The sequence below is a fragment of the Enterobacter cloacae complex sp. SYL003 genome (assembly GCF_049236925.1).
Lineage (GTDB): Bacteria > Pseudomonadota > Gammaproteobacteria > Enterobacterales > Enterobacteriaceae > Enterobacter > Enterobacter intestinihominis.
On record NZ_JBMKJK010000004.1, the window covers coordinates 1 to 230,686 of the forward strand.

Genomic DNA, 230,686 nt, shown 5'->3' on the forward strand with positions numbered 1-230,686 from the left:
GTCTATCAGTAAAGAGAATGAGAGATCAAAGTGGTCATTTTAATTGAGCTGGATAACGGACATTTCAATTGAGCCTTGACATAGATTGAATACGAGTAAATCCAGCCAGTTCAGACCCATCCTTGTTCTGCTCATTCCGCGCAACATGTCCCTCTGTTCTGTGCCATCAACGTTCATAACTGTCGTTACGGTCTTGCGTGATCTCCACGGCAGTCACCTGTACATCCTTAAAGCGCAGCCCATCCACACCAGAAATTTTCCCGAACTCTGACGCGTCAATCAAAATCCCCTCCAGCGTTAACCCGACCACAGGACGCTCCGGATATCCCTCGATGAAAAATGCCCGCGAAAAGCATTTGCTGTCTGATCGACGCGCCGTCATATTTTTAATCGTCAGTCCGCTGACCGCAGTAAGACCGGCTTCGCCCTCAACACCTTCAGCCAGTTTGCGCCAGTGTTCTGGTTTATCAGATAAATTGCTCTGGTCGCCATAGCTATACTGCGGAAACCAGTTCAGCTGGATCAGCACCGGAAAACGCACGTCCGTAAGCCGTAGATTTTGTACGGTGATATCACGGATAAATCCGCCCCGGTTGCGAGCAGATTTAATGCGAAACCCGACACCCGTTCCGTTAAACGCGTTATCTTCTATCAGGACGCGTTCAATGCCACCTGAAGTTTCACTCCCCAGTGTGATCCCGGATCCCTTATTCAGCGTACATCCTCGAATCACTATATCCCGCGCGGCACGAGCTTTTTGCGCCGCTTCGCGTCCTCGTCCTGATTTGATGCAGATATTGTCGTCATTGCAGGACACAATGCAGCGTTCAATCCGCACCTGTTCGCAGGAGTCGACGTCAATCCCGTCGGTGCTCGGCCCCGCAGAATTGCTGATTTGCACGCCCTCAACCGCGATATGGCGCGAATAACAGAGGTGCATGTTCCAGAATCCGGACTCCCGACTGGTAAAATCACGCAGCAGAATACTCTGGCTTTCAAAGACCAGGATATTGCGCGGGCGCTGACAGTCATAATCAACAACCCAGCGCAATCCTCTTGCGCTGTAATCGCCGACCATGCCGCTGCGCTCGTCATCGCCCCAGTAGCGTTGCCACCAAATTGCACCCTGCCCGTCTATCGTGCCTGTACCGGTAATGCTGACGTTTTCACAATCGATGATATTAATAATGCCTGCCGGCCAGCGCATATCAATGCCGGCCACCCGGGTATTTATCAGGGGATAATCAGCCAGATCCTGGCTTCCAACGAGCTGTGCGCCAGCGTCCAGGCGAAGTGAAACACCGCTTTTCAGAAACAACGCTCCGGTCAGAAAACGGCCTTGCGGAATAACGATGACATCGTTCTGTTGAGCACTATTTATGGCCTGCTGAATGGCGGATGTTGCCAGGCGTTGCGCGGTTGGGTCCGCGCCATACGCCAGAATGGAGATCGCTTTCATGGCTTTTCCTTAAACAGATGAAAGCCTTAGTCTAGGAATCCGCGTGATGGATAACCTTTGTCTGTTTGACAGCCACGCAGTCAGGCTGGCAAAAAAGCGGATATTTACTGGCTGGCGATCACCGCAACGCCCTTTTCTTTCATAGCGTTGACCCAGCGTTTATCCGTTGTGTTTTCAACAACGAGCGTATTCACCAGCGACAAATCGCCAATCACAAACGCCGAGGCCGTATTGATCTTTTCCGGTGAGGCCAATACCACCGTTTCCGCCGCTCTACCGGAAAATGCACGTTTGATGCATGCTTCTTCATAATCTCCGGTGGTCAGCCCGGCCTCAGGATGCACGCCGGTGACACCCATGAAAAACAGATCCGCATGAATATTGTTGATGCCTTCAATAGCGGCCGCGCCGACCGTGACGATGGAGTGTTTATACAAACGACCGCCAATCAGGATCACCTCTATGCACGGATGGTTGACCAGCCCCAATGCAATACCCGGGCTGTGCGTCACCACGGTTACCCGCAAATCTGGCGGCAAGAAGGTAATAAGTTCTGAGGTGGTCGTCCCGCCATCAATGATCACCACCTGCCCCGGTGAAATGAGCTGCGCGCCCCGACGTGCCACGCGTTTTTTTGCATCCATTTTAACGGACTGACGCTCGGCAAAAGGCGCAATCGCTGAAGATGCCGGAAGCGCGCCGCCGTGGACACGCTGCAAACGCCCTTCTGCCGCCAGTTCACGTAGATCCCGGCGGATAGTGTCCTCAGACACCGAGAAAAAGAGGCTGAGCGCAGTTGACTGGACCTGGCCTTCCGCCTCCAGCTTTTCCAGAATCAACTGTTTACGCTGACTTGTGAGCATGAATTATTCCTGATGTTGCACGATAATTATTGTAATTACACGAAAATGCTGTTTATGATGCATACTCTACGAGAGGAGAGCCAAACGTGCAATCAAAACGTGCAGATATACGCATCATCAACAGCGAAACGTTGTCCGACAACTGGTATAACCTGAAAAAATACACTTTTGACCTCCAGCGCAGCGATGGTGACTGGCAGCGGCAAGAGCGTGAAGTGTATGACCGCGGGAATGGCGCGACGATCCTGCTCTATAATCGCGACAGCAAAACAGTCATTCTTACACGTCAGTTTCGTTTCCCTGTGTTTATCAATGGTCACGAAGAGGATCTCATTGAGGCGGCTGCCGGGTTGCTCGATAACCTTGACCCGGAAAGCCGGATTAAGACCGAAGCGGAAGAGGAAACTGGGTATAAGGTGACGCGCATAGAGAAAATTTTTGAGGCCTATATGAGCCCGGGCTCCGTTACCGAAAAACTCTACTTTTATCTGGCGGAATATCACCCGCAGGATCGGACCAGCGCGGGCGGCGGCGTTAAAGCAGAGGGGGAAGATATCGACGTGCTGGAAATGACGCTGGACGACGCGCTTCGTGGCATCGAGAATGGCCAGATCGTCGACGGTAAAACCATCATGCTGCTTTATCACGTGGCCCTGAAAGGCATTTTATAATCTCACGTTTATCCGGATACCTGCCCCGGCGCAGGTATTTGCCTGTGCTATTCTTGCTGAACACCTCAACATGGAGATGCGAAAATGGCCGACTGGGATCCTTCTCTGTATCTACAATACAGCGCAGAACGCACACGTCCCGCCGCTGAGTTACTGGCCCGGGTGCCGCTTGCTGACATAACCTCTGGCGTGGATTTGGGTTGCGGGCCAGGCAACAGCACCGCGCTGCTGAAACAACGCTGGCCTTCAGCGCAGATAGCCGGTGTGGATAACTCCCCGGCGATGCTGGAGGAAGCCCGACAGGCCCTGCCAGACTGCCACTTTGTTGAGGCGGATATCCGTTGCTACAAACCTGACCAGCCTCTCAGCCTGATCTACGCCAACGCTTCCCTGCAATGGATCCCGGACCATTACCACCTTCTGCCGCATCTGGTTTCACTGCTCCAGTTAAACGGCGTGCTGGCGATACAAATGCCTGACAACTGGCTTGAGCCGACGCACGCCCTGATGCGTGAAGTTGCCTGGGAACAGGGCTACCCCGATCGTGGCCGCGAGCAGCTGCCGGGTATTCATGCCTACTATGATATTCTGACGGACGCGGGATGCGACGTGGATATCTGGCGCACCACCTACTTTCATCAGATGAGCTCTCATCAGGCGATTATTGACTGGGTCAGCGCGACGGGGTTACGGCCGTGGCTACAGGATCTCAACGAGAGCGAGCAGCAAAACTTTCTGAAACGCTACCTCGAGCTGCTGGAAGAGCAGTATCCGCTCCAGGAGAACGGGCAGATACTGCTGGCTTTTCCGCGCCTGTTTATGGTTGCTCAGCGGGTTCCGTAAGCCGAATCAGGAACGCGCTTCCTTGAGCAAATGCTGAATTACAGCCTCCTGCTTGTCGTAGTTGCCTTCGCCAAACGAGGTGTAACGCAGTTGCCCTTTCGCATCGAAATAGTAATGTGCTGGCCAGTACTGATTACCGAACGCGCTCCAGATTTTGTAGTTATTATCCGTCACTACGCGGTACGGCAACTGCCATTCGTTGACCGCGTTTTTCACCGATGATAACGGCTTTTCCCAGGGGTATTCAGGGGTGTGGACGCCAATCACCACCAGACCTTGTGACTCATATTTCTTCGCCCAGTCTCGAACATGCGGAAGGGTATGCTGGCAGTTGATACAGTCCCAGGTCCAGAAATCGATAAGCACAACTTTCCCCCGCAAGGCCTTAGACGTGACAGGGTCACCGTTTACCCAGCCCGTACCGCCGCTTAATGTCGGTAGCTGGCTGCTCGGCATTGCGTCAGCGATCGGTCGCAGTTTCACCTGCGTGGAGGTTGGTTGCGCAAGGCTCAAGAGAGCGTTTTCCAGCTGGTCGGTAATACCGCTGGCGCCTTTCAGGACCGACGTCATTCCTGAGGCGTTGAAAGCCACGGCGGCTAACATCATCACCCCTGCGCCCTGACGCAGACGCTCCATCAATGCGGATTTGGCTCTCAGAGGGGTTATCAGCTTACGGCCACCCGCGACAAGGAGCCCCAGCATCAACGCGCACCCACTGCCGTAAGCGGCTAACAGCGCTCCGGTTGCGATGGCCGAGTGGCCAGTAATGTTAATGCCGAAGATCGCCCCGAGAATCGGTCCTGCACAGGGGGACCACAGAAGTCCAACGGCCAGCCCTGCCAGAAAAGCCGAAAACATGCCGTGTCGCTGAACGCTGTGGGTGTTAAGAACGTTCCCCGCGCTGACCGCCGGGCTGGCAATGCGCTGAGCGAACTGCGGGAAGATCAGGGCCAGGGCGGCAATGCTCAGTACCAGCAGCGCAATCCAGCGACCGATAACGGTGGCGTCAGCGATCCAGTCACTGGCAACCGTTACTACCATCGCCACAAACGTGAACATCACTATCATTCCCGCCAGAAGCGCCAGAATGTGTTTGCGCTGCCCCTGAAAGCCGGCGAACAGCAGAGGAATAACGGGAAGCGTGCACGGACTGAGCAGGCTAATCATGCCGCCTAAAAAAGCGATTATCAGAAACATAACGACCTCACGATACAGTTGCTGCGAAGGTGCAGTGAGGTCATTTCACCCTGCGAATGTGTTCAGGCCGTGTGCAAAAAACTGAATTTTGTCTGCCTTCGTATCCGCACGGCGCGCAGATACACAGGCGTACAATTAAACGCGCGGAAGAGTCACGCTTACGGCCAGCCCGCCCTCTGCCCGGTTTGCAAGATGCAATTTCCCGTCAAGCTGGGCGGTGAGCTGCGCGGCAATGGCGAGGCCTAACCCGGTGCCGCCCGTTTCGCGGTTGCGCGACGTTTCAACCCGGTAGAACGGCTGTAACACCGCCCCCAGTTCTGCCTCCGGGATGCCGGGGCCGTTATCCATAATGCGGATCGCTACCTGCCTTTCATCTTCATCAATCTCTATTACCGCGCTATGGCCAAACTTGAGCGCATTATCCAGCAGATTGGTCATTACCCGGCGCAATGCCTGGGGGCGGGTGACGATCGGCAGACGTGTACTGCGTGCATGAAACTGCACGTTTTTACCAATGTCCTGATAATCACTGGCGATGCTGTTAACCCACGCGTTTAGCTCCAGCTTAAGCGTGGTCTCTTTCAGTGATTCTGATGACCGGGCATAGGCAATACCTTCTCGTACCAGGCGCGACATATTATCCAGGTCGCTCAACAACTTATCGTGGAGTTCGGGCTGATCCGCCATTTCGACCCGCAGCTTCATACGCGTGATGGGCGTCTGAAGATCGTGAGAAATGGACGCCAGAATCTGCGCGCGTTCACGCAGATAAGTTTGTATCCGCGACTGCATCTCATTAAAAGCCTGCGCCGCCTGTCGCACCTCAACCGGACCTTTTTCAGTCATAGGAGAATGGGCCGCAGGATCGAGGGAATCAACCGCGCGCGTGAATTGCAGGAAAGGCCGGACAACCTGGCGCACGGCAATCCAGGAGCAGAGCGCGACAAGTAACAACTGAAGAACCAGCACCACGGGTAACCAGCTGGCGACTGGCGGCATGCGCGGGATCAGATCGATAGTGAGCGGTGCGCCGTCGCGGAGCGTCAGATGGGCCTGAATGTGGGAAACAGGCCCCGGCACTGCCGTAAACTGGAGCGGATATTGAACTGAAAGCGTCTCTTTCAGGGTGCGAATCGCATCCCGCGAGCGCTTGTCCGTTGGCGCAGCGCCTGCCTCGCCGGGACCAAGGATATAACGATAATTACCGCGACCGAGCCGTTCCAGCCACTCTGGCCGCTCTTTGGCCGGAAGCCGGTCGAGAATGGCCACGCTGGTCGCCACGTCATTCTCAAGATTGCCCAGCATAACCGTGCGCGCGCTGTGCATTCGCTCAACCATGACCAGCGTCAGGCTGAGCGCGTTAGCCAGCAAGAGTCCAAGCAGCACAATGATCAGCAGCCGGGCCAGTAAGGTGCGGGGCCACAGCGTCATTCATTGGCCTCGATGATGGTCACCGGCATAGTAAAAACGTAGCCTTCGCTGCGAACGGTTTTAATGTAGGCTGGCGAGCGGGCATCTTCATTCAGGCGCTGTCGCACGCGGCTCACCAGGAGATCAATCGAACGCTCAAACAGCTCGGCATCACGTCCCTGCGTCAGGTTCAGCAGTTGATCGCGGGTCAGCACCCGTTGAGGATGATCGAGAAATACGCGCAAAAGGCGATATTCCGCCCCGCTGAGCGCCACAACCATCCCCTCGTTATCAATCAGATGACGCGCCACGGTATCCAGCTGCCATTCCCCGAACACCACCAGGCGCCCTGCCTCGGTCACCTGAAGATTAGGCGGCATAGTACGAAAACGACGCAGGATAGCTTTGATACGCGCCAGCAGTTCGCGGGCCACAAACGGTTTCACCACGTAATCGTCGGCGCCCATCTCCAGCCCCAGGATCCGGTCCGTGTCCTCGTTGCGCGCGGTGAGCATCAGGATCGGCAGATCCTTATGCCTGCTGCTGCGCAGCTGCCGACACAGCGTCAGGCCATCATCGCCGGGCATCATCACGTCCAGCACCACCAGGTCGATATGCTGTTTGTCGAGCACTGCGCGCATCTCTTTTCCGTTCGCCGCGCCAGAGGCGTGGTAGCCGGATTTCACGAGGTAATCGACAATCAGTTCACGAATATCCCTGTCGTCATCGACGACAAGGATGTGATCAATATGCTCCACCGCAGGCTCCTGATTAAGAGGTAACGGATTGAAAATAGCACATATCAGAGCTTATCCGCGTCGACAACGGCGTTAACAAAGTCCTGCGGATCTTCCTGCGGCGGGTTGTGGCCAACCGTTGCGCCGAAAGTACGGTGCTCATATTTTCCGGTGAATTTCCCCGCATAGGCGGCGGGTGCAGGATGTGGTGCCCCGTTGTTACCGCCCTCGATGGTGATGGTCGGCACCGTAATGTTCGGCAGCGTAGCCAGCTTTTGTTCGTAGGCGTCATATTTCTGCTCACCCTTCTCCAGCCCCAGACGCCAGCGGTAATTACTGAGCGTGACGGCAACGTGGTCCGGATTATCGAGGGACCTGGCGCTCGCATTGAAGGTGGCATCGCTGAATTTCCAGTCAGGCGAAGCCTGGGACCAAATCAACCGGGCAAAATCGTGCGTATTTTTAGCATAGCCTTCCGCACCGCGCGGCGTGGCGAAATAGAACTGATACCACCACTGAACCTCTGCCTTCGGCGGTAAAGGCTGTTTGCCAATCGCCTGGCTGCTGATCAGGTAGCCACTTACCGAGACCAGCGATTTCACTCGATCCGGCCAGAGCGCCGCAACGATATCCGCCGTACGCGCCCCCCAGTCATAACCGGCAAACACCGCCTGTTTGATATTCAGGGCGTCCATCAGGTTGACGATGTCTTTCGCCATTGCCGAAGGCTGGCCGTTTCGCGGCGTTTTATCAGAAATAAAGCGCGTGGTGCCGTACCCGCGCAGGGATGGCACAATGACACGATACCCCTTCGCGGCCAGCGCGGGGGCAACTTCCGCGTAGCTGTGAATATCGTACGGCCAGCCATGCAGCAGGATCACTGGTTGCCCGTCTTTCGGCCCGATATCGACATAACCGACGTTCAGATCGCCGGCGTTAATTTGTTTTACCTGGTTAAAAGCCGACGAGTAACCCTTACCCATCGCTTCTGCCTGACAGGACATTAAGGTGCCAAGCGAAACGGTCAATGCGACTGCTGAATATGCGAGTTTGTTAAACATGATGTTATCTCCGGGTGAGTTCAGTTGACGGAGATATAACACCATGGGTTTGTATAGGGGATGTGTGCGGAGGCGGTTTTATTGCATACCTGTGTATGTATCACAGAGGCAGATACAGTGTGATACAAACCCAGGTATTAAACGACTAAAGCGAGATTCGGTACCGGACGTAATCGTCGGCTTCACCATAGTGATCATACAGCTTACGCGCCGGATTGTTCATGCGGGTTACCCAGTAGAGTTTTGACCACCCTTCCCGCTTGCCTTCATCGATCAGGGCGTCGATAAGCGCTTTACCCGCCCCTGCGCCACGTTCGGCAGCGTCAACAAATAGATCTTCCAGATAGGGGTAAGTTTGGATATCGAAAATTATGTACGTTAAGGTTAATTTTTTGCCATCACGTCATTAGTATATTCACAAACAGACTCGCCATTATTGACTGTATGCTGGAGATTCAGCTCCGTTAAGTAGCCGTCTGCCAGATACAAAACCCGGTCTGCAGAGGCTATGGTTTCCGGGCGATGGGCTATCAGCAGAACAGGAAGCCCCAGTTGACGTAAGGTCTGGCTTATCCGGATTTCACTCTCAACATCAAGGTGGCTGGTCGCTTCATCCAGTAACAGGAATCCCGGTTTCTTGTACAACGCCCTTGCCAGCAGAATGCGTTGTTTTTGTCCTCCGGAAAGCCCTCCGCCGGTTTCACCAATCAGCGTCTGATACCCCATCGGCATTGCCATAACATCGCTGTCGATAAGTGCCAGTCTTGCGCACTGGATCATTCGTTCATAATTTCGGTCATCACTGAAAAAAATAATGTTATCTGCTACAGAACCTTTGAAAAGATGGTCATCCTGCAGTACGGTACCGATACGCTGACGAACCTGAAAATAATCCGGATGCGTATGCAATATGCCAAATGCCCTGATCCTGCCCTCATCAGGGATGTGGATCCCAAGGATAAGCTTCACCAGTGTCGTTTTCCCGCATCCGGATTTACCTGTAATGGCAACGACTTCTCCGGGATTGAGTGTCAGCGACACCCCGCCGATTATCGGATTTTCCCCTCCCTTGTGGCTGAAGATGATGTGCTCAAGTACTAGAGGAGCATGAGCATATTCATCCATCTCCCTGCGGGATACAGAAGGAATGTGCGAAGCGTTGTTATGCTCACGAAAAGGCTGTTGCTGAAGGCCTTCTGTCGGGGTCAGTACAATATCAGCCAGTCGTTCGTTGTAAACATCGAGCATACGCCAGGAAAAAAACTTATCAGTCAGGCTACTGATACTGGAAGAAAAACGCGTCTGATAGGATAAATAAGCAACCAGCATGCCGACGGTGAAGGTACCATTCAATACCTCCCCGGCGCCTTTCCACAAAATGATTGCTGATACCACGCTGCCGGTAAGAGTGTGAGCAATGTCATAGCACATCAGCAGACGGCTCTGACGCAACTGCGTATTTCTGCGGGCAACGTTGAGATTCAGCCAGGCGGCCTCACGATGTGCCGTCACACCGTTAATTCTCAGGCTGAGGATCCCGTTGAGTGTTTCAAGAAAATGCCCGGACTCCTTGGCACCTGCATCCCAGGCATCTTCTGCCGACTGTCGAAGGGACGGATACCACAGTGCCCTCAACACACCATAGAAAATGGCTGCAAGTACGGCGATCAATGTCATTTCAGGACTGTACAGCAGCATCATGCAAAGCGCAGTCACCACGAGCAACACATCCAGAATACCTTCCAGCACTTGCGTAGTCAGCGCCTGCTGGATGGTATCTACCGCCTCAAAACGAGCATTAATACTCCCCTTACTGCGTGCATCAAACCAGGCCAGAGGAAGATGGACCAGATGATGGAAAACCCGTGCTGTCCACTGCATGTTAAAATTGACGGACAGTGTAATACTCGCCCACTGGCGGGCCAGTGACAGCAGCATCTGGGTCAGTGACATCAGCAGAAGCGCAATAATAATGACGGTCAACAAACTCTGGTCGGCAGCCACCAGGACTTCATCAATCACCAGCTGGTTGAGAAGCGGGCTTCCCAGTGTCAGGATTTCGAGTGCCACGGCAAAAACGATAATTCGCGACATTGCCGACAACAGACCCGGTGTTTTACCTGTCAGTTGGCGCAGATGGATTTTTTTCCTTTCATCCCGAGCGGTAAAATCACTGGCTGGCATCAGCTCCAGCGCGACGCCGGTGAAATGTTTTCCAGCATCCTGTAGGGAGAGCGTTACTTTTCCCTTTTCCGGATCATGAATAACCAGCCTGCTTCCGCGAACTTTATGTAGCACAACAAAATGATTCATGTTCCAGTGGAGAATACACGGGAGAGAAAGGGATCTTAGGTCCTCAAGCTCCAGCCGAACTGCCCGGCTGGATAATCCGATACCGGCCGCACATTCAGTCAGTCTCTGCAGGGTCATCCCTTGTGAGCTGATACTGAAACGTTCGCGCAGTGTGGGTAAGTCTGTTTGCAGACCATGCCAGCAGGCCATCATGACCAGGCATGCCAGACCACATTCCGCTGACTCTGTCTGTCGGGTGAGAGGAAGCTGTTTTCTCCCGGTCCATTTGAGTGTATCCATCACAGCTTTCCTTTCAGGCTCCAGAGCGGCTCAGTCAGCCACTCCCACAAATTGCGGGTATCCAGGCTGACATCCCCCTCAAGAACCATGCCGGGGCGCAGGGCTTCCTGTTTCCCATAAGCCAGAATAAAAGTATTTTCAGGTTCAACGATGACGCGGTAATGACCTTCATTCTCCTTCCAGGTCACAGGAGATACGGAGAGTAAATCAGAAGATGTCAGCGTTGTATGGCTTATTTCACGGATAGTCCCGTACTGCACACCAAACTTCTGATAGGGGAAGGCAGAGAACCGCAGGGCAACACGCTGCCCCGCCTGAATAAAGCCAGCATTCTGACTGGTAGCATAGAGTTCTATCTGCAAACGGGCATTGTCGGGAATGAGGGTCATGACAGGTTCAGATGCCCTGACAGACTGTCCCTGTCTGACCAGCACGGCAGCAACGGTTCCGGATACCGGTGAAGTCAGCGTGAAATTTTCCTTACCTGCCAGTTCGTCCTGCTGTTGCCTGATAACCTGCAACTGCCTGTCCATTTCAGCCTTCCGGCTTTCACCCTGAACGATGAGATGGTCAAGGTCGTCTTTAGCAGCCTCCATCGCGGTGTGCAGTTGCAGAAGCCCCTGACGCTGATCCTCAACGTTTTGCTGTGACGTTGAAACGTCAATCTGCTTCTGCTGGTATTCGATATCTGATACGTAATGCGTATCAGCAAGTTTCTTATAGCGCTCCATAACAGACACGGCCAGCGCAGCCTGATGCACGGCAAGTGACAGACGCTTTTCTGCACTTTTAACCTGAGGTTTCAGGGAAACTATTCGCTGTTGTATGGCATGCTGCTGCTGACTGTTGTCACGCAATTCCAGGGTCTGTTGAGAAGTCAGCATTGTAAACTGAGTTTGTAGGGAAAGTCTTATAGCAGCGAGTGTACCTGCCCCCTGTTCGTTGAAATGTTCAAACTTCCTTAAGTAAAAAAATATACAAGAAAAATGCAATTGAAAATTCCGCAATAAACAATAAGAAAAATGACACATCGAGAGTAAGATAGCGGAGGGTTATGGATGGCGATAACGTAATTATTATTGAGATAACAGACGCAATAAAAAGAACAATTACGTTTTTCTTACTATAAATGAATGGATAGACATGCCTAAAGATTATCATGTTCAACCTATTATTAATTCATATTTTATATAAGAATCAACAAATATGGTTATGATATCGTAATCATTTTTTGATATCATGCACTTTAACTTCAGTGAACATTTGTAATGATTCCATTCTGCAACACAACAATTTTTATCGGAGTGTACTTTATTTACTTTTAAACCTATTCATCAAGTTAACGCCCCATCGAGTTACTGCTATTAATACAATCAACGCAATAAGAAACCTTGATATAATCCCTGGCCGTGATACTTCGTCAAACTCAAGAACTTCAGCGTATTTCAAAAGGGTAAATGCGATAATGAAAAAAAATAAGTAAATTAGGAAATTTAAAAATTGTTTCATGCTTAACCCGATACTTGTGATTACATTAACTTTATCAAAAATAATAGCTCATCATGACTACTTCGAATAATCATTAAATATCGAAACACCTAGAATAACATTCAGTTATAATGAGCTTTTAAATTATTATCACACACAACTCAAATTACTTACCAACGGCATTGTCCGGGGCCGTTGTAATTATTACTTTTATCTTTACTACCACGATCTGAAAAACTATCTTTTGTGCACTGGCCAGCTATAGCTCCACCAATTACCCCAGCGGTCATACCCACTGGCCCCCCAGGAGAGCGGCGATTAGACCACCGATGATTCCTGCGCCGCATGAGTCAACGCCCTTGTAAATAGAGCCATTGTTTCCTTTTGAATTACCAGATTTAGAGCTGGTGTTACGACTACCGGCACCTTCATAATTACCGCTTCCATTGCCGCCACTTACTAATGCTATCTCATTAAGGCTTAATGCTCTTATATTCGACATAAATCATCTCCATTTAATTTAGTTTTGCATTTTGTGCTAAAAAAATATCTTACATTACTTAATGTAAAGAAAGTGTATTTATGTAAGCATATGTAAATAAGCTATTGAACTTCGTAAACCGTAGCTCCATTTGGGAGCAGTTCAGCTCCTGCATGGGCAGGCCTATAACACGAAATCGACCTGGAGGTACGGTAATGTTCAGGCATCTTTTCTGACGTCCAGCGCGCAATCACTTCTGCGTCGTAACAGATTTTACAGCCATGGCGCATCGCTTCGTTACGGACGTGCCAGAGTGTTTCGGCTTCTTCGGGCCTGGCTTTTCTTGGCATTACATACTCCTTTATGGATAAATCTGAATAACAAAAGCACGACCAACTGGAATGTGATATTGATGAAATATCAGAACCCAAACAAATGATAACGCTCAAATATGGAGATCACCGGATGACGATACCCACGCTTACGACAGAACGCTTATTACTTAAACCCCTTGTTGCCGCCGATGCCGTCCAGATCCAGCAACGCTATCCGCGCTGGGAAATTGTCCGCTATATGGTGGCTTCAGTCCCCTGGCCCTACCCGGAAAACGGTGCAGAAAATTATGTTAATAACGTTGCACTACCCGATATGGCCAAAGGGATTGCGTGGTTCTGGACGATTCGCAGCCGTGAAGCGCCTGATGAACTGATGGGGTTAATTTGCCTGTACGACGTCGAAGACAACAACCGGGGCTTCTGGCTCGCACCGGAATTTCAGGGCCAGGGATATATGCGCGAGGCGAGTATTGCGGCAACGGATTACTGGTTCAATACGCTTAACAAAGCGGTGTTACGCGCGCCGAAAGCGGCGGCCAACAGCCGCTCCCGACGTATTTCAGACAGCAGCGGCATGCGACTCATCAGGACAGAGAAGAAAGCCTATGTCAGCGGCCTGCTGGATTCGGAGCTGTGGGAAATCACCCGCGACGAGTGGAATGCCCGTCAGGTCAGCTGATAATGCTTATCCGGCATTAGCCTTTCAGGGATGTTCTCTTCATCGTTCATCTGCAACAGATCGCGCTCCATCATGTTGCAGATGGCGTCCAGCGGCAGATCGTTATCTTCCGTCCCAAACGGATCTTCCAGCTCTTCCGCCAGCGTATCAAGCGAGATAAAAGTGTAGGAAATCAGCGCAGAGACAAAGGGCGTCATGTAATGCAGATCAACAACCAGCGCAAACGGCAGCATGATGCAGAACAAATACACCGTTCGGTGCAGGATCAGCGTATAGGCAAACGGGACTGGCGTATTGGCGATACGCTCACAGCCTGCCAGCACGATGGACATATCGTTCAGGCGGTTGTTGAGGCTGTGAAACAGGATGTCTGAAAGGTGCCCGCTGCGCCGCCGCACGGCCAGCCACTCCCCCATGATCAGCAGGATACGGTTCGCCGGCGAGTTGGCATCCATCACTTTGCGTAAATCGTCTGGAGCCAGATAGCGGGACAGCTGATCGGCATTGGTTTCTCTGCGCAGTGTCATACGCAGACAGTTAGCAAACGCGATTTGCAGGCGGACAAACTCTCCAAGATGTTTATCATCCGGCAAGGTGTTTTTTACCTCGCGAAACAGCGAGCGCGCCGCTATCATCAACTGCCCCCAAAGCAGACGCGCCTCAACGTAGCGCGAATAACAGGCGTTATTGCGAAATCCCAGGAAGATGGCGATAGCCACGCCCAGAATGCTGAACGGCGCGACGGTAAACCGGATACCCAGCGAGGTGTACCACGGCAGCATGACAATCACGGCGATGGAAAGCAGGAAGTTAAGCAGCAGTCGGGTATAAATTTTGGGAAGTACCGAACCATGCCAGACAAAAATCAGTTGCAGCCAGTGCTGTTGAGGACGAACAATCATAATCAGCTTCAGAAAAGTAAAGAGCGCGGCCTATTAAACGTGATCCCCCTCACGGTTGCAAGCATGTTAATAGTTCATTGCATTTTCTGACCTGTTAAGCCTGAACCGCACGGTGCCGCAAGTGCTTTCTAAAAAAAGAACGTATAGTATGTTGTAACTAAATGGGTCTTTAAAAAACCCGGCAAACGCCGGGCATTATGATTAGCAGAGCGGTTTCACCGCATCACGCATGCCTTTGCTTAAAATCGCATCCAGATCCAGCGCAACCTGTTCTACCAGTCCATTAACCAGAGTGAGATCCTGTTCCCAGTGTTCGCTCACGCTTAACACCGACGATACCAGTTCACGGGTAGTGACCTGTTTGTCGTGATGTTGCGTCCACAACTGCTGGTAACGTTCAAGCCAGTGCGCATCGTCCTGCACCGGATAGCGCTCACCGTTGCGCTCGGCACGGTAAAATGCAATCAGCGCCGCCAGAGCAAAGGTCAGACGTGCTGGCAGTTTGCCGGTCGCCTTCTGCCCTGCCAGCAGTTGCGGCAGAATGCGGGTGCGGTACTTGGTCATCCCGTTCAGTGCAATCGACAGCAGCTGATGCTTAATATACGGATTACGGAAACGCCCCGTTACGGCACTGGCGAAGGAGTGCAGCTCATCGCGCGGCAGATCCAGGACCGGAATAATCTCTTCATAAATAGCCTTCTCTACGAACGCGCAAATCTCCCCGTCGTTCATGGCTTCCCCTACCGTATCCAGCCCGGCCTGAAAAGCGACCGGAACCAGCGCCGTGTGTGCGCCGTTGAGGATCGCCACCTTACGCTCTTTATAAGGCTTGATATCGTCAACAATCAGGACGTTGAGCGGGTATTTATCCAGGCGCAATTCAGCTGAAAGTGATTTTGGCCCCTGAATAACAAACAGGTAGAAATGTTCTGCCGTGTCGAGGAAGCTGTCGTGATAGCCCAGCCCGGCTTCCAGCTCTGCCACCTCATCACGCGGATAGCCGGTAACAATGCGGTCAACCAGCGTCGAGCAGAAGGTGTTAGCGTTATTCAGCCACGCAATGAATGCCGCTGGCAGCGCCCACTCCTGTGCATAGCGCAGCACCAGTTCACGCAGGGCATCGCCGTTATAGTCGATAAGCTCACAAGGAATGATGATCCAGCCTTTATCCGCAGCCCCGTTAAAGTGGGTAAAGCGTTCGAACAGCAGACGCGTCAGTTTGGCCGGATAGCTGACAGCTGGCGCATCGTCAAACTTATCGCCCGCGTGATAGCCGATCCCCGCCTCCGTGGTATTGGAGAAGACAAACCGCATCTCCGGATTATGGGCGAGTTTCAGGAATTCATCGTACTGGCTGTAGACGCTGATTTCACGATTCACGGAACGAATAAGACGCGCATCGCTTACCGCATCCCCCTCCTCATTCAGACCACGAATAATCGTGGTATACAGACCATCCTGGGTGCTCAGCGACGGCGGAAAATCACTCTGGATCGGCCGTACAATCACCACACCTGCATTGAGATCGGTATGCTCGTTTAAGAGGTCGATTTGCCAGTCAACGAACGCGCGGAGGAAGTTACCTTCGCCAAACTGGATGATACGTTCAGGGTAGCGCGCACCGGGGAAATCACGACGGTTGAGTGTGTTCACAATGGAGGTCCTTTATAATTAGTCATACAGCCTGATAAGATTGGTGTGATAACTTATCAAAACTTCAGGACCAGAACCCCTGTCTGGATCAACTCAGGACGCGATGGTGAAAAATATCAAAGAAATTTATAGAACACCGAGGTCGCCGTCATGTCCCCGTTCGGCATCAGGGCGTAGCGTGGGATCTCCCCCGCCTTTTGCCAGCCCGCTCTCTGATAAAACGTCTCCGCGCCGCTGCCGGTCGAGGTATCAAGCACCAGCACCGTAAGCGCTTTTTCACGCGCAACCGCCTCCAGGGCTTCCATCAGCGCCATTGCCGCACCTTTACGGCGCGCCTTCTCATGTACCAGAAGTTTCGCGACATCTGCGCGGTGCGGCTGGTTTTCCGGCTGGTCGGTGATCAGCTGGACCGTGCCAACCAGCCCCTGCTCCGCGTCAAAACAGCCCAGGACGGTACGCTCGTCGCGCCCGACGCTGTCTGCGACGCCGAGCCAGAAGGTTTGGGCTTTCTCGGGAGAAAAAGGCAGCATAAAGCTGACGGAGGCGCCGCCGTTTACACAGTTGACGAGGATATCGCTCAGGGCATCAATGTGGGTGAGGATGTCCTGTCGGGAGAGAGGTTTAATCAGCATGGGAGAGTTCATTGCGCGTCCTTAGGTTGAATCTCTCCACTTTGCTATTAACATTTTTGTTACGCAATAAGCGATGACATAGGATTTCGTTATGTCATTTTTCGCCGTGATGTTGCCGCTTCATGGCGTACATTTGCGCATCCGCGTGTTTTAACCATGCCTGCATATCGTTGCGGTGATGATCGAACTCGCTCAGCCCCCAGGAGAACTGTAACGACCAGGAATGCAGCTGACGCGCGTTATACTTCTCCGTTTGTTCGACGAGATACTGCATGGCGATCCAGGCGCCAGGTTCATCGGTATCCGCAAACAGCACCGCGAACTCATCTCCCCCGAAACGCACCAGCATATCGGCCTCGCGGAATGAGGAGCGCATCAGGGCGGCCATCGCTTTCAGGGCCTTGTCGCCCTCCTGATGCCCGAAGCGATCGTTAATGGTTTTGAAATGGTCCAGATCCAGCCAGCCAAGCGTTAACGGTTCTGCCCTACGCTGCGAAACCGACAGTGCAAACTGCGCAAACTGGTTAAACCCGCGTCGGTTAAACAGGCCCGTGAGTTCATCGGTCGTGGCGGCGCTAACGGCTGCAAATTCATCTTCTGCCAGCGCGCTGAGATCGGCCAGTACGGCGGAATCCGCCGCGGTAAACTCACGCGGTGCGTAATCAATGAGACACAACGATCCTACGCACGCCCCGTCACGTAAACGCAGCGGGAAACCGGCATAAAAGCGCACGCCCGGATCTCCCGCCACCTGCGGATTATCCGCAAAGCGTTCGTCCAGCAGCGTGTCAGCCACCACCAGCGGCGCGTCACCCAGGATCGTATGACCACAAAACGAGAGATCGCGAGGCTGGCTGGCGAGTGCCCGCCCGTCGGCAGATTTCACGATCGCAGCGTGGTCATCCACCAGCGTAATCATCGCCAGCGGCACCCTGAAAAAGCGTGTTGCCAGCCGCGTGAGACGATCAAACGCGGGATAATTGTCGATCTCAAGCAGACCGGACTCGCGCAGCGCATTCATGCGCTCCGTTTCATTCACGGGAATTAGAGGTGCTTTCATGACGTCTCCTGACGCTGAGCATTAGTAAAAGCGTAGCTTAAACAGAGACATTGTCAGTTCAGGAGGCACGATTTACCTCAATGACCAGCCAATGATGGATCACGTTGACGATATACTGTTGCTGCTGCGCACTCAGCGGCACGCCCTGCGGGATAGCATGCCACTTAGCCAGACAGCCCCGACAGCAGGTTGCCGTGGCATGCTGGGCGATAAAAACCGGATGGCCGCGCATCGGCGTCTGCTTACCGTCATTCACCGGGTGTGCAGGCGCCAGCCGCGCGGCGATAAAATCAGCGGCATGCTTATCGATAGTGTCCGCGCCCTTATCCCAGCAGTATTGCCGCTCTTTCATCCCTAAATGAAATCGTGAACGAAACGTGGAGCGAGCCAGGCGCGTGAACAGAGGATCTAACGTGGACATCAGTATACGGACCGTCCAAGGCGTTTGGTCAGCTGTTCCAGCGCCGCGACGCCCGCCAGTGAGTTGCCGGTCTCGTCCAGTTCCGGGCTCCAGACGGCAATCGCCATCTCGTGCGGAACAATGGCCACGACGCCACCGCCAACGCCGGATTTAGCCGGCAGCCCCACGCGCCAGGCAAACTCCCCGGCATTCTGATACATTCCGCTGGTTGCCATTAAGGCGTTGATCTGCCGGGCCTGCATCGGGGAGACAACGTCCTCGCCCAGATGCGGTGCATGGCCCTGATGCGCCAGAAACAGAAAAGTCTGCGCCAGTTCAACGCAGTTCATCTTCAGCGCGCAGTAATGAAAATAGTTTTGCAGCACCGTGGCGACATCATTATGAAAGTTGCCGAAGGACTTCATCAGCCAGGCGATGGCGGCGTTACGTGCAGAGTGTTCAAACTCAGAGCGCGCTACCACCGGATCGTAGGCGATGTCCTGCACGCCGGAAAGCTGCCGCACAATCTGGAGCATACGCTGGCGCGGCGCGCTCAGCCGGCTTTGCAGCATATCGCACACCACCAGCGCCCCGGCGTTGATAAACGGGTTGCGCGGCTTACCCTGTTCGATTTCAAGCTGGAGAAGGGAGTTGAAGGGCTGACCGGAGGGATCTTTGCCCACCCGCTGCCAGATCTCCTGCTCGTCATACTGGCGCATGGCGGCAACGAGGCTAAGCACTTTTGAGATCGACTGAATTGAAAAGCGCTCCAGTGCATCTCCCGCCTGAAAACGCTGCCCGTCGACAGTACAAATGGCGATGCCGAGCTTATTACCGCTGATCGAGGCCAGCGCGGGAATGTAATCGGCAACCTTACCCTGCCCCAGTAACGGACGAACCTGCGCCAGAATCTCGTCCAGCATCTCATTATGGATGACCGCAGCCACACTTTGCTCCTTGCCCTCAGGCTAAAACGGGCTGCGAGTATAACAGAGGCTTATACGTCACGTCAGGCAGGGAGACGAAAACGCGAGACGGCCTGCAACAAAAGATCTGACTCCCGATGCAGGCGCTCAGAGGCATTCGACGCTTCGCTAACCAGCACATCTGTCTGACGCGATACCTGATTCAGCGCCTGAAGTTGGCGCGTCATCTGATGAATGCTTTCCCCCTGATTTAGAGTGGCCAGCGAAATATCATTCAGCAGGCTACTCAGATTGGCCACCAGCCCGGTGACCTGCTGGAGATTTTCTTCCAGACGGTTTACCACCTGAGAACCTTCTTCAATGCCCTGTAGCGAGTGGTTAATTAGCGACTGGATGGTTTGCGTAGAGTGACTGCTTTTTCTGGCCAGCAGCCCCACTTCACGGGCGACCACCGCGAACCCGCGCCCCTGTTCTCCCGCATGGGCGGCTTCAATGGCAGCGTTGAGGGCAAGAATGTTGGTCTGAAACGCCACGCTGTCGATCATGGCGACGATCCCGCGCATCTCTGAGGATCGGTCGACGATCGTCTGCATTGAGCCATTTACCGCTGTCATCATTTGCTCCCCGCCGACGGCAGCCTGTCGGGCTTCATCCGCGCGCGAGCGGGCGAGTTTTGCATAACCCGTGTTCCCCTCAACGTGGGTTTCGAGATCGGCGATATGCGCGGTCACCTCCTCCAGCTCTTTGGCCTGTCGCGTGGACTGCTGATAAAGCTTCTGGTTCCCCTGCGCAAGTGACCCGATATTTTCGACCATAGAGGTCGTGGCCTCGCTGACCTGAGTCACCAGTTGCTGGAGCCCGCGCTGCATGGCGGTAATACTGCCGCTGAGCTGGCTGATTTCACTGTTAAAACGCACAACGTCAGGGGGTATTCCCGACAAATCCCCTGCCGCAAGCTGGTTAATATGGACAATCAGACGGCGTAGCGGGGATATCACCCATTTCGCCATTGCAAACCAGACGGCAATGGCAATAGCCAGCAGCACCAGCGGCGCAAACAGGAACAGCCGTTGCAGGCCTGAGAGTTGTTCCATGAGCGACTGACGCCCCTGTATCGCCTGCTTCTCACTCCGTTGCTGATAACGTGCAAAGTTGTCATTAAAATCGGTCTGAAACGCCTGGGCGGGTACGGCGAAAAAGAGGTCGATGCTGTTGGTTTTCACCAGCCCTTCCGCCTGCTCGCTAATGGCACCGAAGAACAGCTGATAGCTATTAACAAGCCCCTCGTCCTGCGGAGGATTAAGCGCGAGCCAGGCTTGCCATGCCTGCTGAGACGCCGCCAGGGATTTTTGCGCCTCGTCCATCAGGCTATGCCAGCTCCCTTCCGAACCGGTCTCTTTATCCTGCATAAAGTACACCCCGGAGCGGTTGAGCAGATCGCTCGCCGCAAGCAGCGAAATACGCGCCTGATCCAGTCTGCTCTGTTGCTGCCAGGCCAGCTGATTGCGCTGTTCGTTACGCTGGGCTTGATTCAGGGAGGCGGTAAGCAGGAAGGAGGATGAAAGTTGCAGGGCGGAGAAAAGGCCGATAATACAAAAGATGCCGGTCAGCAGGCCAAACTGACGAGGATAAAAGCGCTGCGCAAGACGACGAAAAATTTGCGTTAGGTTCATAATTTTCTTCTGTAACAATACGTTAGACGCGAGCGAGTCTACGAAACGAAAATGACAGAACCATTGCAAAATAATGACAGGAAACGTGAATTGCCGGGTAGCGGCCTTGCCCTACCCGGCATCAACATTACACGCGATCCTTCCAGACCGTCTGAACGTTACAGAACTCATGCAGACCGAAATGTGAAAGCTCTCGCCCGAAGCCGCTCTTCTTCACTCCGCCAAACGCAACGCGCGCATCGCTTGCGCTGTAGCCATTGATAAAGACTCCGCCGCACTCCAGCTCGCGAGAGAAGGTTTCAGCCAGCGCATCGTTCGCGGTAAAGACCGTCGCTGATAAGCCAAAGTCGCTGTCGTTAGCCAGCTGCAACGCGTGCGACGCATCATTGGCGACGGTAATCGCAGCCACCGGGCCAAACAGCTCCTGACGGAAGGCCGTCATCTGTGGGGTGACGTCGCCGAGTACGGTTGGCGCATAAAAGTTACCGGTCCCGGCAAGCTTCTCGCCGCCGAGCAGCAGGGTCGCCCCTTCCGCCAGCGTAGCCTGTACCTGCTGATGCAGTTCATCGCGAAGATCAAATCGCGCCATCGGGCCAATATAGTTATCTTCCTCATCCGGTGCGCCCATTTTCAGCGCCTTGACCGCGTCAACAAAGCGTTGGGTAAAGGTGTCCGCCACGCCCGCTTCCACAATAAAGCGTTTCGCCGCCGCGCAAACTTGTCCGGTATTCTGATAACGTCCGGCCACGGCCGCGTTGACAGCCAGATCCAGATCGGCATCATTCAGAACGATAAACGGATCGGAGCCGCCCAGCTCCAGCACGCATTTCTTCAGCGCCGCGCCCGCCTGCGCGCCAATTGCCGCACCAGCCCGAACGCTGCCGGTTACGGTCACCGCCGCGATACGCCGATCGTTAATCGCCTGGCTGACGCCGTCATTTGTCGCGTTCACCCAGCCAAAGATCCCCTCCGGGAAACCGGCATCCGCGAACACCTTCCCGATCAGCTCCGCCGAGCCGAGCACATTTGGCGCATGTTTAAGCAGATAGCTGTTCCCTGCCAGCAGGATCGGCACCGCACCGCGCAGCACCTGCCAGAGCGGGAAGTTCCACGGCATCACCGCCAGAATAGGCCCCAGCGGACGGTACTCAATCACCGCATTGTCGACCTGGGTAGATTCCGGGCGCAGCATTGCCGGGCCGTATTCAGCGTACCAGTCGCAAAGGCTGGCGGACTTAGCCACCTCCGCACGCGCCTGCACAATGGGCTTGCCCATCTCCCGGGAGATAGTCTGCGCCATCTCTTCCGCACGGCTACGCAGCGCCGCACCCAGATCGCGAAGTTTTTGCGCCCGGTGCGCCACGCTTTCGCGTCGCCACTGACGAAAACCGGTATCCGCCTGCGCAATGGCACGCTCAACGTCACCGGACGTTGCCCACGGGTAAGCAGCCAGCGTTTCGCCGGTAGCCGGGTTGACAGAGTAGGCATGGGTAGCAGATGAATACGTCATGAAGTTCTCCATGTAATAACAGTTGATTGATTGTGGCCCACTCTGCTATTTCTTAAAAATGAATAATACTCACCACCTTGTTCACGAATCGAGAATGGTATGGACTTAACACAGCTTGAGATGTTTAACGCCGTCGCACTGACCGGCAGCATTACCCAGGCGGCGCAGAAGGTACACCGGGTGCCGTCAAACCTCACCACCCGCATCCGACAGCTTGAAGCGGATCTCGGCGTGGAGCTGTTTATTCGCGAGAATCAGCGCCTGCGGCTTTCCCCCGCCGGGCACAATTTTTTGCGCTACAGCAAACAGATCCTGGCGCTGGTCGACGAAGCGCGAATGGTCGTCGCCGGGGATGAACCGCAGGGATTATTCTCGCTCGGCGCGCTGGAAAGTACCGCCGCCGTACGCATTCCGGAAAGTCTGGCGCGGTTTAATCAGCGCTATCCGCGCATTCAGTTTGCGTTGTCCACCGGGCCTTCCGGTACGATGATTGACGGTGTGCTTGAGGGGACGCTCAGCGCCGCCTTTGTCGACGGGCCGCTCTCGCACCCCGAACTGGAAGGAATGCCGGTTTACCGGGAAGAGATGATGCTGGTCACCCCTGCGGGTCACGCAGAAGTGTCAAAAGCCACGCAGGTGAGCGGTAGCGAGGTTTATGCCTTTCGCGCCAACTGTTCCTACCGGCGTCATCTGGAGAGTTGGTTTCATGCTGACCGCGTAACGCCGGGAAGGATCCACGAGATGGAGTCCTACCACGGGATGCTCGCCTGCGTGATTGCCGGGGCAGGCATTGCGCTGATGCCCCGCTCCATGCTGGAGAGCATGCCGGGGCATCATCAGGTGGCGGCGTGGCCGCTGGCGGAAAACTGGCGCTGGCTCACCACCTGGCTGGTGTGGCGACGCGGGGCGATGACCCGCCAGCTTGAGGCGTTTATAGGGCTTCTAAACGAACGTCAGCCACCAGTGTCTTCTCCATAAACAGGCTCAGCGGATCCTCGTTGTAGGGGGCAAACGCGGGGCGCCGTTCGTATCCACACTGTTGATACAGACGAATGGCGGCATGTTGTTTGATCCCCGTCTCCAGCCGGACGGTGTGGCAGCAGCGGCTGAGGGCTTCATCTTCCAGCGCCGCCAGTAATTTATTACCCAGCCGTTGCCCGCGATGGGTTGGATCAATATAGACCCGTTTCATTTCCCCGGTCCCGTCCCCGTTCAAAACAACAGCGCCACACCCGACGGCGTTAAGCTGAGTGTCACGAATAATCATCAGGATCAGCGAGTCGTCCGGCAGTTCGGTTAAATCCAGCAGATGATTACTTTCCGCGGGATAGAGAACGCTTTGATAACGGTCCAGCGCCGTAATCAGGGCGAGAATATCTGGATGATGGGCGGATTCAGCGGTAATAGAATACATGGCAGGCTCCTTGTCGTTTTCGTTCAACATACCGCCCGCCCTGTATACCGGCGTCATAGTTTTTAATGATGACCGTAATCCTGGAGACGAAGGAAAATTTTCCCCTTCATATACAGCGTGGCCTGCCCGCCAATCAGCACGCGGTCGCCTTTCAGCTCGCAGCGCAGATCCCCGCCACGGGAGGAGACCTGGCGGGCCGACATCTGCGTTTTTCCAAGCTTTTCGCTCCAGTACGGGATCAGCATGCTGTGCGCTGATCCCGTCACCGGATCCTCCGGTACCCCTTCCCCCGGGCAGAAGAAGCGGCTGACGAAATCATACTCATCCCCCGGCGCCGTAACGCAGACCATTTTCCCCAGCGGGAGCATGGCTGTGATATCCGGCGTCAGCGCCTCCACCTGCCGCTGGCTGTCGAGCACCACCATGTAATCGCGCCCTGCACGCACCTCTTTTGCCGCGTTAATGCCCAGCGCGCTGAATAGCACTGCGGGTGGAGTATCGACAACCTCGGTTGACCACGCCGGGAAATTCAGCGTCAGCCAGTCGCCGCTGCGTTGTACCGTCAGTTCGCCGACAAAGCGCGTGGTGAAGGTGATTTCCGTATGCGGATAATCCAGGTATTCGAAAATAACGTGAGAAGCCGCGAGGGTTGCGTGGCCGCATAGGTTAATTTCATCCTGCGTGGTAAACCAGCGCAGTTCAAACCCGTTATCCGTTCGGACAAAGAACGCCGTCTCTGACTGATTATGCTGCTTCGCCATCTTCAGCAACGTCTCATCCGGCAGCCACGCTTCCAGCGGACACACCGCCGCCGCATTGCCGCCGAACGCCCTGTCGCTGAAGGCATCCACCAGATAAAAATCAATTTCCTGCATCGTTGGTTCCTCTTAGATTTATTCAGCGCAGAAATACTGTGCCCTTCAGATACAGCGCCGCCTGCCCGCCCATCCGCACGCGGTCGCCCTTGAGTTCGCAGCGTACGTCTCCTCCACGGGCGGAAACCTGGCGGGCAAACATCTGTGTTTTGCCAAGCCGTTCACTCCAGTATGGGATCAGCATGGTGTGCGCGGAGCCGGTGACAGGATCTTCCGGCACGGCCACGCCCGGCGAGAAGAAACGACTGATAAAGTCGTATTCTCCTTCGTCCCGGGCGGTGACGGCCACTTTATGCTCCCCAGGCGTCATGGCGGAGAAATCCGGATTAATGGCTTCCACCTGCTCGCGGCTCTCCAGTACCAGCACCCAGGCGCGGCCTTTTCGCGCCTCGACGTAGTGGCTGATACCGAGTGCGGTGAGCAACTCCGGTGGCGGCGTCTGTGCCTGCGTCGGGCAGGCCGGGAAGTCCAGCGTCATCCAGTCACCTTCACGGCTGACGGTCAGGCGACCAGAGGCAGTGTCAAAATGAAGGCGTGAGTCCGGATAATCCAGTTCGTTAAACAGAACATACGCCGCGGCAAGCGTCGCGTGACCACACAGATTAACCTCGGTTAGCGTGGTGAACCAGCGCAACTCGATCCCCCCTTTGGTGCACACAAAAAACGCGGTTTCCGACTGGTTATGCTGTTGTGCCATCCGCAGTAACGTCTCATCCGGTAGCCACGCGTCGAGCGGGCACACCGCCGCCGGGTTGCCGCCAAAGGAGGACTCGCTGAACGCATCTACCAGATAAAAATCAATCTCCTGCATTGTGTTACCGCCTGTTTTTGTTGTGTTGTTCTTTATCTTCAATGAAAACAACCGCGTTCGCTACCGCTGCATGAAGGTAAATTTTGTGATTCACATCACATAACGGTTGAGTTTTCGCCGTTTAAGGCTTTAAGATCGTCTCCTCATCTTTCAGGCAACGAATCCCAGATATCCCTATGACAACACACACGGTTTCCCGCAGGGTCGCGTGGCTACGCGTGGTCACGCTCGCCATCGCAGCGTTTATTTTCAACACCACGGAATTTGTTCCGGTTGGGCTGCTGTCCGACATTGCAGCCAGCTTCCATATGGAAACGGCACAGGTTGGCATTATGCTGACCATCTATGCATGGGTGGTAGCGCTGATGTCGCTGCCGTTTATGCTGCTGACCAGCCAGATGGAACGTCGTAAGCTGCTGATTGGGCTGTTTGTGGTGTTCATAGCCAGCCATGTGCTGTCATTTATGGCATGGAACTTTACGGTGCTGGTGATCAGCCGCGTCGGCATCGCGTTTGCCCATGCCGTTTTCTGGTCGATCACCGCATCGCTCGCCATTCGTCTCGCCCCGGCGGGGAAACGCGCCCAGGCGTTGAGCCTGATTGCCACCGGAACGGCGCTGGCGATGGTGTTAGGCCTGCCGATCGGGCGCATTGTGGGTCAATACTTCGGCTGGCGCACCACCTTCTTTGCCATCGGCATGGGGGCGCTGATCACCCTGGTGTGTCTGATCAAACTGCTGCCAAAACTGCCCAGTGAACACTCCGGCTCGCTGAAAAGTCTGCCGCTGCTGATGCGTCGACCGGCGCTGATGAGCATCTATCTGCTGACCGTGATTGTGGTGACCGCCCATTACACGGCCTACAGCTATATTGAGCCGTTTGTTCAGGTTGTGGCGGGCTTTAGCGCTAACTTCGCCACCGTTCTGCTGCTGATCCTGGGCGGCGCGGGGATTATCGGCAGTATCCTGTTCGGGAAGCTGGGCAATAAGCACGCGTCTGCGCTTGTAAGCAGTGCGATTGGCCTGCTGCTGGCGTGCCTGCTGTTACTGATGCCTGCGGCAGGCAGCGAGAGTCATCTGGCGATCCTCAGTCTGTTCTGGGGCGTGGCGATCATGATTATTGGTCTGGGAATGCAGGTCAAAGTGCTGGCCCTGGCCCCGGACGCCACGGACGTGGCAATGTCGCTGTTCTCGGGAATTTTCAATCTGGGAATTGGGGCCGGTGCGCTGGTGGGAAATCAGATCAGCCTGCATGTATCGATGTCGGCCATTGGCTATCTCGGGGCGATTCCCGCGCTGATTGCGCTGATCTGGTCGGTGCTTATCTTCCGTAAATGGCCGGTCGCGATGGAAGAACAGACCAGCCACGGTTGACGTTAGTTGTGCCGGGTGGCGGCTTCGGCCTACCCGGCCCAGGTTATTACGGACTTGTAGGCCGGGTAAGCGCAGCGCCACCCGGCAATGTCCTCAGTGATACGTCTTAATGATCTCCAGCACGCCGTTAATAATAAACTGCACGCCCATACAGACCAGCAGGAAGCCCATCAGACGGGAGATAGCTTCAATTCCCCCCTTGCCCACCCAGCGCATAATCGCCCCGGAGCTGCGCAATGACCCCCAGACGATAATGGCGATAAGCGCAAAAATGATCGGCGGCGCAACGGTAATAACCCAGTGCGGAAAAGTAACACCATCACGCACCGTTGAGGCGGAACTGATGATCATCGCAATCGTTCCCGGCCCCGCCGTGCTCGGCATGGCTAACGGCACAAACGCGATATTGGCGCTCGGTTCGCTTTCAAGCTCCTCCGATTTGCTTTTGGCTTCCGGCGATTCATGCACTTTATGCGCCGGGAACAGCATCCGGAAACCAATAAACGCCACAATCAGCCCACCGGCGATACGCAGACCGGGAATCGAAATACCAAAAGTATTCATCACCAGTTGTCCGGCGTAATAAGCCACCATCATAATCGCGAAGACGTAGACGGAGGCCATCCTCGACTGCTGGTTGCGCTCCGCGCTGTTCATGTTACCCGCCAGCCCCAGAAAGAGCGCCACGGTCGTTAACGGGTTCGCCAGCGGAAGCAACACCACCAGCCCAAGCCCCACTGCTTTAATCAAATCCAACATAATGCACCGCAGTCCTTATCCTTATTCATTACCGCAATTATAGGGGGAAAGTCTCGTCCTGAGCTATCCGCGCAACGTAACCATAATTGTCCCGCCTAACTAATAACCCCAGATTATCTATATGATTTAAAAGCGTACAGAAAAAGTTCCTGAAGCGTTTTAGCAATTCGTGGCATCGGCTGATCCATTCAGTTGACTTATACTTGCCTGAGCAATAATATCTGCCGTGACTAAACTACTTGCCAGGGCAACCATTGTGAAAAGCACCAGTGATCTCTTTAACGACATAATCCCACTGGGTCGTCTTATTCATATGGTTAACCAGAAAAAAGATCGCCTGCTCAATGACTACCTGTCACCGCTGGATATCACCGCAACACAGTTCAAAGTGCTGTGTTCCATTCGCTGCGAAGTGTGTATCACGCCGGTTGAGCTGAAAAAGGTGCTCTCTGTCGATCTGGGTGCGTTGACCCGCATGCTGGATCGTCTCGTCTGCAAAGGATGGATAGAACGAAGCCCTAACCCGAATGACAAACGTGGCGTACTGGTGAAACTGACCAGCGATGGCGCGGCCATGTGTGAGCAATGTCATCAATTAGTAGGACAAACACTGCACCAGGAACTGACAAAAAACTTAACGGCAGATGAAGTGGCAACGCTTGAGCTTTTACTCAAGAAAATCCTGCCGTAAACAGAAAAAGAGGTATGACGATGTCCAGACGCAATACTGACGCTATCACCATTCATAGCATTTTGGACTGGATCGAAGATAACCTGGAATCTCCACTTTCCCTTGAGAAAGTGTCTGAGCGTTCAGGTTACTCAAAATGGCACCTGCAACGGATGTTTAAAAAAGAGACCGGCCATTCATTAGGACAATATATTCGCAGCCGTAAGCTGACGGAGATTGCCCAAAAACTGAAAGAAAGCAATGAGCCGATCCTCTATCTGGCGGAACGCTACGGATTTGAATCGCAACAAACCCTGACGCGTACGTTCAAGAACTACTTTGACGTGCCGCCTCATAAGTACCGTATTACCAGTATGCCGGGTGAATCCCGTTATCTGTATCCGCTAAAACATTGCAGTTAATCATCGCCTGTTAAGACGTAACCGAGGAAATCATGAAATTTATCGTCTCCGCCGCCCTCACCTTGCTGGTGCTGGTTTCCGGCCAGAGCTTCGCGGAGCAAACCCCCAGTGCGGGGCAGCAAAATAATCGTGACACCATGATTATGCCGTCCACGCAAAACCAGTCGCCCTGGGACTTCAATCACATGGGCGCTGGCAGCGACAAATCCGACGAATTAGGCGTGCCGTATTATAATCACGACCTGTAATTCGTTTTTGCCCCGCTAATGCGGGGCTTTTTTCTGCCTTAACTCCGCACCCGCGTCGCCCGACGCACCCGCAAGCCAAAGACGTTGATATACAGCCCGGCCATAATCAGCCCTGCGCCACACAGTTGCAGCGCGCTGAGCGTTTCATCCAGCAACAGGGCGGCGCTGGCAAGCCCGACCACCGGTACCAGCAGCGATAACGGCGCCACGCGCCAGGTTTCATAGCGTCCGAGCAGCGATCCCCAGATGCCGTAGCCAATGATTGAGGCGACTAATGCCAGGTAGATCAGCGACAAAATGGTCGTCAGGTCGATCTCCACCAGGCTTTTCAGCATCACCTGCGGTCCATCCAGAATAAACGACGCGGCCATAAACGGCACAATGGGGATCAACGCGCTCCAGACCACCAGCGACATGATCCCAGGACGCGACTCATGCTGCATTATCAGCTTGTTAAAGATGTTGCCGCACGCCCAGCTCAGCCCCGCCGCCAGGGTGAGCATAAAGCCCAGCAGCGCGACATGCTGACCGTTGAGGCTGCCTTCTATCAGCACCAGCACGCCAAAGACCGCAAGGCTAATGCCCGCCAGCTGTTTGCCCTGCAAACGTTCGCCAAAGACAAACGCGCCGAGAATAATGGTAAAGAAAGCCTGCACCTGAAGCACCAGCGAAGCCAGACCCGCAGGCATACCGAATTTGATGGCGCAAAAAAGAAACGCAAACTGACCAAAGCTGATGGTGAGGCCGTAGCCCAGCAGAAGCTTCAGGGGAATCTTTGGGCGGGCAACGAAAAGCAGCGCCGGGAAGGCCACCAGCAGGAAGCGCAGACCCGCCAGCATGAGTGGAGGCATGTTGTGCAACCCCATTTTGATGACCACAAAATTGAGTCCCCACACCACGACAACCAGTAACGCTAACAGCCCGTCTTTCCGCGTCATTTTCCGCCCCTGAATTATTAAATTTTTGTAAACACTTCAAGGTAACAGAAAAAATACCCCCGCGAGAAGATCATTAATTCTGGTACTGAGTAGAAGCACTTGCGGATAAATTGGGTGCTATACAAGCTGCCGATCCCATGATAATCCTGTAATAACACAACAAAAAAAGCATAAGCATTTGTCGGGCAGGAAAATGAAACCATCAATCAGGCGCTCAACCGCAGCGCTGCTGGCATCGTCATTGTTATTAACAATTGGCCGCGGGGCAACGCTGCCCTTTATGACCATATATCTCACACGCGTGTACGATATGAGCGTGGAGAATATTGGCTATGCCCTTACCGTGGCGTTGACCATTGGCGTGGTGTTTAGCCTGGGGTTTGGCATCCTGGCGGACAAGTTCGACAAAAAACGCTATATGCTGGTCGCCATCGTGGCCTTTATCGCCGGGTTTGTGGCCATTCCGCTGGTGAATAACGTGACGCTGGTGGTGTTGTTCTTTGCCCTGATTAACTGCGCCTATTCCGTCTTCTCAACGGTGCTGAAAGCGTGGTTTGCCGACGTGCTGACCTCCAGCGAAAAGGCGCGCGTTTTCTCACTCAACTACAGTTTCCTGAACATCGGCTGGACGATTGGGCCGCCGGTTGGCACTCTACTGGTGATGTACAGCCTGCAACTGCCGTTCTGGCTGGCGGCCTTCTGCGCCGCACTGCCGCTCGGGTTTATCCATTTCTTTGTGCAGAAAAGCGTAGCGTCTGACAGCGTGGAGGAAAAAGCGCCGTGGCAGCCCTCGGTGCTGCTAAAGGACCGGGCGCTGTTCTGGTACACGCTCTCCGGCCTGCTGGCGTCCTACGTGGGCGGATCGTTCGCCAGCTGCATTTCCCAGTACGTCCTCGCCGCGTATGCGGACAGCGATTTCGCAGAAAAGGTGGTGGCCGTTGTGTTGCCCGTCAACGCGGTGGTGGTGGTCACCCTGCAATACGCGCTTGGCCGCAAGATCTCCGCAAGCAACATCCGCCCGCTAATGACAGCCGCAACGCTCTTTTTTATCCTCGGGCTGGGCGGGTTTATGCTTTCCGGCGAGAACCTGATTTACTGGGGGATTGCGGCGGCGATTTTCACCCTGGGTGAAATTATTTATGCCCCGGGTGAATACATGCTGATCGACAATATCGCCCCGCCGGGCATGAAGGCGAGCTACTTCTCCGCCCAGGCGCTGGGCTGGCTGGGCGCGGCGGCGAACCCGATGATCACCGGGCTCATCCTGACCCATCTGCCGCACTGGTCGTTATTTATTATTATGATGGCCGCCATTATTGCGGCGTGGCTGATGGTTTTGCGCGGGATGCGCGTGAAAAGTGAAGATAGCGTGTCGGGTGGCGCTGCGCTTACCCGACCTACGAAACCCTAATCCCACGCCGGGTAAGGCTAAGCCCCCACCCGGCAAATCCAACAGCCTAGTGGTGCAACATCTCCTCCACCACCTGCTCTTTGTACATCTCGTTCGGGTAGTAGGTCGGCCAGTTATCCATCTCTTTCAGCAGCGCCTCGTGGGAGGTGTTGCCCATAAAGATATGGAAGTGTGAAGAGGCTTTCGGCCCGATGGTATGATCGCTGAACTGCACAAACTTAGGCGCCTGGCTTGCCTTATCCTTACATTCAAACAGGTAGCGCACGCCTTTTTCCCCGACGCATAGGTCAGAATTTTATAGCCGCTGTAGTCGTAGCGGCAGCTGCTCACCGTTTTGCCTCTGTGGAATTCCATCACGTTGTTTTCAATGCCGATGGCGTCCACGTCCGTCGCGTAGCCCTTACGGTAGTAGGCTTTCACCTCGGCAGCGGATTTTTCCCCCTTCTGCGCTTTCTTTTCGAAAACCGGATCCAGCGAACCATCAAGCAGGAACGGGTAAACAGACTGCCAGGTCCCGTCCCAGTCAGACAGCGTCCTGTCCCTGACGTCTTTATCCTCAAAGACGCCGTTTGCCGCCTTCTGTTCCGCCTCCGTCATCTGATGACCGTGCGAATGGGCAAAAAGCGAGCCGCTTACCAGCAGCGTTCCCAGAGTCAGCGCAATTTTTCCAAGTTGTGCAGCCACAGCAAAACCCTCATTCCGTGTTATAAGAATGAGGATGTTATAGTATAACATTTCAGATCGCAACCAGTCCGCGAACCCCCTCCTGCTCCATGTTCTCACCGCGCCCCTGCTGGACGATGCTGCCGCGCGACATCACCAGATAGCTGTCGGCCAGCTCCGCCGCAAAATCATAAAACTGCTCCACCAGCAGGATCGCCATATCCCCCCGGTTCGCCAGGCTGCGGATCACCTGCCCAATCTCTTTAATCACCGACGGCTGTATACCTTCCGTGGGTTCATCCAGGATCAGTAACCGTGGACGGCTCGCCAGCGCGCGACCAATCGCCAGCTGCTGCTGCTGACCACCGGAAAGATCGCCTCCGCGACGGTGTTTCACCTCCTTCAGCACCGGGAAAAGCTGCCAAATCTCCTCCGGCACGCTCCTTGCGTTTCCCGCGGAGAAGCGCGACAGTCCCATCAGCAGGTTTTCTTCTATGGTCAGACGCGGAAAAATCTCCCGCCCCTGCGGAACATACGCCACGCCGGACTGCACCCGCTGGTGCGGTTTACTGTGAGTGATGGTCTTTCCCTGCCAGACCACCTCCCCGGCTTTCACCGGGATCAGCCCCATCAAGCACCTCAGCAGTGTGGTTTTCCCTACCCCGTTGCGCCCCAGCAGGCAGGTAACTTCCCCGACCACCGCCTCAAAGCTCACCCCGCGCAGAATATGACTTCCGCCGTAGTACTGATTCAGCTCGTTAACCTGTAACATCCCCTCTCCTTAGCGTCCCAGATAGACGTCAATCACCTGCTCATTGGCCTGTACCTCGCGAAGCGAGCCTTCTGCCAGTACGCGCCCCTGATGCAGCACCGTGACGTGGTCGGCGATGGTCTCGACGAAGCCCATATCGTGCTCAACCACCATCAGCGAATGCTTGCCTGCCAGAGTTCGGAACAGCTCGGCTGTGTATTCCGTCTCTGCGTCGGTCATACCGGCGGCGGGTTCGTCCAGCAGCAACAGATGCGGATCCTGCACCAGCAGCATGCCGATCTCCAGAAACTGCTTCTGCCCGTGGGAAAGCAGCCCGGCGCGGCGATCGCGCTCGCTGCCAAGCCGCAGCAAAACCAATATCTCGTCAATGCGGTCGCGCTGTTCGCCGCTGAGTGTTGCCCGCAGGCTCGCCCAGACGGACCTGTCGGCTTTCATGGCGATTTCGAGGTTTTCCCCTACGGTCAGCGCTTCAAACACGGTCGGCTTCTGGAACTTACGGCCAATGCCCTGACGGGCAATGGCCGCCGGTTCAAGGGCTGTCAGATCGATGGACTGATCGTAAATAGCCTTCCCGCTTTTTGGCCGGGTTTTGCCGGTGATCACGTCCATCAGCGTAGTTTTACCGGCGCCGTTAGGGCCAATGATGCAGCGCAATTCTCCAATGCCGATATTAAGTGAGAGATCGGTCAACGCCTGAAAACCATCGAAACTGACGTTAATGGCCTCAAGCTGCAACACAGGATCGGTCTGCTCACGGTAACGATCGCCCGGTAGCTGGCGGGTAAAGAGTCCTTCAGAGGGCTGCATTAATTATCTCCCTTACGAAACAGACCGAACACGCCGCGCGGTAAAAAGAGCGTCACGGCGATGAAAATCAGCCCAAGAAACAGTTGCCAGTACTCCGGCATCGCCACGGTGAAAAAGCTCTTCGCACCATTGACCAGCGCCGCACCAATCACCGGGCCTACCAGGGTGCCGCGCCCGCCCAGCGCCACCCAGATGGCCGCTTCAATCGAGTTGGTCGGCGACATTTCACCCGGGTTGATAATGCCCACCTGCGGAACGTACAGCGCTCCCGCCAGGCCACACAGCACGGCGGAAAGCGTCCAGACCAGCAGCTTGAAGCCGCGCGGATCGTAGCCGCAGAACGTCAGACGGTTTTCCGCATCGCGCACCGCCGTTAAAATGCGGCCAAATTTACTCTTCGCCAGGGCGTAGCCTGTGCCCAGGGCCAGAAGCAGCAGCATGACCGTTGCGAGAAACAGCGCGATCCGCGTGGTGGTCGCCGTGACGGAAAACCCGAGCAGCGTGGTAAAGCCGGTAAAGCCGTTATTTCCGCCAAAGCCGGTTTCGTTGCGAAAGAACAGCAGCATGCCCGCATAGGTCAGCGCCTGGGTCATGATGGAAAAATAGACCCCTTTTATCTTCGAGCGGAAAGCAAACCAGCCGAAGACCAGCGCTAGCAGGCCGGGGATCGTCACGATTAACACCAGCGCCCAGGCGAAATGCTGCGTTCCCCACCAGAACCAGGGCAGTTCGCTCCACGAGAGAAACGACATAAACGCGGGCAGCCCGTCCCCGGCCGCCTGGCGCATCAGGTACATGCCCATCGCATAGCCGCCCAGGGCGAAGAATATGCCGTGCCCCAGCGAGAGCATACCGGCATAGCCCCAGACCAGATCGAGGGCCACGGCGACAACCGCGTAGCAGAGGATCTTGCCGATAAGCGTCAACATCCACGTCGAAACGGCCAGCGGATGGGTGGCGGGTAACAGCGCGAGAAAAGGCAGCACCAGCAGCGCCGCAACCAGCAGACTGCCGAAGATTTGCGCGGTGCGCGGTGCCCTGCGCGCCAGTGTTAAGGTCAATGGCTGGCTCATCAGTCTGTCACCCTCCCTTTAAGTGCGAATAACCCCTGCGGACGTTTCTGGATAAACAGAATGATCGCCACCAGAATCAGGATCTTGCCCAGCACGGCGCCCATCTGCGGTTCAAGAATTTTATTGAAGATCCCCAGACCAAAGGCCGCCGCGACGCTACCGGCCAGCTGGCCGACGCCGCCGAGCACCACCACCAGGAACGAATCGATGATGTATCCCTGGCCCAGCTCCGGCCCCACGTTCCCCAGCTGGGACAAAGCCACGCCGCCCAACCCGGCAATGCCGGACCCGAGACCAAATGCCAGCATATCTACCCGTCCGGTGGGAACGCCGCAGCAGGCCGCCATGCTGCGGTTTTGCGTCACCGCCCGCACGTTGAGACCCAGACGCGTTTTGTTCAGAATGAGCCAGGTGAAGAACAGCACCAGCAGTACAAAGCCGAGCACCACAATACGGTTCCAGGGCAGCGTCAGGTTGGCGAAAACCTGCACCCCGCCGGACAGCCATGCCGGGTTAGCGACCTCAAGGTTCTGAGCGCCAAAGGTCATGCGGACCAGCTGGATAAGCATCAGGCTTATCCCCCAGGTGGCGAGCAGGGTTTCCAGCGGGCGGCCATAAAGATGGCGTATCACCGTGCGCTCCAGCACCATTCCGATGCCTGCGGTCAGGCAAAACGCCACCGGCAGCGCCACCACCGGATAGAGCGCCAACCACTGAGGCATCCACTGCGCCATTACCTGCTGCACCATCCAGGTGGCATACGCCCCGAGCATCAGCATTTCACCGTGAGCCATGTTAATCACCCCCAGCAGACCATAGGTGATAGCCAGCCCGAGTGCGGCCAGCAAGAGTACCGACCCCAACGACAGGCCCATGAAGGCCTGCCCCAGCAGTTCGCCCCACATCAGCCGGTGCTGAATACGCTCCAGGCTCTCAGCGGCAGCGGCACGTACCCGTGCGTCCGGCTCGGTTTGCGTTTGGGTGAACGGCGTCAGCGTGGCCTGCACGTCCGGATCGTCAGACTGTCCCAACAGCTCAACAGCCTTGAGCCGTACTTCAGCCTGTGGGCTCGTCAGCTGGAGGTTTGCCAGCGCCAGCATCAGCGACTGTCGGGTGACGTCGTCCGTTTCGCTACTGGCCCGCTGTTGCAGAAAGCCGAGCATATCCGGCCGGGCGTCACGCTGAAGTTGCCGCGCGGCATGACGCCTTTCGGTGACACTGTCACTTACAAGCTGATGCGTCGCCAGCGCCGTGACGGTTAACACGCGCAGCCGGTTGGTCAGCCGCACGGCTTTGGTCGTGCCTTCAGCGCTTTTTGCCGCGCCCAGGGCAACCATTTCGCCGTCGATGCGGGTAAATGCCTTCTTCTGGCTGTCGGTATAAAGGTTCTCCTGTTGCAGCGCCTTAAGCAGCGGCAAACGTGCAGGTTCCGGCGTGGCTGCCCAGCGGGTCAGCATGGCGGTTTGCTGGCTGCGGCTAGCGGCAACGAAATCATCGGCATCCGATGCCTGCGCCATCCCTGGCAGCAGTCCGGTAAGCCACACAATCGCAATCATCATGCGTATGGCGTTCATGACGTCTCTCCCTGGTGGTGGCTTAGTTGCTGGCGGTTTTCATCGGCTGGTCAGGCTTTTTGTCATTCCCGGCGATAAACGGGCTCCACGGCTGAGCGCGTACCGGCTGTTCGGTTTGCCAGACGACGTTGAACTGGCCGTTGCCTTCAATTTCACCAATCATGACGGGCTTATGCAGGTGGTGGTTGGTGGCGTCCATGGTCAGCGTAAAGCCGGACGGCGCGTTGAACGACTGGCCCGCCATTGCCGCGCGCACTTTGTCCACGTCGGTTGTTCCCGCTTTTTCAACCGCCTGCGCCCACATATGCAGGCCAACGTAAGTCGCTTCCATCGGATCGTTGGTGACCACGGTATCGGCATTCGGCAGCTTATGGGCTTTCGCGTAGGCTTTGTAAGCCGCGACAAAGGTCTGGTTGGTCGGGTTGTCGACGGATTCAAAGTAGTTCCACGCCGCCAGGTTACCCACCAGCGGTTTGGTATCAATGCCGCGAAGTTCTTCCTCGCCCACCGAGAACGCCACCACCGGCACGTCCGTGGCTTTCAGCCCCTGGTTCGCCAGTTCTTTATAGAAAGGCACGTTGGAATCACCGTTGATAGTGGAGACCACCGCCGCTTTGCCGCCCGTGGAGAACTTTTTGATACTGGCGACAATGGTCTGGTAATCGCTATGACCAAATGGGGTGTAGACCTCTTCAATATCTTTATCTTCAACGCCTTTCGAGTGCAGGAAGGCGCGCAGGATCTTGTTAGTAGTGCGCGGGTAAACGTAGTCCGTACCCAGCAGGAAGAATCGCTTCGCGCTGCCGCCGTCCTCGCTCATCAGGTACTCCACCGCCGGGATCGCCTGCTGGTTAGGCGCCGCGCCGGTATAGAAGACGTTAGGTGACATCTCTTCACCTTCATACTGCACCGGATAGAACAGCAAACCGTTCAGCTCCTCAAAAACCGGCAGAACCGATTTACGCGATACGGAGGTCCAGCAGCCAAACACCACGGCGACCTTATCCTGGCTCAGAAGCTGGCGGGCCTTTTCGGCAAACAGCGGCCAGTTGGATGCCGGGTCAACCACCACCGGCTCCAGCTTTTTCCCGAGCACGCCGCCTTTAGCGTTGATTTCATCGATGGTCATCAGGGCGACATCTTTCAGGGGCGTTTCTGAAATGGCCATCGTGCCGGAGAGAGAGTGCATAATCCCGACTTTAATGGTCTCTGCGGCCTGGACGCCAAAGCTCATTCCCATGGCGATGACGGAGGCGGACAAGGTGAACGCTTTAATAAAGGTACGACGGTGCATATTTTCACTCCTGAAAAGAAAGCTGTGCGAAGACGTCCGTTACCGCCGGACGCAGAAAAAAGTAACGCCAGTTTCAGGAGAGCAAAAACAGTGCCAGGTTGCAGAGACAGGATTTTAAAGGGATCGTAGAGAGGAGTGACGGGAAACGACTCAGAATGGTACAGCGCTGCACTGTAATAATGCAGCGCTGTAAACGGCGTTACCAGACGTCGCTGGCGATTTGCGTCACCAGGCGAACTTTATCCCACTGCTGGGCTTCGCTCAGGCTGTTACCCTCTTCCGTAGAAGCAAATCCGCACTGCGGGCTGAGGCAAATCTGCTCTTTCGCCACGTAGCGCGCAGCCTCTTCCAGACGCGCTTTCACCCCTTCCGGGTTCTCCAGTTCACCGTGTTTGGTGGTGATCAGCCCCAGAACCACCTGCTGTTTACCCGGGCGCACAAAACGCAGTGGCGCGAAGTCCCCGCTACGGTCGTTGTCGTACTCCAGGAAGAACGCGTCGACGTTCACCGTGCCGAACAGCACCTCCGCCACCGGCTCATAGCCGCCCTCGGAAATCCAGGTTGAGCGGAAGTTGCCGCGGCAGACGTGCAGCCCGACGGTCAGATCGTCCGGTTTGCCCTCCAGCGCCTTATTCAGCACCCGGGCATAGGTCCGGGCAAGTTCGTCTGCATCGTCACCGCGCTCGCGGATCTGGCGGCGCTGGTCCTCCGAACAAAGATAGGCCCAGACGGTGTCATCCAGCTGCAGATAGCGGCAGCCTGCATCGTAAAAGGCCCGAATGGCATCGCGCCAGGTGGTCGCCAGATCGTCAAAGTAATCCTTCAGATCCGGGTAGACCGTAGCATCAATATCCTTGCGGCCACCGCGGAAGTGCAGCACGCTCGGGCTCGGAATGGTCATCTTCGGCTGTGCATTACCGCTAATGCTTTTGAGGTAGCGGAAATCTTCCAGCATAGGATGATCGCCGAAGCCCAGTTTGCCCGTTACGCGCACGCCATGGGCTTTAGTCTGCACCCCGTTGAACTGAATGCCCTGCTGGGAATCATAACGCTCCACGCCCTGTAGCCCGTCAAAGAAGTCAAAGTGCCACCAGGCGCGGCGGAATTCACCGTCCGTTACCACATGCAGACCGCAGGCGCACTGCTGCTCGACAACATGACGAATGGCCTCGTCCTCAACCGCGCGAAGCTGCCCGGCATCGATTTCACCGCTGGCAAATTGCAGACGGGCCTGTTTAATGGCATCCGGGCGTAAAAAACTGCCGACTACATCGGCGCGGTACGGGGCATGGTGTCGCTGCATGGAAATCTCCTCTGTCTGTCGGCGTTAATTGCCCACAGTGATAATTCATCTCTTGAATTTTTAGACTTCTGGATGTCTAAACGTCCTGAAAAGATGTCATACCGGCTCGCCGCCGACAAACGAGAAAATTTCATCTGTGTTGAAATAAATTCATGTTCACAGAGCGGGTGATGAAGATCCTGCAAACGCGAACCGCTCATCTTCCCAGCCGGTCATGCCCCCGAGCATAATCTTAACCGGCAGACCCAGACGCGCCAGCTTCAGCGCCGCCCTGTCCGCCCCGTTGCAGTGCGGGCCTGCACAATAGACGACAAACAGCGTGCCCTCCGGCCACGCTTTCATCCGCTCTGCGGTGATCTGGCTCCAGGGTAAATGCAGCGCGCCGGGCAGATGCCGCCGGGCAAAATGTTCAGGCTTTCCGACAACGTGCAGCAGAACAAAGTCCTGCTCACCGCTGGATACCGCGTGATGGACATCGGCGCAGTCCGTCTCGACACTCAGACGACGCAGAAAATGTCCCACAGCTTCCTGCGGCTCAGCAGCCGGAAATTCAGTAACATAGCTCATGAATCTTCCTCATTTGTGGTGTTTGTGTTAACACTACTCTATCCCTTAATTCAGCCCATGAATGCGTCCGCCTATGCCAGAAAACAGCAAAAAGATGACAAACTTAAGACATCCCTCGCCGCGCGCGGTCGTGCTGGCATATGACGGTTTATGTACCTTTGAGTTTGGCGTGGCGGTAGAAATTTTTGGCTTGCCGCGCCCGGAGATGGGCGATGACTGGTATCAGTTTGCCGTGGCGAGCGTGGATGATGGCGAACTCCGGGCAACGGGCGGGATCCGTATTCTGGCCGATGGCGATCTGGGTCTGCTGGAGACAGCGGATCTGGTTGTCGTTCCCGGCTGGCGAGGGCTGGACGAACCCGTACCCGAAGCGCTCTGCCAGGCGCTCCGCGCGGCGCATGCTCGCGGCTGCCAGCTACTCTCGATCTGTTCTGGCGTTTTCGTTCTGGCAGCCTCAGGCCTGCTTGACGGGCGGAAGGCGACCACCCACTGGCGCTATACGCAAGCGCTGAAAACACGCTATCCCGCCATTACCGTGGTCGAAGATGTGCTCTACCAGGACGAAGGCGATATTCTCACTTCCGCCGGAAGCGCCGCGGGGATTGATCTGTGCCTGCACGTGGTGCGCCGGAATTACGGTATGGAAGTGGCAAACCGCGTGGCGCGTCGGCTGGTGATCCCGCCCCATCGGGACGGCTCGCAAACCCAGCAGCTTAGCCGACCGGTGGCTCAGTTGCGGGAGAGCCAGCGCCTCGGCCAGTTGTTTGATTATCTTCACCAGCATCTGGCTGTTTCCCATACCGTCGAATCGCTGGCCCTGCGGGTGGGTATGAGTCAGCGCACCTTTCTGCGCCGTTTCCAGGACGCGACCGGAACTACGCCCGCGCGCTGGTTATTGACTGCGCGATTGCAGCGGGCAAAAGATTATCTCGAAAACAGTCGGCTCAGCATCGACAATATTGCGGAACAAACCGGATTTGGACAAAGCGCCACGCTGCGCCACCATTTCCGGCAGCAATTTGCGCTTTCACCCGCGCAATATCGCAAACAATTTTTACCGGTACGATAAACGGGCAAAAAAAAACCGCCATAATCTGGCGGTAAATGCTTGCATGGATAGATTTGTATTTTGGTATCTACGCTCCGGTATTCCATACCGGGATGTGGATCACCTGCAATCTACCACTGTGAGCCTCAACGAAGCATAAACGAATCGATTAACCCGCTTTGGTATTAATTTGCAGATAACGCATCAGCCCCTGCTCTGCACTCTGGCGGGCATCATCATTAATCGCTTCGAGATAAAACGCACGAGAGACCCCATACGGCGCCTGCTCGGATGGGTAAACAGCGAACTGGAAGGTTTTGCCCCTCGCCTTATTGGTACAGCCCAGCTCCCAGCGTTCTTCACTTACCTGGGTGCTATTACATTCGACACGTCCGTAATCGCTGGTTAAATACGATCCGACACGGCTTTTTGCTGACTGAATATATTCTGGTTCTTCATTTGAATAGATGCTGGCCGCAGCACCCACCGCAACCACTACGCCCAGAAGTGATAGCACGATTATTTTTTTCATTTATTCGATCCAATCCTTAGCCAGAAAAATCTTATTGTAAATGATTTCCCAATAAATCTAGCTTCTCTTTGCATACCAGAAATGGGAGTTTACAACGGCGATATTGCTTTTAAGAATAGTCTTAGGTGAGTTTTATGGCGACCACAATTTTTGACAGTCTATTTTCTCAAATTTAAAGAGTCGAATAATTACTCTATGAAATTATCCCTACGATGACCGTAGCGTATTTTCGGGGGTAAAAGATGTTCAGAAAAGGCTTTTCGCTACTGCTGGTGATTAGCGCCCTGTTCTCAGGGCAGATTATGGCGGAGCACAAAGGGCATGAATTTGTGTATGTGAAAAACGCCGACCATCAGCTTCGTCATGAAGCTGACAGCGACGAGTTACGCAGCGCGGCAGAGGAGTCTGCGGAGGGGTTGCGCGAGCACCATGCCTGGCAGAAATCGCGCAAACCGGATACCCACTTTCCGGGTTAGCTGCCTTTACGCTTCGGCAGGGTCTTCATCAAATCGTCAGGGCTGACGGAGGCCACAATGCTGCCCGGAGACGGCATTTTGAAGATGTGATTCTTCATCTTGCCGATAACGTGCATTTCACACGGACGGCAGTCAAACTTCAGCGTCAATACTTCATCGCCATTCACCAGCTGCATCGGCGTCGCTTTCCAGCTTTTAATATTCCCTTTCGCCTGTTTCGGACAAAGGTTAAAGGCAAACCGCAGGCAGTGTTTGGTGATCATCACCGGCACATCGCCCTTCTCTTCATGCGCTTCATACGCGGCGTCAATCAGTTGCACGCCGTGACGATGGTAAAACGCACGCGCTTTGTGGTTGTAAACGTTCGCAAGGAAAGAGAGATGCGTGTCCGGGTAGACCGGCGCAGGCACCGCTTCGGCCTTACGACTGCCGCGCGGATAGTTTGCCAGGCGTGCTTCATCCAGCATCTCAGCCGTTTCACGGCGGAACTGGTTCAGCAGGCTGTTCGGCACGAACAGCGCATCCGGCAGATTCACCTCAATATTGCGCGCATAATAAATGGTCTGCCCGAGCTTCGCTACGCCATCCTTGAGGTTGCTAAGCGCTTTCTCCGCATTGTTCGCCACCTCGAACAGGCCGTCGAGCGTATGCGTCACGCTGATGCCGTCTTCGCAGGTCATGGTCAGGATCAGCTGCTCTTCCCAGCCACCCAGCGCGATATCCACCGCAATGCGACGCTCGCTGGAGGTCTTGAGCAAGGCCTGCTGCCAGTTGTGATCCAGGTTACGGTTCAGCGCCGCATTCGGGCGGGCTTTGTAAAGGTCGGCAGGCATTTCGTTCGGCCAGACGCGATAACGATTTTCGCCGGTTTTCTCCACCGTATTGGCGCGAAAACCAACCACTTCACGTTTGATCATCACGTTGAGACCATCGCCGTTCGCCAGCGGCTCTATAACCTGAACGTCAAGATGATCCTTCGCCACTTTCAGCACTTCACCCACCGGCAGACCGATAAACTTCGGTGAATCGAACGCGCCAATATCCCCTTTGCGCGCATTAACGAAATAATCCGTACTGCCGCGGTGGAACGTTTTGTCCGTCGATGGAATAAAGAAATGCTCTGTACGACCGGCGGACGCGCGCGCCAGGTCACCGCGATCCTCGATGATGGCATCCAGCATCTGACGATAATGGGCGGTGATATTTTTCACGTAGCTCATGTCCTTGTAGCGGCCTTCAATTTTGAAGGAGCGTACGCCGGCATCGATCAGCGCGCCGAGGTTTGCCGTCTGATCGTTATCTTTCATCGACAGCAGGTGTTTCTCGAATGCCACCACGCGGCCCTGATCGTCTTTCAGGGTATACGGCAAACGGCAGGCCTGAGAGCAGTCGCCGCGGTTAGCGCTGCGCCCCGTCTGGGCGTGAGAGATATTACACTGCCCGGAATAGGCCACGCAAAGCGCACCGTGGATAAAGAATTCAATGGTCGCGTCTGTGGCCTGGTGGATATCGCGGATCTGGTTCAGGTTCAGCTCACGCGCCAGAACAATCTGCGTAAACCCGACGTCTGAAAGAAACTTCGCCTTCTCAACGGTGCGGATATCGCACTGGGTGCTGGCGTGCAGCTCAATTGGCGGGATATCCAGTTCCAGAACACCCATATCCTGAACGATCAGAGCGTCAACGCCGGTCTGGTAGAGATCGGTAATAAGACGCTGCGCGGGCTCCAGCTCATCATCATGAAGAATGGTGTTCAGGGTCACGAACACCTTCGCCCCGAAACGGTGGGCGAACGGTACCAGTTCGGCAATGTCGCGCAGGCTATTGCTGGCGTTATGACGGGCACCAAAGCCTGGGCCGCCAATGTAGACGGCATCCGCACCGTGAAGAATGGCTTCACGGGCAATGGCGGCGTCGCGGGCCGGGCTTAGCAGTTCAAGATGATGGGGGTGCAGGCGCATACTTCGTCGTTATCCGTTATGGTCAAAATGGCGGCTATTGTAGTCAGAAGTCTGTGCCAGTGAAACCGTTTTGCGACGCTTTAGCGGGGATAATGGATCAGAGAGTGAAAATGCACCGTCCGGGTGCTGCTGTTGCGGTACGCGTGCGGTTTATCGCCGGCAAAACGCACGCCTGAATCAGCGTATAGAGTGCGCCAGACACCGTCAATCTGCATGTCCAGCTCACCGCTTATCACCACCACGTGTTCAATCACCCCGGCTTCGTGCGGCGTGGACTCACTCAGCGCGCCGGGCGACAGGGTGATGGAGAAATGGTCGAACTTAAGCTGTTCATCCCAGGGGAAAAGCGGTTTCACCACCATCGCCTGCTGCTGCGGATCGAACACCGCCTGCGGTTCGCTCTCTGGAGTGATAAACGCCGAAAAAGGTACGTTCAGCCCGGTGGCAATTTTCCACAAGGTTGAGACCGTCGGGCTGGACTCATTGCGTTCGATTTGCCCAAGCATCGCTTTCGACACGCCCGTCTCTTCCGCCAGTTTCGACAGGCTCCAGCCCCGCGCCTGACGCAGCGCTTTCAGTGTGGCTGCCAGATGTTGAGTGATATCCATGGTTCCTCCCGTTGCAGCAAAGCATACCACTTGTACGCTATAGCGCACAGTGATACCTTATCCCGGACGTTATAACGCACAACGGAGTTCACATGCGATCGACTGCCTCTCTCTTTCCTGCCGTGCTGGCTGGTTTTGTTGCCGTTCTGGTGGGCTACGCCAGCTCTGCCGCCATTATCTGGCAGGCGGCTGCGGCGGCGGGCGCCAGTACACAGCAAATCGCCGGATGGATGACCGCGCTGGGGCTCGGGATGGGGATCAGCACGCTTGCATTGTCGTGGTGGTATAAAGCCCCGGTGCTGACCGCCTGGTCGACTCCTGGCGCGGCGCTGCTCGCCACCAGCCTGCAAGGCGTGACGCTGGCGGAAACCATAGGGGTATTTATATTTGCGAATGCGCTGATTCTGCTGTGCGGCGTCACTGGCCTGTTTGCCCGGTTGATGAAACTGATCCCGTACTCGCTTGCCGCCGCTATGCTGGCAGGCGTGCTGTTACAGTTTGGCCTGAAGGCATTCAGCAATCTTGAGGGACACGTGCTTCTTTGCGGCAGTATGCTGGCCGCCTGGCTGGTGGCTAAAGCCGTGGCGCCCCGGTATGCCATTGTCGCCACGCTGCTGGTGGGGGTGTTCGTGGCCTGGGCTGGAGGTGACGTTGTCACGAATAAAATGACGTTATCGGTGATCATGCCGGAATTCATTGCCCCTGCGTTCACCTTCACCAGCCTGATCAGCGTCGGCTTACCCTTCTTCCTGGTGACCATGGCGTCGCAGAATGCGCCCGGCTTCGCCACCATGCAGGCATCGGGCTATCCGCTGGCGGTCTCACCGCTGATCGTTGCCACCGGCGGGTTGGCGCTGCTGTTGTCCCCCTTCGGCGTCTATTCCATCTGCATCGCCGCCATCACCGCCGCCATCTGCCAGAGCCCGGACGCCCACCCGGATGCCAGTAAACGCTGGCTGGCAGCGGCGGCCGCAGGTGGGTTTTATCTGCTGGCGGGGGTGTTCGGCGGGTCGATTTCGGGGCTGATGGCCGCCCTGCCGCTGAGCGGCATCCAGACGCTGGCCGGGCTGGCCCTGCTCGGCACTATCAGCGGGAGTTTGTATCAGGCACTGAATCATGAAGCAGAGCGCGACGCGGCGATCGTCACCTTCCTGATGACCGCCAGCGGCGTCACGCTCCTGGGAATTGGCTCCGCTTTCTGGGGGCTGGTGCTGGGTGGGATCTGTTACGCTGTCTTCTCACGCCTTCGCCGCGCGTAGCTGTGACGGCGTGATGCCGGTCATGCTACGAAAACGGTTACTGAAATGGCTGGCGGAGTTAAATCCGCAGGCCAGCGCGATGTCGGTGAGCGGCGTGGTCGTGTGCTGAATCAGCGCTTTGGCCTTCTCCATGCGGCGCTGCATGACGTACTGATGCGGCGCCAGCCCCATCGACTGGCGGAACATCCGCGCAAAGTGATACTCACTGAGTGCGGCCTGGCCCGCCAGTTCCGCCAGCGTTAAGGGTTGCGCCAGATTTTCCTCGATAAAGGCCAGCACGTTGCGCAGCACAAACGGTGATAACCCGCCGGTCACCACCGGTAACTTCCACTGGACGCTGGAATAGTGCTGGACCAAATGCGTCAGCAATAAGGTCGACGCAGTGCTCAGGGTGAGCTGATTGGCGTTTTGCTGCCAGTCGCAGCCGAGCAAAAACTGGCGATAAAGGGCGGTGATTTTCGGATCGCTGCCGAAGATTTTTTCCTCCAGCGTCAGCGATAGCGGTCGTTTATCCCAGATTTTCTCCCCCACGTCCCGCAGGTGTTCATCGGTGCAGTAGAGGTGCACGAACGACAGGTCATCACGAATATCCCATGTGGATTCGCTCTCTTCCGGCATCAGACAAAAACGGTCCGGCCCGCCGCCATTTTTCCAGCCACCCGGCGTTTTTTGATAGCTTTCATAGCCATCCGCCACGTACAGGCTAAGGGTGTGATGGTTGCTTTTCACGGTGATCGTATCGTGCTTGTTGTACCACGCCGCCAGTTGAATGCCAGTATTGAGCGCGACGGTTTCCCGCAGCACTGCATTTTTTTGGCGTAACGTTTCAAAGGTGTCGTAAACGAGAGACATGGCCGTAAACAGGTGATTAATCAGACTGTCAGTCTAAGAAGTGTTGCAGCCTGTTACCAGCCATTGTGCGAGAAAAAAGCGCAAGAATTTGCAAGTCCGGCGCAAGGCGATGAAAGCCGGGGCCCCCTTCTTTCGCCACACTGTTGTTTTCCGCGGTATGAGAAGAGAGACACCATGAACGCATTACTCTATGGGCTGGTTGTTGTTATCTGGGGCACGACCTGGATCGCCATTTTTTTACAACAGGGGCCGGTTGCAGCGCCGGTCTCCATTTTCTGGCGCTTCGCCGTGGCCAGCGCCACGATGATGATCGTCCTGGTCGCCCTTCGTCGCCTGCGAAGGCTGGCGCTGCGGGATCATCTCTATTGCATGCTTCAGGGTTGCTGCGTTTTCTGTTTCAACTTCTGGTGCTTTTATACCGCCGCCGCCCATATCAATACCGGCCTTGAGTCGGTGATTTTCTCGATGGCCGTACTGTATAACGCCATCAACAGCTTTATCTTCTTCGGCCAGCGTCCACCCGCGCGCTTCTGGACGGCGGCAGCGCTGGGGCTTATCGGGATCATTACCCTGTTCTGGAACGATCTGCTCGCCAGCGGCTGGAGCGCGTCATTGCTGACGGGCATCGGGCTTTCCGCCCTCGGCACCTACGGCTTCTCGCTGGGGAATATGATCAGCATGCGTCATCAGCGAAACGGGCTGGAAACCATGACCACCAACGCCTGGGCAATGCTGTATGGCACCGTCGTGATGGGCCTTATCGCTCTCTTCAGGGGCGATAGCTTTATGCCGGAATGGACGGTGAGCTATATGGGGGCGCTGCTCTATCTTGCGCTGTTTGGCTCGGTGATTGCCTTCGGCGCCTACTTTACGCTGGTAGGCCGCATTGGTCCCGGTAAGGCCGCGTACAGCACCCTGCTGTTCCCGCTGGTGGCGCTGTCGATTTCAACGGTGTACGAGGGTTACGTGTGGCATATCAACGGGATCGTCGGCCTGCTGTTGATATTGGGGGGAAATATGGTGATGTTTACGAAACCGGAAACCTGGTTCCGCCGCCTGCTGACGGCATAAAATAACGGCCTGCGTAAATGCAGGCCGTTTTTTATTATTTTGCTGTCTGATGGACATCAAACATGGTGGCATCGGTCGCCATATCATCCACAACCTGTTTCAGTGTGGCGAATCCCAACGGCGTGTTCTCGTTGGCAAGCTCTTTACCTTCACCTTTACGAACAACTTTAACTACCGGTTTGTTCGTGGCGGCATCAATCAGCTCACCTTCAAAGAAAAGATGCGTATCCATGGTGCGATGGCCAGTTGCCATCTGCGTACCCGCAACCAGCAGCGCGACGGGCACCACTTCATAGAACTGCAAACCTTCTTTCTCTGAGCTCACACCCGTGATGGCGCCGCGGAAGATCAGGCTATGTTTGCCCGGCGTCGTCACAATTGGCTTACGCTGGCCAATCGCGTTTTTTAATGTGTTATTGGTGTAACTCAACAATTCATCAAGCGTTTTTTGCCCAAGCTGTGTGGTTGGCTTTGGTGTCGGATAATAGGTTATCGGGGTCCAGATAATACTGTCGTAGTTCGCCGGATCATAGGAAGGATCGACCCAACGCAAGGTTGGTTTCCCGGTTGCTGATGTCATCTCCTGCAAGTCAGAGTAATCTTTTAAAAAGCCTGAATATTGATCGGGGGCTGCGACTTTTGACGCACAGCCAGAAAGGGCCAACAGGCCAGAAAGCACTGCAACTTTAAAAAAAGTGGAAGTACGCATGATGGAGTTCCGAGTTATCTGCAAGTATGCACTTGAAGTTATAACAAAAAACAGAGGGAAATGTTGTGGCAAAAAATGACGGGGAAGGCACAAATTGTAAAAATAGTGCCCGGACGGGATCCGGGCAGAAAAATATTACTGTTTTATATCTACCTGCCAGAACAGATGTTTGCCGAAGGGATCGATTTCATAGCCCGTGACCTCTTTTCTGACTGGCTCAAAAATGGTCGAGTGGGCAATCATAACCGCCGGCATTTGATCGTGCATCATCTGCTGCGCCTGCTTGTACAGCGCCACGCGTTTTTCGCGATCGGTTATCGATTTTGCTTCGGCAATCAGGTTATCAAACGGCTTATAGCACCATTTGGCCGAGTTCGACCCGCCGTTGGCGGACGTACAGGTAAACAGTGGTCCGAAGAAGTTATCTGGATCGCCCGTCGCCGTTGTCCAGCCCATCAGCGCAGCCTGATGCTCCCCGCCCTTCACGCGCTTCAGGTATTCGCCCCATTCGTAGGTCACGATTTTGGTCTGCACGCCTACTTTCGCCCAGTCCGCCTGGATCATTTCAGCCATACGCTTCGCGTTCGGGTTATACGGCCGCTGCACGGGCATAGCCCACAGATCGATGCTTACGCCGTTGGCAAATCCCGCCTCCTTTAACAGCGTTTTCGCTTTTTCTGGATCGTAATCGTAGTCTTTCAGCTCGCTGTCGGCACTCCAGACGCCAGGCGGCAGCAGGTTTTTCGCCGCCGTGCCGGTGCCGTGGAAGACCGCCTCAATGATGGCCGGTTTGTTAATCGCCATCGCCAGCGCCTGGCGCACTTTTACGTTATCCAGCGGCGGCTTTTGCGTGTTAAATGCCAGGAAACCGGTATTCAGACCGTCCTTGCTCATCAGGTTGATGTCTTTGTTAGCCTTCATACGCGGCAGATCCGCCGGGTTTGGGAACGGCATCACCTGGCACTCATTCTTCTCGACTTTGGCAAAACGCACCGAGGCGTCCGGCGTGATGGTGAACACCAGACGATCCAGCTTCGATTTTCCCTGCCAGTAGTCCGGGAAGGCGGTAAAAAGGATGCGGGAATCCTTCTGATATTGCGCCAGCTTAAACGGCCCGGTGCCAATCGGCTGCATATCGACCTTTTCAGGCGTGCCCGCTTTCAGCATGGCATCGGCATACTCCGCCGACAGGATGGAGGCAAAATACCACGCCAGATCGGCAACAAACGGCGCTTCCGGGTGCGCCAGGGTGAAGCGCACGGTGCGATCGTCAACCTTATCAATGGCGGTAATCAGGTTGCCGAACTCCAGACTTTCGAAGTTGGAATAACTGCCGTTGGAGACGTTATGGTAGGGATGATTCACATCCTTCTGGCGCATAAACGAGAAAATCACGTCATCCGCGTTGAAGTCGCGCGTCGGCGTGAACAGTTTATTACTGTGGAATTTCACCCCTTTGCGCAGGTGGAAGGTGTAGACCTTACCATCCTCGCTCACCTCCCAGCTTTCCGCCAGGCTCGGCACCAGTTCGGTAGTGCCCGGTTTGAAATCGACCAGACGGTTATAAACCGGTACGGCGCTGGCGTCCACGCTGGTCCCCGACGTATAGAGCTGAGGATTGAAGTTTTCCGGCGATCCTTCGGAGCAATACACCAGCGTTTTTGCCGCGACGGTGGAACTGACCGTCAGCGCAGCAAGCGCCAGCGTTATCATTGTGAATGTGCTTTTCATCATTTATTCCTGTCTTTTTAATTCGACGGCTAATTACTTCTTTTGCCATTTCATAAATAACATTAAAGTGATGACGCAAACACATGAAAAATAAATACAGAAGGAAACACTATGGGCTCAGAACTCTCCAGACAATTAACCCAACGCTTTTTCAGCTATCTCGCCATCACCAGCCAGAGCGACCCGAAAGTCAAAACCCTGCCCTCCACCCCGGGCCAGCACGACATGGCGCGGGAGCTGGCGAAGGAGCTGGAAATGCTGGGGTTAGACGATATTGTGATTGATGAGTTCGCCACCGTTACCGCCGTAAAAAAAGGCAATATTCCCGGCGCGCCGCGGATTGGTTTTATTACCCATATCGATACCGTTGACGTCAGTTTATCCCCGGATATTCATCCACAAATATTAACCTTTACGGGAGATGATCTCTGCCTGAATAAAGAAAAAGATATTTGGTTGCGCGTAAATGAGCACCCGGAAATTCTGGCTTATCCTGATGAGGAGATTATTTTCAGCGACGGAACCAGCGTATTAGGCGCAGATAATAAAGCGGCCGTCACCGTGGTCATGACGGTGCTGGAAAACCTCACCGCTGAACATAAGCATGGCGATATTGTGGTGGCGTTTGTGCCCGATGAAGAGATTGGTCTCTGTGGCGCGAAAGCGCTGGATTTGAAGCGCTTCGACGTCGATTTTGCCTGGACCATCGACTGCTGCGAGCTGGGGGAAATTGTTTACGAGAACTTTAACGCGGCTGCGGCTGAAATTCGCTTTACCGGCGTCACGGCGCACCCGATGTCCGCCAAAGGGGTGATGGTCAACCCGCTGCTGATGGCAACGGATTTCATCAGCCATTTCGATCGCCAGCAAACCCCGGAATGCACCGAGGGGCGCGAAGGTTATATCTGGTTTAACGGCATCCAGGCCGGGCAAAACGAAGCGGTGCTGAAAGCCAACATTCGTGATTTTGACAAAGAGGGTTTTGCCGCCCGCAAGCAGCAAATTGCCGATGTGGCAGCGCGGATTGCTGCGCAGCATCCCACGGCAAACGTGGAGTATCGCATTGAAGATACCTACAGCAATATCAGCAATGCGATTGGCGAAGACCGCCGCGCGATCGACCTGATGTTCGAGGCGATGGAATCGCTCGGTATCACCCCAAAACCGATCCCCATGCGCGGTGGCACGGACGGGGCGGCCCTGTCAGCCAAAGGCTTGCTCACCCCGAACTTCTTCACCGGCGCCCATAACTTCCACTCAAAGTTTGAGTTTTTACCGCTGTCGTCGTTCGAGGCCTCCTGTCGCACGGCCTTGCAACTCTGTCTGCTGGCCGCGCGTTAAGCGGGCTTGCGTGCGAGCATGGTGGCGAAGCGCAGCTTGATACGGTTGCCGTTGGCATCGGTACGGTGGAGTTCCCCCACCTCTTCGTTGTACTTGATCAGCTCCCAGCCTTCGTAGTAGTGGCTCAGTTCACCGGTTTTGAAGGCAAACGGGAAGCCGACGGTGCACGGATAATCCTCCGTATCCATGGCGGCAACGATCAGGTTATAGCCGCCTGGTTTAGTGCAACGCTGCATATTGGCGATAAGACCAGGGATGGTTTTCGCTTCGAGAAACATCAACACGACGGTGGAAAGAATAAAGTCGTATTCGCCGTCAAAGGTCAGGTTGTTCAGGTCCTTTATCGCCGTTTGCAGATTCGCGATCCCTTCCGCCGCCTTAATGCGCTCGATGTTATCGATGCTCATCGGGTTTTTATCCCACGCCGTCACGTCATAGCCGTTGGCAGCGAGGTAGAGGCTGTTACGGCCATTTCCGCAACCGAGATCGAGCGTTTTTCCCGGCTTAACAATGTCCGCGCTGAGCAGGACCTCTGAGTGTGTGCGGGTCAGCCCATATTTCTCAGTAAAGTAGTTTTCATCGACAGTCATTATTTTTCCTCAGATTGCATTAGCAGTGCCTTATCAGCGCGCACCAGAAGTTTGCCCTGCATCAGCAAGATAAAAGTACGGACCAGCAGCATCGCGATGATGACGTTGGTGAAAATAAACAGGGGAACCGCGAGGGCATGAAAGAACCCTGACGGACTGCTCTGCCCCAGATGTAAACCGGTGGTCGCCAGCGCCGACACCCCGAACGAGAAGCTCCAGAACGACGCGTTGAACGGCTGCGACAGATACCACGGCATCAGACGCAGCATAAACAGGAGTTGCAACAGGCCATAGCCAAAAAGCATTTTGGCGAAGGTGTCCGCTTCGCCGCCGTTGACGCTAAACCAGGCGCTACAGGCCACCAGAGCAGGCGCAAGCTGGATCCCGAGCGAAGTACGAAGCGCCGCGGGCAGTTCGCCCGCGCTGCGCAGGCGTTGCAGAATGACCGGCTCGAGGCTCAGCCAGGAAAAGACCCCGGCACCAAGGAACACCAGCCCCGCATCGTGGAAACCCAGCGCACCGCAGGCCATGGCGCTGATGAAATTGTTCGCCACCGTCGGTAGATACAGTCCCGGCGTCGTGGCCTCTTCCGGATGCTTACCGCGCCACAGCCCGGCGCTTTGCCAGGCGGCATACGCAAGCTGGATCACCACGCCTACGCTAAACAGCACCAGCGACACCGGTCGGCACCACGGCACAAAGCCAATGGCCACCAGTAGCGTTGTGGCTGGAAACAGGCTGACAAAACTGCTCATTACCGGATGCCGCATCTCGGCCAGCACGCTATGTGGAAACCGTACCGCACGGGTAAGAAACGCCACGCTCAGCAGGAACCAGATCGCCACCGCCAGCGCCACCAGGATCTCGCCCGGCAAGCGCGTCACCGGCCAGATAGTACCGGCATAACGCCAGGCGAACCCCATACCTATGGTACCCAGAACCATACCGAAATAACCGGCGGGCAAGTTAAGAACGCGTTGGTCTTGGTTATGCATTTTTTTTAAACTTTAAAATGTATTTTAAATGCCATTTTAAGGGGTTTACCGTGCAGACGCCAGCACTTCGAAACGCCAAAAGTTTGCTACGTTTAGTGAATGGCTTTTCAGGGAAAACACGATGACAAAATACAGGCTTAGCAATGAAACGCGTCTCTGGCGCTGGCAGGACGGATCAACGCCGTGCACAACCCTACTCAGACAGATTATTGCCGCAAAGGATTTTAACGATGTGACCAGCGGGACAAAAGGTGGTTGGGTTGAGGATGAACACGCGCTCGCCCAGGACGGGGATTGCTGGGTTTATGATGAAAACAGCGTGGTGTTTGCCGGGGCCAGGATATCCGGCAACGCCCGCCTCACCCAACCCTGCATCGTAAGCCACCGCGCACACGTAGGCGGCAACAGCTGGCTTGACGCGGCAGAGGTGAGTCACGGCGCGGCAATAAGTGACAACGTCACTATCCAGCACTCCACCGTACGCGGGGAATGCCGTATCGCGGGTGACGCGCGGGTGCTGCATAACAGCATGGTGATTGCAGCCAAAGGGCTGACACCCGACCGTGAGCAGATCCTGCAGATTTACGACAGAGCCACGGTCAGCCAGTCGCGTATTGTGCATCAGGCGCAAATCTACGGCGATGCCATGGTGACCTGGGCCTTTGTTGAGCACCGCGCGGAGGTGTTCGACCGCGCCATTCTTGAGGGCAACGCGCTTAATAACGTCTGGGTGTGCGACTGCGCCAAAGTGTACGGCAACGCCCGCCTGCTGGCCGGTTTAGAGGATGATGCGATCCCGACCGTGCGGTACAGTTCACAGGTCGCGGAAAACGCCCTCGTCGAAGGTAACTGCGTGATTAAACACCACGTATTGATTGGTGGCGAGGCGTGGTTACGCGGCGGGCCGATCCTGATTGATGACAAGGTCGTTATTCAGGGGCGCGCGCGTATCAGCGGTGATGTACTGATTGAGCATCAGGTGGAGATGACAGACGATGCGGCGATCGAGGCGCTGGAGGGTGAAAGCATTCACGTCCGGGGAGCCAAAGTGATCAACGGTGACACGCGGATCACCCGGACGCCGCTGCTGGGGGCGCTATAGCGGGAATAACCTGGCGTACAGGTTTACGTCATCGAAGCGGCCGTTGAGCATTTCCGCTTCCCGCAAACAACCTTCCAGCGCAAAACCGTTGCGCTGCGCCACGCGGTTACTGTTATGGTTAGCCACGCGACATTTGATCACAAAGCGGCGGATCTCGCCGCGCTCAACGTAATAGCGCATAAACGCCTGTAGCGCCTGAGAGAGAATGCCCTGCCCCTGATGCGCTTTGTCAAGCCAGTAGCCGATGTACCCGGCCTTATTCGCAGGCTCTATCGCGTTAAAAGAAAGCACGCCCACCAGCTCGTCCTTCATAAAAATCAGGAACATTTTGGCGTAGCCGCGCTGGTGCAGCATCTGGTTGCTCTGCACGTTACGGCGCGTGTCCTCTTCAGTGCCGACATGCTGCGCCCAGTCGAAGGCGGTTTGCAGCCAGGTTTTGTTTTTAATAACGAGGTTGTGCAGATCGGTGGTATAGCGCTCTTCGACGGCGCGAAGCTCGATTTCCTGGGTTACGGGGATAATTTCTGAAGACATAGTGCCTCTTAATTGCCGGGTGCGCTAACGCTTACCCGGCCTACAAATGCGTCCGAATCAGGCCGGGTAAGGCGAAGCCGCCACCCGGCACAAACCCATAAGGACTAACGCATGATCCGGTCATCAACGTAGTTACGTTTGTCCGGCGCGGGCGGGAAATACTGGTACAGCCAGGTCTCGCTGATGGCGTCGCCCTGACAGCGCAGGAACAGACGCATATCGACCGGCTCGGTGGAGTCAGAGGTTGGATACCAGTCAAACAGAATGCGATACCCGTCGAACGGCTCGACGTAGAGGATCTCCACCTGCTTCGCTTTACCGCTGGACAGGGTGATCACCGGCTCAATGCCCTTCGGTGCGGCGGCCTTCAAATCGCCCCCGACGAAGTCGATGGCAAAGCGACGGGCCCACACTTTCGGGTAATTTTCACCCGGCGCCCAGCCTTCCGGGAAGCCGCCCATACCGGTACGGGTAGCGTAGACGTTTGCCAGCGGTGAACGCACCGGCGGCTGCGCGCTCCAGTAGAGACGGTATTTGAAGTCCAGTTCATCACCCGCCTGCACCGGTTTCTCCGGCTGCCAGAAGCAGACCACGTTATCGAGCGTCTCGCCGGTTGTCGGGATCTCCATCAGGGCGATGGATCCTTTACCCCAGTTGTTGCGCGGCTCGACCCACAGGCTTGGTCGCTTGTTATACCAGCCCATGACGTCCTGGTAATGGGAGAAGTCCCGATCAAGCTGCAACAAACCAAAGCCTTTCGGGTTTTTATCCAGATAAGCGTTAAATTGCAGCTTTTGCGGGTTGTTCAGCGGTCGGCAGATCCACTCTCCGTTACCGCGCCACATTGCCAGGCGGTCTGAATCGTGGATCTGCGGATGAATGGTGTCGCACATGCGGCGTTCGTTGTTGCCGCAGCTGAACATGCTGGTCATCGGCGCGATGCCGAGCTGCTTGATGTCTTTGCGCGCATAGAGATGGTTCTCGACGTCCATGATCACCTGGCTCTTCTCACAGTGGATCACAAACTTATAGGCACCGGTAATGCTCGGGCTGTCCAGCAGCGCATAGACGGTAAAGGTGGTATCGCCCGGCTTAACGGTTTCAAACCAGAAGGAGGTGAAATCCGGGAACTCTTCCGGGGTGTCAGTAAAGGTATCCACCGCCAGCCCGCGCGCGGAAAGGCCGTACTGGTAGGTATCATCCACTGCGCGGAAGTAACTCGCGCCCAGGAACGAAACGATATCGCGTCGCGCCAGTTCGGGCGCTTTAAAGACGCGGAATCCGGCGAAGCCGAGGTCGCTCTGACCTTCAAGCTGTTTGGTATCCACGCCCGTATCGCCGTAGCTGAACAGCTCAGGCCGGAAGTGGATCTCACGCGCCTGAGAGGTGGTTTGATCCAGCGAGAACATGCGCACGCGGCGGCGGAACCCCATCCCCATATGGAAGAACTGGGCGTCCAGCTGACGGCCTTCAATGTTATTCCACAGCGACTGTTTCTCATCGTAACGGATGGCGTTGTACGCCTGCGGCGTCATGGTGGCCAGCGTTTCCGGCAGCGGACGCGGCGCACCGCCCCACGCGGTTTTCGCCAGATCGTGCGCCATGGATTGCAGAACAGAGAAGTCAAAGCGACGGCTCTGACCGTCGGCAATGTCGGAGTCAGCAGCATACGCCGCCTGGGAAAACAGAGAAGCAAGGCCAGAAGTGCCGCTCAGGGCAGCCATTGCCAGGGAACCTTTGAGAAAACGTCTGCGATTCATGCCTGAGAAAACGTCCTTATGGTCGTGTGAATGAGTTTCGCGCGCAGCGAAATGACGGCAAGAAAGAACGCACAGCCTAAACAAAAACGGTTAAGAATCCAATTGTTGGCGGGTGATTATCTGAACAAACCGAGAAATATTTTCTGTCGACCAGAACGGCCTGAAAAAGGGGTAAAGTTATGTATAAAAGAGTCCCGGCTGGACATCAACAGCCGGGACCAACGAGGCGGTTATTTTACGCTGACATCGATACCCGGGAAGTACTTATCAGCCAGTTTAGCGATCGTGCCGTCGGCACGTACTTTATCAATTGCGGCATCAAGCTGCTTTTTGGTGGCCTCATCCCCCTTACGCAGCCCAAAGCCGATCCCACTGCCGAGGATGGTGTCGTCCGACACCGGTTTGCCGATAAAGCCAAACCCTTTACCCTGCGGCTTGCTGAGGAAACCTGCCTGCCCGGCCGCTGACATGACCAGCGAGGCATCGATGCGGCCATTCAGCAAATCCCCCCAGGCCATATTCTGATCTTTATAAGACACCACGGTGACACCGTGCTTTTCCCAGTGCTCTTTGGCGTAGGTTTCCTGAATTGAACCCTGAAGAACGCCGATGGTTTTGCCCTTCAGCCCTTCGGGGGTAGCCTCTACCGCAGAACCGGCTTTGCCCACCAGCTGGGAGGGAATGCGATAGATGGGCTGGGTGAAATCAATGCTTTTGCGACGCTGTTCGGTGATGTTCATCGCCGAGTTTATGGCGTCGAACTTTTTCGCCACCAGACCGGGAATCAACGCATCAAACGAGGTTTCTACCCAGCTGCACTTCAGCGCGGCGGCTTTACAGATGGCATTTCCCAGTTCTACGTCAAATCCTTCCAGCTCCCCTGAGGCATTGCGGCTTTCAAACGGTGGATATTCCGCTTCCAGCCCGTATCGCAACTCGGTAGCAGCAAACGACGAGAATGAACACAGCAGTCCTATGCCGACAACTAACGCGCGTAATTTCATCTCAAATTCCTTAACGTGGTGTAACCCGACAAAGGGCCTGGGCACCTGCCCGTAACGTCGCCTCATCTTTCGCAAAAGAGAGACGGATCAGTTTATTGTCCGCGCCATCGGCATAAAACGCTGACAGCGGAATGGTGGCAACCCCGTACTCGACAATCAGCCTTTTCACCATCTCGCTGTCGCGCTCGTCGCTAAAGCCGCTGTAATCCGCAAGCAGGAAAAACGAACCGGCACTCGGAAGCAGCCTGAACGGTGAGTCGGCGAGCAAACTTTGCAGCAGATCGCGCTTACGCTGATAAAACGCCGCCAGCGACAGCCAGGTTTGCGGATCGGTCATGTGTTCGGCAAACGCGTACTGCATCGGCGTATCGGCCGAGAACATTAAAAATTGATGGACCTTACATATTTCATCCATCAGCTCCGCGGGCGCCACACAATAACCCACGCGCCAGCCGGTGACGTGATAGGTTTTTCCGAAAGAAGAAATAATCACGCTGCGCTCCGCCAGTTGCGGGTGCGTCGCCATCCCGTGATGCGGTTCGCCATCAAAAACGACGTGCTCGTACACTTCGTCAGACAAAATGATGATGTCGGTGTGGCGCGTCAGCACTGCCAGCTGGTGCAGATCGGCGGCTGAAAATACCTGTCCGCTCGGGTTGTGCGGCGTATTGACGATGATCATCCGCGTGCGCGGGGTAATAGCCGCGCGTACTTCATCCCAGTTCACGGCAAAATCCGGTACCGTCAGCTTAATAGCGATCGGCGTCGCCCCCTGCAGGCGGACAATCGGCGCATAGCTGTCAAAGGAGGGCTCGAAATAGATCACCTCATCGCCAGGATGAACCAGCCCGCTGATGGCTGAGTAAAGCCCTTCGCTGGCGCTGGCGGTCACCAGTACCTCACTCGCCGGGTCATAGCGGGTGCCATAGAGCGTGGCAATTTTGTCCGCGATGCGCTCTCTGAGCGGTTGCAGCCCGGTCATGGAGGCATACTGGTTATGCCCTGACTCCATGGCGCGAGTGACGCCGGAGATAAGTTTTGGGTCGCAGGAAAAATTCGGCGCACCCTGAGAAAGGTTGATGGCGTTATGCCGGGCTGAAAGCTGGCCGATAACGGTAAAAATAGTGGTTCCTACATCGGGCAATTTGGAGCGGGTCTGCACCGGCGTTTTCAAAGTCATCCTCTGTCCCTTCTCGTGGTGAATGCATAACTATTCAAACAATAACTTGATTGCCGGGACAATCGAATTGTTGTCATAATAGCCATGACAAAAACGCATAGCTAAGGTGAGATATGTCGCGTCGTTCATTTCCGCTTAATGCCGTAGAGACGTTTATCGTGACCGCGCGTCACCTGAATCTTACCCATGCCGCGAAGGAGCTTTGTCTGACGCAGGGGGCGGTAAGCCGCAAAATTGCCTCGCTGGAAAGCTGGTTCGGCTTCCCGCTGTTCGAACGCCATGCTCGCGGCCTGCGTCTTTCTTCACAGGGAAGCGCCCTGCTGCCGGAACTGCAATCTGCGTTTGAGCACCTGCTTAACGTTGCTGAACAGGCGCGGACGCACCAGACCGTAATTCGTCTGAAAGCGCCTACCTGCGCGATGCGCTGGCTGGTACCGCGTCTGTTACAGGTCGAGCGCGAACAGCCGGAACTCCAGATTGCGCTGACCACTACCACCGATCATAACGTCAATTTCAAAACCGAATCCTATGACGCGGCGATTGTGTTTGGAACGCACATGAGCGCCGGCGTTCTGCTGTTCGAAGAGGCCTTAACCCCGGTGATGAGCCCGCTGCGGGCCGGTTCTGCGCTGGAAACACTCACCTTCCTTCACCCCACGCGGGACAAAACGGACTGGACGCTGTGGCTGGCGAAACAGCCGGGTCCGCCGCCAGCTATGCTCAAAAATCAACACTTCGAAACCATGGATCTGGCCATTACCGCCGCCATTCAGGGGCTGGGCATCGCCATCGCGGATGAAACACTGGTGGAGGAGGACGTGCGCGCCGGACGGCTGATGCGGCCTTTTGACACAAGCATAAAGACGGGGGCGAGCTACCGGCTGGTATTACGCGACGCACCCGGCCCAGAAAACGGACTGGATGCGTTTCGCGCCTGTCTGCTCAGTCGAGGCTGACGTGGTGTTTCATCACCCGTTTGAAGAGGCTCATACGGGCACGCATGAAGCGGTTTTCAAGCCGAAAACCTGCATGTTTATTCACACCGATACGTAACAGCACGTCTCGCCCTTTCCGGCAGGCGGGCCAGCGCGTGGGCCCCACCAGGCTATCGCGTGCCCCCGCATCCCGGGCGAAGCTCACCCAGTAGTCCGCCACCTGAGCGGCGAAGGCCAGATCGCGTTCATTTACATACTGCCGCGAGGGTTCCACCTGTCCAAGGGTATCGAACACGTAGGGCACTTCGTTGCCGTGCCAGGCACCGTTGATGTACGTCGCGTGCTCCGCTTCGGCCACATAATCAAACCAGTATCGCCAGCACAGGCCGCCCGCCCGCTGCTGCGCCTGCATCACCACGTATCCCATAGTGGTGAAGGCCATGTCGCGGCATACCTGCCTGCCAAGTTCCTCATCGCCCTTCACGCCAGGATAAAGCAGCTTAATCAGCCCCAGGCCAAAGCGCCGCTCGCGGCGAAGCTTCTGGATCTGCCCGGCAAGATCGACCCCGAACACCGACATCACGCTGGCTTCGTCGCTGTTTGACCCAATCATCACCGGTACTGAATGCTGACGGGCAGCGAAAAAGACATCGAGCATGGCCTCAGGCAAAACGCAGTCACCCACGATGGGCGCAGGGGCGATATTCAGTGGCGAGGTCAGCGGCCAGAACGCCTCAGGCGGGATCGCGCGAAGCTGTTCCGCGGTGGCATTTTGCAGGCCAAAATGGGCAGCAATCACTTCGCCTTTATGCATGGCCTGCTCGCGCGGGGTGTCGGGCAGCGTGTACCCGCTTTGCACAATGGCTTTATGGAACAGTCCTCCCGCAAGCGGAGAAGCCATCAGCGACAGCACGCTGCGCGCACCGGCCGACTCGCCAAATACGGTGATGTTCTCAGGATCGCCGCCGAACGCGGCAATGTTATCGCGCACCCATTCCAGGGCCTGGATCTGATCGAGCAGCGCAAAGTTATGCACCACGCGTTCTTCTTCCCCCTCCAGCGCCGGATGGGCAAAAAAGCCGAGGTGGCCGAGACGGTAATTAATTGTCACCACCACCGTACCGCGCTTCGCCAGCGCCCTGCCGTTATACGGAGGCAGACCGCCAGCGCCGAGGGTAAATCCTCCGCCGTGCAGCCAGACCATCACCGGAAGCGGATCGGCGCGTGCGACTGGCGACCAGACGTTAAGGTACAGGCAGTCTTCAGAGAATTGGCCAGGATCGCCGCCGCCCAGCTCCTGACAGCTTTCGCTGCTCTGCCAGCTGGAGGCGGAGAATGCCGTCGCCGGACGCACGCCATCCCAGCGTGCAGGGGGGCGTGGGGAGCGCCAGCGCCACGGGCCAACCGGCGGTGCCGCATAAGGAATGCCACACCACACATGGGTATCGCCTTCAGTAGAACCAATTAGTGCGCCCTGGCGCGTTTCAACCACAGGGGCGGAGGGATTTTCCATACCAACCTTCTTTTTCCATCACACCCCTGCAGAGTAACGGTTTCAGAGCAAACCGCAACGCTGTTTGCTGCGCGCTTCCGCCTCCTCGTAAAGCGTAAACTCGTCGTACACCGCACAGCCGAGCGCGGCTTCGAAGGCATTGCGGCTGGCATTGCCGTGGCTGCGCGTCTGCGTTTCATTGCCAAGATTCGACTGGAAAATCCCCGCCGCGCTGACGGGCAGAAAATCCTCGTAGGTGATTGGCTGTGCCACAACCCAGCCGCGCTCGATCAGCGGCTGCGGATCGTCACCGGGACGAAACGCGTGGCGATGCGCCTCACCTGTCGGAGTCAGACGGTAGCGGAAATAAGCCAGCCCCTGACGGCGCAGGAACATTTCGCTGTCCGGGAAGGTGCTGAAGATCTCGCGCAGGTGAAGCTGATGGGTCAGGTTGTCTTTGCCGGTCCCGGCCTGATTTAACAGACGGTCGTACAGCTCGCGCCCTTTCGGCGTAAGGGCCACGCCCCGCTGCTCAATCTCACCGAAACGCGCGGTATGCGTACCCTTGTGTTCTCCCGCGAAAAGCACCGGCTCTTCCAGCGCCTTAAAGCTGGTCTGGCGCAGGAGGATCGGCACCTCGCGGCGCGGCGGGCCTTCAATCAGGATTTTCGGCTCAATGCCGTACTTCGGCATCAGCTCCTGTACCCGGTCGATATCCAGCGTGCGCGGCGTGAGATGGTTGATATGGCACCCCGGGAAACAGACCACGTCGGCTATCAGGCGATGTTCGTTACTAAGCGCCAGATAGGTTTCCTGATCGACCGTCGCATGGCGATGCCAGCGGAAGGTTTCTAAGGCTTCCTGCACAAATTCGCGCGCCTGTGCCTCGGTAAAGTGTCCCTGTACATCATGCAGGTCGATCAGGTCCAGGCAGCGCGGCGTAAAGATGTTGCGCCGGGAGAGGATCTCTGCCGCCCTTTCGCGCAGCGCAACGTTTTCAATCAGCTCCAGGCGCAGCAGCGAGGTAAAAATGCGAAACGGATTACGGCAGAGCGCCGCATCGTCAGTCGGACGAAACGCCGTCGAGTGGACGGGCACGCCCGCCTGGGAGAGATCGTAGTAGCTGACCGGGTACATGCCCATAATGGCGAAGATCCGGCGCAGGGTGGAAAGCTCCTGCGCGGTGCCAACGCGGATCGCACCGTGACGTTCAACATTCAGGCGCGCCAGTTCGTCTGCATTTGCCAGTTGTTCATGTAAAAGTGGGTTATTTTCCAGAACCGCCAGGTTAACGTCCGCCACCAGTTCCAGCAAGGTGCCGTACTGCGGAACTTCCTGCTGGTACATCGCCGACATAGCCTGCGAAAAGTGTTCCCGAATATCATCAGCCGTGATGGTGTTCGCCATGATGTCATGCCTCCAGTGAATACTACCTGGAGTGTAGAGAAGCCCGTTCTTTTCGTTGGGAAGAATTTACAAATTGTGATCCAGGCAGACGAGTGGTCAAAGCATGGGCGTTTTCGAAAAACAGTTGTAACTCAAACAGATCAAATGTTAAAAATATTTTGCTATCAGGTTATCAAATTCAAACAACTTAACTTGTCACCCGCGTCGCTCTGTTTTTAACATCGCCTATGGAAAAAAATGGTCTGTTCAGTCAGCGCATACGCTTGCGCCATTTGCATACATTTGTGGCCGTCGCTCAACAGGGAACGCTGGGGCGAGCGGCTGAAACCCTTAACCTTAGTCAGCCTGCACTATCCAAAACGCTGAACGAACTGGAACAGCTTACCGGAACCCGTCTGTTCGACCGCGGCCGTCTGGGCGCTCAGCTTACGCTCGTAGGCGAACAGTTCCTGACGCATGCCGTTAAAGTTCTTGATGCCCTCAATACCGCCGGTCAGGCCTTAAACCGTAAAGAAGAGCAGGCCAGCGACATCGTGCGCGTGGGGGCACTGCCAACGGCGGCGCTGGGCATATTGCCTGCAGCGATCGGCCAGTTCCACCGCCAGCAAAAGCACGCCACGCTTCAGGTCGCGACCATGAATAACACCATGCTGCTGGCGGGCCTGAAGTCAGGGGAGCTCGATCTGGGCATTGGCCGGATGTCCGATCCGGAACTGATGAGCGGCCTGAATTACGAGCTGCTGTTCCTGGAATCACTGAAGCTGGTCGTGCGTCCGAATCATCCCCTGCTGCAGGATACCGTCACCTTAAGCCGCGTAATGGAGTGGCCGGTGGTAGTCTCCCCGAAAGGAACGGTTCCGCGTCAGAATGCGGAAGCGTTGCTGCAAATGCAGGGCTGCACGCTGCCTTCAGGGTGTATTGAAACGCTCTCGGCGTCTCTTTCGCGCCAGCTGACGGTGGATTATGACTACGTGTGGTTTGTGCCGTCCGGCGCGGTGAAGGACGATCTGCGACGCGGCGTGCTCACCGCGCTGCCGGTAACCTCACCCGGCGCAGGAGAACCCATTGGGATCCTGACGCGGGTAGATGCCCCGCTCTCTGAAGGCGCCCAAACGCTGTTAAGCGCCATTCGTAAGTCAATGCCTCTCTGATCCTAAACGCAGAACCCGCCGCGAGGGCGGGTCTGTCTTACTCAGAACGTTTCCCAGTTATCACCTGAGACGGCCGCCGCCGGGGTTAAAGGCGCGGGTTTTGCTGCGGTTGCGGCGGCTGTAGTCCGTCCTGCGCGCGCCCCGATGAGACGAAACGCGCCAACGGCTTCCGTCAGACGCGCGCCCTGCTCTTCCAGCGAGGCCGCCGCCGCAGAGGCTTCTTCCACCAGCGAGGCATTCTGCTGCGTCACCTTATCCATCTCGGAAATCGCCTGGCTCACTTGAACAATGCCGCGGCTCTGCTCATCAGACGCGGCCGCAATCTCCAGCATAATATCGGTGACGCGTTTAACCGCCTCGACGATCTCATTCATGGTATTGCCCGCCGCAACCACCTCCCCGGAACCCTGATCGATAAGCGATACCGATTCATTAATCAGGCTTTCAATCTCTTTCGCCGCGTTCGCGCTGCGGCTTGCCAGGGTGCGGACTTCACTCGCCACGACCGCAAAGCCGCGTCCTTGTTCACCCGCACGCGCCGCCTCGACCGCCGCATTGAGCGCGAGAATATTGGTCTGGAACGCGATGCTGTTAATCACGGCGGTAATTTCAGAGATCTTCTTCGAGCTGGTGGAAATATTACCCATGGTTTTCACCACGCCGGAGACCATCTGCCCCCCGCGGCTGGCCTTACCGGAGGCATCTTCTGCAAGTTTACTCGCATGATGCGCGTTATCGGCGTTTTGCTTCACCGTCGCGGTGAGCTGCTCCATGCTGGCCGCCGTCTGTTCGATGGCCGCCGCCTGCTGTTCGGTTCGGGATGAGAGATCGGTATTACCCGCGGAGATCTCGCTGGTTCCCCGGTAGATCTCCTCCGCCCCCTGCCGCACCGTGCCCACGGTTGTCACCAGCGCGTGCTGCATTGTTTGCAGATCGCGCGTCAGGCGGCCAATTTCGCTGCGCCCGGTCGGTTCGTCCGGCATGGTCAAATCGCCTTTTGCGATATTTTCGATACGCGTAGCGGCTCGCTGAAGCGGGTTTATCACCGTACGGCGCAGCACCACAAAGGTGATCACCGCCAGCGCCAGCGCCAGGCCAAACGCGCCGAACATAAACATCAGCCCCAGCCGGGTGCGGGTGTGAGCCTGCGCCGTCAGTGCGTTGGCACGTTCGGTACGGATTTTTATCGCCTTCAGCAGCACCGCGTTATAGGCATCGTCCAGCGGACGCGCGGTCTCATTTTCATGGTTGATAATGGCTTCAAACATGCCGTTTTTGGCATATTTCAGCATCGGCTGCATACCGGCGATGTAGGCGTCATAGCGGGCTTTCAGATCGCCATCCAGCGCTTCATCAGCCTGAGTGCGAACGGTGCGCTTCATATAGGCGGCAAATCCATCCTGCGACTGCCTGATGCGGGTCTCAGCCTCAGCGATGTTTTGCTTCATCGCCTCCATCTCCGCGATGCGGCTCGCCGCCCCCGCGTGGATCATATTGATACGGGCGGTGCGTAAATGGTTGGAACTGTTTGACAGACCGGTGCGCACCTGGATTTCTGCTGTGACATCCTGCTGATCGTTATCGGCCTGGAGCAGGAAATAGCCTGCCAGACCCGAGCTCAAGGCAAACAGGAGAATAATGCCACCGAGAATGGAGGAAAACAGCGGAACCAGCCGGATGTGATGCAAGAAACTCAGCTTGTGCTGCGCCTGCATCGATGTTGTGTTGTCCATGACCGTCGACTCTCTTATAGGTAAGATGCGTAAAAACACGCCTGTAAAAGAGTCATCGGCACAGCGGGGAATTAGATTACGCCTAAAAGCGCCAGACAGGTCACACTTTAGAGAAGATCAGGGAAGAAATGCCAGCGGGAAAAACCGCTGGCAGAATAATCAGTTGTCGCCGAAATGGATGACGGTACGAATGGATTTTCCTTCGTGCATCAGATCGAAAGCTTCGTTGATCTGCTCCAGCGGCAGGCGGTGCGTAATGAACGGATCGAGCTGAATTTTGCCGACCATCGCATCTTCAACCATGCCCGGCAGCTGTGTACGGCCTTTCACGCCGCCAAATGCCGACCCGCGCCATACGCGCCCTGTCACCAGCTGGAAGGGACGGGTTTTAATCTCCTGACCCGCGCCGGCCACACCGATAATGATGCTCTCACCCCAGCCTTTGTGGCAGCACTCCAGCGCTGAGCGCATTACGTTGACGTTGCCGATACATTCGAAGCTGAAGTCCACGCCGCCGTCGGTCAGCTCAACGATCACGTCCTGAACCGGTTTGTCGTAGTCTTTCGGGTTGATGAAGTCGGTCGCACCCATCTCACCTGCGAGCTTAAATTTCTCCGGGTTGGTATCCACAGCAATGATACGCCCAGCTTTCGCCTGTACCGCGCCCTGGATGACCGCCAGACCGATCCCGCCCAGGCCGAACACCGCCACGGTGTCACCCTCTTTCACTTTCGCCGTGTTATGCACCGCGCCGATACCGGTGGTGACACCGCAGCCGAGCAGACAGACTTTATCCAGCGGGGCCTGCGGATTCACTTTCGCCAGTGAGATCTCGGCGCACACCGTGTATTCGCTGAAGGTGCTGGTCCCCATGTAGTGATAGATTGGCTCGCCGTTATAGGAGAAGCGGGTTGTGCCGTCCGGCATAAGACCCTTGCCCTGCGTGGCGCGCACGGCCTGACAGAGGTTAGTTTTGCCGGATTTGCAGAACTTACACTCGCCGCACTCTGCGGTGTAGAGCGGGATCACATGGTCGCCGGGCTTCAGGCTGGTAACGCCTTCACCCACTTCCACCACCACACCGCCCCCTTCGTGGCCGAGCACCGCCGGGAATACGCCTTCCGGATCGTCACCGGACAGGGTAAACGCATCGGTATGGCAGACGCCGGTGTGAGTAATTTTGATCAGCACTTCGCCTTTCTTCGGCGGAGCAACATCAATTTCAACGATTTTCAGCGGCTGGCCTGGGCCGAACGCGACAGCTGCGCGAGATTTCATGATGTCTTTCCCTTGTTGTGAGGTGTGTGGGTTTATTTTAGATAAGAGCGCAGCAAATGGCCGACTTCCGCCATCCGCACTGCCCGCTGATCCGGGGTGGTCTCCCCCGTCACCAGCTCATCTTTGAGGTGAATTTCAACCATTTCACCCATCAGGCCATTGGCAGCACCCCGCACGGCGGCAATTTGCTGCAGAATGGCGAGACAGGGATCGCCCGACTCCAGGGCGCGTTCAAGGGCATCAACCTGGCCTCGAATGCGGCGGACGCGGGTCAGAATACGTTTTTTATCTTCGGGTGAATGCGGCATACGCCCTCCTGATACTATAGGGGGGTATGGTACCTCGTATGTTATTGCCCTGTAAACCACAAGATAGAGACGCTGCAATGAGCACATCGCCGGCAAGGAACAAAAGATATTTAGGGTTTATTCTGGCCGCTACGAATCCTATTTAGCTCGTAATGTTAAAATTCAGCACTTATATGGCACGATGTGAACAGAAATAACATTCTCGTCACCTAACATACTGCTACAAACAAAATGGTGGTGTTAATGATTGTACTAAAGAGCTTTTTATTCTTTGTTGGCGCGGCGGTCGCATGCGCGCTTATTATACTTTGTCTTTGGGTTGATATGCGGTTTGTCGGCCATGATATTCCGGAATTATCACTGACCGAAATCATGCAGGAAACGGTATTAGCGACTATCGTGTTTCTCCATTTTCGTCTGGCGAAAATGGATGAATCCATGCGTTACTGTAATATACTGGTTGGCGGTTTTTTCCTGACGATGTTAATTCGTGAACTGGACGCGCTTTTTGACCTCATTTCTCATGGGAGTTGGGTATGGTTCGCGCTGATTACCGCTCTGCTGGCTATAATTCGCCCCGTTATGCATTTTCGCACTACCCTGGAACAGCTGGCAAAATACACGCAATCCCCCTGGTACGGTATTCTGTTGAGCGGTCTGCTGGCTGTACTGGTCTTCTCCCGTCTCTTTGGGATGCAAGTGCTGTGGCACGCCATTCTGGAGCATGGCTATATGCGTGTCGTGAAAAACGCCGTGGAGGAAGGTTCGGAATCGTTCGGCTATATGCTGTGCCTGGCCGCATCCCTTGGCTATTACATTACCTTTCGCGCTAACGCACGAGAGAAATAGTCTCTTCCCGCTACGTAGACAGAGACGGCGAGGGAAATATTTATCCACTCCATCCTTAGGGCGTTATGGTGGACATGTAAGAAAGACATATCCTAAAAAGAGGTAATCAGGCGTCGATTTTAGCGAATTCTCTCTCACTCTTGCCATCAGCGTCTATCCTTAGACTATCAACAAAAGGAGGCTGGAATGTCTGATTTCGACACTGATAAAAATGCACAATACGCTGGCGATAAAGCCAAAAACAAACTTGATGAATTATCCGGCTCTGCGCAGCAGCAGTTTGGTGAATTCGTTGATTCCCCTAAACATCAGGTGAAAGGTGCAGCGAAAAAATATGCTGCTCAGGCCAGTGATGCCGTCTCGGATGTTACTGAAGCCGTCAGAAATAACCCGTTAACGGGCTTAATCGCTGCGGGTGCGGTAGGCATCGTTCTGGGACTTCTGCTGGGACGGAAATAATTTCAGGCCCTCCGGGGCCTTTTTTATGCCCCACGTTTTTCTCCCTCTCTTCCCCCCTAATTTTGATAGTTCTTATGACAAATCCCCGAACCGCACGAAAAACTTGTACAATTTAGATGTACAGATTTGACCGGATAGTATAAATTCGATGCCAGTGATGTTACAAAATTGTTTGTCAACGGTGGAAAATTATGCGTCGCAACCATGCTCCCTCTACAGCAGAAAGCGCTATAACCTTGTATTTTAACAAGGATAACGTCCCAACACAGCAGGAAACCCTTGGTGCCATCGTCAGTGAGATCATCAAAGAAAATGTACAACTGAGCAGAATGACAATTTGTACAAAGCTGTTGCGCAGAATTGAAGAATCAACGTCTGACGTTGAGAAAGCGCACTATAACGGTTTGATAGCCCTCTTCTTCGAGCGTTAACCTGAACACTGTTTTTAACTTACTAAGTTAGTCATGCTGAGTGAGAATAGAGCATCTGGATGCGATGACTAACCCCATGCTACAGCCGCGTGTAGCAGAGTGAGATTAAGCTATGCATAGAACTAAATTTGAACGACTTAAGGATGACCTTATCGGTGAGGCCGTATTATCCATACTGAAAGAGAACGGACCTATTACCTTTGCGTCTCTTGCTAATCGCCTGCAGGCGATGGCTAACGTTGAATCAAATGATGAGCGTAAAAATGCATTGATTGCCGCTGAAGATGAAGTGCGCCAGCGTGTAACCGGCGTATCGCACGACCGGGGAAGAGTGATGGGCGATTATGAAATTGGCCGCATGCGCTCTCTCTTTACTCACAACACGCTTCTGAGCCCAAATAAGAAACACTAATTTTAACCGAGACGGTGACCACCATGAGTAAAGCGACTATGCACCAGACGTATAATTTTGAAGCCCTGCACGATAAAGGACTGGCGGAACACTTTCTTAATGCTGGAAAGCATCTCAGTGGTGAAGTTGAAGTGTTAGGCTCGGCAATACGCTGTATTATGCTGACCGGTGACAACCTTTCGAATAAAGAGATCATCCTGCAACTGATTCACGCCCTTGAAATTACCGAGGAGCCTGAAGCCTGCGATGTCATTCGCAACACACTTGAAATTGTTGTCGGCTTTACGCGTGATGATATCTGAGAATACACTATTGCGACGGTGAGTGAGTGTTTTTTACTGGTGGTCGAATACTGTAGTCTGTCGTACCACCAGCATAGTGAAGCCGTTAACTAAATAGCCGTACCATTCGATCCAACTCTTCTTCTTTAACCGCGCGGGAAAGATAATAACCCTGGAATCGCTTAACCCCTAACGCGACAAGTTTTTCAAATTTTTCTTCGCTATCGACGCCTTCCGCAACGCATTCGGTCCCCGTCATGTCGCTGTAAACCTGTATCGCTTTAATAATGCTATAGTCTTTGTCGTTAGCCACAAAGTGCTCAACAATATCGCGATCAAGCTTTAGTCCATCAACATTAATCAATCTGATGGGCAGCATAGCATGATATTTTGAAAAACAGTCATCCAGAAAAATCCGACATCCCTCGGCGCGTAAACGCTGGAGTGTTTCGGGAATATTTTTATCCTTTGTTACGTCAACCGTTTCAGCTAGTTCAAAGACCAGTTTCCCGGCCCACTGCGGTTTGAGTAACATTTCGACGGCCTTTTTGGCCATCCCCGGCAGCGCGTTTCCCGAAGCAAGTTGAGGAGGAATGTTAACTGAAAAATAATATTTTCCATTGTATTTATTGATACCTGATACGGCCGCATGGATGACTAACGCCGTTAGCTTGAGCCATATTTCACTATTTTTTATCCCTCCCAGAAAATAGGTTGGCTTCAGGATCTCACCTTTTTTATGCCAGCGCAGCAGGATTTCAAATCCAACTCCTTTTTTATCACTATCAGTGATAATTTGATAAGCCGCAAAGATTTCCCGTTTATGTAACGCTTGCAATATATCTATTTCCGTTTCCGAAAACACTTTTGTTTTATTTTTTACTGCACAAACCTCATCTCTGAAAACGCGAGAGTCGCTAAACCATACTCTAATAATATATAATTTACCCAAACCCACCTTGCGATGGGTATAAATAGTTTTATCTGACAGCCCTAACCTCTTACTCTGCTCTTTTATGGAAATACCCCGATAGAAATTCAGTAGCACGGTTAACTCGCGATGTGTTAACCCATGCAAATTTTCTTTACCCTCCTTGTCCGGTACGTTACGCAACAAGCGTGAAGGGCCAGCACGCTCATCTGTCTCATTTTTTACAAAGCCCATTATTTCTGTAATATTCTCTACCCTGATCGTGGAAAGCTTTTTTGTATTATTAACGAGACTTCTCAACGTTGCATTAAGCCATCGCTCAGGTAGTGCACCATACAGGGTGACCCTGCAAATCACCGGCAGTGCATTCAGAACGGATACCAAGCGCTTCAGGCTTTCAAGAAAAGTAGCAACGTCACGACCAAGGAAAACCGAAACCTCGGGCGATTGATTTTCCATCATTTTTTCAACGTCAACGGAACATATTTCATCCTCTTCAAAATGGAGTCGCGTGGCGTGTACGCCTCGAGATTTCAGAAGCAGGCTATACCCTTCAAAGGTGAAACCGCAGGCTGAAATAACAAACCGTTGCTTGTAGCAAGTACCTTGCACAGAAGGTAAATTTTGAGACATAACCTGCTCCTGAGAATACAAACATCATTCCCATATGTAATTAAAGCCAATATTTCTTGTCGCATTGAATAATTTTACCGCACCCCATTTGGTTAATAAACCGTTATCAATGTTATGCACATGAACATCTTTGCGTTAATCAACCGACTCATCCATATGCTGCATAAATATCATTTTCTTTTCATATAACAACAGTAACCAGGACTTTCTCAAGGTATAATGAAAATTCCGAAAAAGAAGTCCGGACACTTCTTCTCATCGGCTCAGACAAAAAAGAGAAAATGCTATGGATAATCACATCTCATCCAGAGCTTTGCTACATCGACGGGATGTCATTAAAAACAACCCGCGATTTAGTGAAGCTATAATAGAACATTACAGAATCAATGACGCCATTTATAAAAAACAACCCCTGTTCTACAAAACGATGCTTCAGGAATCACGGTTCAATATAATACTCTCAATATGTTGTTTTGTTTTTGGCAATCAGGCTGAGTCGGTCTCGGAGATTAAGGCACTGTGCTCACGCTATAATATCGCCAGCCCTAACAGCGTTATTGCGATCATCACCATACTTAAAACCACCGGGCGAATTAAGACCTGGCGCTGTACCGAAGATCGGCGAAAAACAAAAATCGCGCCTACGGAAAAAGGACTGGATGAGCTTAAACGCTATATGTCCGGGGCGTTCACGCCTGTTAGCATTCTTTATCCGACATTCAACATTAATGTTAATCTTCTGGACAATGACACACTCAGGCACAACTTTTTCCGGCGCGCCGCAGAATACCTTTTCCGCGGATTAACATTCAGTAAAGTACTTCCGGAGGTGGGTTTATTTATTGATAAGGATGGTGGTCGGATGATTATGCTCTATCTCTATTTGCAGGCCATTAAAAACAAAACAGCATACGGTGCCATAATAGCGTATTCAGCCAGCACACTTGCAAAAGAATTTTTCGTCTCGCGTATTCACGTCAACCGCATTATCAAATCGGCACAGGAGGCAGGTTATCTTAAAGATCGCGGCGATGGCCGGATGTCCATTTACCCGGCATTTATCGAACTTGTCGAAAATTATGCCGGTTTATATTTTGCCTATGTCACACATTACATCAATGTGGTGCCAAAAGAACGACGCCATGCTGTCAACATGACGTCTACACTCTGATCTGACGGGCGTTCGGCTTGCTGAACGCCTTTTTTATCGCTCGCGCAGCGCCTCTTTTGCCTTATTTAACGGTTTCAGCAGATAATCAATGACGGATTTACTGCCGGTTTTGATATCAACCGTAGCTATCATGCCCGGAAACACCGGGAATTCCTTGCCCTGCCGGTTAGTCAGATGGTTACTGTCTGTACGGATATAAACGCGATAATAATAAACATCCCGTTTCACCTCGTCCTGAAGGGTATCCGGTGAAATCATCGTCACCTCCCCCTCCAGCCCGCCGTAAATGGAGTAGTCATAAGCGGTGATTTTCACCAGCGCTTTTTGCCCGGGATGGATAAACGCGACATCGCGCGGCGAGATTTTCGCTTCTATCACCATCTGGTCATCAAGCGGTACCAGGCTCATCAGTTTACCGTTCGGCGGGATCACCCCGCCAACCGTCGTCACGTCAATGTCTTTCACGATGCCACGCACCGGCGCATTAAACGTTAAGCGGGTGAGTGAGTCTTCGCGCCCTTTCATCACCGAACGCTGCGCTTCGATTTCCGCGTTCGCTTTCGCCAGTTCTTCGCGGGCGCGAACGTAGTACTGGTTTTTCATCTCGGTGATTTTGCTCTCCAGTTCATTTTTTTGGCGTTCAAGGCGTAAAACTTCGACCTTACTGGCCGCCCCCTGCGTCACCAGCGGGCGCGTTAATGCCAGTTCACGCTGCACGAGATCCGCTCCCTGGCGTAAACCCGCCAGCCCTTTTTCAAGGCTTTCGCGACGAGACTGGTAAAGCGCCGTTTCCTGTTTAACCAGCTCAACGTCGTCATCCAGCTCTGCCGGGAATGTCAGCCCGGTGTCGTTCACTTCAGCATTCAGACGCGCGGCTGTCGCCATCGCAGCATTTAATCGAGACTCGCTCTCAAGCACGCTGGACTCGGTTTTCGTCCGGTCCAGTTGGGCAAGCTGTTGACCACGCTCGACGATATCGCCTTCGCGCACCATCAGACTGTGGATAATCCCCCCTTCCAGGGACTGGATCACCTGCTCGTGGGAGGACGGGATCACCTTGCCACTGCCCGTAGTGACCTCATCCAGCTGGAACAGGCTGGCCCAGGTAATAAACACCACCAGCAGGGCAAACAGCGACCATGCCACCAGCGACGATCGCGGCAGGCGGGGCTCCTTCAGTCGGCTATTAAAGCGGGAGAAATCATTCATGCCACGACCTCCGTTTTCAGTTTAACCGTGCGCTGCGGCGCCTGCTGCGGGGCCATTCCGTGCTGGCGTAAAATGGCATCACGAGGGCCATCCATCACCACTTTGCCGTTTTCCAGCACGATGATGCGGTCAACCAGGTCCAGAATCGGCAGACGATGCGTCGCCACCACCAGCGTCCGGCGCTTACCGAGCCACTGGTGCAGATGCTGGATAAACTGCTTCTCGCTGACCTCATCCAGCCAGGCGGTGGGTTCATCCAGCAGCAGAATATTCGGCGAGGTGATCAGCGCGCGGGCCAGCAGCAGCGCCTGACGTTGCCCGCCGGAAAGCCCCATTCCGCCCTCGTTGATGATGGTGTTCAGCCCCATTTTCTGCTTGCGCACAAACTCCAGCGCACCGCTATTGACCAGCGCCTGATGGATTTCCTCGTCTGTCGCCAGCGGATTACCCATCAGGATGTTGTCGCGTACGGAGCCGAAGAACAGCCTCGCCTGCTGACTGAGCAGCTGCATATCGCGGCGTACGTCAGCCGGGTCAAGATGATTGAGAGCAATATCGTCCAGCAAAATGCTGCCCTGCTGTGGCTCCTGCATTCCCGCCAGCAGGTGCAGAAAAGTGCTTTTCCCCGAACCATTCCGCCCGAGCACCGCCACGCGCTCTCCGGCGCGAATGCGCAGTTTGCTGACGTTCAGCACGGTGAGCTTCTCTTCTTCGTCGTAATAAAACCCGACGTCGTCCAGCTGATAATCACCGCGCAGGTGGGCTTTATGCACTTTTTTGCCGTGCTGGGGATCGTCAATCGGACGCTGCATCAGGTCATCCAGTCCCTTGCGGGCCACCTTTGCTGACTGCCAGCGGGAGAGCACGCCGGAAATCTGCGACAGCGGCGCAATGGTGCGGGACGCCAGAATCGAGGTGCCCACCAGCGCACCGGTGGTCATGTCGCCGCTGATGACCAGGTAACAGCCCACCAGCAGCACCACGGCGTAGACGATAGATTGCACCTCCTGGGTCCAGGTCAGCAGCAGCCCCGTCAGCCAGCGCTGTTTCATGCCGACGCTGGCGGCAACGTCATTGGTGTTATTCCACTGGTTCTGGAACCGCTGCTCGGCGCGCATCAGCTTGATGTCCTCAAGCCCCTGCACCGCTTCCACCAGCGTGGCGTTACGAATCGCCGATTCACGCATCCCTTCGCTGGAGAGTTTTCCCAGCGGGCGCTGCACCAGCAGGCCGGGAATGAGCAGCAGCGGCACGGCCAGCAGCACCACCAGCACCAGCGGGCCGCCAATCATCCACAGAATGAAGACGAACAGCAGGAAGAACGGCAGATCGGAGATGGCCGCAATGGTGGTGGAGGTGATCAGCTCCCGCACCGACTCCAGCTCGCGGATCTGGGCGATAAACGACCCGGTCGATTTCGACCGTGCGCCGTTTTTAATCCTCAGGGCGTGGGCAAACACGCGCTCGGAAATACGCAGGTCGGCGCGTTTCCCTACCACATCCGAAATATGCACCCGCAGCATGCGCATGATGAATTCAAACACGATAGCGATCATCACGCCGCCAAACAGCACCCACAGCGTGGCTTCCGACTGGGACGGCACCACCCTGTCATACACCTGCATGGAAAAGACCATGCCGGAGAGCGCCAGCACGTTGGCGACCAGCGCCACCAGCATAATATCGCTGTAGCGACGCCAGTCTTTCAGCGCCAGCTGCCAGAACCAGTTTTTCTCATAGGGTTTGATGTAATCATCCACGCGCGCATCCGGCGTGGACTCCAGGGGACGCAGCACCATCAGCCCTTTTAACCGCGAACCGAGTTCGTCACGCGTCAGCGTCGTCTCCAGGCCGCCGTCGCCGCTGAACTGCACGCTGATGCTCCCTTCGTTGTCCATACGGTTGATGACCGCGATTTGCCCGCCGGTGAACTCCGCCAGCAGCGGTAAGCGCCACGGGTCGAGCGATACGGCTTCCGCCGCTACCCAACGCATCCCGAGCCCAAGCTGGCGCGCCATCTCCTCCAGCACCAGCTGGCGCGAAGACTGGCTTTCATGGTTAATCGTGACCCGAACATGCTCCGCCGAAAAATCCAGCCGATAGTGCTTAGCGATAATGAGCATGCCCTGCAACCAGGGTTCGTACTGTGGATGTGTCTTCATAATGCTACGTCCTGTTCAGGGCGATGATTTCGCACTGAAATGATACCTTTGCGAGATGATTAGAAATCGAACGTTGCCTAAACGAGCCCGCAAAATAATCATGTGAAATAGAGGGTTATGGCTATTAATGTAAAGAAACGCAAAAAGCCGCGAGGATCGCTCCCCGCGGCGTTGTTTTACGCAATTAACAGTTGATGATTTGCCAGCAGCGTCGCCAGATCCGTCTGCACGCCGTTCAGCGTCACCAGGGTGGTTGGCGAGAACTGGCCGCCCGTCCCGTCGAGGTCAACCTGGATCTCGGTGTTGCTGCCGTTCTGCACCACGCGGATGTAGTCAGCAATGTTGCCCGCGCTACTGTCCAGCGTCGCCACGCCGTTCACGTAGCTCGCCGAGCCGGTGCCGGTATAGCCGCTGTCGGAAAGCAGGTCGCGCAGATCGATGCGGTCCGTGTCTGCCGTCCCTTCCCAGGTACCGACGGTAAAGCCGTTCACCACATCGCTACCGTTGCCGCCCGTCGCGTCAGACGCGTTGATCAGCTTATAAAGCAGCGTGTCCTGACCGCCGCTGCCGATGTTGAAGGTGTCGTTACCGCCGCGGCCTTCGAACTGGTTATCACCGCTGTTGCCGGTGATCACGTCGTCATGGTCGGAGCCGTTAATCCCTTCAATATTCAACAACCGTGTGGTACCGAAGCCGGTGTCCTGCGCCGTAGAGAGGCGCAAATCAACAGTTATCCCAGAGGTGGCATTGCGGTAATCCACCACGTCCATGCCGCCGGTATTGCTCCAGGTGTCGTAGTCGGAATGGGTATTCCAGCCGCCGGAGCCGTTATAGGTATAGGTCCCATCCTCTGCGATAAAGGTGTCGTTATACCCGGTTCCGGTAATGGTTCCGCTGTGGCCGCCGGTGGCCGCTTCGGCGGTGAGAACATAACCCTCTTTGCCGTTGCTCGCGTCCAGGCCGGTCCAGGTGACGTTATCCGACACGCCGTTGGTGATCTTCACGATCTCCGCCGAGTAGGTTTCGTTCGGATCCAGCCCGTAGAAACTTACCTGCGCAGAGGTATCATTCGAGCCAATGCCGGACTGGGCGTTGATGATCTGCGAGGCCACCAGCACGCCCGCAGCGTTATACAGATTGACCGTGTTGCCATAGTAGGCGTTGATGCCTTCGCTATCGACAATGTGCAGATGCATCGCGGTACCGTCAGCGATCTCCGCATTGTTCTGCACCAGCACTACCTTGCCATTCTGCTGAGACACCAGCAGATCCTGCGCACCATCCCAGTTGTAGTCCACCGCGGCGACGCCGGTGACGTTCGCAAGCCCTGACGCCAGCTGGCTTGAAGTCCAGGTTGAACCGTAGCCGTTGTTGGTGAACAAGGTTGCCGTCTGCGAGCCGCCGTAGGTGCTGAGCTTGATGATGTCCATCTGCCCATCGCCGTTCCAGTCCACCGCCACCGACAAATAGCCCGCCGTGGCGTTAGAGGCTTCCACCGCGCTCCTGGTGGTGGATAGCTGCCCGGTACCGTCGTTATAGTAAATCACCCCGCCGTTGTTGTTGTAGCTGCTGCCCAGGTACAGGTCCATGTAGCCATCGCCGTTAAAGTCCGCCCACGTCATGGACGCCGCCGTGGTGGTACTCGAGGCGTTGGCCACAAACACGTTGGTCAGGTTCTGGCCAATGGAGAGCGTACCGTTCCCGTTGTTGTTTATCACGGTGAGCGAGTACGCCCCGCTGCGGTTGGTGTGCTGCACGATGTCCACGGTGCCGTCGTTGTTCAGGTCGACGCCGGAGATTTCACGTCCGGAATCGAACTGGCCGTAGAATCCACCTTCCCCGCCGGTGCCGTCCGGCGACAGAACGCCGTTGGTATTAACCAGGTAGGTCAGGGAGTCCATACCGGCATCTCCGTAGGCCAGATCCAGATAGCCATCCCCGGTTTTATCGTAGGCAATTACGCCGCCGTACCAGATAGTGGTCCCCATTGCCAGCTGGCTGGCGGTGTAACTGCTGCCATCGTAGGTCCACATCACCTGCGTAGAACCCGCGTAGGTGTTCTCAGTTGCGAAAATATCCTGGGTGCCGTTACGGTCAAAGTCGGCGGCGGTCTGACTCACCACGTAATAGCCACGGGTGTTGCTCAGCGTATTGCCGGCATAGGTCGAGCTATCGCTGCTGGAGTAAGACTGGCCGTTAGCAATGATATTCCACAGCCCGCTGCTATTGGTGCCCACCGTCATGGTCGAGTTGTTCGAGTTACCCGTCGTGGTCGCCCAGTCGGTATTCACCGAGGTGGTATCGATCACCAGGCTGCCGGTTGCCGTACCAGTGGTGTTACCGTTGCCCGCGCTACTCTTCACCTGCGCGGTTACGTCGTAGTTCGCCACGCTCAGGGCATCGCTGTCCGGGATCTGCAGATACCAGGTATTGTGATCCGGGTCGACTACCACCGCGCCGCCGGTCTGGGAGGTGTAGGTTTTCCCGTTCACCGTCACCACCAGATATTCACCGTTTACCAGGTCTGCGGAGACCGTACCGCTGACAATCGGCGTGGTATCCGAGGTGGTCTGGGCAGTAATCGCCGCCGTGGTGGTCGGGATGCTGGTATCGACGTTCAGCACAAAGCCATCCGATTCCGTGTAGTTACCGGCTTTGTCGGTGACGCGCAGAATGTAAGTGTGATTCCCGTCGAGCAGGCCGTTGTCCTGATAGGACCAGCTTGCGCTGCCGTTCATTGTGACCTGACCCAGCAAGATCCCGTCCCGGTAAAGCTGCACGATTTCGCCGTCTTCCGGAGCACGGTTAAGCGTACCGTTGATCAGCGGTGAGGTATCGTCTGTCGCGACTGATGCGCCGTACGTGCCCGTACGTTCACCTTCCCCGTCGGTATAGCTGACCACCGTTCCCACCGTTTCAGGCGGCGTGGTATCAACCGTTACCACCTGCGACGAGGTTGAGCCGACGTTGCCCGCCTGGTCGATGATCCGCACCTGCCAGGTGTAATCCCCGTCCGCCAGATCGCGGGTATCCGTATAGCTCCAGCGCTGGTTAGTGACGGCAGTGTCAATCCAGGTATTGCCGCCGTCGAGGCTGATCTGTACGCGCTCGTCGCTGGCCAGCGCGCTGCCCAACGAGCCGTTGATCGTCAGCGAGGTGTCCATGGTGATGAAATCACTCCCGGACTGCCCGGTATCTTCGCTGATGCTGTCAATGGTGATGCCGTACTGCGGCGCCTGGGTATCCACCGTCACGTCCTGCGTGGTGGTGGCCCCGACGTTGCCCGCCTGATCGACAACCCGCACTTGATAGCGGTAGTCGCCGTCGGCCAGGGTGCGCGCGTCGTTATAACTCCACCGGGTGCCGCTTACCGTGGCGTAAACCCAGGTAGTGCCGCCATCCATGCTCACCTGCACATACTCACCCGCCCCGAGTTCGGCCCCGAGCGTCCCGTTGAGCGTGTACGAGGTCGAACTGGTCAGGAAGTCGTTATTGTCGAAGCCGGTATCGACGGTGATGTTATCCACGGTCACCGTAATCGCCGCATCCGGCGCGACCGTATCGACCATCACCTGCTGATGAGCGCTGGCACCCACGTTGCCCGCCGCATCCACTACGCGAACGTAGTAGTCATAGGTCTGGTTACCCAGCGTGCGGCCGTCCACGTAGTACCAACTGTTGCCGGTGACGATCACGTTCTGCCAGCTGACTCCGCCGTCGATGCTAATCTGGGCATATTCGCCGTCGGCCAGCGTTGCGCCGAGCGAGCCGTGCAGCGTCAGGGAGGTATCATTGGTGATAAAGTCGCTGCTGCTCAGGCCGGTATCGTCGCTGATGCTGTCGATAGCGATCGTTTTGCTGGCGTCCGGCGCGACGGTATCAATGGTCACCACCTGGCTGGTGGTGGCGCTGATATTCCCCGCGTCGTCAATCACCCGCAGCTGGTAGTTGTAGTCTCCGTCGGCCAGCGTGCGGCCATCAACGTAGGTCCAGCTCAGACCGCTGACGCTCACGTCAGTCCAGGTCGCGCCACCGTCCAGGCTGATCTGCGCGTGGTCGCCGCTGCCCAGGGCCGCGCCGAGCGTCCCTTTCAGGCTAATCTGGTTGTCGCTGGTAATGAAGTCGCTGTCGGACAGGCCGGTATCCTGCGAGACGGAATCCACGGTAATGCTCGTCGCCGCAGGCTTAGTCAGATCGATTACCACGTCCTGGCTGTCCGTTGCCCCGACGTTGCCCGCGTTATCAATGACGCGCACCTGGTACGGGTACGTACCGTCCGTCAGGGTGCGGCCATCGGTGTAACGCCAGGTGGTGCCGGTCACGGTCAGGTCAATCCAGGTGACGCCGCCGTCGAGGCTGATCTGCGCCTTCTCGTTATTACCGAGCTGCGCGGTCAGGGAACCGTTCACCACCACCTGCTTATCGTTGGTGATGAAGTCACTCGCGCTCAGGCCGGTATCGTTTTGCAGGGAATCAATGCTGATCCCTATTGACGGTGCGGTGAGATCCACGGTGACGCTGTGGTTATCGCTGGCGCTGTTGCCGATGGCGTTGCTCACCTGCGCATTGATCACGTACGAACCGCCGTCCGCCAGCGCGGTCACGTCTGCGCTGCCGACCGTATAGCTCCAGGTGCCGTCATTTTGAACGGTAGCCGTGTAGGTTTTACCGTTAAGCGTAATGGTCACCGTCTGGCCCGCAGGCGCGTCGGTGGTGCCGCTGACAATCAGCGGCGTGCCGTGCTCGGCGGCGTTGACGATATCGTCCTGGGCAAAAGTGTTGATGACGATGGTCGGCACGTCGCCGTTCAGCGTCACGTCGTGTGTTGCGCTGCCCGGGTTACCCGCCTTATCGCTCACCGTAGCCGTAATGGTGTAATCCCCATCGCTCAGGCCGAGGAAGTCGCGGCCCGGCACGAAGACCGACCACGAACCGTCTGCTCCAACGGTCGCCTGATAGCTGTGCCCGTTGAAGGAGACGGTCACCGTCTGGCCCTGCTCCGCGGTGGTGGTCCCGCTAATAGTCTGCCCCGCCAGCTGCTCGGCGTTGTTGACGATATCGTCATCGGCCACGGTGCTGATGGTGACGGCTGGTGCGACGGTATCGACCGTTAAGGTATGGGTCGTCTGGCCGCTGTTACCGGCTTTATCGTTGACCACGGCGGTCACCGTCAGCGCACCCTGGCTCAGTGCGGCCAGATCTGCCGCCGGAACGTCCAGCGTCCAGGTGCCATCGTTGCCGACAAGCGCAGTGTAGGTTTTTCCGCCCAGCGTGACGGTCACCGTCTGGCCTGCTTCCGCGCTGGAAGAGCCGTGTACGGTGAGCGGCTGCTGAGCTTCCGCCGCATTCAACACGTCGTCGCCCGACAACGTGTTCACGCTAATCACCGGCGCGGTGGTGTCCACGCTGATGGTGTGCGTCGCCGAGGCGCTGTTCCCGGCGCTGTCCTGCGCCGAAACAGAAATCTGGTAGCTCGCGCCGTCGGCCAGAGCGCCCACGTCGGCGGCCGGAACGGTGGTCTGCCAGGCACCGTCGCTCTGAATGGTGGCCGTATAGCTCTTACCATTCAGGGTGATATTGACCTGCGTACCGCTGGCGAACTGCGCACTGGAACCGTTGATAACCAGCGACGCGCCCGCTTCTGCCGCATTGATCACGTCATCACCACTGAGGGTGTTGACGGTCAGCGCGACCGATGCGGTATTTACCACCACGTCATGGGTCTGAGTGCTGCTGTTGCCTGCGCTGTCGGTGATAGTCGCGCTGAGGGTTACGGTGCCGTCGGTCAGTGCGGAAATCACGCTGGCCGGAACGCCCACGCTCCAGTAACCGCTGGCGTCAACGGTGGTGGTGTACTGATTCGAACCGATGGTGATAATCAGCTTATCGCCGACGCTGGCGCCGGTTGCGGTGCCGCTGACGATCTGCGCCTGCCCGTGCTCCACGCTGTTGATGACGTCATCACCCGCCACGACGTTAAAGCTGACGGTCGGCGGCGTGGTATCAAGCGTAATCGCTTTACCCGCGCTGCCCGGGTTACCCGCGGCGTCACTCACGCTCACCTGCACGGTATAGCCGTTATCCGCCAGGTCGGACAGGTCTGTGCCCGGCACGTTAATGCTCCAGACGCCGCCCTGCTGAACCTGCGCGGTGTAGCTGTTCCCGCCGAAGGTTACGGTTACCGTCTGACCGACTTCCGCCGTGGTGGTGCCGGAAATGGCCACGCCCGCAGCCGCTTCGCTGCCGTTGATCACGTTGTCGCCTGCGACCGTGTCAATCATTACGGTTGGCGCGGTGGCATCTACACTGTATTCGCGGCCCGCCGAAGCGCTGTTGCCGTGCGCGTTGGTGATGCTCACCTGCACGCTGGCGTCGCCGTCTTTCAGACCCGCCAGATCCGAGGAAGGCACGCTCGCCATCCAGTTGCCGTCGGCATCGACTTTGGCGGTGTAAGACTTGCCGCCAAAGGTGATGGTCACGGTCTGGTTCTCTTCCACATTGGATGTGCTGCCGGAAAGCACCAGATCCGCGCCTTTCTCCGCCGCATTAATCACGTCGTCGGTGGCGATGGCATCGATGCTGATTGCCACGGCTGCCAGATCGACGGTGACGTCGTGGCTGATGGAGACCGGATTGCCCGCCGCGCTCTGGCCCGCTACGGTGACGGTCATCGTGCCTGCGGCCAGAGCGTCCACGTCTGCCGCCGGGATTGCCGCGGTCCAGGAGCCGTCTGCCAGTACCGACGCGGCATAGGTCTTGCCATTCAGGGTCACGGTGAGCGTAGTGCCCACCGCCAGCCCATCGCTTGAGCCAGTGACGATAAGATTCTGACCATGCTCAATGCTGTTGATCACGTCATCGCCCGCCACGGTATCCACGCGCAGCCCCGGCAGGCTGGCGTCGATAGTGATATCGCGCTCGCCCGTTCCCGAATTGCCATGGTCATTAGTGACGGTCGCTGACACCGTTAAATCGCCGTTGCCCAGCGCCGTCAGAACCGACTCAGGCACGTTCACGGACCAGGTCAGATCGCTCTGCACCGTCGCGGTGTAGCTGTTGCCGCCGATGGTCACCGTCACGGTGTTGCCCGCCTCAGCGTTCGTTACCCTGCCGCTGAGGGTCTGCCCCGCAGCCACTTCCGCCGCGTTAATCACGTTGTCGCCCGCCACTGTGTTGATGGTGACGGTTGGCAGCGCGGTGTCTACAAGCAGGTTCGCGGTATTGCTCACGCTGTTGCCCACGCCGTTGGTGGCGGTCGCGCTCAGGGTGTAGTTGGCTTCGCCCAGGCTCGCCAGATCCGCCGCCGGAACGGTCAGGCTCCAGGTGCCGTCTGCCGCAGTTGTCGCCGTGTAGTTTTTACCGTTCAGAATTACGGTCACCACGGTGCCTTCCGCCAGGTTGGCGCTGGTGCCGCTGACGCTCAGGTCCTGCCCTTTTTCTACCGCGTTCAGTACGTTGTCATCGCTGATGGCGTTAAAGCTGACCGACGGCAGACCGGTATCGACGGTCACATTATGCGTGCCGCTGCCGGTGTTGCCCGCCGCGTCGGTGACAGACGCAGTGACGGTCACGGTGCCGTCGCTGAGGACTGAAATGACGCTGGCCGGAACGCCCACGCTCCAGTTACCCGCCGCGTCCAGCACGGTGGTATAAGTCTGGCCGCCGATCGTGACGGTGACCTTATCGCCCGCTGCCGCGCCGGTGGCGGAGCCGCTGACGATCTGCGCCTGATTGTGTTCAGCCGCGTTAATCACATCGTCACCTGCAACGGTGTGGATGGTCACCCCAGGAACGGTCACATCCACCGTCAGAGTGTGATCAACCGATGCCGGGTTACCCGCCTTGTCGCTGACTGAGGCAGTGACCGTCACGCTGCCGTCGGTTAATCCTGCCAGATCCGCCGCCGGAACGTTCAGCGTCCAGCTGCCGTCCGCGCTCACGGTTGTGGTGTAATCTTTGCCGTTCAGCGACACGGTCAGCGTCTGGCCCGCTTCGGCGGTGCTGGTGCCGGAGATTGCCAGGTTTGACTGCGCTTCCGTGGCGTTGAGGATATCGTCTGTGGCAATCGTGTTGATGGTCACGGACGGCGCGGTAGCATCCACGCTGTACTCGTGGCCCGCAGACGCGCTGTTGCCGTTCACGTTGGTGACGCTCACCTGCACGCTGGCGTCGCCATCCTTCAGGCCAGCCAGATCCGCTGACGGCACGGTGTAAGTCCAGTTGCCGCTGTCGTCCACGGTGGTGGTGTAGATCCTGCCGTTCAGACTGATGGTCACGGTCTGCCCGGCTTCCACGTTGGTGGTCGCACCGGACAGCACCAGATCCGCGCCCTTCTCCGCCGCGTTAATCACGTCGTCGGTGGCAAGCGCATTGATGCTGATGGCAACGGTAGCCAGATCCACGGTCACATCGTGGCTGATGGTGATCGGGTTACCCGCCGCGCTGTCGCCGGTAACGCTGATTTTCACGGTGCCTTCCGGCCACGCGCTCACGTCGGTGGACGGGATCGCCGCGCGCCAGGTGCCGTCTGCCAGTACCGTTGCCGCGTAATCTTTACCGTTGACGGTAACCGTCAGCGCCGTGCCCGGCGCCAGCCCGTCGCTGGAGCCTGAAACAATCAGGTTCTGCGCGTGCTCAATGGTGTTGATCACGTCATCACCCGCCACGGTATTCACGCGCAGGCCCGGCAGGTTAGCGTCGATAGCGATCTCGCGCTCGCCGGTCCCGGTGTTGCCGTGGCCGTTGGTGACGGTTGCCGTCACGCTCAGGCTGCCGTTGCCGAGTGCGGTCAGCACGTCAGACGGCACGTTGACGGACCAGGACAGATTGTTCTGCACCGTTGCGGTGTAGCTGTGGCCGCCGATAGTCACCGTCACGGTGTTGCCCGCTTCGGCATTCGCCACGGTGCCGCTCAGGGTCTGACCTGCCGCCACTTCCGCCGCGTTGATGACGTTGTCGCCCGCCACGGTGTTGATGGTGACGGTTGGCAGCGCGGTGTCCACCAGCAGGTTCGCGGTGTTGCTCACGCTGTTGCCCACGCCGTTGGTGGCGGTCGCGTTCAGGGTGTAACTGGCCTGACCGAGACCGGCCAGATCCGCCGCCGGAACCGTCAGGCTCCAGGTGCCGTCTGCCGCAGTTGTCGCCGTGTAGTTTTTGCCGTTCAGGGTCACGGTCACCACGGTGCCTTCCGTCAGGTTGGCGCTGGTGCCGCTGACGCTCAGATCCTGCCCTTTTTCAACGGCGTTCAGGACGTTGTCATCGCTGATTGCGTTGAAATTGACCGATGGCAGACCGGTATCGACGGTCACGTTATGGGTGCCGCTGCCGGTGTTGCCCGCCGCGTCGGTGACAGACGCAGAGACGGTCACCGTACCGTCGCTGAGGCCTGAAATCACATTTGCCGGAACGCCCACGCTCCAGTTACCCGCCGCGTCCAGCACGGTGGTGTAAGTCTGGCCGCCGATCGTGACGGTGACCTTATCGCCCGCCGCCGCGCCGGTGGCGGAACCGCTGATAATCTGTGCCTGCTTGTGTTCAGCCACGTTAATCACATCGTCACCTGCCACGGTGTGAATGGTCACCGCAGGAACGGTCACATCCACCATTAGAGTGTGATCAACCGATGCCGGGTTACCCGCCTTGTCGCTGACTGAGGCAGTGACCCTCACGCTGCCGTCGGTTAATCCTGCCAGATCCGCCGCCGGAACGTTCAGCGTCCAGCTGCCGTTCGCGCTGACGGTTGTGGTGTAATCTTTGCCGTTCAGCGACACGGTCAGCGTCTGGCCTGCTTCGGCGGTGCTGGTGCCGGAAATTGCCAGGTCTGACTGCGCTTCTGAGGCGTTGAGGATATCGTCTGTGGCAATCGTGTTGATGGTCACGGACGGCGCGGTAGCATCCACGCTGTACTCGCGGCCCGCCGAGGCGCTGTTGCCGTTCACGTTGGTGACGCTTACCTGCACGCTGGCATCACCCTCTTTCAGACCGGTCAGATCCGAAGATGGCACAGTGGCGGTCCATTTACCCTCAGCGTCCACCGTGGCGGTGTAGTTCTTGCCGCCGAAGGCGATGGTGACGGTTTGATTTTCCTCCACGTTCGCAGTGGTGCCGGAGAGCACCAGATCCGCGCCCTTCTCGGCGGCGTTGATCACGTCATCGGAAGCGATGGCGTCAATGCTGACGGCGACGTTTGCCAGATCCACCGTCACATCATGGTTGATAGTCACCGGATTGCCCGCGCTGGTCTGCCCTTCAACGGTCACGGTGACCGTGCCTGCGGCAAGGGCACTCACGTCCGCTGAAGGGATCGCCGCACTCCAGGTGCTATCTGCCAGCACGGTAGCCGGATAGGTTTTACCGTTTACGGTGACGGTCAGCGCCGTACCCGCCGTCAGGCCGTCGCTTGAACCCGTGATAATCAGATTCTGCCCGTGTTCGATGCTGTTAATCACGTCATCGCCCGCCACGGTGTCCACGCGCAGGCCCGGCAGATTCGCGTCTATCACGATTTCGCGCTCGCCCGTTCCGCTATTGCCCACGCCGTTGGTGACACTGGCTGACACGGTTAAATCGCCGTTGCCCAGCGCGGTCAGCACAGACTCCGGCACGCTAACGGACCAGGTGAGATCGCTCTGCACCGTTGCGGTGTAGCTGTTGCCGCCAATGGTCACGGTCACGGTGTTACCCGCTTCGGCATTCACCACCTTACCGCTGATGGTCTGGCCGGTTGCCAGCTCCGCAGCGTTGATCACGTCGTCGCCCGCCACGGTGTTGATGATGACGCCCGGCAGAACGGATTCCACGTTCACGGTGTGCGAGGTGCTGGTGCTGTTACCGACGCTGTCCGTCGCGGAGGCCGACACGGTGTAAAGCGCTTCACCCAGTTGCCCCACCTCGCTCGCCGGAACGGTTGTAGTCCATTGGCCATTGGTAGCTACCGTGGCGCTGTACGCTTTGCCGTTGAGCATCACGGTCACCACCGCGCCCGCCGCCAGCCCGGAAGCCGTACCGGAGATCGTCAAATCCTGGGTTTTCTCGGTGTTGTTGATCACATCGTCACCGGACACGGTGTCAATGGTCAGCACCGGCGCGGTGAGGTTGACTTCAACCTCGTGCGTTGTGCTGTTGCTGTTTCCGGCTTTATCGGTCAGCGCCGCGGTGATGGTGTGATCCCCTGCGGTCAGAGCACTCACGTCCGCCGCAGGCACGCCCACGTTCCACCTGCCGGAAGCGTCCAGGGTCGCCGTGTAATCTTTGTTATTGATGGTGACCGTCACCACGTCGCCCGCCTCCGCACCGGTCACGGAACCGGTGACAATCAGCGCCTGCGCATGCTCGGCGCTGTTGATCACGTCGTCGTCGGAAACGGTGTTAATGGTCAGCTGTGGCACCGTGGTATCCACCAGCACATCGCGGTCCGCCGAGGCCGGGTTACCCGCCTTATCCGCGACGGCTGCCGTGATGGTGTAATCGCCGTCGGAAATCGCGCCGACATCCGCAGACGGTACGGTGACGCTCCAGCTGCCGTTCGCCTGTACGGTGGTGGTGTAGTCCACGCCGTTCAGCGTCACGGTCACGGTCTGGCCCGCTTCGGCGTTGGAGACACCGTTAACGACCAGATCCTGCTGCGCTTCGGCCGCGTTGATGATGTTGTTGTTGCTGACGATCTCGATGGACACCGTCGGCGCGGTGGCGTCCACGCTGTACTCGCGGCCCGCCGAGGCGCTGTTGCCGTTCACGTTGGTGACGCTGACCTGCACGCTGGCGTCGCCGTCTTTCAGGCTACCTAAATCGGCAGACGGTACGGTCGCCGTCCAGTTGCCGCTGGCATCCACCGTCGCGGTGTACAACTTGCCGCCGAAGGTGATGGTAACGGTCTGGTTTTCTTCCACGTTGGTGGTCGAGCCAGACAGCACCAGGTCCGCGCCTTTCTCAGCCGCGTTGATTACGTCGTCCGAGGCTATCGGGTTAATGCTGATGGCGACTGCCGCCAGATCCACCTTCACGTCATGGCTGATGGAAACCGGATTACCCGCCGCGCTCTGGCCGTCAACGGTCACGGTGACTGTACCTGCGCTCAGCGCGCCGACGTCAGCCGCCGGAATAGCCGCCGTCCAGGTGCCGTCCGCCAGCACGGTTGCCGCGTAGGTTTTGCCGTTGACGGTGACCGTCAGCGCCGATCCGCTCGCCAGCCCGTCGCTGGAGCCGGTGATAATCAGGTTTTGAGTATGCTCGATGCTGTTGATCACATTGTCGCCTGCCACGGTATCCACGCGCAGGCCCGGCAGGCTGGCATCAATCGTGATGTCGCGCTCGCCGGTGCCGGTGTTGCCGTGGCCGTTGGTCACGCTCGCTGTTACGGTGAGATCGCCGTTACCGATAGCGGTTAAGACGTCAGATGCCACGTTAACCGACCAGCTCAGATCGTCCTGAACCGTCGCGGTATAGGTGTTGCCCCCGATACCGATCGTGACAGTGTCACCGCTCGCCGCGCCGCTCACTTTCCCGCTCAGGGTTTGTCCGGAAGCCACTTCCGCTGCGTTAATCACGTCGTCGGTGGCAACTGCATTAATGGTGACCTGCGGCAGCGCGCTGTCGACCAGCACGCTATGGCTGGTGTTCGTGCTATTACCCGCGGTATCGGTCACGCTGGCCGTCACGCTGTAGCTCGCTTCGCCCAGTGCCGAGACGTTTGCCGCCGGAACGGTGACGCTCCAGTTACCGCTGGCATCGGTGGTGGCGGCGTAACTGATACCGTTCAGGGTTACGGTGATGCGGGTCCCGTCCGGCTGGTTGCTGGTGCCGGAGACCAGCAGATCCTGACCTTTCTCGGTCGCGTTGATCACGTCGTCAACCGCCAGGGTAGTGATGGCAATCACCGGCGCGGTCAGGGAGACGTCAAACGCGTGCGTCGCGCTGGTGCTGTTGCCCGCTTTATCGGTGAGCGTGGCGGAGATCGTTTGATCGCCGTTAGCCAGCGCGCCCACGTCCGCCGCCGGAACGCCCACGCTCCAGTTACCGGCACCGTCCAGCATGGCGGTGTAGTCTTTGCCGTTCAGGGTCAGGGTAATCACATCGCCCGCCTGCGCGCCCGTCACCTTGCCGGTGACAATCAGCGCCTGGCCGTGCTCGGCAATATTAACAATGTCGTCGCCCGCCACAATGTTGAAGGTAATCTGCGGCACGGTAGTGTCGACCAGCACGGACGCCCCCGCGCTGGCCGGGTTGCCCGCTTTATCGGACACGGTCGCCGTGACCGCCGCGCTACCGTCTGCGATCCCCGCCAGATCCGCCGCCGGTACATCCAGCGTCCAGCTGCCGTTTGCCTGCACCTGGGCGGTGTACTGATTGCCGTTGAAGGTCACGGTGACCGTCTGGCCTGCTTCGGCAGTAGACGTCCCGCTCAGGGTCAGGTCCTGCGCCGCCTCTGCCGCATTTAGCATGTTGTCGCCGCTGATGGTGTTGATGGTGACCGCTGGCGCGGCGGTATCGACGCTGAATGCCTGCGAGGAAGAGGCCGCGTTGCCGTTCATGTTGGTTACGCTGACCTGTACGCTGGCGTCGCCATCCTTCAGGCCGCTCAGATCGGCAGCCGGTACGGTGCAGGTCCAGTCGCCGTTGGCATCGACCATCGTGGTCCAGGTTTTACCCGCAAAGATAATGGTAACGGTCTGGCCCGCTTCAACGTTCGAGGAGGAGCCGGACAGCACCAGATCCTGGCCTTTTTCTGCCGCGTTCAGCACGTTGTCGTCCGTCACGCTGTTGATGCTTATCGCCACCGGGGCGAGATCGACATCCACCACGGTACCGATGTTCACCGGGTTGCCGGAGGTATCCTGCGCGCTGGCGCTGATGGTGAGCGACCCGTCCTCCCACCGGGAGACGTCCGCGGCCGGAACCGCAGCCTGCCAGGTGCCGTCCGCCAGTACCGAGGCGGAATAACTCTTGCCGTTGATGGTCACGGTGACGGTGCTACCCGCCGCCATGTCGGTGCTGGTGCCGGAGATAACCAGGTTCTGCGCGTGTTCAATAACGTTAATGACGTCGTCACCGGCGACGGTATCAATGCGCAGGCCGGGCAACTGGGCGTCAATGGTGACATCCAGGGAAGACGATCCGGTATTACCGTGCGCGTTCGTCACGCTGGCCGATACGGTCAGTTCGCCGTTGCCGAGCGCGGTTAACTGACTCTGGGTTAACGGCAGGCTCCAGGTGAGATCGTCCTGTACGGTAGCCGTGTATGTCTGCCCGCCGATGATAATGGTGACGGTATCGCCCGATGCCGCGTTCGATACTTTCCCGGTCAGGGTTTGCCCTGCGGCCACTTCCGCCGCGTTAACGATATTGTCGCCCGCGACGTTGTTGAGGGTAACAACCGGCAGCGAGCTGTCCACCAGCACATCGTGCGTGGCAGAGGCGCTGTTGCCCACAATATCGGTGACGCTCGCCGTCACGGTGTAATTGGCTTCACCCAGCGCGCTCACCGCAGAGGCGGGTACGGTAACGCTCCAGTTGCCACTGGCGTCGGTGGTGGCTGCATAGTTGATACCGTTCAGATTAACGGTGATGGTGGTTCCTTCCGGCTGGTTGCTGGTACCGGAAAGCAGCAGATCTTCGCCCTTCTCTGCCGCATTGATCACGTCATCCGCTGCCAGCGTATTAATACCGATTACAGGCGTGACTGTATTGACCACCACATCCACTGAACTGCTGCCGGTGTTGCCGGACCGATCGGTCACGGAGACGTTAATGGTCCAGGTGCCGTCCGTCAGCCCCTGAACGACGGACGCAGGCAGGCCGAGGCTCCAGTTGCCCGCCGCATCCACCACGGTGGTGTAGTCCACGTTATTGATGGTGATGATGACCAAATCACCCGCCGCCGCGCCGGTGACGGAGCCGCTCAGGATCTGCGCCTGTGAATGGGCCAGCTGGTTAACGGTGTTGGTGTCGGTGACGAAATCGTTGATGGTCACCTGCGGCACGGTGGCATCCACCAGCCCAACGCGGTCCGCGCTGCTGCTGTTGCCCGCCACGTCACTGACGGTGGCCGTGACGGTGACATTGCCATCGGTCAGCGCGCCAACGTCGGCGGCAGGCACGTTCAACTGCCAGCGACCGTCCGCCTGGACCGTGGTCTGGTAAGATTTACCGTTCAGCGTCACGGTGACCGTCTGGCCCGCTTCAGCGGTTGTGCTGCCGCTGAGCACCAGATCCTGCTGCGCTTCTGCCGCATTAATGATGTTGTCGTCGGTCAGGTTATCAAGCGTAATGGCTGGCGGCTGTGTATCGACAATCACCACGCGTGAGGCGTCCGCGCTGTTGCCGTTGACGTTAGTCACGCTGACGCTCACCTGCGCCCGCCCGTCGATCAGCGTTTCCATCGCGCTCGCCGGAACGGTCAGGCGCCAGGAGCCGTCCTGCTGCACCTTTGCGGTAAAGGTTTGATCCGCGAATTTCACCACCACGGTTTGCCCGGCCTCTACGCCCTGCGTTTGACCGGAAAGCGTGACATCCGCGCCTTTTTCCGCCGCGTTGAGCCTATCGTCAGTGGTTACGGTATCGATGGTGACGGCCACCGCGTTCAGGTCAAGCTCGATCGGGTGTTCAGCCGCCACGGTGTTGCCCCAGGCATCTTCCGCACTGACGCTGACGGTCATGCCTACCGCCGTCCATGCCTGAAGGTCCGCCGACGGCACGCCAATCTGCCAGCTGCCGCTGGCGTTAACCGTGGTGACGTATTCAACATTATTGATGGTGACGGTGATCTGTGTGCCTTCGGCCAGATGAGTGCTGGAGCCGGTCACGGCCAGATCCTGCTGCTGTTCAATGGCGTTAATCACGTCATCGCCAGAGATCGTGTTCACGCGCAGGCCCGGCAGTTCGGCGTTGATGTTGATATCACGTTCGCCGGTGCCGGTGTTGCCGTGCGCATTGGTGACAGAGGCGCTGAAGGTTAAATCGCCGTCGCCAAACGCCTGAAGGTCGGCCGATGGGATGGTCACGCTCCATTTCAGGTCGCTGCCAACCGTCGCGGTGTAGCTCTTGCCGCCCACGGTGACAGAGACGGTATCGCCCGCCGCCGCGCCGGTGACGCGTCCGCTGAGGGTTTGGTCAACCGCCGCTTCGGCGTTATTGACCAGGTTATCCCCGGCAAAGGTGTTGAGGATCACCTGCGGCAACGCGGTATCGACCAGCAGATTCGCCTCGGCGGAGCCGCTGTTACCCACGCTGTCGGTGCCGCTGACGCTCACGGTGTAAAGGGTATTCGCCAGATCCAGCACGTCGGAAACCGGCACCTGAACGGACCAGCTACCATTCTCAACGGTGGCCTGATAGTTAACGTTGTTCAACGTCACGGTGACAGCGCTGCCGTTCGGCAGATTACTGGTCCCGCTCAGGCTCAGAGGCTGCATGGCCTCCTGCGCATTCAGGACGTTATCCTGGCTGATGGGGTCAAGGGTGAATTCCGGCGGGTTGCCGCTGAGCGTAATGCCGTGCGTCGCGCTGCCGGTGTTGCCCGCCGCATCGGTCACGGAGACCGAAATGCTGTGGCTACCTTCACCCAGCGCGCCAATGACAGAGGCAGGCACGCCGACGCTCCAGCTGCCGTCCGCCTGGACGACACCGGTAAAGGTCTTGCCGCCAACGGTCACGGTGACAACGTCGCCCGCCGCCGCGCCGTTCGCCTGGCCGGAAATAATCTGAGCCTGCCCCTGCTCGCTGGTGTTCAGAATGTCGTCGCCCGCGACAGTGTTGATAGTGACCACTGGCGCTGCGGTATCGACCGTGAAATCGGCGGTGGTGGAGGCCCCGTTACCCGCTTTGTCGCTGACGTTTGCCGTCAGGGTGTGCTCGCCGTTAGCCATCGCCTGTACTTCACTGGCCGAAAGCGTAACGGACCAGGTGCCGTCGCTGCCCACGGTCGCCGTGTGATTTTTGCCGTTCAGCGTGACCGTCACAATCTGGCCCGCTTCCGCATCGGTTTTTCCGGTCAGCGTCAGCGGCTGATTATGTTCAGCCGCGTTGATGATGTTGTCCTGGGCGATTGTGTCGACAGAAATTGCTGGCGCAGCGGTATCGACGCCAATCGTCTGGCTGCCGGTCACGGTGTTGCCCGCCGCGTCTTTGCCGCTGACGTTGACCGTCCAGGTACCATCGCCCAGCGCCTGCGCGTCAGCAGCAGGCACCTTCACGCTCCATGCGCCGTTTGCCCCTACTTCTGCGGAATAGGTTTTACCGTTCAGCGTGACGGTAAGCGCCATTCCCTGCGCCAGGTTTTTGCTGGTGCCGGACAGCGTAAAGCCAGCGGCCTGCTCGCTGGCGTTGATCACGTTATCGCCCGCCGTGGTGGCGAGCGTCACGCTGGTATCCGCTGTAGAAACGGTTACGGTAATACTGCCCGCAGAGGTCGTTTTACTGCCGTCGATCTGGACGACGGACCAGGTATGTTCCCCCTCCGCCTGGGTCGGAAGTGTTACCGTCCAGGTGCCGTCCTTTGCGACCATGGTGCTGGCGATGGTGCTGCCGCTGCTGTCTTTAACCTGAATGGTCGCGCCCGGCTGCCCGGTACCGCTGAAGGTTGGGGTGTTATCATCCGTGACCTCTTTTGCACTCAGCACCCCCTGCTTGTCACCCGCGTTATCCGTCAGCAAAAATGTTGGCGTGGCGCTTTCGACTTCTTTCGTATTATCAATAACTTTTGTTTTGGTTTCGCCGTCACCGCCGTGAGCCAGCAGTGCGCCAATCGCACCGCCTCCCAACGCCGCTCCGGCAATCCAGCCCCACGGCGCATCGCTTAAGACGCTTCCCTGCTCCAGAAAAGGTTCAATGCTGCTAATGGGTGCAGCCTGGGCGGTTAATTCGGTGGCGGCAACGCCTGATGCTTCCCCGGCATCGGCAAATGAAATATGCGTCAACTCCTGGTTATCGTTAAATACCAGTTCGGAATGATTATGGGTTTCCGTGTCTTCGACAAAATAATTATTGCAGCGGATCACGCTGCCATCTTTCATATAAATGAGGAGGTCATTCCCCTGGCGGACATAACGCACCACGTCCTGAGCAGAACCCTGAATTTCAATCACGCTCGGCGATGAAATAGAGACCGAGAGATTCCCTTCACCGGTTAATTTCGTTTTTTCTGCCGTTTTTCGAATGATAACATCAACAACTTTTGCGTTACTCATATTCTTCTCCTTGCAGGTGCGCGTATTCCTGTGGTTATGTCCACCAGAGGGATGTAACTATCCCTGGGAAAAACCACCCATTATTGTCTGACTTATTTCGCGCAGAAAGGCGCGCCTTTTTTAACTCAAATCAGGTAATTTCGCGGCAGCGTTTTTCTCTATTCCGATAAGCGGCATGAGATTATCCACCGCGGAGGCGTAATTAATCGCCGCGCTCCAGCCATCGTATTCAGCCATTATTTTCGCTGAGGTGGCAGACCAGACATCCTGCTCCACGCTGAGCAGATCGTTAATGCTGCGCTTGCTCAGGGTATATTCATTTTTGTAGACGTCGCGGGCGCGCAACGCATTTTCCAGCTGACGTTTTCCGGCCTCCATACGTCCTTGCGCCCCGGTCCAGTCGGCCTGTGCGACGGAGGCTTTTTGCAGGACATCAAAACGGGCCTGATCGACCTGAGACGATGCCATTGCCCTTGCGCCCTCGGCCTGACGGACGCGCGCCGAGACCGCGCCGCCCTGATAAAGCGGTGCATCAATATTGAGCTGGATCTGATCATCCCAGTACGCGCGATTATCAGACTCGTACCGGGTGCGGCCCCCTTTCAGGCTTAAGGTTGGCCAGTGCTGAGACTTCGCGGTTTCTACGCCGTACTGGGCTGATCGCTCCATGTTCTGCGCGGCCATCACCGTTGGGATCAGTGAATAATCAATTCGATTGAGAGAATCCGGCTCCACGGCCAGACCTCCCGGAACCGGTGAATAGCGTTCAGCCTGTATGCCAGTTAATACCGCCAGCCGCGCGCGGGCGCTGTTCAGTGACGCATTGTACTGCTCTACCGTCGCCTGCATTCCGGCAATACGGGTGCGGGTCTGAAGCTCATCAGAGGTGGAGCTTACGCCTGCATCGGCGCGGAGTTTTGCCAGCTGCTCAACGTTTTTAAGCGCCTGCACGTTCTCTGTTGCCGCCTGTAGCAGATCGCTGTAGCGTTTCACTTCCACATAGCTGAGGGTCGTTTTTTCCGCGACGGCAGACATCGTGCTCATCAGCTGGTAGCGATAGCTGTCACGCTGAGCTGAAGACTGGCTGATGCTGTTATTGGTCTTGCCAAAATCGTACACAAGCTGCGTCAGGCTCAGCCCCCAGGCTGCGGAATTTCGCAACGAGCCGCTCGAATCGGTGGTCTGGCTGTGACCCGTACTCCCGTTCAGGGCTATTTGTGGCATCCAGCCACTACGCGCTTCGTCTATTTGTGCCTGGCCAATCCCCAGCTGTGCAGCCTGCTGACTCACCGACGGGTCGCGGTCAAGAGCGAAAAGAATACTTTCTTTCATCGTCATTGCCGCAACGGGAGATATTCCTACCAGACCGTTAGTTGCATGAGCCGCTGTCACCACCAGTGAAATTAAGGTCAGGGAAGCAGATAATCTGAGCATCCTGTTATTGCATTTCATCTTTATAATACCCCCGACTTCAGGTGATGGCTAAATAATTACCAGGAAGAGGTGCAAATAATTCACCCTATTTGCCCCACTCCTGTTTGATAAATTCCGCCAATAGTCGACCACACCCATTTCAATTGAGATGAGAGCCGTTCAATCTCTTTTTTTCTTTTAAGAATTTACTTAAATATTTATTGATTCGCAGCATAACAAAATGTGATATGAGCGACCACATCTGTAATGTTAATGCGGTGTTACAAATAAGAAAAAAGATGGGGTTTCTGGACAAATGGCTATTAGATGCGTTTACGCTGAAACATATAAACCCTATGTAATTTAAGGAAAATTCTGAAACACCTTGATGTACATTTTTGCGTTTATTTCATCTCGAATCAGACACAAAGATTTTCAAAGAACTGTCAATTTAAGTCATTCGCTGATTAATATTAAATTATTTTACTTTAAAAAGAATATCTAATAGATATAAGCACCAATTTATATTTATAATCTGGTTTTATATTCTTATTCGAACTCCTTATTCGGTAGCTTTAACCAAATTTCTATGTAAAACATAGCGTTAACATCAGGTCTAAACGATACATACATGTTTTTGATGACTGATTAATGCTAATTCAATATTCACCTTATTAAACTGTTTTTGGACAACATCCCCCTCCTGTTACGATTCCCTTTCCTGTAAAATGCTGTAAACTGCATAGTATTGCGACATTTTGCAGGATACTGCACCCATGCATAAAACCGCCAGACAGAAATATGTACTTGAAATTATTACTGAACAAGGCCAGGCCAGCATCACTGAGCTGGCAGAAAAGTTGCAGGTTTCGGCGGATACCATCCGTCGCGATCTGACCGATCTGGAAAAACAGGGACTGGCGCAAAAAAACCATGGCGGCGCCATCGCGCTGAATCTCTCGACGATGAACCGAGTTAGCAGGAATACCTTACTGCCTGAAATCAAGCAGCGGCTGGGTAAACAGGTTGCGCAGTGCGTACCTGCGGGCTCGACGCTTTTTCTGGACGCCGGAAGCACACTTCTGGCCGTTGCCTCTTTCCTGCAGGGACCGCTGACCATCATCACCCCTTCTCTTGATATCGCCCAGCAGGTTAGCGATCGGGAAGATATCGATCTGATCCTGCTTGGTGGAAAGTGGGATCAGAAACAGCGCCTGTTTGCCGGAAGCGCCACCCTTTCGCTGCTCTCTCGCTACCGGGCGGATATCGCCATCCTTGGCGCATGCGCCATTCATGCCGAGCTCGGATTGAGCGCCAGTCAGGAGGCGGATGCCGAGGTGAAGCGTGCCATGCTGGCCGCAAGCCAGGCGCACTGGGTAGTCGCCGACCATCTTAAACTCAACCAGTGCGAACCTTATCTGGTTTCAGGGTTATCCCAGATTCATCAACTGTTTTTAGATCGTCCCTGGGCAGAGCTCGGGGACCATAGCGCCGTGCAGGTTACCGTTTGCGCGCATTAACGTGGAGAAGGTCATGAATAAAGTGAAGACAATGAATATTGCGCTGATCGGGTATGGTTTTGTGGGTAAGACGTTTCATGCCCCGCTGATCCATTCCGTCGACGGCCTGAAGCTGGCGGTGGTCTCATCCCGGGATGAAGAAAAGGTCAAACGCGATCTGCCGAATGTCCTCGTTGTTGCCACCCCTGAAGAGGCTATTCAGCACCCGGATATCGACCTGGTGGTTATCGCCTCCCCTAACGCGACCCATGCGCCGCTGGCCACCCTGGCGCTCAACGCCGGCAAGCACGTAGTGGTGGATAAGCCGTTTACGCTCAATATGCAGGAAGCGCGAGACCTGATTGCGCTTGCGCAAGAAAAACAACGCCTGCTCTCTGTCTTCCATAACCGCCGCTGGGACAGCGATTTTCTCGGCATTAAGCAGGTGATTGAGCAAGGCAGTATCGGCAAGGTAAAACACTTTGAATCGCATATCGATCGTTTCCGCCCGGAGGTTCGCGTGCGCTGGAGAGAGCAAAATGTTCCCGGCAGTGGCCTGTGGTTCGACTTAGGCCCGCACATGATTGACCAGACGCTACAGCTTTTTGGTCTGCCGCTGTCGGTACAGGGCAACATCGCCACCCTGCGTGACGGTGCGGAAATTAACGACTGGGCGCACGTGGTGCTGAACTATCCTGAACACAAAGTGGTCCTCCATTGCAGCATGCTGGTGGCAGGCGGCGTTGCCCGCTTTACCGTCCACGGCGATAAGGCCAGCGTGGTGAAAGCGCGCATCGATCAGCAGGAAGCCCAGCTTCTGGCAGGCGTCATTCCGGGTAGCGAAAGCTGGGGGGAGGACAGCGACGCTATGGTGCTGTTTAATGCCCAGGGTGACGCCAGCGCTATCCCTGCGCCAAAAGGCGACCAGCGGCAGTACTATATAAACGTGCGCGATGCCCTGAACGGCAAGATTGACAATCCGGTCCATCCGGTGGAAGCCCTGGCGGTGATGGCGGTGCTGGAAGCGGCGGTAAAATCTTCAGAAACGGGTACAACTCAGGAACTGGATTTAACGGCGCAGGAGCGCGCGCAACTGCAATAAGCCGCAAAAAAAATGCCCTGCGGGTTGGCAGGGCATTATCGGTCACTGACGCTTTTTCGGCATCATGCGCAGCAGCGTATTGTCTTTCCAGAAATAGTGATGCATCAACGCGGCAAAGGCGTGCAAACCAATCACAAAATACCCCAGATTCGCCAGCGTTACGTGCCACGCTTTTAGCGTATCCACCAGGTCAAAATTCCCCTCCGCCGCATGCGGCATCGTCAGGCCAAACGCAAACCAGTCATTTCCCCGGTTATACATCATCACCATGCCGATCAGCGGCAGCGCAATAAACAGCAGGTAGATAACCAGATGCCCCAGATGGGACAGCCCGGTGATCATCGCTTTTGGTTTCGGTTGAATGGGCGGAGCCGGGAATTTCAGGCGGATAAGCAGGCGCGCCACCATCAGCACCAGGATGCTGATCCCGCAGGAAACGTGGATCATATTAATAAGCGGACGATCGGTTCGCGGGAACCAGCCTCTGAATTCCATGGCGCAATAGGCCATAATCACTAACAGAAAAACCAGCCAGTGAATGCTGATTTGCAGACCCGTATATTTTGTGCGCATGTTGTTTCCCGATAAATAACAGTTATCGCGCCAACATAACCACCTTTCCTGAAAATGTGAACCCCCTTTTACGGAGGGCCGAGTATTCCCAGTTATTTGAAATCAGAAGCATTAACGTGCCTTCAGAATAACGGAGGGATTACAGCGATGCCCAGGTCCGGCTGTAAATCGCTGAGGCGTTTGCCTTCCGGCCGGGGCGAGGCGCAGGGATGCGCCGAGAGGGCGGGCTTTACAGGGATGTTACCTCCGCCCGTCCCCGATAAGCCGGAAGGAATAAGCCGAAGGGACCGCGAAGCGGCGATTTACCGCCGGGAGCCCGGGTCGCCAGGGTGGTGGCGACTGAGCCACCCTGGCACGTTCACCGGTCATTTTGTTACAGAGTAGCAAGGAACCTAAAGTGAACGGAATGACCACCAGAGCCGTATGTTCCCCTCACCCTAACCCTCTCCCCAAAGGGGCGAGGGAACTGCTCCGTGCACACATTATCTCGCATGGAGGGGGCTCCTGATTACGACTGTAAATAGACTACCTGCGTCTGCAAATACTCATTCAGACCGTGTTTGCCATCCGCCCCGCCGATCCCGGATTTCCGCCAGCCCGCATGGAAGCCCTGCATCGCTTCAAAGTTTTCACGGTTAATGTAGGTCTCGCCGAACTTAAGCCCTTTAATGGCTTTCATGGCGACATTCAGATCCTGCGTATATACAGACGAGGTTAAACCGTAGTCGCTGTCGTTGGCCATTTTCAGGGCCTCTTCCAGGGTGTCAAAAGCCACCACCGGCAGCACCGGGCCAAAGGTCTCTTCGTGCATGATGGCCATGTCCTGACGTACGTCCAGCAGCAGCGTTGGGGGATAAAAATACCCTTTACCCTCTGCCGCTTTACCGCCAAGGACCACTTTAGCCCCTTCCTGCACCGCGCGCGCCACCTTCTGCTCCACACGCTCCAGCGCGGCGGCGTTGATCAGCGGCCCCATGGCAATATCCGTTCGCTCAGCCGGATTGCCAAACTGGACGGCTTTCATTGCCTCGCCCAGACGATTCACAAAGCGGTCATAGATCCCCTTCTGAACATAGACACGTTCCGCGCAGTTACACACCTGTCCGGTATTGATGACGCGTGAATCCACAATGGCCTTCACGGCCAGCTCGAGGTCGGCATCGTCCATCACGATGGCCGGGGCTTTACCACCCAGCTCCAGCCCCACTTTGGTGATGTTTTTCGCAGCCGCAGCCATGATCTTTTCACCGGCCCCGACGCTGCCGGTCATGCTGACCATCGCCACTTTCGGGTTCCCGGCCAGCTCCTGTCCGACGGTTTCACCGCGGCCCAGCACCAGGTTGAAGACGCCTTTCGGCAGGCCAATCTCGTCGACGATTTTGGCAAACGCAATGGCGTTGTTTGGGGTAAATTCGCTCGGTTTGATAACGATGGTGTTGCCGGTGATTAGCGCAGGAGCGAGCTTACGGGCAATCAGGAAGAAGGGAAAGTTCCACGGCAGAATGCCGGTGGTGACGCCAAGGGCGCGCTTAAACACCAGAATATTCTCGCCCGGACGGTCGCTCTGAATGATTTCCCCTTCATAACGGCGCGCCCACTCGGCCATATAGTCGATATAGTCAGCTGTAAAGTTAACTTCCACTTCCGCCAGCTGCTGGATCTTGCCCCCTTCGGCCACAATCAGCGCGCTGATTTCGCTGACGCGCTCGCGGATCCCGGCGGAAATTTTGCGTAGCCAGCTGGCGCGTTCAATGGCCGGCAGCGCCTCCCAGCCAGCCTGCGCGCGCTCTGCCGCGTCAATGGCCTTGCGGGCGTCCTCGGCGGTGCCATCGGGAATACGGGAAATGACCTCTTCCGTGGCCGGATTGATCACGTCAATCCAGGCATCACCCTGCCAGGCAACAAACTGTCCATCAATATACATAGGATGTTGTACGGGTACTGTCATAACCTGCTCCTGTAATCACACTGTTTTTAACAAGTAAACTTAATGTTAAAAACTATAATTACCGGGGCAATTGCCTACTCTATGAGTCTGTTTTTGTGAGATATCTCATAAAAGCAACGGGTCAGCCCGTTTCAAAAATCACAAATCGGCAACAAAGGCTGCCCGTTTGCGTAAAAGATGGCGCAAACGGGCAAGAGCATTACAGCAGAGAACGGCTCACCAGCGCGTCGGTGAGAATGACGTCGTTTCGCAGGATCTGCCACGCGGCGTCCACGTCGGCAGGGATATCGACATGGGCAATGAAATCACGTCCCGCCGGACCGTAGCCGTTGATGTCGTCCCTGAGTCGCGGAAATTCACCCAGCACCAGCGACAGGTAACGTTCTACCGGCCATAACCCCTCGACCGGGCCGCTGAACGCCAGACCGTCGTCACTGTTTTGCAGCACGGGCGTCAGGCCGGGATGACTCATCCATGCGGGCGATGCAGCCTCGTCGCGGCAAACGCGGGCAAACGTAGCCATTGTGCGACGCTGCATCGTCGGGTCCTGCACTACCAGCACCCGGGCGGCATTCAGTCCGGACTGTTTCATCAACGCCCGGCTGAAGCGGGCGTTTTCGCCACAGTTGGTCGACTGATCCTCAACGTGAAGATGCTCAGCCGGAATGTTCCAGAATTCACGGGCGATGTCGGCCAGAATAGCCGCCTCTGCCCGCCCGGTGGTGGGTATCCTGTTATAGCGGGGGTGCTTAGCAATCGCGGCGTAGAGGAAGGTCGTCGAGTGACCGATCCCGCCGCTGATGATCAGAGGAACCCCCTGTTCAGCCGCGATTTTACAGGCAGCATCAATCGCGAGGATCACCGCGTTACCCGCCAGAATCACCAGATCAACGGGCTGGTTGTCCTGATAGTCGTCCTGAGCAAGCCACGCCCCAACGGTATTCACGGCGTCGAGTGTTGTGCCAGGCAGACAGGGGAAAAGTGCCATTGTCATCGTTACCTCCTTACAGCATTAATCTTTAGAGTACTTCACACAACGGGGTTGAAAAGGAGATCACTCTGAAAGCCGAGGTGCTCATTACGCTGCATATTTGTCATTTTGATGAAATAACCAGAAACATCCAAAAACAATTGGGTTGCACCCTGGGTTTGTGCTTTTGATTATCTGCCCTTCAACACATCCTGCCACAACAGCGTGCTGAAAAAGCACCAGTTGCTGCTTAACCCATCGTGTTCTGACCCGTTTTAGTTCTGGCTGACTTGCCAAACGTAACATCCAACCCTAAGTTGCTTAACAATTTCACAACCATTACACACCGACAGGTTGCACCTGAAGCGCGCCAGGTAACACCTCTATTATCATCCACGTGGCGGAGTTTTGAGTCATGACACAACATGAGAGCACGGCAACGGTATTGCGGAAAAACAAAAAGGTATTAATTGCCAGTCTTACGGGAAGTTCTATTGAATGGTTTGATTATTTTCTCTATGGCACCGCTGCCGCGCTGGTGTTTAACAAGATTTTCTTTCCGATGGTCGACCCGGTAATTGGGCTGATCCTCTCCTATCTCTCCTTCTCGTTGACCTTTTTTATTCGCCCCATTGGCGGCGTTCTCTTTGCACATATCGGGGATCGTATCGGTCGCAAAAAAACGCTTGTCCTCACCCTTTCATTGATGGGAGGTGCAACCGTGATGATTGGCCTGCTGCCCACCTACGACATGATCGGGATGTGGGCGCCCGCGTTGCTGATCCTGATGCGTATTATTCAGGGGATGGGTATCGGCGGTGAATGGGGTGGCGCGCTGCTGCTGGCTTATGAGTATGCTCCAGAAAAACGCAAAGGCTTCTTCGGCAGTATTCCGCAGGCGGGCGTTACCATCGGCATGTTGATGGCGACATTTATCGTCTCGCTAATGACGCTGTTCAGCGAAGAGGATTTTCTCTCCTGGGGCTGGCGCATTCCGTTCCTGCTCAGTTCCGTGCTGGTAATATTGGGGCTTTGGATCCGGAAAGATATTGACGAAACGCCTGATTTCCAGAAAGTGAAAAAATCCGGCCAGGTTGCGAAAGCTCCGCTGCGCGACACCATAAAACACCACTGGCGTGAAGTGCTAATTGCCGCCGGGCTTAAGGTTGTGGAGACAGCACCGTTCTATATTTTCTCCACGTTTGTGGTGAGCTACGCCACTACCACCCTGACCTATCAGAAATCCCAGGCGCTGGAGGCTGTAACTCTTGGCGCACTGGTCGCCACTATCATGATCCCGCTGATGGGTCTGCTCTCCGACAGGGTTGGCCGCCAGCGTATGTACGCCGTCAGTGTCTTCGTGCTCGGCCTGTTTATCGTGCCCTGGTTTATGCTGCTGAATACCGGTACCACCTGGGGAATTGTGCTCGCGACCGTTATCGCTTTTGGCGTACTGTGGGCACCGGTGACGGCGGTTCTCGGCACGCTCTGCTCTGAAATTTTCAGTGCCAACGTTCGCTACACCGGTATCACGCTGGGTTATCAACTTGGGGCCGCGCTGGCGGGCGGAACGGCACCGCTAATCGCTACCGGACTGCTGGCGAAATACGACGGCGACTGGGTACCCGTGGCCTGGTATCTGGGCGTGACGGTCGCTATCTCCCTCATTGCAATTTTTTGTGCCAGCCGCATCAACCGTGAACGCTACCTTCAGGCGCAGCCGGAACAGCGATAATATTATTGCGGCTCCGTTCGCGAGCCGCACTTTTTCTTCATCATTCCCTCTACATTTGATTAACATACAATATTCGTATTCACTTGAATTATGATTTGCGTCAGCCGTAGAATCATTAGCCCGCTCACAATTCAACATTTTTAAAGGTAAACCCCGTTATGCGCCTGCCCCAACGCGATCCTTATGCTCCTCGCGAGTGGCAGCCACACGAGAAACCCGCTCTGCTGGGTTCCCCTTCCACCCCGGAACATCCAACGTCGAAACGGATCGCCTATGGCGTGGTCGGCCTGCTGGTGTGTCTGACCGGGGCGCTGGGTAACGCGGTCGTCACCGCCAATCTGCAAAATCTGCAAGGCACCTTCGGCGCCTGGTCGACTGAAATCGCCTGGCTGCCTGCCGTCTATGTCATGACCAACGTCTCCATCAACCTGCTGCTGGTAAAGTTTCGCCAGCAGTACGGTTTGCGCGCGTTTACGGAAGGCTTCCTGGTGCTGTATGTGCTGGTCACCTTTTTCCACCTGTTTGTGAACGATCTCAGCTCGGCGCTGATGGTACGGGCGGCACACGGGATGGTCGCCGCCGCGCTCAGCTCGCTCGGCATTTATTACCAGATACAGGCCTGGCCCGCGAAGCACCGACTCAAGGCGCTGACCATCGGCATTACCGGTTCGTCGCTGGCGATACCGCTGGCGCGGCTGTTCTCCACCGAGCTGTTGCAGCTTGATGAGTGGCGTGGGCTGTACTTCTTCGAGCTGGGTTTGGCCCTGATCTCACTGGCCTGCGTGATGGTGCTGAAACTGCCCCCGGGCGATCGACGCAAAGTTTTCGAGAAGAAAGATTTCATCACCTTCTTTTTGCTTGCGCCCGGTATGGCGCTGTTGTGCGCGGTTCTGTCGCTAGGGCGTCTGGAATGGTGGTTTGAAACACCGTGGATCGGCTGGGCGTTGGCTCTCTCGCTGGTGCTAATTGTCTGTGCAATCGTTTTTGAACATAACCGCAGCAACCCGCTGCTCAATACCCGCTGGCTGTCCAGCGGCAGCATCGTACGCCTGGGTTTGATTATGCTGCTGATCCGCATCGTACTGGCGGAACAGAACACCGGCGTCATCGGCTGGCTGCAATATGCGGGCCTACAGAATGAACAGATGACCCATCTGGCGTGGTCTATTTTCGCCGGAATCGTCTGCGGTATCGTCACCAGCTGTCTGACGATCAAACCCACTAAGCTGGCCTGGCCGATTATCACCTCGCTGGCGCTGATGATTGTTGCTTCGCTGCTGGACAGCCAGTCCAACAACCTGACCCGGCCGGATCAGCTGATGTTCAGCCAGTTCCTGCTTGGTTTCGGCAGCGCTTTCTTCCTCGCCCCTGCGATGCTGGCCGCCATTGGCGGGGTGATCGCCGATCCACGCAATCTGGTCAGCTTTTCCGTAATGTTTGGCATGAGTCAGAACCTTGGTGGCCTGCTGGGTTCTGCAATCCTTGGTACCTTCCAGACCTGGCGCGAGAAGTACCATTCCAGCCTGCTGGCTGACCAGCTCACCACCCTCAACCCGCTGGTGAACGAACGCATTCAGCTTTACACCCAGATGTATAAAAGCCTGGTTGGCGACAGTTCCCTGTTGGGAACCCAGGCCATTATTCAGCTTCAGACGGTGACGACGCTTGAGGCAAACATTCTGGCTTACAACGATACTTATCTCCTGACGGCGAGCATTGCCACAGCCACGCTGGTCTGGATTTTATGGCGCTTGCTGCGCCTGCGCATCACCGCCCGTATGGCCCTTAAGAACGCCACTGGCAATAAGTAATGACTATTTTCAGGAGAAGTTATGAGTCAGCAGGATGCCGCCAAAGAGCAGGCCAACACCCGCAAAAATGTACGCGTCGTTTCCATTTTCACCGCCGCGGCTATCGGCATTGTCGGGGTGCTGGTGATCCTTTATGCCTGGCAGTTGCCCCCGTTCACGCGTCATACCCAGTTTACTGATAACGCCTACGTGCGCGGCCAGACCACGTTCATCAGTCCGCAAGTCAACGGCTACATTACTGAGGTCCATGTTCAGGATTTTGTGCAGGTTAAAAAAGGCGACCTGCTGTTGCAGATTGATGACCGGATCTATCGCCAGCGCGTCCATCAGGCCGAGGCGCAGCTGGCAATGAAAATTGCTGCGCTGAACAACAACCTGCAACAGCGTAAAAGCGCGGAAGCGGTGATTGCCAAAAACGAAGCGGCACTGAAAAACGCCCGTGCCCAAAGTCTGAAAACCCAGGCGGATCTGAAACGCGTGAAGGATCTGACCGCAGACGGCTCCCTGTCCATTCGCGAGCGCGATGCGGCGCTGGCCAGTGCCGCCCAGGGGAGCGCCGATATCGACCAGGCGAAAGCAACGCTTGAGATGTCGCGCCAGGATCTACAAACGGTTATCGTCAATCGCGCTTCGCTGGAAGCGGACGTTCAAAATGCGAAAGCCGCGCTGGAGCTTGCGCAGATCGATCTGCAAAACACCCGCATTGTCGCGCCGCGTGACGGTCAGCTCGGGCAGATTGCGGTGCGTCTTGGAGCGTACGTCACCGCCGGGACGCACCTTACCACGCTGGTCCCGCCGCAGCACTGGGTGATCGCCAATATCAAAGAGACGCAGCTGGCGAATTTACGCGTCGGACAGCCAGTGAAATTCACCGTCGATGCGTTAAACGATAAAGCCTATCAGGGCCGCGTGGAGAGCATATCCCCGGCCACAGGCGTCGAGTTCAGCGCTATTACCCCGGATAACGCCACGGGCAACTTTGTTAAAATCGCCCAGCGCATCCCGGTACGCATTGAGGTACTCGGTGAGCCGGAGGCGTACCGGCTGCTGCGCCCTGGCATGTCGGTGCAGGTCACCATCGACACGCGGGAGGCGAAACAATGACGCTTCGCCCGATAGCCGGCCTGCTGATGATGGCTATCCTTGCGGGTTGCCAGTCGGTTGACGTTGAGCCCGCCAAATCGTCCCTGCACATCCCGGCCCAGTGGCGCGCGACGTCGGGGCCAACCAGCCCGACAGAGCAGCTCTGGTGGCGTAATTTCCACGACAGCAATCTGAATCACTATGTGGGTCAGGCGCTGAAGAACAACAGCGACGTGCTGATTGCCCGCGAGCGGATTAATGAGTATCAGGCCCGGGTATACGCCGCCGACGGCAGCCTGTTCCCGTCGCTTGACGCGGGCGTGACCGGGACGCGCGCGCGCTCGCAGTCCGCCGCCACAGGCCTTCCGGTATACGGTACGTTGTACAAAGGCAGCCTGACCGCCAGCTACGACGTGGATATCTGGGGGGTAAACCGTAGCACCTCCCGTGCCGCCGAAGCGTCGCTGGAGGCACAAAAGGCGGCGGCCGCGGCGGCAGATCTCACGGTCGCAACGTCGGTGGCCTCCGGGTACGTCACTCTCCTGTCGCTGGATGAACAGCTTCGCGTTACCCAGTCCACGCTGAAATCGCGTGAAGAGGCGTTCAATCTTGCTAAACGACAGTTTGAGACGGGATACAGCTCTCGCCTTGAGCTGATGCAATCGGATTCTGAGCTGCGCGCCACCCGCGCTCAGGTTCCAATGCTTCAGCACCAGATTGCGCAGCAGGAGAATGCGCTTAGCCTGCTGCTGGGCAGCAACCCGGGTGACGTTGCGCGCGGTGAAAGCTTTGATGCCCTGACGCCGCTGAAACTGCCCTCCCAGTTGCCGTCGACGTTACTGAACCGGCGTCCGGATATCGTCCAGGCTGAACGTCAGCTGATTGCGGCGGACGCGACGCTGGCGGCATCGCGTGCCAGCCTGCTGCCGTCGATCAACCTCACGGCCACAGGATCGGTGCAGGATCGCACGCTGTCGGGATTGCTGGATAACCCCCTCCAGCTCTGGAGCGTGGGCGGCAGTATTCTTGCGCCGCTGCTGAACCGACAGGCGCTGAATGCACAGGTGGATATCTCCCAGTCTCAGCGTAATCAGGCGTTGTACAGCTACGAAAAAACCGTACGTAATGCGTTTGCCGAGGTGAATGACAGCCTTGATGCCATCACCCGTTATCAGGAACAGCTTACCGAGCTGCTGGCTCAGCAGGCGGTCGCGCAGGAGACGCTGCGGATAGCGCAAAACCGCTACCGCAACGGGTACTCTTCTTATCTGGATGTGCTCGATGCACAGCGCACGCTGTTCTCGGTGCAGACCAGCGTGGTACAGGTGAAAAACAACCTGCTGCTGGCGCAAATTGATTTGTATAAAGCGCTGGGCGGCGGTTGGGTCAGTGCGTGAAAACATGCCGGGTGGCGGCTACGCCTTACCCGGCCTACATTTCGCCTCTGGCGATACCCCCAAGGAGTCAATCTATGCAACAGCAGTGGTGTTCAGTAGATAATTACATGATTTCGTCGCTTATTCCTGAAGATGAAGTTCTCCAGAACGTTCTTGAAAACAACAAACGCGCCGGTTTACCCGAGCACGACGTTGCCGCAAATCAGGGGCAACTGCTGGCGCTGTTTGTCCGCATGACGCAGGCCCGCCGCATTCTGGAGATCGGTACGCTTGGTGCATATAGCTCAATCTGGATGGCGCGCGCCCTACCGCCGGACGGAAAGTTGATTACGCTAGAAGCGGACCCGACACATGCCGCAGTTGCACGACAGAATATTCATCTTGCGGGACTCGGCGATCGCATAGAACTGATTGCAGGCCCGGCGCTAAAGTCGCTCGAGAATTTCGGTGACGTCCCGCCCTTTGACCTGATCTTTATTGATGCCGATAAGCCAAACAATCCCGGCTACCTGGAGTGGGCGCTGCACTTCTCTCGTCCCGGCACGGTAATAATCGGCGATAACGTGGTGCGCGACGGCGAGGTGGTTAACGGGCAAAGCGACGATGCACGCGTGCATGGGGTACGGAAGTTTATCGAGATGACTGGAGATAACCCACGCTTAACCGCCACCGCGCTGCAAACGGTGGGCGTTAAGGGGTGGGATGGGTTTACGCTAGCGATGGTGGAACGATAAAAAAGCCGGGTGGCGGCTACGCCTTACCCGGCCTGCATGTTCTCCCGTAGGCCCGGTAAGCGCAGCGCCACCGGGCAATGGTTTTAGCCGGAGATCTGCTCCATCGCCTGCAAGATACGCTTATCCGAAATGGGATACGGCGTACCGAGCTGCTGGGCGAAGAAGCTGACGCGCAGTTCCTCGATCATCCAGCGGATCTCCCGCACGTCGTCGTCATCGCGACGCGCTGGCGGCAGTTTGTTGAGCCACTGCTGCCACGCCTGCTGCACGTTTTCGACTTTCAGCATCTGCGCTCGATCGCGATGCGGATCGACCGCCATTTTCTCCAGACGCTTCTCAATCGCCTGCAAATAACGCAGCGTATCACCCAGACGCTTAAAGCCGTTGCCGGTGACAAAGCCGCGATACACCAGCCCCGCCATCTGCGCCTTCACGTCCGACAGACCCAGGGCCATGGTCATATCCACCCGCCCCTTCAGACGCTTGTTGATATTGAACACGGCGGTGAGGATCTGCTCGACCTGTTTGGCAATCTCCACCACGGTGTCGTTCAGCTCCGCGCGCACCTTTTCATGAAGCTGAGCAAAGCCCTCTTCCGTCCAGACCGGACCGCCCGCCTCGTGGATCAGTTTGTCCACACCGCAGGAGATGCAGTCGTCGATCAGATCCAGCACCTTACCGTACGGGTTAAAGTAGAGCCCCAGCTTGGCTTTGTTCGGCAGCTTCTCGTGCAGATACTTAATCGGCGACGGGATGTTAAGCAGCAGCAGGCGACGCAGCCCGCGCCACATCATCTGCTGTTGCTCCTGCGGATTGTCAAAGAGCTTAATCGCCACGCTGTCGCGCTCATCCACCAGCGCGGGCCAGGCTTTCACCTTGTAGTTCCCGCGCTTCTGCTCATAGCTTTCCGGAAGCTGACCAAAGCTCCAGATGTGCAGCCCGCTCTGCTCAATACCGTCATCGGCCACCGCAGAGAGTGTCTCCTGGACTTTACCTTTCAGCGCTTCTTTCAGCTCCGTCAGAGAACGGCCTTCGAGCAGCTTTTTGTTTTTATCGTCCACTACGCGGAATGTGATTTTCAGGTGATCGGGCACCTGATCCCAGTTCCAGTCGTCGCGGTCAATGGTGGTCCCGGTCATGCGTCGGAACTCACGCTCCAGTGCGTCCAGCAGCGGCAGTTCCAGCGGCGTGACGCGGCCTAAAAACGCTTCGGCGTAGTTCGGCGCCGGTACAAAGTTGCGCCGCACTGGTTTAGGCAGGGATTTGATTAATGCAATGACCAGTTCGCGGCGCAGGCCGGGAATTTGCCACTCAAACCCGCTCTCATCCACCTGGTTTAACAGCGGCAGCGGAATGTGCACCGTCACGCCATCGGCATCCGCGCCCGGCTCAAACTGATAGGTCAGACGCAGCTTCAGGTTGCCCTGATGCCAGAAGTTCGGGTAGTCGAGCTTGCTGACCGACTCCGCGCCCTCTTTGATCAGCATGCTCTTTTCAAAGTTGAGCAGGTCCGGGGTCTCTTTGCTGGCTTTCTTCCACCAGCTGTCGAAATGGCGCGCCGAGATCACATCGTGGCTGATGCGCTGGTCGTAAAACTCAAACAGCGTCTCGTCGTCCACCAGAATGTCGCGACGGCGGGACTTGTGCTCAAGCTCTTCCACCTCGGCGCGCAGCTTGAGGTTTTCGCGGAAGAACGCATGGCGCGTCTGCCAGTCGCCTTCCACCAGCGCATGGCGGATAAACAGCTCGCGACTCAGCGCCGGGTCAATCTGGCTGTAGTTAACCTTACGCGCTGCAACCACCGGCAGGCCGTAAACGGTGACTTTTTCCGTCGCCATCACCGCGCCCTGCCCGCGCTCCCAGTGCGGCTCACTGTACGAGCGTTTCAGCAGGTGCTGCGCCACCGGCTCAACCCACTCTGGATCGATACGCGCGGCGATACGCCCCCACAGACGGCTGGTTTCCACCAGCTCGGCGACCATGGTCCACTTCGGCGGCTTCTTGAACAAACCGGAGCCCGGGAAGATGGAGAAACGCGCGTTGCGTGCGCCGGTAAATTCCTGTTTATCCGCATCCTTCATCCCGATATGAGACAGCAGGCCGGTCAGCAGGGCGATATGAATTTCGCGGTACTCCGCCGGTTCACTGTTCACCGGGATGCCCAGCTCTTTCACCACCTGGCGCAGTTGGGTGTAGATATCCTGCCACTCGCGCACGCGCAGGTAGTTGAGGAAATCCACCCGGCACTGACGGCGGAACTGATTCGAAGAGAGCGCTTTTTGCTGCTCGCCGAGGTAGTTCCACAGGTTGACGAATGCGAGGAAATCGGACTCTTTATCGTGGAAGCGACGGTGTTTTTCATCCGACGCCTGCTGTTTGTCCATCGGACGCTCGCGCGGATCCTGAATTGAGAGCGCCGAGGTGATGATCATCGCCTCGCGCACGCAGCCGTGTTTTTGCGCCTCCAGCACCATGCGCGCCAGCCGCGGGTCGACCGGCAGCTGGCTAAGCTGGCGGCCCAACGGCGTTAGCTTGTAGGCCGTCGCCTGCTCGTCGGTAGTAATGGCCCCCAGCTCTTCCAGCAGCCGCACCCCGTCCTGAATATTGCGCTTATCCGGCGCTTCCACAAACGGGAAGGCGGCGATATCGCCCAGCCCCAGCGCGGTCATTTGCAGGATAACGGATGCCAGGTTGGTTCGCAGGATCTCCGGATCGGTAAACTCCGGGCGCGACAGGAAATCGTCTTCCGAATAGAGACGAATACAGATCCCTTCCGACACGCGGCCGCAGCGGCCCTTACGCTGATTAGCTGACGCCTGCGAAACCGGCTCGATCGGCAGACGCTGAACTTTGGTTCTGTAGCTGTAGCGGCTGATGCGCGCCGTACCCGGGTCGATCACGTATTTAATGCCCGGTACGGTCAGCGAGGTTTCGGCCACGTTGGTCGCCAGCACGATGCGGCGCCCGCTGTGCGGCTGGAACACGCGGTTCTGCTCGCTGTTGGACAGGCGCGCGTACAGCGGCAGGATCTCGGTATGGCGCAGATCGCGCTTGCTGAGCGCATCTGCGGTATCGCGGATCTCACGCTCGCCGCTCATGAAGATCAGAATGTCGCCAGAACTCTCGGTGCCCAGCTCGTCGACGGCATCGAAGATGGCCTGAAGCTGGTCGCGTTCGGTATCGTCCGCCTCTTCTACAATCGGGCGATAGCGCACTTCAACCGGGTAGGTTCGGCCTGAGACTTCAATGATCGGCGCATTATTGAAATGTTTTGAGAAGCGCTCCGGGTCGATGGTCGCGGAGGTGATGATGATTTTCAGATCCGGACGCCGGGGCAGCAGCTCTTTCAGGTAGCCGAGCAGGAAGTCGATGTTCAGGCTGCGCTCGTGCGCTTCATCGATGATGATAGTGTCGTACTGCATCAGCAGACGATCCTGCTGGATTTCCGCCAGCAGGATACCGTCGGTCATCAGCTTAACCATGGTGTTATCGCTGACGTGGTCGCTGAATCGCACCTTGTAGCCGATGCAGCCGCCCGGCTCCGTTTGCAGCTCGTCGGCAATACGGTTCGCCACGGTGCGCGCCGCCAGACGACGCGGCTGGGTGTGACCGATCAACCCTTTCACCCCGCGGCCTAATTCCATGCAGATCTTCGGCAGCTGAGTGGTTTTACCTGAACCGGTTTCCCCCGCGACGATCACCACCTGGTGGTCGCGCACGGCCTCAAGAATGTCCTGTTTTTTCTGGCTGACGGGCAGGTTTTCCGGATAGGTAATCTCCGGGCGTGCGGCTTCACGCAGCACAACTTTCCCTGCCGCCTGTTCAATCTCTTTGGCCATCTCCTGGTAGATGGCCTGTTGTGCATCAGGATTTTTAACCTTCTTAACGCCGTGCAGACGGCGCGCAAACCGCTGTTTATCGCGCAGCATCAGCGAATCAAGCTGTTGCATCAGCATCGGGAAGGATAATTTCTGTTGTTCTGTCATAGCGTTAACGGGCAGTGCACTGCCGGATAAAATCTCTTTTTAATGATTGCTATAGAGTACCACATCAGCGCTTTTCGCGCCTTATTCAAAAAATTCGAACATAGGCTTCGATATATTGCGCTATCCCTGTGGCAGGATTGTGAATAAAGTGTCAACAAGCAACGGGGCACCCCCCTCAATCAAATACAAAACAGGAAATTCCCATGAGCAAAGTATTAGTGTTGAAATCCAGTATTCTGGCAGGGTATTCACAGTCTGGTCAGCTTGCTGACTATTTCGTTGAACAGTGGCGTGAACAGCACAGCGCGGATGAAATCACCGTGCGTGACCTGGCGGCAAACCCGATTCCTGTGCTGGACGGCGAGCTGGTTGGCGCGCTGCGTCCGAGCGATGCGCCTCTCACCCCACGTCAGCAGGAAGCCCTGGCGCTCTCCGACGAGCTGATTGCTGAGTTGCAGGCCCACGACGTTATCGTGATCAACGCCCCAATGTATAACTTCAACATTCCTACGCAGCTGAAGAACTACTTCGACCTGGTGGCGCGCGCTGGCGTAACCTTCCGTTACACCGAGAACGGCCCGGAAGGTCTGGTGAAAGGTAAACGCGCTATCGTCCTGACCAGCCGCGGCGGTATTCACAAAGATACCCCTACCGATCTGGTCGCACCGTACATGACGTTGTTCCTGGGCTTCATCGGCATTACCGACGTGAACTTCGTGTTCGCTGAAGGTATCGCTTACGGCCCGGAAGTGGCCACCAAAGCGCAGACCGACGCGAAAGCCGCTATCGACAGCCTGGTCGCAGCCTAAATTTTCCCCCTCTCACCGCCCGGTGGGAGGGTTTTTCTTTCCCCCGTATTTCGTTATCATCCGCACCCACTCTCCAGCCCGGCGGCCTGATGTCTGTCATTATCGATACGTTTATTGCACCACCCTGTCACGACGACATTGAGATCCTCTGGCAGGACGAGCATCTGCTGCTGATCAACAAACCCTCAGGTCTGCTCAGCCTGTCCGGGAAAAATCCGCAAAACCGCGATTCCGTCCACCACCGTCTGGTGCAAACCTTTCCCGGCTGCACGCTGGTGCATCGTCTTGATTTTGGCACTTCGGGTCTGATGGTCATTGCACGTAACAAAGCGATTAACGCCGCGCTTTGCCACCAGTTCAGCCAGCGCGCCGTGACCAAGGTTTACACCGCCCTGTTGTGCGGACATGTAGAACAGGACGAAGGGACCGTGGATGCCCCGATTGCCAAAGATCCGGCTCTGTTTCCGCTGATGACGATCTGTGCCCGCACAGGTAAGCCCGCTCGCTCCCGCTATCGGGTGATGGAACGTATTTACCAGGATACGACAATGCCGTTGACGCGGGTTGAGCTTACCCCGGAGACCGGGCGCACCCACCAGCTGCGCATTCACTGCCAGCAGTTAGGCCATCCTATTCTGGGGTGCGATCTGTATGGGGGTCTGGAATGGCCGGGGGCGGAAGAAACGCCCCGGCTGATGCTGCATGCAAGCGTTCTGAGTTTTATTCATCCGCTGAGCGGCGAGACCATGAATGCCCGTCACGCCGCGCCATTCTGAACGAGGTTTACCACATTAAATCGTCAGGGATTTTGAAGTCTGCGTACGGATCGTCTTCGTCCTGCTCTTCCTGACTCAGCGCGCTGTTTAGCACAATGCTGTCCGCATCGCGCTGGGCAATTTTATCCGCCACCACCGCCGGGATAATCGCGTAATCACAGTCGCCATTCGCGTTAATCACCAGTCGGGCAATCGCCAGGCGACCGTTGATCAGCTGGGTTTGCGTCTGCTTATCGACGTCGATATTTTTGATCAGGCTGCCATCGGTAAAGTTAAAGGTAATGTTGCCCTTCGCCACGGTGATGCGGTTCATCTCAATCAGCTGCTTCACCTGCGCCCTGAACTCTTTTGCCAGCACCGCCTGTTTTTGCTGTTCGCTCAGCTGCTTATCACGCTCCAGCTGGGCTTTCTTGTTCTCTTCAACAGCCTCTCTCGCCTCGCGAGCCTGGACGCGGGATTTTTTCGCCGTGCGCTGAACCTTCGCCATCTTTTTACTGCTGACTAAGCCCGCTTTCAGCATCTGCTCTTGTAGGGTGAGTTTTGTCATGATCGTTTAAACCGGTTGGAAATGTCGGGGGATTATACCTGAATCGCGCAGTTCATGAAGAACCCTCATGACGCAGTGAAATTAAGTCACTTCCCCTGCGCCAGTGGCTCAGGCATAAATTATGCATTGATAACGTTTAGGCAACATGAACTTAGGATGCATAACCAAATGAGTCAGGCTTTCACATTTACCCTTAAGCGCAGTTGCTTTGATGAAAATTATAACCCGTCAGAAAACACGCGCACCACCACCAACTTCGCCAACCTGGCGCGTGGCGAGAAGCGTCAGGAGAACCTGCGCAATACGCTGGTGATGATCAACAACCGCTTTAACGCGCTGGCGAGCTGGGATAACCCGAAAGCCGACCGCTATGCCGTCGAGCTGGAGATTATTTCAGTCGATATGAATATCGGCGGCGATTTTACTTTCCCGGCCATCGAAATTCTGCAAACGACGATTGTGGATAAAAAGACCCACGAGCGCATCGAAGGCATCGTCGGGAATAACTTCTCATCCTATGTTCGTGACTATGATTTCAGCGTCCTGCTGCTGGAGCATAATAAAGATCAGCCCCGTTTTACCCTCCCCGAGAATTTTGGCGAGCTGCACGGCAATATCTTTAAAAGCTTCATTCATTCTGCGGAATATCAGGCGAACTTTAAAAAAGCGCCGGTGATCTGCCTGAGCGTCTCCAGCAAAGACACCTATCGTCGTACCTGTAACCACCACCCGGTGCTGGGGTATGAGTACCAGCCGGACGGCGAGTCGCTAACGGAACAGTACTTCGCGAAGATGGGCCTCAAGGTTCGCTATTTCATGCCGGAAAACAGCGTCGCGCCATTTGCCTTCTTCTTCACCGGCGATTTACTGCGTGATTACACCAATCTGGAACTGATCGGCACCATCAGCACCATGGAGACGTTCCAGAAGATCTATCGACCAGAAATTTACAATGCCAATTCCGCTGCGGGACAGTGCTATCAGCCCGACCTGAATCAGCAGGATCACTCATTAACAAAAATCGTCTATGACCGTGAAGAGCGCAGCCGGCTGGCCATTGAACAGGGTAAATATACCGAAGAGCGGTTCATCAAACCCTATAAAACCCTTCTTGAGCAGTGGTCTCATCACTTCACGCTTTAATTTAATACGAATAAAAGGTTCTTCTTATGAAAACATTGCTCCCGACATCGACGGCTGGCAGCCTGCCGAAACCCACCTGGCTTGCGCAGCCGGAAACGCTCTGGTCGCCGTGGAAACTCCAGGACGAGGAATTACTGGCAGGAAAACAGGATGCGCTGCGTTTGTCTCTGGATGAACAGATTCGCGCCGGGATTGATATCGTCAGCGACGGGGAACAAACCCGCCAGCATTTCGTCACCACCTTTATTGAACATCTCAGCGGCGTGGATTTTGAAAATCGTCAGACGGTGCGCATCCGTAACCGTTACGATGCGAGCGTGCCGACCGTGGTAGACGCGGTGGCGCGCCAGAAACCGGTGTTTGTAGACGACGCGAAATACCTGCGCCAGCTGACGGACAAGCCGATCAAGTGGGCGCTGCCTGGCCCGATGACCATGATCGACACGCTATACGATGCTCACTATAAAAGCCGCGAAAAGCTGGCCTGGGAGTTCGCAAAAATTCTTAATCAGGAAGCCCGCGAGCTGGAGGCGGCCGGCGTTGACATTATTCAGTTCGACGAACCTGCTTTTAACGTCTTTTTCGACGAAGTGAATGACTGGGGCATCGCCGCGCTGGAGCGCGCCATTGAAGGGCTGAAATGCGAAACCGCAGTACATATCTGCTACGGGTACGGCATCAAAGCCAATACGGACTGGAAAAAAACGCTCGGCTCCGAGTGGCGCCAGTATGAAGAGGCGTTTCCAAAGTTGCAGACCTCAAAGATCGATATCATCTCGCTGGAGTGCCACAACTCGCGCGTGCCGATGGATCTGCTGGAGCTGATCCGCGGTAAAAAAGTGATGGTCGGGGCAATTGATGTTGCCACCCAGACCATCGAAACGCCGGAAGAGGTTGCCGATACGCTACGCAAGGCGTTGCAGTTTGTTGATGAAGACAAGCTTTATCCGTCCACCAACTGCGGCATGGCTCCCCTTTCCCGCCAGGTCGCCAACGGTAAGCTGAAGGCATTAAGCGCCGGGGCTGACATTATCCGTCGCGAGCTTGCCCGCTAAACTTCAGGTTTGCCAGTACAGCGGCGTACCGAACCGCTCAATATAGTAGTCAATCACCGCCCTGACGTTCAGGGGCGGATGACGCGCGTTCGGGTAAATCGCCGCAATCGTCAGTGGCTCCGTATTAATAGAACACTCCATTTCCGGCAGCAGTGCCACCAGCTCACCGCTTTTGAGCCGTTCGCTCACCATCCAGTCCGGGAATAGCACAACGCCCATGCCGCCCAGCGCCGCAATCAGGAGCGTTTCCGCGTTATTGGAAGTCATCAGCGGTACGATGGGATAGTGAACCCACGCCTCGCCCGACTGCCGGATCAGCCAGCGGTTAGGCCCGGACGAGCCGCGGTAAACCAGACAGTGGTGACGGCTGAGATCGTCCGGCCCCTCGGGTGCGCCATGTTTTTGCAGATAGTCCGGCGAGGCCGCCAGATGGTAGAACTGCTGACCGAACACCCGGGCGTGAAACGAGGAGTCCGTCAGCGCGCCGATGCGGAAGATAACGTCCGCGGCGTCGCGGTGCGGATCGATAAAATCGTCGGTGAGGGTCAGTTCAATGGAGAGACGAGGATAACGCGCCAGAAGCCCCGGCAGGCCCGGCGCGATGTGCCGTTGTCCGAAAAAGACCGGGCCATTGATACGCAGCGTGCCCGACGGCTCGCGGGCGCGTTCATCCAGCTCGCGTCGCGCATCCTCCAGATTTCCGGCCATCGCCCGGGCATAGCGCACAAAAAGATGCCCGCTCTCTGTGGGCATAATCGCCCGCGTGTTGCGGTAGAAAAGCTGTTGCCCGAGGGCGTCCTCAAGCTGGTGGATCATGCGGGAAACCTGCGACGCAGAAATCCCTTCCCGCCTCGCCACCACGGAAAAATTCTGCGTTTCATAAACGTCGATGAAGATCAGCAGCGCGCGAACGCTGATATGTCCGGCATCCATCATTAATGCATTTCCTGCACAGGTGTTTCCTGCATTATGGCATTTTTCTCAATGATGTTCAGACGTAATCTTCTCCGCCTGGAAAAAGGATAAAAAGCGTTATGCACATTATTTTAATTTTACTGGTGATTGCCGGCGGCATGGGGCTGTCCGTGGAAGCCGGGCTGCTGGGGCCGCTGGGCGCGGAGGTGGGCGACCTGTGGGCGGCGTTCAGCATATTTAGCGTGGGAACCGGGCTGACGTTTCTACTAATGCTGTTTTTCAGCCCCCGCAACAGCCCCTCATTTTTTGCGCAGCCGTCATGGCACCTGCTGGGCGGCGTGCTCGGCCCGGTCTACGTCATCATTCTCACCATTGCCACGCCAGCGATCGGTATTGCTATGACGATGATCGGCATTCTGGCAGGCCAGGCCTTTAAAAGCCTGATTATTGACCACTATGGCCTGCTGGGTACGCCGCACCGCAGGATCGATACAAAACGCATTATTGCGCTGGGATTTATCATCGCCGCGCTCATTCTCGTGGCGCAGGGGTAACGTTATGACAGTGATTATGATTATTCTGGCGGTGATTGGCGGCGCGACACTGAGCATTCAGGCTGCCATTAACGGGCAATTAGGCAGCAGCGTGGGGGTATTCAAAAGCGCGTTTCTGACCTTTTCCGTCGGCGCGCTGGTAACCGCCCTGCTCATTTTCTTTTTTGAGCCGAAACAGGCGGTCAGCCTGATGGATGTGCCCAAGTGGCAGCTTCTGGGCGCCCTGTGCGGCGTGCCCTATATAGTGATTATGGTGCTCGCGGTGCAGCGTATCGGCACCGCCGTTGCCACGGTAGCGGTGATCCTGGGTCAGCTGGCCATGAGCATGCTGATTGATAACTTTGGCTGGCTGAACAATGAAGCCATTCCGTTTTCAGCGAGCCGTTTCGGGGCCGTGGTCTGCCTGAGTATCGCGCTCTTCTTCATCTACTCAAGCAGTAAACCTCAGCCCGAAGAGGATTAACCGCCCTCTTTGCGGGTAAAGAACAGCGTCACCGTGGCGACGGTGACGCCAAATTTCTTCATCTCGGTTTTATTGAACAGACGGGTGCTGTCCTGCAAATACATCCAGTCATCAAAGTGCAGCAGCCAGGTTTTACCGTCCGCCTTCACGTTCATGCTGTAGCGCCAGTTAAGGGCGTTGCCCGAAACCTGACCGGTCGCGACACCTTCTATGTCACCCGCCGTGCCTTCGTAACGATCGTGGCCAATGCGGCGGATATGCCAGACGCGCTTTTGCTTCTCGCCGTCGTCATAGACAAAATGCTCGTTCAGCGTCAGCGTATCGCCGATAACATCTCCGGCGATCTCGACGTGAAAACGGCGGATCTGCTTACCGCTGCGGTCCTGCACCATCCCCCACGCCTCGGTTTTGCCCTGGAAGTAGTGGAAAATATCAAGCCTTGGCTGCTGCTGACGATACTCGGTCACTTCTGTGCTGCACCCGGCCACCAGCATTGTCAGTGTAAGCGCCATTAACAGGAATCGTTTCATTGTGGTCCTCCGATTAACTGCTGACGCAGTTCAGGATACTCGGTGCGGGGATCGAGCCAGATCGCCAGAAAGCGCGAGCTAAACGCTGCCGACTGGCGCGGCCCGAGGGGCGTAAATTTTTTCTGCAAAGCCGTGGGGCGATACCAGAATTGCCCCTGACCGTTATTAACCACAAACGCGAGCTGCGTGCCGGGCGTGACGTCGGGCCAGAGCGCTTTTAGCATCCGCAGCCAGGCTTCACTCTGCGGCTCCTGCTGCAAAATGCCCTGCGCCTGCCACTGGTCGCGGGTCGCCTCGACCAGGTCGTCGCCATCGATATCCCGGGCATAGGTGATAATCAGCGCGTTATCGCTGTCTGTTCCTGTATAGCTGCCGTCGGGCGTCAGCAGTTGAGAGGTATAAACGGTAAACGGCCCCCAGGTGAGGGTGGCATCACCTACCTTGCGCCAGCTCAGCCAGTCTGCCGCCTGCACGGTACAGGTGAAGATGGACAAGGCGAGCACCAGTAACAGATTTTTCATTGTTGTCTCCCCAACAGCAGGTGGAAAAACAGCATCAGCACCAGCCAGCCCGGGATCATCCAGCTGACGACGATAAAAGTCGGCTCCAGGAACGTGATGGCCCCCAGACGCTCGCCAAACAGGTAGGCCAGCGGCCCCCCCAGGGTCGCCAGCGCCGTCAGCAGCCAGCCCGGCAAGGTGGTCGTGCGGGTCAGTTGCGTCCAGACGGTGGCAAACATCAGCCACAGCGCCACCATCCATAGCGGCATCAGAGACGTGCCAGTGAATGAAATCAGCCCCGTCAGCGCCCAGAGGGCGTCCAGCATCGCGCCCGACGCCGCCAGCACAAGGGCGTATACCCGGTGTGATGGCGGTAACAACAGCCAGGCAATCAGCGCCAGCGCGATCCAGATGACCAGCCCCTGCTCGCGAAACAGCACCACCAGCGTCCAGTAGAGATCAAACCCGATGGCCAGCAGAAAGACCTGCCCGTAGCGCTTCATACGCGTTCCGCAGTCAGCTGCACCACGCTGATGGTGCGGGCGTTAAACCCGGCTTCACAGTAGCCGAGGTAGTACAGCCACATCCTACGGAAACGGTCATCAAATCCGAGCTTTTCAATCTCCTGCCAGGCGTGAACGAAGCGCTGACGCCAGTGCGCCAGCGTGCGGGCGTAGTCCGGCCCCATATCGAAGAGGTTACGCACGACAAAATCGGTATGGCGGGTCATCAGTTCATTCATGGCGGTGATGCTGGGCAAAAAGCCGCCGGGGAAGATGTAGCGCTGAATAAAATCGACGCTTTTGCTGTAGTCGCGATAGCGCTGATCCTGAATGGTGATGGCCTGAATCGCCATCCGCCCGCCCGGACGCAGACGCGCCTGGCAGGTGCGGAAAAACGTTGGCAGGTAGCGTTGGCCGACGGCTTCAATCATCTCAACCGACACCAGCTTATCGTACATTCCGGTCAGATCGCGGTAGTCGCAGAGCAGCACCTCAACGCGATCCTGTAAACCTGCCCGCGCGATCCGCGCGGTGGCCCAGTGGTACTGCTCCTGCGATAGCGTGGTAGTTGTTACCCGGCAGCCATAATGACGGGCGGCATATTCCGCCATCGCCCCCCAGCCGGTACCAATCTCCAGCAGATGATCGTTTGCGGTGAGCGCCAGTTGGTCGCACAGCCTGGCCATTTTTGCCTGCTGAGCCGCTGCCAGATCCTGCTCTTCCCCGGTAAACAGCGCGCTGGAGTAAAGGAGTTGTTCATCAAGGAAATGGGCGTAAAAGGCGTTGCCCAAATCGTAATGGGCGGCAATATTTTCCCGTGCCTGCGCGCGGGAGTTGCGCCGCATCCAGTGCCGTAGCCGCTCTACCGGTTTCCCGAGCAGGCGAAACCCTTTTTCCAGTTGCCCGAGGATCTGGCTATTGCGCGCTATCAGCTCCAGCAGCGGCGTCAGGTGGGCCGTCTCCCAGTCGCCATCTATCCACGCTTGTGCCGCGGCGAGGCTGCCCCCGGTTAAAATGCGCCAGTAGACGCCCGGAGCGAGTACCTGCACCTCAGCGTGAAGCGCGGTGGAGGCGTCGCCGAACTGGAATGTCTGCGCGCCTTCACGCAGCGTAAGCGAGCCGCCGCGCAGCCCGTTCAGCAGGCGAAAAAGCAGCCATCGCGCGACGCGGACGTTGCGCGGGATATCGGGTTCAAGCGCAAAGACGGGATCGGTCATGAGCGTTCACTCCTGCTTAGGGGATGGTTATGCAGCGGCACGCGCTTCAGCCACAGCCTGAGCGCCTGCCAGTAAATAGCGAGAACGGTTTTGAGGGTCATCAACGGGATCCGCGCCAGCAGCGACCGCAGCGCTACGCGCGTCAGCGGCTCCCGGCGCAGCGTCAGAGTGGCATCAAACACCTTCGTCTCCTGATGGTTTTCGATATGCATGCGCAGCGTGCTGGCCGGACTGTTGAAGCGCCAGTGGTAGACCATGTCCATCGGATTAAAGGGCGAGACGTGAAACGCTTTTTCCGTCGGTGGGGCGTCCCGCCCCGCTACCGCGTAGTAGTGTCGTTCATTCCACGGCGTGTTGCGGACTTCGGCGAGAACCCAGCGCAGGGTGTCTTCCCCGTCATAGCAGTAGTAAAAATTGACCGGGTTAAAATGAAAGCCGAAATAACGCAGTTGGGTTAGAAGCATGACCCGCCCCGCCGGGCGTTCGCCGGTCAGATTTTCCAGACGCTCAAGGACGCGCTCTTTGAGCGGCGTGCCCAGCGGGTAGTCCGCATCATAAAATGCCGCGGGCGCAACGCGGTTACGGCGCACACCGACGGAGGGCAGCGCGTCCAGCTCATCGAGATCGAGCCAGGCCATAAAGACGCTGTAGGTAAAGTGGTGCGCTTTTGGCGAAAGACGGCGATGGCGCAATGTGCCGTGGTAAAGGCAGCTGTTCATCTCAGTTGCCCTCCCCGGCCGCAATGGCGTTTACCACATCCAGCGCACTGCGTACCCCATCTTCGTGGAAGCCGTTGTACCAGTACGCGCCGCAGAACCAGCTCCGCTGGCGACCGTTTATTTCGCCACGCCGGGCCTGGGCTTGCCAGCTTTGCGGGTTAAAAAGCGGATGCTCATAGACAAAGCGGCGCAGCACATAGCGTTCTTCCACCGGCGTTTCCGGGTTGAGGGTGACGCAAAACAGCGGGCTACCCGGCGGCAGTCCCTGCAAGATATTCATGTTGTAGGTGACGCAGGCGCTGGCCCCATCCTGCTCGCTGAGGCGGTAGTTCCAGCTCGCCCACGCGCGCTTGCGCACCGGCAGCCAGCGCGGATCGCTGTGAAGCACCACCTCGTTACGCTGCCAGCCGATATCACCCAGCACCTCACGTTCAGCCTGCGTTGGGCTGGCGAGCATCGCCAGCGCCTGAGCGGAGTGGCAGGCGAAGATCACCTGATCAAAGTTGTCTGTTACGCCCTCACGCGTTATATCAACCCCGCGATCGTGGCGAATAACCTGCTGCACCGGCGCATTGAGGTGCAGCGTCAGGCGATTGCCAAGCTTGTCCATCATCGCGCGGATGTACTCCCGGGAGCCGCCCGGCACCACGTACCACTGCGGACGATGGGTAATGTCCAGCAGACCGTGGTTTTCAAAAAAGCGTAAAAAGAGCGGCAGCGGGAAGCGTTTCATCTCCTGTAGCGAGGATGACCAGATAGCCGCCCCCATTGGCAGAATGTAGTGACGGGCAAAAAAAGGCGTGAAGCGGTGCTGGTGCAGGAACGTCTCCAGCGTGGCGGACTCGCTGACGTCACCCCGGAGCGTCTGTTTCGCCAGCCGGTTAAAGCGCACGATCTCCTTCAGCAGCGTCCAGAAGGCAGGGTTTAACAGATTACGACGCTGGGCGAACAGCGACGTCAGCGTGTGGCCGTTGTACTCCAGCCCGCTCTGCGGGTTATGTACCGAAAAACTCATCTGCGTTTTTTGCCCGCTGATGCCCAGTTCGCTCAGCAGCCCCATGAAGCGCGGATAGGTGCGGTCGTTGTAGACAATAAAACCGGTGTCGATGGCAAAGTTGCCCTGCGGCGTGTCGACATCCACCGTTGCAGTATGCCCGCCCGGCGTAGCCTGCGCTTCAAACAGCGTGACCTGATGATGTCCGGCGAGCCGCCAGGCACAGGTTAACCCGGCGATACCGCTGCCGATAATCGCGATCTTCATGGTCGCACCATCCTGCGCAGCAGTGCGCGCTGAAGTATATCGGGCAGACCGGAGAGCAGGCGCAGCGCCAGGCTAAACCCGGCGGGAAACGCGATATGATCCTTCCCTTTTGCCAGACCGCGACGAATGGCATGGACGGCGTCCTCCACGCTGACCCGGCCCGGCATCGGGAAATCATTTTTTCGGGTCAGCGGCGTGTCGACAAAACCAGGTGAAACGACCGTGACGGCGATCCCTTTCGGCTCCCAGTCGAGGCGCAGCGTCTCAGCAAACCAGGTTAACGCCGCTTTAGAGGCGCCATAGGCTTCGGCTCGCGGGAAGTGAAGCCAGTGCGCCATTGAACTGACCAGCACCACGCGGTTGCCGGATATCAGCTGCGGCTGCAACGCCGCAAGGCAGTTTACCGGCCCCATGAAATTGGTGGTCATGACCCGCGCCACCAACGCGGCATCCACCTCGCCGCGATCGAGATACTCGCAGGTTCCGGCGCAAAGAATCACCGTGTCGGCAGCACAGTCCGCCAGCGCCTGGCGACAGGCGTCCCTGTCTGTCATATCGAACAGGCGCACCGTAATGTTGGGGCTGTGCTGATGCACGGCTGCCAGACGTTGCGCATCGCGCCCGCAGGCAATCACCCGGTAGCCATCGTCGGCAAAAGATTTCGCCAGCCCGGCCCCTATGCCCGAGCTTGCGCCGGTGATCAGAACCGTTTTCATGATTTCACTCTCCGCTTCACGCCGCGTACGGCCCAGCCGAGCACCGGAAGATGTTCGTAAATCATCTCTCCGGCATCGTAGTAATCCCGCTGGCGAACTATGCGATCGTCGCGCATGTCTACCACAGAGCAGCCCGGCAACTGGCGCATTGCCCCCCGAGCAATACGCGGGTGCGACCAGTGCATCATCCAGGTAACAACAAAGCGATCGCCCTGCTGCAAGGGTGCATCGACGGTAAAGCGGCACCGCTGGACGTTAGCCAGCAGGTGAGTGAAATAGCGCTGAATCGCGAACAACCCGCTGTGTTCGCCAAAGGGATCGATAAGCGTGGCATCGGCGCGATAAATCTTTGCCAGAGCCGAAGGTGGCTGGGTATCCAGCGTGGCGTAATAATCAACGAATCGACTGATGACGGACGGCAACGTGCTCATGGGTCACATCCTGGCTGTAAACAACGTAGCGAAATCGCATAATTAAAACTTACACAATTAGCGTTATTTGTCCAAGTTTGTGCAGATATATTTTTTATACCTCTTTTAATTCAGTACTTTAAAAACTTTCCCTGAGGTGCCAATTTGAGTCAAAAGCAGATTCTCACCGCCGTGCCGTTATTTTTTAGGGATAACCTTAAGGCAAAGGTGCCATTTATCTTCCAGACTTATCCTTTTAATTCATAAGGATGTCACGCGATGAAAAATTTACTGATGGCGCTCTTTTCCAGCCCGGAATCCTTGTTGCAGGTTATGAGTCACCAGGAAATTATCGAAGCCGTAGAGGATGGCGACCGCATCATCATCGATCAGGATGGAAACGCCTCGGTTAACTACAAAAGTAACGAGGTTCGGCAGGACTTTCTGCGCCATGTCAACGCGCTGAAGAGGGCCTGAAATGGGAACGGCAATATTCATGGTATTGATGGTATGCGGCTACTGGTACACCAGCCGCGATCTCTCAACCCGGTTCAAAATTAAGCGTTCATTCGGCTGGGATGTCTATTTCCTTGTGGCGCTGTATGGCTGCATTTTCGTTTTACAGGGCGTGATCGCCACCGGCCTGCTCTGGCTGCTGTTGTTCGCCCTCTCCGCCGCCGACAACACGTTCCATTTCACGTCCGCAAAATACGCCGACTGGCAAATTGATTTTATGAACTGGAGCTTTTTAGGGATTCAGGCTCCGGTCGTGGTGATGCTGGCCTTTGCGATCCTGTTTTGTCTCTATCGTTCTAACTGGGCCGGCAGCGCGCGGCTGGACGGCGAAGGCCGGAAAAAGCTCTACAAGCGGCTGGCACAATCGAGCGGGATTGAACAACTGCTCTATCAGTGCATGGAGGAAGGTGAACTTGCGCACGTCACGCTGAAGTCGCGGCGGATTTATATTGGCATGATCCATACCGCCACGCTGGAGTATGAAAAAACCGCCAATATCGTGCTTATCCCGATGCTGAGCGGCTACCGCGACGGGGAGAACATGCAGCTGTGTATTGAGCACAACTACAGCAAATGGTACGCCGAGCATGAGGTTACGCTCGACTCAGAGCCAAAAAGCGCTATGGATTTCCGTAAGGTGATCATGCTTGATCAGATCGAGAGTATTTCGCTGTTCGATCCGGCAAGTGCCAGCGCGCTGGCGATGCGTGAATAAAAAAATGGCGCCTTATTTCTAAGGCGCCAGGATTATGTGGATGAAACCTGAACTTATGGCGTTACGATATTGAACCAGAAGTCAAATTTGTCCATGTAGCTCAGCATCTCTTCCAGCTTCGCCCCGTTTCCACTCACCTTCACGTCACCTTTATCCATCGCCTGCTTCAGCGTCTCTTTCTTAAGGATGATGTTGTTCAGCGTGGTGCGATCAAGCGCGATAGTTGCGTCGGCATCCTTCGCCTGCGCGTTGGCGGTATGGTTCAGCACGCCGTTTTCCAGCTCCAGCTTGTATTTGCCGCCATCCTTACCGAGATCGACATTGAAGACCGCCTTCGCGTTACCGGCCCGCACCCCGTTGATGTGCACACCCAGGTAGTCGAAGAACATTTCCGGGGTCATCGCCCGCACGGTATCCGGGCTGGCGGTGTTCGGCGTCGGCAGCTTCTTCACGCCATTACGCAGTTCTTGCGCGCCGGTCAGGTAGAAGTTACGCCAGGTGCCCGCTTCCGCCTGGTAACCTAACTGCTCAAGCGCGTCGGCTTCCAGATTACGGGCAGCCTGGTTGTTAGGATCGGCAAAGACCACTTTGCTGACCACCTGAGCAACCCAACGGTAATTACCCTGCTGATAATCCGCTTTGGCTTTCTGCATGATGGCATCAGCGCCGCCCATGTACTGCACGAACTTCTTCGCAGCCTGTTCAGGCGGCAGCTCGTCGAGGGTTGCCGGGTTGCCGTCGAACCAGCCGAGATAAAACACGTAAGTGGCTTTGACGTCGTGGCTAACGGAGCCGTAGTAACCGCGGCTTGCCCACTGTTTCTCGAGCGATTCCGGCAGCTTAAATTCTGCGGCGATCTCATCGCGAGTCAGGCCTTTGTTGGCCATACGCAGGGTCTGGTCGTTGATGTAGCGGTACATATCGCGCTGGCCTTTCATCAGCTTGACGATATTCTCGTTACCCCAGGTCGGCCAGTGGTGCTGCGCAATAATCACTTCCGCGTCCGCGCCCCAGCGCTCAATGGCGGCGTTAATGTACTTAGACCAGGCCAGCGGGTCGCGGATTTTCGCGCCGCGCAGGGAGTAGGTGTTGTGCAGAGTATGGGTCACGTCCTCTGCGGCCTCGATCATTTTCTTCTCTTTGACGTACCACAGCATCTCCGACGGAGCTTCTGAACCCGGCGCCATCATAAAGTCGTAGGTCAAGCCGTCGATCACTTCTTCCTGACCGGTATGGGTAATGTAGTCGGTCGGCGGGATGAGGGTGACAGTACCCGCAGAGGTGGTGGTGCCAAGGCCTGCACCCACCTGGCCTTTTGCATCCGGCTTCAGCAGGTTGCCGTACATATAGCTCGCACGGCGGCTCATCGCGTTTCCGGCCATAATGTTTTCGGAAACCGCCTCTTTCATAAAGCCATCCGGCGCGTAGATTTTCACTTTGCCAGACTTGACGTCAGCTTCGTCAACCACGCCGCGCAGGCCGCCATAGTGGTCAACGTGGCTGTGGGTGATCACCACAGCCACGACCGGTTTCTTGCCGCGGTTTGCATAGTAGAGATCCAGCGCTTCTTTCGCCGGTTCAGCGCTTAACAGCGGGTCGATAACGGTAATGCCCTTCTCGCCCTCAATGATGGTCATGTTGGAGAGATCGAGATTACGGATCTGATACACGCCGTCGGTGACCTTAAACAGCCCGCCAATGTTGATCAACTGTGACTGACGCCACAGACTCGGGTTTACCGTATCCGGGGCTTTTTCACCCTCTTTGACGAAATCATATTTCGCCGGGTTCCAGATAACGTTCCCCTGCTCGCCTTTGATCATGTTTTGCGGCAGCGGGGCGATAAAGCCTTTATGGGCATTTTCAAAGTCGGTTTTATCGGCAAACGGTAATTTGTTATACAGGGCGTTATTAGCCTGCTGGGTTGTAGGAGTGGCATCCTGCGGCTGTACTTCCGCAAACGCGGAAAGCGACAGCGACGTCAACACACCGGCCAGCGCCAGATGTTTAGCGATTATCGTTAATTTCATTAAATGGCCTCATAGATTAATTGCGCCGCCAGCGATATTTAATTGTGGCGGATAATTTTAATGCGAACTCATTGAGGACCATTCTAACCAGAATACCTTGCCTTCATAGTCCCATATGGGACTGGTTATTTATCGATTCGTAATCCGTGGGCTATTGCTGCTATACTCGCTACCATAGCAGACGTTGCGGGGAGAGGCTTAGCGTGAATTTTCAGGATATCCATACCTATTATCAGCAACTCAATATTGGGCAATTTTTTCCGCAAATGCTTTGTGAAGGCGAGGTCTTAACCGTTGCCGCAAATAAAAAACTCACCGTTGAACCTGGCTATATTTATTTCTGTACTGAAGGGTCGCTGACGATATTAATGCCTGATGATGGGCTGAATATTGGCAATACTATTGAGTATATGCCGATCGGGTTAATGGAAAGGTATTGTCCACTGGCGAAGTATGAATATCGCAGCAGTGCCAGGGTGAAACTGGTGAGAATATCCTGGGCCGACTTCGACCAGTTTTTTTTCCAGGGTGGGCCTGAGCGCATGCAGGCGCTGGCCACCATACTGACCTATATGTCGATATTCACCATCGACCTGCATAACGAACGCAGGCAGGTCACCAGCTACCAGACCATTAAACCCATGCTCTATCGCTATCTTTATCGGCAGGAAACCCACACGGGAGAGAATGAGGGTCTGGCGCTGTTTATCATCAAGCGCACTAACCTGTCGCGAACGCATGTCTTTCGCGTGCTGGCGGATCTTAAAGCCGGGGGCTATATCACCATGAAGCGCGGAAAGCTGGTGTCGATAGACCGTCCGCTGCCGGAGGCGTATTAAATTACGCCCCTGAAGCGAATGCTTCAGGGGCTGGCTGATTAACGCACCAGGTGCAGGAAGTGCAGATGTTTTTCATACTGGTCCAGGATATCGTTAATTAACTGCTCCTGGTTCCAGCCCATCACATCGTAATTTTGCCCACCTTCCTTGAGGTAGATTTCTGCCCGATAGTATCGGTGCTGTTCTGCCTGATTCTCATCATTCTCCATGGCCGCTAGCGCGAAGGTCGGCGAGTTATAGCCACGCAGCCTGACTTCATAAATGAAATTCAGCTCATTGCCTAAATCCACCTCAAGGCGAATACGATCGTCCGACGCGTCGCTGATATGGCTCTGCGTTCCCTGCTTATTCAGTTCATCCTGCACCAGCACCATGGCCGGTTTGATCACCTCTTCCATAAAGCGTTTCACCAGGGAGCGTTTAGGTAAGTAGGCGATGTTACGCAGTCTGCGCTGCCACGGAATGGGGTTACGGGCCGCTGTCGGCGCGATCGTGGCCATACTCAGGCTCTCGCGTTTGGTCAAATCGCGTCGGAGCGCCTTCAGCAGGCCATAGATCGACACCAGCAGGATCATCGAGAACGGTAGCGCGCTGGCGATGGTCACGGTTTGCAGCGCACTCAGTCCGCCCGCGAGCAGCAGCGCGATAGCGACTACGCCCATCAGCGCGGCCCAGAAGATGCGCTGCCAGACGGGGGTATTGGCCTCGCCGCCGGACGCGAGGGTATCCACCACCATCGCCCCGGAGTCAGCGGAGGTTACAAAGAAGACAATAACCATCGCCATGGCGATAAATGACAGCACGGAAGAGAACGGGAAATGCTCAAGGAAATTAAACAGCGCCAGCGCCACGTCCTGCTGGACGGTATTCGCCAGATCGGACGCTCCCTTGTTCATGATGAGGTAAATGGCGCTATTGCCGAACACCGTCATCCACATCAGGGTAAAGCCCGCCGGGACAAACAGCACGCCGGTGACGAACTCGCGGATGGTTCTGCCGCGGGACACACGGGCAATGAACATCCCGACAAACGGCGACCAGGACAGCCACCAGCCCCAGTACAGCAGCGTCCAGCCTCCCAGCCAGTTGCTGGATTTCGGTTCATAAGCGTACAGGTTAAACGTCTTGCTCACCAGCTCGGACAGGTATCCGCCGGTATTTTCCACAAAGGATTTCAGCAGGAGTACGGTTGGCCCCAGGCACAACACCAGCACCAGCAGCAGTACCGCCAGCCCCAGATTGAGCTCTGATAAAATGCGAATGCCTTTGTCCAGACCGGACACCACAGAAATGGTCGCCAGCCCGGTAATCAGGACGATAAGGATCACCTGCACGGTATCGTTGATGGGCACGCCAAAAAGGTGGTTCAGCCCGGCATTGACCTGTAAAACGCCGTAACCTAACGAGGTCGCCACGCCAAATACGGTGCCGATTACCGCGAAGATATCCACCGCATGACCTAGCGGGCCGTAAATACGGTCGCCGATAATCGGATAAAGCGCCGAACGAAGCGTCAAAGGCAGGCCGTGGCGGTAGCTGAAGAACGCCAGAATCAACGCAACGATGGCGTAGATAGCCCAGGCGTGCAGCCCCCAGTGGAAGAATGTCAGCCGCATGGCCTCTTTGGCCGCAGCGACCGTTTCAGGTGTCCCCACCGGCGGAGAAAGGTAGTGCATGACCGGCTCCGCCACGCCGAAGAACATCAGGCCGATCCCCATCCCCGCCGAGAACAGCATGGCGAACCACGAGTGGTAGCTGAAATCAGGCTGGGAGTGGTCGGGCCCGAGTTTAATATCGCCGTAGCGGGACAAGCCGAGGAACGTCACGCTCATTAAAATCAGCGCGACGGCAAGAATGTAAAACCAGCTGGCGTTGGTGAATATTTGCTGTTGCAGTAGCTTAAAGTTTTTATCGGCAACGTCAGGGAAAATCGCGGCAAAGGCGACAAGAAGGAAAATTAACAAAGCAGATGTGTAAAATACCGCTTTGTTAATCTGGCTTTTGGACTGCTTTGGGATAGTGTCGTTTTCACTCATATAGTGTCTTCCATAAACGCATTGACCGCTCTGAATGAGAGGCGTGATCTGCGTCAGGGTAACAAAATCCCTTTATGAATGCAGGTCTGAAACGTTCAATTATACACTATCCCCAAAGGGTATTTGTTGCGCGTTAACGCATCCCTATGCCATTGCATTATTTCGCAGGCAAGAAATGGTTAATTATCCCGGCCAGCCGACTTGGGCCGTAAGTTCTCATCGAATACCAGCCGTTTGCGGCCGGGCTCTTCTTCCCGCAGCGGCTCTACCTGATGCAGCGTCTGCTTACAGCGATCCACCAGCACCTGATACTCCCGCGTGCCCTGCTTTTTCCACTCTATTTCTTGCGCGCTTAGCTCACGAATCGCTTTCGCCGGACTGCCAAGAATTAAGTGATTCGCAGGCATTTCCGCTTTGGCCTTCACAAACGCCGCCGCCCCGACGATGCTGTTTTCGCCGATCGTCGCTCCGTCCATCACCACCGCATTCATCCCCACCAGCGCATTACGGCGGATAATGCAGCCGTGCAGGATCGCGCTGTGGCCGATATGCCCGTCCTCTTCCACCACCGTGTCCTGCTCAGGAAAACCGTGCATCACGCAGTTATCCTGAATGTTCGCGCCGTCTTTCACCACGATCCGGCCAAAATCACCGCGCAGGCTGGCGTTGGGGCCTACGTAAACACCTTTGCCGAGGATCACGTCGCCAATCAGCACCGCGGTCGGGTGAACATAGCTCTCTTCAGGCACGACCGGCGTCAGACCATCAATTTGATAAACAGGCATACCCTCTCCTTATGTGATATTCAGACCACCAAAACGCTGGTGATAAAGCGTGCCGGGCGCGGGCAGCTCGCCGACGGAGGTTTCCCCCTTCTCACTGACAAACGCCAGGGCTCCCGCTGCCACGCGCTGGTAGATGTTAATGCACAGCTGTCGCGCGCTCTGTCCCGCCCAGTGCGCCGGGAGTAACTCCTCCGGCAACAGCGGATCTTTCAGCACCACGCGACGATAAAAATGAATGAGTAACAGCTGGATCTGGAAGCAGCGTTCCGGGGTTAAATCCTCGGGCGACGCCTCTTTCAGCAGCGGCAGCAGCGGACGGAACGAGTTGATAAACGTTTCGTACATCGCGTTTTGTTCGGTCAGCTGCCAGCACTCTTCCACGCGGGATCGTAACGCCGCGCGTGACAAAGCCAGCGGCGAATGAGCTTCAAAGAAAATGACGTTTTCCGCCACGCCCGCGTCATGCAACAGCGACTGCACGTCCGCGAGGTTCTGCGACGGCGAGGCCATCAGGCTCGGCGCCAGCGTGCCGAACCCTTGCCAGATGAGCTGTTTTTTTACGTCCGCGAGCGTGGTTTTATCCAGCCCCTCGGAAAGCAGCAGCAGCCATTTACCATCCCACGCCGGCAGTTCTGCACGGTAGATTTTGTTTTCCGCGCGTCGGGTCAAACGCAGCCCCTTGTCGCTGAGACGGTAAAAGCTGCGGCGGCCAATGCGGGACACGTCCAGCCAGCCCTCTTTGTTGAGGCGAAACAGCGCGGTGCGCACAAAGCGCTCCCCGAATCCCATCCCTTCCAGCAGGGCCGCCAGACTGCCGAGCCAGATCTCTCCGCCGCGATGGGAAAGCGCGTCGCCATACAGCGAGGAGATAAGCGACGTTCCGCTGACGGGAACAGAGCTGACTGCGTGCTGGATAAAGGCATCAAGTTTATTCATGTGATTCATTCTGTTGTTATTTTTTTCCTGGATGAATCATAGCATAGGAATCTGGGGTTTCCCCCTCACCCCAGCCCTCTCCCTCAAGGGAGAGGGGGCCGTCGATGCAGACATTATTTTGTGTAGATCCCTCATCCGTTAGCCGCAACCTTACGCAAATCAAACACCCGGCAGGCTTTACCCTCGGATCGCGGTATGCTGCCGCAGTTAACGATCATCACATCGGTTGAAATCCCCACCATCGATTTAATCCGATGACGCAGCTGATGGCAGACCTGACAACGCTGTTCATGCGTCAGCGTTAAGCTACTCTGTTTCAGCTCGACCTTCACCGAAAGTGAATCAAGATGCCCGCGGCGGTTCACCTCCAGCTGATAGTGCGGCGAAAGATGTTCGAACTTGACGATCTCCTCTTCCAGCTGTGACGGGAAGACGTTAACGCCGCGAATGATGAGCATGTCGTCGCTGCGCCCGCTGATGCGATCCATCCGGCGCATGGTGCGTGCGGTGCCCGGCAGCAGGCGCGTCAGGTCGCGGGTGCGGTAGCGGATCACCGGCAGCGCCTCTTTGGTCAGCGTGGTGAACAGCAGTTCGCCCTGCTCGCCGTCGGCCAGCGGCGTGCCATCATTCGGGTTGACGATCTCCGGGAAGAAGTGATCTTCCCAGATGGTCGGACCGTCAGCGGTTTCAAGACACTCCATCGCCACGCCCGGCCCCATCACCTCGGAGAGACCATAGATATCCAGCGCGGTAATGCCCAGCCGTTTCTCGATTTCGCGGCGCATCGCCTGCGTCCACGGCTCGGCGCCAAACACGCCGACGCGCAGGGAACAGGCGCTGGCATCACCGCCCATCTGACGCTCCAGCTCTTCGATCAGGTTCAGGCAGTAAGAGGGCGTCACCATGATCATATCCGGCTGGAAATCGCGGATCAGCTGCGCCTGCTTCTCCGTCTGGCCGCCGGACATCGGGATCACCGTCGCCCCCAGACGCTCTGCACCGTAGTGCGCCCCCAGCCCGCCGGTGAAGAGCCCGTAACCGTAGGCGACGTGAATTTTATCCTTCGCGCTGCCCCCGGCGGCGCGCAGGGAACGGGCGACGATATTGGCCCAGTTGTCGATATCATTCTGGGTATACCCCACCACGGTCGGCTTTCCGGTGGTGCCCGACGAGGCGTGAATACGCACCACCTGCTCCATCGGCACCGCAAAGGTATCGAACGGGTAGTTGTCGCGCAGATCCTGCTTGGTGGTGCACGGGAATTTTTGCAGGTCCGCCAGCACGTAGAAATCGTCAGGGTGAACGCCCGCGGCATCAAACTTGCGTTTGTACATCGGAACGTTGTTGTAGGCGTGGTTCAGCGTCCACTTCAGGCGCGCGGTCTGCAACGCCTGCAATTCATCAATGGACGCGGTTTCGATCGGATCAAGCTTTGTTGTATTTATCATCGCAGGGTACTCACATTATTGTTCGCTCAAACACGCTCAAGGATCATGGCAATGCCCTGACCCACACCGATGCACATCGTACACAGCGCGTAGCGCCCGCCGCGTCGGTGCAATTCATTGCTCGCGGCCAGCGCCAGTCTGGCACCGCTCATTCCCAGCGGATGACCTAGCGCGATCGCTCCGCCGTTCGGGTTGACATGCTCCGCGTCATCCGGCAAGCCCAGCTGACGCAGCACCCCCAGCGCCTGTGCGGCGAAGGCTTCGTTAAGCTCAATGACGTCCATATCGGTGATACTGAGTCCGGCACGTTCCAGCACCTTACGGGTGGCGGGAACCGGGCCTAATCCCATCAGACGCGGCTCGACGCCCGCGGTCGCCATGGCCACAATGCGGGTGCGCGGGGTTAACCCCTGGGCAAGCGCCATCGGCTCGCTGGCGATAATCAGCGCCGCCGCCCCGTCGTTGACGCCAGAGGCGTTCCCCGCCGTCACCACACCGTTCTTGCGAAACGGGGCTTTCAGCGCGGCAAGCTGTTCAAGGGTGGTTTCGGCGCGCGGATGCTCGTCTACGCTCACTTCCGTTACCGCGCCTTTTTTCCCCGTTACCTGTACCGGGATTATCTCCTGCGCCAGAACGCCATTCTGCTGCGCCAGCGCGGTGCGCTGCTGGCTGCGCAAGGCAAATGCGTCCTGATCGGCACGGCTTATATTTAACAATTCCGCTACATTCTCTGCCGTTTCCGGCATGCTGTCAGTTCCGTATTGCTGATGCATGAGCGGATTCACAAATCGCCAGCCGATGGTGGTATCGAAGATCTCCGCCTGACGCTGAAACGCCGCGGTGGCTTTACCCATCACGAACGGCGCACGGGACATGGATTCGACGCCACCGGCGATCAGCAGATCGCCATCCCCGGCCTTAATGGCGCGCGCCGCAAAGCCAAGGGCATCCAGACCGGAGCCGCACAGGCGGTTAATGGTGGTACCGGAAACGGTCTGCGGCAGCCCGGCCAGCAGCGACGACATGCGCGCCACGTTGCGGTTATCCTCTCCGGCCTGATTTGCGCAGCCGAAGATCACGTCATCTATGCGCTCCAGATCGAGCTGCGGGTAACGCGCCAGCAGCGCACGCAGCGGAACGGCCCCTAAGTCATCGGCACGCAGGCTGGATAATCCTCCACCGTAGCGACCGACCGGGGTACGCACACCCTCACAAATAAATGCGTTACGCATCAGGCTTCTCCTGTCACACTGCCGCCGGTGCGGTGGGATTTCCCGCGAAAAAGAGCGACGGTTTTCTGTTGTTGATTCTGAATTTCGATGTCGTAGACGCCGGTCAGTTTGCCCTGATGCTTCACCCGCGCGGTAGCGGTCAGCTTATCGCCAGCAAAGCCCGGACGCAGAAAATCGATGGCGCAGCCTGAGGCCACCGCCGCCAGCCCCTGACTGTTGCAGGCGTAGGCAAAGGCGGTATCGGCCAGCGAGAATAGCTGTCCGCCGTGGCAGGTTTTATGCCCGTTAAGCATCTGCGGGGTGATGGTCATGGTCACCACCGCGTAGCCCTCGCCCATCTCGATAATGTCCATCCCCATCGCCTGCGCGCAGGCGTCCCGTTCGTACATCGCGCGGGCGTTATGCCAGGCGTTATGACTCATAACTACGTCTCCAGAAGCGCACGCTGGCGCAGCAGTGAACAGGGGCGATAACGTTCCTCGCCGTAGTGACGTTGCAGGTTCTCCAGCAGCGTTAACAGACGCTGCCAGCCAAGGCGCTCGCCCCAGGCGATGGGGCCGCAGGGATAGTTGACCCCTAAGCGCATGGCGGTATCGATGTCTTGCTCACTGGCGACCCCTTTTTGCAGGGCATCCAGCGCTTCGTTGGCAATCATCGCCACCGTGCGCCAGATCAGCAGGCCGGGGTAATCCGCAATCTGGACCACACGTTTCTCCTGGTGCTGCAACCAGTAAATGGCTTTCTGCGTGGCGGCGTGCGGGTTGCCGGGCGCGGCGGCTATAACGGCCACATCCCGCTCGATGCGGTCGACCACCACCACCGGACAGCCGTGGCGCAGCGCCAGCGACTGCGCGGTTTCACCCTGCGTTTCGATCAGCAACATATCGTCAATTTCCGTGACACCGTCACTTCTTCGCTGTGCGCGCATCGGGCTGAAGCTGTGGCTGACCGGGGCGAGCCAGCTGACGGCGGGTTTGTCCTCCTGCCAGCGGTAAACGCCCTGCCCGCTTTTCTTACCCAGACGCCCCGCCAGCACCAGCTCCTGCTGCACCAGCGACGGCAAAAAACGACGCTCCTGCCAGAAGGCGTTAAATACGGAGCAGGTCACGGCAAAGTTGACGTCCTGACCAATCATGTCCGTCAGCTCAAGCGGCCCCATCGGGAAACCCCCGCCGTCTCGCAGGGCGGCGTCGATCACCTCGGGCGCTGCCACCTGCTCTTCCAGCGCGCGCCAGGCTTCCGAGTAGAAAGGACGCGCTACGCGGTTGACGATAAACCCCGGCGTGGACTGGCAGCGTACCGGCTGCTTTCCCCAGCTCAGCGCCAGCTCGCACAGCGCATCGGCCACTTCGGGTGAGGTCGCCAGCCCGCTGACCACCTCCACCAGCTTCATCACCGGGGCAGGATTGAAGAAGTGCAGCCCGGCGACGCGTTCAGGGTGGTTTATCTCCGCCGCAATCGCGGTAACGGAAATGGACGAGGTATTGCTGGCGAGTAGCGTCTGCGGCGGACAAACCTCTGCCAGCTGGGTAAACAGCGCCTTTTTCACTTCAAGCCGCTCGGAGGCCGCCTCGATCACCAGTTCGGCTTTCGCCAGAGCACCGATATTCGTCACCGGCGTCAGGCGGGCGAGGATCTGTTCCCCGGCGTCGGCAGAGAGTTTTCCGCGCGCAACGCGAGAGGACAGCCGCTGGCGAATGCCGTCGACGGCGCGGGAAATCGCCGCAGCGTCAATGTCGTACACCAGAACCGGATGACCGTGGCTGGCTGCCACTTCGGCAATCCCGGCGCCCATGGTGCCGCTGCCAATGACGGCGACCGTATGGATATTCACCATCTTATTTCCCCGTAAAGTTCGGCGCGCGTTTTGCCAGGAACGCGCTGACGCCTTCCCGGTAGTCGTCGCTGCGTCCGGCCAGACGTTGATAGTCGCGCTCCAGATCAAGCTGGGCGTCGAGGGTGTTGGTTTCGGCGGCGTTGATTGCCTGCTTGATCAAGCCCAGGCCATAGGTCGGCTGCGAGGCAAAATGCAGCGCCATCTGCTGTGCGGTGGCGGAGAGCTGCTCGTCGTCCACCACCTGCCAGATCATTCCCCAGGCCTGTGCCTGCTCGGCGCTGAGCTTGTCGCCCAGCAATGCCAGCCCCATGGCGCGGGCGCGTCCGGTCACGCGCGGCAGCAGCCAGGTTCCGCCGCAGTCCGGTACCAGCCCGAGCTTGCTGAAGGCCATCACAAAGCTGGCTGAACGGGCCGCAATCACCATGTCACAGCCGAGGGCCAGCGTGGCACCTGCCCCCGCCGCCACGCCGTTAACCGCGCAAATCACCGGCTTCGGCAGTTTTGCCAGGCGACGCACTAGCGGGTTGTAAAAAGTCTCAACGGACATGCCCAGATCCGGCGCGGGGCCGGTCGGGTCCACGTTACGGTCGTTGAGATCCTGCCCGGCGCAGAAACCGCGTCCTGCCCCGGTGATCAGCAGGCAGCGGATGGCGTCATCGCGCTCGGCCTGCTTCAGGCATTCGGAAAGCTGCTGGTGCATGACGTCGTTAAAGCTGTTCAGGCGCTCCGGGCGGTTCAGCGTAATGGTCATTACGCCCTGCTCAACATGGCTCAGAATAAATTCCACAATTAGCGTCCTTTAAAGTCTGGGGTGCGTTTTTGTAAAAAGGCGTTGATACCTTCCCGGCGATCGTCTGTGGCCGCGAGCAGCGCAAACAGCTGACGCTCCTGCGCCAGCCCGGCCTGAAGCGGCACTTCCTGCGACTGGCGAAGCGCCTGCTTCGCCGCCTGTAACGCCAGCGGCGAGTGGCGCGCCATCAGCGCCGCCTGCTTCAGGGCGTACTCCAGCGTCAGCGAGGCCGGGTAAACGTCACTGACCAGCCCGGCGCTGTGCGCCTGAACCGCCGTGATGCTTTCGCCCGTCAGCACCATTTTGCTGGCCAGCGATTTGCCCACGCTACGGATTAGCCGCTGTGTGCCGCCTGCGCCCGGCATGATCCCGAGGGTGATTTCCGGCAGGCCAAAGCGGGCGTTATCACCGGCAATCACCACGTCGCAGAGCAGCGCCAGCTCACAGCCTGCCCCCAGCGCGTAGCCGTTCACGGCGGCAATCAGCGGTTTGGTGAAGGCGTTTATCCGCGCCCACAGCTGCGGGCGGATATCGTTCAGTGTGGCGGGCAGGTCTTTCTCCGCCATTTCGTTGAGATCGGCCCCGGCGGCAAAGCAGCGTTCGTTGCCGTAAATCACACAGACGGCGATCTCCGCATCCGCGGCGGCGGCTTCAAGCTGCTCCGCGATTTGCGTGAGCAGCGCATTGTTGAGCGCGTTGCGCGCCGCCGGACGGTTAAGCGTCAGCTGCAACACGCGGCCATGACGGGTGACAATCAGTTCGCTCATGCCATCCCCTTCGCATCAAAATCGACGATAACGTCAGCGGTTAACGGCAGCGCCTGACAGCTCAGCACATAGCCTGCGGCCAGCTCGTCCGGCTCCAGGCTGTAGTTGGTCGCCATGTCCACCTCCCCGCGAAGCACTTTGCATTTGCAGGTGGCGCACACGCCGCCCTTGCAGGCGTAAGGCAGATCTGCCCCCTGACGCAGGGCCGCGTCAAGAATGCTCTCGTCGTCCGCCGTCAGGGTGATCTCCCTGTCGCGCCCGTCCTGACGGACGGTGACCTTCTGCCCGTCGGCCTGCACGCTGACTGTCCGTTTAACGGGGGTTCCCGGCGTGTTAAAGCGTTCAAGATGGATCGCTTTTTCCGGCATACCCAGCGCTTTCAGCGCCGCCTCAGCCTCGTCCATCATCGCCGACGGGCCGCAGATGAAGGCTTCATCGTACTGGCGGAAATTCACCAGCGTTTTTGCCAGCGCCTGGAGCTTTTCCCCGTCAATACGGCCATGGAGCAGATCGCTGTCGAGCGTCTCCTGGCTGAAGATGGAGATCAGCTGCAAACGCTGCGGGTATTTATCTTTCAGGTCCGCCAGCGCCCGGCGGAACATCATGCTCTGGCTGCTGCGGTTACCGTAAATCAGGGTGAAGTGGCTGTGGGCTTCAGTGGCCAGCGTAGCGGACATAATCGCCAGCATCGGGGTGATCCCGGACCCGGCGGCAATCGCCAGATAGTGACCTTCGCGTTCGGCCTGCGGCTGGTAGCCAAAATGCCCCTGGGGAACCATCACCTCCAGCGCCATGCCCGGTTTGATTTCGTCCCGGGCATAGCGGGAAAAACGTCCGCCCTCGATGGCTTTGACCGCCACGCTGATCTCACCGCACGCGGTGCTCCGGCAGATGGAGTAGCAGCGGCGCAGTTCATCCCCGCCAGGACTGGCTTTCAGGGTCAAATGCTGACCGGGACGGAAGCGGTACGCCTCCTGTAACGCCTGCGGCACCGCGAAGGTAATGGTCACCGCGTCGCGGGTTTCAGGTTCCACTTTTGCCACTGTTAATGAATGAAACGTTGTCATGGCAGCCTCAAATACATTTGAAATAGTCGAAGGGCTCACGGCAGGTGTTGCAGCGGTAGAGCGCTTTGCAGGCCGTGGAACCAAATTCACTGATGAGCGAGGTATCGGTGCTCGCACAGCGCGGGCAGCTCACCTCCGCGGGAACGTGGGCATGGCAGCTATGGCCGACAGGCGGGCTGATGCCATATTCCCGCAGGCGCCTGCGGGCATCGTCGGTCATCCAGTCGGTGGTCCAGGCGGGCTCCAGTTGCAGCAGAATATGTACCGGGGAAAAGCCGTTCCCGGTCAGAGTTTCGCGGATCGCCCCCAGCAGATGCTCCGTTGCCGGACAGCCCGAATAGGTTGGCGTGAAGCCTATAACCCAGCCTTCCCCCTGCGCCTTCACGCTGCGCACCATGCCTAAGTCGGTGATGGTCAGCACCGGCACTTCCGGGTCGGGGATCTGGCTTAACAGCGCCCAAATCTGCGGGATTTGGGCAGGCGCAATGTCGACGAGGCGTTGCATAGCGTTCTCCTTTACCACTGCTGGTCGGGGTAAACGCGCTGGAGATACTGCATCTCAGCCAGCATCGGTCCGAGGTGTTCAGTATGTAGCCCCTTCTTGCCGCCCGTGCGATACGCCACTTCCTCGGGCACGCGGAGGGTAGCTTCCGCCAGCCCGGCAAACACTTCGCGCTCCCACGGTTCCCGCAGGGCGCGCGGATCAACCGCCACGTCGGTGTCAACCAGCGCCAGCTCGACGTCGTCGGCGTCGAACAATTCAGCCGTAAAGCGCCACAGGCTATCCACCGCCTGCTGCATTTTCTGTGAGGAGGTTTCTGTCCCGTCCCCCAGCCGCACCAGCCAGCCGCGGCTAAAACGCAGGTGATAGCGCGCCTCTTTAATGGCTTTTGCCGCGATGGCGGCAAGCTGACTGTCGCTGCTGTGGATCAACCGTTCGTACAGCGCTACGTTCCACGCATCCATCAGATACTGACGGGCAATGGTGTCGGCGAAGCTGCCGTTTGGCTGTTCCACCAGCAGCAGATTGCGGAACTGACGCTCATCGCGGCCATAGGCCAGGGTGTCTTCATCACCCTTACCCTCCCGTTCAGCGGCGTAGGTCAGGAAATTGCGCGCCTGCCCGAGCAGATCAAGGCCGATATTGGCGAGCGCCAGGTCAATTTCCAGCTCCGGCGCATGGCCGCACCAGGCGCCCAGACGCTGTGAGAGCACCAGACCGTTGTCACCCAGACGCAGGGCATAAGCAGATACGTTGTTCATCCCCAACCTCACATATGCTCAATGCCATCAGGGATGGTGTAAAACGTCGGATGGCGGTAGACCTTGCTTTCCGCCGGATCGAAAAACTCCCCGCTCTCTTCCGGCTGGGAAGCGACGATTTCACTCGCCTTCACCACCCAGATAGAGCAGCCTTCGCTGCGGCGGGTATAGGCATCGCGCGCGTTTTCCAGCGCCATGCGGTCGTCGGCAGCGTGAAGGCTGCCCACATGGCGGTGCGACAGCCCCTGCTTCGAACGGACAAAAACTTCGTATAACGGCCAGTAAACATTGCTCATGGTTGATTCCTCTTATGCGGCCAGGCGGGCGCGTTGTTTTTCCGCGTGGGCAAGAGCGGCTTCACGCACCCATGCGCCGTCGTCCCAGGCTTTACGTTTTGCGGCCAGACGTTCGTGGTTGCATATCCCGCGCCCGTTGATCACCTCGTCAAATTCGTGCCAGTCGATTTCGCCGAAGCGGTAGTGGCCGCTCTCTTCATCGAAACGCAGGTCGGGATCCGGCACGGTCATGCCAAGCATCTCCACCTGAGGCACCGTGTTGTCCACGAAGCGCTGGCGAAGCTCATCGTTGCCAAAGCGTTTGATCTTCCAGGCGAGACTGCGGGCGCTGTTTGGGGAGTTGTCGTCGTTGGGTCCGAACATCATCAGCGCGGGCCACCAGAAACGGTTGATGGCGTCCTGCAACATCTGCCGCTGGGCTTCGCTGCCCTGCGCCAGCGCCATACAGGCCTCAAAACCCTGACGCTGGTGGAAGCTCTCTTCTTTACAGATTTTCACCATCGCCCGGGCGTACGGGCCGTAAGACGTACGGCACAGCGCCACCTGGTTCACAATGGCCGCCCCGTCCACCAGCCAGCCAATGACGCCGATATCGGCCCAGCTCAGGGTCGGATAGTTGAAGATGGAGGAGTATTTCATCTTGCCGTCGAGCATCTTTTGATAGATGTCCTCCCGGGCGCAGCCCAGCGTTTCCGCCGCGCTGTAGAGGTACAGGCCGTGTCCGGCTTCGTCCTGAACCTTCGCCAGCAGAATGGCTTTCCGGCGCAGCGTCGGCGCGCGGGTGATCCAGTTTCCTTCCGGCAGCATGCCGACAATCTCAGAGTGGGCGTGCTGTCCAATCTGGCGGATCAGCGTCTTGCGATAGGCATCCGGCATCCAGTCCTGCGGCTCGATGGCCGTCTCCTGTGCGATGCGTTGCTCAAAGCGTTGTTCTTGCGTCACATAACCACCTTTGTGATTCGTTAAATCACCACAAACAGCAAAATGGTGAATCATTTGGTTTCTTAAAAGTTACACAAAGGTTAAATATAACCCCAAGAAGTGTTTGATTATTTTGTGACGACGCTCGCAAGCCTTTTCATTAAAGGCCGATGACACAAGGCTTTCGGGTGGTCAGGCTAAGCAATAGAGATCACAACGTTAACAATTCATTAAAACTCAGCTTGATTTTTATGATTCGCGATCAAACTATTTATAGTGAAATCACGAAACACCTGGAGAGAAGAAATGCAGCAGTTAGCCAGCTTCTTGTCCGGCACCTGGCAATCAGGCCGGGGCCGCGAGCGCACCATCACCCACGCCATCAGTGGGGAAACGCTATTTGAAGTCACCAGCGAAGGGCTGGATATGGCGGCCGCGCGCCGTTACGCCATTGAACAAGGCGGAGAAGCGCTCCGCGCAATGAGCTTTATCGAGCGCGCCGCCATGCTGAAGGCGGTGGCCAAACATCTGCTGAGCCAGAAGGATCGGTTTTATGCCCTGTCAGCCCAGACCGGCGCGACGAAGACCGACAGCTGGGTGGATATTGAAGGCGGTATCGGCACCCTCTTCACCTACGCAAGCCTCGGCAGCCGTGAGCTGCCGGACGATACCCTGTGGCCGGAGGATGAGCTGATCCCGCTGTCGAAGGAAGGCGGCTTTGCGGCACGTCACGTGTTAACGTCGAAATCCGGCGTGGCGGTGCATATCAACGCGTTCAACTTCCCGTGCTGGGGGATGCTGGAAAAGCTCGCGCCCACCTGGCTTGCCGGGATGCCCGCCATCATCAAGCCCGCCACCGCCACCGCGCAGGTGACTCAGGCAATGGTGAAAGCGATCGTCGAGAGCGGACTGGTGCCGGACGGCGTCATCAGCCTGATCTGTGGTGGCGCGGGCGATCTGCTGAACCAGCTCGACAGCCAGGACGTGGTGACGTTTACCGGGTCGGCCAGCACCGGGCAGAGCCTGCGCGTACACCCGAATATCGTCGCGCATTCCATTCCGTTTACCATGGAAGCGGATTCACTTAACTGCTGCGTGCTGGGTGAGGACGTGACGCCGGAGCAGCCGGAGTTTGCGCTGTTTATCCGCGAAGTGGTGCGCGAGATGACCGCCAAAGCCGGGCAAAAATGTACCGCCATCCGCCGCATCATCGTGCCGGAAGCGCAGGTTGACGCCGTCAGCCAGGCGCTGATTGCGCGGCTGGAGAAAGTGGTCGTCGGCGATCCGGCCCAGGAAGGGGTGAAGATGGGGGCCCTCGTCAACAGTGAGCAACGTGCTGACGTGCAAGAAAAAGTCGATCATCTGCTTGCCGCGGGCTGCCAGATCCGTCTGGGTGGTAAAGCCGATATGCAGGCGGCTGGCGCATTCTTCCCGCCCACCCTGCTGTTCTGCCCGCAGCCGGACGAAACTCCGGCCGTTCACGCCACCGAAGCCTTTGGCCCCGTCGCCACCCTGATGCCGTACCGCAACAGTGAACACGCCATGCAGCTGGCGCGGGCGGGCGGCGGCAGCCTGGCGGGAACGCTGGTCACGGCAGATTCAAACGTGGCGCGGCAATTTATTGCCGGTGCCGCGCGCGCCCACGGACGCATTCAGATCCTCAACCAGGAATCCTCGAAAGAATCCACCGGCCACGGTTCACCGCTGCCGCAGCTGGTGCACGGCGGCCCGGGACGTGCGGGCGGCGGCGAGGAGCTGGGCGGCCTGCGTGCGGTTAAGCACTATCTCCAGCGCACGGCCATTCAGGGCAGCCCGTCCATGCTCGCCGCCATCGGCAAACAGTGGGTCCGTGGCGCGGAGGTGCTGGAAGATCGCGTTCATCCTTTCCGTAAATACTTCGAGGAGTTACAGCCGGGCGACAGCCTGCTGACCCCGCGTCGTACCCTGACGGAAGCGGATATCGTGAATTTTGCCTGCCTGAGTGGGGATCATTTCTATGCCCATATGGACAAAATTGGCGCGGCGGAGTCGATTTTTGGCGAGCGCGTGGTACACGGTTATTTCCTGATTTCCGCCGCGGCGGGGCTGTTTGTCGATGCCGGGGTTGGGCCGGTCATTGCCAACTACGGCATGGAAAACCTGCGCTTTATCGAGCCGGTCAAGCCGGGCGATACCATTCAGGTGCGCCTGACCTGTAAACGTAAAACGCTGAAGAAACAGCGCACTGCCGAGGAAAAACCGACGGGCGTGGTGGAATGGGCGGTGGAGATCTTCAACCAGCATCAGCAGGCCGTGGCGCTTTACTCCATTCTGACGCTGGTGGCGCGCCAGCAGGGTGACTTCTGACGCACCTCTTTCATGCCGGGTGTCGCTCCGCTTACCCGGCCTACAACTACCTGACCGGGGTGTGATATCCCCCGGTCTTTTTTTAACCTGGCAAGACTGACAAACAACCTGGCAGATGCAGGCAAACGCTTTTCGCGCGCGCCTGTCAGGATAAGGCTGACACAACACAATAAACACAACAAGATGAGGTCTGCGATGGGAAGCAATTCTTCTTTTTCTGCCCGTAGAACGGCACTGGCCATGGCCGTTGCGCTCTGTTGCGCCTGGCAATCCCCTGTTTACGCTCACGGCAGCGAGGCGCATATGGTCCCGATGGACAAAACGCTTCAGGCGTTTGGCGCGGACGTGCAGTGGGATGATTACGCCCAGATGTTCACCATCGCTAAAGACGGTGCCTTTGTGAAGGTCAAACCCGGTGCCAACACCGCCATCGTTAACGGCAAACCGCTGACGCTCCAGGTGCCCGTGGTGATGAAGAACAATAAGGCCTATATCCCGGAGACTTTTATCAACGATGTCTTTCAGTCCGGTCTTGATCAGACATTCCAGGTTGAAAAAAGCCCCCATCCGTTAAACGCGCTGACGGCTGATGAAATCAACCAGGCCGTAGCAATCGTGAAAGCCTCTGCGGATTTTAAACCCAATACCCGCTTTACCCAGATTGCGCTGGCGGAGCCAGAAAAAGCCAAAGTCTGGGACTTCGTGCTTAACGGCACGGCGGTGGATGCGCCCCGCCAGGCCAATATCATTATGCTTGACGGCAAACGCATCATCGAAAGCCGGGTGGATCTGAAGGACAAAAAGATCCTCCGCTGGGAGCCGATCAAAGACGCGCACGGCATGGTGCTGCTGGATGACTTCAATACCGTGCAGCAGATCATCAATGAAAGCCCGGAGTTTGCCGCCGTGCTGAAAAAGCGCGGCATTACCGATCCGAAGAAAGTGATCACCACCCCGCTTACCGTCGGCTTTTTTGACGGCAAGGATGGGCTGAAACAGGAAGACCGCCTGCTGAAAGTGATCAGCTATCTCGACGTGGGCGACGGTAACTACTGGGCGCACCCGATCGAAAACCTGGTTGCGGTGGTGGATCTTGAGCAGAAGAAAATCCAGAAGATTGAGGAAGGCCCGGTCGTGCCGGTGCCGCTCACCCCGCGTCCTTATGATGGCCGTGACCGCGTTGAAACGGTGAAAAAACCGCTGGAGATTATCGAGCCGGAAGGCAAGAACTACACCATTACCGGGGATATGGTGCACTGGCAGAACTGGGATTTTCATCTGAGCCTGGACTCGCGCGTCGGCCCGATGATCTCCACCGTGACCTATAACGACAACGGCAAAAAGCGACAGGTGATGTATCAGGGATCGCTCGGGGGCATGATTGTGCCGTACGGCGACCCGGATATCGGCTGGTACTTTAAGGCCTACCTGGACTCCGGCGACTACGGCATGGGTACCCTGACCTCCCCGCTGGTGCGCGGCAAGGATGTTCCGTCTAACGCCGTGATGCTCAACGAAACCATCCCGGACTATACCGGTGCGCCAATGGAGATCCCCCGGGCGATCGCCATTTTCGAGCGTTACGCCGGGCCGGAGTATAAGCATCAGGAGTTAGGTAAACCCAACGTCAGCACCGAGCGCCGCGAGCTGGTGGTGCGCTGGGTCAGCACCGTGGGTAACTACGATTATATCTTCGACTGGGTATTCCACGAAAACGGCACCATCGGCATTGATGCAGGGGCCACGGGCATTGAAGCGGTGAAAGGCGTGCAGACCGAAAACCATGCATGATGCCACCGCGAAGGATGACACCCGATACGGTACGCTGATCGACCATAATATTGTCGGCACCACCCACCAGCACATCTACAACTTCCGTCTGGATATGGACGTGGACGGCATCAACAACAAGCTGGTGGCCATGGATCCGGACGTCAAACCGAACACCGCTGGCGGACCGCGCACCAGCACCATGCAGGTTAATCAGTATGATATTGATACCGAACAGCAGGCGGCGCAGAAGTTTGATCCGGGCACCATCCGTCTGTTGAGCAACACCAGCAAAGAGAACCGCATGGGCAACCCGGTCTCGTATCAGATCATCCCTTACGCGGGGGGCACACACCCGGTGGCGACGGGCGCGAAGTTTGCCCCGGACGAGTGGATTTATCACCGCCTGAGCTTTATGGATAAACAGCTGTGGGTGACGCGTTACCATCCCGACGAGATGTACCCGGAGGGAAAATACCCGAACCGTTCCACGCATGATACGGGCCTCGGCCAGTACAGCAAAGATAACGAGTCGCTGAACGACCAGGATAACGTCATCTGGATGACCACCGGCACCACCCATGTCGCCCGAGCCGAGGAGTGGCCGATAATGCCGACGGAATGGGTGCACACGTTACTCAAGCCGTGGAACTTCTTTGACGAGACGCCAACGCTCGGCAAGAAAAAAGAGCAGAAATAACACGTTGACCGGGCACGATGCCCGGTTTTTCATTCGCTTTCTTGCTGAATACCACTCCCCGATTATAGTTAATGTTACTTCGCTTAATGCTTTTGCAACATCTGAAACATTTTGTAGATATCGAAGTATCCATGAACAACGCTATACATAACCGAGAGGTTTTAGGATGAAAGTCAATGAGATAGTAAGAAGCCTTGCGCTGGCCGGTTTTTTCATTTCCGCCAGTTCAGCCTGGGCCGCAGAAGCCCCTAAGGATGCAACCGCAGCAACTCAGCAGGCCAACAACGCACTCTTCAACCAGCTTCCTTTCTCCGATAACACCGATTTTACCAATGCCCACAAAGGGTTTATCGCCCCGCTACCTCAGGAAATTATCAAAGGGGAGCAAGGCAACACCGTCTGGGATCCACAGCAGTACGCCTTCATCAAGGAAGGCGATAAAGCGCCCGATTCGGTTAACCCGAGCTTATGGCGTCAGTCCCAGCTGATTAACATCAGCGGCCTGTTTGAAGTCACCGAGGGCGTGTACCAGATCCGTAACCTCGACCTGTCAAACATGACCATTATTGAAGGTAAAGAAGGTATTACCGTGGTCGACCCGCTGGTGTCGGCGGAGACGGCCAAAGTCGGGATGGATCTTTACTATAAAAATCGCGGCAAGAAACCTGTCGTCGCTGTTATTTACACCCACAGCCACGTTGACCACTATGGCGGCGTGCGCGGCGTGGTGGACGAAGCCGACGTGAAGTCCGGCAAGGTTAAAGTCTACGCGCCAGCCGGATTTATGGAGGCCGCCGTCGCGGAAAATATCATGGCGGGTAACGTCATGAGCCGCCGCGCCAGCTATATGTACGGCAACCTGCTGAAGCCGGATGCGAAAGGCCAGGTGGGTGCGGGTCTCGGCACCACCACCTCCGCCGGGACGGTGACCCTTATTGCCCCGACCAATATCATCGAGAAAGATGGTCAGAAAGAGGTGATCGATGGCCTGACCTATGATTTTATGCTCGCGCCGGGCTCCGAAGCGCCTTCTGAGATGCTCTGGTATATCGAAGAGAAAAAGCTGATCGAATCTGCGGAAGATGTTACCCATACCCTGCACAACACCTACTCCCTGCGCGGTGCGAAAATTCGTGAACCGCTGCCATGGTCGAAATACATCAACCAGGCAATTGTACGCTGGGGTGATAAGGCCGAAGTTATCATGGCGCAGCACCACTGGCCGACCTGGGGCAACGAGAATGTGGTTAACCTGCTGAAAAGCCAGCGCGACCTCTACCGCTACATCAACGACCAGACCCTGCGCATGGCGAATGAAGGGCTGACGCGTGACGAGATCGCCGCCAACTTCAAGCTGCCGAACTCCCTGGCCAATACCTGGGCCAACCGAGGCTATTACGGTTCAGTCAGTCATGACGTCAAAGCCACCTACGTGCTCTATTTAGGCTGGTTTGACGGCAACCCCGCAACCCTGGATGAACTGCCGCCTGAAGAAGCCGCGAAGAAATTTGTGGAGTATATGGGAGGCGCGGATGCCATCCTGAGTAAAGCTAAAACCGATTTTGACCAGGGCAACTATCGCTGGGTGGCTCAGGTGGTCAGCAAAGTGGTGTTCGCCGATCCAAACAACCAGGCCGCACGTAACCTTGAAGCGGATGCCCTGGAGCAGTTGGGTTATCAGGCTGAATCCGGCCCATGGCGTAACTTCTACCTGACCGGCGCGCAGGAGTTGCGTAACGGCGTGGTGAAAGGTCCGACCCCGAATACCGCCAGCCCGGATACCGTGCGCGCAATGACGCCAGAAATGTTCTTTGACTATCTGGCGGTGCATATCAACGGTGAAAAAGCAGCGGATGCAAAATCGGTGTTTAACATCGACCTCGGCAGCGACGGCGGCAAATACAAGCTGGAGCTGGAAAATGGCGTGCTGAACCACACGGCGAACGCCGAAGCGAAGGATGCTGACGCGACCGTGACCCTCAACCGCGATACGCTGAATAAAATCATCCTGAAAGAAGTGACGCTTAAACAGGCTCAGGATAATGGCGATATCAAAGTGACGGGCGATGCCGCAAAACTCGATGCCATGCTCGGTTACATGGATAAATTTGAATTCTGGTTTAACATTGTGACCCCGTAAAGGCATGCACTCGCGGGCGGTCTTTCCGCCCGCCACAGGGACATTCTCTCTCATGGAAAAAAGACACAACGCCACTCCGGAGCCCGCGACCTGGCCGACCCGTAACGCCATGGTTGTCCACGGGCTGGCCATGAACCTGCCGTGGCTCGCCTTCGTCAACGCGAGCTTTGCGCTAATGATCCTGCTGCGCAATTCCCTGTTCGGCCAAATTGATACCCTCTTACACGTCAGCCCACCTCTCACACAGATGATTGACGCTTCCATGCTGGGGGTAGTCATCCTTTCCGTGGCGCTGGTAATAATGGCCTGGCGCCACATCCGCGGCGTCAGCGCCGTGCTGTTAATGTGTAGCCTGCTATGGTCGATAAGTTGTTACTGGTTTATCAACGTGATACAGCTTCCTCATCCCTGGCCGATATTCGTTACCCTGCTGATGGCCGGTATGACCGCGCTCTATTTTCATCCGGTGGGGCTGGTGTGCTTTATCGCGCCGCTGTGGATCACCATGCCCGTTGCCAGCCTGCTGCTGAATCAGGAGATGAACCTTCGCTTTGCCGGGCTGTGGGTGGTGTTCACGTTCATTCTCGTTTGCGGACGCTACATCCTCTTAAGCTGGTTTGAAGAGGCCTGGCGTCGCAACCAGCAGAATCAGCGTTTAATTTCGCGGCTGGATGCGCTGGCCCATCAGGATCCGCTGACGAAAACGGCCAACCGCCGGGCGATGGAGCTGGTGCTGGAAAACGCGGTGGACCAAGGCAAACGCTTCGCGGTCCTGATGCTGGATGTCGACTACTTCAAACTGTATAACGACACCTATGGTCACCAGGCAGGAGACGCATGTCTCGCGCGGGTCGCGGAGGTGCTGAACTCCTCGGTGCGCACGCCAGAGGATGTGGTTTCGCGCTACGGTGGTGAGGAGTTCGTCGTGATCCTCTTTGACTGTGAAGAAAGCGTTGCTGAGAAAGTCGCCGCGCGGATCCAGGCTGGCCTGCGCACCGCAGCCATTGCGCACAGCGCGTCGAAGGTGAGTGAATGTGTGACGGTGAGTATGGGCATTGCAGGCTATACCCCAGGACTGGCCGGCCCGGAAATCATCGCCCGCGCCGATGCGGCGTTGTATCGGGCGAAGGAGTCCGGGCGGGATAGGTGGTCGCTGTAAGTTACGCCGGGTGGCGCTGCGCTTACCCGGCCTACAAAACCAACCTTTTCCTTGCTCCCGTAGGCCGGGTAAGGCGTAGCCGCCACCCGGCGTTTTTTTAATACCGCACACACACCGACTTAGTTTCGCACCAGCCGTCCAGCCAGTCGGGGCGGAAATCATTGCCCGCGCCGATGCGGCGCTGTACAGGGCGAAGGAGGCCGGGCGGAATCGGTGGTCGCTGTAAGTTACGCCGGGTGGCGCTGCGCTTACCCGGCCTACAAAACCAACCTTTTCCTCGATCCCGTAGGCCGGGTAAGGCGTAGCCGCCACCCGGCGTTTTTTTAATACCGCACACACACCGACTTGGTTTCACACCAGCCGTCCAGCCAGTCGGGGCGGAAATCATCGCCCGCGCCGATGCGGCGCTGTACAGGGCGAAGGAGGCCGGGCGGAATCGGTGGTCGCTGTAAGTTACGCCGGGTGGCGCTGCGCTTACCCTGCCTACAAAACCAACCTTTTTCCTCGATCCCATAGGCCGGGTAAGGCGTAGCCGCCACCCGGCGTTTTTTTAATACCGCACACACACCGACTTGGTTTCACACCAGCCATCCAGCCAGTCGGGGCCGAAATCGCGCCCGGTGCCAGACTGCTTCATGCCGCCGAACGGCAGGTTGGCATCTATCAGCGTGTGGCTGTTCACCCACACGGTTCCGGCCTGTAGCCTGTCGGTGTACTCCAGCGCTTTACTGATGTTCTGCGTCCAGACGCTGGCCGTTAAGCCGTATTCAGTGTCGTTCGCCAGCTGAAGCGCCTCTTCCCCGTCAGCTACACGGACCAGATTCACCACCGGCCCGAAGACCTCTTCACGCGTCAGTCGCAGATGATTATCCGGGTTGACCACCAGCGTTGGCGAAACGTAATAGCCTTTGCCGTCTGGCCCCCGGTTCCCGGCGATCAGCTCCGCATTGTGCGCCTTCGCCTCATCCAGAAACGCCTGGACCTTATCGCAGTGGGCGCGCGACACCAGCGGGTTGATAAACGCATCCGGCGACATGCCCGGCCCGACGCTCAGGGATTTCACGGCCTGTTCAAAGCCGCTGACCAGCGTGTCGAACAGCGGAGCTTCAATATATATACGTGAACTGGCCGCGCAGACCTGCCCCTGATTCAGGAAGCTGCCGGTCATCAGCCCTTCAATCACCCACGCCGGATCGGCATCTTTCAGCACGATGGCCGGGTTTTTGCCGCCCAGTTCCAGCGTCACGCCCGTTAGCGTATCCGCCGCCGCGCGGGCAATCTGCTTGCCCGTCGCCGTCGATCCGGTAAAGCTCACTTTGGCAATGCGCGGGTGCGAGGTCAGTGCCGCGCCACAGACGGCGCCACTGCCGGTCACCACGTTGAATACGCCATCCGGGATCCCCGCCTCGCTCGCCAGTTCCGCCACCCGTAACAGGGTGAGCGGCGTGGTTTCCGAGGGTTTGATCACGATGGAGCAACCTGCCGCCAGCGCGGGCATCACTTTCCACATGCCAATCATCAGCGGGAAGTTCCATGGCACAATCCCCGCCACGACCCCAACCGGCTCTTTACGCGTCCACGCCTGATAACGCGCGCCCTGCGGCAGTGGAATCGAGAGATCGAGGGTTTTACCGGCAATTTTGGTGGTCAGCCCTGCCGTGTAGCGCATCCAGTTCAGGGTGCAGCCCACCTCGAAGGCGCGGGAAATGTTAATCGATTTCCCCTGCTCCAGGGTTTCGAGCTGTGCCAGCTCTTCGCCATGCTGTTCCACCAGATCCGCAAACCGCAGCAGGATGCGTTCCCGCTCTGCCGGAAGCCGCCCGGCCCAGCTTCGGGCGACAAAGGCGCGCCAGCCAGACATCACCGCACGATCGACATCATCAACGCTGGCATCGGCGGTGGAGGCAATGACCTCTCCGGTCGCCGGGTTGTAGACGTTCAGACGCTTTTCGCTATCGGATGCCGCCTGACGCCCTTCGATCCACAGGCCGTGCTGGCGATCTAAAAACTGCTGCACGCCAGGCAGGACGGCGACGTGTGATTCGGACATAGGATACTCCTTCGTTATGCTTCGCAGGGTGTGTATGCAGTCTAAGAGGGGATTCGCATTCCTGCTTTTGTCTGTGTGACATTCGCTTTGCCAGCTGTGACAGGCTCCGCAAATCGTGATAATTCCCGCTTATATCGCTGTAACCGTTGAGTGTTCTTTCCTATAGTCAGCCTCGTAGCCCTGACAAAATGCAACATAAATGCAACAATGCGAAAACAGTGACGGTTCAGCGAGAAAATCAATGGCATGTGCAAGCGAACAGGACAATTTTCAGCAGTGGCTGGCGCAAATTAACCAGGTTTGTGGGCGCTTTGCGGCACGTCCGTTAGAGGGGGCGTTTCTCGGCGAACTGGAAACCAGCTATACCCAAAGTCTGAAGCTGAGCACGGTGACCGCCGCAGGCGTTAACCTGTTTCGCACCCGTCAGGAGATCAAAAACGGCAACGACGCCTGGTTCTACACCGTGTTTCAGCTGGAAGGCAGCGCCGGAATCGAACAGGACGACCAGCGCGCGCTGCTGAAAGCCGGGGATATCACGCTGATTGACGCCTCCCGCCCGTGCTCCATTTACTGGCAGGAGCGTTCCCGCCAGATTTCGCTGCTGCTCCCGCGACAAATCATTGAGCAACACGCGCGTTTTCAGGAAGTGAGGTGCGCGCTGCCCCTCTCCCGCAGTCTGCCTACCGTACAGCTGAGCTACCGACTGTTACAGGAGAGCATGGGCAATGCCGATCTCAGCGCCAGTGAAAGCGAAGCGGCGCTGGAGGCGATGGTGTGTCTGCTGCGTCCGGCCTTCCAGCAGCATGACGAGGTGCTGCCGCGCAAGGAGCGTCAGTTCCGCCACGTTCTGTCCCTGATTGACGATCATATTCAGTCGGAGGCGTTAAGACCGGAGTGGATAGCCTCAGAGAGCGGCATGTCCGTGCGTAGCTTGTACCGCATGTTTGCCGGGAAAGGGCTGGTGGTGGCGCAGTATATTAAGAACCGTCGCCTCGATTTATGCGCTCAGGCGCTGCGTTCCATCGGCGATGACGAAAAGCTGGCGGGCATTGGCTACAGCTGGGGCTTTACCGACCATAGCCATTTTTCCACCGCCTTTAAGCAGCGTTTCGGGGTTTCGCCGGGCGAATACCGTAAGCGTTACCGCTAGTTACTTTTTCAGCCATTTGCCGTTAATCCCCTTCACGTACTCACCCGGCTGCGCGCGGGCCACCAGCTTTTGCCCCGCCATTTTCGCCACCTCGTCGACGGGCAAATTATTGCTGTCAGCAAGCTGCTGGTAACTTTCCGTGCGTGCGGCGTTGATACGGTTCACCAGCGCCAGGGTTTCAGCGTCGTGCTGAACGGGCGCAAGATAGCCGCTCAGGGTTTCCCCTACGCGCCCCTGGGTGCGCGCATCGTTGAGCGTAAGCGTGGCGGCGTGAACGTTCATCCCCAGCGCCAGTAACATCAGAGCTAATCGTTTCATGGCATCCTCAGAACAGATCGCTGCGGGATTTCAGCAGGGCTTCGACGTCTTTATCCACCTTGATATGGATTTCATGCTCGATTTTCACGTTCATGTTGATGGTGATCGGCTCTTTGGGCGCCGCCACTTCAATGCGCGGCGTGCAGCCTGACAGCAGCGCGACGACGGCCACGGTGAGTACACCAGCCCTCTTTTTCATTGTTGTTCCTCACTTTCCTTGCCTGTCGAACCGCGGAGAAGGGGTATCGCCGCATGTTGCTCAAACCATGTTTGCAGATTGTCCCCAAAGCGCAGGCTGCGCCAGAGGGTAAAAATGTTCTCTTCATGGGTGTAATTCAGGTTAACGAAACTGCTTTTGCCCTCGACGCGGCTGGTGCCTTTAATGGCCGCCTGCATGGTTAACACACCCAGATTATCCACATTGAGTTTTGTCCACGACTGCGAAATTTCCATATAGCGGAGCCAGTTGATCGCCGCCCCGGCAACCACGTTGTCTTTCACAATGGCATCCGCCGTGTCCTGGTCGATGCGCAGCGTCATCGGCCCCGGGTTGGTCAGCCAGCCATCTTTAATGATCCATTTCTCATTGTCCAGCCAGAACGGCAGCGCGCCGCTCACCGGGCCGGACATGGCAAACTGCTTCGGATTTACCGCGCTTATCAGTTCGCTGGAGGAAATATTATCCACGCGCAGTAAAGCCGGATCGTGCTGCGGCATTCTCAACTGCTGCATGGTGATTTTCCCGCCGAGCGCTTCCACCTTCACGTTGGTGAGCAGGAGCGGGTTCGCTTCGGTCCAGGGATAATCGCCCTGAAGATCCGCGGTGAGATTTCGGGCTGTGACCAGGTTTTTCACCTCGTCGATTCGTAACGTTACCGGTCCGCGCGTGCCCAGTGACCAGGTGCCCTGGCTTAAGCGGAACGGCAGAACAAAATCAACGCCGTTGATTTCGTTATCCGGCATCCACGCGCTGCCCGCTTTCAGCACGCCGTGCCCCCCGGCCTCAAACCCCTGGTCGGGGGCCGCCGAGAAAGCCACCTGCGCGTACATTTCGCCGCCGCGCAGGGTCATTTTCCAGTCTGGCGGGATCAGCGGCTGGAACACTGTAAGAGACTGTTTTGGCCACCAGGCCTGACCGCGGAGGCGTTCGCCGTCCCAGCGTCCATTCACCTGGACCGGGCCGATGTCGTCCGCATGAAGGTTCCCTTTAAACTGGAACACCGTCGGGTCTGTCCCGTCAACGCTGAAGGTCAAAACGGACGGCGGCAGCACGCTTCCGCCTGAAAAGCGCGTTTGGCCGGCATTGAGCGCGAGCGCACCGCTAAAGGTGGGGTTATCCGGGTCCCGCGACCAGCGCACCGGGTGATCCAGCACCAGGCGCGGTTTGCTGACCAGCATCGTGCCGTACTGCAATTTGTCGAACCCCGTGGAAAGATCGGTCAGTTCGATAACGTTGTCGCGCCACTCCCCGGTTCCCCGGACATCCCAGCGCGCGTTCATCGGCGTGAAGTTCCCTTTACCCCAGTAGCGCCACTGCCACAAACCGTTGTCCGGTAAAAAGTCGTTAGCCTGGCCGTCCAGATGCAGCTCAAAATTGCCCATCTCGTTTTCATGCGCCCGCAGAATGGCTTGCAGGCGGCCGTCCACGCCCTTTTGCGTGAGCTTCACGCCCGCCAGCGGCCAGCGGATCTCATCGATATCCAGCGAGTCAATGATGCGTCCGCGCGAGCGCAATAGTGCGCCGGGTTCAAACGTAAGCTGCGGATCGTAAAGGCTGCCGGTCAGCTTCGCCGGGAGTCTGGCATACAGGATCAGATCGTTTTGCTTGGCTTCCCCGCTCAGGTGCAGCGGCATAGCGCTGTTTTCCATACTGAGCGAGCCGGGACCGATATTCAGCACCGCGTTGCCCTTACCCGCGTCCCCCTGGGTCAGCACGTTGAGCCGCCCCGTGAAGGTGGCTTTCTCCAGCCCCTGCTGCCAGTTATCCACCTTCAGGCCGATGCGACCGCTCATCGGCATACCGGAGGCTGACCAGTTCCAGCGCCCGTCGCTGATGGTCAACTGCTGAGCGGTGATCTGCCACGGTAAATCGAGCAGCGGATCGGGGTTGTCCCGCGCCATAACCACCAGCTGGCCCTGATTATCCTCCCAGTCCAGATCGGCATCGACCAGCGAGGATAACTGTGGCACGTTAAAGGTCGCGACCGTATGCCCTTTCACCGGTACGCCGTCCGGCACCAGCGGCAGGGTAAATTCACCGACCAGCTTCACGGGCTGCGACTGGTCCGGCAGCTGCACATCGAACTGGCTGATGGAGAGCGTCTGGCCGCGCAACCGCCCCTTAATGCTCACCTGCTCGCCTTTATAGGTGATGTCCTGGCGGGCTGGCGTCAGTGAGGCATGCAGCTCACCCTCCCACTGCTGCCAGGGAGAAAGGGTAAAACGGTGGATGGTCAGCCAGGTGTTGGGCAGGATGGCCTGCCACTGCGCCAGCGTTTTCGGCGCCACCGTAGACGGCGCCGATTGCGGTAATTTGCTCAGGCAGACAGAGTTAAGTTCAAGTGCGCCAATATCCAGATCCCAGCGGCTGGGGTGTGACAGGGTCACGTTTTCCACGCGGGCAATTTCGCACTCTTCTACCAGATAACGGAGATCGGGGATGATCAGGGCGTGGCGCGTGAGCCGAGGGCTTTTTTCAAATGCGATGCGTGTTCCAACGGGAAGCCAGATCCCGGCGAGCGTGGGCACCCACTGGGCGAGCGTCATCAGCAGCGTCAGCGGCACAAGAAATAGCAGCAGTAATAGCGCGATTGCGGCTTTGTATTTACCCTTCATGGGCAGTTAATATCCTGATTTTGCGAAATAAATAAGCCGTTCTTGCCGCTCATTGTCGCATGTTTAGCCAGTCAGTTGAAGGTAATGCCATTTTTAAGAGTAGATGCTCTACAATAATTCATAGAACTTATTGATTTCAATGAATTTTGAAAAATTGTAAGATAATTTTAAACATGCTAACGTGGTTCCAAAATCACTGGAGAAAGTCTTATGAAACTCGCGGTATATAGCACAAAGCAGTACGACAAAAAGTATCTGCAACATGTTAACGAGACGTACGGTTTCGATCTTGAATTTTTCGACTTTCTGCTGACTGAAAAGACGGCTAAAACCGCCCACGGCTGCGAAGGCGTGTGTATCTTCGTTAACGATGACGGTAGCCGACCGGTACTGGAAGAGTTGAAAAAACAGGGCGTGAAATACATTGCCCTGCGCTGCGCGGGCTTTAACAACGTCGATCTCGATGCCGCCAAAGAGCTGGGTCTGAAGGTTGTTCGCGTTCCGGCCTATTCTCCGGAAGCCGTGGCAGAACATGCCGTCGGGATGATGATGTCGCTCAACCGTCGTATTCACCGTGCCTATCAGCGTACCCGTGATGCCAACTTCTCTCTGGAAGGGCTGACCGGCTTTACCATGTACGGTAAAACCGCAGGCGTGATCGGTACCGGCAAAATTGGTGTGGCCGCCCTACGCATCCTGAAAGGATTTGGCATGCGCCTGCTGGCGTTTGATCCGTATCCAAGCGCCGCTGCGCTGGAGCTGGGCGTGGAGTATGTCGATCTGAAAACGCTCTTCTCGCAGTCTGATGTTATCTCCCTGCACTGTCCGTTGACCCCGGAAAACTATCACCTGCTTAACCAGTCGGCGTTCGACCAGATGAAAGACGGCGTGATGATCATCAATACCAGCCGCGGCGGACTGATCGACTCTCAGGCCGCTATCGAAGCGTTGAAAACGCAAAAAATCGGCGCGTTGGGTATGGACGTGTATGAGAACGAACGCGATCTGTTCTTTGAGGATAAATCTAACGACGTGATTCAGGACGACGTGTTCCGTCGCCTGTCGGCCTGCCACAATGTGTTGTTCACCGGCCACCAGGCGTTTCTGACCGCCGAAGCGCTGATCAGTATTTCGGAAACCACGCTGGGGAATTTACAGCAGCTTGATAAGGGCGAAGCGTGCCCTAACGCGATCGTTTAAGACCGTCAGGCCGGGTGGCGGTAACCTCTGCCCGGCCAATAATAAGCCCATCAGAAAAATAAGCACAGGTTAACTATTACGATGGGTAACTTTCATCGTAAATATAACAATCAAGGATATGACTGTTCCGGTGTGACCATATCAGAATGAGGCTCTGCTGAAGGCTGCGTGATTTGCTGCACTATCGTAACCAGTTGTTCAAAAACAGCTCTCATTTGCGTCGGGTAGGTTAAAGACAACCAGGTTGCCAGCACTGCTCCAGCCAAAAAGCCCAACTTCATACACCATCCCTAATAAATTTAGCGAGATACAAGCTTTAACGTATGTGTGGTGCCAGGTGCCTCCCGGTGAGTCGTTGGTCAGCCACCTTGACCCGCTACTGATTGCCTAAGCTACACGTGCTGTTTAGCCCCTCCGCACAGGGGGATTCACCACGCGAGAAAAATAACACAGTGCCCCGGCTGGTTTAGGGGATATTTCGTTTAAAAATAAATAATGACCATACAAAATTAATCTATAACTGTTTTCAGGAACCCTTCTACACTTTAAGCGGATATATCAGTAATAAGATTAATATAAGTCAGTTTTATTACGTCCCTAAATGCTGGGCTATTTACTTAGCCTTCACACATGTTGCCATTAGCAGAGGAGTCTGAAATATGGCATTCGTAACAACGAAAGATGGTGTCAGTATTTATTACAAAGACTGGGGTCCGAAGGATGCGCAGCCGATCGTTTTCCATCACGGCTGGCCGCTGAGCGCCGATGACTGGGATAACCAGATGCTCTTTTTCCTTGCAGAAGGCTTCCGCGTCATCGCCCTCGACCGTCGTGGTCATGGTCGTTCCGACCAGGTAAGTGAAGGTCATGATATGGATCATTATGCCTCCGACGCATCAGCCGTGGTCGAAAGCCTTGATTTGCGTAATGCCGTGCACGTCGGCCACTCCACCGGCGGAGGCCAGGTCGCCAGATACGTTGCGAAGTACGGCCAGCCTCAGGGGCGAGTGGCCAAAGCGGTACTGGTCAGCGCCGTTCCTCCGCTGATGGTAAAATCAGACACGAACCCCGGCGGTACGCCCATTGAGGTGTTCGACGGCTTCCGCCAGGCGCTGGCCGCTAACCGCGCCCAGTTTTACCTCGACGTCGCCAGCGGTCCTTTCTATGGATTTAACCGAGACGGAGCAGAGGTTTCGCAGGGAACAATCCAGAACTGGTGGCGTCAGGGTATGATCGGTAGCGCCAAAGCCCACTATGATGGCATTAAGGCATTTTCAGAAACCGACCAGACGGACGATCTCAAAGCCATCACGGTTCCCGTCCTGGTGTTGCAGGGTGATGACGATCAGGTCGTCCCGTATAAAAATGCCTCCCTTCTTCAGGATAAGCTGCTCGCAAACAGCGAGCTAAAAATCTATCCAGGCTTCCCGCATGGGATGCATACCACGCATGCAGATACCATAAATGCCGATATCCTGACGTTTATTCGCTCATAAAGACGTTGATTATCCATAAAACAACCGGGCACCACGCCCGGTTCTCTTTTGCGGCAAGAATTGAGCGACCATTTCAGGAAGAAACGCTTACAGGAGTTTGATTTTTACTTCATACCCCTCCAGGCCTGTCATGGCCTCACGAGCGATAAACTCAATTTCAGATACTTCCTGCCCTGTTTTTTTTCGTAATTCTGCAATTTTTTTGGCTATAAGCGCTGAAATTTCTTCCTCTGCCTTTTGCGTCATTGCGTCAACTTTCATATTTACCTCTTGCGGCCGTTTACTGTTTCCAGTATCTAACTGGTTTTAACCATAACCCTATGTAAAGCGTAGACTATCTGCGTTACGTATGCTGCCTTCACCTTGAGATGAGGGGCAGATGGGGCCATTGCATTTAAATATGCATTTAGATTGCATTATTTGAATAAGCTGTTATTGTGCCAACGCCTTAGAGCACATAAACATAAGAAAAGATTTGACTCAAACTCGCCCCGCACCAGGGGCATTTTTTTTGCTCCCTATAAGCAAAAACCCGCCATGAGCGGGTTTCTGCGTTATTCGGAAAGATTATTTGAAGACTTCTGCTACGGCCTGGAAGTTAGGGCCATGCTCTCGAGCAGCGATGATGACATAGTATTTCCCGCCCTTCTCATCTGCCAGTTTCGAGAGTTTTTGATGAAGATCTGAAGGTGAAGAAATTTGTCCACCTGAAGCCCCTACAGATACATTGCCCAGGTATTCAAGTTTGAAGTGGTGCGCTTCATCTTTGGAAATCATATCTGCCGCAGATGCGCCAAAGCTTGCAACTGTTAAAGCCAATACACTCCCTAATAGTGCTTTTTTCATATCATTCCTCCTGTTAATAAATCTATCTATTTAACATTAGCATCAAATATGGGAATGATCCGTGCCAATGTCGTAGAGAGACTGAGCGATAAGCGTCGCCTGTTGAGCATTATTACCTGCCCTCTCTGACGCAACCTGCGATTACAGCAGGTTCATCTACTATACTGACCTGTGCAGTTAGCATTTATCTGCCCGGTTGCGCGTAAGGTAACCGAAACTTACCTGTACCATGACCATCAGGAGAACAATATGCACACGAGTAAAACCCTGAAAAGGCTGCTAGCCGTATCAGCAGTTGCAGCAATGTTCAGCACCGTTGGCGTACAAGCCCAGACGACAAGCGCCGCGCAAACTAACGCTGCGGGCCAGGCTCAACCGGACGCCAGACTCAGCTCCGGCGACGAGAAAGCGTTAAAGGACATGGCGCAGGCCAATATCAACGAAGTCGCCGCCGCCAGGCTCGCCCTGGACAAGGCCCAGACCAGTGAAGTGAAAACATTCGCCCAGAAAATGGTCGACGACCACGGCGCCGCCCTGACCAAAGTGCAGGCCGTTGCCCAGAAAAAGGGCGTAGAGCTGCCGACCGAGCCAGACGCCGCCCATAAAGCCCTGAACTCAAGGCTTGAAAACCAGCGCGGTGACGCTTTTGACAAAATGTATATGGAATATGCTGGCGTGAAGGACCACGAGAAGGTGCTGTCGAAGCTTAAGAGCGACGCCAGTAAAATCGACGATCCGGATGTGAAGGCTCTGGCCAACGAGCACACGCCAGTCGTTGAGCAGCATCTGAAGTCTGCCGAGCAGATGTCAACGCGTGCTGGCGCATCAGCCGATAAATAAGTGCGTCGGTGAAACGACTACTGCAAAATAAAGTGGGGCCCGCAGGCCCCACGCTTATTTCACCTTCCTGATGAATTATTCCGGCAACGCGTAGACAACCACCTGATCGCCTACCTGATCCTTCAGGATCGTGTTCCCGCCAGCCACGAAGGCCACATACTGCCGACCCTTATATTCATACACGGACGGGTTCGCTACCGCTGGAGCTTCTGCCTGATCGGACCACAGCTCCTCACCGCTCTCTACCGAGTAGGCACGCACTTTGGCATCCATTGAAGCACCGATGAAGATCACGCCACCCGCCGTCACTGCCGGGCCACCAATGGTAGGCGAACCCCAGCTTTCCGGCATGAAGAAGCCATACTGCTGTGAGGCGCCAACCGGACGACGCCATTTCACATCGCCCGTGTGCATGTCTATCGCCACGATTTCACCAAACGGCGGTTGCCAGCACGGCATGCCCAGCCAGTTGCTCGCCACCAGCAGACGCATACCGTACGGGGCGCCTTCCTGTGGGGCAAAGCCGCTTTCGTTGCCGGAGTCTTTGTCCGCGTTATCGTAATCCTCACGGCTGTAGAGCTTCACGTACTGAACGATATGCGAGGTGTTGACGATGGCGATCTGTTTTTGCGGATCGAACGCCACCCCGCCCCACTGCACGCCGCCGGCGCTATCGGGATAGGTGAGCGTGCCTTCGCCTTTGGTGGTAGGCGGAGTATACATTCCCTCATAGGTCAGGTTATCCCACAGGCGAGAGCACTGGCCGCCACCGACGATATCCGCCAGCTTCCAGATTTCCGGCTTTTTCGACTGGTCGAGCAGCGGCGCAGGTTTGGTCGGGAACGGCTGTGTAGGCGAGAGAACTTCGCCCTGGACCGAACCATCACCCTGCGGAACCGGACGCTCTTCGATTGGCCATACGTCCTCCCCGGTCAGGCGGTTAACCACAAACAGGAAGCCCTGCTTGGTGGCCTGAACCAGCGCCGGGATCTGCTTGCCGTCTACGGTGATATCCATCAGCGTCGGGGCAGAGTTGATGTCGTAATCCCAGACGTCGTGGTGTACCCACTGACGGGACCAGACCACTTTACCGGTGTTGATGTCCAGCGCGGTGGTGGAGGTGCCAAGCGGAATTGCGTCGACGCGGTTGCCGCCCCAATAGTTGGGAGACGGCGATGAGACCGGGAGATAGACCAGCCCATTGGCCTCATCGGCGGACATGTGCGTCCAGACGTTGGCGGTACCGGTACGCTTGCGGATCTCTGCCGGTATCGCCTCAAAGGTCCATTCAAGCTTGCCGGTCTGGGCGTTGACAGAAAATACGGTACCCGGAGGCGCTTCGGCATAGGCCCAGTCTTTCCCGGCCCAACCCACCAGCAGATGGTTGCCAACGACGGTTGGCGGTTGCAGGACAGAGAGCGGATACTTGGCGTTAACGGTGTTCCACTGATTCAGATCCAGCACCCCGTTCTCCGCAAAGCCGCTGCACGGTTTGCCTGAATCGGCGTCCAGCGCAAAGAGCTTGCCGTCAACGGTGCCCATATAGACCATCTTCTGGCACGCCTCTCCCTTCACCGGATTTTTGGCCTGCCAGTAGGAAACGCCGCGGTTTTTCAGCACCGGCTGGGTCAGTGCCTTGCGCGACGATTTGGTGTCATAGTGCCACTTCTCTTTACCCGTGCCCGGATCCAGCGCAATCAGGCGATCAAAAGGGGTACCGATGTAGAGCGTGTCGTTAGCGAAAATGGGCGTTGCGGACCACACGGTCGCTGGCGTATCACCTTTACCATCCGAGACGTCGCCGGTATGGAACTCCCAGACTTTCGTTAATTTACTGACGTTATCCGCCGTGATCTGGGTAAGCGGGCTGTATTTCTGCGCGTTAAGCTGGCCGTGGAAGCTGTCCCAGGTTGGCGTGCCGGGCACCAGCGGCGTCGCTGGCTGGCTGGCCGAGGCGACTTTCTTTCCGTCACCGCTACCGGTTGAGGCATCGTCTGTGGTTTTTGTGGTTCCAGGCGCCTGCTGATCGGCCGCATCAATATTCAGTGATTCCTGGGTCCCCTGAGAGGCCTCAGCGGCTTTATCCTGCGCCTGCAGCGCGAACGGGGTGACCAGCAGCGCCAGCGCCGTCATGCTGACTTTTATGAAGGGATAATGCTTATCGTTATGCACGGGCGGCTCCTCAGGTTCTGACGGAATGGTTGTAACGGGCGGAATGGCTGCTCAGCATAATCAGACCAATCAGGCCGACCACCATGGCTGCCGTTATGATGTACTGGTGCAGCAGCGCGGCGGCAAAACCAATACCCGCCAACACCACCAGGGTGACAATAATCAGGAAAACACGCGCCCCGCGCCCCGATGCCGCACGTAACACAAAGATCAGTATCGCCAGCACCGCGCTGGCAATGGCCACGCCCAGTGCGCCAATGGTGCCTGTGACGCCGGTAAGCGGCGTCCACCAGGCGTATAGCGCCACCGCGAAGCCTATAACCGCGGCCAACAGCAGCAAAATAGTGCCGACGCGCGAAGATTGAGAATGCAACATACCAGGAATCCCCCTCTAAAAAATGCAAAATGGACCAACATTAAGGCGTTTTCGTGGATATATGTCCCTGCTGTTCGCGCGTGCAATGGCTATTAAAACAACGCGACGTGAAAAACGGCGGCATATTTCCCTAAACGTAACTGAGTATAGAAGAGGATTTTTTAAAGGGGCGTTTATCCGGCGAGTACCCTTCCTCACGTTGAGCCCATAAGGCAGTGTGTTTCGCTAAAAACGCTCGGGCGAGGTTTATTGTCTGCTTTGAGCGAGGGACAAACGCTGGGGTGTAAAAAAAAATCGCCAGATGGGGTAGTAAAGGCTAGATTTAATTCAGGCATAACTGGTATGACCACATAAATAAGGCTCTATGAATGCGTTCAGTCATAATACCCGTCAATGAAGGTGGATTTCTGGCAGCCACAATTTGGGAAAGAAGCGATGCCAAAGCGATAGTGCTCCTTCATCCGGCAACGGCGGTTGTACAGGGGTTTTATAAGGGATTCGCAGAATATCTTTTTAACAGAGGATTCAACGTCCTCACATACGATTATCGCGGCACCGGCCTCTCTAAATCCGGGCTGGTCCGTACTTACCGCGTTTCGATGTCTGACTGGATCGACCAGGACGTCGGATGTATAACCGCCTGGGCTAAAGCACATTTTCCAGAGCTTAGCCTGTTGGCGGTAGGACACAGTGTGGGCGGGCATGCCGTTCTGCTTTCAACAGCCACCCACGCCCTGCAAGCTGCGGTCATTGTAGCCTCACATGCCGGGGTGACGAGCACCATCAAACGCACCACAGAAAAGGTGCGTGTCTGGTGCGTATTACGTGTTCTGGCTCCGATTCTGTGCCGTATCTTCGGTTACATGCCTGCCAGGCGCCTGGGGCTGGGTGAAGATTTACCGGCGCCAGTCATGCTTCAATGGGGGCGCTGGAGCGCAATGCCTGGATATTTCTACGATGATCCACACTGGAATGCACGCCAGCGGGCTAGTGAGATCACCCTACCCGTGCTGGTAATGGGATTTGATGACGATCCCTGGGCTAACCGTGAAGCTATTGCGCGGCTGATGGAGCCAGTGCAACAAGCAAAAATAGAACGCTGCGAGATACGGCACGCAGAGTTTGGTCTTTCGTCCATTGGGCATATGGGATTTTTTCGTACACGATGTGCGGAGAAATTATGGCCCGTCGTCGGTCAATGGCTGGAGAGTCAGTGCCCGGATTGAACGACGCGTGAACATGACCTTTCTGAGTATTCAACATATTAAAACCTGCCGGCATAAAAATTTGGAAATTTAACGGAAATGGTTAAGCTTCTTAGACACATGCTTAAGGGATAGTCAGGAAATGATTGTTAACTGTATGGTCTACCGTTCAGGCCACCCCGCCGAAACCGTAGATATTGAGGATATCAGTGAAGTCATCCAGGATACCGATGCGTTTATCTGGCTGGGGCTTTGGCAGCCTGAACCTGCGTTTATGTACAAAGTCCAGGAGGAGTTCGGTCTGCACGATCTGGCCGTTGAGGATGCGCTTAATGCACATCAGCGGCCTAAAATAGAGCGTTATGGCAGCTCGGCATTTATCGTTGTAAAAACCGTCAGTGGACAGGACGACAATATTGAGTTTGGCGAAACGCATTTGTTTGTGGGCCGAAACTTCCTTATTACGGTGCGCCATGGTGCTTCAGTGAGCTATGCACCTATACGCGCCCGTGCTGCTGAGGCCCCGGACATGCTTTCGTACGGTCCGGCTTATCCTCTTTACTGTATTCTGGATTTTATTGTTGACAGTTATGCAGAGCTGACTGCGCGCCTCAACACCAAAATTGGTGATATAGAAGCGACACTTTTTCACAGTGAATTTGACCGTGAAGCTATTCAGGACGTGTATTCCCTCCGCCGTAATCTACTCGGGCTTCGCAACGCCGCTCAGCCAGTAGAAGAAATCTGTACAGAGCTTATCCGCATTCATGAAGAACTTATTCCAAAACCCCTCAGGGCGTATTTCAGAGATATTCAGGATCACGCAAGCCATGTAGTAACGGATGTAAATGACATGCGTGAGCTGCTAAGCAGCGCGATGCACGTTAACCTGGCACTGGTTTCAGTGCAGCAAAACGAAGTCGTGAAGAAACTGGCCGGTTGGGGGGCCATCCTCGTGATCCCGACGGTAGTCTTTAGCATGTATGGTATGAACTTCGAACATATGCCGGAACTGAAGACGCTCTTTGGCTATCCGGCTACGGTCGCTGTCACGCTGGGAGCCTGTGTATTACTGTGGCTTCGGCTCAAACGCTCTCGCTGGCTTTGATTGATAAGCGATCTGATAGTTTTTGGTGTCGTGAAGTACAGTAAAGCCTCACGCTTATGTCGATTATGCCACGACACCATACCCTATCCGTTATTTCCCCTGCATATGTCGGTACATTCCTGTTCACCGGGACCCGGTTTCTCAATCCGGGATCGCCCGCTCCACCGTTTATAAAATCCTGAAAAACGAGGCTATCACAGGGCAAGGTCACTCGTTATTCTAAATTATCAAACCACATCGATAATTATTATATTTGTTTATGATTCATTGAGCTCAGATGTGAATTTATATTGACGGACGTAAACATTATTTTTTCACACATGGATGGTTAATATGAAAAGGGTTTTTATGACGGCTGCATTAACGGGTTTATTTGTCAGTAATAATCCGTATGCAGAAGAAAGCTATCTGGTCTATAACCCACATAATATTGCGGTATTTGAAGTGCGTTTCTTTAATGTTGGCGACGGCCCCTTTATGCCGGACTGGCCGAATGCGTCTGAGTCAACCTGGGATCTTGGCCAGCAACAAAAAGAAAAAATACTCGATGCTATGCGTTACTGGGCTGAGGTTATTACCCCCAGCCCGGGGCAACTGCCTGCCATTATCAATGTGGGGACGTTTAACGACGAGAATGCCGCAAGTTCCAGCGATTCAGTTACCGACGGCATTATAAGTCTGACGCAGTTGCAAGGCGCATTGAACGGCATTGATACCGGAGAGCTGACCTTTGGTTCCCACGCCCAGTTCATCATGGGCAAACTGGATTTTGATAACGTTCCCTATGTGCCCGCGCAATTGCCGCGCACTGGAAAGGCCGATCTGGTCAGCGTCGCTGTTCATGAGCTGGCACATGGACTGGGAATATCCAATATGGTTACCGATCTGCAAGGAAGTGGCACATTCACGCCTGCTTTTGATACCGTGCCTTTTGGCTCCTGGACCAGCCATCTGCGCGATGACCGTGGCAATCCTGCCCGGCCAGGGCAAGTAATATTGTGTAATGGATGCAATAACAGATGGGATCCACAAGGCTTTGATGTACGGCTTGATAAAGGCTATTTCACCGGCAGGCATGTGGATGAAGTCCTTGCAGGCGCCATGCCTGGCGTGCCGGTGAAAATGTTAGCAGACGACGGCTCGGTCGATGATAACTACATGAGCCATATCGAGCTGAAAAACAGCATGATGAGCCATCAGAACTACCGCAATTACACCACGTTTATGGAAGCGGAACTGGCGTTGCTGCAGGATATGGGATATCAGATTGACCGGCGTAACTTTTTCGGTTTTTCGCTATATGGCAACGGGCAAACGCTCGTTAACCGCAATGGCTATTTTCAGCGTAATCAGCAGGCGGATGGCTATCTGGCTGGTCAATACAATACCGCTAATCTGGGAGTTGGCCTGCATGTGTATGGCAGTAATAACCATATCTTTCAACAAGCGGACCTGTTGACGTCAGGGGCTGGCGGCGCGGGCATCCGTATAGATGGGCAAAATAACACCCTGAGCATCGATCCCGATGTACGGATATACGCCGATGGCGTTAATGGCCGTGGGGTGATGTTTGCCTACGGTAAACAGCACAGCCTTATTCAACGTGGCGACGTTCAGGCACTGGGAGCCAGTGGCGTCGGTATCAGTTTTGATTTTGGCAATAACCTCCTGGGTAACGAGGTGGACTATCGCGGATCCTGGCTTCATATCGTGGACGGCTATTACGATGCGTTATTACCCGAGTTGCAGGGAGCGCTGGTAGACAATGCCGACATCAGCGGACGGGTTGCCGGTAAAGGCGCGGCGATTTATATATCACCGAACGCGCTGGTCGGTAATATAAATATATTAACGGGTGCCCGGCTGGAGGGTGATATTTATTCGGACTACGCCCAGCGGGATGACTATGGCCAACAGCGGTTAACGCTTCTTACCTTCGGTCGGAAGGCCAATGCGTACGGGCAAGCGACGGAAGCTGCCGATGCTGATTTCAGCTTTACGTACCGCGGAAACATTGAAGGTATCAATAATCTGGCACTGGACGCGCACGGAGGGAAAACCTCGCTTAACGGCGATTTCCAGATTTACAGCATGACTATCGCGCCAGGTGCCAGCCTGTCCGGCAACGCCAGCTATACGCTTAATGAGGAAGGCCGCTTTGTAAATAACGGGATCCTTGCGCCGGGTAATTCACTTGGGCAAATCAAAATATCCGGTGCTTATCAACAGGGGAATACCGGGCAGTTGTTGTTGGAAGTCGACGGGCGCGGCAGGCATGATACTCTGCAAGTGGACGGTCACGCACAATTTGACGGTCAACTGTCGTTTGCGCCGCAGCCGGACTGGTACGCAACAAACTGGCGTCTGAATACGCAAGATTTGCTAAAAACGGACGCTTCCGACGGCAATTTCAGTGCGGTGAACAGCGTGCTCCGTTCACCCACGCTAACGCTGCAAACAACGCCACAGGGAAAGAATGGCTGGCAGCTCTCAATGCTGCGCGCTTCAAACGCATACAGCCGGTATGCGCAGGACGCTAATGCGCGGCAGGTAGGGCAAGCACTGGATAAAATTGTGGCGGAAGCTAAGTCGGATATACAACCGCTGTACCGTACTCTGGATTTCTCAGCCACTGATGGCGGGAGTATCAGCAATGCCTTGCCGCAACTTTCTGCGGGCGCCTACAGCGCCATGTTCGCAAGTTCCCTGCAGCGTGAACAGCAGATAGCGCGGATCGTTGGCGGGCCAAATCCTGTGGTTATGCCGAAGCAACTGACGGAAGGCGAATGGCGCAGCTTTGCCATACCCTTTGGCGGCGGCTTCTGGCAACAGCGTCAGGGTGACAGTGTAGGGTACGACGCCAGCAGTTATGGCATTGTATTCGGTGCTGAAAAACAAAACGATGAGAATCACAACTGGATTTATGGCTTTCATGGTGCGGTCAGCGGTCAGTCGGTGACGGTGAAATCACCAGAAACCGCAACCGGGAAAACCACTGCTTTCGATCTGGGTGTTCATGCTCGTTACGGCGCTGAAAGGTCCGAAGGAATGTATTTATTCGGCACTGGCCGATTGGGTATTGAAGCCAGCTGGCTGGACAGAAACATTAATGTAGAAACTTACGGAGCAAGCCACCATGCCACCTGGACCGGATTGTCAGGTTCTGTTACGGCCGGCGGAGGCTATCGATGGGCGCTGAATAATAATGTGAACGCCGGACCGGTAACGTCATTGAATTACACCACATTACATCGTCCCGGCGTGAAGGAAAGCGGCAATGACGGCAGCCGACTGATGCTGGGTTCGCAGACCTTCGATTCTCTGAGATCAAGTATCGGGGTGAATGGTAACTGGAATGTACCCCTCGCTTCAGGGGCATCGTTCGCAGCTGAGCTGCAGCTCACCTGGGATCATGAACTGCTTGATGGCAACGTAGTGCAACAAGCCTCTTTCGCCAACTATCGAAGCACAGGGTTTAGTTCCAGGAATCAGGTGACTGGTCGTGACACTCTGGGTGTTAAGGCAGGTATGAGCTATAAAATCAACGCTGATGTCGAATTGGGCATCGGGGTTGAAAGCGAAATGTTTCGTTCTGGCTATGACTCGATTGCAGGTAATCTTTCAGCCACATGGCGTTTCTGATGCCTGAGGACGAGAAAATAATAGGACTGGCCCTGTCCCCGGCGTTGCCGGGGTATTCCTGAAGGCTTTTGATATCAAAAATGGCTTGTGTCGCCCTGGCCATGCTCACCTGAACCTCTAACCCGCTTAAGCTGGATCTCTTCACCACGTTGCCAGGCATCCGCTCCCTTAGCAACTGGGTGCGCCACAATATCCTTACGTTCTTCTTTGATGGCTTGCGTGCTCACGTCAAAGCGTCGATCTCTGTCCGCCAGAAGTTTAGGGTCTAACTGCCCTTCCCCGGTAAAGCCCATCATCAGTGCCGGAATGCCGAGCGGCAGCTTTTTATCGCGGTCGGTGTGCCAGGTATGCCAGGTCTTGCCGTAGGTATTCACAATTTTGCTCATCAATGCTTTGTCAGCCACTGCAGGTAAACCTGGAGCAATCAGGCTGCCGGATTTCACTTCATATTGATGGCTGTGCCACAATTTTTTTTCTTCCGGCGGCAGTGTGTTAAACAAACGCTCACTAATAATGTACTCAACGCCCATTAAACGGGCATCTTTGGTGTTACCGTCGTAGATCACCGCCTGCATCACGTCTTCATTCAACACGGTTACATAATGATGGGCTTCCATCTGGCCATTTTTATCCCCGCTATAAAAATGGAAACCGTCAAGGTAGGCACTCATTGCATCAATGGGCGGACGGGACTGGATAAGCTGAGCACCGGCTTCAAGCGTGCTCGTCCCGACGGAGGTTTTTACACCCGGAAGAGGCGTATTTGAAGGGGTATTGTTCGCGCCACAACCCACTAACGTCAGGCTCGACAATAATAAAAGCGATAATGGTTTCATTGACCCTCCCTGTAAAAGTCACTTTACTGAAAGTAGTACATTCGCGCAGACACGCCAGGAGAGTTTTTATTAAACCATCCGGCAAACTGGCGTACGTTCCGTTTAAGAACACCATTTAAATACTGGCAGAAAGAGCATCAGAGATTTTTCAGCCGCGAAGGCCATTTTTCTGAAGATATGGAGTTGATCGCAGAAGAGTTTGAAGTGGTTGAGATCCTGTAGGACAAAGTAAAGGGGCTGGCGTTTGATCAATTGCCATTTATATCAATGTCCGCTTCTGGCACAAAACAGCCATTAACATTCATCGAATTCTCAGTAAATCTGAATACCGGGTCGTATACCGCGGCGAAAGCATTTCACGCTTCATCTGCCATTGCTGCTGTATGCCCTGCCCGGCAAAATAAAGCGTACCCTTTCCATCTTTCGCGTTCAGACGATCCAGCACTTCCATCAGCTTTTCACTTCCGGCACGCGGCGCGCTATTGTCAAACAAATTGAGCTGGGCAACGCCCTGGCTGAAGAAGTCCCCGAGCATAATGCCGGCTTTCTGGTAGCGGTGGCCCTCCTTCCAGATTTTGTCGAGGCACTTTACCGCGGCGTTGATAATGTCGCGGGAGTCCTGAGTGGGTGTGAGAAGCGTCATTGAGGCACTGTTGCCGTAATAGGGTTCGTTCAGAGCGAACGGAGAGGTCTTTACGAACGCCGAGATAAAGCGGCAATACTGGTGCTCGCCACGTAACTTCTCAGCGCCACGGGCCGCATAGCTGCATATAGCCTGGCGCACCTGCTCGTATTCTGTCACGCGCTCACCGAATGACCGACTACAGACGATCTCCTGCTTTGTCGGTGCAAACTCTTCCAGATCGAGGCACGGCTCGCCGCGCAGCTCCCGGACCGTTCGCTCCAGCACTACATTGAAGTGCTTGCGGATAATCCACGTGCTCTGCTCTGAGAGATCCAGCGCCGTTTTGATACCCATCGCATTGAGCTTCTTGCTGATGCGCCTGCCCACGCCCCATACGTCCTCTACAGGCACGATAGCCAACAACCGGCGCTGGCGGTCGATATTGGATAAATCAACCACCCCACCCGTCTGCTGCTGCCATTTCTTCGCCGCGTGATTTGCCAGCTTCGCCAGCGTCTTCGTCTGGGCTATGCCAACGCCGACCCTCAGGTGAGTACGCTTCAAAACCGTTTCGCGGATCTCCTTGCCAAAATCAGTCAGGTCCCGGCAATTACGAACCCCGGTGAGATCACAAAAGGCCTCATCAATGGAATATATTTCGACGCGAGGGCTTATTTCTTCCAGCGTGGTCATTACCCGGCTGGACATGTCAGCGTAAAGTTCGTAGTTACTGCTGAAGCAAACCACGCCGGCGCGCCGGAACAGGTCTTTCTGCTTAAAGTATGGCGCCCCCATGGTAACGCCAGCGGCTTTGGCCTCTGCGCTGCGCGCTATCACGCAACCGTCGTTATTTGAGAGGACAACCACCGGTCGGCCTCTCAAATCTGGCCTGAATACCGTCTCGCATGATGCATAGAATGAATTCACATCACAGAGCGCAAACATATCAGCTGGCCGATTTAACAATAAAAGTGACCACACCAAAAACGTCCAGCGTGTCTTCACTGCCAACGATAATCGGTGAATAAGCGCTGTTCATCGGATTGAGTTGAACATTAGGCCGCAGTTGCAGGCGCTTAACGGTGAATTCCCCTTCCACCGCGGCGATGACGATATCGCCGTGCTCAGCCGTTCGGGAACTATCGACCACCAGTAAATCGCCGTCGCTTATTCCCCCTTCAATCATTGAATCACCCGCGGCTTTAACGAAATACGTCGAGCTGGGGTGGGCAACCAGAAGTTCATTAAGATCAATGCGCTGCTCCACATAATCGGCAGCCGGGCTTGGGAATCCGCACTGAACTAAATCGCTGAAAAGTGGAAGCGCGATAATCTCACGCAGTTCTGTAGGTCTGATAAATTCCATTACGCATACCTCTAATACTGTTTTTATATACAGTAGTTTTGTTTTGAAGCACGCGCAAGGCAGCTGAACCGTAGCGACTGTTTAAACCTTCACCGTTTCGTTTGTAAGTTTCTCTCTGGCTTCAAATTATGGTTTTTGTAAATTTTACGATTAAACGCTTCGACTGCTCGTTTTAAAGGCTAAATGAATAGATTGTCATCAACATAAACAAGGTGAAGGGCGGCATGGCATTTCTTTAGCCGGAATGCCGTTTGACTGTACCCATATACAGTAGTATTTTTACGTGCAGACAGAATCGCACAATTAATATTCATAGGGAAAAAATAATGTTTGTTGAACTGGTTTATGACAAGCGAAACGTACAGGGGCTGGAGGGAGCCAGGGAGATAATTCTGGCTGAACTGACAAAACGTGTGCACCGGATTTTTCCTGATGCCAGCGTGACGGTTAAGCCAATGCAGGCGAATGGCCTGAATAGCGATGCCAGCAAAAGCGACCGGGAAAAGCTGAACCGTATGCTTGAGGAAATGTTTGAAGAGTCGGACATGTGGCTGACGCAAGAGTAACAAGGTTAACAAATACCAGCCCACCGCGGAAAAACCGGGCGCAATGCCCGGTTCTGTTTTCAGCCAGTAATGCCTTTAATCACTCACCCGCGGTTATCCAGCATCGGTTCATTTCTCGGATCGTGCCCGCAAGATAAAAACGCCTCCCGGAATTTCTGCCCATTTTCTCGCGTTATCTTGCACAAAATACAGCTTTTGCATGTCGATCAAGTCATCTTATCCCTGCCCTATACTTTGAGTATGACATCCGACTGGAGGTTTCTATGTGTGGACGCTTTGCACAAGCCCAAACCCGTGAAGAATACCTGGCCTACCTTGCCGACGAAGGCGATCGCGACATCGCGTATGACCCGGCCCCCATTGGCCGGTACAACGTCGCGCCCGGTACCAAAGTCCTGCTGCTGAGCGAACGCGACGAACTACTGCACCTCGATCCGGTGTTCTGGGGCTACGCACCTGGATGGTGGGACAAAGCACCACTGATTAACGCACGTGTAGAAACCGCGGCCACCAGCAGAATGTTTAAACCTCTGTGGCAACATGGCCGGGCGATCTGTTTTGCCGATGGATGGTTCGAATGGAAGAAGTCAGGTGACAAGAAACAACCCTACTTCATCCACCGGGCCGACGGTCAGCCAATCTTTATGGCGGCGATCGGAAGCACACCGTTTGAGCGCGGCGATGAAGCCGAGGGATTTCTGATTGTGACGTCTGCGGCTGATAAAGGCCTCGTCGACATTCATGACCGCAGGCCACTGGTTTTGTCACCAGAAGCGGCACGCGAGTGGATGCGACAGCATGTTGGCGGGAAAGAAGCTGAAGAGATAGCTTCAGATGGTGCAGTGCCCGCCGATAAGTTCGTCTGGCATGCGGTAACGCGTACAGTAGGAAATGTAAAAAACCAGGGGAGGAATTTGATAGAGCAAATAGAAATCAAATCTGATCTTAGTTAGACCTGCACTTTTTAGATGGGATAATAGAACCCTTCCCTCTATTGAAGTCAAAACCTTTGACAGCTTCTGTCATTTTACGAGACAAATTATTTCCTTGCTGTAAATCAAATTCGACGACACAGGAAAAATTTGGATTGGCTAATCTAATCTGTATGGCCTCCCAGATGGCTAAAATAAGATTTGCTTAAAAGATCTACACGTGCCTTAATGATGCGGTTGGTTCGATGCAATGTGAATCTGACTTTTCCAAAGTAGTCCTCATAACCAGGTGCTATCTCTGATATCCCCTCCTCTTGAGTCCATACGTATGCCATCATGCGTTTCTTTTCATGAACTTGTAACTTTTAAGTGTTCAAGTGGAGTTTTTATGTCATCAAAAATGATAGGTCTTGTTAAGTGGTTTAACGATGATAAGGGCTTTGGCTTCATCTCCCCACTCGATGGAAGTAAAGATATCCTTGTTCACTCTTCTTCTCTACAGGGAGAGACATTCAAAACTCTTTTTGAAGGCCAAAAAGTTAAATTTGCTGTCATTGCCGGTACCAAAGGTCCGACAGCTGCAAATGTTACGCTTTGCGATAAATAACCCCCCTCAATGACCGCTTAAGCTTCTGTGAATTAAATAATCAGAAGCGTCATTTATCGTTTGCGAATATCATTACAACAGGCCAGCATATTTACAGCACCGTCAAATTTGCTGACCGATGTGATGAAATGCAGGACTGCTGCATGAATAGTCTCAAAGCAGAAACTAACTGCTTATAAAATATTAAAGTGCGTAAGAGGTTAGGCAGCCTCCAAAAGCATCACTTCTTAGTTATTATATGAGATTTTTTAGTAATGTTGAGGGGATTTGAACAACGCGTTGCAGTAAGGGCAAACCAGTTGAGCTCCCTTTTGTACACGATTGTAACTATGCTCCGAGTCTCTTGTGCAGTTTGGACAAGGGCATTTGACTAAATAATTTCGGCGGAATTGCGTGTTTTTACGTGCAGACATAAGCTTCTCCAGTACAAATGGACTGCTACAGTACACGTTAAGGCAGAATATTGCTTGTTTTAATTTCGAAAGAGGTAACTAAACGTCAATAAATCAACCCCTTTCGAACAACCCCGGGCCATAAAACCCCCTGAAATACATGGTGATACATGAAAAAAGTAATTATTTTCTTTAATGGTAAACCAGGTAAAGTAATCACCGTACTTAAGGGCGTGACATCAATACGCGAACAATACCCTAATGGAGAAGGGATAAACCTTCCGATAATGTCAGCCGGTTTTCCCTCTTTAACAGGTGACCATGAAGTTGTCTATGTTGCATCAGATCGAGAGCTTACATCTCAGGAAATATTAGATGCAGCCAGGAAGTATCTATAAGCTTCAATATGTTCTACCAACACTGCGGATAACCTTCAGTAACAAGCATTATTAAAACAATTAGGAATTATCAGTATTGCCTACCTGGCGTAGGCTTTTTTTCATTTAGCAGACAATACATTCCTGTCTAATGTCATATATTTTTTAGGACTCGGAACATTTTTTGATTCAAACAGTCTAAAAGATATACTCACAAAGGGGGCCTTTATGACAACGCTTATCATCTCTACTATCGTGGCAATGGTACTGGCATTGATGATTTTAAGTCTGATCAAGATCGGGATCAGCGTATCGAACAATCCTGATGAACTGTAATGTATTCAAGTTTCCATAACCTCTTTATTTACTGGGCAGCCTATTCACCTTTCCTCGCAGGCAGCGCCACTCCAGCCCCGGGTACGTTCCACAATTAATTCCCTCTCCATTGGCGCAGCAGGAAGCTGCCCAGTCGTTCGCCCTGATATATAGGGTCAGCCATAAGAAAGTTATCCTGCAAATTTCGCAGAATTTAAGGATTCACTTTGGGGAGGAATTTGGAGGAGTTTCGGGGAAGAAAAAATCGAACAAAAACCGGGCATCGCGCCCGGTTCTGTTTCCACACTAAAAAGCCCTTAAACACTCAATCCACGATTCTCCAGCATCGGTTCGATCCTCGGATCGTGCCCGCGCCAGTTCCGGTAAAGTTCAGCTAAATCAGTGCTGTTGCCGCGCGACAAAATCGCCTCGCGGAATGTCTGTCCGTTTTCGCGCGTTAAACCACCCTGCTCGACAAACCACTGATAGCCATCGTCCGCCAGCATCTGCGTCCAGAGATAGGCGTAATAGCCCGCCGCGTAGCCGCCGCCGAAGATATGGGCAAAATAGCTGCTGCGATAGCGCGGCGGTACGGCTGGAAGATCCAGCCCTTCTTTTTTCAACGCGGCGGCTTCAAAGGTTTCCACGTCTTCAACGGGCTCCTGAATGCCGTGCCAGTTCATATCCAGCAGCGCGGCGCTCAGCAGTTCCGTCATGTCATAACCCTTATTAAACTGGGTCGCATTGAGCATTTTTTCCCGCAGCGCATCCGGCATCGGCTCGCCGGTTTGATAATGGCGGGCAAAGTGCGCAAACACCTGCGGATGGCTGGCCCAGTGTTCATTGATCTGCGACGGGAATTCAACGAAATCACGTGGCGTGTTGGTGCCTGAAAGCGTGGCATAGCGCTGGCTGGCAAACAGGCCATGTAGCGTATGGCCAAACTCGTGGAACAGGGTAATCACATCATCCCAGGAGATCAGCGCGGTCTGCCCGTTCGCTGGTTTTTGATAGTTGCAGACGTTATAAATCACCGGACGCGCGGCAAACTCGTAAGACTGCTCAACAAAATTCCCCATCCACGCCCCGCCCGCTTTGGAATCACGCGCGAAAAAGTCGCCGTAGAACAGCGCCATGCCTTCACCCGTGTGGTCGAAAATCTCCCACACGCGAACGTCCGGGTGATAAACCGGAATATCGAAACGCTCGACAAAGCGGATACCGAACAACTGCGTGGCGGTCCAGAATACGCCATCTTCCAGCACGGTATTGAGCGCGAAATAGGGTTTGATCTGCGACTCATCCAGCGCGTATTTCGCTGAACGCACGCGTTCGGCATAAAACGCCCAGTCCCAGGCCTGCACCGTAAAACCGCCCTGCTCGTCGTCAATGACCTTCTGAATATCCGCCTGCTCCAGCGCGGCCCTGCTGCGCGCCGCAGGAACTATCCCGCGCATGAATTCGAGCGCGGCATCCGGCGTTTTCGCCATTTGATCGGCAATGCTCCAGCTGGCATAGTTGTCAAAGCCGAGCAGCTGCGCCTGTCTTGCCCGCAACGCGGTAAGCCGAAGGATCAGGTCGCGCGTATCGTTTTCGTCGCCTTTTTGAGTGCGTTCCCAGCCCGCGCTAAACAACTTTTTACGGGTCTCGCGCAGAGACAGCGCCGCCAGCGCGGGCTGTTGCGTGGTATTCAGAAGCGGGATCAGCCAGCGATCCGTCAGCCCTTTTTCTGCGGCAGCATGAGCTGCGGCAGCCATCTCCTCCGCACTGAGTCCGTCAAGCTGGTGAACATCATCCACCACCAGCCCTCCCGCCTTATTCGCCGCCAGCAGGCGCTGGTTGAACTGGCTGGTCAGGGTGGCGGCTTCGGTATTCAGAGATTTCAGCTCGGCTTTTTCATCGGCGTTCAGACGCGCGCCCGCAAGAACAAAGTGCTGATACGTCACCTCCGTCAGTCGGCGGGATTCGGCATCCAGCGTGTCGCGATCCTGCCAGACGGCTTCCACGCGGGCGAAAAGCGTATCGTTTAGCCAGATATCGTTCGCCAGCCCGGCCAGTTCGGTGGAGAACTGCTCGTCCAGTGCCTGAAGATAATCGTTGGTGTGTGCGGACGTCATGGCGAAGAACACGCTGCTGACGCGCGACAGCATGGCCCCGCTCTTTTCCAGCGCCAGCACGGTGTTGTTGAAGTCCGGCACGGCGCTCTGCGCGATAATCGCGTCAATATCTGCACGCTTGAGGCGCATTGCTTCATCAAACGCCGGGCGATAGTGGCTGTCTTCTATCACATCAAAACGCGGAGCCTGATAAGGCAGCAGGCTAACGTCAAAGAAAGGGTTGTTGACCGACATCGTTTACTCCTGAGCACGGTATTTCTCACCAGAGTAGGCCAGCCTGCTCCGGCCTGCAATGGCGTCATACAAATGTTGCCTTAACGATGTGCCCGAGTGCGTGCTATGGTAGTACAACACAAAAAGCGTTGAGGAACAGTGAGATGATTATATTAGTTACCGGGGCGACAGCAGGTTTTGGTGAAAGCATCACGCGTCGCTTCGTCGCCAACGGACATAAGGTGATTGCAACGGGTCGTCGTCAGGAGCGTCTCCAGGAGTTGAAAGACGAGCTGGGCGACAGCATCCTGACCGCACAGCTGGACGTGCGCAACCGCGCCGCCATTGAAGAGATGATTGCCAACCTGCCTGCCGAATGGCGTGAAATCGACGTGCTGGTCAATAACGCTGGCCTGGCGCTGGGCATGGAGCCTGCCCACAAAGCCAGCGTGGAAGACTGGGAGAACATGATCGACACCAACAACAAAGGCCTGGTGTACATGACCCGCGCCGTGCTGCCGGGCATGGTTGAACGTAACCGTGGTCATATCATTAATATCGGTTCCACCGCAGGCAGCTGGCCTTACGCGGGCGGCAACGTCTATGGCGCAACCAAGGCCTTTGTACGCCAGTTTAGCCTGAACCTGCGCACCGACCTGCACGGTACCGCGATCCGCGTGACCGATGTTGAGCCGGGTCTGGTCGGTGGAACGGAATTCTCCAACGTGCGCTTCAAGGGTGACGACGCGAAAGCGGATAAAACCTATGAAAATGCGAATGCGCTGACGCCGGAAGATATCACCGAAACCGTCTGGTGGGTCGCGACGCTGCCGAAGCATGTCAACATCAACACGGTTGAGATGATGCCCGTCAGCCAGACCTATGCCGGACTCAGCGTGCATCGCGGGTAATTCACCCTTCCCGGCCTGCGGGCCGGGTATGTGATGACGGGTAAAAGAATGGTAGTATGTTCAGGTTAACTCTCTGAGAAATCACAACCCATGGCCGCTGAATCGCAACTTAATCCTACCCAGCCTGTAAATCAGCAAATTTATCGCATCTTACGCCGTGATATCGTTCGCTGCCTGATCCCACCGGGAACGCCACTCTCAGAAAAAGAGGTTTCGGTACGTTTTGACGTTTCCCGTCAGCCCGTGCGCGAGGCGTTTATTAAGCTCGCAGAAAACGGCCTTATCCAGATCCGCCCTCAGCGCGGCAGCTATGTAAATAAAATTTCGCTTTCGCAGGTACGGAATGGCTGTTTTGTTCGCCAGGCCATTGAGTGCGCCGTTGTGCGTCGCGCCGCGTCGCTCATCAACGATAACCAGTGCTACCTGCTGGAGCAAAACCTGCATCAGCAACGCATTGCCATCGACCGCAAACAGCTAAACGACTTTTTCCAGCTGGACGACGAATTTCACCAGAAACTGGCGCAGATCGCCGAGTGCCAGCTCGCGTGGGATACCGTCGAAAACATCAAAGCTACCATCGACCGCGTGCGCTACATGAGCCTCGACCATGTTTCTCCGCCAGAGATGTTGCTGCGCCAGCATCACGATATTTTCAGCGCACTGGAAAAACGCGACGTGGAAGCCGTAGATAAAGCGATGACGCTTCACCTTCAGGAAATTAGCGAGTCAGTTCAGTTAATTCGTCAGGAAAACCGCGAGTGGTTCAGCGAAGAATAAAACCTCGCCGCCCCCTTTCGGTTGCGGCGAAGTGATTAGCGGACCACTAATACCGGAATAGTGGCGTAGCGCAGGATAGTTTCAGCATTCGAGCCCAGCAGATGAGTTGTCATGCTCGGGTTTCTTGATCCAATAACAATAACGTCATATTTCCCCTCTTTGCTGAGCTGGATGATTTCATCGCGTACGTTGCCGAAACGTACTTCACAATCAATATTTTCCGGGGACATATCAAAGAGCCGTTTCAGTGCCTTCATCTTCTTATCCGACTCGGCGGTCATATACTCTTCGAACTTCTTAATATCGGCATTGAACCCCCGCAGTAACGAACGGCTGCTGTTAGGGAGAATGTTGACCAGGGTGATCGTCGCGCCTTCCGATTTCGCGAGGTTGACCGCGTGGCGTACCGCTTTATCGCTTAGATCCATTTCAAACACGTCAACAGGCATCAAAATTTTCTTATACATAAGCCTGACTCCTTTTCCGATGAAGGGTTATTTTCTGCCTCCAGAATGGCATTGTGGATATAAACAAAGCCTAAACACTTGCGTCTGGAAACTATCAATTAAGGAAAATAACTGTCCGCTTTGTAAAGCGGTGTCCTGAACCGTCAACGCCATCAGGAAATAAGAAAAAAGTGTGAGCTTGATCAAAAGCAAATAATTTCGTTTAAGAGAGGCGTATTAATAGTGCCCCGTGAACGGCAGCCGTTGAATTAGCGCCGTAACGGATAAGTGCGAGAGGAGAAAATACCATGATGACATACGACCGTAACCGAAATGCAATCACCACTGGCAGCCGCGTCATGATTAGCGGCACAGGTCAGTTCGGCGTGATTAAAGCGATCCACAGCGACGGCCTTAATGCCGAGCAGGTGCGTCGTGGTAAAACGGTTGAAGTGGAAGGATGCGAAGGTAAGTTCGAACCGATTGAGCTGATTCGCCTGGGGATGCACTAAGCTGTGCCCCGACATGCCGCCGCGAACGGCGGCATGTCAAAGCGTTAAAGCCGGGCTGCGTACTCAGCAACCGTGGCCTTCGCGCCTTTTTGCAGCAACGTTTGATAGGCCTGCATGACGGCAGCCACGAATACCGTGTCCTTCGGCAGCTCGTTACCGAAAATAGCCTCAATGCCCAACAGCGCGCTAACGCGGCTTTCACCTTCAGCGCTACCGTTTACCGCCGCCTGAATCACCGCCAGCTGCGGATCGCTCACCTCAATCGCGTTACCCTGCTCATCCACACCGCCGACATAACGCATCCAGCCCGCCACGCCGAGGGCCAGCAGCGGGAAGGGTTTCTGGTGGACAAGGTGCCAGCGCACGGAATCGAGCATGCGCTGCGGCAATTTCTGGCTACCGTCCATGGCGATTTGCCAGGTGCGGTGACGCAGGGCCGGATTGCTGTAACGCGCAATCAGCTGGTCGGCATAACGACCCAAATCCACGCCCCGCACTTTCAACGTCGGCGCCTGCTCTATCAGCATCAGCGCATGCGCGGCTGCGCGATAATGTTCATCTTCCATGCAGTCGTTAATGTGCTGATAACCGGCCAGGTAGCCGAGATAGGCCAGGAACGAGTGGCTGCCGTTAAGCATACGCAGCTTCATCTCTTCAAACGGAATGACATCAGAAACCAGTTCCGCACCGGCCTTTTCCCACTGGGGACGTCCGGCGACAAAATTATCTTCCACCACCCACTGACGGAACGGCTCGCAGGCGACACCTGCCGGATCGCGTACGCCGGTCAGCTGTTCGATTTTATCCAGCGTATCAGCCGTGACGGCGGGCACAATACGGTCCACCATGGTTGACGGGAAGGTGACGTTCGCTTCAATCCAGTCTGCCAGTTCGCCGTCAACAGCGCGCGCGTAGGCGCAGGTGACATTGCGCATCACGTGGCCGTTCTCCGGCATGTTATCGCATGACATTACGCTGAATGCTGGCAGCCCGGCCGCCTTACGCCGCGCCAACGCTTCAACCACCACGCCCGGCGCCGATTTCGGCTGATGCGGGTTTTTCAGGTCGGCAACAATTAACGGATGATCGAACATCAGTTGTCCTGTTGCCGGGGAGTGGCAATACCCTTTCTCGGTGATGGTCAGGGAAACAATGGCGACCTGCGGCTCACACAGCGCCGCCAGCACGGTTTCCAGCCCGTCGATCTGCGCATGCAGCGCGTTTTTGACGACGCCGATCACGCGCGCCGTCCACGCATCGGCAGACATCTCTGCCACGGTATAAAGATTATCCTGTGCCTTCAGATCGGCGATCTGCTGTTCGCCGCCAATCAGGTTAACTTCGCAGTAACCCCAGTCGCTGCCCTGTTCTGCGGCGAGTATATCGGTGTACACCGCCTGGTGCGCGCGGTGAAACGCGCCAAACCCTAAATGAACAATGCGTGCCTTGAGGCTGTCGCGATCGTACTGAGGACGCGTTGCCTTCGCCTGTAATAACTGGTTTTCCATGATTGAGACTCGTTAATTAATGAACGCTGTGATCCGCTGCCGCTTCCTTTTCAGAGCGGCAGCGCCTGCTGACTACACCAACTAGAATGGCAGTCGGAGTCAAAAACGCTGCCATTAACCATACTGATACGTCGTTTTCAGATCTTGATTTACATTAACTTTTCGCCATGTGGTGTGACATCAGTGAAAAGTTGTGTGACAGGTAGCGCAAGATATAAACCATTAACGCCGTGAAGAGAGCGCGCCGTAGGCTACCGCTTCTTTACGCGGCGCTTCGGCTGCATCTTCGGCTTCACTCAGATCGCGGTCGCGCACTTCCGGCATCAGCAAAGCGGAGACCAGCCCAATCAGCGAGTACGCCACCAGCATCGCCACAATTGGCCACCAGGACCCGGTCATGTTGCAGAAGATCCCCGCCAGCACCGGACCAAAGCCTACGGCTACCAGCCCGCCCGCCTCTTTCGAAATGGCCATGCGGGTAAAGCGGTTCCGCGAACCAAACATCTCTGCCATGGTGATGTTTTCCAGCGCGAACAGCCCGAGCACCGCAAAGTTATGAATAACGATGATAGAGAGCATAATCACGCCCGGCGCGTAACTCTTATCGACGATAATCGACAGCATCGGGTAAGCCAGAATAATGGCTGAAATGTTAAGGAGGATATACGGCAGACGGCGCCCCACTTTATCGGACAGCCAGCCCAGCAGCGGGATGGAGAGGAAGCCGAGAATCGAACTGATCATCAGCGCATCGGTTGGGATCGCCTTATCAAACAACAGCGTCTGCACCAGATATCCGGCAAGGAAAGTCTGAATCAAACCTGAGTTGCCGGCCTGACCAAAGCGCAGCCCCGTCGCCAGCCAGAACGATTTGCTCTTAAACATCGCGCCTAATGAGGTATCCTGCGCAGCAACCGGCGCAATGGTTTCAGCGTCGTTAACCTTCTCAAACACCGGGCTCTCTTTAAGGTTCATACGCAGCCAGATGGCGAAGATCATCACCACCACGCTGGCGAGGAACGGCACGCGCCAGCCCCAGGCAATAAGTTCTTCACGATCGAGGGCAAAGAACATCACGGCCCAGATCGCCGTGGCGCTCAGCGTCCCGCAGTTGGTTCCCATGGCCACCAGCGAGGAGATGATGCCGCGTTTACCCTTCGGCGCGTACTCCGCCAGCATGGTACCTGCGCCGGAGATTTCTGCCCCCGCGCCCAGCCCCTGAATAATACGCAGCGTCACCAGCAGCACCGGTGCGAAAATCCCGATCTGCGCGTAGGTTGGCAGGACGCCGATTAAGGTGGTGCAGATCCCCATCATGGTGATGGTGATAAACAGCACCTTTTTGCGGCCAATTCTGTCTCCCATTCTGCCGAAGATAAATGCCCCGACGATACGCGCGATGTAGCCTGCCCCATAGGTCCCCATCGCCAGGATCAGCGCCATGGCCGCGGATTGTTCAGGGAAGAAAATTTCATGGAATACCAGCGCGGCGCCAAGGGAGTAAAGCTGAAAATCCATAAACTCCAGGGCGGTGCCCAGCCAGCCGGATACGGCGGCTTTCACCAGGTCTGACGTACTTCTTTGAGGTTGTGCTTGAGTCATAATGGCTATCTCTGCAAGGTAAGATGCGTACCACTGAGAGCCTGTCTTCGCAGGCTCTTAACCGCGTGAATTATTATTGGTCGAACGTGAGCAAGACTTTGCAGCACTGCCGCTGGTCTTTTTCAAACAGTTCGATGGCGTCTGTAACGTGGTGATAGTCAAATGTATGGGTGACCAGTTTTTCAGGGTCGATCAGCCCTTTTTCCAGCCAGTCAATGACCACCGGAAATTTGTTGGCATTCAGGCGCGAAGAGAAGATCGACAGCTCTTTGCCGGTGATCCCCTGCTGCACGATCTGACTCGGGTCGCTGGAGAAGCCCATCAGCACGATGCGCGCCGCCGGAGACGCCAGCGTAATCGCTTCCTGCAAAATGGATGGATGACAGGCAGCATCGATGATTAACGTCGGCTTGATGCCTTTTTCATCCAGCGCGGCCTGTAATGAGTGCTCGCTGTTGTTGAAGACCCAGTCTGCGCCGCTGCGTTGCGCCATCCCCAGCCGCTCATCAATCCGATCCACCACGATGACCTGCTTCACCTTGTAAACGCCCTTTAGCGCCTGCACGGTGACCAGCCCCATCGGGCCTGCGCCGTAGATCAGCGCCACGTCCTGTTCGGTGGGTTTCGCCTGCCCCGTCACGTTGGCGGCAATGGTGAAGGGCTCAACCATCACCGCGTGTTTGTCAGGGATCGCATCCGGAATGTGCCAGGCATTTTTCGCCGGCACGACGGCGTATTCGCTGAAGCCGCCGTCACGGTGGACGCCCAGCACCACCAGTGAGGTACAAACGTTCGGTTTTCCGACGGAACACGGGTAGCAGTGCCCGCAGCTGATCACCGGATCCACAGACACGCGCTGGCCCAGTCGGGTGCTCTCCACACCTTCGCCAACCGCGTCTATTTCGCCAAAGAACTCGTGACCGATTACCCGCGGGTATTTCGCAAACGGGTTATGCCCGCGATAGATATGGCTGTCTGAACCGCAGATACCGGCGAGTTTAATTCTGACGCGGACGTCGCCTGCGCCCGGCAACGGGAGAGGACGCTCCTCAATCACCAGCGCATTCGGCTGTTGGATCACTACGCTTTTCATCATTCGCTCCTCGTTTACCAGTTCCAGAGGGTGCCGTCTTCCAGACGGGCTACCGGCAGACAGGCCGGTTCGTACGGGTATTTCGCTGCCAGCTTCTCATCAAACTCAATGCCCAGCCCTGGCTTGTCGCCCGGGTGCATATAGCCGTTATCGAAGCGCCAGCTGTGCGGGAACACTTCCAGCATCTGCTCTGAATACCCCATATACTCCTGCACGCCAAAGTTCGGTACCCACAGGTCAAAATGCAGCGCCGCGGCGTGGCAAATCGGCGACAGATCCGACGGGCCGTGTGAGCCGGTACGCACCTGGTAGAGTGAGGCAAAGTCAGCAATGCGACGCATCCCGGTGATGCCGCCCGCATGGGTTATGGTGGCGCGAATATAGTCAATGAGCTGCTCTTCAATCAGCTGCTTGCAGTCCCAGATGCTGTTGAACACTTCCCCCACCGCAATGGGCGTGACGGTGTGCTGGCGGATCAGGCGGAAACACTCCTGGTTTTCAGCGGGAGTCGGGTCTTCCATCCAGAACAGGCGGTACTCTTCAATGCTTTTGCCGAATCGCGCCGCTTCGATGGGCGTCAGACGGTGGTGCATGTCGTGAAGGAGATGTTCGTTGAAGCCGAACTGACTGCGCACTGCGTCGAACAGTTTCGGCGTGAAGTCGAGGTATTTCTCGGTGGACCAAAGCTGCTCGTCCGGCCAATCGCCCTTGGTTGCAGGCTCATACGCCAGCCCTTTTCCTTTAGACATACCATAGGTGGTTTTCATCCCCGGCACGCCGCACTGCACGCGAATAGCCTTGAAGCCCATCTCTTTATGACGGGCATAATCTTCCAGTACGTCGTCAATGGTGTGCCCGGTGGTATGACAATAAACCATCACCCCTTCCCGGGAGGCTCCGCCCAGAAGTTGATAGAGCGGCATGTTCGCGGCTTTCGCTTTGATGTCCCACAGCGCCATATCCACGGCAGAAATCGCTGACATGGTGACCGGGCCACGACGCCAGTACGCGCCTTTATAGAAGAATTGCCAGATATCTTCGATGCGGTGCGCATCGCGGCCAATCAGCTGAGGGCACAGGTGATCTTTCAGGTAGGAGGCAACGGAAAGTTCACGTCCGTTAAGCGTGGCATCACCCAGGCCGACAATGCCCTCATCGGTGGTGATTTTAAGGGTGACAAAGTTACGCCCCGGGCAGGTGACAAATACTTCAGCCCCGACAATCTTCATAATCCATTTCCTTACATCGCTCGTTGTGATGCAGGAAATTTACGCAACTACACTACTACCATACAAGTATAACGATCGAAAAATCAGCGGGCGATCACACTATGAGGACGACTATGCGCGTCCCCAGCCGGCCACGATGATCAACATGCCGCACAGGGCAACCAGCGCGCCTGCCCAGTCATACAGGCTTAGCCTGATGCCATCGACAAAGCGCAGCCACAGCAGCGCAGTACAGACGTACACCCCTCCGTAGGCCGCATAAACCCGCCCGCTAGCGGCCGGATGCAGGGTGAGCAGCCAGACGAAAAGGACCAGGGACACACCCGCCGGGATCAGCAGCAGCGCGGAAGCGCCCCGCTTTAGCCAGAGCCACGGCAAAAAGCATCCGATGATTTCACACAGCGCGGTCGCGAAAAAAAGCAGCGTCGTTTTGAACATTTTTCTCGTTTCGTGAGGATTGATTTAGACATCATACGCGATAATGCTCTCATCGTTCCCATACCTGCCGCGCGGGTATGACACCCTTTCGGATTGGTGTAGAATCCAACGGGGTAATCCGATTGTCTGCACCCGTTTAAAGGAAACGCTATGACTACATTAAGCAAACGCCTTTGTCTGACAGCCGCACTGGCGCTGTCCTCGTTCGCCTTCACCGCAACGGCATCAGCCGAAACCAGCAAACTCATCATTGAGTCTGGTGACAGCGCGCAAAGCCGCCAGAACGCAGCCATGGACAAAGAACAATGGAATGACACCCGCAGCCTGCGTCAGAAAGTGAATAAGCGCGTGGAAAAAGAGTGGGATAAAGAAGACGTCGCGTTTGATGCCCGCGACAAATGCCAGCAAAGTGCCAACGTCAACGCTTACTGGGAGCCTAACACCCTGCGCTGTCTGGATCGTCGCACTGGCCGCACGGTAGCACCGTAATGTCGATGCCGTGTGACGTAAAGCTCCGTCCGCTGGAGCGCGAAGATTTACGCTTTGTCCACCAGCTCGACAACAATGCCAGCGTGATGCGCTACTGGTTTGAAGAGCCTTACGAGGCCTTCGTCGAGCTGTCCGATCTCTACGATAAGCATATCCACGATCAGAGTGAACGCCGGTTTGTGGTGGAGTGCGAAGGTGAGAAAGCCGGGCTGGTTGAGCTGGTTGAGATCAACCATGTTCACCGTCGGGCGGAATTTCAGATCATTATTTCACCGGAGCACCAGGGGAAAGGTCTTGCGTCGCGGGCGGCAAAGCTGGCGATGGATTATGGGTTTAACGTCCTGAATCTCTACAAGCTTTACCTTATCGTCGACAAAGAGAACGAAAAAGCGATTCATATCTACCGTAAGCTCGGCTTTATGGTGGAAGGTGAACTGATCCATGAGTTCTTTATTAATGGCGAATACCGTAACACCATCCGCATGTGCATTTTCCAGCATCAGCATCTGGCCGGGCATAAATCCTCCTCCGCCAACCTGCTTAAACCCACCGCGCAGTAACCTGCGCGGTTTTATTCTTAATAATATTCAATGCTGTTTTTGATGGTGTACTTGCGCTCAATGGCAGGTTTAACGCTGTCATCGACGATAACCAGCTCACAGCTCACCGGGTTGTTGTGGCGATCGTAATCGCAACTCTGCTTTACATTGCCCATCGGTTTATCGTTCAACAGGCTTACCGCCGTATAATCCATGCGCTTACGCAGATCTTTCGACGGCATCGCTTTGACCGATAATCGCTGGTCGCCGGAGACCGTGGTTTTACCCAGCGGGTAGCCGTCGGCGTCATACTGGTACTTCACTTCCATCTCTTTGCTGTGCGCGGCAACCACAAATCCGTTATCGTCGGTGTCCCACGTCAGGCCGGCAGACGGCAGTTCCGCCAGCTGACATTTTCCCTGCAACTTCACCTTCTGCTGCTGGGTTTCCGCATCGACGTAGTAGTTAGCATCCAGCACCAGCGCAACGCCCGTGTTAGCCTCCAGATCGTGCAGTTCAAGGGTATCGAAACACCCCTCCGACGACATCGTTCCGGTCACGCGTTTAGAGACTTCACCCTTATCGTTCAACAGCGTCTGGGTAAAATCTTTCACCGGCCCGCGCAGAGGGTCAAAGTCAAACTCGTTCGAAAAGCTCGCCATCTCCGGCGTAAATGACAGCGGCGCGGTGTTGTTGTCACATCCCACCAGTACCGTTGCCAGTAGCGTTATCGCTGCGTATTTATTCACATCATTTACCGTTCAGAGAGAGATACAATCATATTAGCAAATACAGCAACTTACATAACAGCACTTCATTTGACTCTTTACGCTGTATAAATCCGTCATTTGCATTGACGAAACCTGCCAAAGTGGCTACTTTGGGCGCGGAAAATTCCACATTATTATAAAATTAGATTCTTAAATTTTCGGGTTAACATCATGATTTACGACTGTTTTTTGTACTATGACGAAGATATGTTGCTCGACATCAGATTACATACGCTCGCTGATGTCGTTGACCGTTTTGTCATTGTAGAAGCAACACACTCTTTTACGGGCATACCGCGAGAATTACATTTCGATATTACGAAGTTTGCCAAATTCAGAGACAAAATTATTTACGTGCCTTTTGACGCGCAGCCTATTTTAAACAGTGCTGACAATAACCAGGTTGATGCCTGGGCAAATGAAGCAGCGCTTCGCAACTCCATTATGAATGGGTTAAAAGACGCGGCAGACGACGATCTGATTCTGGTGTCAGACGTTGATGAAATTTTCTCTCCCGAGACGGTCAGGGCCATTAATCCACGCGCGCTCTGCACGACTATTCATCAAAACGTGTTCAACTATCAGTTTAATCTTCAGGTTCACAACATGGATGGTACGCCGAGAAAATGTACCTTGCCCCGCGCGACGTCCTATTACAACCTTAAGCATTTCTTCCACGGTGAGCCTGAATCTTTCAGAAACTGGAAGCGTGCACGCAAAGATAAAAACTGGTCATGGTTTAAATGGAACTGGCTAAAAATCAATAATAAGGTTGTGAAAGATGGCGGCTGGCATTTCTCCTGGGTAATGACCCCAGAAAGAATTTCCGAAAAAATGTCTACCATTTCTCATACCGAATACGATCTGCCGGAATTTAATAACCCGGAACATATTATGAAGGTTATCACCAACGCCGAAGATATCTGGGGACGAGACCGAAAACTGGTCAGGCAAGAGGTATCAAAACGCACCCTGCCTTCTTATCTGGTAGACAATCAGCACCATTATTCGCAATTTATTTTATGACGCAGGCGGGGCTCCAGGACAATTCAGAAAGAGAGACACAAAAACAAAAGCTTACCCTAACCCTGCTATGCTTACAGTCTACACAGTGAAAAGGAGCTACAGATGAAACGGTTACCCTGGATTACCGCCCTGCTGTTAATGAGTGCTTCACCTGCTATTCTTGCGGCCCCGGACTCCTGCGAGCGCGTGAAAAGCGACATTCAGCAGAAAATTATCAACAACGGCGTACCGGAGTCTGGCTTTACCCTGAACATCGTGCCGAACGATCAGGCCGACCAGCCGGATGCGCAGGTCGTTGGGCATTGCGCCAACGATACTTTCAAAATTTTGTACACTCGCACCAGTAGCGGAAACTACCCGGTAAGCGGTGCAGGTACGCAGGAGAATGCACCCGCTGAGCCGCAATGATTTTCCCACTCAATTCCCCTGATTTGACGAGGATTAATATTTAATACCTCTAAATAAGTAACACTCCCCCCATCATTAGCCCGGTTGTAGTCACGGGTGAAAATAATTATTAACAATGATGGGGTGAGTTATGTCCGAAGTTGAACATCACGACGGGATAAGCCGTCGAACTCTGGTTAAATCTACTGCCATAGGATCTCTGGCGCTTGCCGCCGGTGGGATCGCATTGCCTTTTGGTCTGAAAAGCGCCGCCGCCGCAGTGCAGACCGCTATTCAGCCAGCGGAAGATAAAGTCGTCTGGGGCGCCTGCTCGGTAAACTGCGGTAGCCGCTGCGCGCTGCGTCTGCACGTTCGCGATGACGAAGTCTATTGGGTTGAAACGGATAATACCGGCGAGGATGTTTACGGCAACCATCAGGTTCGCGCCTGCCTGCGAGGCCGTTCAATTCGCCGTCGCATTAATCATCCAGACCGTCTGAACTATCCGATGAAACGCGTGGGCAAACGCGGAGAAGGCAAGTTTGAACGTATCACCTGGGAAGAAGCGCTGGACACCATCGCCGCGAGCCTGAAAAGCGTGGTCGAAAAATACGGCAACGAAGCGGTCTACATTAACTACTCCTCCGGAATTGTCGGCGGCAATATCACCCGCTCCTCCCCTTACGCCTCGCTGGTGGCACGCCTGATGAACTGCTACGGCGGCTTCCTCAGCCACTACGGTACCTACAGCACCGCGCAGATCGCCTGCGCAATGCCCTACACCTACGGCAGCAACGACGGCAACAGTACATCGGATATCGAAAACACCAAACTGGTGGTGATGTTCGGCAATAATCCGGCAGAAACGCGCATGAGCGGCGGCGGGATCACTTACTACCTTGAACAGGCACGTGAACGGTCTAACGCACGGATGATCGTTATCGATCCGCGCTACACCGACACCGCCGCAGGCCGCGAAGACGAGTGGATCCCGATTCGTCCGGGCACCGATGCCGCACTGGTGGCAGGTATTGCGTGGGTGCTGATTAATGAAAACCTCGTCGATCAGCCCTTCCTCGATAAATACTGCGTAGGTTATGACGAAAAAACCCTGCCGGAAGCCGCACCTGTTAACGGTCATTACAAAGCCTATATTCTCGGCCAGGGTGATGACAAAACCGCGAAAACTCCGGAATGGGCGTCGCGCATTACAGGCATTCCTGCCGATCGCATTATTAAGCTGGCCCGTGAAATCGGTTCGGCAAAACCGGCCTACATTTGCCAGGGCTGGGGCCCGCAGCGTCAGGCCAACGGCGAGCAGACATCCCGCGCCATCGCCATGCTGCCGATCCTGACCGGCAACGTCGGCATTAACGGCGGCAACAGCGGCGCGCGCGAATCGACCTACACCATCACCATCGAACGTATGCCGCTGCCGGAAAATCCTGTGAAAACGCAAATCTCCTGCTTCAGCTGGACGGATGCCATCGTGCGTGGACCGGAGATGACCGCCCTGCGCGACGGCGTACGTGGTAAGGATAAGCTGGATGTGCCGATCAAGTTCATCTGGAACTATGCGGGTAATACCATCATCAACCAGCACTCTGATATCAACAAAACTCACGACATTTTGCAGGATGAGAGTAAGTGCGAAACGATCGTCGTTATCGACAACTTCATGACCTCGTCCGCGAAGTATGCCGATATTGTCCTGCCGGACCTGATGACCGTTGAGCAGGAAGATATCATCCCCAACGATTACGCCGGCAACATGGGATACCTGATTTTCCTCCAGCCGGTAACCGCCCCGAAGTTCGAGCGCAAGCCCATCTACTGGATCATGAGCGAAGTAGCGAAACGTCTCGGACCGGATGTCTATCAGAAATTCACCGAAGGCCGTACGCAGGAGCAGTGGCTGCGCTACCTTTACGCCAAAATGGTTGCCAAAGATCCGCTGCTGCCGTCCTACGACGCGCTGAAAAAAATGGGTATTTATAAGCGCAAAGATCCAAATGGACATTTTGTGGCCTATAAAAAATTCCGTGACGATCCGGATGCCAATCCGCTGAAAACCCCGTCGGGGAAAATCGAGATCTACTCCAGCAAGCTGGCGGATATTGCGGCAACCTGGGAACTGCAAAAAGACGAAACCATCACCCCGCTACCGGTCTATACCTCAACCTTTGAAGGCTGGGACGCGCCCGAGCGCAGCAAATTCCCGCTGCAACTGTTCGGTTTCCACTTTAAAGCCCGTACCCACTCCAGCTACGGCAACGTGGATGTGCTCCAGGCCGCCTGTCGCCAGGAGGTGTGGCTTAACCCTGTAGACGCCGAGAAGCGCGGCATTAAAAACGGTGACACGGTGCGCGTGTTTAACGATCGCGGCGAAGTGCGCATTGCCGCCAAAGTCACCCCGCGCATCATGCCTGGTGTGAGCGCGATGGGCCAGGGCGCCTGGCATGACGCCAACATGAACGGCGATCGTGTCGATCACGGCTCCTGCATCAATACCCTGACCACACACCGCCCGTCACCGCTGGCGAAAGGCAATCCGCAGCACACGAACCTGGTGCAGATCGAGAAGGCATAAGGATTAACCGATGACAACCCAGTATGGATTTTTTATTGATTCCAGCCGCTGCACCGGGTGTAAAACCTGCGAGCTGGCCTGCAAGGATTACAAAGATCTGACCCCGGACGTCAGCTTCCGTCGTATTTATGAATACGCGGGCGGCGACTGGCAGGAGGATAACGGCGTCTGGCATCAGAGCGTCTTCGCCTATTACCTGTCGATTGCCTGCAACCACTGCGAAGATCCGGCCTGCACTAAGGTCTGCCCGAGCGGGGCAATGCACAAGCGCGACGACGGTTTTGTGGTGGTGAACGAGGATGTCTGCATCGGCTGTCGCTACTGCCACATGGCCTGCCCGTACGGTGCGCCGCAGTATAACGCGGCTAAAGGCCACATGACCAAGTGCGACGGCTGCCACAGCCGCGTGGCGGACGGCAAAAAGCCCATCTGCGTCGAGTCCTGCCCGCTGCGCGCGCTGGACTTTGGCCCGATTGAAGAGCTGCGCAAAAAACACGGCCAGCTTGCTGCGGTCGCGCCGCTGCCGTCTGCGCACTTCACGAAGCCGAGTATTGTGATTAAACCTAACGCCAACAGCCGTCCGACGGGTGACACCACCGGCTACCTGGCAAACCCGAAGGAGGTGTGAGATGGGAAGTGGATGGCATGAATGGCCGCTGGTGATCTTCACCGTTTTCGGGCAGTGCGTGGCTGGCGCATTAATCGTGATGGGCTTCGCCTGGCTGAATGAAGGTGATGACAAGGCCAGAATACGCATCGTGCGCAGCCAGTTTTTTCTCTGGCTGGTAATGGGTATTGGGTTTATGGCCTCGGTACTGCATCTTGGCTCCCCGCTGCGCGCCTTCAACTCGCTTAACCGCGTGGGAGCGTCAGCGCTGAGTAATGAGATCGCGGCGGGTTCGATCTTCTTTGCCGTGGGCGGTTTCTGGTGGCTGGTGTCGGTTATCGGTAAAATGCCCCCAGCTTTAGGCAAAATCTGGATGGTTGTCAGCCAGCTCCTGGGTGTCGTTTTTGTCTGGGCGATGACCCGGGTCTATCAGATCGATACCGTTCCGACCTGGTATACGGGCTACACCACGTTGGCCTTCTTCCTGACGATGGCTCTTACTGGCCCGATGCTGGCCGCGCTGCTGCTGCGGGTCGCAAACGTGACATACAAAGGTACTCTTGCCGCGTCTGTCAGCGTACTGGCACTCATCGCCTGCGTGGCGGTTGTCGTGTTGCAAAGCAATACGCTGGGGACGATCCAGAGTTCTATCCAGCAGGCTAACGCCCTGCTGCCGGATTATGGTTCGCTTCAGGTATGGCGCATCGCGCTGCTGGCGGCGGGTTTAGGCTGCTGGATCTGTCCACTTATTCGTCGTCAGGAACCGAAAACGCTCGGCCTGTTTGCAGGTTTCGTGCTGGTGGCTGTGGGTGAAATGATTGGCCGTGGGCTATTTTATGGTTTGCATATGACCGCAGGGTTAGCAATTGCAGGTTAACACAGGTGCGCGGGCTACCCCCGCGCACAAGTAAGGAAAGTTGTAATGAATGACGTCTCACACCGCGAATCGTTCGCGTTCAGCGCCCGGGTACTGGGCGCGCTGTTTTATTTTGCCCCTGACAGCGAGCAGACCGCACCGCTGGTGAGTGCCCTGACCGCAGGTGACTGGGTGCAGGACTGGCCGCTGGCGCAGGAAAGCCTGCAGCCCGTGGCCAGTATGTTTAAGAACCCGTCGAACGAAGCGTTGAAAGACGCCTGGCAGCGTCTGTTTATTGGCCCGTATGCCCTGCCCGCCCCCCCGTGGGGCTCCGTCTGGCTCGATCGCGAGTCCGTGCTGTTTGGCGATTCGACCCTTGCATTGCGCCAGTGGATGCGTGAAAACCATATCGCCTTTGAGATGCAGCAGAATGAGCCGGAAGATCACTTCGGAACGTTGCTGATGCTGGCGGCATGGCTTGCCGAGAACGGTCGCGACACAGAACGCGACCAGCTTATGGCCTGGCATCTGCTGCCGTGGAGCACGCGTTTCCTTAGCGTATTCGTTGAAAACGCGGCCCATCCGTTCTATACGGCGCTGGGTAAACTTGCCCAGCTGACGCTGGCAGAATGGCAGTCCACTTTGCTGATCCCGATTGCAGAAAAAACGCTGTACCGATAACAGCTCCTGGCTTGTACATCCGTTGTGTAAGCCAGGTTCGGACATTTTTGCTGCAACGCAGATCCGGAGCTGCTATACTGTATATAATTACAGTGCTGGAGGTGCAAAATGGCTGTTGAAACAAAATTCGTGGTCGTAAGAAAAGGTGAAGAGAAAATGACTTTTGCCAGTAAGAAAGAGGCTGACGCTCACGACAAACTGCTCGACATGGCAGAAGCGTTCACCGACTGGCTGCTGCAAAGCGGAATGCAGATGGATGAAACGCAGGCGGAAAACCTTGGTCTGTATCTTGCCGAGCAGAAAGAGTCCGTGCAGCATATCCTGCGTACCAGCAAGCTTCCCGAGCTCAATGCTGCAACGGATAAAACAGCGCCAGAGGAGGCGGATAGCAGCAAAAAAATCCGGGCCGTCAAAGCCGCCTGATCGTCAGAACGACTCATCACCTGTCCTGCTGCCGCGGGCCGGAAACGGCTCGCGGCTTAATAGTGCGGTAAATTATCACACAACTCTTGCAACTCGTTGATTAGTCTGGCCACATGGAAACCATCACAGACAGAATGATGAACCTGAACGGCGAAAGGCAACAAGACTTTTCCATCCTGGTTAAAGTATTTTCCAAACGTGAACATGGGCGCAAAAAAGTTCTGCATGTTAGCCACGTTGATATTAAAACTGGTAAAACTGACCCACGGAATATCCGATATGAAGAATATATTTTCCCGGTACTCTTCTTTGGGCCAGTAAGCAAGATTATCACCATAGCGAGAAACGTCTTCTGCATAAACGTTCTGAAAGTGATGAATATTCCCGTCGAAGTGACTCCATAATGATGAAAACGTCTCCGTCTCTTTATGGAAAAGGGTATAGCTGGGATGCACCTCATTCCATATTACAAGCTCATTATCCTTCATAGCCATACGGAACTCAGAATGGCGGTTAACGACTGTCGAAATAAGGGAAATAATCGAAGGATAAAATTTCCAGCCAACCTGTTTGATATGTTTCAGCAGCGCAGTGATATCCAGCTGAACCGTTTGGTTAATCGTGCATTGAGCAAAGCTCTGAAAGACTTCAAAATGTTCTTTCCTTGCCCAACTCGATAAGTCTACAGCCGTATATTCTGGCGTAATTTTTGTCATTTCTTTGCCTTAATTAAGCAGCGCTATATAAAATAGTAGCGTACCATAAACCCAGGAGCTGTATAGACCATCGAGCAGAGGCTGCCTTAAATTTTCAACGTATCAATAACCGCTCTCAGCGCCGGGGACACGTTGCGGTGCGGATAATAGAGGTAAAGGCCTTCCATCCGCAGGCTGTAGCGCTGTAAGACGCGTATAAGCGTGCCACGCTCCAGATCGTCAGACACCAGCTCAACCGGGACATAGGCCAGCCCGAGTTCCAGCCGGGCCGCTTCGGCCTCCATGTAGCTGTCGGAAAAGGCCCATTGCCCCTCAGGCCGGTGCGTAACTCGCTTCCCGTCCTGAACAAGCTCCCATTGATAGTGGTTACCGTCGGCAAACTGGTAGGCAATGCAGGGATGAGCATCCAGATCGGCGGGCGTCTGCGGGAAACCATAGCGCCGAAAATGCGCCGGGGGGGCAACCACAGCCATCTCCATATCGGGCGTGATGCGCACCGCAATCATTCCTTGTCCCACCTCCGGCCCCAGCCGGACGCCCGCGTCGAATCGCTCGGCAATGATATCCACGAACCGGCTCTCATTCATCAATTCCAGACGGATATCCGGGTAACGCTGTTTGAAGATAGCGAGCTTTGGCAGCAGACATTTCTCGATGGCGTGCTGGCTGGCATTAATGCGCACCGTGCCGGACGGCGTCTGACGGTAATGCGCCAGTCTGGTCAACCCGGTATCAAGCGCATCAAAGGCGGAGCCGGCGGTCTGGTAAAGCTGTTCCCCGGCGTGTGTCAGCGACAGCTTGCGCGTAGTGCGCACCAGAAGCTGAACGCCCAGCCGCTCCTCCAGCTCGCGAACCGATCGGCTGATCCCGGATTGCGCCAGCCCGAGCCGCTGTGCGGCTGCCGTGAAGCTTCCCTCCCGCACCACCTGGATAAAGAGATACAGCTCATTATAGTTTTCCCGCTTCGCCATCATGCCTCGTCAATTCATAACAAAATGATATTAATCCTAGCAGCTTTTGGCCTCTAATCAGCACTATTTCTGCTAACTATAATGGCCTCATTACAAAAACACACGGTACCTCTTATGAAAACATTCACCCAAAAACTGTCCGTTGCGCTGCTGTTATGCGCATCATTAAGTGGAGTGACAACAATGAGTTATGCAGAAACGCTAAATCCTAACGCCCCCGTTTCGATGGTGACAACCTGGGATAAAACCTTCGCCGAGAGCAATAAAGTCAACCACCGCAAAGTGACGTTCCAGAACCGGTACGGGATCACTCTGGTGGGCGATCTGTACATTCCCAGGAACCACGGCGACCAGAAATTGGCGGCGATAGCCGTCAGTGGGCCGTTCGGTGCGGTTAAAGAACAATCCAGCGGTCTGTACGCCCAGACTCTGGCTGAGCAGGGGTTCGTGGCCCTGGCCTTCGATCCATCCTACACGGGGGAAAGTGGCGGCCAGCCGCGTAACGTTGCCTCCCCTGACATCAACACCGAAGACTTTAGCGCCGCTGTGGATTTCCTGGGGTTACAGAAAGAAGTCGACCGTAACCGTATCGGCATTCTTGGTATCTGCGGCTGGGGCGGTATGGCGCTGAACGCGGCATCCATGGATACCCGCGTGAAGGCGGTCGCCACCAGCGTAATGTACGATATGAGCCGCGCGATGGGTCACGGCGTGGGCAACGGGAAAGATCGCTATTCAGCGGCCGATCGTCGGGCCGTGTTGCAGTATCTGAACGCGCAGCGCTGGAAAGATGCTGAAAGCGGCACTTTCGCCCATGGCGGCCACGATATTAATGTCGATGAGAATGGCAAGGTGACGGCGGCCGAGCGCATTCTGCCGGAAGCACTGCCCACCGATCCGCATCCGGTACTGAAAGAGTTCTATGATTACTACCGTATGCCGCGCGGTTTCCATGCCCGTTCCGTAAACTCCACCGGCGCGTGGACTGCGACCATGCCGTTATCCTTTATGAATATGCCGCTGCTGAGCTATGCCGGGGAGATCACTATCCCAACGCTGATTGTGACCGGTGAAAACGCACACTCTCGTTATTTTGCGGAGGATGCGTTCAAGGCCGTCGGCAGCAAAGAGAAAGAGCTGGTGATTGTTCCCGGTGCAAACCATGTTGATCTCTACGATAACGTCGCAGGAAAAATCCCGTTCGCGCAGTTTGAGCAGTTCTTCAAAACCAGTCTGAAATAACACTCTAAGCCCCCGGAAATCACGGGGGCATCTCTTCTCATCGTCGTGAATGACACCTATGTCTACACTGAATCAAATCCCATCCCGCTACAGCGAGCATGCACACTGGGACGGTATTTTTGCCCGTCAGTCTGCTCGTGGCATCAGCAATAAGGCATTATATTAACAGGGTTATTTTATTTAATTACAAAACCTCGAATATCTCCCGTTGAAATAATAATTAAGCAATATCCTGGTCAGTCGGCGACATCGCTTTGTTAGCTTGAGAAGTCAGGCAAAGCTCAAACTGGAGGTATTCTTTGCTGATTAAATTAAAGAAAGAACGAACGCATCAGGAGGATCGTCGTCTTGCACTCTGGCTGGCGACCTCCGCGGGACTGCTGAATGCCATTGCGCTGGGCGCGTTCGGCTTTTTCCCCTCTCATATGACGGGTAATACATCGCAGTTATCCAGCGAAGTTTCTTCCACCGATCTCAGTGATATTCTTTTTTTTGGCGCCATTATTCTGTCGTTTGTCACTGGCGCCATTGTTGCGCGGATTATTGTTATCTGGGGAATTATCCATAACGTCAGGCTTATATTCAGCCAGGTTTTATTTGTTGAAGGGCTATTACTTGCCGGGGTATCCCTCTATGAAATGCATTTTCACTCCTTCGCCACGAATCAGGAGATTATTCTTTTCCTGTGCGGTTTGATGGGAATTCATAACTCCACCTCAACTCAGCTTTCCGGCGGTCGGGTGAGATCCACGCACATTACCGGTACGCTGACCGATGCCGGCATTTCGCTGGCCTCCGTTATGGTCGCCATGCTGCGCCGGGATTATTCCAAAGACACGGCCGCGCAAAAGAGCCAGCTCAAAACCCATTTAACCACCCTTTTCTCGTTTATTACCGGCGGGATTGCGGGGCTGATCCTCTTCAGAGAGTTTGGATTCCACGCGATGCTGGCACTGGGCCTGATGCTGGTGTTTATCGCCGCCTTTTCAATCGTTCGTATCTCGTGGCGCGTTCGAAAGGTACGCGCCGCGCTTAGTCGATAGGGTGATCAGCACGCCTCAAGTGACGTTGTCACTTGAGGCGTGCTTCTTTAAGACTATTCTGCCTTCCCACTGACAGCCCTTACGCCATAAGGCTTAACTCAGGTTGTCACTAATTTCATAGGGTTACTGTTTTACCCCCTTTGCTGGAACCCTTCCGTTTCGCTTGCTATAGGTGAAGTACCCCTGCCGAAACATGGCATAACAACAGGCAACCGCAACAGGTGGTTGCTATAACGCATGCGCACAGGGAGACACACCGCAATGCACCCATTACTTAAACGTTCGCTGCTTTTTGTCGGCGCGATTATCGTGGTCCTCGCTCTCCTCACCTGGGGAATTGGACTGGAGACGATTAAGGCGCGCCAGGTTGACCTGCTCTACCTCGGTCAACAACACCTGATTCTGGTCTTTTCATCAATGTTCTTTGCCCTGCTGGTGGGCATTCCAAGCGGTATTCTGCTGAGCCGTCCAGCGGCACGGGGTATCGCCGAATACGTGATGCAAATCTTTAACGTGGGCAACACCCTGCCGCCGCTGGCCGTTCTGGCGCTGGCGATGGTGGTGATTGGCATCGGTGATAAACCGGCCATTATCGCCCTCTTTCTCGCTTCTTTGCTGCCAATTGTGCGTAACACCTATGCCGGGCTGTGCTCTGTTCCCGCGTCGTTGCTGGAAGCGGCAAACGGCATCGGCATGACCAAATGGCAGCGCCTGCATCAGGTCGAAATTCCTAATGCCTGGCCGGTGATGCTTTCCGGTATTCGCATTGCCACTGCGATTAACGTCGGTACCGCACCGCTGGCATTCCTGATTGGCGCCAGCAGCTACGGCGAGCTGATTTTCCCGGGGATCTATCTGAATGACTTCCCGACGCTGATCCTGGGCGCGGCGGCCACCGCCCTGTTCGCCCTGATTCTGGATACGCTGCTGGCGGCACTGGGTCGACTACTGAGCCCGCATCTCGCGCGATAATTATAACAAGGAGCTTCTATGAGACTGTTTTCCGGCCTGACGGCGCTGTGCGCCGCCGCGCTCTTCACCAGCCAGGCGCTCGCCGCGCCGCTGATCCTGGCAACAAAGAGCTTTACCGAGCAGCACATTCTCTCGGCCATGACCGTGCAGTATCTGCAAAAGAAAGGGTTTCAGGTACAGCCGCAGACTAATATTGCGACGGTGATTTCCCGTAACGCGATGATTAACAAGCAGATTGATATGACCTGGGAGTATACCGGCACCTCGCTGATCATCTTCAACCACATCAACAAACGCATGTCGCCGCAGGAGTCATACGAGACGGTGAAACGCCTCGACGCAAAGCACGGTCTGGTGTGGCTTAAACCTGCCGATATGAACAATACCTATGCCTTTGCCATGCAGCGCAAGCGCGCCGAGGCTGAACATATCAATACCATGTCTGAGATGGTGGCAAAGATTGAGCAGATCCGTAAAACCGATCCAGATAACAACTGGCTGCTGGGCCTTGACCTGGAATTTGCCGGGCGTAGCGACGGGATGAAACCGTTGCAGGCGGCCTACAACATGGAGCTGGACCGCCCGCAGATCCGCCAGATGGATCCGGGGCTGGTCTATAACGCGGTGCGCGACGGGTTTGTCGATGCGGGGCTGATCTACACCACCGACGGGCGCGTAAAGGGCTTCGATCTTAAAGTGCTGGAAGACGATAAAGGCTTCTTCCCGAGTTACGCCGTGACGCCAGTTGTTCGAAAAGACACGCTGGAGGCTAATCCGGGGCTGGAGGAGGCGCTGAACACCCTCTCAGCCCAGCTCAACAACGACGTTATCACCGAACTGAATAAGAAGGTGGATATCGACCATCAGTCACCGCAGCAGGTCGCCCGTGATTTCCTGCGTAGCAAACAGTTGCTGTAGGAGGCGCTATGGAGACGATTCACTATATTCTCGACAATTGGGACTATCTCTTAACCCTGACGCTGCAACACCTCTGGCTGGTGGCACTCGCCGTGGGCCTGGCGATTGTTATTGGCGTGCCGCTGGGTATTTTAATTGTCCGCCATAAATGGCTGGCAACGCCGGTGCTGGGGATTGCCACCATTGTGCTCACCATCCCGTCAATTGCGCTTTTCGGCCTGATGATCCCGCTCTTTTCGCTGATCGGTCAGGGCATTGGCGCCCTGCCCGCGATTACGGCGGTGTTCCTCTATTCACTGCTGCCGATTGTGCGCAACACCCACACGGCGCTCGACAGCCTGCCACCCGGCCTGCGCGAAGCGGGACGCGGCATCGGCATGACCTTCTGGCAGCGTCTGCGCTGGGTGGAAATCCCAATGGCGCTGCCGGTCATTTTTGGCGGCATCCGCACCGCCGTGGTGATGAACATCGGCGTCATGGCGATTGCTGCCGTGATCGGTGCGGGCGGGCTGGGCCTGCTGCTGCTTAACGGTATTGGCGGGAGTGATATTCGTATGTTGATTGCGGGCGCGCTGATGATTTGTCTTTTAGCGATTGTGCTCGACTGGTTGCTGCACCGTTTGCAGGTGGTACTGACTCCGAAGGGGATTCGATAATGATAAAACTGGAAAACCTCACCAAACAATTTTCACAGAAACACGGCCAGACGTTTAAGGCCGTCGACAACGTCAACCTGAACGTGCCTGAAGGGGAAATGTGCGTGCTGCTCGGCCCGTCCGGCTGCGGGAAAACCACTACCCTGAAGATGATCAACCGTCTCATTACGCCAAGCAGCGGGACGATCCTGATTAACGGCGAAGACACCAGCGGGATGGACACCGTGACCCTGCGCCGCAACATTGGCTACGTGATCCAGCAGATTGGCCTGTTCCCGAACATGACTATCGAAGAGAACATTACCGTCGTGCCGCGCATGCTGGGCTGGGACAAAGCGCGCTGTAAATCCCGTGCCGAGGAGCTGATGGATATGGTGGCAATGGATCCACATAAATTCCTTCACCGCTATCCGCGCGAAATGTCCGGCGGTCAGCAGCAGCGTATCGGCGTCATCCGCGCGCTGGCAGCGGATCCTCCGGTCCTGCTGATGGATGAACCATTCGGCGCGGTTGACCCGATTAACCGTGAGGTGATCCAGAACCAGTTCCTGGAGATGCAGCGCAAGCTGAAAAAGACCGTGATGCTGGTGAGCCACGATATTGACGAAGCGCTGAAGCTGGGCGACCGTATTGCCGTCTTCCGTCAGGGGCGTATTGTTCAGTGCGCCAGCCCGGACGAGCTGCTGGCGAAACCCGCCAATGAGTTTGTCGGCTCGTTTGTTGGTCAGGACCGGACGTTGAAACGCCTGCTGCTGGTATCCGCGGGCGACGTCACCGACCAGCAGCCGACGATTACGGTACGCGAATCGACGCCGCTGCCAGAGGCCTTCGCCACCATGGATGACAACGATATTCGCGCCATTACCGTGGTTGATGATCTCGGCAAACCGCTGGGCTTTGTGAAGCGCCGCGAAGCGCGTAATGCCAGCGGCAGCTGCGGTGATATTCTGCATCCGTTCCGCATGACAGGTAAGGCCGAGGATAACCTGCGCGTGGTGCTTTCTCGCCTGTATGAGAGCAACACCAGCTGGATGCCGATTGTGGACGAGGACGGACGCTATAACGGCGAGATATCCCAGGATTATATTGCGGAGTATTTGAGTTCCGGGCGTACGCGCCGGGCGTTGAATATTCATAGCGAGAGTTAAGCATTCAGGCCGGGTACTGCCCGGCCTTTTTCCGCACGCATACCTTTTGCTAACCTCACGTTTTCCCGCCACAATATCGTATCGTCCCCGTTAATCACGACTTCATGCAACGTCTTCACGCATACCCCGACATCCGCGCGATGTTTCGCCGTCTCCTGATTGCTACCGTCACCGGCGTGCTGGCAGCGCTGGCCGTTGCGGTGTTCCGCCACAGCATGTATCTGCTGGAGTGGTTGTTTCTCAGCAACGAAAGCGGAAGCCTGGTGAACGCCGCTGCCGCGTTATCGCCCTGGCGGCGGGCGCTGACGCCTGCGCTGGGTGGTCTGGCCGCGGGAGTGCTACTGTGGGGATGGCAGCGCATGACGGCCCAACGTCCCCATGCCCCGACCGATTATATGGAGGCGCTGGAAACGGGTGATGGCCAGTTTGATTACGGCGCCAGCCTGGTGAAATCCCTCGCCTCGTTGCTGGTGGTCGCCAGCGGCAGCGCCATCGGCCGGGAAGGCGCCATGATCCTGCTTGCCGCCCTCGCTGCCTCCTTTTTTGCACAACGTTGTACGCCGAAATCCGAATGGAAACTGTGGATCGCCTGCGGTGCCGCCGCCGGGATGGCCAGCGCCTATCATGCGCCGCTGGCGGGCAGCCTGTTTATCGCAGAGATCCTGTTTGGCACGCTGATGCTGGCCTCCCTCGGCCCGGTGGTGATTGCCGCTGTGGTGGCCCTGCTGACCACGCGCCTGTTAAGTCCCGGCGCGAATACACTTTATGATGTCCATCTCAGCGAGATGCTTACGGCGGTGGATTATTTCCTGATCGTTGGCGTGGGTCTGCTGGCTGGGCTGTGCGGCCCGCTTTTGATGTGGCTAATGGCTTTCAGCCATTCTCTGTTTCTGCGTCTCAAACTATCACCGCCTTGGCAGCTGGCGCTGGGTGGTCTGATCGTCGGGCTGCTGTCGCTGCTGACGCCGAAGGTATGGGGGAATGGCTATAGCGTGGTTCAGGCGTTTTTGCAGTCGCCGCCGCTGCTGTCGGTAATTGCCGGCGTCTTTATCTGCAAGCTCCTGGCGGTGCTGGCAAGCAGCGGGTCCGGCGCACCGGGAGGCGTGTTTACGCCAACCTTGTTCGTTGGTATGGCAACGGGAATGCTGTTTGCGCAGATCTTTGCGCTGTGGTTTCCTGGCTCTGAGACGGCGATCCTGCTTGGGCTGGCGGGTATGGCGACGCTGCTCGCCGCCACAACGCATGCGCCAATCATGTCGGCCTTGATGGTATGTGAGATGACCGGGCAGTATTTTTTACTTCCCGGTTTGCTGGTTGCCTGTGTTGTGGCGTCGGTATTGTCGAGAACGCTACGCCACGACTCGATCTACGGCCAGCATACCGCCGAAAGCCGAGAGATCGATATAGTGCGCTAATTCGCGCTGCTCGGCGCGGGGCAGATAAGGCAGTTCGCCTACCAACGGGCCAGGTAGCTTTTTGCTCAGCACGTCGATGATTTCTGCGTAGTGCGCAAGGCCCGGGTTAATACGGTTCGCCACCCAACCAATCAGTGGCAGGCCGTCATTAGCGATAGCCTGCGCCGTCAGCAAGGCATGGTTGATGCACCCTTCCTGAATGCCCACGACCATAATCACCGGCAGCTGCTCCTGCACCACCCACTCGGAAAGGGGACGTAAATCGTTCATCAGGCTGCGCCAGCCACCGGTCCCTTCAACGACAACGTGATCAACCTTTTCACTCAGATTTGCCAGGCCATCAGAAAGCAGACTGTAGTTGATAAGCCCGCTGTGAGCAACGCTGCTTTCCTCTTCGCTTAACGCGATGGGATTGACGGCATCATAAGGCAGTTCCAGAGACGAGACGCTTTGCAGAACCAGGGCGTCCTTATTGCGCAGCCCTTCTGGCGTCTCTTTACTGCCTTTTGCTACCGGCTTGTATCCTGCAACGCGTTTACCGCTTGCCGCCAGGGCCTGAAGTAACGCGCGGGATACGACGGTCTTCCCGACAGACGTATCCGTACCAGTAATAAAGAAACGCTTAAGCATGACTCATTCCACCTCTTGGGTATGCTTCAAAAAATATAAACCAGGTAAATAATTCAGTGGGGAAAGTCTACGGGAAGCGTGCGCTACCCGGCTTGAGATAGCGCAATTTTTCGTACATCTATGGAAAAGAGTTAGCCCTGAAGCAAACGAATCAGTAACGAGCCGTTGTACATCGCATCTTTTACCAGCGCGGCGCCAGCCATCGTACCCTGGTTGGAAAATTGCGTACTTTCCACCACGATGTTTTTACTGTACGCGGGAAGCGCCTGCTGGTTGATGCAGGCGGAAATCGCCGGAAAGAGGATATCCGCCGCCTGGCTGAGCGGGGAGCCAATCAGTATTTTTTGCGGGTTAAACAGGTTCACCATAATGGCCAGAATGCGCCCGACATTATTGCCCACGCCGGTAATGATGTCCTTCGCCAGCAGATCGCCCTGCCTTGCCGCAGTGCACAATGCCTCGACGCTCAACGGTTGACCGTGCAGCGTGGAGCTCATTGACTGGCTGAGCCGCACCTGCGCCAGCTCCAGCACGCTTTCGACGCTGGCAATCGTCTCCAGACAACCATGATTACCGCAGTAGCAGCGTTTTCCGTACGGATCGACCTGCGTATGGCCAATCTCCACCAGGCTACTGCTGCCAGCATGCAACAGACGCCCGTCGGTGATCACACCTGCGCCAACGTTGTGATCAATCACCACCTGAATCACGTCGCGCGCGCCCCGGGAAGCGCCAAACAACGCCTCCGCCATCGTCCAGGCGCTGATATCATGCTGAATGTAGACCGGCACACCGGTGTGGTTTTCCAGCACGTCGCCCAGCGGCATCTCTTTGACGTTTTCATAAAACGGCATGCGGTGCACAATGCCATTTTCGGTATCAATAATTCCCGGCAGGGTGATCGCAATCGCCGTTAAACGTTCAAGGCGCTGCTGGTGACGAATAAAGAACTGGTCGATATGGGTCAGAATGGCATCGAGGAGTGGTTGCTCTGCATCGAGCGGGAGTTCCAGCCGGTCTTCCACCACCAGCTTGCTGCTGAGGTCGCGCAGCGCGAGGAAGATTTCCCCGCGGCTAATTCGCAGCGACAGGTAGTGCCAGGCTTCCGTTTCCACCACCAGCCCTACCGCCGGACGGCCACGGCTGCCCGGCTCCTGAATTTCTGTCTCCTGAACCAGATGGGCTTCCAGCATTTCGCGGACAATCTTGGTAATACTGGCGGGTGCCAGTTGTGCCAGGCGCGAAAGATCGATACGCGAAACCGGACCCAGCTGATCAATCAGGCGATAAACGGCGCCCGCGTTGGTCTGCTTGATCTGATCGATATGCCCTGGCTGACTATCAGCAACCACCTCGTACTCCCTTATTTTCGAGCTTCGAAATAAACTGAGGGCTATGGTGAAGCACTTCAATGGCTGACGTCAAATTTTTACTTAGCCATGTGATTTACTGCACATTTTCGCCCACATTTCCCTATAAATAACGCCCGTGAGAAGCGGTAATTAATTGTTCTTTGAAACGCTGTGCCGCATGGCTCTGTTCATGATGTTTAGACCACACCAGCCACATCTCCGAGACCGAATCCTGCTCGGCAATATTCACCCAGCGCATTTCCGGCAGTTGTACCCGTTTAAACGAGGCCGGAAGAATCGACACGCCAAGTCCTGCGGCAACGAGACCAATGATCGTCATGGCTTCCCCCACTTCCTGCGCGATAGTCGGGACAAGGCCATATCGCCGCATCAGACCAAGAATATCGTCATACAATCCGGTACCCACCTGTGGGTCAAAAAAGACAAAGGGTTCTTTCGCTAGTTCAGCCAGCGTGACGCTATGCTGCGCGGCGAGCGGGTGATCCCGGGGGATCATCGCCATCAGCGGTTCGCGGAGGATCACCTGCCACGCCAGGGTATCAGGCAACTGCGTGTTACGCATTAGCCCCAGGTCGAGCGATCCTTCATTAAGCGGCGATATTTGCTCCCGGGTATTGATTTCGCGCGTCTGAATATGCACATCCGGAAAGTTACTGCGAAACGAGGATAGCGTTTGTGAAACAGCGCTGATGAAGGGGGCCGACGAGGTAAACCCGATGCGCAGCTCTCCCGTCTCCCCGAGATGAAGCCGTTCCGCTCTGGCGGCGGCGTCCACCACCATACTCAGGATCTGTCGGCTATCGGCGAGAAACTGTTTTCCCGCCGCCGTCAGGCTCACGCTGCGGTTGGTTCGCGCCAGCAGACGCGCCCCAACCTGCTGCTCAAGGATCTGGATCTGTTGGCTCAGCGGTGGCTGGGAGATATTCAGCCTTGCCGCAGCACGACCAAAATGGAGCTCTTCGGCGACGGCGACAAAATAGCGCAGATGGCGCAGCTCGATATTCATATTTTTAAAGTATCATTTGAGATTATTAATATATTAGACAGAATATTTACATTTTCCTACCCTAATCTTGTGGTCATACCCGTCACCAGAAACCACGGGGAAGTTTAAGCAAGGATTATGTGTGAGCCGTACAACGACCGTTGATATCGCGCCGGCCAGCGACATTGATGATTTACCCGCAGTACCGCAGCCGGTTCAGTTTATAAAACGTGGTACCCCCCAGTTTATGCGCGTCACGCTGGCGCTCTTTTCAGCGGGTCTCGCCACTTTCGCCCTGCTCTACTGCGTTCAGCCGATCCTGCCGGTCCTGTCGCATGAATTTGGCGTGTCGCCAGCCAGCAGCAGTATTTCGCTCTCCATTTCAACCGGGATGCTGGCGATCGGTCTGCTGTTCACCGGGCCACTTTCAGATGCCATCGGGCGTAAGCAGGTCATGGTAACGGCGTTAATGCTGGCCTCCGTGTGTACCTTGCTGTCCACCATGATGACCAGCTGGCACGGCATTCTGGTCATGCGCGCGCTGATTGGGTTATCCCTCAGCGGCGTGGCGGCGGTCGGGATGACCTATCTCAGCGAGGAGATCCACCCGAGTTTCGTGGCCTTCTCCATGGGGCTGTACATTAGCGGGAACTCTATCGGCGGGATGAGCGGACGCCTGCTCAGCGGTGTGTTTACCGATTTCTTTAACTGGCGCATTGCGCTGGCCGTAATCGGCTGCTTCGCCCTCGCTTCGGCGCTGATGTTCTGGAAAATCCTGCCGGAATCGCGCCATTTCCGCCCGACTTCTCTGCGTCCGAAAACACTGTTTATCAACTTCCGTCTGCACTGGCGCGACAAAGGTTTGCCGCGACTATTTCTGATGGGATTCCTGCTGATGGGGTCATTTGTCACGCTGTTTAACTATATTGGCTACCGGCTGATGCTTTCACCGTGGCATCTTAGCCAGGCATTGGTGGGTTTGCTCTCTGTGGCGTATCTCACCGGGACGTGGAGTTCGCCAAAAGCGGGCGCCATGACCGCGCGCTTCGGCCGTGGTCCGGTGATGCTGGTGTCCACCGCTGTGATGTTGTTCGGACTGCTGATGACGCTTGTCTCTTCCCTGTGGCTGATTTTTGCCGGAATGCTGCTCTTCTCTGCGGGATTCTTTGCCGCGCATTCTGTTGCCAGCAGCTGGATTGGCCCACGCGCGCGCCGCGCTAAAGGTCAGGCTTCGTCTCTGTATCTGTTCAGTTACTATCTCGGTTCCAGCATTGCCGGGACTCTCGGCGGGGTGTTCTGGCATAACTACGGCTGGAACGGCGTGGGCGGATTTATCGCGCTGATGCTGTGCGCGGCACTGCTGGTGGGCGCGAGCCTGCATAAACGACTGCATTAACATTCAGCCCTCTTCGTGTTTAAATCGAGCCGATGCTAATTTTTGTCATCGGCTGATTCAGACACGAGGACTTCATGAAAAACAATAACTATCAACAACTCACCCGCACCTTCCAGCGTCTCTCCCGCTTCTCTCACCTCTCCTCCATCGCCAGCTGGGACATGTTTACCATGATGCCGCCCGGCGGCAGCGCCGCGCGCGGTGAAGCGCTGGCGGAGATGAGCGTCCTGCAACATCAGATCCTGACCGATAAAAAAGTGGGTGAAAGGCTGGCGGCGGCAGCAGAAGAAGATCTGAACGACGTTGAGCAGGCCAACCTGCGTGAAATGACGCGCCACTACCAGCAGGCCACTTTACTGCCGGAATCGCTGGTGGAGGCCAAATCGCTGGCGGGCAGCAGGTGTGAACACGCCTGGCGTACTCAGCGTCCGGCCAACGACTGGCAGGGCTTTTCAGCCAACCTGAAAGAGGTGGTGAAGCTCAGTCGTGAAGAGGCCCGCCTGCGCGCCGAGGCTAAAGGCTGCACGCCTTACGACGCGCTGCTGGATATCTTTGAACCCGACATGACAAGCGCTCGCCTGGACGTGCTGTTCGGCGATCTGAAGTCCTGGCTGCCGGAGCTGCTGGCAAAGGTTGTGGAAAAACAGGCTCAACGATCGTTCGTTCCGCCACAGGGTCCCTTCCCGACCGCCACCCAGCGCGAGCTGGGCCTGGAAGCGATGAAAATGCTTGGCTTCGATTTTAACGGCGGTCGTCTGGACGTTAGCGCCCACCCGTTCTGCGGCGGCGTGCCGGAAGATGTGCGTATCACCACGCGTTACGATGAAGATGAACTGCTCAGCGCGCTTTTCGGCGTGATCCACGAAACCGGACATGCCCGCTACGAGCAAAACCTTCCGCGAGCGTGGGCCGGTCAGCCCGTTGCGCTGGCGCGCTCTACGGCGATCCATGAATCCCAAAGTCTGTTCTTTGAAATGCAGCTGGGCCGCAGTGAGGCTTTCCTGAAGCATCTGCTTCCGGCGGTCCATGCCCGTTTCGGCAGCCAGGCGGCATTCAGTGAAGATAATTTTATTGCCTGGAATCAGCGCGTGAAACCGGGCAACATCCGCGTTGATGCAGATGAAGTGAGCTATCCGGCGCATGTGGTGTTGCGCTATGAGATTGAGCGCGCGCTGATCAATGGCGAAATTGAAGTGGATGATATCCCCGCGTTATGGGATGAGAAAATGCAGGCCTGGCTTGGATTATCCACCAAAGATAACTACCGCAACGGCTGTATGCAGGACATCCACTGGACCGACGGCGGTTTTGGCTACTTCCCGTCTTACACGCTGGGGGCAATGTATGCGGCACAGCTGTTTCATGCCGCCAAAACTGCGCTGCCCGGGTTGCAGGCATCCATTGCCGGGGGCGATTTCTCGGCGCTGTTTGACTGGCTGCGTCAGAATATCTGGCAGCACGGCAGCCGTTTCAGCACGTCGCAGCTCATCACCCAGGCCACGGGTGAAGATCTGAATATCCGCTACTTCCGCGAACACCTGACGTCCCGCTACCTGTAAACGAACGCGCCGGGGGCCACCCCGGCGTTGTACATATGGTTACACGCCGATACCAATCACTCACGGAAACCCCGAATTTACAGGGATATAGTTATTTCAACGGCCCCGCAGTGGGGTTAAATGAAAAACCAAATTCGAGGGTATGAAAATGAAAAAAGTATTAGCTCTGGTTGTTGCCGCTGCTATGGGTCTTTCTTCCGCTGCATTCGCGGCTGAAACTACCGCCACCGCAGCGCCTGCGGCATCCACCGCTGCTCCGGCCAAAACGGTTCACCATAAAAAACATCACAAAGCGGCTAAACCAGCGGCAGCACAGAAAGCGCAGGCCGCGAAAAAGCACCACAAAAAAGCGGCAAAACCTGCGGTAGAGCAGAAAGCCCAGGCGGCTAAAAAGCATCACAAAAAAGCGGCAAAACACGAAGCGGCTAAACCTGCTGCACAGCCAGCAGCGTAAGAGTACAAGCTTAACCGTGCCCTTCGGGGCACGTTGGTAAACCGGCGCTGAACGGGATTGCGGTCAGCGCCGTTTTTTTATCCGGAGGGCGTATGCTGCGGCGCTATCGGTTTGAGTTCATTCTTATCCTGCTAATTTTATGCGCGCTCATCGCCAGCCACTTTTATCTTTCCTGAATGTAGCACGCTGATTTTACTCCCACTTTCTCGCCGTCGCGTCTATAGTATTTTCATAGGGTTCACTTTTAATAATCATAATTACCCCCACCAGAGTGTGATATGCGTAAATCTGTTGTGTTGTTACTGGGAACGTTTAGCCTTTTTGCTGGCTTTTCACATGCGGATGAGGGCGACGATGACGCCATCAGCGCCAAAGAGGTAAAGACGCTGTTTTTTGGTCATGACGATCGTACGCGTGTCACCGATCCTACCGAAGCGCCCTGGGATGCCATCGGGCAACTGGAAACCGCCAGCGGCAATCTATGTACCGCAACTCTCATAACGCCACGCCTTGCGCTGACGGCGGGTCATTGCCTGTTAATGCCGCCCGAAGGCAAACCGGATAAAGCGATCGCCCTGCGCTTTGTCTCGCAGAAAGGGATTTGGCGCTACGAAATTCACGGTATTGAGGGGCGGGTGGATCCGTCGCTCGGGAAACGCCTGAAACCGGATGGCGATGGCTGGATTGTGCCGCCCGGGGCGGCCTCCTGGGATTTCGGGCTGATCGTTTTACGTTATCCGCCGTCCGGGATCGCTCCGCTACCGCTCTTTGATGGTGACAAAGACGCGCTCACCGCCGCCCTGAAAGCCGCCGATCGTAAAGTGACGCAGTCAGGCTACCCTGTTGATCACCTCGATTCGCTGTACACCCATACGGACTGCGTGGTGACGGGCTGGGCGCAAAACAGCGTGCTTTCGCATCAGTGCGATACGCTACCGGGTGATAGCGGATCGCCCCTGATGTTAAAAACCGTTAACGGCTGGCAACTGATTGGCGTTCAGAGTTCTGCTCCGGCAGCGAAAGACCGCTGGCGCGCCGATAACCGAGCGTTGGCGGTGACCGGTTTTCGCGACCGGCTGGAAGCCCTGGCGCAGCAGTAGGCCACTCAGGCCAGTTTAATCATGATCATGCCAGCGAGCAGTAATACCAGCCCTATCCAGCCTTTATGGTTTAAACGCTGCCCGAACATAATCCAGCCTGCCGCCAGGGTGGCGGCAATACCGAAGCCGCCCCACAGCGCGTAGGCCACGGAAAGATCGATGCCTTTCACCGCCTGTGACAGAGCGCTAAACGCCCCCAGAACCGCGGCAATCGATAACAAGCCGTAGGCTTTGCGACGAAAGCCGTCGGAGAACTTCAAAAAGACGTTCGCAATAATTTCCAGAACGATGGCGAAAGCCAGCCAGGCCGCGTGGATCCATTCAAACTGCTGCATGGGTCTGCTCCTTCTGCTGTTTGGCTGGTTTGCGCGTACCCGATTTAATCAGCACGATACCTGCGACCAGGGTCGTCAGCCCGGCAATTTTCATTGTCGTCAGGGTTTCATCAAATATCATGACGCTGAACAGCGTAATCAATAAAATACCAACACCTTCCCACAAAGCGTATGCCACGCCCAGCGCGATTTTTTTAACCGCGAAAGAGAGGAATATATAGGAAAGCGTAATCATGACCAGCATCAAAATAAATCCGGTGCTGCCGTCACTCACGCTCGCCCATTTCATCGACAAGGTGCCGGTAATTTCAGCAACGATAGCCAGAGCTAATAAAATCCAGTAAAACATGTTTTTCTCCTGCTTGAGAATATAATCCATCGAGGCTCGCTGCGAACAGCAAACCAAAAAAGTGGGAATTAAATCAGTTAGCTAAGCGCATAGCGCCAGCTCAGGCAGAAGACGTGACTATAGCGCGGAACGCCAGTGTTGTTCACCGGAAAGCGTGCAGAGGGAGGTAGAAAACAGAGCAGAGTTGTTTGAAAAAAACGTCCTGAACAAATTGTCCATAAAATTACAATTATCCGCGGTGTTGCTTCTCGTCTTTGCGGATGAAAATTGTCCTCAGTAGTTGAACACGCCTGATTTGTATCATAAGCCAGGAATTTACTCAAAGCCTTTTCATTTCTTTACCCAGTCTGTTTGATTTTGGTTAGTTTTTTTAATCCGCTTTCCCCTCTATTATAAATAAAAAACTGTTCAGGAACGTCCATGGCCAAACCCATTATCACCCTCAACGGGCTTAAGATCGTCATCATGCTGGGCATGCTGGTGATCATTCTGACCGGCGTTCGTTTTGCGGCCGATATCATCGTGCCCTTTATCCTGGCGCTTTTTATCGCGGTGATCCTCAATCCACTGGTGCAGCGAATGGTGCGGCTGCGCATCCCGCGTGTGCTGGCGATAAGCCTGCTTATCAGTATTATTATCGTTGCGATGGTGCTGTTAGTCGCCTATCTGGGAACCTCCCTGAACGAGCTGGCGCGGACGCTGCCGACATACCGCTCTTCCCTGGCGACCCCGCTGCTGCAAATTGAACCCTGGCTGCAACGCGCGGGTATCGAAGTCTCGGTTGAGGAACTGCTTAAATACATCGATCCGAATGCCGCCATGACGATTGTCACCAGCCTGCTGGCACAGCTCTCCAACGCCATGACCTCGATTTTCCTGCTGTTCCTGACGGTTGTGTTTATGCTGCTGGAAGTTCCACAGCTGCCTGCAAAACTCCAGCACATCATGGTGCGTCCGGTAGAGGGAATGGGTGCTATTCAGCGCGCGCTCGACAGCGTTTCACGCTATCTGGTGCTGAAAACGGCCATCAGCCTCGTGACGGGATTAGTGGTCTGGGGGATGCTCGCCGCGCTGGATGTGCGTTTTGCCTTCGTCTGGGGGCTGCTGGCCTTTGCGCTCAACTATATTCCTAACATTGGCTCCGTGCTGGCGGCGATCCCCCCTATCCTTCAGGTGCTGGTTTTCAGCGGTTTGTATGATGCCCTGATTCTGCTGGCAGGCTATCTGGTGATTAACCTTGTCTTCGGGAACATTCTCGAACCACGGATAATGGGACGCGGGCTGGGGCTTTCAACTCTTGTTGTGTTCCTGTCCCTGATTTTCTGGGGCTGGCTGCTCGGGCCTGTCGGCATGCTGCTCTCCGTTCCGCTGACAATTATTGTCAAAATTGGCCTGGAGCAGACCGCCGGTGGACAAAGTATCGCTGTACTGCTGAGCGACATGAGCCATAAGGCCGATTAATTGTCCATCGACAGCATAGGCTTGCCCGTTCTTCCCGCTTCGCGGTAGTTGCCCACTGCCCGCTGCCATTCCGACAGCGGGTAGAGGGTAACATCGCTGCACTGGCTGGCGCGCAGTTTAGGCCAGATGCGCCGAAACTCCGCCTGCCACGCCTCAGCGCTCAGCGCGTCCAGATAGTTACGAATGTGAAACCACGCCACGCGCGGCAACGGCCGCTGCTGCCGGAAGGTCTGCCCGGAGAGTAGCCCGTAGCAGACAAAGGTACCGGTTTCGGGCATCACGCTCAGGATCGCCTCCGCCAGGCTGCCGCCCGTGGCGTCGTACACCACCTCCGCTTGCGCGGCGGCAGCGTTGACGGCGGCCGTATCATCTTGCGCAATCGGGACGATCCCCATTTCAGCCAGACGTTGAGCGTGCACGGGCGAGCGATGGATCCCGTAAACCGCCTCTGCACCCGCCTGGCGTGCCCATTGCCCGAGCAGAACGGCGCAGTCAGAACCGGCAGCGGAGAGCAGCACCGTTTTCCCGACCGGAGGATAACGGTCCAGCATCATCTGAGCGGCAAGCGGGTTGATATACGCCCGCGCGGCAAGAAGCGAGTCGATGTCGTCCGGGACGGGAACCGCATACGCCACCGGGCAGTCGACATAGCGCTGCCAGGTTCCCTGCCCCCGTAACGGCAGAACCCGCTTGCCCAGCATCGCCGGGTAAGCGGCGGGCGTTTCGGTCACTATTCCGACCCCTTCATAACCGGCTATTGCGGGCAGCGGCGTGCGATGGCGATATGCCCCGGTGATGGGGATGAGATCGGAGGCGTTCACCGGAGAAAAAAGCATGCGCACACGTATCTCTCCCGGCTGTCGCGGTGACAATGGTGTGGTTTCCGCTTGCAGTACCGATTCAGGCTCACCAAACCGGCGATACCAGAGGGCCAGATTACGCATTGCGATCGCGCCATCCCATTTCCGGTGCGACATGTTTCAGGATGGACTCGATCACATGTGCGTTGTATTCCACGCCCAGCTGATTCGGCACGGTAAGCAACAGCGTATCCGCTTCCGCGATCGCTTCATCCTTTCTCAACTGTTCAATCAGCTTGTCTGGCTCTGCGGCATAGCTGCGTCCGAAAATGGCCCGCGTTTTCTCATCCAGATAGCCAACGCTGTCGCTCTCATTGCGGCTTGAACCGAAATACATCCGGTCGCGATCGTCCATCAGGGCAAAAATACTGCGGCTGACCGAAACGCGTGGCTGACGGGTATGCCCTGCCTCGGCCCAGGCCTGTCGGTAGGCACGGATCTGTTTTGCCTGCTGAATATGGAACGGCTCACCGGTTTCATCATCTTTCAGCGTTGAGCTTTGCAGGTTCATCCCCAGTTTTGCCGCCCATACTGCCGTTGCATTGGAGCCAGCCCCCCACCAGATACGATCGCGTAAGCCCTCTGAATGCGGCTCCAGACGCAACAATCCCGGCGGGTTTGGGAACATCGGCTGTGGGTTAGGCTTCGCAAACCCTTCACCGCGTAATACATCAAGCAGTACCTCAGTGTGACGGCGCGCCATATCAGATTCGTTTTCCCCGTCCTGCGGCACGTAACCAAAATAACGCCAACCATCAATCACCTGCTCCGGGGAGCCCCGGCTGATACCAAGCTGTAATCGCCCGCCGGAGATGAGATCTGCCGCGCCAGCATCTTCCGCCATATACAGCGGATTCTCGTACCGCATGTCGATCACGCCCGTACCGATTTCGATGCGTTTGGTTTTCGCGCCTATCGCAGCCAGCAAGGGGAATGGCGAACTGAGCTGGCGGGCAAAGTGGTGCACGCGGAAATAAGCCCCGTCCGCGCCCAGCTCTTCAGCGGCGACAGCCAGATCGATGGACTGTAGCAGCGTGTCAGCTGCGGTTTGCGTGCCGGACTGGGAAGACGGCGTCCAGTGACCAAACGACAAAAATCCGATCTTTTTCATAGTGGAGTATCCTGATAAAGCATTGCGTTATCCCTACTCTACGCATTAACCGATGAGAATAAATGGTGATTATTTAACGGAATGCTTCAAATAAACTGACAGAAATACGCAAATCGCACGCTGCCTTCCCGCAGAGGAGGCATTCTCCTGGCATCTCAAAATGGGATATAGTGTGAACTATTCTCTTTTTTAACAGGTAACATCAGCAATGGCTCTGATCCCCAAAAACTACGCACGGCTGGAAAGCGGCTACCGTGAAAAAGCGCTAAAAATTTACCCGTGGGTCTGTGGACGCTGCTCGCGGGAGTTTGTGTATTCGAATCTTCGTGAACTCACGGTCCACCATATCGACCACGATCACACCAATAATCCGGAAGATGGCAGTAACTGGGAGTTGTTGTGCCTGTTTTGCCATGACCACGAACACTCAAAGTACACCGAAGCGGATCAGTATGGCACCACCGTTGTCGCAGGTGAGGATGCGCAAAAAGACGTGGGTGTCGCCACGTTTAACCCCTTTGCCGATCTCAAGGCGATGATGAACAAGAAGAAGTAATATCGGCAGCTTTACTGCCCATACCTGCCGTATGGGCAGTCAGAAAGATAAAGGCAATGTATTCCAGTCACAGATTGAACAAGGAGACGGCCTTAATATCGGCTTCAGGATTCACGCGTTTTACAGCCTCTAAAAACGCAGCAAAGTTTTGATTAAACACCGTCAGATTATTATAAAATTGCACCTGTTTTTCACGGGTTCCCTCAAGATAGCTCACAGACCAGATCCGCCTGTTATTTACCACTGTCGAGCCCGGCTTAATTTTTACGATAGCGGCCAGCTCAATTTTACGGGTGACGCTATTTATGACCTCGTATAAATACTGCTCATCATAAAAGTAGGTTTTACCTGACGATCCGCCAAACCAGGAAGGATGGGTAGAGATTTTTTTCATTCCCCGGCTGTCGGCAACGATGCGCTTTGGATGCCGAATACGCCTGATGAAAAAGCGCATCAGCATAATCAGTGCCGTGAAAGACAGCACTACGAAAAGAAAATTAATGCTCTCCCGCATATTTCGTTACCTGCCACGCATAACTCAAAGTGGCGAAGTATAGCGTAGCCCGGTAGCTCAGGGAACGTACGCGATGCAATCGCAGATGGAACGGGAAATGCTCTTATCTCGCCACGCAATATGATGTGCGGATCTCCTCAGGGTTAAGCGTTATTAACAATTGCTGCTAAGTTGTAAGTTTCTCCTTGCCGGACCGGACAAATCGGTTATCGTGCCAGGCAACTTTCGCAGCAATAAAAAACAGTGGGATGCGCTATGGCGATTTTTGATGGTCACAATGACCTGTTGCTTAATTTATGGCTTCATCATCGCCAGGATCCGGTAACGGCCTTCTTTTCCGGCATTGAGAACGGACACCTCGATTATCCGCGCATGCAGCAAGGCGGATTTTCCGGCGGGCTGTTCGCGCTGTTCGTGCCGCCGCAGGAGTATATCGCCCGCATGGCGCCGCACTACGCCAGCGAGCCGTGGCAACCAATCGACATTCTCTGGCAACAGTTGACGATCCTCAAGCAGCTTGTCGCACACTCCGATGGACGGGCGCGATTGTGCCTGAGCGCGGCAGATATCGAACGCTGCCGTCAGGATAAGGTGCTGGCGATGGTGGCGCATATTGAGGGTGCGGGCGGTTTTGACGGCGAGGGTGGCGATCTACAGGCTTTCTATGCCGCTGGCGTGCGCAGCATTGGGCCTTTCTGGAACATTGCTAACCGTTTTGGCACCGGCGTTAACGGGGCGTTTCCCGGCAGCCCGGACAGCGGCCCAGGGCTTACCGCAGAGGGTATCGCCCTCATTAAGCACGCTAACGCCCTGAACATGCTGATTGACGTTTCTCATATGAATGAAAAGGCGTTCTGGGATACTGCTCGTCATTCCTCTTCACCGCTGGTCGCCACCCATTCCAACGCCCATACGCTGTGCCCGCAACCGCGTAATCTGACCGATCGGCAACTGCTGGCTATCCGCGACAGCGGCGGCGTGGCAGGGATCAATTTCGGCAACGCCTTTCTGCGCGCCGACGGTAAACGCGATAGCGATACCCCGCTGAGCACAATCGTTCGCCATATCGACTATCTTATTAACATCATGGGCGAAGATCATGTTGCGCTGGGCTCCGATTTTGACGGCATTACGTTACCTGATGATTTGCATGATGTGAGTGGTTTACCGCGGCTAATCAGCGCGTTGCGTGACAGCGGCTATGATCAATTTGTGCTGAATAAGCTGCTGTGGGGCAACTGGCAAAAGGTATTGCAAAATGTTTGGCAACAATAGGTTACGTTGTAAACATTACGTTAATTCCTTACATCTTTCGGGTTGAGCTTTGCCCCACTGTGACGCATTATTTGATGACCATCACAAAACTGGCACAAACAATGGTGTTGGTGCTGCATTTTTAAAGAGGAAAAAACGATGTGGAAGAAACCTGCTTTTATTGATTTACGTCTTGGCCTGGAAGTGACGCTGTACATTTCCAACCGCTAATCGCTCAGCCCGCCATCCGTGCGGGCATTTTTGTTTTACTACCTGGCCTATCTTCATGTTTATTAAAGTCCTCGGTTCCGCCGCCGGCGGCGGTTTCCCTCAGTGGAACTGTAATTGCGCCAACTGTCAGGGTTTGCGCAACGGTACCCTTCAGGCGACCCCCCGCACCCAGTCGTCGATCATCGTCAGCGATAACGGCGAAGAGTGGATACTGTGTAACGCCTCGCCCGATATCAGCCAGCAGATTGCCCATACGCCAGAACTGAATAAGAAAGAGGTTCTGCGCGGCACGCATATTGGCGGCATTATTCTCACCGACAGCCAGATTGACCACACCACTGGGCTACTCAGCCTGCGCGAGGGGTGTCCGCATCAGGTATGGTGTACGCCAGAGGTGCATGAAGATCTTTCCAGCGGATTCCCGATTTTTACCATGCTCCGGCACTGGAACGGCGGCCTGGTTCATCATCCGATTGCGCCGCTCACCGCCTTTAGCGTGGAAGCCTGCCCTGATTTGCAGTTTACCGCTGTCCCCATCGCCAGTAACGCACCGCCCTATTCGCCGTGGCGCGACCGCCCGCTGCCGGGGCATAACGTGGCGCTGTTTATCGAAAACCGCCGCAACGGTCAGACGCTGTTCTACGCGCCGGGTCTCGGTGAACCCGATGACGACATCCTGCCGTGGCTTAAAAAAGCGGACTGTCTGCTGATTGACGGCACCGTCTGGCAGGACGATGAACTGCAGGCCGCTGGCGTCGGGCGCAATACCGGCCGCGATATGGGCCATCTGGCGCTTGGCGATGAACACGGCATGATGGCGCTGCTGGCCTCACTGCCGGCAAAGCGCAAGATTCTGATTCACATTAATAACACTAACCCGATCCTTAACGAGCAGTCGCCGCAGCGTCACGCCCTCACGCAGCAGGGAATTGAAGTGAGCTGGGACGGGATGACCATCACGCTTCAGGACTAACTATGCACATTCGTGAAACGCTCTCGCCGCAAGAGTTTGAACACGCCCTCCGGGCGAAAGGCGCCTACTATCATATTCACCATCCGTACCATATCGCGATGCATAACGGCGAGGCCAGCCGCGAGCAGATCCAGGGCTGGGTGGCGAACCGGTTTTACTACCAGACGACGATCCCGCTGAAAGATGCGGCCATTATGGCGAACTGCCCGGATCCGCACACGCGTCGAAAATGGGTGCAGCGGATCCTCGATCACGACGGCAGCAACGGTCATGACGGCGGGATCGAAGCCTGGCTACAGCTGGGCGAAGCCGTAGGGCTTAGCCGCGACGACTTAATCAGCGAACGCCACGTGCTGCCCGGCGTTCGTTTTGCCGTGGACGCTTACGTTAACTTCGCCCGCCGCGCCAACTGGCAGGAGGCGGCATGCAGTTCGCTCACCGAACTGTTTGCCCCGCAAATTCATCAGTCGCGTCTCGACAGCTGGCCGCAGCACTATCCGTGGATCAAAGAGGAAGGCTATTTTTATTTCCGCAGCCGCCTCAGCCAGGCCAGCCGCGACGTTGAACACGGTCTGGAGCTGGCGAAGAGTTACTGCGATAGCGCAGAAAAGCAGAATCGGATGCTGGAGATCCTTCAGTTCAAACTCGATATCCTGTGGTCGATGCTCGACGCGATGACCATGGCCTACGCGCTACAGCGTCCGCCCTATCACACGGTCACCGACAAAGCGGCCTGGCACACAACCCGACTGGTATAAGCATGCAAAAAAACTCCATCGTCGCCTTTCGTCGCGGCTATCGCCTGCAATGGGAAGCCGCTCAGGACAGCCATGTCATCCTTTATCCGGAAGGCATGGCTAAACTCAATGAGACCGCGGCCGCAATCCTCGAACTGGTCGATGGCCAACGCGACGCGGCGGCCATCATTGCCATACTCAACGAACGGTTCCCGGAAGCCGGCGGCGTGGATGACGACGTCGTAGAATTCCTGCAAATCGCTTATCAACAGAAGTGGATTATTTTCCGTGAGCCAGAATAAACCCGCCGTCAATCCACCGCTGTGGCTGCTGGCGGAGCTGACCTATCGCTGTCCGCTACAGTGTCCTTACTGCTCTAACCCGCTGGACTTTGCCCGGCAGGATCAGGAGCTGACCACTGAACAGTGGATTGAGGTTTTCCGCCAGGCGCGGGCGATGGGCAGCGTGCAGATAGGTTTTTCCGGCGGCGAACCGTTGACGCGTAAAGATCTGCCGGAGCTGATCCGCGCCGCCCGCGATCTCGGTTTTTATACCAACCTGATCACCTCGGGAATTGGCCTGACGGAAAGCAAGCTCGACGCGTTCAGCGAGGCCGGTCTGGACCATATCCAGATTAGCTTCCAGGCTAGCGATGAAGTGCTCAACGCCGCGCTGGCGGGGAATAAAAAAGCCTTCCAGCAGAAGCTGGCGATGGCCAAAGCGGTCAAAGCGCGCGATTACCCGATGGTGCTGAATTTCGTCCTGCACCGGCACAACATCGACCAGATCGATAAAATCATCGAGCTGTGCATTGAACTGGACGCCGACGACGTCGAACTTGCCACCTGCCAGTTCTACGGTTGGGCGTTCCTTAATCGTCAGGGCCTTTTGCCGACGCGAGAACAGATCGCCCGCGCGGAACGCGTGGTTGCCGACTATCGGCAAAAAATGGCCGCCAGCGGCAATCTGACCAACCTGCTGTTCGTCACCCCTGATTATTACGAAGAGCGACCAAAAGGCTGTATGGGCGGCTGGGGGTCGATTTTCCTCAGCGTGACCCCGGAAGGCACGGCGCTGCCCTGCCACAGCGCGCGCCAGCTACCGGTGGAGTTCCCCTCGGTGCTTGATCAGAGTCTGGAATCCATCTGGTATGACTCTTTCGGCTTCAACCGCTATCGCGGGTTTGACTGGATGCCGGAGCCGTGCCGCTCCTGCGATGAAAAGGAGAAGGACTTCGGCGGCTGCCGCTGCCAGGCCTTTATGCTCACCGGGAATGCTGATAACGCCGATCCGGTGTGCAGCAAATCGCCGCATCATCATAAAATTCTGGACGCGCGACGCGAAGCAGCCTGTAGCGATATGAAAATCGGCCAGCTTCAGTTCCGCAACCGTACCCGTTCTCAGCTTATCTATAAAACCCGGGAACTGTAACGATAATGACCCCCCGCATCGTGGAGCTGGCAGGCGGTTTACGCGCAACGCTGGTGCATCAGCCGCAGGCGACACGCGCGGCGGCGCTTGCGCGCGTGAGTGCCGGAAGCCATCACGAGCCACCGCGCTTCGCCGGTCTTGCGCATTTACTTGAGCACCTGCTGTTCCGCGGTAGCCAGCGCTATCAGGGCGACGATCGACTCATGGCCTGGGTCCAGCGTCAGGGCGGTAGCGTCAATGCCACCACGCTGGCTCGCCACAGCGCATTTTTCTTCGATGTGGCCGCCGATAACCTGTCCGACGGCGTCGCACGACTGTGGGATATGTTGCAGGCGCCGCTGCTTTCATGCGATGACATACAGCGCGAAGTGGCGGTCATTGATGCGGAAAACCGGCTCATCCAGCAGCATGATTCCGCCAGGCGCGAAGCGGCGGCACGCCACGCGATGGAAGAACCCACAGTTTTTCGCCGTTTTCAGGTAGGTAGCCAGGATTCTCTGGGGCAGGACACGGGATCGCTGCAAACCGCGTTGCGCGACTTTCATCGGCGCTATTATGTGGCCGGACACCTGCAATTGTGGCTGCAAGGGCCGCAAACGCTGGATGCGCTGGCCGAGCTTGCCCATACGTTTGCGTCCGGTTTTGCTTCTGGTGGCATGCCTGAAACCGCTCCCCCGTTGCGTCTTAGCGCTGAGGGAGATTTTCAGCTGGCAGTGACGGAGCGACCCGCACTGTGGCGTTGTCCGTTAATTCGAAAAAGTGACAACGTCACCTTATTTCGGGAGTTTTTACTGGACGACGCCCCCGGAAGCCTGATTGCCGGGCTGCGGGAGCGCGGGCTGGCAGAAGATGTCGCCCTGAACTGGCTTTATCAGGATAACGATAACGGCTGGCTGGCGCTAACGGTTGATAGCGAACGACCCGAGGAGGTTGACCCGCATATTACCCACTGGCTACGGGCGCTACAGCAAACGACGGATGAGCAGCAGCGGCATTATTATCGGCTGGCACAGCAGCGTTTCAGCGCCCTGCCGACGCTGGAGCAGCTGCGCCAGCGGGCGTTCGGTTTTGCGCCCGGTGCGGCGCCCGTAAGTTTTTCCGCCTTTTGTGCCGATTTACTGGCGGCGCCCACCTCGTATCTGGCCTGCAAAAAAATTGAAACCGCTGAAATTATCGTCAGCCAGGGGTTTGCTCTGCCGCTTAGCCATTGGCGTCGCCAGCCGGTTGCAGATGATAGCCCCATCGCGTTTTCCTTCTACCCGCAGACTGCCAGGTATGTTACGCCAGCCCCGACGTCAGAAGCCGCTCCGCTGCTGCATTTGTCGGCGCAGACACAACCGCCAACGCTGATCCTGCGCAGGCCTTTTTATTCGTGCGTGGAACGGGCGCAGGGGGTGGCGATGGGCAAACAGTTACGCCCTCTCCTTGCTGAACTGCGCCATATTGACGGCAGCGGCGAGTGGCAAACGGTTGACGGTAGCTGGCAGCTCACCCTGCGGCTTCCTGACGCCGTGGTGACGGCGGAACACATCATCGGGGCGATAATCGATCGCCTCTCCCACCCCGCCCCGGCTCTTACGCCAGTGCCAGAAGGCATTGCCATCCGTGAGCTGCTTCAGCAATTGCCTGAACGTCTGGCATCGGATCCGCCACGGGACGGCTGGCTGGCGGCGCTAGTTGGCGGCAGCGTCGCACACGCGCACGGGTTAGCCCGGCAGCTTGGCCTGCTCCGGGCGCCGGTTAACGCTAAGCCGACGCCATTAAGCGGTTGTCCCAGCGGGATCGAACACATTCCGCACGCCAGCGCGGATTCGGCGCTGCTGGTGTTTATTCCCCTGCCGCCGGGCGCGTCGCTCGCCGCGCTGCGGCTGCTGGCATTATGCTGCGAACCGCAATTTTTCCAGCGCCTGCGCGTGGAACAGCAGATTGGCTACGTGGTCAGCTGTCGTTATCAGCGTATTGCCGATCGCGATGGCCTGCTGCTGGCGTTACAGTCGCCTGACCGCTCTCCCGTGAACCTGTTGGGTTGCTGCAAACAATTTTTGCGTGAGCTGACGCTGTGCGATGAGACGGCGTTCAGCGTATTGCGACAGCAGCTGGCGATGCAAATCCGGTCACCGATGAATGCCAGCGCCACGGCAGTAGCCGCCCTGCGCCAGCGCTATGGTTTACCGGTGTTAACGCCGCAGGCTGTTGATGCCCTGCAACATGACGAGATAATCGCACTATGGCGCGAGATGACTCGCCATCGCCGTCGCTGGCGGGTGCTTTTAACGGGCTGACCGGACCCGCCGCTTTCTTCATATCCGTGGTTTTTAGTCAAAAAAAAGCCCCGTACTTCGACGGGGCCAGGTTGCTTATTTCGCTGTTATTTATCCAGCGCGTAGGCAATCACGTAGTCACCACGATCCGGCGACTGGCGTGCTCCGCCAGCAGAGATCAGAATGTACTGTTTGCCGGTTTTCGGTGATACATAGCTGATAGGTCCGCCCTGGCTACCCACCGGAAGACGCGCTTTCCACACTTCTTCCCCCGTAGAGGAATCAAAGGCGCGCAGGTAGTAATCCTGGGTTCCCGCAATGAAGACCAGACCGCCCTGCGTGGCCAGCGTACCGCCCAGCGTCGGCATACCGACAGGCATTGGCATACGCATTTTTACCCCAAACGGACCGGTATCCTGTACGGTACCGACCGGCACCTGCCAGACGATTTTCTGCGTTTTCAGGTCAATGGCGGAGAGAGAGCCAAACGGTGGTTTCTGGCACGGAATGCCCAGCGGTGACATGAAACGGTTTTTGTTGACCGAATACGGCGTTCCTTTCATCGGAACGGCGCCCATCCCGGCGTTCACGGCTTCACCGCCCGTGTTTGCCACCGCGCTCTGCGGATCTTGCTTAATCAGCTGAACCCACAGGCCCAGACGCATGTCATTGACGAAGATATACTGGTTGTTCGGATCGGTGGACAAACTGCCCCAGTTCATTCCCCCCAGCGAGCCCGGGAAGCTCAGGGAAATATCGGTTCCCGGCATCGTGTACAGACCGTCATAACGCATTGATTTGAAGCTGATACGACAGGCCAGCTGGTCAAACGGCGTCGCCCCCCACATATCCGATTCTTTCAGGGTTTCTGCGCCAATCTGCGGCATCCCCACAGAGCGAGGCTGCGTTGCCGGGTACTGTTCACGTGGAATATCCGCTGGTTTTACCGGAACCTCTTTCACTTCAGTGAGCGGTTTACCCGTCAGGCGATCGAGAACGTAAATTTGCCCCGCTTTAGTGCCCACTACCACCGCGGGCTTGTTGCCCTCTTTCGTTGGGAAATCAACCAGGCTCGGCTGCATCGGGATATCGAAATCCCAGAGGTCGTTATGCACGGTCTGGTATACCCACTTCTCTTTCCCGGTAGTCGCATCCAGAGCGAGAATTGAGGTGGCGTATTTGTGATCTTCCGGAATACGGTCAGCGCCCCACAGGTCGACAGAGGAACTTCCCATCGGGATAAACACGGTATTCATCGACGCATCCCAGGACATAGGGGCCCAGGAGTTTGCGGAGCTGCGTTTGTAGTGTTCGCCCGGCTTCAGAACATAGTTCGGATCCGGATTACGCGGATCGAACGCCCAGCGCAGCTGGCCGGTGATCACGTCATAACCACGTATTACGCCGCCCGGCATATCGGTGCTGACGTTATCCGCAACGCGGCCGCCAACCACGACCGTGGTACCCGCCAGCGTCGGGGCCGACGTCAACACATAGGTTGGATCTGACGCGTCGCCCATTCCTTCATGCAGGTTAACGCTGCCGTTAGTACCGAAGTCCGGGCAGAATTTGCCGTTATCGGCGTCTAACGCGATCAGCTTACCGTCAATGGTATTCATCAGGATACGGCGCTGGCATGCCGCGCCCGATGCGACCTGCGCTGGCAGAACCGGTGTGGAGCCGGCTACCGTTGGCTGTGCCAGCGGTTTGGTGGCATCAAAGTACGCCAGGCCACGGCAGCGCATCCAGATGGCAGACTTAGCGTTGATTTCCGCTTTCCAGATCTCTTTCCCGCTATCGGCATCCACGGCGATCACGTTGTTATGCGGCGTACAGAGGAAGACACTATCGCCTACCTGTAGCGGCGTTTGCTGATCTTCTGCGCCATTGCCATCCGGACTTTGCGGAATATCACCGGTATGGTATGTCCAGACCGGTTTCAGGTTTTTCACGTTGTCACGGGTTATCTGGTCCAGCGCCACAAAGCGACTACCGCCAGCCGTATTACCGTAGTGATCCCAGTTCTGCTGTTTCGCCTCTTCTTTTACCGGCACCAGCGGGCGCTTTTCGCCGCTAAACGGCACGGTCGGATGGGGTTGAAACATCTGAACAAAGGTGACGCCCATGCCGATAATAAGGACCGCGCAGACCGCTATCGCCCCTTTCGTGGAGGACGGTTTTCCTTCACGCTTACGCAATGCAGGCCAGGTGGCTGCTGCCAGCACCATCAGCCCGGCGGGTACCATTAATCGGGAAACCAGGGGCCAGAAGTCGAGTCCGGCATCGAAAAATGCCCAAATCAGGGTGCCAAGAAACACCAGAGCAAACAGCCCTACGGCAGAGGACTTGCGGCGGAAAAACTGAATAGCAGAGAGCAGCGTGAAAACCCCGGCAATGAGAAAGTACCAACTCCCCCCCAGGGAAGCCAGTTTAAAACCGCCGATGGCAAAAAACAGCCCCGTCACAAGAAGTACCACACCCACCAGCAGGCACCACGGGCCTAACCAGCCCAATGGGCGGGGATTATTGTCTGACATAAAAATGAATCTCCTGATTACTTTATATAAAGCAGGGTTTTATTAACTGCCACGATGTTAAAACCCTGCACAACGCTAATTGTTCGTATGCGAAGCATAAATTAAAAAGAGACCGTAGACAAAATCTATTATGTCGGAAGAAATGAAAACCAGCGAAATTACATGGATTTAACAGGGTTAAAATAGCGAATATCGCTAACTACGTCACCTATGCTGGAATATATGACCAGCCGGAAGTTGCTTAAAGGATTAATATCAGGATTCCCCCAAGGCCGGTCTTATAGCGTCAGATTTTTACAGCTGAGCCTTCAAACAGAAGATTTAATTAAGCAATAACCATGAATAAGCACAGGGATAAACCTGAGTTAATTTTCAGGAAGAAATTATCAATAATTTTAGAGCGTCTGGTGCGTTGAACATTCCGTCATTATCAGCACTGAAAATGTGACTTTCCGCATCAAAGCGGACTCACAGAGTGGCAATACAAACACTATTAAATCACTTAATGAAGTCTTGAATCACAGAAAATCCAAACAGTAGTTCACTGCGCCTTCACTAGCCATTGACTTTACACCAAGACTAGCGCATATTTTACAGCACAAATTAACAAGACAATTTTTGGAGGACGTTTTCTATGCCAGCCCGTGATTATCCCGACAAGCGTGTTGCTCGCGGTGTAGCAAAGGAGGCCGATCTCAGGATGTTAAGTGCGCGCATCGATCCAGCGCTGATGGAGTACATCCGCATTACTGCGTATGAAACACGGAAAAGTAAGCAGGAAATCGTGGCGGAAGCGTTAGCACTTCACCGCCAAAGGAATCAGATTGCGTCATAAACACCAAAAGCCCGAAAAATCCCCCGGGCTTTTGCTGCTGTCTGGATTACTCCACCAGCGTATTTAACGTCTCCAGCGCCTCAGGCGGCAATACCAGATCGGCTGCCGCCAGGTTTTCACGCAGATGCGCCACCGAAGAAGTACCCGGGATCAAGAGGATATTTGGCGAGCGTTGCAGCAGCCATGCCAGCGCCACCTGCATAGGCGTCGCATCCAGTGAATCCGCCACCGCCTGTAGCCCGGAAGATTGCAGTGGCGTGAAACCACCCAGTGGGAAGAACGGCACCCAGGCAATCCCCTGCTGCGCCAGCGAATCTACCAGCGCATCGTCACCGCGATTCACCACGTTGTACATGTTCTGTACGCATACCACGGAAACCATCTTCTGCGCTTCAGCCACCTGCGAAGCAGTGACGTTGCTCAGCCCAATATGGCGAACCAGCCCCTGTTGTTGCAGCTCCGCGAGGGTGCTTAGCGGCGCGGCAATCGAGCCTTCCGCTGGTCCGTGGGCGCTAAACATGATCCGCAGGTTAACCACGTCCAGCACATCTCGCTTCAGGTTGCGCAGGTTGTCATGCACCGCCTGCGTCAGCTCCTGGGCGGAAAACGCCGGCAGCCAGGAGGCGTCCTCGCCGCGTCGGGCTCCGATCTTGGTCACAATCGTAAGGTCGTCCCGGTAGGGATGAAGCGCCTCGCAAATAAGCTGGTTGGTCACATGGGGGCCGTAAAAATCGCTGGTATCAATGTGATTTACCCCCGACTCTACCGCTTCACGCAACACCGCCAGCGCCGCATTTTTGTCTTTTGGCGGACCAAAAACGCCAGGTCCGGCAAGCTGCATCGCGCCATAGCCAAACCGTTTAACCGTACGCGTTCCGAGCGTGAATGTTCCGCATTTATCTATGCTGCTCATGCTGACCTTCCTCATAAAAATGATCCGGGTTTACAACAGGTTCCGCAACGAAACCATTAGTTAAGCAATAGTAAAATTAAAGTTTAAATTCGCTACGACGATAGTATTGATGTAACCCTGCCTCTTCTATTACGGATGACCGCCATGCTGAAAAATCTGCACGTGATTACCGGTATTATCTTTGCCCTCACCATATTCTGTCTGCTGCAAGTTGTCACGGGAGGGTTGTTCTACTCTGCCGTTAACAACGATCGTCACAACTTTCAGAACTCCGGGTTGCTCAATGCCCAGCAGGAGAGCCTGAGCGACAGTGTGAACACCCTGGTGAAAACGCGCGTTACCGTCACCCGCGTGGCGATCCGCTACCTGAAAAACCAGCGCGACCCGGCCTCTCTCGCAGCGATCAACACGCTGCTGGGCACCGCCAATGGTTCGCTGGCCAAAGCCGAAGACTATTACAAAAACTGGCAGGCGATTCCGCAGGTGAAGGGGCAAAATGCCGCGCTCACCGAAGAGATGCAGAAAGCCTGGAAGAACATGCACGAGGTAATGCGCTTGTCCATTGCGTACTTGCGCGCCGATAACTATCAGGCCTATGGCGACCTGGACGCCCAGCAGGCGCAGGATGAGATGGAGGCGGTCTATACCCGCTGGCGCGCGGAAAACAACGTCCTGCTGAAAGCCGCCGCCGAAGAGAACCAGAACAGCTTTACCCAGATGCAGTGGACGCTGGCGGCGATCTTCCTGACCGTTATCGCCGTGCTGGTGGTGATCTGGCAGGGTTTACAGCACCTGCTCCTGAGACCGCTCAACGCCATCATGAACCATATTCGCACCATCGCGAGCGGCGATCTGACGCAAAACGTCGCGATTACCGGGCGCAACGAAATGGGCCAGCTGGCCGCCGGTCTGCATGAGATGCAACAGTCGCTGGTCAGCACCGTCAGCGCCGTGCGCGGCAGCACAGATTCTATCTACACGGGCGCAGGAGAAATTGCCGCCGGGAGTAACGACCTTTCCGCCCGAACCGAGCAGCAGGCAGCCTCGCTGGAAGAGACCGCCGCCAGCATGGAAGAGCTGACGGCCACGGTGAAACAGAACTCGGATAACGCTCGTCAGGCGACGCTGCTGGCAAAGAATGCGTCTGAAACCGCCGCACGCGGCGGCCAGGTGGTGAATAATGTAGTGCGTACCATGAATGACATTGCCGACAGTTCTCAGCAAATTGCGCATATCACCGGCGTTATCGATAGCATTGCCTTCCAGACCAACATTCTGGCGCTCAACGCGGCGGTTGAAGCCGCCCGTGCCGGCGAACAAGGCCGCGGCTTTGCGGTCGTGGCAGGCGAAGTACGGACGCTGGCCAGCCGCAGCGCGCAGGCGGCAAAAGAGATCAAAGGGCTTATTGAAAACTCCGTCAGCCGGGTGAATACCGGCTCGGAACAGGTGAGCGAGGCGGGTGCGACCATGAAAGAGATCGTCGCGGCCGTGACACGCGTAACCGATATTATGGCTGAAATCTCGTCGGCGTCTGACGAGCAAAGCCGCGGTATTGAACAGGTCAGCCTGGCGGTCTCGCAGATGGACAGCGTAACGCAGCAAAACGCCGCGCTGGTACAGGAGTCGGCAACGGCGGCGGCGGCGCTGGAAGATCAGTCTGAACAGCTGCGCCAGGCCGTGGCGGCATTCCGGCTGAACATGCAGGAAAACACCGCTCCGCGGCCAAAAAATACAAAAGCACCGCAACTGTTGCGTCCCGCCACGGTCAGTGCCTCAGGTGACACATACTGGGAGACGTTCTAGGCCTTACCGTTAACGGCTGCGCTTGGCGTGACGTTCCCAGTTCTCCTGTTTCGCCTCATCGGATTTTCGGAGTGAAACATAACATGCCCCGCTGCCGCCGTGATGCGGCAGCGCCACGCAGAAAGCCTGCACGTCCTCGAACTCAGTTAACCAGCGGGCAAGATAACTGCGCACCACGTTCGGGTGCGAATTCTGCTCGCGGCCCTTCCCGTGAATGATAATCAGGTTACGTAAACCGTCGCGGCTGGCCTGGCGAATGAAGGCGTACAGCATCTGGCGGCAGCGTTCGGCGGGCTGACGCAACAGATTTAAGCTGGCCTGTCGGGCGTATTTACCCGAGCGCAGCTTGTCAATAACGCCCTGCTGAACGCCCTCGCGCTGGAACATCAGCGGCTCTTCAAGCGGCAAGAGTTCCAGGAAACCCAGTGTGAGAAAGTTGTCGAGCTGCTCGGTATCGATCTCCTGGCGAACCCGGGTATTACGGCTTTGCTGCCAGTGGATATCGGTGCAGCGTTTCAGGGGCTGGACATCCTCCATGGCGTCAAGAAAAAGTGATTTGTCGTCAGGGTTCATGGAAATCCTCCGGGCACATCGGGGCTTGTACTATACCTGCACCGGGCAGGGGCCTCAATAACCCTTACCGCAAGGGGCAAGATAAATATTAATCTGATGAATATATATAGCTACCATTAAAGTTATTTAAATATTACTTAACTAAAACTACAGCAGAGTTAAAATAAGTGATTTGCGTTGAAATTTTGTAAAACCAATGACGTGCCGCCTTTCTTTTTTCAGGAAAGATGTTATACCTAAATATACCTGCCTCATGGATATAATACCCAGGATTTGCGAAAGGACGCACTGCTGTGTGTACTGTAGGGTCTGTCTGATGTCGGACAGGCTCTATTTTTTCTTTGGCAATTTCACGATAAAACTATTTTTCTCGCTTCCCTTCTGAATTGTGTAATTAATGATTCAGCCAGGGGCGTCTGGCGTGCATCACGGCGCTGAATTAAATAATAGGCCGCTCTGGGAAGTGTTTCCACAACCGGCAGCATGACCAGCCGGTGCGCCAGCAGCGGGTCGCAGCCCAGCTCCTGCGGCAGCACGCTCAGGAAGTCACTTTGTGCGACAAGGCTAATACAGGACGAAAAGGTTTCGCAAACGACGCCAATACGCGGTATCTGCGAGCGATGATGAAATATATCCTCAAGCTGCTTATAATAACTTCCCCGCGGCGTTGGCATTGTCCAGTTATAATGAAGAAGTTCATTAATAGAGGTAGCCCCCAACGCCGGATGTCCTTCCCGACAAAATACCGCAAAAGGTTTCTCAAAGAGTTTTTCAAACGTAAATTCGTGATCGTAAGGCCCCTGATAATAGGTATTGATGGTAAAGTCCAGCTCACCCTGGCGTAATTCATTGATCATTGATACCAGCTGACCTTCCATAATCCGCACCTTGATCTGAGGATGCTGCGCATGAAAACGGGAGATAACGGCGGGCATCAGGCTGCGCGCCACGCTGGCACCCATCCCAATATTGATCTGCCCGGTCAGCTCCCCCTGACGCTGACGGATATCATCCTGCGCTGCGCGAAGCTCTTCCAGAATCAAATTAGCGCGGTGATAAAACCCTTCCCCGCACTCGGTCAGGGCGACACCTTTACTCCGGCGCACAAACAGCTGTGCCGCCATGCCCTCTTCCAGCTCTTTAATGGATTTAGTAAGCGCGGGCTGCGAAAGATTCAGCACCCGGCTGGCTCCGCGAATACTGCCCTGACGCGCCACTTCGACAAAAGCCCTAATTTGATGAAATTTAATCTGAAATGACATAGCCCGACCGATAACCGTTGTTTATCAGAATAAAGAAACTGTCATCTACTTTAATGGAATCGGATGTGCGAGGGTAATTCCTGAACGGTTAAAACTGTGAAAAATCGCTTAGTGATAAGTAAAAACTATCACAGCGTGAAGCAGTTCACATATTTTAATGATGACAGGAAAAGATATGAACGCACTGGCGCAGTACATCCACACATTAGCCCCCCAACTGAGCGCATGGCGTCGCGATTTTCACCATTTCGCGGAATCCGGCTGGGTGGAGTTTCGCACTGCCGCGAAAGTCTCGGAGATCCTGGACTCGCTGGGTTACGAGCTGGCGATGGGTCGCGATGTCGTGGATGCCGAAAGCC

At 55.9% G+C, this 230,686-nt stretch carries 204 protein-coding genes and 6 pseudogenes (1 of these 210 cut by a window edge); 92 read left to right on the top strand and 118 right to left on the bottom strand.

Translation table 11 applies throughout. From position 1 onward, the window contains the following. Positions 1-166: 166 nt before the first annotated feature. Entirely contained in the window at positions 167-1,459 is a 1,293-nt protein-coding gene (locus tag ACOT1A_RS06305) for a glycoside hydrolase family 28 protein (RefSeq protein ID WP_063147323.1), read from the bottom strand. A 104-nt stretch (positions 1,460-1,563) separates the two neighbouring features. Continuing rightward, entirely contained in the window at positions 1,564-2,322 is a 759-nt protein-coding gene (locus tag ACOT1A_RS06310; protein WP_063147324.1) for a DeoR/GlpR family DNA-binding transcription regulator, read from the bottom strand. A gap of 86 nt (positions 2,323-2,408) precedes the next feature. On the opposite strand from ACOT1A_RS06310, the gene ACOT1A_RS06315 reads away from it, so the two are divergent. Next, complete coding sequence (locus ACOT1A_RS06315; protein ID WP_276170224.1) at positions 2,409-2,993, top strand: NUDIX domain-containing protein; 585 nt, start codon at positions 2,409-2,411, stop codon at positions 2,991-2,993. Between the two features lie 84 nt (positions 2,994-3,077). Further along, positions 3,078-3,836 (top strand): trans-aconitate 2-methyltransferase, encoded by a 759-nt coding sequence (gene tam, locus ACOT1A_RS06320; protein ID WP_276170223.1) that lies wholly within the window; start codon positions 3,078-3,080, stop codon positions 3,834-3,836. A 6-nt stretch (positions 3,837-3,842) separates the two neighbouring features. Here the strand turns inward: tam and ACOT1A_RS06325 are convergent, their stop codons facing one another. The 8 genes and pseudogenes from ACOT1A_RS06325 to ACOT1A_RS06360 form a co-directional block, all read right to left on the bottom strand. Next, entirely contained in the window at positions 3,843-5,033 is a 1,191-nt protein-coding gene (locus tag ACOT1A_RS06325; RefSeq protein WP_023300111.1) for a cytochrome c biogenesis protein/redoxin, read from the bottom strand. A 135-nt stretch (positions 5,034-5,168) separates the two neighbouring features. Further along, complete coding sequence (locus tag ACOT1A_RS06330) at positions 5,169-6,464, bottom strand: ATP-binding protein (protein ID WP_032624255.1); 1,296 nt, start codon at positions 6,462-6,464, stop codon at positions 5,169-5,171. Then, positions 6,461-7,201 (bottom strand): response regulator, encoded by a 741-nt coding sequence (locus ACOT1A_RS06335; RefSeq protein WP_063853631.1) that lies wholly within the window; start codon positions 7,199-7,201, stop codon positions 6,461-6,463. Before ACOT1A_RS06335 ends, ACOT1A_RS06330 begins: the two co-directional genes overlap by 4 nt. Positions 7,202-7,245: 44 nt before the next feature. Then, entirely contained in the window at positions 7,246-8,241 is a 996-nt protein-coding gene (locus tag ACOT1A_RS06340; protein ID WP_276170222.1) for an alpha/beta fold hydrolase, read from the bottom strand. 145 nt (positions 8,242-8,386) lie between these two features. Continuing rightward, positions 8,387-8,614: a GNAT family N-acetyltransferase gene (locus tag ACOT1A_RS06345; RefSeq protein ID WP_257393663.1), complete on the bottom strand. Its 228-nt coding sequence runs from the start codon at positions 8,612-8,614 to the stop codon at positions 8,387-8,389. An 11-nt stretch (positions 8,615-8,625) separates the two neighbouring features. Next, entirely contained in the window at positions 8,626-10,833 is a 2,208-nt protein-coding gene (locus tag ACOT1A_RS06350; RefSeq protein WP_017382355.1) for a peptidase domain-containing ABC transporter, read from the bottom strand. Continuing rightward, positions 10,833-11,786: pseudogene (locus tag ACOT1A_RS06355) on the bottom strand (HlyD family secretion protein); the annotation flags it as partial. The pseudogene ACOT1A_RS06355 and the gene ACOT1A_RS06350, both read right to left, overlap by 1 nt. 821 nt (positions 11,787-12,607) lie before the next feature. Continuing rightward, positions 12,608-12,823, bottom strand: coding sequence for a hypothetical protein (locus ACOT1A_RS06360; RefSeq protein WP_368958457.1), 216 nt, complete (start codon positions 12,821-12,823; stop codon positions 12,608-12,610). A 444-nt stretch (positions 12,824-13,267) separates the two neighbouring features. On the opposite strand from ACOT1A_RS06360, the gene ACOT1A_RS06365 reads away from it, so the two are divergent. Next, the gene (locus tag ACOT1A_RS06365) at positions 13,268-13,816 is read left to right on the top strand and encodes a GNAT family N-acetyltransferase (protein ID WP_048965759.1); all 549 of its coding nucleotides are present in this window, start codon (positions 13,268-13,270) and stop codon (positions 13,814-13,816) included. Here the strand turns inward: ACOT1A_RS06365 and ACOT1A_RS06370 are convergent. From ACOT1A_RS06370 to sad, 8 genes are all read right to left on the bottom strand, one after another. Next, on the bottom strand, positions 13,804-14,718 hold the full coding sequence (locus ACOT1A_RS06370; protein ID WP_003857155.1) for a bestrophin family protein: 915 nt from the start codon (positions 14,716-14,718) through the stop codon (positions 13,804-13,806). The genes ACOT1A_RS06365 and ACOT1A_RS06370 overlap by 13 nt on opposite strands. Positions 14,719-14,919: 201 nt before the next feature. Further along, positions 14,920-16,371: a tagaturonate reductase gene (locus ACOT1A_RS06375; protein WP_276170221.1), complete on the bottom strand. Its 1,452-nt coding sequence runs from the start codon at positions 16,369-16,371 to the stop codon at positions 14,920-14,922. 116 nt (positions 16,372-16,487) lie between these two features. Continuing rightward, the gene (locus tag ACOT1A_RS06380) at positions 16,488-17,015 is read right to left on the bottom strand and encodes a GNAT family N-acetyltransferase (RefSeq protein ID WP_023300102.1); all 528 of its coding nucleotides are present in this window, start codon (positions 17,013-17,015) and stop codon (positions 16,488-16,490) included. A gap of 82 nt (positions 17,016-17,097) precedes the next feature. Then, complete coding sequence (locus tag ACOT1A_RS06385; protein ID WP_108367553.1) at positions 17,098-18,063, bottom strand: sensor domain-containing diguanylate cyclase; 966 nt, start codon at positions 18,061-18,063, stop codon at positions 17,098-17,100. A gap of 58 nt (positions 18,064-18,121) precedes the next feature. Continuing rightward, complete coding sequence (locus ACOT1A_RS06390; protein ID WP_048965757.1) at positions 18,122-18,484, bottom strand: DUF4186 domain-containing protein; 363 nt, start codon at positions 18,482-18,484, stop codon at positions 18,122-18,124. Continuing rightward, positions 18,484-19,410: a glutaminase B gene (glsB, locus tag ACOT1A_RS06395; RefSeq protein WP_003857165.1), complete on the bottom strand. Its 927-nt coding sequence runs from the start codon at positions 19,408-19,410 to the stop codon at positions 18,484-18,486. Before glsB ends, ACOT1A_RS06390 begins: the two co-directional genes overlap by 1 nt. A 62-nt stretch (positions 19,411-19,472) precedes the next feature. After that, the gene (locus tag ACOT1A_RS06400) at positions 19,473-21,062 is read right to left on the bottom strand and encodes a methyl-accepting chemotaxis protein (RefSeq protein ID WP_276170220.1); all 1,590 of its coding nucleotides are present in this window, start codon (positions 21,060-21,062) and stop codon (positions 19,473-19,475) included. Positions 21,063-21,189: 127 nt separating this feature from the next. Further along, a complete protein-coding gene (gene sad / locus ACOT1A_RS06405) occupies positions 21,190-22,572 on the bottom strand; it encodes a succinate-semialdehyde dehydrogenase (protein ID WP_126503022.1) in 1,383 nt (460 codons plus the stop codon). 99 nt (positions 22,573-22,671) lie between these two features. On the opposite strand from sad, the gene ptrR reads away from it, so the two are divergent. After that, the gene (gene ptrR / locus ACOT1A_RS06410; RefSeq protein ID WP_022648110.1) at positions 22,672-23,550 is read left to right on the top strand and encodes a putrescine utilization regulator PtrR; all 879 of its coding nucleotides are present in this window, start codon (positions 22,672-22,674) and stop codon (positions 23,548-23,550) included. On the opposite strand, the gene ACOT1A_RS06415 is transcribed toward ptrR, so the two are convergent. From ACOT1A_RS06415 to ACOT1A_RS06425, 3 genes are all read right to left on the bottom strand, one after another. After that, positions 23,504-23,986 (bottom strand): GNAT family N-acetyltransferase, encoded by a 483-nt coding sequence (locus tag ACOT1A_RS06415; RefSeq protein WP_276170219.1) that lies wholly within the window; start codon positions 23,984-23,986, stop codon positions 23,504-23,506. The two genes, ptrR and ACOT1A_RS06415, sit on opposite strands and share 47 nt — an antisense overlap. 62 nt (positions 23,987-24,048) lie before the next feature. Further along, positions 24,049-24,861, bottom strand: a complete 813-nt coding sequence (locus ACOT1A_RS06420; RefSeq protein WP_276170218.1) for a PhzF family phenazine biosynthesis protein — start codon at positions 24,859-24,861, stop codon at positions 24,049-24,051. Between the two features lie 22 nt (positions 24,862-24,883). Beyond that, a complete protein-coding gene (locus tag ACOT1A_RS06425) occupies positions 24,884-25,672 on the bottom strand; it encodes a PhzF family phenazine biosynthesis protein (protein WP_126314868.1) in 789 nt (262 codons plus the stop codon). A gap of 176 nt (positions 25,673-25,848) precedes the next feature. Here ACOT1A_RS06425 and ACOT1A_RS06430 point away from each other — a divergent pair, with 176 nt between their 5' ends. Then, positions 25,849-27,045, top strand: coding sequence for a sugar transporter (locus ACOT1A_RS06430; RefSeq protein WP_022648106.1), 1,197 nt, complete (start codon positions 25,849-25,851; stop codon positions 27,043-27,045). 93 nt (positions 27,046-27,138) lie between these two features. Here ACOT1A_RS06430 and ACOT1A_RS06435 read toward each other — a convergent pair whose 3' ends face one another. After that, complete coding sequence (locus tag ACOT1A_RS06435; RefSeq protein ID WP_045622746.1) at positions 27,139-27,804, bottom strand: MarC family NAAT transporter; 666 nt, start codon at positions 27,802-27,804, stop codon at positions 27,139-27,141. Positions 27,805-28,060: 256 nt separating this feature from the next. On the opposite strand from ACOT1A_RS06435, the gene marR reads away from it, so the two are divergent. From marR to marB, 3 genes are read left to right on the top strand one after another with little or no spacing between them, the layout of a single operon-like run. Beyond that, positions 28,061-28,495: a multiple antibiotic resistance transcriptional regulator MarR gene (marR, locus tag ACOT1A_RS06440; protein ID WP_020884159.1), complete on the top strand. Its 435-nt coding sequence runs from the start codon at positions 28,061-28,063 to the stop codon at positions 28,493-28,495. 20 nt (positions 28,496-28,515) lie between these two features. Continuing rightward, positions 28,516-28,896, top strand: a complete 381-nt coding sequence (gene marA / locus ACOT1A_RS06445; protein ID WP_001303241.1) for an MDR efflux pump AcrAB transcriptional activator MarA — start codon at positions 28,516-28,518, stop codon at positions 28,894-28,896. Positions 28,897-28,928: 32 nt separating this feature from the next. Further along, the gene (gene marB / locus ACOT1A_RS06450) at positions 28,929-29,144 is read left to right on the top strand and encodes a multiple antibiotic resistance protein MarB (protein WP_023300098.1); all 216 of its coding nucleotides are present in this window, start codon (positions 28,929-28,931) and stop codon (positions 29,142-29,144) included. Between the two features lie 38 nt (positions 29,145-29,182). Here marB and eamA read toward each other — a convergent pair whose 3' ends face one another. Then, positions 29,183-30,082 carry an O-acetylserine/cysteine exporter gene (gene eamA / locus ACOT1A_RS06455; RefSeq protein WP_023330139.1) on the bottom strand — a complete coding sequence of 300 codons (900 nt, stop codon included), beginning with the start codon at positions 30,080-30,082 and terminating at the stop codon, positions 29,183-29,185. A 193-nt stretch (positions 30,083-30,275) separates the two neighbouring features. Between eamA and ydeE the strand changes: the two genes are divergently transcribed. After that, positions 30,276-31,493 (top strand): efflux MFS transporter YdeE, encoded by a 1,218-nt coding sequence (ydeE, locus tag ACOT1A_RS06460; RefSeq protein WP_023300096.1) that lies wholly within the window; start codon positions 30,276-30,278, stop codon positions 31,491-31,493. Between the two features lie 46 nt (positions 31,494-31,539). On the opposite strand, the pseudogene zinT reads toward ydeE, so the two are convergent. The 8 genes and pseudogenes from zinT to ACOT1A_RS06500 form a co-directional block, all read right to left on the bottom strand. Next, positions 31,540-32,177, bottom strand: a pseudogene (gene zinT / locus ACOT1A_RS06465) (metal-binding protein ZinT). A 52-nt stretch (positions 32,178-32,229) separates the two neighbouring features. Further along, positions 32,230-32,928 (bottom strand): urea ABC transporter ATP-binding subunit UrtE, encoded by a 699-nt coding sequence (urtE, locus tag ACOT1A_RS06470; RefSeq protein WP_276170217.1) that lies wholly within the window; start codon positions 32,926-32,928, stop codon positions 32,230-32,232. Between the two features lie 9 nt (positions 32,929-32,937). Next, a complete protein-coding gene (gene urtD / locus ACOT1A_RS06475; RefSeq protein WP_165716160.1) occupies positions 32,938-33,735 on the bottom strand; it encodes an urea ABC transporter ATP-binding protein UrtD in 798 nt (265 codons plus the stop codon). Beyond that, the gene (gene urtC / locus ACOT1A_RS06480; protein WP_063148874.1) at positions 33,735-34,808 is read right to left on the bottom strand and encodes an urea ABC transporter permease subunit UrtC; all 1,074 of its coding nucleotides are present in this window, start codon (positions 34,806-34,808) and stop codon (positions 33,735-33,737) included. The genes urtD and urtC overlap by 1 nt, the downstream gene beginning before the upstream one ends. Then, positions 34,808-36,382, bottom strand: a complete 1,575-nt coding sequence (gene urtB / locus ACOT1A_RS06485; protein WP_023306185.1) for an urea ABC transporter permease subunit UrtB — start codon at positions 36,380-36,382, stop codon at positions 34,808-34,810. Before urtB ends, urtC begins: the two co-directional genes overlap by 1 nt. Before the next feature lie 22 nt (positions 36,383-36,404). Next, positions 36,405-37,676, bottom strand: coding sequence for an urea ABC transporter substrate-binding protein (urtA, locus tag ACOT1A_RS06490; RefSeq protein ID WP_022648096.1), 1,272 nt, complete (start codon positions 37,674-37,676; stop codon positions 36,405-36,407). Between the two features lie 199 nt (positions 37,677-37,875). After that, the gene (locus ACOT1A_RS06495; RefSeq protein ID WP_023300089.1) at positions 37,876-38,979 is read right to left on the bottom strand and encodes a cobalamin-independent methionine synthase II family protein; all 1,104 of its coding nucleotides are present in this window, start codon (positions 38,977-38,979) and stop codon (positions 37,876-37,878) included. A 156-nt stretch (positions 38,980-39,135) separates the two neighbouring features. Continuing rightward, positions 39,136-39,546, bottom strand: coding sequence for a rhodanese-like domain-containing protein (locus ACOT1A_RS06500; RefSeq protein WP_023300088.1), 411 nt, complete (start codon positions 39,544-39,546; stop codon positions 39,136-39,138). Between the two features lie 73 nt (positions 39,547-39,619). Between ACOT1A_RS06500 and ftrA the strand changes: the two genes are divergently transcribed. Continuing rightward, on the top strand, positions 39,620-40,615 hold the full coding sequence (gene ftrA / locus ACOT1A_RS06505) for a transcriptional regulator FtrA (RefSeq protein WP_063137738.1): 996 nt from the start codon (positions 39,620-39,622) through the stop codon (positions 40,613-40,615). A 148-nt stretch (positions 40,616-40,763) separates the two neighbouring features. Here the strand turns inward: ftrA and ACOT1A_RS06510 are convergent, their stop codons facing one another. Beyond that, entirely contained in the window at positions 40,764-41,126 is a 363-nt protein-coding gene (locus ACOT1A_RS06510) for a hypothetical protein (protein WP_063147340.1), read from the bottom strand. Between the two features lie 242 nt (positions 41,127-41,368). Here ACOT1A_RS06510 and ACOT1A_RS06515 point away from each other — a divergent pair, with 242 nt between their 5' ends. Next, positions 41,369-41,602 (top strand): DUF2554 family protein, encoded by a 234-nt coding sequence (locus ACOT1A_RS06515; protein ID WP_276170214.1) that lies wholly within the window; start codon positions 41,369-41,371, stop codon positions 41,600-41,602. Here ACOT1A_RS06515 and ACOT1A_RS06520 read toward each other — a convergent pair. Next, the gene (locus tag ACOT1A_RS06520) at positions 41,599-43,563 is read right to left on the bottom strand and encodes a peptidase U32 family protein (protein ID WP_276170213.1); all 1,965 of its coding nucleotides are present in this window, start codon (positions 43,561-43,563) and stop codon (positions 41,599-41,601) included. The two genes, ACOT1A_RS06515 and ACOT1A_RS06520, sit on opposite strands and share 4 nt — an antisense overlap. A gap of 80 nt (positions 43,564-43,643) precedes the next feature. Beyond that, positions 43,644-44,171, bottom strand: coding sequence for a helix-turn-helix domain-containing protein (locus ACOT1A_RS06525; protein ID WP_126314863.1), 528 nt, complete (start codon positions 44,169-44,171; stop codon positions 43,644-43,646). A gap of 92 nt (positions 44,172-44,263) precedes the next feature. On the opposite strand from ACOT1A_RS06525, the gene ACOT1A_RS06530 reads away from it, so the two are divergent. Beyond that, a complete protein-coding gene (locus ACOT1A_RS06530) occupies positions 44,264-45,430 on the top strand; it encodes a benzoate/H(+) symporter BenE family transporter (RefSeq protein WP_276170212.1) in 1,167 nt (388 codons plus the stop codon). Here the strand turns inward: ACOT1A_RS06530 and ACOT1A_RS06535 are convergent. Further along, positions 45,410-46,282, bottom strand: coding sequence for a helix-turn-helix domain-containing protein (locus tag ACOT1A_RS06535; RefSeq protein WP_022648088.1), 873 nt, complete (start codon positions 46,280-46,282; stop codon positions 45,410-45,412). The two genes, ACOT1A_RS06530 and ACOT1A_RS06535, sit on opposite strands and share 21 nt — an antisense overlap. A gap of 174 nt (positions 46,283-46,456) precedes the next feature. Between ACOT1A_RS06535 and ACOT1A_RS06540 the strand changes: the two genes are divergently transcribed. Continuing rightward, entirely contained in the window at positions 46,457-47,353 is an 897-nt protein-coding gene (locus tag ACOT1A_RS06540; protein ID WP_045308102.1) for a DMT family transporter, read from the top strand. A gap of 34 nt (positions 47,354-47,387) precedes the next feature. Here the strand turns inward: ACOT1A_RS06540 and ACOT1A_RS06545 are convergent, their stop codons facing one another. Together ACOT1A_RS06545 and ACOT1A_RS06550 are read right to left on the bottom strand one after the other, a co-directional pair. Continuing rightward, positions 47,388-48,062 carry a DUF3313 domain-containing protein gene (locus ACOT1A_RS06545; RefSeq protein WP_022648086.1) on the bottom strand — a complete coding sequence of 225 codons (675 nt, stop codon included), beginning with the start codon at positions 48,060-48,062 and terminating at the stop codon, positions 47,388-47,390. Positions 48,063-48,197: 135 nt separating this feature from the next. Continuing rightward, positions 48,198-49,793, bottom strand: coding sequence for an ABC transporter substrate-binding protein (locus tag ACOT1A_RS06550; protein ID WP_038416040.1), 1,596 nt, complete (start codon positions 49,791-49,793; stop codon positions 48,198-48,200). A 111-nt stretch (positions 49,794-49,904) separates the two neighbouring features. Between ACOT1A_RS06550 and pepT the strand changes: the two genes are divergently transcribed. Then, positions 49,905-51,134 (top strand): peptidase T, encoded by a 1,230-nt coding sequence (gene pepT, locus ACOT1A_RS06555; RefSeq protein ID WP_276170210.1) that lies wholly within the window; start codon positions 49,905-49,907, stop codon positions 51,132-51,134. Here pepT and tehB read toward each other — a convergent pair. Both tehB and tehA read right to left on the bottom strand, forming a co-directional pair. Beyond that, entirely contained in the window at positions 51,131-51,724 is a 594-nt protein-coding gene (gene tehB, locus ACOT1A_RS06560) for a tellurite resistance methyltransferase TehB (protein ID WP_023300079.1), read from the bottom strand. The two genes, pepT and tehB, sit on opposite strands and share 4 nt — an antisense overlap. After that, the gene (gene tehA, locus ACOT1A_RS06565; RefSeq protein ID WP_276170209.1) at positions 51,724-52,719 is read right to left on the bottom strand and encodes a dicarboxylate transporter/tellurite-resistance protein TehA; all 996 of its coding nucleotides are present in this window, start codon (positions 52,717-52,719) and stop codon (positions 51,724-51,726) included. The genes tehB and tehA overlap by 1 nt, the downstream gene beginning before the upstream one ends. Positions 52,720-52,840: 121 nt before the next feature. On the opposite strand from tehA, the gene ydcK reads away from it, so the two are divergent. After that, positions 52,841-53,821, top strand: coding sequence for a YdcK family protein (gene ydcK / locus ACOT1A_RS06570; protein WP_163347123.1), 981 nt, complete (start codon positions 52,841-52,843; stop codon positions 53,819-53,821). On the opposite strand, the gene rimL is transcribed toward ydcK, so the two are convergent. From rimL to ACOT1A_RS06590, 4 genes are all read right to left on the bottom strand, one after another. Further along, positions 53,816-54,355 (bottom strand): 50S ribosomal protein L7/L12-serine acetyltransferase, encoded by a 540-nt coding sequence (gene rimL / locus ACOT1A_RS06575; protein WP_022648080.1) that lies wholly within the window; start codon positions 54,353-54,355, stop codon positions 53,816-53,818. The two genes, ydcK and rimL, sit on opposite strands and share 6 nt — an antisense overlap. Before the next feature lie 104 nt (positions 54,356-54,459). Then, on the bottom strand, positions 54,460-56,115 hold the full coding sequence (locus tag ACOT1A_RS06580) for a glucan biosynthesis protein D (RefSeq protein WP_276170208.1): 1,656 nt from the start codon (positions 56,113-56,115) through the stop codon (positions 54,460-54,462). 230 nt (positions 56,116-56,345) lie between these two features. Further along, a complete protein-coding gene (locus ACOT1A_RS06585; RefSeq protein ID WP_038416033.1) occupies positions 56,346-57,119 on the bottom strand; it encodes an ABC transporter substrate-binding protein in 774 nt (257 codons plus the stop codon). A gap of 10 nt (positions 57,120-57,129) precedes the next feature. Next, a complete protein-coding gene (locus tag ACOT1A_RS06590; RefSeq protein ID WP_199159856.1) occupies positions 57,130-58,299 on the bottom strand; it encodes a pyridoxal phosphate-dependent aminotransferase in 1,170 nt (389 codons plus the stop codon). A gap of 113 nt (positions 58,300-58,412) precedes the next feature. Here ACOT1A_RS06590 and ACOT1A_RS06595 point away from each other — a divergent pair, with 113 nt between their 5' ends. Beyond that, the gene (locus ACOT1A_RS06595) at positions 58,413-59,255 is read left to right on the top strand and encodes a LysR family transcriptional regulator (protein WP_276170207.1); all 843 of its coding nucleotides are present in this window, start codon (positions 58,413-58,415) and stop codon (positions 59,253-59,255) included. Here the strand turns inward: ACOT1A_RS06595 and ACOT1A_RS06600 are convergent. Both ACOT1A_RS06600 and hglS read right to left on the bottom strand, forming a co-directional pair. Beyond that, positions 59,242-60,747, bottom strand: a complete 1,506-nt coding sequence (locus ACOT1A_RS06600; protein ID WP_276170206.1) for a carboxylesterase/lipase family protein — start codon at positions 60,745-60,747, stop codon at positions 59,242-59,244. The two genes, ACOT1A_RS06595 and ACOT1A_RS06600, sit on opposite strands and share 14 nt — an antisense overlap. 42 nt (positions 60,748-60,789) lie before the next feature. Further along, complete coding sequence (gene hglS / locus ACOT1A_RS06605) at positions 60,790-62,133, bottom strand: 2-oxoadipate dioxygenase/decarboxylase HglS (RefSeq protein WP_276170205.1); 1,344 nt, start codon at positions 62,131-62,133, stop codon at positions 60,790-60,792. A gap of 227 nt (positions 62,134-62,360) precedes the next feature. On the opposite strand from hglS, the gene ACOT1A_RS06610 reads away from it, so the two are divergent. Beyond that, on the top strand, positions 62,361-63,284 hold the full coding sequence (locus ACOT1A_RS06610) for a LysR substrate-binding domain-containing protein (RefSeq protein ID WP_022648073.1): 924 nt from the start codon (positions 62,361-62,363) through the stop codon (positions 63,282-63,284). Positions 63,285-63,325: 41 nt separating this feature from the next. Here the strand turns inward: ACOT1A_RS06610 and ACOT1A_RS06615 are convergent, their stop codons facing one another. From ACOT1A_RS06615 to ACOT1A_RS06625, 3 genes are all read right to left on the bottom strand, one after another. After that, on the bottom strand, positions 63,326-65,017 hold the full coding sequence (locus ACOT1A_RS06615; protein ID WP_276170204.1) for a methyl-accepting chemotaxis protein: 1,692 nt from the start codon (positions 65,015-65,017) through the stop codon (positions 63,326-63,328). A gap of 159 nt (positions 65,018-65,176) precedes the next feature. After that, entirely contained in the window at positions 65,177-66,295 is a 1,119-nt protein-coding gene (locus ACOT1A_RS06620) for an S-(hydroxymethyl)glutathione dehydrogenase/class III alcohol dehydrogenase (RefSeq protein ID WP_017693450.1), read from the bottom strand. Positions 66,296-66,327: 32 nt separating this feature from the next. Beyond that, on the bottom strand, positions 66,328-66,603 hold the full coding sequence (locus ACOT1A_RS06625) for a metal/formaldehyde-sensitive transcriptional repressor (protein WP_003857256.1): 276 nt from the start codon (positions 66,601-66,603) through the stop codon (positions 66,328-66,330). Positions 66,604-66,846: 243 nt separating this feature from the next. Here ACOT1A_RS06625 and ACOT1A_RS06630 point away from each other — a divergent pair, with 243 nt between their 5' ends. From ACOT1A_RS06630 to ACOT1A_RS06650, 5 genes are all read left to right on the top strand, one after another. Continuing rightward, complete coding sequence (locus ACOT1A_RS06630; RefSeq protein ID WP_023300068.1) at positions 66,847-67,452, top strand: hypothetical protein; 606 nt, start codon at positions 66,847-66,849, stop codon at positions 67,450-67,452. Between the two features lie 186 nt (positions 67,453-67,638). Next, positions 67,639-67,911: a DUF883 family protein gene (locus ACOT1A_RS06635; protein WP_003857263.1), complete on the top strand. Its 273-nt coding sequence runs from the start codon at positions 67,639-67,641 to the stop codon at positions 67,909-67,911. 191 nt (positions 67,912-68,102) lie between these two features. Next, complete coding sequence (gene ycgZ, locus ACOT1A_RS06640) at positions 68,103-68,342, top strand: regulatory protein YcgZ (protein WP_003857265.1); 240 nt, start codon at positions 68,103-68,105, stop codon at positions 68,340-68,342. A gap of 112 nt (positions 68,343-68,454) precedes the next feature. Continuing rightward, positions 68,455-68,754 (top strand): hypothetical protein, encoded by a 300-nt coding sequence (locus ACOT1A_RS06645; protein WP_022648070.1) that lies wholly within the window; start codon positions 68,455-68,457, stop codon positions 68,752-68,754. 23 nt (positions 68,755-68,777) lie between these two features. Beyond that, the gene (locus tag ACOT1A_RS06650; protein WP_075208094.1) at positions 68,778-69,056 is read left to right on the top strand and encodes a biofilm development regulator YmgB/AriR family protein; all 279 of its coding nucleotides are present in this window, start codon (positions 68,778-68,780) and stop codon (positions 69,054-69,056) included. Positions 69,057-69,141: 85 nt separating this feature from the next. Here ACOT1A_RS06650 and ACOT1A_RS06655 read toward each other — a convergent pair whose 3' ends face one another. Beyond that, on the bottom strand, positions 69,142-70,599 hold the full coding sequence (locus ACOT1A_RS06655; protein ID WP_276170203.1) for an EAL domain-containing protein: 1,458 nt from the start codon (positions 70,597-70,599) through the stop codon (positions 69,142-69,144). 286 nt (positions 70,600-70,885) lie between these two features. Here ACOT1A_RS06655 and ACOT1A_RS06660 point away from each other — a divergent pair, with 286 nt between their 5' ends. Next, a complete protein-coding gene (locus ACOT1A_RS06660; RefSeq protein ID WP_023300064.1) occupies positions 70,886-71,770 on the top strand; it encodes a hypothetical protein in 885 nt (294 codons plus the stop codon). Positions 71,771-71,803: 33 nt separating this feature from the next. Here ACOT1A_RS06660 and ACOT1A_RS06665 read toward each other — a convergent pair whose 3' ends face one another. The 4 genes from ACOT1A_RS06665 to ACOT1A_RS06680 form a co-directional block, all read right to left on the bottom strand. Beyond that, positions 71,804-72,979, bottom strand: coding sequence for an HlyD family type I secretion periplasmic adaptor subunit (locus tag ACOT1A_RS06665; RefSeq protein WP_022648066.1), 1,176 nt, complete (start codon positions 72,977-72,979; stop codon positions 71,804-71,806). Next, positions 72,976-75,141 (bottom strand): type I secretion system permease/ATPase, encoded by a 2,166-nt coding sequence (locus tag ACOT1A_RS06670; protein ID WP_368958456.1) that lies wholly within the window; start codon positions 75,139-75,141, stop codon positions 72,976-72,978. Before ACOT1A_RS06670 ends, ACOT1A_RS06665 begins: the two co-directional genes overlap by 4 nt. A gap of 176 nt (positions 75,142-75,317) precedes the next feature. Further along, on the bottom strand, positions 75,318-93,323 hold the full coding sequence (locus tag ACOT1A_RS06675; RefSeq protein ID WP_421625510.1) for an Ig-like domain-containing protein: 18,006 nt from the start codon (positions 93,321-93,323) through the stop codon (positions 75,318-75,320). A 120-nt stretch (positions 93,324-93,443) separates the two neighbouring features. Beyond that, positions 93,444-94,775 (bottom strand): TolC family outer membrane protein, encoded by a 1,332-nt coding sequence (locus tag ACOT1A_RS06680; RefSeq protein ID WP_276170200.1) that lies wholly within the window; start codon positions 94,773-94,775, stop codon positions 93,444-93,446. A gap of 737 nt (positions 94,776-95,512) precedes the next feature. Between ACOT1A_RS06680 and ACOT1A_RS06685 the strand changes: the two genes are divergently transcribed. Next, entirely contained in the window at positions 95,513-96,256 is a 744-nt protein-coding gene (locus tag ACOT1A_RS06685) for a DeoR/GlpR family DNA-binding transcription regulator (RefSeq protein ID WP_022648061.1), read from the top strand. Positions 96,257-96,269: 13 nt separating this feature from the next. Next, positions 96,270-97,337: an oxidoreductase gene (locus ACOT1A_RS06690; RefSeq protein ID WP_276170199.1), complete on the top strand. Its 1,068-nt coding sequence runs from the start codon at positions 96,270-96,272 to the stop codon at positions 97,335-97,337. A gap of 42 nt (positions 97,338-97,379) precedes the next feature. Here ACOT1A_RS06690 and cybB read toward each other — a convergent pair whose 3' ends face one another. The 3 genes from cybB to ACOT1A_RS06705 form a co-directional block, all read right to left on the bottom strand. Next, complete coding sequence (gene cybB, locus ACOT1A_RS06695; protein WP_023300059.1) at positions 97,380-97,910, bottom strand: cytochrome b561; 531 nt, start codon at positions 97,908-97,910, stop codon at positions 97,380-97,382. Positions 97,911-98,418: 508 nt separating this feature from the next. Further along, on the bottom strand, positions 98,419-99,858 hold the full coding sequence (aldA, locus tag ACOT1A_RS06700; protein ID WP_023306155.1) for an aldehyde dehydrogenase: 1,440 nt from the start codon (positions 99,856-99,858) through the stop codon (positions 98,419-98,421). A gap of 199 nt (positions 99,859-100,057) precedes the next feature. Further along, positions 100,058-100,852: a YdcF family protein gene (locus tag ACOT1A_RS06705; protein WP_072202545.1), complete on the bottom strand. Its 795-nt coding sequence runs from the start codon at positions 100,850-100,852 to the stop codon at positions 100,058-100,060. A 391-nt stretch (positions 100,853-101,243) separates the two neighbouring features. On the opposite strand from ACOT1A_RS06705, the gene ACOT1A_RS06710 reads away from it, so the two are divergent. The 5 genes from ACOT1A_RS06710 (at position 101,244) to ACOT1A_RS06730 (ending at position 107,588) form a co-directional block, all read left to right on the top strand. After that, entirely contained in the window at positions 101,244-102,563 is a 1,320-nt protein-coding gene (locus ACOT1A_RS06710) for an MFS transporter (RefSeq protein ID WP_155025948.1), read from the top strand. Positions 102,564-102,721: 158 nt separating this feature from the next. Then, on the top strand, positions 102,722-104,374 hold the full coding sequence (locus tag ACOT1A_RS06715; protein ID WP_022648055.1) for an MFS transporter: 1,653 nt from the start codon (positions 102,722-102,724) through the stop codon (positions 104,372-104,374). Between the two features lie 21 nt (positions 104,375-104,395). Beyond that, positions 104,396-105,478: an HlyD family secretion protein gene (locus ACOT1A_RS06720; RefSeq protein ID WP_022648054.1), complete on the top strand. Its 1,083-nt coding sequence runs from the start codon at positions 104,396-104,398 to the stop codon at positions 105,476-105,478. Next, the gene (locus tag ACOT1A_RS06725) at positions 105,475-106,854 is read left to right on the top strand and encodes an efflux transporter outer membrane subunit (RefSeq protein WP_276170347.1); all 1,380 of its coding nucleotides are present in this window, start codon (positions 105,475-105,477) and stop codon (positions 106,852-106,854) included. Before ACOT1A_RS06720 ends, ACOT1A_RS06725 begins: the two co-directional genes overlap by 4 nt. A gap of 74 nt (positions 106,855-106,928) precedes the next feature. Then, on the top strand, positions 106,929-107,588 hold the full coding sequence (locus tag ACOT1A_RS06730) for an O-methyltransferase (protein WP_276170346.1): 660 nt from the start codon (positions 106,929-106,931) through the stop codon (positions 107,586-107,588). Between the two features lie 83 nt (positions 107,589-107,671). On the opposite strand, the gene hrpA is transcribed toward ACOT1A_RS06730, so the two are convergent. Further along, entirely contained in the window at positions 107,672-111,574 is a 3,903-nt protein-coding gene (hrpA, locus tag ACOT1A_RS06735) for an ATP-dependent RNA helicase HrpA (RefSeq protein WP_045622269.1), read from the bottom strand. A 203-nt stretch (positions 111,575-111,777) separates the two neighbouring features. Between hrpA and azoR the strand changes: the two genes are divergently transcribed. Both azoR and ACOT1A_RS06745 read left to right on the top strand, forming a co-directional pair. Then, positions 111,778-112,383, top strand: coding sequence for an FMN-dependent NADH-azoreductase (gene azoR / locus ACOT1A_RS06740; RefSeq protein ID WP_022648050.1), 606 nt, complete (start codon positions 111,778-111,780; stop codon positions 112,381-112,383). An 89-nt stretch (positions 112,384-112,472) separates the two neighbouring features. Continuing rightward, positions 112,473-113,159: an RluA family pseudouridine synthase gene (locus tag ACOT1A_RS06745; RefSeq protein WP_023300051.1), complete on the top strand. Its 687-nt coding sequence runs from the start codon at positions 112,473-112,475 to the stop codon at positions 113,157-113,159. Positions 113,160-113,166: 7 nt separating this feature from the next. Here ACOT1A_RS06745 and ACOT1A_RS06750 read toward each other — a convergent pair whose 3' ends face one another. Then, positions 113,167-113,706, bottom strand: a complete 540-nt coding sequence (locus ACOT1A_RS06750; RefSeq protein ID WP_276170345.1) for a DUF2058 domain-containing protein — start codon at positions 113,704-113,706, stop codon at positions 113,167-113,169. A gap of 168 nt (positions 113,707-113,874) precedes the next feature. On the opposite strand from ACOT1A_RS06750, the gene ACOT1A_RS06755 reads away from it, so the two are divergent. Together ACOT1A_RS06755 and ACOT1A_RS06760 are read left to right on the top strand one after the other, a co-directional pair. Then, positions 113,875-114,849, top strand: coding sequence for a DUF1852 domain-containing protein (locus ACOT1A_RS06755; protein ID WP_063163116.1), 975 nt, complete (start codon positions 113,875-113,877; stop codon positions 114,847-114,849). 26 nt (positions 114,850-114,875) lie between these two features. Next, a complete protein-coding gene (locus ACOT1A_RS06760; protein WP_058646689.1) occupies positions 114,876-115,904 on the top strand; it encodes a methionine synthase in 1,029 nt (342 codons plus the stop codon). Positions 115,905-115,907: 3 nt separating this feature from the next. Here the strand turns inward: ACOT1A_RS06760 and ACOT1A_RS06765 are convergent, their stop codons facing one another. Next, a complete protein-coding gene (locus ACOT1A_RS06765) occupies positions 115,908-116,840 on the bottom strand; it encodes a LysR family transcriptional regulator (protein ID WP_032624303.1) in 933 nt (310 codons plus the stop codon). Positions 116,841-116,938: 98 nt separating this feature from the next. Here ACOT1A_RS06765 and ACOT1A_RS06770 point away from each other — a divergent pair, with 98 nt between their 5' ends. Next, entirely contained in the window at positions 116,939-117,373 is a 435-nt protein-coding gene (locus ACOT1A_RS06770) for a DMT family transporter (protein ID WP_023300047.1), read from the top strand. Between the two features lie 4 nt (positions 117,374-117,377). Beyond that, positions 117,378-117,836, top strand: a complete 459-nt coding sequence (locus ACOT1A_RS06775) for a DMT family transporter (protein ID WP_022648044.1) — start codon at positions 117,378-117,380, stop codon at positions 117,834-117,836. Here the strand turns inward: ACOT1A_RS06775 and ACOT1A_RS06780 are convergent. Genes ACOT1A_RS06780 through ACOT1A_RS06815 form a run of 8 tightly spaced genes read right to left on the bottom strand, consistent with a single transcriptional unit; the run spans position 117,833 to position 123,713 of the window. Beyond that, positions 117,833-118,366: a DUF3833 domain-containing protein gene (locus ACOT1A_RS06780; RefSeq protein ID WP_023300045.1), complete on the bottom strand. Its 534-nt coding sequence runs from the start codon at positions 118,364-118,366 to the stop codon at positions 117,833-117,835. The two genes, ACOT1A_RS06775 and ACOT1A_RS06780, sit on opposite strands and share 4 nt — an antisense overlap. Continuing rightward, positions 118,363-118,887 (bottom strand): hypothetical protein, encoded by a 525-nt coding sequence (locus tag ACOT1A_RS06785; protein WP_271074766.1) that lies wholly within the window; start codon positions 118,885-118,887, stop codon positions 118,363-118,365. Before ACOT1A_RS06785 ends, ACOT1A_RS06780 begins: the two co-directional genes overlap by 4 nt. Further along, entirely contained in the window at positions 118,884-119,369 is a 486-nt protein-coding gene (locus tag ACOT1A_RS06790) for a DUF2878 domain-containing protein (RefSeq protein ID WP_232934462.1), read from the bottom strand. The genes ACOT1A_RS06785 and ACOT1A_RS06790 overlap by 4 nt, the downstream gene beginning before the upstream one ends. Further along, positions 119,366-120,586 (bottom strand): SAM-dependent methyltransferase, encoded by a 1,221-nt coding sequence (locus tag ACOT1A_RS06795; protein ID WP_276170344.1) that lies wholly within the window; start codon positions 120,584-120,586, stop codon positions 119,366-119,368. The genes ACOT1A_RS06790 and ACOT1A_RS06795 overlap by 4 nt, the downstream gene beginning before the upstream one ends. Continuing rightward, positions 120,583-121,305, bottom strand: a complete 723-nt coding sequence (locus ACOT1A_RS06800) for a DUF1365 domain-containing protein (RefSeq protein WP_163346473.1) — start codon at positions 121,303-121,305, stop codon at positions 120,583-120,585. The genes ACOT1A_RS06795 and ACOT1A_RS06800 overlap by 4 nt, the downstream gene beginning before the upstream one ends. A gap of 1 nt (position 121,306) precedes the next feature. Further along, positions 121,307-122,566: an NAD(P)/FAD-dependent oxidoreductase gene (locus ACOT1A_RS06805; RefSeq protein ID WP_276170343.1), complete on the bottom strand. Its 1,260-nt coding sequence runs from the start codon at positions 122,564-122,566 to the stop codon at positions 121,307-121,309. Continuing rightward, positions 122,563-123,282, bottom strand: coding sequence for an SDR family NAD(P)-dependent oxidoreductase (locus tag ACOT1A_RS06810; RefSeq protein ID WP_048965991.1), 720 nt, complete (start codon positions 123,280-123,282; stop codon positions 122,563-122,565). Before ACOT1A_RS06810 ends, ACOT1A_RS06805 begins: the two co-directional genes overlap by 4 nt. Beyond that, the gene (locus tag ACOT1A_RS06815; RefSeq protein ID WP_022648036.1) at positions 123,279-123,713 is read right to left on the bottom strand and encodes a nuclear transport factor 2 family protein; all 435 of its coding nucleotides are present in this window, start codon (positions 123,711-123,713) and stop codon (positions 123,279-123,281) included. Before ACOT1A_RS06815 ends, ACOT1A_RS06810 begins: the two co-directional genes overlap by 4 nt. Before the next feature lie 258 nt (positions 123,714-123,971). Here ACOT1A_RS06815 and ACOT1A_RS06820 point away from each other — a divergent pair, with 258 nt between their 5' ends. Together ACOT1A_RS06820 and ACOT1A_RS06825 are read left to right on the top strand one after the other, a co-directional pair. Further along, entirely contained in the window at positions 123,972-124,169 is a 198-nt protein-coding gene (locus ACOT1A_RS06820; protein WP_022648035.1) for a hypothetical protein, read from the top strand. A gap of 1 nt (position 124,170) precedes the next feature. Further along, positions 124,171-124,923, top strand: a complete 753-nt coding sequence (locus ACOT1A_RS06825) for a hypothetical protein (protein ID WP_022648034.1) — start codon at positions 124,171-124,173, stop codon at positions 124,921-124,923. 53 nt (positions 124,924-124,976) lie between these two features. Here ACOT1A_RS06825 and ACOT1A_RS06830 read toward each other — a convergent pair whose 3' ends face one another. After that, a complete protein-coding gene (locus tag ACOT1A_RS06830) occupies positions 124,977-126,953 on the bottom strand; it encodes an alkyl/aryl-sulfatase (RefSeq protein WP_022648033.1) in 1,977 nt (658 codons plus the stop codon). 203 nt (positions 126,954-127,156) lie between these two features. Between ACOT1A_RS06830 and ACOT1A_RS06835 the strand changes: the two genes are divergently transcribed. After that, entirely contained in the window at positions 127,157-127,792 is a 636-nt protein-coding gene (locus tag ACOT1A_RS06835; protein WP_022648032.1) for a helix-turn-helix domain-containing protein, read from the top strand. Between the two features lie 38 nt (positions 127,793-127,830). On the opposite strand, the gene ACOT1A_RS06840 is transcribed toward ACOT1A_RS06835, so the two are convergent. From ACOT1A_RS06840 to paaA, 14 genes are all read right to left on the bottom strand, one after another. Further along, positions 127,831-129,828, bottom strand: coding sequence for a BCCT family transporter (locus tag ACOT1A_RS06840; RefSeq protein WP_045622286.1), 1,998 nt, complete (start codon positions 129,826-129,828; stop codon positions 127,831-127,833). A gap of 179 nt (positions 129,829-130,007) precedes the next feature. After that, entirely contained in the window at positions 130,008-130,613 is a 606-nt protein-coding gene (gene paaY / locus ACOT1A_RS06845; protein ID WP_023300036.1) for a phenylacetic acid degradation protein PaaY, read from the bottom strand. A 9-nt stretch (positions 130,614-130,622) separates the two neighbouring features. Then, positions 130,623-131,558, bottom strand: coding sequence for a phenylacetic acid degradation operon negative regulatory protein PaaX (gene paaX / locus ACOT1A_RS06850; protein ID WP_032622213.1), 936 nt, complete (start codon positions 131,556-131,558; stop codon positions 130,623-130,625). 122 nt (positions 131,559-131,680) lie between these two features. Then, positions 131,681-132,997, bottom strand: coding sequence for a phenylacetate--CoA ligase PaaK (gene paaK / locus ACOT1A_RS06855; RefSeq protein WP_276170341.1), 1,317 nt, complete (start codon positions 132,995-132,997; stop codon positions 131,681-131,683). 26 nt (positions 132,998-133,023) lie between these two features. Beyond that, positions 133,024-134,229, bottom strand: a complete 1,206-nt coding sequence (pcaF, locus tag ACOT1A_RS06860; protein ID WP_171935803.1) for a 3-oxoadipyl-CoA thiolase — start codon at positions 134,227-134,229, stop codon at positions 133,024-133,026. Further along, entirely contained in the window at positions 134,229-134,651 is a 423-nt protein-coding gene (gene paaI, locus ACOT1A_RS06865) for a hydroxyphenylacetyl-CoA thioesterase PaaI (protein ID WP_023300032.1), read from the bottom strand. Before paaI ends, pcaF begins: the two co-directional genes overlap by 1 nt. A gap of 2 nt (positions 134,652-134,653) precedes the next feature. Continuing rightward, complete coding sequence (gene paaH, locus ACOT1A_RS06870; RefSeq protein WP_276170340.1) at positions 134,654-136,066, bottom strand: 3-hydroxyacyl-CoA dehydrogenase PaaH; 1,413 nt, start codon at positions 136,064-136,066, stop codon at positions 134,654-134,656. A 1-nt stretch (position 136,067) separates the two neighbouring features. Beyond that, the gene (gene paaG, locus ACOT1A_RS06875) at positions 136,068-136,856 is read right to left on the bottom strand and encodes a 2-(1,2-epoxy-1,2-dihydrophenyl)acetyl-CoA isomerase PaaG (RefSeq protein ID WP_108367520.1); all 789 of its coding nucleotides are present in this window, start codon (positions 136,854-136,856) and stop codon (positions 136,068-136,070) included. After that, a complete protein-coding gene (gene paaF / locus ACOT1A_RS06880; protein WP_199008595.1) occupies positions 136,856-137,623 on the bottom strand; it encodes a 2,3-dehydroadipyl-CoA hydratase PaaF in 768 nt (255 codons plus the stop codon). The genes paaG and paaF overlap by 1 nt, the downstream gene beginning before the upstream one ends. Then, positions 137,620-138,690 carry a 1,2-phenylacetyl-CoA epoxidase subunit PaaE gene (gene paaE, locus ACOT1A_RS06885; protein ID WP_063149991.1) on the bottom strand — a complete coding sequence of 357 codons (1,071 nt, stop codon included), beginning with the start codon at positions 138,688-138,690 and terminating at the stop codon, positions 137,620-137,622. Before paaE ends, paaF begins: the two co-directional genes overlap by 4 nt. Positions 138,691-138,697: 7 nt before the next feature. Further along, positions 138,698-139,195: a 1,2-phenylacetyl-CoA epoxidase subunit PaaD gene (gene paaD / locus ACOT1A_RS06890; RefSeq protein WP_032624316.1), complete on the bottom strand. Its 498-nt coding sequence runs from the start codon at positions 139,193-139,195 to the stop codon at positions 138,698-138,700. Positions 139,196-139,206: 11 nt separating this feature from the next. Then, positions 139,207-139,953 carry a 1,2-phenylacetyl-CoA epoxidase subunit PaaC gene (gene paaC / locus ACOT1A_RS06895; RefSeq protein ID WP_045309009.1) on the bottom strand — a complete coding sequence of 249 codons (747 nt, stop codon included), beginning with the start codon at positions 139,951-139,953 and terminating at the stop codon, positions 139,207-139,209. 8 nt (positions 139,954-139,961) lie between these two features. Beyond that, the gene (gene paaB / locus ACOT1A_RS06900) at positions 139,962-140,249 is read right to left on the bottom strand and encodes a 1,2-phenylacetyl-CoA epoxidase subunit PaaB (RefSeq protein ID WP_003857353.1); all 288 of its coding nucleotides are present in this window, start codon (positions 140,247-140,249) and stop codon (positions 139,962-139,964) included. A 12-nt stretch (positions 140,250-140,261) separates the two neighbouring features. Further along, complete coding sequence (gene paaA, locus ACOT1A_RS06905; protein WP_155018868.1) at positions 140,262-141,191, bottom strand: 1,2-phenylacetyl-CoA epoxidase subunit PaaA; 930 nt, start codon at positions 141,189-141,191, stop codon at positions 140,262-140,264. A gap of 285 nt (positions 141,192-141,476) precedes the next feature. Between paaA and paaZ the strand changes: the two genes are divergently transcribed. The 4 genes and pseudogenes from paaZ to ACOT1A_RS06925 all read left to right on the top strand — a co-directional run bounded on the left by paaZ (position 141,477) and on the right by ACOT1A_RS06925 (position 149,285). Further along, positions 141,477-143,516 carry a phenylacetic acid degradation bifunctional protein PaaZ gene (gene paaZ / locus ACOT1A_RS06910; protein WP_276170338.1) on the top strand — a complete coding sequence of 680 codons (2,040 nt, stop codon included), beginning with the start codon at positions 141,477-141,479 and terminating at the stop codon, positions 143,514-143,516. 195 nt (positions 143,517-143,711) lie between these two features. Next, positions 143,712-145,986, top strand: a pseudogene (tynA, locus tag ACOT1A_RS06915) (primary-amine oxidase). Positions 145,987-146,152: 166 nt separating this feature from the next. Beyond that, positions 146,153-148,126 (top strand): alkyl/aryl-sulfatase, encoded by a 1,974-nt coding sequence (locus ACOT1A_RS06920; protein WP_022648014.1) that lies wholly within the window; start codon positions 146,153-146,155, stop codon positions 148,124-148,126. A gap of 52 nt (positions 148,127-148,178) precedes the next feature. Beyond that, positions 148,179-149,285 carry a GGDEF domain-containing protein gene (locus ACOT1A_RS06925; protein ID WP_276170337.1) on the top strand — a complete coding sequence of 369 codons (1,107 nt, stop codon included), beginning with the start codon at positions 148,179-148,181 and terminating at the stop codon, positions 149,283-149,285. Between the two features lie 323 nt (positions 149,286-149,608). Here the strand turns inward: ACOT1A_RS06925 and ACOT1A_RS06930 are convergent. Continuing rightward, positions 149,609-149,683 (bottom strand): annotated as a pseudogene (locus ACOT1A_RS06930) (hypothetical protein); the annotation flags it as partial. Between the two features lie 152 nt (positions 149,684-149,835). Next, the gene (locus ACOT1A_RS06935) at positions 149,836-151,335 is read right to left on the bottom strand and encodes an aldehyde dehydrogenase family protein (protein WP_022648012.1); all 1,500 of its coding nucleotides are present in this window, start codon (positions 151,333-151,335) and stop codon (positions 149,836-149,838) included. 241 nt (positions 151,336-151,576) lie between these two features. On the opposite strand from ACOT1A_RS06935, the gene feaR reads away from it, so the two are divergent. After that, the gene (feaR, locus tag ACOT1A_RS06940; RefSeq protein ID WP_023300024.1) at positions 151,577-152,485 is read left to right on the top strand and encodes a transcriptional regulator FeaR; all 909 of its coding nucleotides are present in this window, start codon (positions 151,577-151,579) and stop codon (positions 152,483-152,485) included. Here the strand turns inward: feaR and ACOT1A_RS06945 are convergent, their stop codons facing one another. Genes ACOT1A_RS06945 through ACOT1A_RS06955 form a run of 3 tightly spaced genes read right to left on the bottom strand, consistent with a single transcriptional unit; the run spans position 152,486 to position 155,638 of the window. Further along, positions 152,486-152,803 (bottom strand): YdbL family protein, encoded by a 318-nt coding sequence (locus ACOT1A_RS06945; protein ID WP_022648010.1) that lies wholly within the window; start codon positions 152,801-152,803, stop codon positions 152,486-152,488. Between the two features lie 7 nt (positions 152,804-152,810). After that, a complete protein-coding gene (locus tag ACOT1A_RS06950) occupies positions 152,811-153,002 on the bottom strand; it encodes a YnbE family lipoprotein (RefSeq protein WP_003857369.1) in 192 nt (63 codons plus the stop codon). Continuing rightward, positions 152,999-155,638 carry a YdbH family protein gene (locus ACOT1A_RS06955; RefSeq protein WP_276170336.1) on the bottom strand — a complete coding sequence of 880 codons (2,640 nt, stop codon included), beginning with the start codon at positions 155,636-155,638 and terminating at the stop codon, positions 152,999-153,001. The genes ACOT1A_RS06950 and ACOT1A_RS06955 overlap by 4 nt, the downstream gene beginning before the upstream one ends. A 210-nt stretch (positions 155,639-155,848) precedes the next feature. Between ACOT1A_RS06955 and ACOT1A_RS06960 the strand changes: the two genes are divergently transcribed. Further along, positions 155,849-156,838 carry a 2-hydroxyacid dehydrogenase gene (locus ACOT1A_RS06960; RefSeq protein WP_003857375.1) on the top strand — a complete coding sequence of 330 codons (990 nt, stop codon included), beginning with the start codon at positions 155,849-155,851 and terminating at the stop codon, positions 156,836-156,838. Positions 156,839-157,497: 659 nt separating this feature from the next. Next, positions 157,498-158,334, top strand: coding sequence for an alpha/beta fold hydrolase (locus ACOT1A_RS06965; RefSeq protein ID WP_022648007.1), 837 nt, complete (start codon positions 157,498-157,500; stop codon positions 158,332-158,334). A gap of 87 nt (positions 158,335-158,421) precedes the next feature. On the opposite strand, the gene ACOT1A_RS06970 is transcribed toward ACOT1A_RS06965, so the two are convergent. Both ACOT1A_RS06970 and ACOT1A_RS06975 read right to left on the bottom strand, forming a co-directional pair. Further along, positions 158,422-158,595: a GnsA/GnsB family addiction module toxin gene (locus ACOT1A_RS06970; RefSeq protein ID WP_022648006.1), complete on the bottom strand. Its 174-nt coding sequence runs from the start codon at positions 158,593-158,595 to the stop codon at positions 158,422-158,424. Positions 158,596-158,901: 306 nt separating this feature from the next. Next, positions 158,902-159,180 carry a DUF1471 domain-containing protein gene (locus tag ACOT1A_RS06975; protein WP_003857380.1) on the bottom strand — a complete coding sequence of 93 codons (279 nt, stop codon included), beginning with the start codon at positions 159,178-159,180 and terminating at the stop codon, positions 158,902-158,904. Between the two features lie 249 nt (positions 159,181-159,429). Here ACOT1A_RS06975 and ACOT1A_RS06980 point away from each other — a divergent pair, with 249 nt between their 5' ends. After that, positions 159,430-160,020, top strand: a complete 591-nt coding sequence (locus ACOT1A_RS06980) for a DUF4142 domain-containing protein (protein ID WP_022648005.1) — start codon at positions 159,430-159,432, stop codon at positions 160,018-160,020. Positions 160,021-160,095: 75 nt separating this feature from the next. Here the strand turns inward: ACOT1A_RS06980 and ACOT1A_RS06985 are convergent, their stop codons facing one another. Then, a complete protein-coding gene (locus ACOT1A_RS06985; protein ID WP_232934457.1) occupies positions 160,096-162,192 on the bottom strand; it encodes a pyrroloquinoline quinone-dependent dehydrogenase in 2,097 nt (698 codons plus the stop codon). A gap of 10 nt (positions 162,193-162,202) precedes the next feature. Beyond that, entirely contained in the window at positions 162,203-162,568 is a 366-nt protein-coding gene (locus tag ACOT1A_RS06990; protein ID WP_023300020.1) for a hypothetical protein, read from the bottom strand. Between the two features lie 368 nt (positions 162,569-162,936). Here ACOT1A_RS06990 and ACOT1A_RS06995 point away from each other — a divergent pair, with 368 nt between their 5' ends. The 3 genes from ACOT1A_RS06995 (at position 162,937) to ACOT1A_RS07005 (ending at position 168,523) form a co-directional block, all read left to right on the top strand. Continuing rightward, the gene (locus ACOT1A_RS06995; RefSeq protein ID WP_023306125.1) at positions 162,937-163,794 is read left to right on the top strand and encodes an alpha/beta fold hydrolase; all 858 of its coding nucleotides are present in this window, start codon (positions 162,937-162,939) and stop codon (positions 163,792-163,794) included. 121 nt (positions 163,795-163,915) lie between these two features. Further along, entirely contained in the window at positions 163,916-164,881 is a 966-nt protein-coding gene (locus ACOT1A_RS07000; protein ID WP_022648001.1) for a magnesium and cobalt transport protein CorA, read from the top strand. A gap of 333 nt (positions 164,882-165,214) precedes the next feature. Then, positions 165,215-168,523, top strand: a complete 3,309-nt coding sequence (locus ACOT1A_RS07005) for an autotransporter outer membrane beta-barrel domain-containing protein (protein WP_276170087.1) — start codon at positions 165,215-165,217, stop codon at positions 168,521-168,523. Between the two features lie 74 nt (positions 168,524-168,597). Here ACOT1A_RS07005 and ACOT1A_RS07010 read toward each other — a convergent pair whose 3' ends face one another. Continuing rightward, a complete protein-coding gene (locus ACOT1A_RS07010; RefSeq protein ID WP_022647998.1) occupies positions 168,598-169,359 on the bottom strand; it encodes an OBAP family protein in 762 nt (253 codons plus the stop codon). A gap of 117 nt (positions 169,360-169,476) precedes the next feature. Between ACOT1A_RS07010 and ACOT1A_RS07015 the strand changes: the two are divergent. Beyond that, a pseudogene (locus ACOT1A_RS07015) lies at positions 169,477-169,581 on the top strand (ASCH domain-containing protein); the annotation flags it as partial. A 79-nt stretch (positions 169,582-169,660) separates the two neighbouring features. On the opposite strand, the gene ACOT1A_RS07020 reads toward ACOT1A_RS07015, so the two are convergent. Continuing rightward, the gene (locus ACOT1A_RS07020; protein WP_032671166.1) at positions 169,661-170,929 is read right to left on the bottom strand and encodes a Y-family DNA polymerase; all 1,269 of its coding nucleotides are present in this window, start codon (positions 170,927-170,929) and stop codon (positions 169,661-169,663) included. Position 170,930: 1 nt separating this feature from the next. Then, positions 170,931-171,350 (bottom strand): translesion error-prone DNA polymerase V autoproteolytic subunit, encoded by a 420-nt coding sequence (locus ACOT1A_RS07025; RefSeq protein ID WP_022647996.1) that lies wholly within the window; start codon positions 171,348-171,350, stop codon positions 170,931-170,933. Between the two features lie 326 nt (positions 171,351-171,676). Here ACOT1A_RS07025 and ACOT1A_RS07030 point away from each other — a divergent pair, with 326 nt between their 5' ends. The 3 genes from ACOT1A_RS07030 to ACOT1A_RS07040 all read left to right on the top strand — a co-directional run bounded on the left by ACOT1A_RS07030 (position 171,677) and on the right by ACOT1A_RS07040 (position 173,455). Beyond that, positions 171,677-171,916 carry a DinI family protein gene (locus ACOT1A_RS07030; RefSeq protein WP_006808847.1) on the top strand — a complete coding sequence of 80 codons (240 nt, stop codon included), beginning with the start codon at positions 171,677-171,679 and terminating at the stop codon, positions 171,914-171,916. Positions 171,917-172,179: 263 nt separating this feature from the next. Continuing rightward, positions 172,180-172,869 (top strand): SOS response-associated peptidase, encoded by a 690-nt coding sequence (locus ACOT1A_RS07035; protein WP_038415993.1) that lies wholly within the window; start codon positions 172,180-172,182, stop codon positions 172,867-172,869. A 367-nt stretch (positions 172,870-173,236) separates the two neighbouring features. Next, entirely contained in the window at positions 173,237-173,455 is a 219-nt protein-coding gene (locus ACOT1A_RS07040) for a cold shock domain-containing protein (protein ID WP_022647994.1), read from the top strand. A 248-nt stretch (positions 173,456-173,703) separates the two neighbouring features. Here ACOT1A_RS07040 and ACOT1A_RS07045 read toward each other — a convergent pair whose 3' ends face one another. Then, positions 173,704-173,868 carry a YnfU family zinc-binding protein gene (locus ACOT1A_RS07045; RefSeq protein WP_213083702.1) on the bottom strand — a complete coding sequence of 55 codons (165 nt, stop codon included), beginning with the start codon at positions 173,866-173,868 and terminating at the stop codon, positions 173,704-173,706. 149 nt (positions 173,869-174,017) lie between these two features. Between ACOT1A_RS07045 and ACOT1A_RS07050 the strand changes: the two genes are divergently transcribed. Together ACOT1A_RS07050 and ACOT1A_RS07055 are read left to right on the top strand one after the other, a co-directional pair. Beyond that, positions 174,018-174,245 (top strand): hypothetical protein, encoded by a 228-nt coding sequence (locus ACOT1A_RS07050; RefSeq protein ID WP_071788017.1) that lies wholly within the window; start codon positions 174,018-174,020, stop codon positions 174,243-174,245. A gap of 207 nt (positions 174,246-174,452) precedes the next feature. After that, the gene (locus ACOT1A_RS07055) at positions 174,453-174,560 is read left to right on the top strand and encodes a YnaM/YnfT family protein (RefSeq protein ID WP_022647993.1); all 108 of its coding nucleotides are present in this window, start codon (positions 174,453-174,455) and stop codon (positions 174,558-174,560) included. 296 nt (positions 174,561-174,856) lie between these two features. On the opposite strand, the gene dcp is transcribed toward ACOT1A_RS07055, so the two are convergent. Next, a complete protein-coding gene (dcp, locus tag ACOT1A_RS07060; RefSeq protein WP_276170088.1) occupies positions 174,857-176,890 on the bottom strand; it encodes a peptidyl-dipeptidase Dcp in 2,034 nt (677 codons plus the stop codon). Between the two features lie 143 nt (positions 176,891-177,033). Between dcp and ydfG the strand changes: the two genes are divergently transcribed. Then, the gene (gene ydfG, locus ACOT1A_RS07065) at positions 177,034-177,780 is read left to right on the top strand and encodes a bifunctional NADP-dependent 3-hydroxy acid dehydrogenase/3-hydroxypropionate dehydrogenase YdfG (RefSeq protein ID WP_022647991.1); all 747 of its coding nucleotides are present in this window, start codon (positions 177,034-177,036) and stop codon (positions 177,778-177,780) included. A 90-nt stretch (positions 177,781-177,870) separates the two neighbouring features. Next, positions 177,871-178,557 (top strand): GntR family transcriptional regulator, encoded by a 687-nt coding sequence (locus tag ACOT1A_RS07070; protein WP_003857403.1) that lies wholly within the window; start codon positions 177,871-177,873, stop codon positions 178,555-178,557. A 35-nt stretch (positions 178,558-178,592) separates the two neighbouring features. On the opposite strand, the gene ACOT1A_RS07075 is transcribed toward ACOT1A_RS07070, so the two are convergent. Continuing rightward, positions 178,593-179,024, bottom strand: a complete 432-nt coding sequence (locus ACOT1A_RS07075; RefSeq protein ID WP_023300013.1) for a universal stress protein — start codon at positions 179,022-179,024, stop codon at positions 178,593-178,595. Positions 179,025-179,311: 287 nt separating this feature from the next. On the opposite strand from ACOT1A_RS07075, the gene ydfZ reads away from it, so the two are divergent. Next, positions 179,312-179,515 (top strand): putative selenium delivery protein YdfZ, encoded by a 204-nt coding sequence (gene ydfZ / locus ACOT1A_RS07080; RefSeq protein WP_003857405.1) that lies wholly within the window; start codon positions 179,312-179,314, stop codon positions 179,513-179,515. 44 nt (positions 179,516-179,559) lie between these two features. On the opposite strand, the gene ACOT1A_RS07085 is transcribed toward ydfZ, so the two are convergent. The 5 genes from ACOT1A_RS07085 to ACOT1A_RS07105 all read right to left on the bottom strand — a co-directional run bounded on the left by ACOT1A_RS07085 (position 179,560) and on the right by ACOT1A_RS07105 (position 185,385). Beyond that, positions 179,560-181,023: a mannitol dehydrogenase family protein gene (locus ACOT1A_RS07085; protein WP_126503716.1), complete on the bottom strand. Its 1,464-nt coding sequence runs from the start codon at positions 181,021-181,023 to the stop codon at positions 179,560-179,562. Positions 181,024-181,245: 222 nt separating this feature from the next. Then, positions 181,246-182,625: an MFS transporter gene (locus tag ACOT1A_RS07090; protein WP_126503714.1), complete on the bottom strand. Its 1,380-nt coding sequence runs from the start codon at positions 182,623-182,625 to the stop codon at positions 181,246-181,248. A gap of 73 nt (positions 182,626-182,698) precedes the next feature. Beyond that, a complete protein-coding gene (locus ACOT1A_RS07095) occupies positions 182,699-183,718 on the bottom strand; it encodes a Zn-dependent oxidoreductase (RefSeq protein WP_045621670.1) in 1,020 nt (339 codons plus the stop codon). Positions 183,719-183,732: 14 nt separating this feature from the next. Then, complete coding sequence (gene manD, locus ACOT1A_RS07100) at positions 183,733-184,947, bottom strand: D-mannonate dehydratase ManD (RefSeq protein ID WP_023300009.1); 1,215 nt, start codon at positions 184,945-184,947, stop codon at positions 183,733-183,735. Between the two features lie 111 nt (positions 184,948-185,058). Then, on the bottom strand, positions 185,059-185,385 hold the full coding sequence (locus ACOT1A_RS07105) for a YnfA family protein (protein ID WP_023300008.1): 327 nt from the start codon (positions 185,383-185,385) through the stop codon (positions 185,059-185,061). Between the two features lie 150 nt (positions 185,386-185,535). On the opposite strand from ACOT1A_RS07105, the gene ACOT1A_RS07110 reads away from it, so the two are divergent. After that, positions 185,536-185,874 carry a DUF1283 family protein gene (locus ACOT1A_RS07110; protein WP_022647984.1) on the top strand — a complete coding sequence of 113 codons (339 nt, stop codon included), beginning with the start codon at positions 185,536-185,538 and terminating at the stop codon, positions 185,872-185,874. After that, positions 185,874-186,434, top strand: coding sequence for a spermidine N1-acetyltransferase (gene speG / locus ACOT1A_RS07115; protein ID WP_023300006.1), 561 nt, complete (start codon positions 185,874-185,876; stop codon positions 186,432-186,434). The genes ACOT1A_RS07110 and speG overlap by 1 nt, the downstream gene beginning before the upstream one ends. Positions 186,435-186,451: 17 nt before the next feature. On the opposite strand, the gene ACOT1A_RS07120 is transcribed toward speG, so the two are convergent. Then, complete coding sequence (locus ACOT1A_RS07120; RefSeq protein WP_058676697.1) at positions 186,452-187,162, bottom strand: YnfC family lipoprotein; 711 nt, start codon at positions 187,160-187,162, stop codon at positions 186,452-186,454. Positions 187,163-187,354: 192 nt separating this feature from the next. Between ACOT1A_RS07120 and ACOT1A_RS07125 the strand changes: the two genes are divergently transcribed. The 7 genes from ACOT1A_RS07125 to ACOT1A_RS07155 all read left to right on the top strand — a co-directional run bounded on the left by ACOT1A_RS07125 (position 187,355) and on the right by ACOT1A_RS07155 (position 193,753). Next, positions 187,355-188,209 (top strand): beta-1,4-mannosyl-glycoprotein beta-1,4-N-acetylglucosaminyltransferase, encoded by an 855-nt coding sequence (locus ACOT1A_RS07125; protein ID WP_023306114.1) that lies wholly within the window; start codon positions 187,355-187,357, stop codon positions 188,207-188,209. 102 nt (positions 188,210-188,311) lie between these two features. Beyond that, positions 188,312-188,617 (top strand): DUF1161 domain-containing protein, encoded by a 306-nt coding sequence (locus tag ACOT1A_RS07130; RefSeq protein ID WP_006808860.1) that lies wholly within the window; start codon positions 188,312-188,314, stop codon positions 188,615-188,617. Positions 188,618-188,747: 130 nt separating this feature from the next. Then, positions 188,748-191,186, top strand: coding sequence for a selenate/tellurate reductase subunit YnfE (ynfE, locus tag ACOT1A_RS07135; protein WP_276170089.1), 2,439 nt, complete (start codon positions 188,748-188,750; stop codon positions 191,184-191,186). A gap of 10 nt (positions 191,187-191,196) precedes the next feature. Continuing rightward, complete coding sequence (locus ACOT1A_RS07140) at positions 191,197-191,814, top strand: DMSO/selenate family reductase complex B subunit (protein ID WP_276170090.1); 618 nt, start codon at positions 191,197-191,199, stop codon at positions 191,812-191,814. Between the two features lies 1 nt (position 191,815). After that, complete coding sequence (locus ACOT1A_RS07145; protein WP_276170091.1) at positions 191,816-192,670, top strand: dimethyl sulfoxide reductase anchor subunit family protein; 855 nt, start codon at positions 191,816-191,818, stop codon at positions 192,668-192,670. Positions 192,671-192,715: 45 nt separating this feature from the next. Further along, entirely contained in the window at positions 192,716-193,330 is a 615-nt protein-coding gene (gene dmsD, locus ACOT1A_RS07150) for a Tat proofreading chaperone DmsD (RefSeq protein ID WP_276170092.1), read from the top strand. A gap of 108 nt (positions 193,331-193,438) precedes the next feature. Beyond that, positions 193,439-193,753, top strand: a complete 315-nt coding sequence (locus ACOT1A_RS07155) for a YebG family protein (RefSeq protein ID WP_058678032.1) — start codon at positions 193,439-193,441, stop codon at positions 193,751-193,753. Between the two features lie 56 nt (positions 193,754-193,809). On the opposite strand, the gene catA is transcribed toward ACOT1A_RS07155, so the two are convergent. After that, complete coding sequence (gene catA / locus ACOT1A_RS07160) at positions 193,810-194,469, bottom strand: type A chloramphenicol O-acetyltransferase (RefSeq protein ID WP_023300000.1); 660 nt, start codon at positions 194,467-194,469, stop codon at positions 193,810-193,812. An 86-nt stretch (positions 194,470-194,555) separates the two neighbouring features. Next, the gene (locus ACOT1A_RS07165) at positions 194,556-195,440 is read right to left on the bottom strand and encodes a LysR family transcriptional regulator (protein ID WP_276170101.1); all 885 of its coding nucleotides are present in this window, start codon (positions 195,438-195,440) and stop codon (positions 194,556-194,558) included. A gap of 114 nt (positions 195,441-195,554) precedes the next feature. On the opposite strand from ACOT1A_RS07165, the gene ACOT1A_RS07170 reads away from it, so the two are divergent. The 7 genes from ACOT1A_RS07170 (at position 195,555) to clcB (ending at position 202,834) form a co-directional block, all read left to right on the top strand. Continuing rightward, entirely contained in the window at positions 195,555-196,682 is a 1,128-nt protein-coding gene (locus tag ACOT1A_RS07170) for an alpha/beta hydrolase (protein WP_072050125.1), read from the top strand. A 299-nt stretch (positions 196,683-196,981) separates the two neighbouring features. After that, positions 196,982-197,725 (top strand): YoaK family protein, encoded by a 744-nt coding sequence (locus ACOT1A_RS07175; protein ID WP_276170093.1) that lies wholly within the window; start codon positions 196,982-196,984, stop codon positions 197,723-197,725. 261 nt (positions 197,726-197,986) lie between these two features. Then, a complete protein-coding gene (osmY, locus tag ACOT1A_RS07180; RefSeq protein ID WP_022647971.1) occupies positions 197,987-198,697 on the top strand; it encodes an osmoprotectant ABC transporter permease OsmY in 711 nt (236 codons plus the stop codon). Positions 198,698-198,715: 18 nt separating this feature from the next. Beyond that, positions 198,716-199,615 carry an osmoprotectant ABC transporter substrate-binding protein OsmX gene (gene osmX, locus ACOT1A_RS07185; protein ID WP_017694085.1) on the top strand — a complete coding sequence of 300 codons (900 nt, stop codon included), beginning with the start codon at positions 198,716-198,718 and terminating at the stop codon, positions 199,613-199,615. 8 nt (positions 199,616-199,623) lie between these two features. Further along, a complete protein-coding gene (gene osmW / locus ACOT1A_RS07190; RefSeq protein WP_022647970.1) occupies positions 199,624-200,271 on the top strand; it encodes an osmoprotectant ABC transporter permease OsmW in 648 nt (215 codons plus the stop codon). Further along, on the top strand, positions 200,271-201,419 hold the full coding sequence (gene osmV, locus ACOT1A_RS07195; protein WP_022647969.1) for an osmoprotectant ABC transporter ATP-binding protein OsmV: 1,149 nt from the start codon (positions 200,271-200,273) through the stop codon (positions 201,417-201,419). The genes osmW and osmV overlap by 1 nt, the downstream gene beginning before the upstream one ends. A gap of 104 nt (positions 201,420-201,523) precedes the next feature. Further along, positions 201,524-202,834 carry a voltage-gated ClC-type chloride channel ClcB gene (clcB, locus tag ACOT1A_RS07200; RefSeq protein WP_023299996.1) on the top strand — a complete coding sequence of 437 codons (1,311 nt, stop codon included), beginning with the start codon at positions 201,524-201,526 and terminating at the stop codon, positions 202,832-202,834. Here clcB and bioD read toward each other — a convergent pair. From bioD to ACOT1A_RS07215, 3 genes are all read right to left on the bottom strand, one after another. Next, positions 202,769-203,464, bottom strand: a complete 696-nt coding sequence (gene bioD / locus ACOT1A_RS07205; RefSeq protein ID WP_015570628.1) for a dethiobiotin synthase — start codon at positions 203,462-203,464, stop codon at positions 202,769-202,771. The genes clcB and bioD overlap by 66 nt on opposite strands. Before the next feature lie 131 nt (positions 203,465-203,595). Further along, the gene (gene mlc / locus ACOT1A_RS07210; protein WP_022647966.1) at positions 203,596-204,816 is read right to left on the bottom strand and encodes a sugar metabolism global transcriptional regulator Mlc; all 1,221 of its coding nucleotides are present in this window, start codon (positions 204,814-204,816) and stop codon (positions 203,596-203,598) included. A gap of 121 nt (positions 204,817-204,937) precedes the next feature. After that, positions 204,938-205,843 carry a LysR family transcriptional regulator gene (locus tag ACOT1A_RS07215; RefSeq protein ID WP_069596506.1) on the bottom strand — a complete coding sequence of 302 codons (906 nt, stop codon included), beginning with the start codon at positions 205,841-205,843 and terminating at the stop codon, positions 204,938-204,940. 121 nt (positions 205,844-205,964) lie between these two features. Here ACOT1A_RS07215 and ACOT1A_RS07220 point away from each other — a divergent pair, with 121 nt between their 5' ends. From ACOT1A_RS07220 to ACOT1A_RS07240, 5 genes are all read left to right on the top strand, one after another. Then, a complete protein-coding gene (locus tag ACOT1A_RS07220) occupies positions 205,965-207,218 on the top strand; it encodes an MFS transporter (RefSeq protein WP_022647964.1) in 1,254 nt (417 codons plus the stop codon). Between the two features lie 74 nt (positions 207,219-207,292). Continuing rightward, the gene (locus ACOT1A_RS07225; protein WP_276170094.1) at positions 207,293-208,777 is read left to right on the top strand and encodes a carboxypeptidase M32; all 1,485 of its coding nucleotides are present in this window, start codon (positions 207,293-207,295) and stop codon (positions 208,775-208,777) included. A gap of 148 nt (positions 208,778-208,925) precedes the next feature. Further along, entirely contained in the window at positions 208,926-209,231 is a 306-nt protein-coding gene (gene asr / locus ACOT1A_RS07230) for an acid resistance repetitive basic protein Asr (protein ID WP_022647962.1), read from the top strand. 92 nt (positions 209,232-209,323) lie between these two features. Beyond that, entirely contained in the window at positions 209,324-209,407 is an 84-nt protein-coding gene (locus tag ACOT1A_RS07235; RefSeq protein ID WP_057979992.1) for a hypothetical protein, read from the top strand. Positions 209,408-209,509: 102 nt separating this feature from the next. Then, positions 209,510-210,331, top strand: a complete 822-nt coding sequence (locus ACOT1A_RS07240; protein WP_023299991.1) for a trypsin-like serine peptidase — start codon at positions 209,510-209,512, stop codon at positions 210,329-210,331. 5 nt (positions 210,332-210,336) lie between these two features. Here the strand turns inward: ACOT1A_RS07240 and mdtI are convergent, their stop codons facing one another. The 3 genes and pseudogenes from mdtI to ACOT1A_RS07255 all read right to left on the bottom strand — a co-directional run bounded on the left by mdtI (position 210,337) and on the right by ACOT1A_RS07255 (position 211,303). Further along, a complete protein-coding gene (gene mdtI, locus ACOT1A_RS07245) occupies positions 210,337-210,666 on the bottom strand; it encodes a multidrug/spermidine efflux SMR transporter subunit MdtI (protein ID WP_022647960.1) in 330 nt (109 codons plus the stop codon). Then, a complete protein-coding gene (gene mdtJ, locus ACOT1A_RS07250) occupies positions 210,653-211,015 on the bottom strand; it encodes a multidrug/spermidine efflux SMR transporter subunit MdtJ (protein WP_032624865.1) in 363 nt (120 codons plus the stop codon). Before mdtJ ends, mdtI begins: the two co-directional genes overlap by 14 nt. 117 nt (positions 211,016-211,132) lie before the next feature. Then, a pseudogene (locus ACOT1A_RS07255) lies at positions 211,133-211,303 on the bottom strand (hypothetical protein). Positions 211,304-211,435: 132 nt separating this feature from the next. Between ACOT1A_RS07255 and ACOT1A_RS07260 the strand changes: the two are divergent. Then, positions 211,436-212,476 carry an AI-2E family transporter gene (locus ACOT1A_RS07260; protein ID WP_003857467.1) on the top strand — a complete coding sequence of 347 codons (1,041 nt, stop codon included), beginning with the start codon at positions 211,436-211,438 and terminating at the stop codon, positions 212,474-212,476. Here the strand turns inward: ACOT1A_RS07260 and ACOT1A_RS07265 are convergent. Both ACOT1A_RS07265 and ACOT1A_RS07270 read right to left on the bottom strand, forming a co-directional pair. Further along, on the bottom strand, positions 212,473-213,420 hold the full coding sequence (locus ACOT1A_RS07265; protein ID WP_276170095.1) for a zinc-dependent alcohol dehydrogenase family protein: 948 nt from the start codon (positions 213,418-213,420) through the stop codon (positions 212,473-212,475). The genes ACOT1A_RS07260 and ACOT1A_RS07265 overlap by 4 nt on opposite strands. Continuing rightward, entirely contained in the window at positions 213,413-214,447 is a 1,035-nt protein-coding gene (locus ACOT1A_RS07270) for an LLM class flavin-dependent oxidoreductase (RefSeq protein WP_023299989.1), read from the bottom strand. The genes ACOT1A_RS07265 and ACOT1A_RS07270 overlap by 8 nt, the downstream gene beginning before the upstream one ends. Positions 214,448-214,655: 208 nt before the next feature. Here ACOT1A_RS07270 and yajD point away from each other — a divergent pair, with 208 nt between their 5' ends. Continuing rightward, positions 214,656-215,003: an HNH nuclease YajD gene (gene yajD, locus ACOT1A_RS07275; RefSeq protein ID WP_006808895.1), complete on the top strand. Its 348-nt coding sequence runs from the start codon at positions 214,656-214,658 to the stop codon at positions 215,001-215,003. Positions 215,004-215,070: 67 nt separating this feature from the next. Here the strand turns inward: yajD and ACOT1A_RS07280 are convergent, their stop codons facing one another. Further along, on the bottom strand, positions 215,071-215,517 hold the full coding sequence (locus ACOT1A_RS07280; protein WP_022647956.1) for a hypothetical protein: 447 nt from the start codon (positions 215,515-215,517) through the stop codon (positions 215,071-215,073). A 255-nt stretch (positions 215,518-215,772) separates the two neighbouring features. Here ACOT1A_RS07280 and ACOT1A_RS07285 point away from each other — a divergent pair, with 255 nt between their 5' ends. The 7 genes from ACOT1A_RS07285 to pqqF all read left to right on the top strand — a co-directional run bounded on the left by ACOT1A_RS07285 (position 215,773) and on the right by pqqF (position 222,425). Beyond that, complete coding sequence (locus tag ACOT1A_RS07285) at positions 215,773-216,792, top strand: dipeptidase (RefSeq protein WP_276170096.1); 1,020 nt, start codon at positions 215,773-215,775, stop codon at positions 216,790-216,792. Positions 216,793-216,930: 138 nt separating this feature from the next. After that, entirely contained in the window at positions 216,931-217,002 is a 72-nt protein-coding gene (gene pqqA, locus ACOT1A_RS07290; RefSeq protein WP_002905689.1) for a pyrroloquinoline quinone precursor peptide PqqA, read from the top strand. 55 nt (positions 217,003-217,057) lie between these two features. After that, a complete protein-coding gene (gene pqqB / locus ACOT1A_RS07295) occupies positions 217,058-217,975 on the top strand; it encodes a pyrroloquinoline quinone biosynthesis protein PqqB (RefSeq protein ID WP_048965714.1) in 918 nt (305 codons plus the stop codon). Between the two features lie 2 nt (positions 217,976-217,977). After that, positions 217,978-218,733: a pyrroloquinoline-quinone synthase PqqC gene (pqqC, locus tag ACOT1A_RS07300; protein ID WP_023306095.1), complete on the top strand. Its 756-nt coding sequence runs from the start codon at positions 217,978-217,980 to the stop codon at positions 218,731-218,733. Between the two features lie 2 nt (positions 218,734-218,735). Continuing rightward, on the top strand, positions 218,736-219,014 hold the full coding sequence (gene pqqD, locus ACOT1A_RS07305) for a pyrroloquinoline quinone biosynthesis peptide chaperone PqqD (protein WP_003857508.1): 279 nt from the start codon (positions 218,736-218,738) through the stop codon (positions 219,012-219,014). Further along, a complete protein-coding gene (gene pqqE / locus ACOT1A_RS07310; protein WP_022647952.1) occupies positions 219,001-220,143 on the top strand; it encodes a pyrroloquinoline quinone biosynthesis protein PqqE in 1,143 nt (380 codons plus the stop codon). Before pqqD ends, pqqE begins: the two co-directional genes overlap by 14 nt. 5 nt (positions 220,144-220,148) lie before the next feature. Then, a complete protein-coding gene (gene pqqF / locus ACOT1A_RS07315; RefSeq protein ID WP_276170097.1) occupies positions 220,149-222,425 on the top strand; it encodes a pyrroloquinoline quinone biosynthesis protein PqqF in 2,277 nt (758 codons plus the stop codon). 86 nt (positions 222,426-222,511) lie between these two features. On the opposite strand, the gene ACOT1A_RS07320 is transcribed toward pqqF, so the two are convergent. Continuing rightward, a complete protein-coding gene (locus tag ACOT1A_RS07320) occupies positions 222,512-224,941 on the bottom strand; it encodes a glucose/quinate/shikimate family membrane-bound PQQ-dependent dehydrogenase (RefSeq protein WP_276170098.1) in 2,430 nt (809 codons plus the stop codon). Positions 224,942-225,575: 634 nt separating this feature from the next. On the opposite strand from ACOT1A_RS07320, the gene ACOT1A_RS07325 reads away from it, so the two are divergent. Beyond that, a complete protein-coding gene (locus ACOT1A_RS07325) occupies positions 225,576-225,776 on the top strand; it encodes a hypothetical protein (RefSeq protein WP_022647949.1) in 201 nt (66 codons plus the stop codon). Between the two features lie 46 nt (positions 225,777-225,822). On the opposite strand, the gene ACOT1A_RS07330 is transcribed toward ACOT1A_RS07325, so the two are convergent. Next, complete coding sequence (locus ACOT1A_RS07330; RefSeq protein WP_023299981.1) at positions 225,823-226,689, bottom strand: aldo/keto reductase family oxidoreductase; 867 nt, start codon at positions 226,687-226,689, stop codon at positions 225,823-225,825. A gap of 144 nt (positions 226,690-226,833) precedes the next feature. Between ACOT1A_RS07330 and tcp the strand changes: the two genes are divergently transcribed. Further along, the gene (gene tcp, locus ACOT1A_RS07335; protein WP_193543328.1) at positions 226,834-228,492 is read left to right on the top strand and encodes a methyl-accepting chemotaxis citrate transducer; all 1,659 of its coding nucleotides are present in this window, start codon (positions 226,834-226,836) and stop codon (positions 228,490-228,492) included. A gap of 9 nt (positions 228,493-228,501) precedes the next feature. On the opposite strand, the gene smrA is transcribed toward tcp, so the two are convergent. Then, a complete protein-coding gene (smrA, locus tag ACOT1A_RS07340) occupies positions 228,502-229,065 on the bottom strand; it encodes a DNA endonuclease SmrA (RefSeq protein WP_023299979.1) in 564 nt (187 codons plus the stop codon). A gap of 350 nt (positions 229,066-229,415) precedes the next feature. Further along, a complete protein-coding gene (locus ACOT1A_RS07345) occupies positions 229,416-230,327 on the bottom strand; it encodes a LysR family transcriptional regulator (protein ID WP_046620072.1) in 912 nt (303 codons plus the stop codon). Between the two features lie 175 nt (positions 230,328-230,502). Between ACOT1A_RS07345 and ACOT1A_RS07350 the strand changes: the two genes are divergently transcribed. Then, positions 230,503-230,686 carry the 5' end (the start) of a M20 family metallo-hydrolase gene (locus ACOT1A_RS07350; protein ID WP_046620074.1) on the top strand. 1,127 nt of this gene lie beyond the right edge of the window, so only the first 184 of its 1,311 coding nucleotides appear in the window; its start codon is at positions 230,503-230,505; the stop codon falls past the right edge of the window.

Excerpts from the sequence above, each read along its gene's own strand:
- ACOT1A_RS06990 (WP_023300020.1), bottom strand. The coding sequence starts at position 162,568 with ATGTTGCATTCTCAATCTTCGCGCGTCGGCACTATTTTGCTGCTGTTG.
- ACOT1A_RS06495 (WP_023300089.1), bottom strand. The coding sequence starts at position 38,979 with ATGCAGCGACACCATGCCCCGTACCGCGCCGATGTAGTCGGCAGTTTT.
- ACOT1A_RS06675 (WP_421625510.1), bottom strand. The coding sequence starts at position 93,323 with ATGAGTAACGCAAAAGTTGTTGATGTTATCATTCGAAAAACGGCAGAA.
- ACOT1A_RS06305 (WP_063147323.1), bottom strand. The coding sequence starts at position 1,459 with ATGAAAGCGATCTCCATTCTGGCGTATGGCGCGGACCCAACCGCGCAA.
- ACOT1A_RS06785 (WP_271074766.1), bottom strand. The coding sequence starts at position 118,887 with ATGAAAAATCTGTTACTGGTGCTCGCCTTGTCCATCTTCACCTGTACC.
- ydfG (WP_022647991.1), top strand. The coding sequence starts at position 177,034 with ATGATTATATTAGTTACCGGGGCGACAGCAGGTTTTGGTGAAAGCATC.
- ACOT1A_RS06550 (WP_038416040.1), bottom strand. The coding sequence starts at position 49,793 with ATGAAAAGCACATTCACAATGATAACGCTGGCGCTTGCTGCGCTGACG.
- ACOT1A_RS06535 (WP_022648088.1), bottom strand. The coding sequence starts at position 46,282 with ATGTCTCTCGTTTACGACACCTTTGAAACGTTACGCCAAAAAAATGCA.
- urtE (WP_276170217.1), bottom strand. The coding sequence starts at position 32,928 with ATGTTACAGGTTAACGAGCTGAATCAGTACTACGGCGGAAGTCATATT.
- tam (WP_276170223.1), top strand. The coding sequence starts at position 3,078 with ATGGCCGACTGGGATCCTTCTCTGTATCTACAATACAGCGCAGAACGC.
- ACOT1A_RS07110 (WP_022647984.1), top strand. The coding sequence starts at position 185,536 with ATGACTACATTAAGCAAACGCCTTTGTCTGACAGCCGCACTGGCGCTG.
- ACOT1A_RS06425 (WP_126314868.1), bottom strand. The coding sequence starts at position 25,672 with ATGCAGGAGATTGATTTTTATCTGGTAGATGCGTTCAGCGAGTCCTCC.
- ACOT1A_RS06975 (WP_003857380.1), bottom strand. The coding sequence starts at position 159,180 with ATGAAAAAAGCACTATTAGGGAGTGTATTGGCTTTAACAGTTGCAAGC.
- ACOT1A_RS06620 (WP_017693450.1), bottom strand. The coding sequence starts at position 66,295 with ATGAAATCTCGCGCAGCTGTCGCGTTCGGCCCAGGCCAGCCGCTGAAA.
- ACOT1A_RS06745 (WP_023300051.1), top strand. The coding sequence starts at position 112,473 with ATGTCTGTCATTATCGATACGTTTATTGCACCACCCTGTCACGACGAC.
- ACOT1A_RS06400 (WP_276170220.1), bottom strand. The coding sequence starts at position 21,062 with ATGAACCTAACGCAAATTTTTCGTCGTCTTGCGCAGCGCTTTTATCCT.
- ACOT1A_RS06580 (WP_276170208.1), bottom strand. The coding sequence starts at position 56,115 with ATGAATCGCAGACGTTTTCTCAAAGGTTCCCTGGCAATGGCTGCCCTG.
- paaC (WP_045309009.1), bottom strand. The coding sequence starts at position 139,953 with ATGAACAACGTATCTGCTTATGCCCTGCGTCTGGGTGACAACGGTCTG.
- ACOT1A_RS07030 (WP_006808847.1), top strand. The coding sequence starts at position 171,677 with ATGTTTGTTGAACTGGTTTATGACAAGCGAAACGTACAGGGGCTGGAG.
- paaY (WP_023300036.1), bottom strand. The coding sequence starts at position 130,613 with ATGCCTGTTTATCAAATTGATGGTCTGACGCCGGTCGTGCCTGAAGAG.
- ftrA (WP_063137738.1), top strand. The coding sequence starts at position 39,620 with ATGCCAGAAAACAGCAAAAAGATGACAAACTTAAGACATCCCTCGCCG.
- pqqF (WP_276170097.1), top strand. The coding sequence starts at position 220,149 with ATGACCCCCCGCATCGTGGAGCTGGCAGGCGGTTTACGCGCAACGCTG.
- ACOT1A_RS06310 (WP_063147324.1), bottom strand. The coding sequence starts at position 2,322 with ATGCTCACAAGTCAGCGTAAACAGTTGATTCTGGAAAAGCTGGAGGCG.
- marB (WP_023300098.1), top strand. The coding sequence starts at position 28,929 with ATGAAATTTATCGTCTCCGCCGCCCTCACCTTGCTGGTGCTGGTTTCC.
- ACOT1A_RS07055 (WP_022647993.1), top strand. The coding sequence starts at position 174,453 with ATGACAACGCTTATCATCTCTACTATCGTGGCAATGGTACTGGCATTG.
- ACOT1A_RS07035 (WP_038415993.1), top strand. The coding sequence starts at position 172,180 with ATGTGTGGACGCTTTGCACAAGCCCAAACCCGTGAAGAATACCTGGCC.
- tehA (WP_276170209.1), bottom strand. The coding sequence starts at position 52,719 with ATGCATAACCAAGACCAACGCGTTCTTAACTTGCCCGCCGGTTATTTC.
- ACOT1A_RS06830 (WP_022648033.1), bottom strand. The coding sequence starts at position 126,953 with ATGAAATTAACGATAATCGCTAAACATCTGGCGCTGGCCGGTGTGTTG.
- azoR (WP_022648050.1), top strand. The coding sequence starts at position 111,778 with ATGAGCAAAGTATTAGTGTTGAAATCCAGTATTCTGGCAGGGTATTCA.
- pqqB (WP_048965714.1), top strand. The coding sequence starts at position 217,058 with ATGTTTATTAAAGTCCTCGGTTCCGCCGCCGGCGGCGGTTTCCCTCAG.
- ACOT1A_RS07025 (WP_022647996.1), bottom strand. The coding sequence starts at position 171,350 with ATGGAATTTATCAGACCTACAGAACTGCGTGAGATTATCGCGCTTCCA.
- ACOT1A_RS06720 (WP_022648054.1), top strand. The coding sequence starts at position 104,396 with ATGAGTCAGCAGGATGCCGCCAAAGAGCAGGCCAACACCCGCAAAAAT.
- paaK (WP_276170341.1), bottom strand. The coding sequence starts at position 132,997 with ATGATAAATACAACAAAGCTTGATCCGATCGAAACCGCGTCCATTGAT.
- sad (WP_126503022.1), bottom strand. The coding sequence starts at position 22,572 with ATGACGTATTCATCTGCTACCCATGCCTACTCTGTCAACCCGGCTACC.
- ACOT1A_RS06500 (WP_023300088.1), bottom strand. The coding sequence starts at position 39,546 with ATGAGCTATGTTACTGAATTTCCGGCTGCTGAGCCGCAGGAAGCTGTG.
- ACOT1A_RS06510 (WP_063147340.1), bottom strand. The coding sequence starts at position 41,126 with ATGAAAAAAATAATCGTGCTATCACTTCTGGGCGTAGTGGTTGCGGTG.
- ACOT1A_RS06800 (WP_163346473.1), bottom strand. The coding sequence starts at position 121,305 with ATGAACAGCTGCCTTTACCACGGCACATTGCGCCATCGCCGTCTTTCG.
- catA (WP_023300000.1), bottom strand. The coding sequence starts at position 194,469 with ATGACAAAAATTACGCCAGAATATACGGCTGTAGACTTATCGAGTTGG.
- ACOT1A_RS07165 (WP_276170101.1), bottom strand. The coding sequence starts at position 195,440 with ATGGCGAAGCGGGAAAACTATAATGAGCTGTATCTCTTTATCCAGGTG.
- ACOT1A_RS06625 (WP_003857256.1), bottom strand. The coding sequence starts at position 66,603 with ATGCCGCATTCACCCGAAGATAAAAAACGTATTCTGACCCGCGTCCGC.
- ACOT1A_RS06805 (WP_276170343.1), bottom strand. The coding sequence starts at position 122,566 with ATGAAGATCGCGATTATCGGCAGCGGTATCGCCGGGTTAACCTGTGCC.
- dmsD (WP_276170092.1), top strand. The coding sequence starts at position 192,716 with ATGAATGACGTCTCACACCGCGAATCGTTCGCGTTCAGCGCCCGGGTA.
- ACOT1A_RS07325 (WP_022647949.1), top strand. The coding sequence starts at position 225,576 with ATGCCAGCCCGTGATTATCCCGACAAGCGTGTTGCTCGCGGTGTAGCA.
- ACOT1A_RS06955 (WP_276170336.1), bottom strand. The coding sequence starts at position 155,638 with ATGAAGGGTAAATACAAAGCCGCAATCGCGCTATTACTGCTGCTATTT.
- ACOT1A_RS06610 (WP_022648073.1), top strand. The coding sequence starts at position 62,361 with ATGGAAAAAAATGGTCTGTTCAGTCAGCGCATACGCTTGCGCCATTTG.
- ydfZ (WP_003857405.1), top strand. The coding sequence starts at position 179,312 with ATGATGACATACGACCGTAACCGAAATGCAATCACCACTGGCAGCCGC.
- hglS (WP_276170205.1), bottom strand. The coding sequence starts at position 62,133 with ATGGCGAACACCATCACGGCTGATGATATTCGGGAACACTTTTCGCAG.
- ACOT1A_RS06540 (WP_045308102.1), top strand. The coding sequence starts at position 46,457 with ATGAACGCATTACTCTATGGGCTGGTTGTTGTTATCTGGGGCACGACC.
- ACOT1A_RS07105 (WP_023300008.1), bottom strand. The coding sequence starts at position 185,385 with ATGTTCAAAACGACGCTGCTTTTTTTCGCGACCGCGCTGTGTGAAATC.
- paaZ (WP_276170338.1), top strand. The coding sequence starts at position 141,477 with ATGCAGCAGTTAGCCAGCTTCTTGTCCGGCACCTGGCAATCAGGCCGG.
- ACOT1A_RS06615 (WP_276170204.1), bottom strand. The coding sequence starts at position 65,017 with ATGGACAACACAACATCGATGCAGGCGCAGCACAAGCTGAGTTTCTTG.
- ACOT1A_RS07075 (WP_023300013.1), bottom strand. The coding sequence starts at position 179,024 with ATGTATAAGAAAATTTTGATGCCTGTTGACGTGTTTGAAATGGATCTA.
- ynfE (WP_276170089.1), top strand. The coding sequence starts at position 188,748 with ATGTCCGAAGTTGAACATCACGACGGGATAAGCCGTCGAACTCTGGTT.
- ACOT1A_RS06775 (WP_022648044.1), top strand. The coding sequence starts at position 117,378 with ATGACAGTGATTATGATTATTCTGGCGGTGATTGGCGGCGCGACACTG.
- ACOT1A_RS06750 (WP_276170345.1), bottom strand. The coding sequence starts at position 113,706 with ATGACAAAACTCACCCTACAAGAGCAGATGCTGAAAGCGGGCTTAGTC.
- ACOT1A_RS06635 (WP_003857263.1), top strand. The coding sequence starts at position 67,639 with ATGTCTGATTTCGACACTGATAAAAATGCACAATACGCTGGCGATAAA.
- ACOT1A_RS06945 (WP_022648010.1), bottom strand. The coding sequence starts at position 152,803 with ATGAAACGATTAGCTCTGATGTTACTGGCGCTGGGGATGAACGTTCAC.
- ACOT1A_RS07155 (WP_058678032.1), top strand. The coding sequence starts at position 193,439 with ATGGCTGTTGAAACAAAATTCGTGGTCGTAAGAAAAGGTGAAGAGAAA.
- ACOT1A_RS06380 (WP_023300102.1), bottom strand. The coding sequence starts at position 17,015 with ATGAACTCTCCCATGCTGATTAAACCTCTCTCCCGACAGGACATCCTC.
- ACOT1A_RS06390 (WP_048965757.1), bottom strand. The coding sequence starts at position 18,484 with ATGTCCACGTTAGATCCTCTGTTCACGCGCCTGGCTCGCTCCACGTTT.
- mdtI (WP_022647960.1), bottom strand. The coding sequence starts at position 210,666 with ATGCAGCAGTTTGAATGGATCCACGCGGCCTGGCTGGCTTTCGCCATC.
- ACOT1A_RS06840 (WP_045622286.1), bottom strand. The coding sequence starts at position 129,828 with ATGAGTGAAAACGACACTATCCCAAAGCAGTCCAAAAGCCAGATTAAC.
- tehB (WP_023300079.1), bottom strand. The coding sequence starts at position 51,724 with ATGACTGTCGATGAAAACTACTTTACTGAGAAATATGGGCTGACCCGC.
- ACOT1A_RS06795 (WP_276170344.1), bottom strand. The coding sequence starts at position 120,586 with ATGACCGATCCCGTCTTTGCGCTTGAACCCGATATCCCGCGCAACGTC.
- ACOT1A_RS07125 (WP_023306114.1), top strand. The coding sequence starts at position 187,355 with ATGATTTACGACTGTTTTTTGTACTATGACGAAGATATGTTGCTCGAC.
- ACOT1A_RS07145 (WP_276170091.1), top strand. The coding sequence starts at position 191,816 with ATGGGAAGTGGATGGCATGAATGGCCGCTGGTGATCTTCACCGTTTTC.
- ACOT1A_RS06350 (WP_017382355.1), bottom strand. The coding sequence starts at position 10,833 with ATGGATACACTCAAATGGACCGGGAGAAAACAGCTTCCTCTCACCCGA.
- ACOT1A_RS07270 (WP_023299989.1), bottom strand. The coding sequence starts at position 214,447 with ATGAAAAAGATCGGATTTTTGTCGTTTGGTCACTGGACGCCGTCTTCC.
- aldA (WP_023306155.1), bottom strand. The coding sequence starts at position 99,858 with ATGACAGTACCCGTACAACATCCTATGTATATTGATGGACAGTTTGTT.
- pcaF (WP_171935803.1), bottom strand. The coding sequence starts at position 134,229 with ATGCGTAACGCATTTATTTGTGAGGGTGTGCGTACCCCGGTCGGTCGC.
- paaX (WP_032622213.1), bottom strand. The coding sequence starts at position 131,558 with ATGAATCACATGAATAAACTTGATGCCTTTATCCAGCACGCAGTCAGC.
- paaH (WP_276170340.1), bottom strand. The coding sequence starts at position 136,066 with ATGGTGAATATCCATACGGTCGCCGTCATTGGCAGCGGCACCATGGGC.
- asr (WP_022647962.1), top strand. The coding sequence starts at position 208,926 with ATGAAAAAAGTATTAGCTCTGGTTGTTGCCGCTGCTATGGGTCTTTCT.
- ACOT1A_RS06365 (WP_048965759.1), top strand. The coding sequence starts at position 13,268 with ATGACGATACCCACGCTTACGACAGAACGCTTATTACTTAAACCCCTT.
- ACOT1A_RS06765 (WP_032624303.1), bottom strand. The coding sequence starts at position 116,840 with ATGATGGATGCCGGACATATCAGCGTTCGCGCGCTGCTGATCTTCATC.
- ACOT1A_RS06770 (WP_023300047.1), top strand. The coding sequence starts at position 116,939 with ATGCACATTATTTTAATTTTACTGGTGATTGCCGGCGGCATGGGGCTG.
- ACOT1A_RS06980 (WP_022648005.1), top strand. The coding sequence starts at position 159,430 with ATGCACACGAGTAAAACCCTGAAAAGGCTGCTAGCCGTATCAGCAGTT.
- ACOT1A_RS07005 (WP_276170087.1), top strand. The coding sequence starts at position 165,215 with ATGAAAAGGGTTTTTATGACGGCTGCATTAACGGGTTTATTTGTCAGT.
- eamA (WP_023330139.1), bottom strand. The coding sequence starts at position 30,082 with ATGACGCGGAAAGACGGGCTGTTAGCGTTACTGGTTGTCGTGGTGTGG.
- ACOT1A_RS06690 (WP_276170199.1), top strand. The coding sequence starts at position 96,270 with ATGAATAAAGTGAAGACAATGAATATTGCGCTGATCGGGTATGGTTTT.
- ACOT1A_RS06810 (WP_048965991.1), bottom strand. The coding sequence starts at position 123,282 with ATGAAAACGGTTCTGATCACCGGCGCAAGCTCGGGCATAGGGGCCGGG.
- urtB (WP_023306185.1), bottom strand. The coding sequence starts at position 36,382 with ATGAACGCCATACGCATGATGATTGCGATTGTGTGGCTTACCGGACTG.
- smrA (WP_023299979.1), bottom strand. The coding sequence starts at position 229,065 with ATGAACCCTGACGACAAATCACTTTTTCTTGACGCCATGGAGGATGTC.
- ACOT1A_RS07215 (WP_069596506.1), bottom strand. The coding sequence starts at position 205,843 with ATGAATATCGAGCTGCGCCATCTGCGCTATTTTGTCGCCGTCGCCGAA.
- ACOT1A_RS07045 (WP_213083702.1), bottom strand. The coding sequence starts at position 173,868 with ATGTCTGCACGTAAAAACACGCAATTCCGCCGAAATTATTTAGTCAAA.
- ACOT1A_RS06730 (WP_276170346.1), top strand. The coding sequence starts at position 106,929 with ATGCAACAGCAGTGGTGTTCAGTAGATAATTACATGATTTCGTCGCTT.
- ACOT1A_RS06430 (WP_022648106.1), top strand. The coding sequence starts at position 25,849 with ATGACAACACACACGGTTTCCCGCAGGGTCGCGTGGCTACGCGTGGTC.
- ACOT1A_RS07020 (WP_032671166.1), bottom strand. The coding sequence starts at position 170,929 with ATGTTTGCGCTCTGTGATGTGAATTCATTCTATGCATCATGCGAGACG.
- ACOT1A_RS06920 (WP_022648014.1), top strand. The coding sequence starts at position 146,153 with ATGAAAGTCAATGAGATAGTAAGAAGCCTTGCGCTGGCCGGTTTTTTC.
- urtC (WP_063148874.1), bottom strand. The coding sequence starts at position 34,808 with ATGAGCCAGCCATTGACCTTAACACTGGCGCGCAGGGCACCGCGCACC.
- ACOT1A_RS06330 (WP_032624255.1), bottom strand. The coding sequence starts at position 6,464 with ATGACGCTGTGGCCCCGCACCTTACTGGCCCGGCTGCTGATCATTGTG.
- ACOT1A_RS07330 (WP_023299981.1), bottom strand. The coding sequence starts at position 226,689 with ATGAGCAGCATAGATAAATGCGGAACATTCACGCTCGGAACGCGTACG.
- ACOT1A_RS06590 (WP_199159856.1), bottom strand. The coding sequence starts at position 58,299 with ATGACTTTGAAAACGCCGGTGCAGACCCGCTCCAAATTGCCCGATGTA.
- ACOT1A_RS07130 (WP_006808860.1), top strand. The coding sequence starts at position 188,312 with ATGAAACGGTTACCCTGGATTACCGCCCTGCTGTTAATGAGTGCTTCA.
- ACOT1A_RS07235 (WP_057979992.1), top strand. The coding sequence starts at position 209,324 with ATGCTGCGGCGCTATCGGTTTGAGTTCATTCTTATCCTGCTAATTTTA.
- tcp (WP_193543328.1), top strand. The coding sequence starts at position 226,834 with ATGCTGAAAAATCTGCACGTGATTACCGGTATTATCTTTGCCCTCACC.
- ACOT1A_RS06710 (WP_155025948.1), top strand. The coding sequence starts at position 101,244 with ATGACACAACATGAGAGCACGGCAACGGTATTGCGGAAAAACAAAAAG.
- ACOT1A_RS06755 (WP_063163116.1), top strand. The coding sequence starts at position 113,875 with ATGAGTCAGGCTTTCACATTTACCCTTAAGCGCAGTTGCTTTGATGAA.
- ACOT1A_RS07070 (WP_003857403.1), top strand. The coding sequence starts at position 177,871 with ATGGCCGCTGAATCGCAACTTAATCCTACCCAGCCTGTAAATCAGCAA.
- ACOT1A_RS06925 (WP_276170337.1), top strand. The coding sequence starts at position 148,179 with ATGGAAAAAAGACACAACGCCACTCCGGAGCCCGCGACCTGGCCGACC.
- ACOT1A_RS06960 (WP_003857375.1), top strand. The coding sequence starts at position 155,849 with ATGAAACTCGCGGTATATAGCACAAAGCAGTACGACAAAAAGTATCTG.
- ACOT1A_RS06420 (WP_276170218.1), bottom strand. The coding sequence starts at position 24,861 with ATGCAGGAAATTGATTTTTATCTGGTGGATGCCTTCAGCGACAGGGCG.
- osmV (WP_022647969.1), top strand. The coding sequence starts at position 200,271 with ATGATAAAACTGGAAAACCTCACCAAACAATTTTCACAGAAACACGGC.
- dcp (WP_276170088.1), bottom strand. The coding sequence starts at position 176,890 with ATGTCGGTCAACAACCCTTTCTTTGACGTTAGCCTGCTGCCTTATCAG.
- osmX (WP_017694085.1), top strand. The coding sequence starts at position 198,716 with ATGAGACTGTTTTCCGGCCTGACGGCGCTGTGCGCCGCCGCGCTCTTC.
- ACOT1A_RS06415 (WP_276170219.1), bottom strand. The coding sequence starts at position 23,986 with ATGTATTCTATTACCGCTGAATCCGCCCATCATCCAGATATTCTCGCC.
- ACOT1A_RS06545 (WP_022648086.1), bottom strand. The coding sequence starts at position 48,062 with ATGCGTACTTCCACTTTTTTTAAAGTTGCAGTGCTTTCTGGCCTGTTG.
- ACOT1A_RS07225 (WP_276170094.1), top strand. The coding sequence starts at position 207,293 with ATGAAAAACAATAACTATCAACAACTCACCCGCACCTTCCAGCGTCTC.
- ACOT1A_RS06530 (WP_276170212.1), top strand. The coding sequence starts at position 44,264 with ATGCGATCGACTGCCTCTCTCTTTCCTGCCGTGCTGGCTGGTTTTGTT.
- yajD (WP_006808895.1), top strand. The coding sequence starts at position 214,656 with ATGGCTCTGATCCCCAAAAACTACGCACGGCTGGAAAGCGGCTACCGT.
- ACOT1A_RS06520 (WP_276170213.1), bottom strand. The coding sequence starts at position 43,563 with ATGCGCCTGCACCCCCATCATCTTGAACTGCTAAGCCCGGCCCGCGAC.
- ACOT1A_RS06370 (WP_003857155.1), bottom strand. The coding sequence starts at position 14,718 with ATGATTGTTCGTCCTCAACAGCACTGGCTGCAACTGATTTTTGTCTGG.
- ACOT1A_RS07170 (WP_072050125.1), top strand. The coding sequence starts at position 195,555 with ATGAAAACATTCACCCAAAAACTGTCCGTTGCGCTGCTGTTATGCGCA.
- rimL (WP_022648080.1), bottom strand. The coding sequence starts at position 54,355 with ATGTCTTCAGAAATTATCCCCGTAACCCAGGAAATCGAGCTTCGCGCC.
- ACOT1A_RS07090 (WP_126503714.1), bottom strand. The coding sequence starts at position 182,625 with ATGACTCAAGCACAACCTCAAAGAAGTACGTCAGACCTGGTGAAAGCC.
- hrpA (WP_045622269.1), bottom strand. The coding sequence starts at position 111,574 with ATGACAGAACAACAGAAATTATCCTTCCCGATGCTGATGCAACAGCTT.
- ACOT1A_RS07285 (WP_276170096.1), top strand. The coding sequence starts at position 215,773 with ATGGCGATTTTTGATGGTCACAATGACCTGTTGCTTAATTTATGGCTT.
- paaI (WP_023300032.1), bottom strand. The coding sequence starts at position 134,651 with ATGAGTCATAACGCCTGGCATAACGCCCGCGCGATGTACGAACGGGAC.
- ACOT1A_RS06760 (WP_058646689.1), top strand. The coding sequence starts at position 114,876 with ATGAAAACATTGCTCCCGACATCGACGGCTGGCAGCCTGCCGAAACCC.
- manD (WP_023300009.1), bottom strand. The coding sequence starts at position 184,947 with ATGAAGATTGTCGGGGCTGAAGTATTTGTCACCTGCCCGGGGCGTAAC.
- ACOT1A_RS06360 (WP_368958457.1), bottom strand. The coding sequence starts at position 12,823 with ATGTCGAATATAAGAGCATTAAGCCTTAATGAGATAGCATTAGTAAGT.
- marA (WP_001303241.1), top strand. The coding sequence starts at position 28,516 with ATGTCCAGACGCAATACTGACGCTATCACCATTCATAGCATTTTGGAC.
- ACOT1A_RS06790 (WP_232934462.1), bottom strand. The coding sequence starts at position 119,369 with ATGAAGCGCTACGGGCAGGTCTTTCTGCTGGCCATCGGGTTTGATCTC.
- paaF (WP_199008595.1), bottom strand. The coding sequence starts at position 137,623 with ATGAGCGAACTGATTGTCACCCGTCATGGCCGCGTGTTGCAGCTGACG.
- clcB (WP_023299996.1), top strand. The coding sequence starts at position 201,524 with ATGCAACGTCTTCACGCATACCCCGACATCCGCGCGATGTTTCGCCGT.
- ydcK (WP_163347123.1), top strand. The coding sequence starts at position 52,841 with ATGACAAAATACAGGCTTAGCAATGAAACGCGTCTCTGGCGCTGGCAG.
- cybB (WP_023300059.1), bottom strand. The coding sequence starts at position 97,910 with ATGCGCACAAAATATACGGGTCTGCAAATCAGCATTCACTGGCTGGTT.
- ACOT1A_RS06825 (WP_022648034.1), top strand. The coding sequence starts at position 124,171 with ATGGGAACGGCAATATTCATGGTATTGATGGTATGCGGCTACTGGTAC.
- ACOT1A_RS06970 (WP_022648006.1), bottom strand. The coding sequence starts at position 158,595 with ATGAAAGTTGACGCAATGACGCAAAAGGCAGAGGAAGAAATTTCAGCG.
- ACOT1A_RS06725 (WP_276170347.1), top strand. The coding sequence starts at position 105,475 with ATGACGCTTCGCCCGATAGCCGGCCTGCTGATGATGGCTATCCTTGCG.
- osmY (WP_022647971.1), top strand. The coding sequence starts at position 197,987 with ATGCACCCATTACTTAAACGTTCGCTGCTTTTTGTCGGCGCGATTATC.
- ycgZ (WP_003857265.1), top strand. The coding sequence starts at position 68,103 with ATGCGTCGCAACCATGCTCCCTCTACAGCAGAAAGCGCTATAACCTTG.
- ACOT1A_RS07085 (WP_126503716.1), bottom strand. The coding sequence starts at position 181,023 with ATGGAAAACCAGTTATTACAGGCGAAGGCAACGCGTCCTCAGTACGAT.
- ACOT1A_RS06715 (WP_022648055.1), top strand. The coding sequence starts at position 102,722 with ATGCGCCTGCCCCAACGCGATCCTTATGCTCCTCGCGAGTGGCAGCCA.
- feaR (WP_023300024.1), top strand. The coding sequence starts at position 151,577 with ATGGCATGTGCAAGCGAACAGGACAATTTTCAGCAGTGGCTGGCGCAA.
- bioD (WP_015570628.1), bottom strand. The coding sequence starts at position 203,464 with ATGCTTAAGCGTTTCTTTATTACTGGTACGGATACGTCTGTCGGGAAG.
- ACOT1A_RS06650 (WP_075208094.1), top strand. The coding sequence starts at position 68,778 with ATGAGTAAAGCGACTATGCACCAGACGTATAATTTTGAAGCCCTGCAC.
- ACOT1A_RS06815 (WP_022648036.1), bottom strand. The coding sequence starts at position 123,713 with ATGAGCACGTTGCCGTCCGTCATCAGTCGATTCGTTGATTATTACGCC.
- paaD (WP_032624316.1), bottom strand. The coding sequence starts at position 139,195 with ATGCAACGCCTCGTCGACATTGCGCCTGCCCAAATCCCGCAGATTTGG.
- ACOT1A_RS07050 (WP_071788017.1), top strand. The coding sequence starts at position 174,018 with ATGAAAAAAGTAATTATTTTCTTTAATGGTAAACCAGGTAAAGTAATC.
- ACOT1A_RS06435 (WP_045622746.1), bottom strand. The coding sequence starts at position 27,804 with ATGTTGGATTTGATTAAAGCAGTGGGGCTTGGGCTGGTGGTGTTGCTT.
- ACOT1A_RS07095 (WP_045621670.1), bottom strand. The coding sequence starts at position 183,718 with ATGAAAAGCGTAGTGATCCAACAGCCGAATGCGCTGGTGATTGAGGAG.
- urtD (WP_165716160.1), bottom strand. The coding sequence starts at position 33,735 with ATGCAGCCCTCTGAAGGACTCTTTACCCGCCAGCTACCGGGCGATCGT.
- ACOT1A_RS07265 (WP_276170095.1), bottom strand. The coding sequence starts at position 213,420 with ATGCGTAATCTGGCCCTCTGGTATCGCCGGTTTGGTGAGCCTGAATCG.
- ACOT1A_RS06655 (WP_276170203.1), bottom strand. The coding sequence starts at position 70,599 with ATGTCTCAAAATTTACCTTCTGTGCAAGGTACTTGCTACAAGCAACGG.
- ACOT1A_RS06525 (WP_126314863.1), bottom strand. The coding sequence starts at position 44,171 with ATGGATATCACTCAACATCTGGCAGCCACACTGAAAGCGCTGCGTCAG.
- ACOT1A_RS06820 (WP_022648035.1), top strand. The coding sequence starts at position 123,972 with ATGAAAAATTTACTGATGGCGCTCTTTTCCAGCCCGGAATCCTTGTTG.
- ACOT1A_RS07345 (WP_046620072.1), bottom strand. The coding sequence starts at position 230,327 with ATGTCATTTCAGATTAAATTTCATCAAATTAGGGCTTTTGTCGAAGTG.
- ACOT1A_RS06515 (WP_276170214.1), top strand. The coding sequence starts at position 41,369 with ATGTTCAGAAAAGGCTTTTCGCTACTGCTGGTGATTAGCGCCCTGTTC.
- pepT (WP_276170210.1), top strand. The coding sequence starts at position 49,905 with ATGGGCTCAGAACTCTCCAGACAATTAACCCAACGCTTTTTCAGCTAT.
- ACOT1A_RS06995 (WP_023306125.1), top strand. The coding sequence starts at position 162,937 with ATGCGTTCAGTCATAATACCCGTCAATGAAGGTGGATTTCTGGCAGCC.
- ACOT1A_RS06645 (WP_022648070.1), top strand. The coding sequence starts at position 68,455 with ATGCATAGAACTAAATTTGAACGACTTAAGGATGACCTTATCGGTGAG.
- ACOT1A_RS07320 (WP_276170098.1), bottom strand. The coding sequence starts at position 224,941 with ATGTCAGACAATAATCCCCGCCCATTGGGCTGGTTAGGCCCGTGGTGC.
- ACOT1A_RS06595 (WP_276170207.1), top strand. The coding sequence starts at position 58,413 with ATGTCGCGTCGTTCATTTCCGCTTAATGCCGTAGAGACGTTTATCGTG.
- ACOT1A_RS06585 (WP_038416033.1), bottom strand. The coding sequence starts at position 57,119 with ATGAAATTACGCGCGTTAGTTGTCGGCATAGGACTGCTGTGTTCATTC.
- speG (WP_023300006.1), top strand. The coding sequence starts at position 185,874 with ATGTCGATGCCGTGTGACGTAAAGCTCCGTCCGCTGGAGCGCGAAGAT.
- ACOT1A_RS06935 (WP_022648012.1), bottom strand. The coding sequence starts at position 151,335 with ATGTCCGAATCACACGTCGCCGTCCTGCCTGGCGTGCAGCAGTTTTTA.
- ACOT1A_RS07240 (WP_023299991.1), top strand. The coding sequence starts at position 209,510 with ATGCGTAAATCTGTTGTGTTGTTACTGGGAACGTTTAGCCTTTTTGCT.
- ACOT1A_RS06780 (WP_023300045.1), bottom strand. The coding sequence starts at position 118,366 with ATGAAACGATTCCTGTTAATGGCGCTTACACTGACAATGCTGGTGGCC.
- ACOT1A_RS06680 (WP_276170200.1), bottom strand. The coding sequence starts at position 94,775 with ATGAAATGCAATAACAGGATGCTCAGATTATCTGCTTCCCTGACCTTA.
- ydeE (WP_023300096.1), top strand. The coding sequence starts at position 30,276 with ATGAAACCATCAATCAGGCGCTCAACCGCAGCGCTGCTGGCATCGTCA.
- ACOT1A_RS06670 (WP_368958456.1), bottom strand. The coding sequence starts at position 75,141 with ATGAAGACACATCCACAGTACGAACCCTGGTTGCAGGGCATGCTCATT.
- ACOT1A_RS06600 (WP_276170206.1), bottom strand. The coding sequence starts at position 60,747 with ATGGAAAATCCCTCCGCCCCTGTGGTTGAAACGCGCCAGGGCGCACTA.
- ACOT1A_RS06630 (WP_023300068.1), top strand. The coding sequence starts at position 66,847 with ATGATTGTACTAAAGAGCTTTTTATTCTTTGTTGGCGCGGCGGTCGCA.
- ACOT1A_RS06665 (WP_022648066.1), bottom strand. The coding sequence starts at position 72,979 with ATGAATGATTTCTCCCGCTTTAATAGCCGACTGAAGGAGCCCCGCCTG.
- ACOT1A_RS07280 (WP_022647956.1), bottom strand. The coding sequence starts at position 215,517 with ATGCGGGAGAGCATTAATTTTCTTTTCGTAGTGCTGTCTTTCACGGCA.
- osmW (WP_022647970.1), top strand. The coding sequence starts at position 199,624 with ATGGAGACGATTCACTATATTCTCGACAATTGGGACTATCTCTTAACC.
- ACOT1A_RS06685 (WP_022648061.1), top strand. The coding sequence starts at position 95,513 with ATGCATAAAACCGCCAGACAGAAATATGTACTTGAAATTATTACTGAA.
- ACOT1A_RS06705 (WP_072202545.1), bottom strand. The coding sequence starts at position 100,852 with ATGACAATGGCACTTTTCCCCTGTCTGCCTGGCACAACACTCGACGCC.
- pqqC (WP_023306095.1), top strand. The coding sequence starts at position 217,978 with ATGCACATTCGTGAAACGCTCTCGCCGCAAGAGTTTGAACACGCCCTC.
- ACOT1A_RS07260 (WP_003857467.1), top strand. The coding sequence starts at position 211,436 with ATGGCCAAACCCATTATCACCCTCAACGGGCTTAAGATCGTCATCATG.
- ACOT1A_RS07000 (WP_022648001.1), top strand. The coding sequence starts at position 163,916 with ATGATTGTTAACTGTATGGTCTACCGTTCAGGCCACCCCGCCGAAACC.
- pqqD (WP_003857508.1), top strand. The coding sequence starts at position 218,736 with ATGCAAAAAAACTCCATCGTCGCCTTTCGTCGCGGCTATCGCCTGCAA.
- paaB (WP_003857353.1), bottom strand. The coding sequence starts at position 140,249 with ATGAGCAATGTTTACTGGCCGTTATACGAAGTTTTTGTCCGTTCGAAG.
- paaE (WP_063149991.1), bottom strand. The coding sequence starts at position 138,690 with ATGACAACGTTTCATTCATTAACAGTGGCAAAAGTGGAACCTGAAACC.
- ACOT1A_RS06325 (WP_023300111.1), bottom strand. The coding sequence starts at position 5,033 with ATGTTTCTGATAATCGCTTTTTTAGGCGGCATGATTAGCCTGCTCAGT.
- ACOT1A_RS06340 (WP_276170222.1), bottom strand. The coding sequence starts at position 8,241 with ATGTTTAACAAACTCGCATATTCAGCAGTCGCATTGACCGTTTCGCTT.
- ACOT1A_RS06950 (WP_003857369.1), bottom strand. The coding sequence starts at position 153,002 with ATGAAAAAGAGGGCTGGTGTACTCACCGTGGCCGTCGTCGCGCTGCTG.
- ptrR (WP_022648110.1), top strand. The coding sequence starts at position 22,672 with ATGGACTTAACACAGCTTGAGATGTTTAACGCCGTCGCACTGACCGGC.
- urtA (WP_022648096.1), bottom strand. The coding sequence starts at position 37,676 with ATGCACCGTCGTACCTTTATTAAAGCGTTCACCTTGTCCGCCTCCGTC.
- ACOT1A_RS06385 (WP_108367553.1), bottom strand. The coding sequence starts at position 18,063 with ATGAAAGCACCTCTAATTCCCGTGAATGAAACGGAGCGCATGAATGCG.
- ACOT1A_RS07140 (WP_276170090.1), top strand. The coding sequence starts at position 191,197 with ATGACAACCCAGTATGGATTTTTTATTGATTCCAGCCGCTGCACCGGG.
- ACOT1A_RS07010 (WP_022647998.1), bottom strand. The coding sequence starts at position 169,359 with ATGAAACCATTATCGCTTTTATTATTGTCGAGCCTGACGTTAGTGGGT.
- ACOT1A_RS06965 (WP_022648007.1), top strand. The coding sequence starts at position 157,498 with ATGGCATTCGTAACAACGAAAGATGGTGTCAGTATTTATTACAAAGAC.
- ACOT1A_RS06660 (WP_023300064.1), top strand. The coding sequence starts at position 70,886 with ATGGATAATCACATCTCATCCAGAGCTTTGCTACATCGACGGGATGTC.
- ACOT1A_RS07040 (WP_022647994.1), top strand. The coding sequence starts at position 173,237 with ATGTCATCAAAAATGATAGGTCTTGTTAAGTGGTTTAACGATGATAAG.
- mdtJ (WP_032624865.1), bottom strand. The coding sequence starts at position 211,015 with ATGTTTTACTGGATTTTATTAGCTCTGGCTATCGTTGCTGAAATTACC.